Raw genomic sequence first — 177,324 nt, 5'->3', positions numbered from 1 at the left:
AACGTCGTGACGTTCCTGGTATCCAGGCACCTGCAACAAGTACATACGCGCATGCTCAATGTAATCCGGACGAGGTCCGACCAGGCTCATATCACCTTTGAAAACATTGATGATTTGTGGTAACTCATCCAGACGGCTGCGACGCAGGAACCGGCCCAGCGGCGTGATCCTGCCTTCCTCAAGCGGGCAATCCGCGCTGCGCTCGATCTTCCGAGCCGGGCGCATCGAGCGAAACTTGTACGCCGTGAAAGGTTTGCAGTTTTGGCCCATGCGCTCTTGCGCAAAAAAAAAGCGGTCCCTTGTTCCAGAACGGGTTCAATATCAACAAAAGTACACCGCATAACGACATCAAAGGTAGCAGGAAAAGCGCACTGATCAAAAGATCAAACGCCCGCTTAACAATCTGAAACACAAAACTACGAAAAGGGCTGGAAAAACGACGCTTACCAATCGAACCAGAGCTATCATCCTCAGAAAAACTAGAATCAAACATCTCTACAATAGAACCTGATCATAATCTTTTATTACACACGCAAAGAGGGATGAGTTTTCGTTAATCGCTTAGTAAGCTCTTCGTGAGGTTGTCAATAGTTGTCAATCGGATTCGGCCCATATGTCGATGCATTTCACCTGCTATGTTGCATAAAAGGGTAGGTACGAATTCCCCACCTGAACCCATCCTGATAGCTGGAAGTGGTGAGTTATTATTCCACCGCAAAACGCATGACCGTAAATTGACCGTCGTACAGCTCAGCAAAAAAGGGGAGGATCCTCGCCGATCTGTTTTGATTGGATAATGGTTTGCGTCGATCGTATCCGCATTAGGTCATCCAGCCGCGTAAGAATGCCACGCAGCTTAAGCCAACGACGGCCGGAACCGCGTCTAAATAAGATGCTCGGTGTGAGGTACATCAGTCAGAACTTCATGGCCAAGAGCTTTGACCGGTAAGCCTCGGAAATCCGGCCCAGAGGCGCTACCTTCGACAGATACCTCTCGGATAAAGCCCCCAATTTGTACAAGAAAGGTATGTGACAACATCAGTCGGCACTAAAATCTGACAAAGGCCATACCCGGAGGCTTTTTAGTATCGAAATTAGGTCCCGGGTTGTCTCGGTCAAAAGGCATCTATAAGCAGACTTCACTGTTAGTTCTTACTGTTCGAGATTGTGCGCGATGCTCATTGCTCCTGTTATCCTCTGTGGTTTTTTCGACAATCGCCCCCAAGACCCAGTCGACAAAAGATCAGCGTATTTTTACCTTCCTGTCTTCTTCGGATGAATGCCATGAAAATTGTAGTTGCTGGCCTCGGTTATGTGGGGCTGTCCAATGCGGTGCTTTTGGCGCAGCATAATGAGGTTACGGCGGTCGATATCTCTGAGGCGCGCGTGCAGATGGTAAACGACGGCCAGTGCCCGATTGTAGATCCCGACCTAGAAGAGCTTCTTGCCACCCGCGAGCTGGGCCTCAGCGCCACCACAAATGGCAGCGCAGCTTATGAAGATGCGGATTACGTTATCGTCGCGACGCCCACGAACTATGATCCGAAGACCAATTCCTTTGATACGTCCAGTGTCGAAGCCGTTGTGGCCGAAGTTCTGCAAGTGAATCTCACCGCCACGATCGTTATCAAATCCACTATTCCCGTAGGTTTTGTGCGCGACTTGCGTGCCCGAATGGAGACCGAACAGGTGATCTTTTCGCCCGAGTTCCTTCGTGAGGGGCGCGCGCTTTACGACAATCTGTACCCGTCCCGTATCATCGTTGGCGAACGTTCTGAGCGGGCGCGTGTATTTGCGGATTTGCTCCTTGAAGGGGCAAGGAAGAATGATGTCGAAATCCTGTTTACCAATCTGGATGAGGCTGAGGCGATCAAGCTTTTTGCCAATACTTACCTCGCGATGCGCGTAGCGTTCTTTAATGAACTTGATAGTTATGCAATGGCGGGTGGTATGGATACTCGTCAGATCATCCAAGGCATCAGCCTCGATCCGCGCATTGGTGCGCATTACAACAACCCTTCCTTTGGCTATGGCGGTTATTGCTTGCCCAAAGACACCAAGCAGCTGCTGGCCAACTACAACCACGTCCCGCAAAACCTGATCCGCGCCATCGTGGACGCAAACCGCACCCGCAAGGATTTCTTGTCCGACCAGATTCTGATGAAAGATCCCAAAGTGGTCGGCATCTATCGTCTTGTGATGAAGGCGGGGTCTGACAATTACCGACAGTCTTCGATCCAGGGGATCATGAAGCGGCTGAAAGCCAAGGGTATCAAGGTCATCGTCTATGAACCGGTTCTAGAGGACGATGATTTTTTCAGAAGTCCGGTAGTCTCTGACCTTGAAGCCTTTAAGGCCGAAGCGGACCTGATCGTGACCAACCGGCTGACAGATGAGATCGCAGATGTGTCTGCTAAGGTTTTCACCCGCGATCTTTTTGGGGCTGACTGAACGCCCGAGATCAAGTGTTTCACGATAGCTGACGAACAGGGCCGGCAGTATGACATCGAAAACCACCGTAATTGGTGTGAGCTTGTCATGAAAGTGCAGGATATCACTGGCTAACAGCCGATGGATCACTTGACCGTCTGCTTTGGATCTTGTGTGGCCGTTCATCGTGCCCAGATTGATGATAGATCAGATCTTCCGCTTTGGTTGGTTCCGTGATCCCCGGTTAGTTGACACTCAGAGTTGGCCGTTAGCCCGCAGGTGCACGATCACGCGGCTTGCCATATTTGCGCATCGCTTGCCTCCGAATGGAAAGATCGCTTCGAATCCACCACGAACCTGTCGTTCAAGCGCTGAGCGCAGTCGGCGACGGGCGCGGAATAGGCGCGTTTTTACCGTGATCGGATTGATCTGCAGCTCACGGGCGATGGCCATAACGCTCATATCTTCGGATTCCCGCAACAAAAACGGAAGGCGCATATCGGGTGGCAGTTCGGAAACCGCGGTTTCCAATAATCCGCGGAGTTGTGCCCGACCTATGGCGGCATCGGGAAGTTCCGAATTTTGACCGGGAAATGTCAGGACCCGAGACAGGTGGGTTTCCTCAACAGTGTCGTACTCTTCCTCTGGCCGAAAACGTCTGCGTTGCATGCGAGCGGTATTGATGACGATCCGGGTTATCCAAGTCGAAAAGCTTGCCCGTTCCTGAAAACTGTCCAGTTTGCTGAAAGCGGACATATAGGCCTCTTGCAGCGCGTCTTCGGCCTCGGCCTCTGTATCAACAATGCCTCGGGCAACGCGGAACAGACGCGGGTTCAGACGACGGACAAGTTCACGGACGGCCGTTTCGTTTCCGCTCCGGGCGCCGGCCACAAGCTCTGCTTCGGATTTAGCTGTTCCGTATCGGGCTTCCTTCGCGTGACTTGTCCCGACCGTCATGATCCGTCCTTTCGCTTGATGTTACCTTTCGCGATTATTTCCTGTGCCAATGGCAATGCCTCCAAAACCTGATCGGATACATCGCTTTGATCTTCCGAGGCTCCTTCCCAACCCGCATCGGCGGGGGTCCCCACCACAATGCGGCCGACCATCGCCGCCATTTCGTGGGGCAGGCAATAGTAATCGTACACCCCGGGAGCTGTCAGAGTGACCTCGAAAAATGCATCGGGCAGCAGAAAGTCGCTGTCCCAGGGGTCCGCCGCCGCAGGAATGCGACGCATTCGGTCATAAAACTTGGGGTGATAGGCGGTCACCGTATGGCTGTTTCCCGGGTCTCGGTTGGTGAAACGGATGGTGGAGCCCGGTGCCACTGACAGGCCCAAGGGATCAAACCAGACCCTCTCGCCACGCGCGCTGCCGCGCATTTCAACATTGATAACTGTTTGTGCACCTGATGATCGTGTGACTGCGCAGGTAGCGATCGCGCCACCTGCGAGCCACAGCGCATGGCGTCGCGTGCAGATCATTCGGCCAGCCGTTCTTTTGCCCCCTCATCATGGAACAGCACGACATGTGCGTGGGGCTTTTCCACCCCGGGGTGACCGGCGTTGAAGTAAACATCTGTCGAACTGACAGTGTGCGACCCCAGACCCAGCCCGTCGAATGAAACTCCGTTCTGCAGATCGTCAAGCGGGGTCATATAGACCGTTGCCGACAACTGCCCATCGCGATCATAAGCCAGGAACGGACCAGCGGGCAGGGTGGCCGGGTCTACAAACAGCGTGCCAAGGCCCGGGATAAATTCCGGCAAAGGAAGCACGTCGCTCACTTGCACATAAGGATCACCGGCGGGCGCATTCATAAGAGCCTTTTCGTCATGCGCAGCGGCAAGCGTTGTGGTGGCGAACAACAGTCCGATTGCAGACACAGAGATTTTAGTCATGGGCTTGTCCTTTTCATAGTTCACATCCGGTGCGTCACAATTGGCACCTGTGTTATTGGATGCGCAGCGCGCGAAAAGGTTCCCAAGTTTCTTCGATGGTTTTTGATGGCCAACCGTATTGTGGGCAGCTGCGCGGGGTTTCCGAGTGATCAGGAATGTGTTTGCGACGTTCATGCCTAGACTAGCTTTGCTAGTGGATGGCACTCCACCTTATGCCCAAATCCGACAGATGCCTTTGAACCCGTCCGGGATAGTCAGACACGATTGCGTCCACGCCCAGATCAATCATCTTGTCGATGTCTTCGTGTTCATTGACAGTCCACACTGCGACGCACAGGCCCAGCTTCTTGGCAAGAACCACGTTTTCAACAGTCACATCCGCAAAATACGGACACCAAAGAGCACCGCCCGCTTCTTTGACCAACTTTGGAATTTCATCGCGACGGCCGCGAAAGTCCGGACAAACTGCTTTTGATGAATCCTCGCCCACATCGTCCGCGTTATCGGGAAGCTGCGTCAGGTACGAAGACGGCATATCGGGGGCCTGTCGCTGACATTCTTCCAAGAGATTCCAGTCAAAGCTGTGCAGAACCGCACGCGACGACAAACCCTTGGCGCGAACGTCTTGAAGAACCCGGCCGACGAAGCTCTGTCTGTAAACCGCATCATGTGCCAAATCAGGATCTGACTTTAGTTCGAGCATCAGACAGGCATCGCGGTATTTTGGGTCATCGACCAGTTCCAGCAGGTTCATCAGCGTTGGAACACGAACACCGTCCATTTGGGCCTGGTCTGGGAAACGACGACCATAGGCCGAATGCCCATCCAACCGTCCGATGTCGAATTGCTGCATCTGTTCGACGGTCAACGAGGAAACCTTTAGTTCTTCTCCCACCAAAAATCGACCATCGGCGTCTCGAAATGTCGGTGCGTGCAGTCGGTGGTTATGGGTTATGACCGGAACGCTATCTGCGGTCAGAACGACATCAAATTCCAGGAGCGGGACGCCGATGGACAGCGAAAAGTCAAAGCCAATCATGCTGTTTTCGGGTAAAACGCCGCGTGCGCCCCGATGCCCCACAACCCGGATCAGGTTTTCACCGCCACGAAAGGCTTCAACCTGTGGAAACGTCATCAGCTTTGCAGCCTTTCACCGGTTGAATGGTCAAACAGGTGCATATTCTCTGAGGTGATCGAAAACCGCATGTTCGGATGCTGGCCTTCGATTGGGTGGACACCTGGAAGGCTTATCGTAATCGCGCTGCCAGAGCCTTTGAGCTGACCGTGCAATAGTGTGTTTGCCCCCAACGGTTCCGCAATCTGAATCGTAGCTTCCAGCGGACCGTTTTCATCCAACAACAGATGCTCTGGTCGTATCCCCAACTTTACTGCGATATCAGGCCCCTGAGATGCGCCAACCTCGATTTCTCCGATCTTGACCGTCCCGTTTTCACGGCGGGCATCAAACACGTTCATCGCAGGGCTGCCAATAAACTGCGCCGCGAACAGAGTTCTGGGTGTTTCGTAAACTTCCAGTGGCGTTCCAATCTGCTCGGCGATACCGCCATTCATCACGATCATCCTGTCCGCCATCGTCATGGCCTCGACCTGGTCGTGCGTAACGTACAGGGAGGTGACTCCAAGCTTTTCCTGGAGCTCACGGATTTCCAGGCGCATCTGAACACGCAGTTTGGCATCGAGGTTCGAGAGCGGCTCATCAAACAGGAAGACTGCTGGTTCGCGGACAATGGCACGGCCCATGGCCACCCTTTGGCGTTGACCGCCAGACAGTTGTCTGGGCTTACGATCCAGCAAAGGTTCCAACTGCAATAGCTTGGCCGCGTCTGTCACCTTTTGATCGATCTGATCTTTGGGAAGTCCGGCAATCTTCAGGCCGTAACCCATGTTCTGACGCACGGACATGTGCGGGTAGAGCGCATAGTTCTGGAACACCATCGCGATGTCCCGATCCATAGGCTCTTTGTCGTTGGCCCGTTCCTCACCTATCCGGATGTCCCCGGACGTAACCGTTTCCAGCCCCGCCACCATTCGCAGCAGCGTGGATTTACCGCAGCCCGAGGGGCCGACGATCACGATGAACTCTCCGTCTGCGATATTGACATCAATACCGTGGATCACATCCGTCGGGCCAAAACTCTTTTTGACGTTCTCTAGGGTTACTGTTGCCATTTCTTATTTCTCGCTATCGACAAGGCCGCGGACAAAGAGCTTTTGCATCGACACCACCACGATGACCGGCGGGATCATTGCCAGAATTGAGGTCGCCATGATCGTCGGCCAATGCGCAAAATCATCACCCGACGGGAACATCTGCTTGATGCCCATCACGATGGTGTTCATTTCAGGGTCTGTCGTGACCAGCAGCGGCCACAGGTATTGGTTCCAGCCGTAGATGAACAAGATCACAAACAGCGCCGCGATATTGGTCCGGCTCATGGGCACCACGATGTCGATGAAGAACCGCATCGGTCGCGCGCCATCCACGCGGGCAGCTTCGGCCAGTTCATCAGGGATCGTCAGGAAGAACTGACGGAACAGGAAGGTCGCCGTTGCCGAAGCGATCAGGGGAAAGATCAGACCGTAATAACTGTTGAGCATGCCAAACCCGGCAACTACCTCGAAGGTTGGAACAATCCGCACCTCGACCGGCAGCATCAGGGTCAGGAAGATCAGCCAGAAAAACGTCGTACGGCCTGGAAACTTGAAGTAGACAATCGCAAACGCTGACAGCAGCGAGATGATGATTTTGCCCACCGCGATGCCAATTGCCATCACCAGGCTGTTGAACAGCATCGTCGCAACGGGCACGTTTACACCCGAGAACAGCGCCGCTTTGTAGTTCACCCAGAACTGATCACCCGGCACTACGGGCATAGGTGGCGAAACGATGTCTGCCTGGGTCACGGTCGAGGCTACAAAGGCCAGCCAGATCGGGAAAAAGACGATCAAAACGCCTAGGATCATGAATGCATGGGTAAACCATATGCCTACGCCGCGTTTTTCGACCATTCCGTGTTGTTGGGCTGCCATCAGTAATGCACCCTCTTTTCCACGTATTTGAACTGAATGACGGTCAGTAGGCCGACAACAATCAGCAAGATAACAGATTGCGCCGAAGATGACCCAAGATCTTGCCCGACAAACCCATCTGAGAAGACCTTGTAGACCAGGATTGTTGTCGCCTGTTGCGGGCCGCCGCCGGTGATCGTGTGGATCACCCCGAAGGTTTCAAAGAAGGCATAAACAACGTTTACCACCAGCAGGAAGAATGCAGTCGGGGACAGCAGCGGCAGCACAATCGTGAAGAACCGGCGCCAGAAATGCGCGCCGTCAATCGCCGCCGCTTCGATGACCGAGCGGGGAACGGATTGCAGCGCTGCAAAGAAGAACAGGAAGTTATAACTGATGCGGCCCCAGGCCGAGGCGACAACAACCAACCCCATAGCTTCGGTGTCGTTCAGGACATGGTTCCAGTCATAGCCAAGCTGGCTGAGGTACCACGCCACAACGCCAACGCGTGTATTGAACATGAACAGCCACAGCACACCTGCCACGGCGGGGGCCACGGCATAAGGCCAGATCAGCAATGTGCGATAAACACCCGAACCTTTAATGAGTCTGTCCGCGATAACTGCCAGAAATAGTGCTGGTATCATTGAGCAGAGCGTCACAAGCGTCGAAAACACGGCGGTTGTGACGAAAGATGCGCGATAATACTTGTCGCTCAGAAGGAACTCAAAGTTGCCGAGCCCCACAAACTGCGACGACAGACCGAACGGGTCGGGAATGAACAGGGACTGCCAAACCGCCTGGCCGGCGGGATAAAAGAAGAAGACGGCGGAAATGATGACCTGTGGGGCGATCAGCGCCAATGGCAATAGCCAGCCGCGAAAGGTGACGCGTTTTTCCATCCTGAATTTCCACCGAAGAAAGATAATGCGGGCCCGAAAAGGGCCCGCATGAAGTTATGACTTATTGATTGGCGGATTCGAAGCGGCGCAGCAGTGCGTCACCACGTTCCTTCGCGCTATCCATCGCTTCCTGAGCAGTTTTCTCACCGGCCCAGACGGCCTCAAGCTCTTCGTCGATGATACCGCGGATCTGGTCGAATGATCCTAGACGCAGACCTTTGGAATTTGCGGTCGGTTCTTTCGCGGTCATCTGGATCACAGCGATGTCGGTGCCGGGGTTTTCGTCATAAAAACCTGCCGCACGTGTCGCATCACCCGCTTCGGCCGTGATTGGAAGGTAGCCGGTGTTCTGGTGCCAGGCCGACTGCACGTCGGACGATGACAGGAAGCTCAGGAACTCTCCGACGCCCTTGTACTCCTCAGGGTCATGACCTTCCATTACCCAAAGGGATGCGCCACCGATTATGGTGTTCTGCGGCTCACTTGTGACGGCTTCCCAGTAGGGCAGCGGACGGACGTCGAAATCGAATTCGGCCTCTGCCTTGATGCCCGCGTAACCTGCCGAACTTTCAGTGAACAATGCGCATTCACCTGACCGGAAGTTCGCGCCACCTTCGTTTCTGCGGCCGGTATAGATGAACTTGCCATCCTTGGCCCAGTCACCCATCGCGGTCAGGTGTGCCACCTGCGCCGGACCGTTCAGCATCAGCTCTGTATCCAGACCGGCAAAACCGTTATCCTGCGATGCAAACGGAACGTCGTGATAGGCCGACATGTTTTCAAGATGGATCCAGCTCTGCCATGCGGTGACCAGCGGGCAGTCTTCGCCCCCGGCCTTGAGCTGTTCAAGTACGTCTCCAACCTTTTCCCAGGTGGACAGATCCGTGTCTGGATCAACGCCGGCCGCTTCGAACGCGTCTCGGTTGACCCAAAGAACTGGCGTGGATGAGTTGAAGGGCAGCGAAAGCATGTCCCCGTCAGTGGTTGTATAGTATCCTTTGACGGCACCAATATACGCGTCGGGATCAAAAGACGCGCCACTTTCAGCCATCACTTCGTAGACCGGCCTGATCGCACCTTCGGCTGACATCATCGTTGCCGTGCCGACCTCGAATACCATCAGGATTTGCGGCTGCTCACCGGCGCGGAAGGCAGCAATGCCTGCGTTCAGGGTTTCCGAGTAGTTGCCCTTGTGGCTTTCAACCACGACATACTCGTCCTGACTGGCGTTGAATTCTTCCACTTGGGCTTTGACAAGCTCACCAAGGCGGCCGGTAAAGGCGTGCCAGAACTGAACCTCGGTTTGTGCCATTGCCGCCACTGGGGACAATGCAGTTGTTACGGCGAGAGCGCCGAGAAAATTCTTTTTCATGATTCCTCCCATGCATCAGGTTCGATGCTTCGTTGAATACCGACCGCAACGGGTAAACGGCACACATGACGATTTCACGACGTTAACGTTACAGAAATATAATTCAAGCCCAATTTACTGGATAAAAAAATAACATAGTGTTATGAGGCGAGGGCGGCAGATTGGGATCGGTAATGAGTCAAATTCTTAGGGTCCGGCAGTTAGAAGCTCTTATGGCTGTAACAACCAACGGCTCTGTCACGGCGGCAGCGACCGACCTGGGGGTGAGCCAGCCAGCCGTCAGCAGGTTGCTTTCGGATCTTGAAAAGTCACTTGGGTTTCAGCTTTTCGATCGCCGCGAAGGCCGGTTGGTACCGACGCAGGAGGTTCGGTATCTTTTGCCCAGCGTCGAGCGTGTTCTGGAACTTATGAGGCAAATCTCTGACGTCAGCCAGGACATCACACAGCGCAAAGCAGGGCACATCCGTGTTGCATGCCTGCCCGGGTTCGCCACCAGCCATTTGCCTGATGTTGTCGCCAGATTCTTGAAGGATCGACCCGGCGTCACCCTGACGATCGAACCTGACAGACCTGAGCGCATTCTTGAATGGATGATCGGCGAGCAGTATGATTTCGGGATCACCGACAGCTTTAACGGTCACCCCGCTGTCGAAAGCTGGGATATCGAGGTCCGGACGGTTTGTGTGTTCCCCACCGGAAGTGAATTGGAAAACCTCTCTGAGGTTACACCGACGGACCTTGTAAACAGCAAAATTATCCACACACGACGCGACAGCGACTTTTTCGGGCGGCTCTCAAAAGCGTTTCAAAGTGCCAATGTGGAGTTAAATTCCCATATTGAAGTCAGGCAGTTCACTGCGGCATGTGAATTGGCCGTGAAGGGCGTTGGCGTCTCCGTCGTGAGCGAACTTGACGCCGTCCAATACGCAGCGCACGGATTAAGCTATCGACCGTTCAAGCCATTCTTGCCGCATACTCTCTCGCTTGTTCGCCCGATTTTGAAACAACCTTCACTGGTGACGCTGGAATTCATCGAGCAGTTCCGAGACAGCCTAGAGCCTTTCAAAGCAGAATAGGGCCGTCGAAATTAATTCTTGCAACCGGTTGCAAAAATATTGATTGTGTCACCTGAGAATTGATTCGGGGGACCGTATGTTGAAGATCGGATTGCTGGGGGCCGGACGTATTGGTCGCGTGCATGCGGAAGCGATTTCGGCACACCCCAAAACCGAATTGACAGCTATTTCAGATGCGGTGAATGATGCCGCTGTTGGATTGGCTGCTGAGTACGGGGCCAGGGTGCAAAGCTCTGACGAGATTATCGGTGATTCTACGATTGATGCGGTTCTGATCGCAACGCCGACAGATACGCATTCCGACTTGATCGAAGCGGCAACGCAGGCCGGCAAAGCGGTCCTGTGCGAAAAACCCGTCGATCTGGACCTTGAGCGAGCAAAAATTTGTCAAAAAGCCGCGGGCGCGACTGGTCAACCGGTCATGCTTGGCTTCAACCGTCGCTTCGACCCAAATTTCCAGGCGCTCAAAGCCGCCTATGATGCGGGCGAGGTCGGTAAAGCTGAACTCTTGTCCATTACGTCGTTTGATCCGGCGCCGCCTCCGGTAAGTTATGTCAAGGTATCGGGCGGGTTGTTCCGGGACATGATGATTCATGATTTTGATATGGCCAACTACCTGACGGGGCAAATTCCTGTCACCATTTCAGCCGTGGGAACCTCGGTCGTCGATCCGGAAATAGGGCAGGCCGGTGACGTGGATACGGCTGTGGTAACAATGGCTTACGCGGATGGTAGCCTCGCTGTTATCAAGAACTCGCGGCGGGCAGCATACGGATATGATCAACGGGTCGAACTGCTAGGCTCAAGAGGCCTTTTGCAGGCGCATAATGTCCTTGAGAATTCAATTGTTAAATCAACGGCCGACGGTGTGACCGGAGCGAAGCCAACATACTTCTTTCTTGAGCGCTACATGGCCGCTTACCGCGCCGAATGGGATGCGTTTACGCGTGCCATTCAGTCCGGCTCGGACGTGCCGGTAACACTTGAGGATGGTGTCGCGGCGTTGGCAATGGCCGAAGCCGCAACGCGCTCGGCGAAGTCCGGAAGGCCCGTGGCGATGGAGGAAGTTTTTTGAAACCGGTTGCAAAATGATCGGATTTCCGGAAACTGAAGGAAGCCCGGTCACCGATCGGAGCAGACGAGATTCGGTTTAGCCGAATGGCCGGGCAGACCCGGCACCAAGATTGAATTTTCTATTGGGAGGAATGGAAATGAAAAAAATCGTTAAAGGTGTGCTGATGGCCAGCGCAGTCGCATTTGCCGGCGCCACAGGCGTTGCGGCAGAAGGCGAGAAGTATATTCTGGTCAGCCATGCTCCGGACAGTGACAGCTGGTGGAACACCATCAAAAACGGTATTGCCCTGGCGGGCGATCAGATGGGTGTTGAGGTCGAATATCGCAACCCGCCTACCGGTGACCTTGCCGACATGGCGCGGATCATCGATCAAGCCGCAGCTTCGGGACCCAATGGTATCATCACTACGCTGGCCGACCCGGACATTTTGGAAGGTCCGATCAAAGCCGCCGTGGATTCCGGTATCGACGTCATCATCATGAACACTGGCACGCCGGAAAAGGCGCGCGAAGTTGGTGCGCTGATGTATGTCGGCCAGCCGGAATATGACGCTGGATTGGCCGCTGGCCAGCGCGCCAAAGACGATGGCATCGGCTCGTTCCTGTGCGTGAACCACTATATCGTGCAGCCATCCAGCCAAGAACGCTGCCAGGGCTTTGCAGACGGTCTGGGCATTGAACTGGGTGAGCAGATGATCGACGCGGGTCAAGACCCGGCCGAGATCAAGAACCGAGTTCTGGCCTACTTGTCGGCAAACCCCGAAACGGAAGCCGTTTTGACACTTGGCCCGACATCGGCTGACCCAACCATTCTGGCGCTGGAAGAAAATGGCATGGCCGGTGACATTTACTTCGGCACCTTCGATCTGGGTGGTGAAATCGTCAAAGGCATCAAAAGTGGTGTGATCCAGTGGGGCATCGACCAGCAGCCCTTCCTGCAGGCCTACCTGCCAGTCGTCGTGATGACGAACTACCACCGCTACGGCGTTCTGCCGGGCAACAACATCAACTCAGGCCCCGGTTTCGTGACCGCTGACGGGTTGGAAAAGATCGAAGAGTTCGCGGGCGAATACCGCTGATCTTCAAGACGGTGCGGACGCATGACGTGTGTCCGCACCACCTGATGCAAGCATTCAGACGAACGCGCCAAGGAGGCAACAATGGCTGAGTCAGCGCAATCCGCAGTCGGTGGTGACGAGCGGGTAAAAGAGATATCACCTCTACGCCAGGCCCTGATACGCCCCGAATTGGGCGGAATGGTTGGCACAGTCGCGGTATTCACGTTTTTCCTGCTGTTCGCTTTTGACAGCGGCATGTTCACCAGCCAGGGCGTGATGAACTGGTCCGTGGTTTCCGCGCAGTTCATGATTATCGCAGTTGGTGCCTGTTTGCTTATGATCGCGGGGGAGTTTGACCTTTCCGTCGGCTCCATGATCGGGTTCGCAGGCATGATGATCGCGATTTTCTCGGTTACTCTTAGCTGGCCGGTCTGGATTGCCATCATGGTGACCTTTGTACTTTGCGTCTCAATTGGGGCGCTGAACGGCTTTATCGTCGTGCGCACCGGATTGCCCAGCTTTATCGTGACACTGGCCTTCCTGTTTATTCTGCGTGGTTTTACCATTTTTCTGCCGCAAACAATCGAGCGGAAAACAATCATTGGCGGCATTCGGGATGTAGCCGAGGGCGATTGGCTGGCATCGGTGTTTGGCGGCAAGATAGGGCAGGGCTTTTTCGTCTGGTTGGGTGATAATGACCTAATCGGAACTTTTGAACGCGGCACGCGCGAGGGTCAGCCGGTGGTTGACGGTATCCCCATGCTGATTATTTGGGCCATCGCGCTTATCATCTTCGGCCATGTGCTTCTGACCAAAACAAAGTTTGGCAACTGGATCTTCGCCTCGGGGGGTGACGCTGAGGCTGCGCGAAACTCGGGTGTTCCGGTGAACAGAGTCAAAGTTCTGATGTTCATGTTCACCGCCTTCTGCGCGACGGTTTTTGCGACCTGTCAGGTTATGGAATTCGGTTCCGCCGGTGCAGATCGCGGGTTGCTGAAGGAATTCGAGGCAATCATCGCCGTGGTGATCGGCGGTGCGCTGCTGACCGGCGGTTATGGCTCGGTCCTTGGGGCGGCGCTTGGGGCATTGATCTTTGGCGTGGTGCAGCAGGGGCTGTTTTTTGCCGGGGTCGAAAGCTCTTTGTTCCGGGTGTTCCTGGGCGTGATCCTTTTGGGTGCCGTGATCCTGAACACTTACATCCGTCGCATCATCACAGGAGAACGCTGAGATGACCGAAGATACCAATTTCCATCACGGTGATGTGCAGGGTCAGGATCCGATTATCCGGATGATCGACATTGAAAAGCACTTTGGCTCTGTGATTGCTCTAGCCGGGGTCAGCTTTGATCTGAAGCCGGGTGAGTGTCACTGCCTTCTGGGTGACAATGGTGCAGGTAAATCGACCTTCATCAAGACGATGTCCGGGGTCCATAAGCCGACAGCTGGCGAGATCATCTTTGAAGACAAACCCATGCATTTTGAGGACCCGCGTGATGCCATCGAAGCCGGGATCGCAACAGTACACCAGCATCTGGCTATGATCCCGCTGATGAGCGTCAGCCGCAACTTCTTCATGGGCAATGAACCCACGCGCAAAGTCGCCGGGATCAGCTTTTTCGACAAGAAGTTGGCCGACGAAATCACCATGGAAGAAATGCGCAAAATGGGTATCAACTTGCGTGGTCCCGATCAGGCTGTGGGTACGTTGTCAGGTGGTGAGCGTCAGACGGTTGCGATTGCACGGGCCGTGCATTTTGGCGCTAAAATCTTGATTTTGGACGAACCGACATCGGCTCTTGGCGTGCGCCAGACTTCGAACGTTTTGGCGACCATCGACAAAGTGCGCAGTCAGGGTGTGGGTGTGGTGTTTATCAGCCACAATGTTCGGCACGCGCTGGCGGTCGGCGATCGGTTTACAGTGTTGAACCGGGGTAAAACTCTGGGCACTGCCAAACGGGGTGAGATTTCGCCCGAAGAACTACAGGACCTGATGGCAGGTGGGCAGGAACTGGCCCAGCTGGAAGGGTCTTTGGGCGGAACGGTCTGACGCGGTCCCGCGCAGACCCAGCTTTCGAAAAACTGGTATTCAACGGACTGGCCGGGTGGCCTTGAGTTGAAAGGGATCAATATGGGCAAAACTATCAGACTGACCGCAGCGCAAGCTCTGGTCCGCTACTTGGGCGCGCAGATGAACGAGGCCGGAGAGCCGTTTATCGCAGGTGTCTGGGCTATTTTCGGCCACGGCAACGTGGCTGGCCTGGGTGAGGCGCTGCATGCTGTAAAAGACAGCCTGCCGACCTATCGCGGCCACAACGAACAGACGATGGCGCATTGTGCTATCGCGTATGCGAAGCAGATGCGGCGCACGCGCGCGATGGCGGTGACGTCGTCCATCGGACCGGGCGCGACCAACATGGTGACAGCCGCCGCCTTGGCACATGTGAACCGGTTGCCGGTTCTGATCATCCCCGGGGACATCTTCGCAACGCGTGGTCCCGACCCTGTATTGCAGCAGATCGAGAGCTTTGGGGACGGAACGGTCAGCGCGAACGACTGTTTCAAACCTGTCAGCCGTTACTTCGACCGCATCTCAAGGCCGGAGCATCTGCTAACCGCACTGCCAAGGGCTTTCCGCACGATGACGGACCCGGCCGACTGCGGACCGGCAACACTGGCCTTCTGTCAGGATGTTCAGGCCGAGGCCTACGACTATCCTGCAAGCTTCTTTGAGCCCCGCGTCTGGTATCAGCGTCGCATTCGCCCCGACGAAGGCGAACTGGCCCGCGCCGTCGCTGCCATCAAAGCGGCAAAGCGCCCGGTCATCGTGGCCGGGGGCGGAGTTCACTATTCGGGCGCGACGGACGCGTTGCAGAGTTTCGTGGAAACGCACAATATCCCGATCACCGAGACACAGGCAGGCAAATCCGCCCTGGCATGGGATCATCCACTGAACCTTGGACCCGTGGGCGTGACCGGTGGCGAACCGGCAAACTCGGTCTGCGCTGAGGCTGATCTGGTATTGGCAGTTGGCTCTCGCCTGCAGGATTTCACGACCGGCTCATGGGGTTTGTTTTCGAACCCACAGCGCGAAATGATTTGCCTGAATACCGCTGCCTATGATGCTGAAAAGCACGGCGCGATGCCCCTGCAGTCAGATGCGCGCGTTGGGCTTGAGGAGCTGGGTTCGGCTTTGCAAGGATACCGTGCCGATCCTGTGGCAGATACGCTTAAGGCGGATTGGTACGGCAAGGTCGACAAACTGACCGATGCCCCTGGCGACGGCAATGCGCTGCCGACCGATATGCAGGTGGTTGGTGCGGTTCAGCGAGCCTCGAACAACGATACTGTCGTCATGTGCGCGGCGGGCACCATGCCCGGAGAACTGCACAAGCTGTGGAAGGCCCCGCGTCCGGGTGCCTATCACATGGAATATGGCTTCAGTTGCATGGGGTATGAGATTGCTGGTGCGATGGGCATCAAGATGGCGCAACCGGATCGCGATGTGATCTGCTTTACCGGCGATGGCACCTATATGATGGCGAACTCGGAAATGGCTTCGGCTGCGATGATGGGCATCTCGTTCACCGTGGTCATTACCGATAATCGCGGCTTTGGCTGTATCAACCGTCTGCAGATGGGCACAGGTGGAGCCGAGTTTAACAATCTGCTGGATCATGCTGTGCACGAGAACCCCTCGGCCATCGATTTCGCGGCCCACGCCGCGGCAATGGGCGCGACCTCGGTCAAGGTCAGCTCGATTGCGGAACTGGAAAACGCGCTTGCCAAGCGTGGCGATATCAAAGGTCCTTATGTGGTGGTCATCGACACCGATCCGTACCCCTCGACCGAATACGGCGGGACGTGGTGGGAAGTGGCGGTTCCGGAAGTCAGCATCCGCCCCGAAGTGAACGAAAAACGCGCGGCCTATGAGCTGGCGATCAAGGAAAGAAACACGAAATGAGCGTGAAAATCGGGATTTCTCCGATCGCCTGGCAGAATGATGACCTGCCGGACCTGACCGCGGCGTATACGATGGAACAGGCGCTGAAAGAGGCGCGTGAAATCGGATACACCGGTGCGGAGCGTGGTCAGCGGATGCCCAGCGATACCGAAGGGTTGCGTGCTTATCTGGAAGGCAATGATATCGCGCTCTGCGGCGGGTGGTGCTCGGGTGCCTCGCTGGTCAATGATTTCGCTGCAGAACGTGAGGCTGTGCGGGAACAGGTTGAGCAGTTTGTCGCCCTGAACAGCCCGTGCATCGTCTATGCCGAATGCTCAAACACCGTTCAGGGCCAAGCGGGTACGCCGGTGAACAACCGGCCCAGGCTGACCAAAGACGAAGTATTGGCCTATGCAGCCAAGATCACCGAGCTGGCCAAATGGATGGCCGATCAGGGGATGCCGATGGCCTATCACCATCACATGGGTACCGTCATCGAGACCGAAGATGACGTGAACTGGTTGATGGAAGGTTCGGGCCAGGAGGTGAACCTGTGCTTTGACACTGGACACTTGTTGTTTGGCGGCGGCGATGTGATGGCGACCCTCAAACGCTGGGGCGATCGTGTGCATCACATGCATTTCAAAGATATCCGCCCGGCTGTGGTGCAGGACGTAAAGGAGAATGATCGCAGCTTTCTCGATGCGGTCGTCGCCGGAGCATTCACCGTACCAGGTGACGGGTGTATCGACTTTCAGGCCGTGGCGAATGCGCTCAAATCCTTGGATTACAACGGATGGATCGTTGTGGAGGCCGAACAGGACCCGGCCAAGGCTCCGCCATACGAATATTCCAAGAAAGGCTACGAGCACATTCTCGACGTCTGTGGACAGGCAGGATTGGAGGTCCAGTCGTAACAAATCTCCCTACGGGGTTAACACCGAAGCCATGAAAAGGAGAAGATCATGGTAAATCAGCAGCTAGGTTTTGTCGGCTATTTCGACCGGGAATCCTGTGATCTGGATGAATTCAAGGTGTTGACCTCGCAGAACCTTACAGCCGATGTCGTCCCGAACGCCGCCACGATCGAAAAGAACGTTCCAGTCTATGACATGGACGAGCTGCGCCCTGCGCTGGAAAACGTAGGTAAGCGCAAGGCTCTGCTGGCCGAGTGGGGACATGTTTTGGACAAATCGTCGGGCGTGATCGTTCTGAAACGTGCGTTCGCCGATACGTCCGTAATTGACCGCGCAACCGATGTCTTTCGCCAGATCATAGTTGACGAAAGACAAAGCGGCGCGGGAGAGGGTGACCACTTTGCGGCGTCCGGGGCCAATGATCGGATCTGGAACGCCCTGCAAAAGCAATGTCTGCGCGACCCCGAGGGTTTTGCCCTCTATTTCGGGAACACGGCTGTTGCTGCAGCCTGCGAGGCGTGGTTGGGGCCAAACTATCAGGTCACGTCACAGATCAATCAAGTGCGTCCAGGCGGTAAAGCGCAGCAGGCTCACAGGGATTACCACCTTGGATTTCAGAGCGCAGAAAGTGCTGCGCGCTATCCAGTGCACGCACATCTTGTTACGGCATCACTGACATTGCAGGGGGCGATTGCCCATTGCGACATGCCAGTCGAAAGCGGGCCAACCAAGCTGCTGCCGTTCTCGCAGATTTATCCGCCGGGTTACCTGGCGTTTCATGACGAGGGCCACCGCGCGCATTTCGAAGACTGCTATATCCAGCTGGCGCTGGACAAGGGGGATGCTGTGTTCTTCAACCCGGCACTGTTCCATGCGGCTGGTGAAAATCGCAGTGCGGATATCGACCGAATGGCGAACCTGTTGCAAATCTCATCCGCATTTGGTCGCGCGATGGAAACTGTTGACCGGCGGTCCATGTCTGAGACGGTGTTTCCTTCGCTTATTGCGTTGAAACAACGTGGTGAGCTGTTCGGGGCCGAACTGGATGCAGTCATCGCCGCCACGGCAGAGGGATATCCGTTCCCTACCAATCTGGATACGGACCCTCCGGTCGGTGGCAACGCCCCGGAAAGTCAGGCCGACATTTTGCGTCGTGCTGTGTCTGAAGGATGGACCGAACAACAATTGGCCGAGACATTCTCGGCGCTGCAAACAAGGCAAGCTGCCTGAAGGAATACGGGCGGGCATTCCAAGCCCGCCCCACACGGAGAAAAACACATGGCCGACCTGCTCAAAAAGCCCTTTGGGACCAGAGGTAAAGTGCATGACATCACTCCGGCCAGTGCCGGGTGGCGCTATGTGGGGTTTGGGCTTTACCACCTTCGGGCAGGCGATACAGTGGCCGAGGCAACGGGTGATCGCGAGGTCATTCTGGTCATGGTCGAGGGCAAGGCCCGCATCGCCGGAGCTGAGCGGGACTGGGGTGTTCTGGGCGATCGGATGAACGTTTTTGAGAAGACGCCGCCGCACTGTCTTTATCTGCCGAACGGCACAGAATGGGCGGCCACAGCCGAAACGGATTGCGTGATTGCGGTGTGTACAGCCCCGGGCAAGAGTGGCCACTCTGCGCGACGCATCGGCCCCGAAGGCATTACTTTGACCGAGCGAGGCAAGGGCGTAAATACGCGCTATATCAACAACATCGCGATGGAGAATGAGGACTATGCTGATAGCTTGCTGGTGACCGAAGTGTTTACGCCAAACGGGCATTGGTCATCGTATCCCAGCCATCGACACGATGAAGATGATTTTCCGCGGATCACCTATCTGGAAGAGACCTACTACCACCGTCTGAACCCGGCGAATGGGTTCGGGATTCAGCGTGTCTATACCGATGATGGGCAGTTGAATGAGACTATGGCTGTATCCGATGGCGATGTTGTTTGCGTGCCCCGCGGTCATCACCCATGCGGCGCACCTTATGGGTTCGAGATGTATTATCTGAACGTTATGGCCGGACCGCTGCGCAAATGGCGCTTTGTTCCGGCCCCCGAAGTTGAATGGATCATGGAGCGCGACGCGTAACGCCCACGCCTAACTTTGCGCGGGCGCACCAAAGGCCCGAATGACCATGCGGGCTGCCGCCTCAACCGGGTCGTGGGTCTCTTTCAGGATTGTCACGCGGTCAAATCTGTCAGGGTCTCGGTTGACTGCCTCGCGCAGCGCGTTACCAAATGCCATGCGCAGTTCGGTACCGATATTGAACTTGCAGATCGACGTTTCCCGCGCCAACCGGCTGCGTTGTTCCACAGGCACGCCAGAGCCGCCATGAATGACCAACGGAACACTTGTCGCAGCGTCGATTCCGGCGATGCGAGCCTCGTCCAATCCGCCTTCTTTGTTTTGTTGCAGATGAACGTTTCCGACTGAGATGGCCATTGCGTCCACGCCGCTTTCACGAGCGAACTGCGCGGCCTCGTTTGGGTCTGTCCCGTTCGATCCTTCGCCGCCGGAATAGCCGACAAAGCCGATCTCACCTTCGCAGGAAATACCGGCCGCATGCGCCATTTCGGCAATGGCAGCAGTTTCGTCGATGTTTTGCTGCAGCGGCTTGCGTGACCCGTCAAACATGAGCGATGTGAACCCGCTGTCCAATGCGATCTTGCAGTCTTCGAATGTATAACCGTGATCCAGATGGGCCACGACCGGAACCGAGGCATTCTCGGCCAGGAAGCGAAACATCTTGCCCAGAACAGGCAGGGGCGTGTGTTCGCGGCAGCTTGGACCAGCCTGAAGGATCACCGGCGCATTTTCCGCCTCGGCTGCGGCTACATAGGCGCGCATATCCTCCCATCCCAGTGTAACAAGCCCGCCAACAGCGTAGCCGTTTTCGTATGCAGGGGTGAGGACGTCTTTGAGTGTGGCGAGTGTCATTTGAATTTGGCAATCATGTCTTTGATGCCCGGAATGGTCTCGACCTGATAGGCATGGGTTGGTTGGAAGTACTGGACCAGCGAACGCTGAGTCAGACCGCCAAGGATGGTGAAATAGTACATCTCGTATCCCGGCAGAACACAGCAGGGGTGATAGCCCTTGTCGATGCAGATCGTTGAGCCGTCGACGATGTGATAGGCGTCGCCCGGTTCGTTATCCTCACGCTGCAACATCTGAAGGCCCGACCCCCAGTTGGGTTTGAAACGGAAATTGTAGGTCTCGTCGTGCCGCGTCTCGTCGGGCAGACGGTTCGTGTCATGCTTGTGGCTAGGGAAGCCGGACCAGCCGCCCTGACCCACGGTGAACAGCTCACTGATCAGCAGACGACCCACTTTGTCGTGCTGTTTCTGGCCGAGGATGTGTTTGATTTTGCGATGCGTTTTAGTGTCGTCGCTGCCGTATTGCACAAGGTCGTGTTCACGCACATCGAACGGATCCAGTACCTTGTCGTACTTGGCGCCCGCTATGAAGATTTCGGTTTCATCCGACACGCAGACCAGTTGGACCTTAGCGCCGACCGGAACATAAACGCCTTCCGGATCCCCATCCCAGACGTCTTCGCCCCGCTTGCCCAGCTTGGCGAACTGCTCGCCTTCTACGTCGACATCGACACTGCCCGTGGCGGGCACGATACACGTCTCATAACCGGGCACCTGATATTCAAACGCTTCGCCCTTTTTCAGTTTGACGATGTTGAAGTAGTTCAGCGGAACCGTTGGATCATCGGCGTCGACGATCGGTTTGTTCTGATTGTCATAGGGAGCGATGTGCATGAGGGGTTCCTATGTCGTTGGGCCGGGATTGGCCGCAAGAAATGCGTCCAGTTCCGGAGTTGTTGGCATGGCCGGAGCGCAGCCGGGCTTGGACACGACGATCGAGGCACAGGCCGAGCCGCGCATAACCGCTTCTTTAGGCTCGCTTCCAGCGGCGATCGAGGCCAGCAGGCCGGCCATGAAACTGTCGCCAGCACCGTTGGGTTTGACTGCGGTGACGGGATAGATGCCGGTTTCGATTTCCTGCCCATCCACCAGAGTTACCGCGCCTTTTTCGCCCATCTTGTAGATCACGATCCGGCCCGGTTTCGCCGCCAACTCCTTGGCTTTGGCGAAGCCTTTGTCGATGCCGCCTGCCATGAAACCAAATTCTTCGTCATTGCCGACGATTAGATCGCTTGCTTCGCCCGCGCGCGACAGGACTTCGGCAGCAACCTCAGGTGATGGCCAACTGTACGGGCGGTAGTCTATGTCAAATATTACCGGCAAACCCGCCTTTCGGGCGTTTTCGAACGCGCGAAACGTGGCGCTGCGCGAGGGTTCAGCGGCAAACACCGTTCCGGCAGATATCACGGCTGAAAATTTGCCGTAGTCGACCTTGTTCATGTCGTCCTCGGTCACCTGAAAGTCGACTGCGCCGTTGCGGTAGATGACATTCTGAAATTCTTCGATCCGGCTTTCGTAAACGGCCAGAGACATGCGGTATTCACCACCGACGACGCGGATATAGGATGTGTCTACACCGTAGTGAGCAAGTTTATTCAGGCAGAAGCGGCCAACCGCATCATCTGAGACCGAAGTGATCAAGGATGCCTGGCTGCCCAGTTTGACCAGCCCCGCGCAGATATTTGCCGATGAACCACCCAGATCGGCGTGAAACGTGTCGGCGTCTTCGCTTTTAACACCAACGGGATCGGCATACAGGTCCATGCCCGCGCGTCCAAAGACCGCGAACCGGTTTCCTTTGATACCGTCTATCAAAGCGCTCACGTCATGTCCTCCGGCAAAAATGGGCTGGCGAGGATCGTTGGTCCTTGCGTTGAATCGATTCACACGATACTGATTTTGCAACCGGTTGCAAATACATTGTTCGGAGCCGTTGCAGATGCCTGAAATCGGAATTGGAATTATTGGCGGCGGCTATATGGGCAAAGCTCATTCAGTCGCGATGTCAGCCGTAGGCGCAGTGTTCAACACAGCCTTGCGGCCACGACTTGAGATGATTTGCGCGTCCACGCCCGAAAGCGCCGAGCGATACCGTGCGGCTTACGGCTTTCGTCGCGCGACCTCGGATTGGTCAGTGCTGGTCAATGACCCGGCAGTGGATGCTGTCGTGATTGCCTCGCCTCAAACAACGCACAGACAGATTGCAGAGGCCGCGTTAGCCTTGGGCAAGCCTGTGTTTTGCGAAAAACCCCTCGGATCTTCTTTGGATGATGGGCGCGCAATGGTTGCCGCGGCCGAGGCCACGGGCGTCACCAATATGGTCGGGTTCAACTACGTCAGAACGCCCGCAACACAGTTTGCCCGTCAGTTGATAGCCAACGGTGAATTGGGGGACATAACCTGGTTTCGCGGCGAGCATACTGAGGACTTCTATGCCGACCCTGACGCCCCGGCCACATGGCGGACGTCCGGAATGGCCAACGGAACGATCGGAGATCTTGCCCCACATATGGTCAACGGTGCTTTGGCCCTGATCGGTCCGATTGTCGAGGTTATGGCCGAAGTCGAAACGGTTCATACTGAGCGCCCAGGCGGCACCGTCACCAATGATGACCACGCGCAAATCATGTGCCGGTTTGCCAGTGGCGCGATGGGCAATATCTATGTCAGCCGCATCGCGACAGGTCGAAAGATGGGCTATGCCTATGAAATTACAGGCACCAAAGGCGCAATCCGGTTTGATCAGGAAGATCAGAACGCCCTGTGGCTCTATCGGCGCGAAGGACCAGAGGAAGAAAGGGGCTTCACTAAGATCCTGACGGGTCCGGCGCACCCCGACTACGAGCCTTTCTGTCAGGGCCCCGGTCATGGAACAGGTTATCAGGACCAGATCATCATCGAGGCCAAAGATTTTCTTGAGGCCATTCACACGGGCAAAACGATTTGGCCCACATTCCGTGATGGGCATGAGGTCAACTGCGTCCTTGCCGCCGCGCTGAAATCGTCAGAGCAACGGCAGTGGCAGGATGTCAGCACTGTCTGAACACAAAAACTAAGAGATCATCTAAGAGAGACGAGAACCATGGCAAAGCTGAAATGGGGCATGATTGGTGGTGGTGAAGGCAGTCAGATCGGACCCGCACACCGGTTAGGAGCGTTGGCGGATGGGATGTTTGAATTCGCTGCGGGTGCTTTGGATCACCGACCCGATGTTGGGCGAGAATATGCGCAACGACTTGGAGTGGCGTCGGATCGCGCCTATGGCGACTGGCAGGAAATGCTGGCCGGGGAAAAGGACCGCCCCGACCGGGTTGATCTGGTGACCATCGCCACTCCGAACTCCACCCATTTTGAGATTGCCAAAACGTTCCTTGAAGCCGGGTTCAATGTGCTTTGCGAAAAGCCAATGACAATGACCGTGGAAGAGGGCGAAGAGATCGTTCGCGTTGCAGAGGCCTCGGACAAGATTTGTGCGGTGAATTATTGCTACTCTGCTTATCCGATGGTGCGCCAGGCGCGTGCGATGGTTCGCGCCGGGGATATTGGCAAGGTTCGCCTGGTTGTGACGAATTTCAGCCATGGCCACCATGGTGACGCGACTGACGCCGATAACCCGCGGGTGCGGTGGCGCTATGATCCGGCGATGGCGGGTGTGTCTGGCCAGTTCGCAGATTGCGGTATCCATGCGCTTCACATGGCCAGCTTCATCAGTGACGATGAAGTTAAGTCCCTGTCTGCCGATATGGCGTCTACGATTTCAAGCCGCGAACTTGAGGACGACGCCATGGTCAACTTCCGGACCGAAGGCGGTGCTGTCGGGCGGTTGTGGACCTCTTCGGTGGCAATTGGGCGTCAGCACGGGTTTGATATTCAGGTGTTTGGCGAAACCGGAGGTCTTCGCTGGACGTCCGAGCAACCCAACCAATTGATCTATACGCCTGTCGGTGGCCGTACACAGATCATCGAAAAAGGCGAGGGCGGTCTTCACGACGATGCGCAACGATTGTCCCGTGTGGCGATTGCCCATCCCGAAGGGTTCCCGCTGGCCGTGGCCAACATCTATTGCGATCTTGCCGACGCTATTCGCGGAGAGGCGCGTGATGGTCTGCCTACACCTGCCGACGGAGTGCGGTCGATCGCAGCCGTGCATGCCGCAGTGGCGTCTGCGAAAAATGACGGGGCATGGACGGACGCGCGCCCACCGATGTTTCGCTGATCAGGGTCGGGGCCGCAATGTGCCCCGCTCGATCACACGGCAGGGGAAAATACGGGCCTCGGGGTAACGCTCGGGGTCTTTCAGCATCTCTTCGACCAGATCGACGGATGCGGTAATGATTTGTTTGATCGGCTGATGAATCGTCGTCAGGTCCACGCTTTCCCAGCGCGACATTTCCATGTCGTTCAGGCCGATGATGCCGATGTCTTTGCCCGGTTTCAGCCCGTGATCGGACAATGCGGACAGGGCACCTATGGACAGAATATCGTCGCCGCAAAAGTACCCTTCTGCAGGGCCTTCCGCCAGTTGCTGAAGCATTTCTTCTCGCCCGGCTTCAAATGAATAGGCGCCTGCGAAGCAATGCGTCACTTCGAGTTTCGGGTGCTTTTCAACTTCTTCCATGAAGCCGCGATACCGATCCATCGCCGATGTCGCATCTTTTGGGCCGCCCAGATAGCCGATACGGCGATACCCCCGCGACGACAGCTCGCGCGCGGCCATGCGTCCGCATTCAACGTTGTCTATGCCTACAACATGCACCTCAGGTGACGTCGCAGATCGACCGAAAGTGTGCACTACCGGAACACCTGCATCGTGGAACGCCTTGGCAAAGCTGGGGGGCAAGGTAGATGAGGCGACGATGGCAGCATCCACAGAATACTGCCGCAGCATTCGGACCGAATTTGTCGGCTCGGTTTCGTCGGTCAGGTTCACGATCAGCGGACGCAGGCCGCGTTCCTGCAAAGCGCGGGTGAACTGGTCAAAGACCTCAAGAAAAATGGGGTTGTGGAAGTTGTTAGAAATCAAACCGATCAACTTGGTGCGTCCGGTTGTCAGCGAAGAAGCCAACGCGTTTGGGCTGTACCCCAGTTCGGCTGCAGCCTTCTCCACCTTACTACGTGTCTTTGGTGATACGGACGCGCCTTCGGTAAAAGTCCGCGATACGGCAGAGCGAGATACACCGGCCAGTGCGGCCACTTCTTTGAGGGTCACACTCATGGCTGGCACCGATGGGTTCGGGGGTGGCTTTCAGTCAAATTCATGGGAAAATACTACGCCTTATTGCGTCGGGTTTGCAATCGGTTGCAACGCTGTACTGAAAAGACGTTGGTTTCCTTGCAAAGGGGCATGTCAAGGCTTTGGCACTCCGACTTGGTTGCAATCTGTGGGTCCAGGCGTTGTGTCGAAGGTGGTATCAGCAGGCGCACCTTACTTAACAACACTGACATTACGTGGCCAGCAACTTGAGAATACCCCTTTTCCGACCTCATTGAAGCAATGACCATTCAAGACGGTTATCTCCGCACACTTCAGCCCGAGCGCGCATTGCCCCGCCTTTGGTGGGCATAGTGACGATTGTGCCTTCTTTGACGGGCGACAAGGGTGTTGTCGTCCATTGCAGTCTTTGTTCCGGGGTAACATGCTTAAGAGGGCGCTGCAGGCTGGGTTCTTCGTAAAAAACGGGGCGATGAGGTGCATAAACGTTCAGGGAAGTCATCTTGTAGGCGGTGAACACATCAAACGGCTTACTCTGATTTATGGCCGCCCGCATGGAATACCGCCACGCATCCAAACCTGCTGGTGACACATAGAGAATAGCTACTGCGCCGGCCATAGAATGCAGCCTCAGCCAATTACTGTTCTCAGTCGAAGCGAGTGCAAGGTTGTAATACGCGCGGTGGCTGAAACGTTGAACATAGCGACGTGTCCAGGGAAAGCAGCCGAAGGGCGAAACCCCCAAATAAACAACGTCCGCATCTTTTGGAATTTCAGGAATGGTCAGGTCTTCGGTCGACGCGGAGACATCATCCTCCAGAACCAATGCCGGGAGCGTTTTGATTGTCTCAAGCGCTGCAAGGTGGGCGCGGGCGCAGTTTAAGGCATGGCTTTGTCCGGCGCTGCCTTCTGAAAATGAAAAACTGATGTCGTGCCTGTTCATCAAGTTGGTCATATGAAGCCGTCTGCTATTGTTATCGGGTAAATTGATGACCCGGCAGTCTGCGACGATTGCGCTCAACTTTTTCATTTTGGTGTCCGTCAGCTGCGCCACGCAATTCGCGCAGCCCATGAATGATCGTGGATCGGGGGTTTCAAGATGCTTGAGCATCGGCTCTGTTGCAATCGTTGCTTTGGCCTATGCATGGCATGGAACATGGGCCTGAATCTGCCTGACAACGACTGTCAGGCAAGAGACAAAGTTGGGCTGTTCTTGCATAGCACGGACGCCTGCCAAAACAGGACGTCCTCAAAATCCTGAAGCGCCTGAGATTTCTCCTGCGTTGCGGGGTACAACAAACCAAAGGTCATCCAGCGCTCTGGTGCGATTGGAACCAGGGCCAGACGTTCTTTTGTTTCCTGTGCTGCGACCAACTCGTCAGCAATGGTTATACCGGCGCCTTCCGCGACAAGCGAACAGGCAAGCTGGGACGCCGCGACTTCGCAGGTATGTCTGGGATTGACGCCCGCAGACCGGAAGATGTCATCAAGCTGTTCGCGTAATAGAAGCCCGTTCATCAGTCGAATGACCGGCTCGCGGGCGAGATCAGTGGCGGTTACCGACTTGCGATCAGACAATGCATGCGCAACAGGCAAAACAGCCTGCGCCCGGACCCGCAGCAGGGGTTTTGTCCTGACGCCCGGATGCTCGACCGGCAATGCCCCGATGCCGATGTCATATTCACGTCCGGCAAGCCATTTGCTGGCTTCGCGCCGCGCCCGGATATCCAAGGTTACGTTTGTATCAGGGTGGGCTTGCAAAAACATCGCAAGTGCGGGGGCCGAAATTGCCCGGGCGATACGCGGCATCGTGACCACGCGCAGTGTTTCTGTACGTCCGGCTTTGATCTCTGCAGCGATGCGGGGCACTTCATCAAGGTTGTCCAAGATACGCCCCGCTTCACGGTAGAACGCCAAACCTTCACGTGTCGGCGTCAAGTTGCGGCCACTGCGGTCAAACAGGGTCAGGCCCAATTCTGCCTCAAGCCCGGAAATCAGTCGGCTGATTGCAGGCTGACTCAGGTGCAGGATTTCGGATGCGGCCACGAGCGTTCCTTCGGAAAGGGTTGCACGAAAGGCGCGAAGGGCTTTGATATTCATTAGGCGGACTCTTTACGATTTTGCAAGATAAGATAACATCTTTGCATTTTTATTAACACTGAATTTAAGCTAATTTTGATCGCATCTTAGGGAGGATGCTATGAAGCGTAGAACAATTATCACTGCTGTTCTGGCGGCAGTAACCGTGACTGCAACAGCAACAGCAAGTTTCGCAGCCGACTGGCCGAAACGTCCGATCAACCTGGTTGTTCCTTACAAAGCCGGCGGCGGTACTGACGCTTATGCCCGCGCTATTTCGGCAGCAGCCGAAGGCATTCTGGACGTTCCAGTTGTCGTCGTGAACAAACCCGGCTCGGGCGGTCTGAATGGTGCGAACTCGGTCGTGGGTGCACGCCCTGACGGCTATACATTGATGATGACTTCGGGCGGTTCGTTCCTGTTGTCGACCATGACACGTGACACCGATATCGATGCGCTGGACAGCTTTGAGTTTGTTGCTCAGGTCGGTCAGCTGCAAACGTCGCTGATGGTGCCGCTGAACAGCCCGTTCGAGTCCGTTCAGGACGTGATCGACGCGGCCAAAGCCAACCCCGGTCAATTGCGTTGGGCCCATTCGGGTCGCGGAGGCTTCCACCACGTTGGCGGCATGGGCTTCCTGGCCAGCAATGACATCGAAGCTCAGGATGTACCGTTCAAAGGTGGCGGTCCGACCCGCGCGGCACTGATCGGTGAACAGGCTGACTTTGGTTTCCTGGGTGTTCAGCAGCTGGCAGGGTTTGAAGAGCAGCTTCGCGCCCTAGCGGTCAACAGCCAGGAACGTGATGGCATCATGAAAGACGTGCCTGCGTTTGGCGAGTTGGGCATTCCGTTTGCCGCTGTATCTTCGCCAGTGATCGTGTTCGCCCCGAAGGGCACACCGGCCGAGGTCGTTGCCGCGATGGAAACTGCGCTGGAGCAAATCGCTGCGAAACCTGAATTTGCCGAACTGCTGGCCTCGCGCGGAACAGGCCCGGTCTATCAGAATGGTACGGACGCTAAAGCAACGCTGTCCGCCATGAAAGAGGACGCCGCTCCCCTGGTCGAAAGTCTGACCAACTAAAGTCCTCGGGGCCGGGTGGATATTCTTCCCCCGGCCTTTTTGTACCTAACGCAATCAGGGAGGAACGATATGCGCGCCTATGCAGAAGGCCTTGTGCTTGCCCTTATTTCCATCGTTGCCATTTGGGGCGCCTGGCAAGTGCCAGCAGCTTCACCGGGGGATACCTGGGCTGGCATCGTACCATTCTCAGCATCCATCGGACTGCTGTTTCTTTCCGGCCTGTTACTGTTAGGTGCGGTCCGTCAACCGGCTGGCGATACCGGTCAGGAACAGGATGACGGCGCAACCCTGCAGATCATCGGTCTGTTCATCATCGCCCTGATCTATCAGCAGTCATTCCGCTGGTTTGGCTATCTTTTGCCAACAGCGATTTCTGCGCCGGTCGTTTTGTACTTTTTCGGAGTTCGCAGCTGGATCGGTCTGGCGGTTTCCGTCGTTCTGTGCCCGTTGATCTTCCACCTCATCTTTTTTGTGCTGCTTGGTGTGTACCCGCCTTATGGCGAGGTCTTTGACCTGCTCAGCTGGATGCAGGGGTAAATCGTTATGGAAATTTTTCCCGCACTTCTTTCGGTCATAACCGACCCCAGTTTGCTGTTTGCCATCGTGCTGGCCGCAGCTGTGGGCATGGTCGTTGGGGCCACGCCCGGTCTGACCGCATCGGCAGCGATTGCCATGCTGCTGCCCATCACCTTTTACATGTCGCCACTATTCGCGCTCGCCTTCCTGTATGTGATCGGTAAGTCCGGTCGCTATGGCGGATCGATCGCGGCAATTCTGTTCAACACGCCGGGCACTGCAGCCAGTGCCGCGACACAGATTGACGGTTATCCCCTTGCACGCGCCGGGCAGGCCGGAAAGGCCATGAAGGTCGCGACCATATCATCAGTCATCGGTGACCTCATGGGGGATATTCTGCTGGTCGTCGGCGTTGGTTTCATTGCGGCTATTGCCCTAAAGCTTGGCCCGCCAGAAACCTTTGCGATCTATTTCGCGGCCTTCGTGGTCATCGGCTCGGTCATCGGCAACTCAATCGTCAAAGGGTTAGCCTCGGCGTTGATGGGCATTTTAATCGCTATGGTCGGATTGGACCCTATCTCAAGCGAAGAACGCTATACCTTTGGCTCGTTTGACTTGTCCAACGGGATTGGTCTTGTGCCCCTGATGATCGGTGTATTCGTTTTGGGCGAGGTCTTTGCCCAGTTGGAAACGCGCCGCAAGGCAACCGGTGAAACCAAAGAAAATGAAAGCACGGAAGACGGCAACAGCCTGACATGGGAAGAGTATAAACCTTGCTTGCCTCATGCGTTCCGTGGAGGCTTCATCGGTGCAGGTATCGGTGTGCTCCCAGGTTTGGGTTCGGCTATTGCGGCCTTCATTTCGTACGGTGAAGGCAAACGCCGCGCCAAAAACCCCGAGAAGTGGGGCAAGGGCGCGCTGGAAGGTGTCGCAGCACCCGAAGCCGCAAACAACGCGGTGTCGGGTCCGTCGATGGCCCCGCTGCTGACGCTGGGCATTCCGGGTTCGACGATTGGTGCAATCCTTTTGGGTGTTTTCCTGATCCACGGCATCCAGGTAGGACCAACCCTGTTCCTGACTGACAAAGAGCTGGTCTACAAACTGTTCGCCTGCGGGATGCTGGGTATCGTGGCCTATGGTCTGATCGGTTACTTCGGTGCCACTCAGGTTGCACGAATTATCCTGAAGATCCCGACCAATGTCCTGTACCCGCTGATCTTCCTGACCGCGTTTGTAGCAGCTTATTCTGCACGTGGATCAATGTTTGACGTCACGGTCATGACCTGTGCGGGCTTTGCTGGCTGGCTGATGCGGAAATACGACTTCAACGTAGCGGCATTTGTCATTTCGTTCGTGCTGGCCAAAGGTGCTGAAGAGACATTCCGTCAGTCGTTGCTGATGTCGGATGGTGGCGCCCTGATCTTCGTTGAACGCCCGATCGCTCTGGCCTTCCTGGTCATCGGCGCAGGGGCAATTGCCTTCCGCGTCCGTGGGATCATGAAAGAGCGCAAGATCGCGAAGGGAGCGTTGGAAGATGCTTGAGCACTCCCTCTATCGCGACTGCTTTTCCAGCGCCGATATGCGGTCCGTCTGGTCGGAACACGCCACGATCTCGGCCTGGTTGAAGGTTGAACAGACGCTGGCCCGTCACCAGGCGCTGGAAAACCTGATCCCGCAAGAGGCTGCAGATGCGTTGGATGCGGTGTCGGTCTGCAATCTGGATACCGAGCGGTTGCACGAAGACATGATGCTTGTCGGGCGCCCGATCGTTGGTCTGGTCGAACAATTGCGAAGGCAGGTCGGTGAGCACGCGACAAAAGTCCACTACAGGGCGACAACGCAGGACATTATGGACACTGCACTGGCCCTGCAAATGAAGATCGGTCTGGAGCACATCCAGACCGGACTGCAAAGACTGACCACCGCTATTGAGCAACATATCGATCAGCTTGGTGATACTGTCATGATCGGTCGCACGAATGGCCAGCATGCCTTGCCCATTCGGGCCGAAACTAAACTGACCGTCTGGAAAGTTGAACTACAGCGGCGGGCACAAGCGTTGGAAGAAGCAGGCGTTCGCGGCCTGAATGTCCAGATTGGTGGCCCCGTTGGCGATCTGCGCGGTTACGAAAACGGGACCGGACATCGCATCAAGGAAGGCGTTGCGGCCACTTTGGGTCTGAATGTAGTTGAACCCCATTGGCAAAACGCCCGTGACGGGCTTGCCGATGTTGTAACTGCGCTGGGAGGGCTGTGTGCGACGCTGTGCAAGATCTCGCATAACGTCAATCTGTTGTCTTCATCGGATATTTCCGAATGTTCCGAGGTGCATGAAGCCGGTAAAGGCGCGTCTTCGGCTATGGCGCACAAACAGAACCAGCGCGCGTCAGAATTCGGAGAGGCCGTCGCCCGGCTTGGACGACAGCGGGCTGAACAGATCGGCGAATTCACCACCCACCAACACGAACGTTCGGGTGGTATGTGGATTGGCGAATGGATCGTTATTCCCGAGACGTTCTTGCTGACTTCGGGCGCATTGTCATGGGTCGAAACGATCTTTGCGAACTTGGTTGTGGATTCTGAATCCATGGCCCGCAAGGTTAACGACTTTGAGTATAGCACGGCTGGGAAAACGCACTGAAGCGAAAAGACTGGTCATATCACCGCTCATTTCTCGAGCGGTGATTGACGATGCGGGATGTGATCACTGGGTCCTGCGCCTGAATTGGGGCTTTCGCTTTTCCAGAAAGGCATTCATGCCTTCTTGTTGGGCCGGCAATCCATAAAGCGCGTGATACATCTGCCGCTCGAACCGCACACCCGATTCAAGTGTGCTCTGGTCGGCCATGTTTACGCAAGTACGCGCCATACTGACGATATCATCAGCGTAATCTGCAATGGTTTCGGCCACCTCTTGCGCGGTGTCCAAAAGAGTGTCCTGCGGGACAACCCGACTGACCAAGCCCATCTGCAGGGCCTCTTACGCGTCGATCATGCGCCCGGTCAGGATCATGTCCATAGCTCTGGCACGGCCGATCAGCCGCGTAAGTCGCTGCGTGCCGCCAATGCCGGGAATGCAGCCGATTTTGATTTCGGGCTGACCGAATTTCGCAGTGTCCGAGGCCAGAATGACGTCACACATCAGCGCAACTTCACACCCGCCACCCAGGGCATAGCCACTGACCGCTGCCACCTTGGGCAGGCGAAGCGCCGCAAACCTGTCCCATTCGGCAAAGTAGTCACTTGCCTGCATGGTCGCGTAGGTTTGCACCGCAAGCTCGCCGATATCTGCCCCGGCGGCAAAAGCACGATCATTGCCCATAAGGATCAAGCAGCCGATGCCGGAGTATTTATCGAATTCGGTGGCGGCGGTCAGCACTTCGTGCATGAGTTGTGTGTTCAATGCGTTCAGATGATCGGGCCGATTGAGGCGGATCGTCGCGACCCGCCCCTGTGTATGGGTTTCGATTGTCTCAAACATGATCAGCTATCCCAAATTGCGCCATAGGCGGGAATGCCAAGGCTTTCCAAGTCATGCACAACCTTGCGGGTCAGCTTTTGGTTTGAGATCACGATAACTGCTTCGGCCCCGCTGTCGCGAACGGCTTGCAATGCCAAGGCCGAAAGGTTCGGTTTGCCGTCTTCGTCGGTGTCCCAGATCAAAGGCTGCTCGGTATTTGCTTCGATCTCGTCAACCAGCGCGTCACCATAGGTTTTGCGCGGGCTTCGGGTGGACCAGATCAGGCGGTTCGGCACTTCTTTGGCCAGCAGATGTGGCAGGATCGGCCCAATGCCCGAACCGGTGCCCACATACACCACCTTTTTGAACAGCACTTCGATCCGCGCGACACCGGATGTGGTGATGCCCTTGACCCAAACCTTCTTGGGCGGATTGTCGATAAAACGCCCGGTCCAGTCGCCCGCACGGCTGATGGCCAATCGGTAACCCGGCTGGTCCGGGGATGGGATATTGGCGAATGAGTGATACTCGCCAAACGGGGTGTGGCTGATCGCGTTCGAACTGCCGGGGAACGGAGTATCTCCATAGTCAAACTGCGCAATCACCGCATGGTTTGACGGCTTTTCGATCCGGACATTCACGCGTTTCAGGGTCAGCCACGGCGACAGGATCGACAAGGTGATCAGGCAGAGCATCCAGAAGGCCGGGCTGTGCAACAACATGCCCCCCAGGTCATTTGTGATCGAGATCGTCTGCGCCCAAAACAATCCTAAAACCGTCCAGCCGACAAAGCGGTGCGTTTTCTCGAACGCATTGTGAAACCGCGCGCGGACCGGGCCGAGGGCCGATATCACCATCAATGTCATCAAGACGACCATTGTCGCGCTTAGGCCCAGTGTCAGGTCTGAGGGCAAGGCGGCTCCGTTGGCGCGGTTCCAAATTATCGCAAAAAAAAGAAAGCCGAACCAGATGGTTCCAGTGACGGCGCCGCCGGAATGCAACCCGCCAAAGTGGAACACCTTGCCAGCCCCCCAACGGATCCATAGTGGCCATGATGTGGGAATGCGTGTGGCCAGCCAGAACAGGGCGTTGACCACCCGCTGTTGCCGGATCAGGATGCCGAGGCTGAGGTTGATCAGCGCCATATCCGCAATCGGGCCGAGCGTGAATGCATTCTCAGCGAACCAAGTCCCATCGCGCAATCCAACCACAAAGACGGCCAGATTCACCAATGCAACCAGCATCACCAGGCGGCGGTATTCCATCAGGGCCGGGTGGCGGGTCACCCGTCGCCAATTCAGGCCGCCTGTGTCTAGATTTGTCGTCTGCGTCGTCATCAGTTCAACTCCGCACCAGTTTTCGCGATATGGTTGCGCGCCAAATCCAGCAAAAGACGCTTGTCCAACTTGCCGCGCGGAGTGCGGGGCAGCGCGTCCATCGGGACCACAACGGCGGGGCTGCAGTAGTATGGCAGGCGATCCGAGACGGATTGCGCCGCCTGCTTGGGGCAGGCCGACGACGGTGAGATGAAGCTGACCAGATTGCGGCTGTCATATTGCAAGGTCACCGCCTGCTGACAGCAGGGCGAGGCCTCAAGCGCAGATGTAACGCCGTCCAGCTCAACCCAAAAGCCCCGTACTTTGACTAGGTCGTCAATGCGCCCGAAATGTTCTAACTCACCGGTCTTCGTCCAGCGTCCCAGATCACGGGTGCGGAACATCATATTTCCCGGTCGAAATGGGTCGGGTCGGTAACGCTCGGCCGTCAGTTTGGGGTTGACGAGGTAACCGGCTGTGACGCAATCGCCGCCGGCCCACATCTCGCCCTTTTCGCCGATGGGCAAAGGGCGCAGGTTGTCGTCCAGAACATAGACCGTGTTGTTCGGTGTCGGGCGCCCGATCGACAGAACCGGTTTGTCGGGGTGATGCGGTTCCGCTGTATTGATGATGGTGGTCTCGGTCGGACCACAGGAATTGTAGAAGGTGCAAAAGGAAGACCAGCGATCGGCCAGCGGGCGCGGACAGGGCTCACCTGCCACGGCAGCTGTTTTGACCTGCGCGCAACGGGTGTCGTCCAGTGCGTTCAGGATCGACGGCGTGGCGATCAGAACATCCACCTTCTCGGCCGTTTCCTGAATCGATTTGCCACGGATCACCAAAGTTGCGCCATTGGACAAAGCGCCAAGGATCTCCCACGCTGCCATGTCGAATGAGATCGACAGGATCTGTCCGACCCGCAAGCCCGGTCGCATCCCCAGATCCCCGGGGGCGGTCAGCAAGATATTGGCCAGGTTCCGATGGCTAACTTGTACGCCGTTTGGAACGCCGGTTGTGCCGGACGTGAACAATATCATCGCCAAATCGTCGGGGCTGGCCCGATAGGCAGGGCCAGGGGCCGGTGCGTCCAGCATCGGGTCAAACATCGTCGTATCAATGGTGATCAGGGTCTGATCCAATCCAACGGGGATTTGGTCTGCCAGTTCGCTCAGGCCGAGTATGATTTTTGCACCAGTTACATTCGCAACGTGGCGTAAGGTTTCCGTTGGCGCGACACCAACATGCTGCGGAATATAGGCGGCCCCAAGCTTTATGGCGGCGACGATACCTACGACCATCTCGACCGAACGATGAAGGAACAGGCACACCGCGTCGCCGCGTTTCACGCCATGGGCGCGCATGACATTTGCCAATCGGTTCGAGGCTACGTCCAGCGCCCGGTAGCTAAGGCTATGGTCCGCGCATTCCACCGCGTTGGCATCGGGTTGGTCTCGCAACGACTGGCGCAGCGCGTCGGCGATAGTGGCATGGCGTGGCGGAACCTGCGGCCCCCAGCCAAAGGATAGAAACAGTTCTTGATCTTCGGGGCTGAGCGCGTCCAGCGCACCTGGTTTTTTTGTGCGAGTTAGATCTGTCTGAGATAGGGGGGGGTAGTTTGTCTGGGGATCGGTTGCGATAAGGTGCATGGCATTCTCCAGTTCAAGAAGGGGTCACACCTTAGTGATAATGGAAAAAATTCCCATTAAAGGTCACATTCGATCACATTTTGAACACGAAAGCGTTGAATTCGTTAATTCTAGGAAAATGTTATCAACTACCAATCCGTGACGAGTTCCCAAATGTCGAATGATCCCAAACCTCCTCTTGAAACCGCCCTGTCTGCGTTGCTGGTCCCACTGGCGCAGGCAATGGTTGCGCATGGGGTCACGCTTGGCACCGCGACCGAAGCGCTCAAACAAGCCCTGCTGACGGCAGCTGAACAAAGCACGGACGGAAAGCTAAGCGACAGTCGCGCCAGTCTGTTGACGGGTCTGCATCGCAAGGATGTCAAAAGGCTACGCCACATCGACGATGATGCCCCGTTGAAGCGCAGTTGTAATGCGGCGGCATTGGTCATCAGCTATTGGTCGACGACGCCCGAATTTCTGGACGACTTGGGCGCGCCTCGGATTCTGAACCGAAAAGGCGACGAAACTGGGCCGGGATTTGATGATCTGGTGCGGCGCGCGCGTGTGGACATGGCCCCAGGTACCGTTCTGGAAACCTTGGTCGTTCAAAAGAATGTGGAACAGGTTGGAAGAGGCGAGCTTCGCCTGTTGTCCCAAGCCTTTCTTCCTTCTGCTGGTAGCGCTGAACAAGTGGCGGCCTACGAGGCGACGCTGTCTGCGCATTTGGCAGTGGCAACACAGAACCTGCTGGCAGAACCGGATGCTCCACGCAATTTTGACCGCGCGGTGCGGTATTCTCATCTGTCGTCAGAATCGATTGAAGAGTTGCGGCAATTCTCGTCAGACCGGGCGCAAACGCTGCTGCAAGAGATCAATTCCCTGGCCCGCGAACTGCAGGATAAAGACAGTAATGGCGATCACAGTGGTCGATTTGCAGCGGGCGCTTTTGTCCTGCCCTCGCCGCAAAATGCGCAAAGTAAAAACCCGAAAGAGGATGAGTAAGTATGGGTGTGTTTCTTCGTGTGCTCGCGGCGTTTTTCATGGTGTCTTGGCTGCCTGCTCCGATTCAGGCCGAAGACAAAGGTGAAACTGATCGTGAAGGTGGCATTATCGGCACCGGTATCGTGGGCACAATCACCCATCTGGGCAGCATCCATGTAAATGGGCAGCATATTCTGTTCGATGACCAGATGCCGGTGGCCGACTCGGTTCCTCTCATCTCTGCGGGCGATTTGAAGCCGGGTCATACTGTTGCGGTTATTGTAGCGCAGGAAAATGGCGGGTGGCACGCAAAACATATCCGTCAGGTCCTGCCTCTGGTCGGACCAGTGTCCAGCGTGCAGGACGGCCAGATATCGGTTCTTGGAACCGAAGTTGCGTTTGAACGGCAGGCAGACATTCAAGTCGGCGATTGGGTCGCTATAAGCGGATTGTGGCAAGGTCAGTCAGTGCGCGCTTCACACATCGAAAAACTGACAAGCGTTGGGCATCGGGCGCGGTTGTCCGGCACATATCTTGGGTCTGACCCTCAGGCCCAAACAGTGATCGGGGCAAGCGTCGTCAGTGGGCTTGAGCCGCAACATCTGTCGCCGGGTGATCTTGTTCGAGTTGTCGGGCAGCCAACACGCGACGGGATTATGGCCGAGCGTCTAGAAGCCGGGCTGTTCGCCGGTGCGGTCGGCGTTGTTCAGGTTCAGGGCTATTACTCGGAACCCCAGCCCAGTGGGTTGTATACGGTGCTGGGAAGTGGCTTGATCGCCTATAGCGATCAGCCCGAGATGATAGACCCGAACACCCTTGTTATCCGCTGCGGCGACGGCAGCGGGTTGGTGAATGCAGGCAGCATAGGTGCTTTCGCTCAGCTGGGATGCTGAAACGTGAACTCTGGTTTTGGCTTTCCGGCGACACGTTTGATCCGGGAGGGTTTAGTCGTGCCCTAAATCTAATCATAAGGTCTGATCCGTGTGGATCCGGCCGGAGTTTTGAAAGCACGAAAGCGTTTCAGAAATGAAACGCGAGGTGACTTGCCCCAAAGGCAAAGCTGAACTTATCGTCGCAGGTAGGATAAGCGCCCTGCGGGCAGCGCAGGGTAAAATTCTGGGAAAGCAAGTTTTCGAGAAGGTATGCCAGATGTCTGAAAGCACCCCAACGCGTGATGTCGTACTTAGCCAGGCGCAATCCGACAAATATTGGGAGGATGGGTTTCTTTTTCCGCTGACCATCTTTTCCGAAAAGGAGGCTGCCGAAACCCGCGCTGAGCTTGAGCGGATTGAGCGGGAGTGGCTTGACGCGGATCTGCCGTTGCCGTTGAACACCTATAAACGGGTCAACGCACATCTGGTGATGCCGCTTGCGGCGCGTGTCGCGACGGATCCCCGCGTATTGGATGTGGTTGAGGGTGTATTGGGGCCGGATATCATGGTCTGGTCAGCTGAATTCTTCATTAAAGAGCCGCACACAGCCCATACCGTCGGGATGCACCAGGATTTGACCTACTGGGGTATGGGTGAAACCCCGGATCAGGTCACCGCCTGGATTGCGCTGTCGCCTGCAACGGTTGAAAGTGGGTGTATGGATTTTGTGCGCGCCAGCCACAAGAACCCGATCCTTCCCCATAAGGACACGTATTCAGACACCAATCTTCTGTCGCGCGGACAAGAGGTTGCTGTGGATGTCGCCGAGAAAGACAAGACCCACATCGAATTGGCACCAGGGCAGATGTCTCTGCATCATGGGCTGACAATCCACGGTTCGGGGCCCAATCAATCGGGTGACCGGCGTATTGGTCTTGCGATCCGCTATCTTAACCCGAATGCCAAGCAACTGGTTGCCGAGCGAGACTATGCCATGCTGGCGCGCGGTCAGGACGGCCAAAGCAATTTTGTTCATGTCGAGCCACCAACCGAGTTGTTTTCTGCTGATGCGCTTGCGCTGTACGACAGGGTTCGCAGCGATCAAAGCGCAGCGCTGGCAGAAGGTGCAAAAGGCTCAGTACCGTTATATGCGTCTTTCTGAAGCGCTTGCGCAAACGATGGTCAACTGCAGTTGATTCAAAGCCCGATCGTGGCGCAGGGTTGCATTCAGGGGTATATTGCTGTTTCTGAGGCGGCGAAAAGCAAATCAGATATTCTCGGATCGCGGCTATGACAAAAACAGCATTGGTGACTGGTATTACAGGGCAGGACGGATCTTATCTTGCTGAGCTATTGCTGGAAAAAGGGTATGAAGTCCATGGGATCAAGCGCCGTGCATCTTCGTTCAACACACAGCGCATTGACCACATTTATCAGGACCCGCATGTGCCCAATCCGCGCCTGCACCTGCATTACGGTGACCTAAGCGATACATCGAACCTGACGCGCATCATTCAAGAGGTTCAGCCGGACGAGGTGTATAACCTTGGCGCTCAGTCCCACGTGGCGGTCAGTTTTGAATCGCCGGAGTATACCGCTGATGTCGACGCGATCGGTACGTTGCGCCTTCTCGAGGCGATCCGCTTTCTGGGTCTTGAGAAAAAGACACGCTTTTATCAGGCGTCCACGTCCGAACTGTACGGATTGGTCCAAGAAACACCGCAACGCGAAACAACGCCGTTTTATCCGCGTTCCCCTTATGCGGTGGCCAAGCTGTATTCCTATTGGATTACAGTGAACTACCGCGAAGCGTATGGCATGTATGCCTGCAACGGCATCCTGTTCAATCATGAAAGCCCACGCCGGGGCGAAACCTTTGTGACGCGCAAGATCACCCGTGGTCTCTCCAACATTGCACAAGGTCTGGAAAGCTGCCTTTACATGGGCAATATCGACAGCCTGCGCGACTGGGGGCACGCCAAGGATTACGTCCGGATGCAATGGTTGATGCTGCAACAGGACGCCCCCGAGGATTTTGTTATCGCAACGGGTGTGCAGTATTCAGTGCGGCAATTCATCGAATGGTCTGCCGCTGAACTGGGCGTGACGCTTGAATTCTCAGGTACAGGCGTCGATGAAATCGCTACGGTCAAATCCGTCGAGGGCGATAGTGCACCTGCGTTGAAGCCCGGCGATGTCATCATGCGCATCGATCCGCAATATTTCCGACCGGCCGAAGTGGAAACATTGCTTGGGGATCCTTCGAACGCCAAAAACAAACTGGGATGGGAGCCGGAACTGACCGTTCAGCAAATGTGCGTTGAAATGATCACCGAGGACCTGAAGACAGCCAAACGGCATGCCTTGCTAAAACAGCATGGTTACGAATTACCGGTCACGCTTGAAAATGGCTGACGCAGGGGGCATGCGCAAGATCTACGTCGCCGGGCATCGCGGCATGGTCGGCGGTGCAATCCTGCGTCGCTTGCAAGACCGTCAGGCATCAGGTGAGGCGCTGGAACTTGTGACACGGACCCATGCGGAACTTGATCTGACCAATCAAGCCGCTGTCGCTGATTTCATGCAGGCCGAGCGCCCAGACGTTGTCATTCTGGCGGCGGCTAAAGTCGGCGGTATCCATGCCAACAACACCTACCCGGCTGATTTCATTTACAAAAACCTGATGATCGAATGCAACGTGATCCATCAGGCGTTTGCCGCGGGGGTCAAAAACCTGCTGCAGTTGGGCAGTTCCTGCATCTATCCGCGCGCTGTGCCGCAGCCAATGCGCGAAGAGGCCCTGCTGACAGGTGTGCTAGAGCCGACAAACGAACCCTATGCCGTGGCAAAGATTGCCGGAATCAAGCTGTGTGAAAGCTACAATCGGCAGCACGGCGTGGACTATCGTTCCGTGATGCCGACAAACCTGTACGGACCTGGCGATAATTTTCACCCTGAAAACAGTCACGTCCTGCCCGCCCTGATCCGCCGATTTCACGAGGCACGCCGGGATGATCTGGAAGAAGTTGTCATCTGGGGCACAGGTAAGCCCCGGCGCGAGTTTCTGCATGTTGACGACATGGCTGAGGCGTCTTTGTTCGTAATGGACCTGTGCCGTGCTGCATATGAGGCAAATACCCAACCCATGCTGAGCCATATCAACGTGGGATGTGGTGAAGATATCTCAATCGCGGAACTGGCAGCGACGATTGCAAAGATCACCGGGTTCACCGGGCGGATTACGCAAGACGTCAGCAAGCCGGACGGTACCATGCGAAAGCTGATGGACGTTTCCCGGCTGGCCGACATGGGATGGCGCGCGACTATCAGGATCGAAGACGGTATTCGCGAAACCTATGCCTGGTTTCTAGAGCAACCCGAGGCAGAACTTCGCGCGAAGTGACCGCCCGGACACAGATCCGGGCAGTCTGGCGGATCAGAACCAGCGGCCAATTGCTATGGCCGTTGGAGGTAAAGCCGTCGCGTCAGAAACAGACGAAAGAACTTTGTACACGACCTGAGTTTCGGACGGTTCATCAAAGCCCATGAACCTGTTGATCGCGCCCCCACTGCCGCTGATTGCCGTGTTGGTGCCAGTAGCAAAGGCAGCCGGGAAAACCCATGTTGCAGACGAGCTCGCATACAGTGCACCTTCGGTGTTTGTGCAGGTCGTTGCATCCAGTGAAGCGGTGCAAATCTGGGTACCATCAGCAAACCGGACGAAATCACCACTCGGTGTGGCTCCTCGTTCAATCACAGCGCCGGTTGGGGTTCCGCCGCTTTGCGTGACCGCCCCCAAAAGATTTCCGGGCCCATAGCCATAGTCAGCCCGCATCAAGCGGCCCGCAGTTGTGTCTTCCGCGCTGTTTTGCACGGCCGTGCCAGAGGCCACCCCGGACGTTGGATCAAAGCTCAACGCTTCGGACCAATTGTTCCCATCCGGCGAGACCTTGATGGAAAAGCCTGTGCTACCGGACAGACCCATTTCCGCATGTCCGGTCCAGTTGGATTGAAACAAAAGGGATGCGGTTTCACCCGCATTTGCCTTGTTAATCTTCAGTTGATGCCCGGCACCCTCGTGGCTTAGCAAGGTTGCCGGCGCGCGCACTGACAGACGATTGGTCGTGTCGTGCCCGGTGGCAATTCCGACGCCTGGCAGGTTCTGCGTCGTGGTCGGGGGTTCGACCCATGCCGACCCGTCCCAAATTGTCAGACGGTTATTCTCCTGGTCCCACGCGCGCCAGCCCGATTTGGGCGTTATGAAATGCCAGCCATTGTCTAACCAAGCTGCAAGTTCTCCCGCATGATCCGACCAATCGCCGGAGGGCGTCGACCCAAGGGCATAAAGCTCACCCTGCGCCGGAACTGTGGGCGGCGTCGAGGCATTAGTAGACTCAATGCAAAGCTGGACGACCAGATCAAGGCGTCTCAGGGCTTCATTATGTGTGACGTGCTTTTGCGCTTGCGACGGTTGCAGCAATGGCAGGTTCAATCTGGGCGAATTTTGGGACAAAGGGCATTCTCCGTTGGTTGTCGGATCGACAATTGCGTTGCGCGCCAGACTGCCGCGCCTCACATGAATCCCGCCTGACCGATACGAACGCTCGGTTAATGCCGTGCCAATATTTTGCCTGAGCGATGGGCTGTCCAATCACCCCAGGGCTTTTGAACTACACCGAAAGAAAAAGGCAAACTGCAATGCTTGCAGTTTGCCCTTAATTCGATACCGTTTACCTCGTTTTCGAGGCCACAATCCCTGGTTACTGGGCTGCCTGACCCGTGGCGACAACGTCGTGCAGGTATTTTTGCAAATCCTCTCGAAGGTCATCGCGCGCCAGCGCAAACGCGACTGTTGCCTGCAGGAAACCCGCTTTGGACCCGCAGTCAAACCGCTGGCCGTCGAATTTGTATCCGAAAACCGGGACACCGTTTCTGATGTCTTCGGCGATTGCGTCCGTCAGTTGAATCTCGCCGCCACTGCCCAGCTTGTTCTGATTAAGGTTGTACAGAACCGATGGGCGCAGAATGTAACGACCGATTACTGCCAGATTGGACGGTGCTTCCTCGGGTTTCGGTTTCTCGACCATGCCGCGCGCGCGCACCGCTGTTCCGATGTTATCGCCCACATCCAAAACGCCGTAAGAGCTTGTCTTTTCCGGGGGAACTTCCATGGTGGCAACCATATTGCCGCCAGTTTCCTCATAGGCTTCTATCATCTGCTGCAAGCAGGGCTTTTCCCCTGCGATGACGTCGTCGGGCAGCATGACCGCAAATGGTTCGTCTCCAATCAGGCGGCGTGCGCACCACACGGCGTGACCCAAACCCAAAGCTTTGTGTTGCCGGATATAGGCGATAGCCCCGCTTTCCATGTTGGTCGCATTTAGCGTTTCCAACAGGTCGTCTTTGCCTTTTTCCTTAAGCGTTTGTTCAAGGATTTGGTTGTGGTCAAAATAGTCCTCAAGCGCTGACTTTCCGCGGGACGTTACAAAAATGAATTCGGTAATCCCGGCCGCCCGAGCTTCGTCGATTGCGTATTGAACCAGCGGGCGATCGACCAGGGTCATAATTTCCTTAGGTACCGATTTTGTCGCGGGCAGAAAGCGAGTACCAAGACCCGCAACCGGAAAAACCGCCTTTGTGACCTTACGTGCCATGCTACCTCTCAGCAAAAAGTCTTGTCCGTATGAAAGTGTTTTGTCGACGCCACCTCATATTGCGCGCGATTAGAACAATCAACGCAATTAGGCAAAGTCGGTCAACTTGGAGAGATCGTGCCACCGTTGAAATCGGAAGTCAAAATGCTCTGCACATGCTGGCTATGACATAGCCTTAGAGGTTGCCAGTTTAGGGTTAAAATGGATGAAAATGTGCATATTGGATGCAATGTGGAGACAAACTGAGTCGCTGAAACACCCAAAAAACGAACCTGCCCCGAAGGCTGTGAATTGCTTCGGAGCAGGCGGGTTTATGCCTTTGCCATGATCGCCTCGAGCGGGTCGTGCTCGGCCACAAAATGATTAGGCTTCACTTCACTCAACAGAGGAACATAGTCATTCTCACCGGCCGCCAAACGACTTGGGAGGAAACGCAACGCGGCTTTCGGATCCATCGGTGAGGGCAGTTCGCCCGGCAGTTTCAGGCGCGTGCGGCTGCGCTCCACGTCCGGGTCCGGAATTGGCACGGCCGAGATCAGCGATTTGGTGTAGGGGTGGATCGGATCAGAACAGATCACTTCTCCGTCGCCCAGTTCCACGATCCGGCCCAGATACAGCACCATGATCCGGTTAGATACCGCTCGTACAACCGACAGGTCGTGACTGATGAAGATCATCGACAGACCGAACTCCTGCTGCAACTCGCGCAGCAATTCCACGATCTGCGCCTGAATTGACACGTCCAGCGCGGACACTGCTTCGTCGCAGATGATCAGCTTGGGTTTGTTGATCATCGCCCGTGCAATGCCGACGCGCTGGTTCTGACCGCCCGAAAGCTCGTGCGGATAGCGGTTGATCATGTTGGCCTTCAGGCCGACCCGTTCCATCATTTCGGCGACCAGCTTCTTGCGCTCCCGCTCAGTCAGGTCAGGGCGATAGGTCTTCAGCGGTTCCGCAATTGAGGCCGAGATGGTCATCCGCGGATCGAGGCTGGCCAGCGGGTCCTGGAACACGATTTGCAAGTCCTTGCGGTACTTGTTCAACTCGGACCTCCTAAGTCCAACAATGGGATGACCCAGCCAACTGACATTTCCCGCACTGGGTTCGATCAACTGCAGGACGGCCCGTGCCAAAGTGGACTTTCCGCAACCAGACTCGCCCACGACTCCCAATGTTTCGCCCTTGCGGATGTCAAAACTGACACCATCGACGGCTTTCAAAGGTACTTTGTGCCCGAACAAACCGCCCGAGACGTGGATTGGGAAGTGCACTTTGACGTCGTCGACTTTCAGCAGCGGCTCATCGACTTTTTCCAGCGCCTTGGGTGCGTCACCGGCGTCGATGCGGGGCATCGCGGCCAGCAAAGTCTTGGTGTAGTCGTGTTTGGGCGCCCGGAAGATTTCACGCGTCTCGCCGGCCTCAACGAATTGACCCAGCCGCATGACCTGAACGCGATCGCACATTCGGGCCACGACACCCATGTCATGGGTAATCAGCGCAATCGCGGTGCCTTCGTCCTTTTGCAGGCGTACCATCAGGTCCAGAATGTCTGCCTGAACGGTCACATCCAGCGCCGTTGTCGGTTCATCCGCGATCAACAGCTTTGGATTACACAACATGGACATTGCAATCATGACCCGCTGGCGCATGCCGCCCGACAGCTCATGTGGATACTGATCCAGACGCCGTTTAGCCTCAGGGATGCGCACACGTTCGAGCCATTCAAGACAGCGCGCCCGAGCAGCCGATCCTTGCAGCCCCTCGTGAACCTGCAGAACTTCGCGCATCTGCTGACCAATCCGCAGGTGCGGGGTCAGGGCGGTCAGGGGATCCTGAAAGATCATGCCGACATCGTCGCCACGGATCTGGTTCAGCTTGTTGACCGGCAGGTTCAGAATTTCCTGACCGTTCAGCATGGCGGAACCGGTTGCCTGCCCGGCAGGTGGCAGCAGGCCCATCGCGGCCATGAATGTCTGGCTTTTGCCGGACCCACTTTCGCCCACGATGCCCAGGCATTCGCCTGGATTGATGTCAAAACTGATGCCTTTGACGGCCTCTACAACGCCGTCGGCGGTGTTGAACTGGACGCTCAGGTCTTTTACGGAAAACAGGCTCATATCAGCGATCCTTCGGATCCAGAGCGTCGCGCAAGCCATCACCTATGAAGAACATGGTGATGATGATTGCGACGTAGAATGTCAGTGGGAACAACAACTGCCACAGCGTGCCATAGCCCATCGTCCCGGCCCCTTCGGCGATCAATCGACCCAGAGAGGTATAGGGTTCGGAAATCCCAAGGCCGAGGAACGAGATGAAACTTTCGGTCAGGATCATTTCTGGCACCAGAAGCGAAGCATACACAATCACCACGCCAAGAAGGTTGGGCAGGATATGGCGATACATGATGGTGAATTCGCTGACCCCAGCCGCACGTGCGGCCTCGATAAACTCTCGGTTCTTCAGGGTCAGGGTTTGCCCCCGGACAATTCGTGCCATCGTCAGCCAACCAACCGCACCAAGTGCGATGAACAGCATAACGAACGACCGACCCGCGACAACCAGCAATAGGATGATGACCAGCGTCGCCGGAATGGCCAGCAAGATATCGACGAAGCGCATCATCACGCCATCAGTGCGGCCTCCGATATAGCCCGCGGCAATACCGTAGCAGGTCCCAACGATCAGGGCCGTCGCGGCACCGATCAGACCCACAAGCAATGACGTTGTCGTCGCCTGAATGACACGGCTGTACAGATCACGACCCAGATCGTCGACACCGAAGAAATGTCCGGTCTCTGCGGACGGCATTCCCATGCCGCGAACATCGCCCATGACATTCCAGTCGATTTCCTCGTTGCTCCATACGGCAAAGTAAGGACCAATGATTGTGAACAACACGATCATTACCAGAATGAACAGGCTTGCCATGGCCGCCTTGTTGCGAACAAAACGCATCCGTGCGTCCTGCCAAAGTGATCGCCCCTGAATGACCGTGTAATCTGTGATGTCTTCGGCCAAGTGGGCGGCTTTTTGTGATTTACCAAGCATTGCCAGCCCCTCAGTAACGGATTTTCGGATCGAACCAGGCATAGGCCAGGTCGGTCAGCAGGTTCACCAGAACGGTCAGGACGCCATAAAGGATCGTGACCCCCAACAGCACCGCGTAGTCACGCGACAGCGCGGACCCCACATAGGCTTGCCCCAATCCGCCGGTAGAGAAATAGATGTCTACAAAGACAGAACCGGTCAGTACGTAGACGAAAACCGGGCCCAGATAGGACACCACTGGCAGCAATGTTGGTTTCAGCGCATGGCGCCAGATCACGGTTCTGGTTGGCAAACCCTTGGCGCGGGCCGTGCGGATGAAGTTCGAGTTCAGAACTTCCAGCATCGATGATCGCGTGATCCGCGCAATGGATCCCATATACGAGGTGGCAAGCGCGATAACCGGCATGATCAGATACGGCCACTGGCCGCCATTCCAGCCGCCGCCCGGCAGCCATCCGAGCCACAGAGTGAAGGTCAGGATCAGGATCGGGCCCATGATGAAGTTCGGCAGCGCCTGTGCCGCGATGCCCAGACCAACAGCGAAGTAGTCGATCCAGCTGTTGTGCTTGATCGCAGCGGCAATCCCAAGCGCGACTCCGACGGTTGTTGCCACCAGGAAGGACAGCGAACCGTAGGTCAGCGAGATCGGGAAACCCTGCGCGATGATGTCGTTCACGTCCCTGTCCTTGAATTTGAAGGACGGGCCGAAATCAAAATGCACGACGATGTTGTACAGATAATCCCAAAGCTGTTTCCACAGCGGCTGGTCCAATCCGTACCGCGCCTCGATATTGGCCAGCACAGCGGGCGGCAGTGGCCGTTCCGAGGTGAAGGGCCCACCTGGCGCGAAGTGCATCAGAAAGAAACTTGCAACGATCAGCAAAAGGATCGTTGGGACGGCGATCAGCAATCGCCGGACGATATAGGCAAGCATTTCATGCCCCCATTATTGGCTTTGCCCCGGAAAGAACTCCGGGGCAAAGCTTGGTCTAAGGAAGATTATTCGGCGGTTTTGTAGAGGTTCTTGGAATACCAGTTCTGCTCTACGTTTTTGACCGGCCAGTTACCGACATCGCTGTCCATCATGTAGACGCCAGCATAGTGATAGATCGGGATAACGGGCGTCTCTTGCGCGATGATACGCTCGACCTCGGTGTACAGAGGTGCGGCATCGTCAGAGGTTTTGGCTTCGGACAGCAGTTCATCAACGCGGGCGTTGTTGTACTTGCCGTCGTTATAGCCGGAATCCGACTGTAGCAGATCGAGGAAGGTCGAGGCTTCGTTATAGTCGCCACACCATGCTCCGCGTGCCATATCGAAGTTCTGGTTGCCACGCTCTTCCAGGAAGATCTTCCATTCCATGTTGGCCAGCTCGGCATTGACGCCCAGCTTTTGCTTCCACATCTGGCTCAGGGCCACGGCAACTTTTTTGTGCGCTTCCGAGGTGTTGTAAACCATCTCAAAGCTCAGTGGGTTGTCGGGACCATAACCAGCTGCGGCTAGCAGTTCCTTGGCCAGTTCGTCGCGCTCGGCCTGCGACATGGACGCCATTTCTACGTCTGGAACGTCAAAGCCAGCGGTTGCTGCCGGGGCAAAGGTATAAGCCTGCGGCTGCCCACCTGCCATTATGTTCTCAGTGATGATCTTACGATCAACTGCCAGGGACAGCGCCTGACGGACGTTCGGGTCCTTGAAGGCTTCGGGGCCACCATCGGACAGGTTGAACGTGTAATAATAGTTACACAGGCGCGGGAAGCTGATTGCTTCTTCCGGGTGCTCTTTTTGCAAGCGTGGGAACTGACCTGCGGGAACTTCTGTGCGGTCCAGCTCACCTGCCAGGTAACGGGTCAGCGCGACGTTTTCGTCGTTGATGACCAGTGCCACGACTTTTTCGATGATCGTGTTGTCGTTATCCCAGTAGTTTTCGTTCCGCTCACGAACCGAACGTTCCTGCGGCAGATGCTCGGTCAGGACGTATGCACCGTTCGATACGATGTTTTCAGGCTTGGTCCAGGCGTCGCCAAACTCTTCGATAACTTTCTGCGGGGCAGGGAAAGTGGTCGAATGCGTGGTCATTTGCGGGAAGTACGGCAGCGGTGCGCTGAGCGTCACTTCAAGCGTGTGGTCGTCGATGGCTTTAACGCCCAAGTCGTCAACCGACTTGTCACCTGCGATGATTTCAGATGCGTTCTCGATCGACATCAGTTCCATGAACCATGCATAGGGCGAGGACAGGGCGGGATCGACGGCACGTTTCCAGGCGAAAACAAAATCGCTGGCGGTTACCGGATCACCATTCGACCACTTCGCATCGTCGCGCAGGGAAAAGGTGTAAACGTCTTTGGAGTCGTTGGTGGTGTAACCGGTGGCAACACCGGGGACCAGATTGCCGTCTTCGTCCTGGTTCATCAGGCCTTCGAACAGGTCACGCACGATCTCGGCGCCGGAAACATCCTCAACAACTTGAGGATCGACCGAGCTGTGTTCGTCCAGAATACGGTAGGTAAAGGTCTGGTCATCCGCCAACGCTTCGCCGGTAGTCGGATGGGTTCCGGCGGCAAAAGCAGCCCCGGTGATCATGGTCGAGGTCAACAGCCCCGCAAGAGATGTACGAATATACTTGTTCATGTGTTTCAACTCCCGTTTTTTTTTCGGCGACCCACGCGCATCCTTTCAGGATGGCTAAGGGCCACCATGTTTGTCCGACCCAGAAAGAGACCGGGACTGGTTCGAATTTTGCTTTTTCAGATCGCAATGAACACCGCGTCGCAGTCTTTCGGTTTGCAGTCGGGAACGTGTTTGCAAAAGTCGCCTTTCACTGATGTCGAACGTGGCATTATTTCAAAAAAGGTTAAAGCCTTTGCCTTAAAATTGGGCAACCAGAGGTGGAATGTGAATGGAAACGGGGGTGCAGTGGAAATTTTATGTTGAAACTCGGAGGCTTCGTGACATTTTCGTGAAGGGTGCCGATTTTCGTTTGGTTGTTTCCGTCGGGTCAAACAGCTGAGGGGTATCTGGATCAGGGCGAATCGCTACTGTTTCAGGCTGGCCTTCATTCCCGCATCAGGAAAGCAGGTAGGAGCTTGGCCGATCGATTCTTGCCAGCGTCCGATCGAACGACGGGTTTTGAACCCGGGTAGGCCATCCGCCCCTCCGACGTCGTGCCCTTGTTGTTCCAGTGTGCGCTGCATGGCAGCGATATCGGATCGGTACATGGCGTCGATCTTGCCCCAGCGACCAGAAAAATTGCCAACGCCATATTGAATGCGGTCTCCGACGTGTCCAACGAACAAGGCATACAGATCGCTTTTGTTGTATTCCTTGAGGACATAGAAGTTCGGCGTGACGACAAAGGCAGGGCCGTTCCGCCCGGCGGGCATCATCAAATACCCATCTCCGGCCAGTTCATGTTTTGGAAACGGCTTGCCTGACACGCGCGCAATTCCCATTGCGGCCCAGTCCCGAATGGGTCTGCCTTGGTCAGGACCTTCCAGCGCGCAGGATATGGTGTCAGGAACAACGACTTCGAACCCCCAATCGCGCCCGGCCCTCCAGCTATGCTGCGCCAGATAGTTCCCGATAGAGGCAATTGTATCTTCGGCTGAGGTCCAAATGTCAGCTTTCCCGTCCGCGTTCCCGTCGGCCGCATAGGTCAGGAAATTGGAGGGCATGAATTGCGGTTGGCCCAAAGCGCCCGCCCAGCTGCTTTTCATTGTGCCCGGCGGTGCATCGCCCGCTTCGGCGATTTGCAGCGCCGCGATCAGCTCTTTGGTAAAATAGTCAGCGCGGGTACTCATGAACCCTTTGGTGCCCAGCACCTGGAAGGTGTCGTGTCGAATGGGAACTTGCCCATAGCCGCTCTCACGACCCCAGATGGCCAGAATGATGCGGGCGGGCACGCCTGTTTCGGCCTCGACGCGCGCCAAGGTTGCGGCGTGTCGCCGGGCCATCTGCCGCCCGACGGATGTCGCGCCCTGAACGGAGCCCGCGTTGAAGTATCGACCCGGGGAGCCAAATTCAGCCTGTTTTTGCCATTTCGGGGTTTTGATCGGTTGCCCCGGAGGCACCAGATCCGGCAATTTCCAGTTCAGCGTCACACCGTCAAAGGCCTGTTGCATCGTGCGCCTGGAAACACCCTTGGCTCTGGCCTTTGGCCAGATGGTGTCTTGCAGCCAAGACTGGAATTGTCTTTCAACCGCAGCACGATCTTGCGCGGTTGCACTTGTGGACAGGCACCAAAGACCCAGGACGAACATGATCCATCGCATCGCTTAAGGTCTGGCTTGGTCAAAGCCGCAAGTCAACAGCGGTTTTCCCGTGGTTTTGTCTGCGCCTATTTCCACCGTTGATCAGGGTCGGCGGCCGAGCACCGACCTATTTGGGAAAAAGCCTTGAGAAATTTCATTTGTCTGCCGATAGTTGGCGCGAGAGATTGCTTTAGGAGGACAATCAGGCGTGGCCCTATTCCGAATGTCACCAAAGGCGATGCAGGTTGTGATTGTCGCTGCGGCTCTCTCTGCTACGGCGCAAGCTGCCGGTGCAAGTGACAGTTTCATGGACCCACAAGGTCCGATTGCCGCTGTCCAAAAAGTGCATCTTTTCCGCGCAACTGTCCTGATCCTGTTGGCGGTTGTTCCGGTTCTTGTTCTGGTGCCGCTGATTGCCTTTCGGTATCGGCGGCGCAAAGAAGGCGGAGCCATGTACCGGCCCAAGTGGGATTTCTCCGGTCCGTTGGAGTTCGTTATGTGGGGCGTGCCGGTTCTGATTGTCGTGCTGCTATCTTTCTATCTGTGGAAGGCGACCCACCGATTGGACCCATATTCGGATCGCTTTGGCGAAATGCCCGCGCTGAACGTTCAGGTCGTCGGATTGGATTGGAAATGGTTGTTCATCTACCCCGATCTTGGCATCGCCAGCGTCGGAGAGCTTGGCATCCCCGTCAAACAGCAGGTCGCAATGACACTGACGACCGATACTGTGATGCAGTCCTTCATGATCCCTGCTTTGGCAGGCCAGATTTATGCAATGCCCGGTATGACTACGGAATTGCATGTTGTGTCGGATGTGGCTGCAACAATGCAGGGCGAAAACACCCAGTATAACGGGCGCGGGTTCACCAAACAGAAGTTCCAAACCGTTGCCATGTCCGTCGAGGAATTCAACGAATGGGTCGACAAGGTGCGCAGTAACGGCATTGCGCTGAATGACGAGACCTATCGCATTTTGGCCATGCGGACGGACCGGGACGAGGTGCAAGCCGCGTTGGGAACCGCGCAAATGCCAGATAACGCGTTGTATTTCACGCTGGAGGACAGCAACCTGTTTCATTCAATTGTGCATCGGTATCACGGCAACAATGCTCTGACCGCCGACCAGCAGCCAGGGACGGTAGAATTCGGGCAGGAGGCGCAGCAATGACCACCAATGGTTCTGGCTTCTTCGGCCGCCTGAATTGGGACGCGTTTCCGATTACAGGGCTTATTCAGAATCCCAACACGAACGAGATTGTCGCCAACACTGCCGCTGCGATAGTGATCGTCGGTGTCATCGTCGTCGTTGGATCATTAACGTGGTTTCGCCTTTGGGGACTATTGTGGCGCGATTGGTTAACCAGTGCGGATCACAAGAAGATCGGCATCATGTACATCGTCTTTGCAATCGTCATGCTTGCGCGCGGCGTTTTGGAAGGCGTGGTAATGCGGGCGCAGCAGGCGGCCGGTCCGGGCGATGGATTTCTTGAGGCCGAGCATTTCGCCGAGCTTTTTAGTACCCATGGCACGATCATGATCTTCTTTGTCGCCGTTCCGTTTGTGTTTGGTCTGGCGAATTTCCTGATCCCGCTGATGATCGGTGCGCGCGATGTGGCCTTTCCCGTGATGAATCAGATCAGCCTTGGTCTGACCGTCTCAGCCGGAATGATGCTGATGGTATCGTTGGTGGTGGGCGAGTTTTCGACCGGCGGCTGGACGGCATATCCGCCATATACCGGTGCGGCGTTCAACCCCGGTGTCGGTCCGGACTACTGGATCTGGGCGATCGTCGTCTCTGGTGTCGGAACAACACTGACGGGCATCAATTTTGCTGTCACGATCTATAAGTTGCGCGCACCTGGCATGAAATTCATGCGGCTACCGATGTATTGCTGGACAATTATCTGTAGCTCGATCCTGATTGTCTTTGCCATGCCGCCTCTGGGCGTTGCCGCCCTGATGCTGGCAGCGGACCGGTATCTGGACTTTCATTTTTTCACCAACGACCTTGGCGGCAACATGATGAACTATGCCAATATGTTCTGGCTGTTTGGTCATCCCGAAGTCTATTTGCTGGTTCTGCCGGCCTACGGTATCTACTCTGAGGTCTTCGCAACATTCTCGGCCAAGCGCCTGTATGGCTACAACTCGCTGGTTATCGCCACCATGTCGATTGCGGTGTTGTCATTCACTGTCTGGCTGCACCACTTCTTCACCATGGGTCAAAGCGCGCTGATCAATGCCGTGTTTGGCATCGCGACAATGCTGATCGCTATCCCGACCGGCGTGAAGGTCTATGACTGGATGGCTACCCTGTTCCGCGGGCGCATCCGGTTTTCGGTGCCGATGCTCTACGGGTTATCTTTCTTGATGCTATTTGTCATCGGCGGGCTTTCCGGTGTGATCCTTGCCAACCCAACAGTGGACTATCAGGTCCACAACACGCTATTTCTTGTCGCCCACTTCCACAATGTCCTGTTGCCGGGTGTGCTGTTCGGATTGCTTGCCGGATACAACTATTGGTTCCCCAAAGCTTTCGGGTTCCGCCTGAACGAATTCTGGGGCCGCGTCTCGGTTGCGTTGTGGACCGTCGGGTTCATGCTGACATTCCTGCCGCTGTATTTCGTCGGTCTGATGGGAATGCCACGCAGGTCATTCAGTTGGCAGGACCCGAGCTTCCACCCGTACATGATCGTCGCCGTCGTCGGCGCGCTGATCATATTGGCGGCTTTGCTGTCGGTGATCGTACAACTGTGGGTTAGTATCCGTGATCGGGAAAAGGCACGCGTTCCGGTCGGTGATCCGTGGGATGCGCATACGTTGGAATGGTCGATCCCGGCCCCGCCGCCTTCCTACAATTTTGCCATCATCCCCCACGTGACCGATCGTGACGATTTTGCTGCCGCGAAAGAGCGTGGAAACGCGTATCCGTCGCCTGATGCCTATGAGGATATCTCGGTTCCGCTGAACACTGGAATTGGGTTCAGTCTCTGCGTACTCAGCGGGGTTTGGATGTTTGCGCTGGTCTGGTGGATCTGGTGGCTGGCGGCGCTGATGACAATCTTTATGCTCGCGACCTTTATCGCATGGACGTTCAAGGCCGAAACAGAGCGGGTCATTCCGGCAGACGACGTGCGTAAGCAGCACGAAGCCTGGTTGGATCTGGTTCACAATTCTACGCCCGTTGACCGTGATCACGAAACTGCCCCGGAAAATCGCGGATTGGCCCGCCCTGATCTGGAGGCCGTGACATGAAACGCGCGCCCACCCACAGCTATCCCGGCCTGAACCTTGGACGGCGGCACGCAAGTGCCGACAAGGCAAGCGAAGTCGTTACCTTCGGGTTCTGGGTCTTTTTGATGAGCGACCTAGTCTATTTCGGGCTGATGTTCGCGATCTACATCACAATGATCGACGCACAGGCAGGCGGACCCGGGCCGCACGAATTGTTCGACCTGAAAAGCATCTTTGCCCAGACGCTGATCCTTTTGACCAGCAGTCTTACAGTGGGTCTGGCGATGCTTGCGCTCAAATACAACCTTCCGCGGTGGCGGATCGTATTCTGGTTCTTCGTGACACTGGTTCTTGGTCTCAGTTTCTTGGTTCTGGAAATGCGCGACTTCATGTCGATGGCCGAAAAGGGGGGTATCCCACAGCGCAGTGGGTTTTTGTCAGCATACTATGGGTTGGTGCCTTTGCACGGTCTGCACGTCACGGCCGGGTGCATTTGGTTGATCGTGCTGGGTATTCAGCTACGAATTTTTGGCCTTACCGATTTGCTGATGTCTCGCGTGGTACGGCTGGCGCTGTTCTGGCACTTTCTGGACCTGATCTGGATTGGCATCATCACTATCGTTTATTTCGGAGGGCTGACCTATGGATAAGCGCAGCGAAATGCATCGCCGCGAGCGTCGTCGCTATGTAATCGGTTATGGTGGGTCGTTATTGTTGACCTTTGCAGTATTTGGAATCGCTTACCGTTTCGGCATTGAGACAAAGGGCGTTTACCTTGCAATCAGCCTGCTCGGATTGGCTCAGCTGATCGTACAGCTGGTTTATTTCCTGCACATCGATCGACGTCGCAGCAGCCGCGAAGATCTGGACCTTATCCTGTTTTCCACGATGGTGCTGCTGATCATCATTCTTGGAACTGTTTGGATCATGGGTAATCTGGCGGTTCGGATGCACACGTTTCCAATGTGACGTTCGGCCAAGCCAAATGAAGGGGGCTGGTTCATGAAATCTGTTAAGGTCGTTGGCGCGGTGGTCATCTTGGGCGCAATTGCCATCGGGCTGCTGTTGTACTGGCGCCATCAGGAACGATACCCTTCGACCGATGACGCCTATGTGGGGGCGAACATCATCTACGTGGCGCCACAGGTCACCGGTCAGGTTGCCGAAGTGCTTGTGATTGAGAACCAGCCGGTCAAAACCGGGGACTTGCTGTTCACGATCGACGATACGCAATTCAAAGCTTCGGTTGATCAAGCCAAGGCCAACCTCGACAGCGCGGTGCAGCAGGCGCAGTCTTACAGTACACAAATCGCGGCCGCACAAGCGGTGGTCGACAGCACGCAGTCGGCCTACAATACGGCTCAGAGTAATCTGGAACGTGCTAAGGCGCTGTTTTCAGACGGTGATCTGGCGCAGGCGTCCCTGGATCAGACCAGTTCGGAATTTGCGCGCGCCGCGGCGCAGCTTACCACAAGCCAATCCGCCCTTTTGGCCTTGCAAAGCGGTCTGGCGGCCAAACAGGATGATATTCTGTCATCGCAAGCTCAATTGGAAATTGCGCAGGCCAATCAGAATTGGACCAAGATTTTCGCATCGGCAGATGGGTGGATCGCCAACCTGACCCTAAGGCCTGGATCGTCGGTTTCAGCTAACGCGCCGCAGTTTTCCATCGTCGAGTCGTCTGATTGGTGGGTAGACGCCAATTTCAAAGAGACTTCTCTGCCACGAATTCGTCCGGGTCAGCAGGTCACGGTTAAGATCGACATGATGCCGGGCGTCACCCTGACGGGCAAAGTTGCGTCAATCGGACGGGGGTCGGGGGATACGTTCTCGCTTCTGCCGTCCGAAAATGCCAGCGGCAATTGGGTCAAGGTCACGCGGCGCTTTCCGGTGCGGGTTGAACTTGATCCTACGGATGCCCCATTGCGCGTGGGTGGCAGTAGCAAGGTGACCGTGGATACCACACTGCAGGCCCAAAAATGACATCCCCGGCAGCAGGCCACATCAATCCGGTGATTGTGGTTGCTGTTGTCCTCAGCGCTGTTCTTGAGGTGCTCGACAGTACAATCGTCAATGTCGCGCTGCCCCATATTCAGGCGGCGTTCGGCGCAACAACCGATCAGGCCACGTGGATACTGACCAGTTATATTGTGTCGGCCGTTGTGGTCATGCCACTGACGGGCTTTGTAGCCCGCCGTGTCGGCCGTCGACGTCTGATCCTGACCGCTGTGACCGGGTTCGCGACGATGTCGGTCATGTGTGGCCTGTCCTGGAGCCTTGAAACCATTGTAGCCTTTCGCCTGGCCCAAGGCATGTTCGGGGCGTTTCTGATCCCGTTGTCCCAATCCATTCTCTTCGACGCCTATCCCCGTGAAAAACGTGGGCAGGCGATGGCGGTCTTCGGTTTGGGAGTCGTCGTAGCACCGGTGTTGGGGCCCACAGTTGGGGCGATCCTGACCGAGTATTTCTCTTGGCGAATGGTGTTTTTCGTGAACCTGCCGGTAGCCGCGATGGCGTTGCTTTTGTTGGCCGGAGAGTTGCCGGATGACGAAACCGAAGAGGTTCGCATCGATTGGAAAGGCCTTGCTCTTCTGGCCATTGGCATAGGCTGCCTGCAATTTGTTCTGGATCAGGGAGAGACCAAGGACTGGTTGTCATCACGGGTCATTCAGGTTGCCCTCATCGCTTCGGTTTTGGGCGCGGTTGGGTTTATCATCCATGTGCTGACCACGGAAAAGCCGGTTGTCGATTTGCGGTTTTTCGCGGATCGCAATTTCGCGCTGTGCAATCTGGTTATCGCCGGATTTGCCATTTCCCTGTTCGGAGGTATCGCGATCCTGCCGACTTTCGTTCAGAACTTGCTGGACTATCCAGTCATCACATCGGGCCATCTTTTTATCCCGCGAGGGGTCGCCGCCGGGCTGTCGATGGTCCTGACCGGCGCTGTTCTGGTTACGCGTTTCGATCCGCGTGTTCTGGCCGGGCTGGGTATGCTTTTGACGGCTGTCAGCAATTTCATGATGGGGGCGCTCAACATGGATGCTGGATTTTGGGAGCTTGCCTGGCCAGGGGCGGTAAGCGGTCTGGGGATGGGCCTCGTGTTTGTACCAATGTCGATATTGGCGTTTGAAAGCATCTCCAAGTCGCGGCAGGACGAGGCATCCGGCCTGTTCAATGTGACCCGTCAGCTTGGATCATCAGTCGGAATTTCCTTGGTCGGAACTTGGGTTGTTCGGGGTCTTCAAACAAACACGGCAGTTCTCAGCCAAAACGTGACGCCCTATAACCCCGCCGCCCAAGCCTATCTTGCGCCACTGAACCTGACGCCAGACAGTGCGCAGGGGGCAGCTATTCTGGGACAGGAAATTGCTCAGCAGGCTGAACTGATTTCATATCTGACCGTCTTCAACAATCTAGGGCTTTTGGCCTTGGCGACCATTCCGCTGCTGTTCTTTTGCAAAGCACCTAAACCTGGAACGCAGGCGTCAGTGCCTGCACATTAACGCATCAGGAAAAAGCCAAATGCCAGCGCCGCCCAGCAAAGACCCAGGCTGAGCAATATATTGCCCGCCGACAGCGCCACGGTCCGTTCGCGTCTAAGTTCCAGCGACTGATAGGCAAAGCTGGAAAACGTCGTGAAGCCGCCGCAAAAACCAAAGACCAGGCGTTTTTGTTCTTCGCCCATCTCTATTGATCCGCCAAGATAGCCGATCCACAACCCCAGCAGCAGACTACCCAGAACGTTTACAATCAGGGTCGAAAACGGCAGGTCATGAACAATTCGCAGAGCGATCCAGTGGCGCAAAACAGCCCCTAAACCACCGCCTAACCCGAACATCGCGTGCAGGAACAATTCGCTCATTCAGTCGCCCTCGGCGGATGAAAGCGCCTTCCGATAGCCTCACCCAGAATGGCGGCTGCCAGTCCCGCCGCGATTTCCAACGCGGCGGCCGAAGCCGCAACCCAGATGTTAGACAATGCCAACCGCTCCAATTCGGAAACAAAAGAGGAAAAGGTCGACAGGCCACCACAAAAGCCGACAGCGCCAAGATGCAGCACATGGGCATGGACGCGGTTTCGCACCGAATACAGCCATCCCAGTATGAAGCAGGCCACAATATTGATGCCAAAGGTCTGCGTCAGAAATCCGGCATGCGGTATGCTCACCGAGAACAACTCGCGCAGCAGCGACCCAACTGCGCCACCAATGAACACGGCTCCGAACATCAATGCCGTGGTCCGAACATGCGTTCGTTTTTGTGTCACAGCCTGCCGTCCTGCCCCTATCCCGTTTCCTCGGGCATAATAGCTGGCGTTGCCCGGATCAACCGTGACCAATGTCCGGACTACATTTCACATCTTCGCCCGTTTGCGTGAAGGCGGGCACAATCGCTTGCAATCTAACAGCGATTTGCCCCACGTTTGGCGAACACCTCGCCTGCTGCAGCAGGCTGGCAAGCACGCGACCCTGGGAGAGCACGAATGATTGTACGCAGACTCTATTACTTCATTGCATATGTGTGTCTGCCGCTGACCCTGTTGTGGGGTTTTTTTTGGCCGCCCGCCCATTGGTTGCTGGTGGTGCTCATTCCATATGCCGTGATCGGCCTTTACGACATGCTGACGACCAAACACAACGTGCTGAACAACTATCCGGTCCTGGGGCATTTCCGGTATATGCTGGAGTTCGTCAGCCCGGAAATCCGGCAGTATTTTGTGGAAACCAACGAAAGCGGCCGCCCTTTCAATAGGATCGTACGATCACTTGTCTACTCGCGGGCCAAAGGACAGGTGGATACGCAGGCGTTTGGTACGCAATACGACGTCCTGTCAGTCGGATATCATCGTGCTAACCACTCGCTTGCGCCCAAGCATGTGGATGAAAGCGAAGAACGGATCATGCTGGGTGGCCCGCAATGCACGCAGCCATACAGTGCGTCGCGGCTGAACGTCTCCGCCATGAGCTTTGGGGCGCTCAGCGCCAATGCGATCCGGGCACTGAACGGCGGCGCCAAGGACGGCGGATTTGCGCATAACACGGGTGAGGGCGGCCTGTCCCCGCACCATCTGGCCGAGGGTGGCGACATCATTTGGCAGATCGGAACAGGCTATTTCGGCTGCCGCACGCCCGAGGGTGGTTTTGACAAGGACCTGTTTGCCGAAAAGGCAAAAAAGGACGTTGTCAAAGCGATTGAAATCAAGCTGTCGCAGGGGGCCAAACCTTCGCATGGCGGGGTGCTGCCTGCCGCAAAAGTGGATCAGGAAATTGCCGAAATTCGCGGCGTGCCGGAACATCAGGACGTGATATCTCCGCCCACTCACTCTGCTTTTGAAGGTCCAACCGGTCTGATGCATTTTGTGCAGCATCTGCGGGAAATGTCTGGCGGCAAACCAATCGGGTTCAAGCTGTGTATTGGTAGACCGTCCGAGTTTATGGCGATTTGCAAGGCGATGCTGGAAACAGGAATCCTGCCGGATTTCATCACCATTGACGGTGCCGAAGGCGGTACCGGTGCTGCCCCGGTCGAATTCACCAACCGGTTGGGCATGCCGCTGAACGAGGCGCTGATTTTCGTAAACAACTGCCTACGTGGCGTCGGTTTGCGCGACAAAATCCGGATCATCTGTTCGGGTAAGGTAGCCACCGGCTACGATATGGTCGAAAAATTCGCGCTGGGGGCAGATATGTGCAACGCGGCGCGCGCGATGATGTTTGCCGTAGGATGCATTCAGGCGCTGCATTGCAATACGAACCGCTGCCCGTCCGGCGTTGCCACTCAGGACCCGATACGGGGCAGGGCGGTCAATGTTCCACAAAAACGCCAGCGCGTGCACCGCTTTCACGATGCGACATTGGAAAGCTTCCGCGAACTTTTGGGCGCTATGGGCAAAGACAAAGTGTCAGACCTTCACCCGATAGATATCCGCCGCCGCACGGCAGACGAGCGGGAACGGTCTTATGCCGAACTCTATACCCTTATCGACGAAGGCGTTTTGTTGACAGACGCAATACCGTCCGACTACGCGGCCAATTGGAAACTCGCGTCGGCGGACCGCTTTTAATTTTTTTTGGCTATTTCGCCAAGGATTGACGATTTTGATCCGTCATACTCAGTGTGATGCGTATGAAAACATCGGATGAAGACTTGGCCAGGGCCGCTGCGGACGGGGACGTTGACGCGTTTGCGACCCTGTTGCAGCGCCATTACGACCGGGTCTTTCGTCTGGCTTTTCGTCTGACCGGACGGGCTGATCAGGCTGAGGATCTCACACAGGATATCTGTGCGGCGCTGCCCACCAAAATTGCGGGCTTTCGGGCGCAGGCCAAGTTCACGACCTGGCTTTATCGCGTTGTCGTCAACGCGGCCGAGGACGCCCGGCGTCGCCAGGCAAGTCACAGTCGCGCTGCCGCAGGGTGGGGTGATGTGGAGCAATTGCGACGGGCAGAAGCGACCGAGACGGCCCAAGCATTGGATTGGTTGCAGCGCGCCATGCGGTCTCTGCCACCCGAATTGCAAGATACTCTGGCCCTGACATTAGAGGATGAAATGACACACGCCGAAGCTGCTGCAGTTCTGGGCGTGTCCGAAGGCACCGTGTCCTGGCGCATGTCCGACATTCGCAAACGTCTGCGCGCCCTGCGACAAGAGGAATTGGCACAATGACCGATGATCTTGATGATTTCAAAGCCTTGATGGATGTCGCGACGCCGGCACCAGATGCCGAACGGCGGGCGAAAAACTTGAAATTGGCTCAGAAAAAATTTGCACACAACCAAGGATCGCATGCTGCTGTGCGTCCGACTGTTAAGCGAGGCCCAATGGCCCGCATGACAGAAGGAGCGAAATCCATGTTGAATGCCTTGTCCCATCGCGGCGCCCTGACCGCCACAACCGCAATTGCCGCTGTTGCGCTGATCATGTTCGTGCCGCAGTCCCGCGACATCGTTGTGCAGCCCCTATCGCGCAGTGAAAGCCCTGCGCCCGCACCCGAAGCAGATTCTGCCGCATTGGAAGATCTCGTCGTTGAGGCCCCGGTCGTAGTTGAAGAGTATGCCGCGCCCGTGCGATCCAAAGCGGCCGCCCGTCAGCAAGGCGTTTCGGGCTTGGTTGCTGAAAACACTGCGCGACTTGGCATCACTTCGGGCGATGCCACTCATATGATGGTTGAACCAGAGGTGGGAATTCTGCCCTTCCCGGATACCGAGGCGTTTTCAAACGCTGAAGCCAATCCTCTGAAAGTCACCAGTGAAGAGCCTGTTTCCACCTTTTCAATTGACGTTGATACGGCCTCATATTCGATCGTCCGGTCCTCTCTTATGCGCGGTCAGCTTCCACCCAAGGATGCCGTCCGTGTCGAAGAGATGGTAAATTATTTTCCTTACTCGTATCCCGCACCAGAAGGGGACGCGCCGTTCCGGCCGACGATCACAGTAACACCGACGCCTTGGAATGAGGGTACTCAGCTTGTGCATGTCGGTATCCAAGGGGCATTGCCGCAGATTGAGGACCGACCGCCGCTTAATCTGGTCTTTCTGATCGATACGTCGGGATCGATGCATGATGCCAACAAACTACCTCTGTTAAAACAATCGTTCCGTTTAATGCTGTCAGAGTTGCGAGATGAGGACGAGGTCTCGATCGTGACCTATGCCGGAAGCGCGGGGCAGGTTCTGGAACCCACCGCGGCCGTGGAACGTGACAAAATCCTCGGCGCGCTCGACCAGTTGGAGGCAGGCGGTTCGACCGCAGGTCAGGCCGGGTTGCAACAGGCATATCAGGTAGCCGAAAGCATGAGCGCCGACGGTGAGGTCACGCGCGTTATCTTGGCAACGGATGGCGACTTCAATGTTGGCTTGTCTGATCCTGATGCGCTGAAAGACTTCATAGCAAATAAACGTGACAGCGGTACGTTCCTGAGTGTTTTGGGTTTTGGCCGGGGTAATTTGGACGATGCCACGATGCAGGCACTTGCCCAGAACGGAAACGGACAGGCCGCGTATATCGACACGCTGAGCGAGGCGCAAAAAGTCCTGGTCGACCAGTTGACGGGCGCATTGTTCCCAATCGCAAACGACGTCAAAATCCAGGTTGAGTTCAACCCGTCACAAATCGCCGAATATCGCCTTATCGGATACGAGACGCGCGCGTTGCGTCGGGAAGATTTCACCAATGACAAAGTGGACGCCGGCGATATCGGCGCAGGCCACTCGGTTACGGCGATTTACGAGGTCACGCCTGTTGGTTCAGACGCGATCCTGAACGATCCGTTGCGTTATAATGCCCAAGTGGTACGTGACGGTTCGGATGAGATCGGGTTTTTCAAACTGCGTTATAAAACGCCGGGGTCCGACCAGAGCCGGTTGATCGAACAGCCCATTGCGGCGACGCAGGACGAGGTTTCAGACGATGTCCGCTTTTCCTATGCCATCGCCGGGTTCGGGCAGTTATTGCGCGGTGCAGAATATCTGGGGAACTGGTCCTACGACGATGCGATCGGATTGGCAAACGCAGCCCGCGGTGAAGATCCCTTTGGGTACAGGGCCGAAGCTGCCACGCTCATGCGGCTTGCGCAAACGTTGTCACGGTAACAGCGGGCAATGGGGCGCTGCGTTGGGCAGCGCCCGTGTCCCGTCAATACGATCTTTGGTTGTTGGCCGCATGTGTGTTGATCCGGCGCACGCTCCACTCTACGGCGTCGCGCATGGTCCTGCCCAAAGCATCGTCAAAGGCTTTCACAAGGTCAGGCGTCGCATCGCTGGCAGAGGCAACAACTTCCCGAAATGAACTAGACGCGATGATCTTGTCTTCGAATTCATCAATGATCTTAATGTTCATGCGCACTTCGACGCGGATGGTTTTTGTCCCCTCAACATCGCTGACGACGAACCCCTGAAATTCGCGTAGGTCCGGAACGATGACATAATCGGCGCGCAGGCCCACGGTTGAGCGACCAACAGCGGCCACCTTGCCACTGTTTTCATAGCTTTCGACCAACAGCGCCTGTACGATAAGCGGTGCACGGTCGACCCATCTGGCGCGCGGTAGGTATTGCACCTGCAATGGGGTCGGCTGAATAGCGATCTGATCGGTATTGACCGCCGCCGTTGCTGTCGGTTCCTGTACAACGATTTGTTTTTGGACGCGCGGCAACGAAGACGAAAAGGTGCTTTTCGGCGTCAAAAGATACAGGTCGTTTGGCTTGGATGCCTGCCTCAGCGTGCCCAACCCGGTGCACGCGCCCAGCGACCCCAACGCCAGAACCAAAAGAAACAGCCTGATCATTGGCGAAACTCCGAAGCTTGGGTTCCCAGTAAGAAGCGTGCCGGGTCACGTTCGACCTTGTCCACCAGCCGATCCAGGCTGATTACCAATCGTTGCGACTCTTCTACGAAACGTGTGAATTGCGGCAGGCCGACGCGGAGGAAGTCGGACAATTGCCGTCGGTTGTCCTGAACGATGCCGTCGATGGTGCCCAGCAATTCGGACGCCGATCGCGATGCATTGAGGATATCGGCCGAAATTTCGTCCAACTTGCTTGTGACATTAGACACTGTTGAGGCGACCTGATTGGCCGCATTGCGGATATCGTCCATGACTGCGCCGACGTCTTTGTTGATGACCTCATTGGCCGAGTCAAAAGCGCGTTCCGCAGAAGCCAATGTGGTGTTTGCTGTATCCATCGCTGCCGTGATCGACCCCAGTGTTTTGTTTGCATTCACAAAGGTCTCGGTCGCGGTCGCCAAGGCAACGCTGCCTTCGTCGGACAGGCCGGTCAGGCGTTCTGCCAATGTTGAGGCCCGATCGATAAATGGTTTCACGTCGTCCTGTATTATGCGATCGGCGGTTTCGATTGTAGTCTTGGCGCTGTTCAGTGTTTCTGTCGCGGACTCGGATGCAGTTTTTACGCTTTTGAGTGTGTCTGTCCCTGTCGTCAGAGTGGTTTCGGCTGTGTCGGCCAATTTATCAAGCCGCGTTGTAAAGTTGCCCAGTTGCTTGGCTGCGCCGCCAAGGTCGGTGGACAAACTTTCGAAATCTGTCAGCGTTTTGTCCAACCGGCCGGATGCAGAAGCCAGATTGTCCAAAATTTTGCTGACGGATTGGCGGTTCTTGTCGTCAACGACCGAATTCAGACTCTCTAGCAGGGTAACCGCCTCATCCAAAACTTTCGGGGCACCTTCGAACAAGGATTGAATCGCGCTGCGCTTGCTTTTGATTACGCTGTTTTCCGGCAAGGGTTTGTCGCCGCTTTTGCCACCCGTCAGCTCAACATAACTGACGCCAGTTACGCCCAGAGATTGTAGCTGCGCGATGGTATCTTCAGTGACGGGTATGTCGGCATCTACTTCAAGCTTAACGCGCACCTTTGACGGATCGTCCTCGTCCAGGTTCAACGAAATCACCTGACCAACGGGCAAGCCGTTGAAGCTTACGCCGCCAGCGGAGGAGAGGCCCGATACGTTTTCGAACAGAACGTCGTAATATGCGTATTGGCGCGACACCTCGAATTTCGCGAGCCATAGGAAAAACCCAAAGGCACCAAGGATGCCCGCGATTGTGAACGCGCCAATCAGGATATAGTTTGCCCGGGTTTCCATAGCCTTTACCTGTCCTGCCCCTTCTCTTGCGCCGCGCGGGCCCGGGGGCCGGTGAAATACTCTTGAACCCAAGGATGGTCGACTTTGGTCATTTCTTCAATCGGACCTTCAACCAGAACCCGTTTTTCTGCGAGCACTGCGACCCTATCGCAAATGGCATAAAGACTATCGAGGTCATGTGTGACCATAAAGACGGTCAAGCCTAAAGCATGCTGCAATTCACCGATCAACTCGTCATACGCAGCCGCGCCGATTGGGTCGAGACCGGCGGTTGGCTCGTCCAGAAATACGATCTCGGGGTCCAAAGCCAAGGCACGGGCAAGGGCGGCGCGTTTGCGCATCCCACCGGACAATTCAGAGGGTAACTTGCCGCAACTTAGTTGCGGCAATCCGACAAGGCTGATCTTCAGGTTACCAAGCGCGCACATCAGGTTTTCGCTCAGCCCTGTATGTTCGCGCAGTGGGGCCATCACGTTCTGCAAGACCGTCAGCGAGGAAAACAATGCTCCATCCTGAAAGGCAACGCCCCAGCGACGCTCAATCCGGCGGCGTTCCTGTTCCGGGCCATTCAATACGTCGACACCCAGCACCTCAATGCTGCCCGCCGCGGGTCTGTTCAGGCCCACAATCGTGCGCAGCAGAACCGATTTGCCAGTTCCCGATCCGCCGACGATCCCCAGAACTTCACCACGCCACACATCCAGATTCAGGTTCTGATGTACAACTTGAGGTCCGAACTGGTTTGTAAGATTGCGAACGCGGATCACCGCTTCGCGCTGAGCGCCGGTATTAGATGTCTGTTCCAGCGTCGTGCCGTCCATCTCAGACCTCCATCACCGAAAAGAAGATCGAGAACAAAGCATCCAAAGCGATCACCAGAAAGATGGATTGCACAACCGAAGCCGTGGTTCGTTGCCCGACGGATTGGGCAGACCCCTTGACCTGCATTGCCTGCCAGCAAGCAATAACGCCGATGACCAAGGCGAAGAAGGGGGCCTTGATCATGCCGATGGCGAATTGCCAAATACCTGTGTTTTCTTTCAGGCGCGTGACGAACATGCCAGGGCTGACCCCAAGGTCGATCCAACTCATCAATCCGCCGCCGATCAGGGCGGCAAGGTCGGCGATGAAGCCAAGGATCGGCAGCATGATCAACAGGGCAACAACACGTGGGATCACCAACACCTCGATTGGGTCCAAACCCAATGTGCGCATTGCGTCGATCTCTTCCTGAACCTTCATCGAGCCAATCGAGGCGGTAAAAGCCGAGCCTGAACGCCCAGCAACGATGATCGCTGTCAGCAAAATGCCGAGCTCACGCAAAACTGAGATCGAAATCAGTTCGACCACGAAAATCTCGGCGCCGAACTGCTTTAGCTGGGTCGCGCCCTGAAAGGCCAGTACGACGCCGATCAGGAACCCCATAAGGGCAACGATCGGGATGGCCTTGAGGCCGGTCTCTTCCATTTGCGAGACCAAGGCCGCTTTGCGCAGACGGCGCGGCATTAGAATTGTACGGACAAGACGATGCAGCGTCAGACCCAGGAAGCCCAGCAGGGATAGCATGCCTTTTCCGGCCTGGGCGGTGCGTTCCCCGACACTTGCGACCCAGTCGGTAAAACTGCGCTTTTCAGTTGCCACACCGGGGTCGTCGGGAATGTTTTCCGCCACGGTTTCCAAAAGCGCGGAATGGGCGGGCTTTAACCCTTCATAATGAACGTTTGCGCCACTTGCCTTTGCGCGCCGCGCAACATCGGCAATCAGCCATGCGCCACCGGTATCCAGTGCCCCGACCTTCGAAAGATCGACAGTTAGTTCGTTACCGTCTGCTCGAAACCCTTCAAACGCCTTTTCGACCATGTCCAGGGATTGAGTCACCAGATCACCCGAAACCCGCAGGTAAACGCCGTTGGCGTCACGGTCCGACTGTATCACTGGCTGCGTCATGAGCGTATGTGATGGCAAAGGACATTGACCTGCAACGGATTTTTGCGAACTACGTTGTATTTCTTACCGCTCAATAGCGTCTAAGTGACATCTCCAGACACCAAAGTCATGGTTGTGGTTGGTTTTGCGCTCAACTGGGCCGACCGGTGCAAGATCATTTCAAATTAATCTGTTGCTTCTGTTGCAAGGGCGCGCGGGGCGAAAATCCGATGGGTTGTGACTCAGGTGTTGCGGGGTTCTGCGAACCAAGACAGAGTTCGCTCTGGCGCCACTGACGTGGAATCAGGGAGAGCGAAATGCGGCACGCTAAGAATGTTTTGTTCATCATCATAGATCAATTGCGCGCCGACTGTCTGAACGGCGCTTTAGCGGCCCATGTCGATCTGCCAAACCTGCGTGCATTCATGGACGAGGCGGTGACGTTTGACCGGCATTTTTCGGTGACCAACCCCTGTGGCCCTTCGCGTGTGTCAATCCTGACCGGGCAATATGCAATGAACCACCGGTCGGTTCGCAATGGAACCCCGTTGCGGCACGACACCCCTAACATCGCGACCGAAATGCGCAAAGCCGGCTATCTGCCCATGCTGTTTGGATACACGGATACATCCGCCGACCCTAGGGTGCATGATCACAACGATCCGATCCTGAAATCCTATGAACACCCAATGGCTGGGTTTCATGAGGTCCTCGAAATGCGGTTGGAGGAATCCTATCCTTGGCGCGGACACCTGATGCAAAAGGGCTATGCGTTCGAAGACTACTGGGACGTTCACAAGCCGGTCGCGCCGGATGGGGGTGATCCCCGATTGAATGACCCTGCGATGTATCGGGCGGAAGACAGTGATACTGCGTTCCTGACGGACGTGTTCTTGAACAGTATGGCGCCTTATGTTGGCAAAGACTGGTTTGCCCATCTGACCTATATTCGACCACACCCGCCATTGGTCGCCCCGGCACCCTACAACGATATGTATGACCCAGCGACCCTGCCTCGGCCCGAAGGGTTCTCCAATTCGTTGGATGAGCGGGCGATGCACCCGTTTATTGGCCCGACAATTGACAATACGTCTGCCGGTGATTTTGTTCTGGGCTTTGACGGGGTTGAGCCGACGCTTGAAAACACCCAATCGCTACGCGCCGTTTACTTGGGCCTTGCGACCGAGGTTGACCATCACATCGGGCGTGTCGTCCAGTTCCTGAAGGATAGCGGCCAATACGACAACACGATGGTTGTCATCACTGCGGACCACGGAGAGATGCTGGGCGACCGACACAGCTGGGGCAAGATGGCGGTCTTTGACGCCGCCTATAAAACGCCATTGATGATTAGGGACCCCAACAATCAATCGCATGCCGGGTCGGTGATCTCGGTACCGACGGAATCCATCGACATAACGCCGACGATATTGGATTGGATCGGCCAGCCGATCCCAAATTCCATGGACGGTCGATCGTTGCTGCCGCTGATGCAAGGGCAAATCCCCGAAGATTGGCGCAGCTATTCCTTCAGCGAGTTGGATTTTGCCGAACCAGAGCAACCTACGATCTGGCAGCAGGTTTTGGGGACGGGCAATAGCGATTCATGTCTGGGCATCCTGAGGGATGAGCGATTCACTCTGGTCGAATTCGCCGCAGACCTTCCGCCCATTCTGTTTGATCGGCAGGATGGTGGAGAATTGCGGAACAAAGCAAATGATCCCGAATGTATGTCGGTCTTGATGCGCCTATCCAGACAAATGTTGCGCCATCGGATGCAAAATATGGATCATACGCTGTCCCTGGATTCCATTACGGCGGATGGTCCCAAGACCAAATCCAGGTATTGAACGCAAAATATATGCGACCAGTTTTTCCAACCTGTCGCGCTGTTGCCCTCTACACCTGTAACAGATCCGGTGTTACGCATGTGTCGCGGGGAGGATGGGTTTGGAAATATCCGAGCAACAGATAAAATCTATGACGACAGCTGGTCTGAACCTGATCGGCCAGGCCCTGTCGATCTATGACAGTCAGCTTCGGCTGGTGGTCAGCAATCGACCGTTTCAGACAATGTTCGATCTGCCGGACCATCTTGTCCAGCCCGGTGCGTTGTTCAGTGATACGATCCGGCACCTCGCATCCAGTGGCGAATACGGCGATGTCGATGATGTCGAAGCGGCTGTCGATCTGCGTGTCAATCAGGCTCTGACCTTCGAATCTCACTATATTGAACGTGTTCGGGCCAATGGCCAGGTCATATCGGTCGAGGGTGCCCCACTACCCAAAGGCGGATGGGTGGCGGTCTACACAGACATAACCAATACCAAACAGGCTGAGGCCCTGTTGCGTGCCCGCTCCGAGGAGCTTTCTGGTCAGTTGCTCGACCGGGCTGAAGAACTGTCAGCAACGAACAGAAAACTGGCGGCAACAAATTCGGCGCTGGAAGAAGCCAAGCGTCAATTGACCGAGATCGAAGCGCGCACCCGTATGACGACCGAGATGATGCCGGCCCATATTGCACATCTGGATGCTGACGGCCGTTACGATTACTCCAACCGGCGGCTAAACTCGGTCATGCCAGGTCGCCCGTCCGAGATTTTGGGTATGCATATTTCTCAGGCGTTGGGATCTGCCGCTTTTACACGCGTCCAGACGCATCTAGAAAAGGCCTATGCCGGGGAAACCTCTGTTTTTGAATTTACCGAAGATCAGGATTCCAGGCGCATTCGCGTATCCTTCACACCTGATGGCGAAGGTGGTGTTTACATCATGTCCGTCGACATCACCGAGGAAACGCAGGCGCGTGTCGCGCTGCAACAAACCCGTCGCCGCGCGATGGCCGCACAGATGACAAGTGGGTTGGCACATGATTTCTCGAACCTGTTGACTATTATCCTGGGCATGCAGTCCCGATTGGAAAAGATGGATTTGCCGGAAGACGCCCGTGAGCTGATCGACGCGACCAAGCAGACAGCGCGCAGGGGCGGACAATTGCTGAACCGCATCGCCGACATGACGGGCAACCGGACACCTCAACCCAAAGCGACGGACATGCGCGGGTTGCTCGAGGATTTACGCATTCTGGCCTCTCCATCCCTGCCGCGCGGTGTTGGCCTGTCGGTGGTCAATACGTTGCCGGACAAAGCCCTTATGCTGGATCCGGGGATGGTTCAGGACGCCTTGCTGAACCTGGTTTTGAATGCGCGCGATGCTTGTGGAGAATCCGGTCAGATCACAATCAGCGCCCATACCATCGGTGAGATATGGACCGAAATCGCAGTGTCAGACACTGGCCCCGGGTTTTCGAAAGATGCGTTGGAAAAGGCGTTGAACCCGTTTTTTACAACCAAAGGCGACAAAGGGTCGGGCCTTGGTCTGCCGATGGTCTACGACACCGTCAAGCTGGCCGGGGGCGACCTGAGTCTGCGCAACACCCCGTCAGGTGCGTCGGTCATTTTGCGATTGCCTTACCGTGCGGCGCCGCCGGTACAGGAGGGGTTGGTTCTGTTGGTCGAAGACAGCAACGATCTGCGCAGTCAATTCCGCGATATGTTGGTCGACATCGGGTTTGCAGTGATTGAGGCGACGTCTTGTGACGAAGCCATCGCCCTGGCAAAAGATGTCAAAGACATTGCTTTGGTACTGTCCGATATTCGCCTTGAAGGGCAGGAGACGGGTTTGGATCTTTTGGCAAAACTGGAGCCCGCCTTGCCCCGTATCCTTATGACATCCTTGCCTTATTCCGATCCGTTGTATCGCGAGGCGCTGAAATGTGCGCCGGTGCTGCGGAAACCCTTTACCCGGGCGCAACTGTCCGCCCTGATCCGTGACGAGGCTGCCTGATGACTCAACCGCTGGTGACCATCGTCGATGATGAGCCCGAGATCCGGCGCATTCTGACCGACGCGCTTGAAGAAGCAGGCTTTCGTACCCAGAGCTTTGCGCGCGCACGGGAATTCGAAGCGTCGCTCAAACGGGTCACGCCGGACGTATGTCTGGTTGACTTGTCATTGCCGGATACGGACGGGTTGGCACTGGTGCATCGGCTGGCGCTGGAGCAGGGGGCTTCGGTCATTATCATATCCGGTCGTGCTCAGGTTCAGGATCGTGTCACCGGTTTGGAACTGGGGGCGGATGACTATATTACCAAGCCATTCGACCCTGCCGAAGTTGTGGCGCGCATTCGGGCGCGGCTGCGGTCCCCCAAGGCGCAGACCACACAGTCTGACGTGGCGCGCTTCAACGGTTGGACGGCTTATTTTGATCGCTACATCCTAGAAGACGGATCCGGCGCCGAGACCCCGTTCAGTCATGCAGAGGGAGAAGTTCTGAGGCTGTTTCTGGAAAGTCCCAAGCGATTGATCAGCCGCACTCAGATGCAAGATGCCCTGGGTGGCGCTGCCGGCGACAGTTTCGATCGTGCGATGGATGTCAGAATTTCCAGGTTGCGGACCAAACTGGGCGAAGACCCCAAAAACCCTCGCCTGATCAAAACTATCTATGGTGCCGGATATATATTTTTGGGTGATGTTGAATGGTAAGCAATGGTCTAAACGACGTCCTGCCGCGTTAATACTTGGGGCACCAGTTTGTCGTTTGACGCTGCACTTTTTTATTCGCGCAGAGCGCGATCCTTAATCTTGATTACGGGTTGCAAAAGGTAGTCCATAACTGTTTTCTTGCCTGATAAGATATCCACTTCGGCAATCATCCCAGGTATGATCTCGACGGCAACGCCGCTTGCGTCCAGAATAGCGTGACGTGTCTGGATTTCGATGACGAATACCTCTTCATCATTACGTTCCGGCCTTGTCACCGTGTTCGCGCCTATACGGGTGATCTCACCATCCAGCGCGCCGTAACTCGCAAAGTCATAGGCCGTAATTTTTACCTTAACGAGCTGGCCTGCGTGCAAAAACGCGATATTTTCTGGGCGAACATAGGCCTCGACCAGAAGCCTGTCGTCTAGTGGAACAATCTCGATCAGCTCTTCGCCGCTGCGTGCCAAACCGCCAATCGTTGTCCGGTGAATGCGATTTACGATCCCCCGCACCGGTGATCTGATCTGAGCGCGATCCGCGCGGTCTTGCAAGGCCGGCAAGGACGGCCGAAGTGCTGCGAGTTCGGCTGTTGAGACTGCAAGGTCGGTCAGAGCTGCGCTCTGGAACCTGCTATGTGCCGCTTGAATACGATCGTCGATTTCTTCCAATCCGGTTTTCAACCTTTTGGTCACTGCAACTGCACGGACCTTGCGACCCTCCCATTCGGCGGAACTGCGGCGCAGCGACAAAAGCGTTGTCGCAGGTTCCATCCGTTTTTCCACCAAGGGGGTTATGATGGCGCGTTCTTCGGCCAGAATCCCAAGCGTTTCTTCGGCTGTTACCTGGTCTACCAATCCTTCCTCATACTCGCGGTGTCGCTGCTCACGCTGCCGCTCCAGAATGGCGATTTCAGCAGCCAGTTCCGCTTGACGGCCCTGATACAAAGCAGTTTCCGATCTTACGACTTCTGGCGCACCTTCAATTAGCTCTTCTGAGAAGGTAAGCTGGGTGCCGTCAATCTCTGCCTTCAATCGTTGGGCACGAGCCATTAATCCATACGCGCGCTGTTGTTCCTGGCTCAACTGACTGTCGATTTGCGTTGTGTCGAACTCCATCAACAGTGTTCCCTTGTCGACAACCAACCCTTCCGCGACGTGCAAGGATTGCAATACTCCGGGTTCTGTTGCCTCGATTAGTTGAACGTCTGCCGACGGCACAATCCGCCCGTCCACGCGAGTCACGTCGTCCAGTTCCGTCATATAGGCCCAAAGCCCGGCGGAGACGAGACAGGCAAGGATAACAAGCAACAGGAGAGACCCCCCCAACGGAGATTTTCCCCGCATTTCTCTTGCCATCATGGCAAGGTCAGGATGCCGCGACATTCAGATGCCTCCCTGTTGAGCGCGCGCGCTGGGTCAGCATGCTTTTTGGACCGTCTGCGCCGACCCGGCCGCGTTCGATAACAATGACCCTGTCGACCAGATCAAGCAGGCTGCTCCGATGTGTGACGATAACCATTGTGGCGTCATTGGTTTCTTGCTTCAGACGCTTGATAACTTCGGCTTCGGTCTTCACGTCCATTGCACTGGTAGGTTCATCCAACAGCAACACTGGTGGGCGTCCAATCAACGCGCGGGCAAGCGCGATGGCTTGACGCTGGCCGCCCGATATTCCTTCGCCACGTTCTGCCAGTTGTTGGTCATAGCCGTTGGGGCAATGCGCGATAAAATCTTCAACCCCGGCCACCTGGCCCGCTCTGATCAAATCTTGATCCCTGGCCCGGATCGCACCGCTGGCAATGTTTTCGCGAATTGAGCCGGAAAAAAGCCAAACGTCCTGCAAAACCGAACCGACATTGCGACGTAGGTCGCCAGGGTCAATCTGACGGATATCGACCCCATCCAGCAATACCGAACCGGTTCTCGGCTCGAATAAACCGAGCATCAAACGCGCGATTGTGCTTTTCCCAGATCCGATCGCGCCCAGAATGGCAACTTTTTCACCCGGTTCTATGTCGAATGAGACACCTGAAAGGGCATCATCGGCTTGTTCGGGATAGGCAAAATGCACATCTTTGAAAGAAATGCGGCCTTTAACATGTGGTCGACTAATCCAGTTGCGCCCTTCGGGCCGCTCATTTTCCGCCTGCATCAAAGCGTTCAGATTTCGATACGCGCTGCGCGCCTGGTTCACACGTGTGAGTGTCTGGGCAAGCTGCCCCAATGGCGCCAGCGCGCGTCCAGTCAGCATTACAGACGCGATTAACGCACCCATACTTGCCTGCCCTTCAGTGATCAGGAACACGCCGAAGAAAACAATCAGGACCTGCGCCGCCTGTTGCGTGAAGCCCGTCAGATTCAATGCGAATTGGGTTACTGTCCGGCTGCGGATTCCATGCGAGGACTGCCTCTCGATAGCATCTTCCCATCGCGCCCGCATTTGTTTTGCCGCTGCGGTTGTTTTGATGGTTTCAAGACCGGAAACCGTCTCGACCAGTACGGATTGTTTTGACTGACCGTCCGCAAAGCTTTTTTCGGCCAAACGCGATAATATTGGTTGTACTACCAGGCCCGCAATCAAAACAATCGGAACGGCAAGGGCAGGTATCAGCGCCAGGGGTCCACCAACGAGGTGAATGACCAATATAAAGAGGGCGATGAAGGGCAGGTCCACGAGGGCGACCAGAGTTGCCGATGTAAAAAACTCGCGCAGAGTTTCAAATTCGCGGATTGTGCTGGCCATAGCACCGGTCGATCCGGTCCGCGATTTCATTTTGATGTTCAAAACCTGGTCAAAAACGCGCCGCCCCATAAACAAATCGGCCTTTTGCCCGGCCCGATCAATAAAGCCAGCGCGCAAGAGTTTGAGGGCGAAATCGAAAGCAAGGGCAAGACCAACCCCTGCGGTCAGTGCGATAAGGGATTCCGTCGCCTCATTCGGAAGAACCCTGTCATAGACGACCATGATGAAAACGGATGTGGAAAGGCCCAGGAAATTAGCTACCGCCGCAGCAAGCACCACTTGCGCATAAGACCAGCGGTTTGCCAACATGGCCGACCAAAACCAATGCCCGGATGCGGTCTTGTTTCGGCCCTGCGTTTCCTCGTTGTGGCTGCGCCGAAACAAAAGTGCGTACCCGGTGTAGCGATTTCCTATAACTTTCTCTTCAACCTCTCCGATGCCTTCACCCATCTCAGGGTCGAAAATCAGAAGATGGCCGCTCTTGGTACGCCCGTGAAACACAACTGCTTTTTCGTCCTCCAACAGAAAAATTGCTGGGACTAGTGAGTCATCGAAATCCACAACTCTTCGCGACCCAAACCCAGCCTGCAACCCGGCATGGCGCGCCACCGCAATCGCCTCGCGTTGGGTCAAATGGCCTGTGGTGCCGGATTGCGCTGCGTGAAGTGCCCCGACCGTAAGTGAGCGATCAAGATGCGCGGCGACGTGCAGCAGGCAGGTTTCTAACGGAGAAAGCTCTTGTTTAGGTGTTAAAGGTTTCAACGCGGCCATGAATCTACGCCTGTGTTTGCAATTGAAATACCGAGATAATCCAGGATGTCCCCTGTCAGACTGAGGGCGGCGTAGTTTGTAAGGAAGAAGCTTTGTTCCGCCAAAATCAGCCTTTGCTGCGCGTTCACATAGTCTCGCTGGGCATCCAATATCTCGATCAAGCTGCGTCGGCCGATGGTGAATTGAGCCCGCGTAGCTTCCACGCTTTCGGCGTTAGCCTGGGCAGCTAAACGAGCCGCCTGCAGGCGAACCGCTCCCGCGTCCTGATCTGACCGGATGAACTCTAACTCGCGGCGGATTTCTCGAATTAACGTCTCACGGGCGAATTCGGCCTCTTTTACCTGAGCTTGGGCTGCAGCTATGGCGGCCTTACGTTGACCGGTGCTGTCCAGTTCATAGTTAACGGACAGGTCGACACCGAAATTAGCATCATTGCTGTCATCGCGATCAGCAAAAGCCGCGATCTCTACACCTGGCTGCCGCCGCGCAATGGCTGCGGTCTGCTCGGCCTTTGCGGCGATCAAAGCGGCATTCGCACGTCGTACTTTTGGGCTGTCCAAAACGATTTTCGAATCCGTTCTGGCCAATTTGGGCGCAGCGACTGGAGCGGTAAGTGCCCCCGGTGGGCGTCCGAAGACTTCCTGGTATTGTGCCTCGGCCCTGTCTGTCCGGGCTTCTGCATCGGCAAGCTGCGTTCGCGCGTCTGCCATACGCGAGCGTGCGGTCAAAACGTCGGCATTTGAGCCCACGCCCTGCGTGCTGCGTTCCGTGATCTGGCGCACGATCTCGGCGTGCACCTCAACGTTCTGGGTTGAGATTTCCAGGATCTTGCGCCGATCAAGGACCACAACATACGCTTCGATCGCGGCGAGGGCCAACGCCGCTGCGGTTTGCAGCTGACCGCCTCGGCTTTCGAGGACGCGAGCCTGAGCCGCAGCCAGTTCGCCCGACGCAGCACCTCCGTCAAAGACGAGTTGCGAAACGCGCAGATACGGGGTGAAGTCTGCAATATCGGAATTCACACGCTGTGATCGCGCATTAATGCCCATTGATACGCGAGGAAGGAAAGCACCCTTGGCCGCATTTTCGTCAGCGTCTGCGATTTCCAGTCGTGTCGCGCTTTGCGCGAGGTTTGGGTTAGTTTCGACAGCCGCCCGCACCTTTTGACCAAATTCGCTTTGCGTCAGACGTGGAAGGGGCCGCTGCGCGCCAGCCCCAACAGAACCTGCTGACAGTGAAACCTCTACGCCCGTAAGGTCAGGCGGAGGTGCGCAAGCCGCCATTAAAGGAATACACAGACAGGCAAGATACTTTAGGCCAGAGTTGCAGCAGATCAGAGGCATATTCACACCTCACCGGTCACTAAAAGTTCGTCATTATGCGCGTGTGCCATGGCGGTAAGGAAACGCGAAATGTCTGAATTTTCGGTGTATTGCTTTTGAAGTTTTGGTTTTGCCAGCTGCTCCTGTGCCTGCGACAGCCAAGAAATGTGTGATAGTGATACTTGGTGAGCGTGCAGCAATTGAATTGCACCGACATCAAACAACGCAAGCTTCTCTGTCTGCGAAAGAGCCTTCAGGCGTCGGACATCCAGGACCAGGTACCCCGTCGGCAAGGCGACGTTTTCGTAGCTGGTCATTTTTTCAAAAAGACCCATCTCTTGAATGACTTTACACACGGACCGAATGTCCTTTGCCGAAGCCTCTCGTGCTTGGATAAACCTGAGGACGTTTAAAAGTTCAGCGGTCAACTCACCAGCGTCGGTAAAGAACGGTTCGTCCTCCGGAGTGTCAGTGACCAGGCCAGAAGATTCATCGACCTGAAGTTGTGGCTCACAATCCGTTTTACTCGGCAAACCCGCTTGAAAGGGCGGGCACCGTAACGCGGACGGAATGTAGGTGGCCAACCATCGGCCTTCGTCGGACACAAAAGGGGTTGGCGCGTCCGTGTTAAATGACAAAAGCGCTACAGGTTCAATTTCCCCCTCGGATTCGCGAAACAATACCGGGTACGTGGCCGCGACGAGCAGAATTTCTTTCTCGACAATCGAGCAAGCCTGCTGGGTTTCCGCAAAGTGGTAAGATGAAAAACGCTTCCAGTATTTGCCACTGTGCCGCTCATATGTGACTGGGAACAGGCCGTTCTCTGCCATGTTTGATCCTTTGGTGTATGGAGTGGCTGCCGGTTGAAAAGCCGGCAGTCCGTGTTTTGATCAAGCCGTTGCTCCGGTCGGGTCGGCGATCAGGATATTGTCCGCGCTCAATCCGCTAAGGTCGTCCAACCCCGAAAAATGCGCCATGGTTTCAACGGTGGCTGCAGTCGGGGATGAATAGTCGACCCTGACCAGAACGCTGTCGTCTCCATCTGTCGCGAGTACGTAGATCTCGTCACCGGCTTGAAGTCCCGTCAAACTTTCGACGGCAGTTTCAATTGTGTTGATCGACAGGTCGGCCAGAGCTGTGGTCAAGCCGATGACGCCCGTGTTGGCACCAACTGCGCTGCCTACATTTAATGTCTCAACGTCCGTGCCATCGCCACGCAAAGTAGAGTGATCGAGGCCACTGAACATCAACGCATCTGACACATCCGCTGCCGCGCCGAGTGAAAAGCCGGTGATCGTGTCCACTCCGTTAGCCGCAGGGGCGGCTTCGAACACAACGACGTCGCGACCCGCGTCCGAGACATTGATGGCGTCGTCACCGCCCTGACCACGAACAAAGCTGTCCACATCGCTGGCGACCAAAGTGTCATTTCCATCAGTGCCGACTATGACGGTCGTCGGACCCCCATCCGGGGTGGTAAGCGACAGTTCAACCGGTTTGCTGGGGTCCTGAACGGTCATGGTGAACGTTACCAGAGGTTGGTTCAGATCCGTAAAGCTGGTCGCAACACCTGCAAAGTTGACCACGGAGCCCCCAACTGGGTTGGACAGATACAGACCGAAAGCCCCGTTCCCAATATCGGATCCTGCGTCGAAGGTCACAACTGAAGGATCAAATCCCAACTCGATCGTCATAGCTAGCCCGCTGGAAACGTCGCGGTCAGCGTCTGCGAAGATTTGGTACGTGATAGTTGAACCGCTCCGACCCGCTTCTGCAATGACATATGCGCCCGGTACATGCGCCGTCGTCTCACCGGTTGCCGGTAAAGGATCAGGGCCGCCGGAAACCGTGGCCTGCGCCTGAAAGTTCAGGTCATCACCTGCTGAAATACCTGTGAAATCCGACGCCGGAACTGCAAGCGACCAGGTTCCATCAGCTGCGACAGTAGCGGTGCCGACAGAGTTACTATTGAGTGTTACATTCACCGCTTGGCCAGCGGCGAGGCCAACGGATGTTCCAGATACAACAACGCCAGAACTCTGCGCGTCGCCGAGTGAAATTGAGTTGTTCGCCCCTATAGAATTCAGGTCTAACAGCGGCCGGAAATCCGTAGCGAGTGTTGTGGTCGCCGGACTGGCGCTATTGCCGGCCTGATCACTGACCGTTGCAGAAATGGGGAAATTTGTACTGTCCGCCAATCCGGAAAGATCCGCCGCAGGGACAGTGACCGACCAAGTGCCACCAGTGGCGACACCGGTATATGATTGGCCATCCAGCATGACGGTGACTATTTGCCCTTCTTCCGCCGATGTCGCCCCGGAAATGGACAGATCGTTGCCCTTTTCGGAGACGTCCAAAACAGATCCTACAGCCAATGGGTTGATCGTCACAGTTGGTGCTGTGAAGTCTGTTCCAAACCCATCACTCGCGCTGGCGCTGTTTCCAGCCGTGTCTGAAACCGTCGCATTCACACTGTAAATTTCGTCGTCTTGCAGGGCATTTAAGCCGGCCGCCGGCGAAACCAACGTCCAGGTGCCGCCACTGACCGTAGTGGTATTGCTCAGGTCTACAATGCCATCTGCCCTGACGATTTCCACGGTGATGGTGGTGCCGTCCGGGGCATCCGATGCACCTGAGACCGTCAGATCCGTGCCGCGTTCCGCCAAGTTCATGACCGGGCCGTCGGACAAATTGGTGATGGTGATGGAATGAGGTGAGAAATCAGTGTCAAAACTGCCGCTTGCCTGCAGCGCTGGGTTTCCGGCGGCATCTGTCACGTCTGCAGTCACCGGGATTGTTGCGCCATCGGACAATGCCGTCAAATCTGCCGCGGGTACAGTCGCGCTCCAGACGCCACCAGATACGGTGCCAGTATAATCCTGGCCGTTTAACGATACGGTTACGGTCTGTCCGTCCTCTGCATCAGTTGATCCGGTGATTGTCAGGTCCGTATCACGCTCAGCGGCATTCAGGACGGCACCATCAGAGTATCCATCGATGGTCAAGGTTGGGGCGGTGACATCCTTGGATACGGGTGCATTCGCCTGGTTGGCTGCGAGCCCGTCCGCATTGGATACATTTGCGGTGATGGTGAATGTGCCCCCGTCTGCCAATGCTCCAAGGTCGGCCGCTGGGATGGTCACCGACCAGCTGTTGCTGGACACTGCGCCGATGTAACTCTGGCCGTCCAGCACGACTGTTACTTGCTGGCCGTCTTCTACGTTCCCGGTAATTCCCGAAATTGTTAAATCCGAACCGACTTCTGCCGCGTTCACAGCGGATCCAACTGATAGCGGCGATATGGAAATTGCAGGGCCAGTCAGATCTACCGGAACGGAGGTCATTGCCGGAACCGAAGTGTTTCCTGCTTCATCGCTGACAACGACCCTTATCGACACAGGAGTACCTGAGGGCAGATTTGCGAGATCAGCGGATGGAATAGTGACGCTCCAACTACCGTCAGAGGCGGTTGTCAAATAGGTTTGCCCGCCGAATTCGACCATAACTGTCCGGCCATCAGCTGCTGTTGTCGATCCGCTCAGCTCCATATCGTTCTGAACGTCGACCAATTCGATTTTGTCGACGGGGAGAGGATCCAAGGTAACGGTCGGCGCCGTAAAGTCTGTCTCAATGCTGTCACTGATCTGTGCTGCCGGGTTCCCCGCCATATCTGAAACATCTGCGGTCAACACGATGGTTTCGCCATCCGGCAACGCGGCAAGATCGCTGGCAGGAACAGTGACGGCCCATTGACCGTCGGTCACAGTGCTAGAGTATGTTCCGCCGTTCAGAGTAACCGTCACGGTCTGACCGTTTTCCGCGTTTGTCGTCCCGGAAACGGTCAAATCCGTTGCGCTTTCCGCCGCATTTATGACCGCACCGTCCGACAATCCGGAAATTGTCAGAGTAGGGGGTACTGTATCGATGTTGTAAGATACGGTCTCTACCGAAAGTTCTCGCCCGCCGCTGTCCAAGTGAAGAACCGTGACGTTCTGAACACCTTGTGGCAGACTGGCCGCTTCGACGGCTGTCAGCGAAATGCTCCAACTTCCATCGGGATTGAGTGGCACGGACTTGACCAAAGACCCGATCGTAAGTTCCACTGTTTCGGTTCCATCCGGGACCCTGATATTCGCCTCTGTGCTGCTGAGCGCCGTGGATTGTGCTTGTGCGAGGTTCAAAACCTGAGGCGGTGCAGGCGGCGCGGGTTGAAAATCACCATCGTCTCCACCACCGCCGCCGCCGGCCCCCGCCGCGGCGGCCCCCGCCAGGCCCAATCCGCCCAATGCAGCCCCGACGCCACTGATGCCGCCGCCAGCCGCAGCGGCACCACCTGCTTCGGCAGCCAGACTAAATTGCGCAATTTCACTCACGGTATTTTCGGCGATCATGATCGCGCCACTGTCCAGAACCTGAACGTTTTCCGCAGCGACAATCATTGTACTGCCATCTATCATCTTCAGCAGAACATCCCCGTTTTTCAGGAGCTTCACTGACTGAACGCCGGGAATCGTTTCTGCAAACTGATAGGCATAAAGCTCTTCTATCGTTGCCTGCGCCAAGGCGGGTAGCGCCATGAGAGTCGAGCCAAGTCCCCCGGCGATACCGCGTCCAATCCAGCGTCGCATCTTGCCATCAATCCACCGGCGAATGTGGTCCTTGCGACCATTGTCTGATCCGGGGTCTGCAGTTTTGGCTTTGGGATCATGTTCTTTGGTCATCTTACCCTCACATGTGATGTCTGTGTCCGCCTGGATGGGCCAGGTTTTGTTCATCAGTCTTTCGCGTTTGTGACTCATGCGGTCGGACCAGGAAAAATTGTGTTAAACTCAAACCGAACTCCTCATTTTCACCACAATTCCGCTTTGGTATCGGGCCGGGCATCGGATCATCCTGCAGTCATTGCCAAGTTTGGCGTGGGGTGATGTAGTATGATGCTTCAGTTCGAAAGCGTGGTTGCAACAGGGAGCGCAGCGCTCGATTCAGGTATCCGTGATACGGCTTTAAAAACGCTTAACGGGGCCACGTATCTGTACAGTTTGACCGGCCCCGGAGGCGGTGTTGCGGTCTGGAAGCTTGTTGATGGCGCTGTGCCGCAACTGGTCGATACCGAGTATTTCAGTGGTTCGATCACGTTTCAGGTGGGCAGCATCGGAACACCGGTCTCATTTGGTGGTGGTAATCAGCTCGTTTTGGATATCGACACTGCAAATGGGCTTCTGGGATATGATTTGAACGCGGATGGGACCGTTGGATCCTTGCGGGAAACCGGGACATTGACTGGCGGCGGTGACATTTCAGCCCTGGTGAAACTGTCGACCGGGTCCGGCGATCTGCTGATGATGGCGCATGAAGATACCGGGCGGATTGTCACCTATACCGTGAACGGGGACGGCACGTTGACGTCCTCGGGCGTGATCGTGGCACGATCTGATTCGATGCAGTCATTGAGCGTTGGCGCAGACAACTTTGTTATTGCGGCCGACGGGGCCAGCAACACTGTCTCGACCTACAGGGTTGATGGGGGAACTGCAGCCATAGCAGTGGTAGACAACAGCGAGGTCCTGACGACTTTGGGAATTGCTGCGCCCACGGCGGTCGAAGTGATACAGGCATATGGCAAGTCCTGGGTGGTGGTCGCGGGGGCTGAAAGCAACTCTCTCAGTGTGATGGAATTGGCCGCCGATGGCCGTCTAATCCCAACCGATCATGTCCTGGATTCGCTGCACACACGGTTCGAGTCGGTTCAGGATCTTTCAGTGGTTGAGGTCAATGGGCATGTGTTTGTTGTCGCGGGCGGTGGCGATGATGGAATAACCTTGTTCGCCATGACGCCCGGCGGACAATTGGTGCATTTGGACAGTTTTGCCGATACGCTCCAAAGCGGTTTGCAGAATGTGGAGTCGTTCAGCGTCGCGCAGGTCGGTGATGAGTTGCAGATTCTGGTCGCGTCGCAACAGGATGCGGGGCTGACCCAACTTACGGTGGATGTCGCGGATCTGGGCGTCGTGCGTAGTGGCCTGGAAACCGTTAACGGGACCGTCGGTAACGATATACTCAGCGGCAATATCCTTCCGACGACCCTTATTGGTGGGGCCGGGGATGACATATTGATTGCGGGTTCGGCCGCGACCACAATGACGGGCGGGTCCGGTGCCGACATCTTTGTCATGCAATACGGAGCGGAAACCACCACAATCACGGACTTTCAGGCCGGTATCGACCGGTTGGACACATTCGACTATCCGCTGCTCAGAACGCCCGAACAGTTGACTTTTACCGTGACGGCACAAGGCGCTCGGATTGAATACTTCAATGAGACAATATTCGTGAACTCCGCCTCTGGTGGTCCGCTGAACAGCGCTCAGGTGTTTGGCGCGGGTTTTGGCGGCCCCAATCACATTCCCGTCGATTTCGGCGATTTCGGGGGGCTCGATCCGGGCAGTTCCGATGGGGTTTTGGGGGATGTTTCAATTAACTCAGAAACCGCCAACCCCAGCCTCAGCGACGCAGAAATCAGCTTCACCCCAAATGGCGGAGCTACAATCACTGTACGTGCAGACAGCAATGGACGGTTCGATTTGAATTTACCGTCCGGCACTTTTGAGGGCGAGTTTGACGTCATCAAGACCTATTCCACTGCGAGCAAGGACATCAACGCATTGGACGCGCTGCAGGTTTTGCGAATTTCGGTCGGACTGGACCCGACATGGGGACCGGCCTCGCCGGAGAATTTGATAGCGGCAGATTTCAACCGAGATGGTTCGGTGAATGCGCTCGATGCATTGTCGATTCTGCAAGTAGCAGTCGGACAGCCGACAGCCGTTCCCCCGGGATGGGTTTTCATCGACAGTGACGCGGACCTTTCAGGGATCACGCGCACCGATGTTTCTTATGATACCGGGGCCAATGTAGTGGCTGTGGATGGCTTGATTGCCACCGACATGACCTCGGTCCTGCTGGGCAACCTCGAAGCGCCTTAGTGCGGCCGGGCGGTCACTCTCGGAACGCCCGGTTGAAGTAATCTGCCAACGGTTTCACCAGATAGGACAGGGGCGTACGTTCATCCGTCTTGATCAATGTTTCCACTGGCATGCCGGGCAGCAATTCCTGCCCGTTCAGACGATCGACTTGCCCGTCCTGTGGTACGACCTCGGCGCGATAGAATGTCTGGCCAGTGTTTTCGTCTGTAAATGTATCTGCCGAGACATTGATCACCTGTCCGTCAATTTCAGGCGTTTCACGTTGATTGAACGCGGGAAACCGCAACAAAACCGGCTGGCCAACATGCAACTGGTCTACGTGAATTGCATCGACGCGTGCGGCCACGACCAGGGGCGTATCCTGCGGCACCAGATACATCATCGGTTCCGCAGGTTGGATCACAGACTGCAGGGCAAAAACCTGGCTGCCGTATACCGTTCCTGAAACAGGGGCGCGGATATCCAGTCGTGACAAACGAGTGTCCAGCGACAGGCGGCGCTCGGCCAGTTCTGAAATCTGGGATTGAATATCTCGCAGTGTCGAGATGGCTTCTTCTCGCCGTGTCGCCTCAAGCTCAAGGATTGCAATTTCGGTCGCAGATATCTCACCTCTCAGGCGCGCAGCGGCAGCTTCCAACCGGCCAATATCGCCGGTAAGGCTGGCTTCTTCGCGCTGAAGGGCGGAAACACGGCTTGCCTGAGTGAGGCCGCGCTGAAGCAAGCTTTGTTGATCATCCAGCTCGGCCTGAATCAATTCGACCTGACGCCGCAGTGAAACAAGCTGCGCTTCGGTACCGCCGATTTCGCTTTCGATTTGAACGGTCTGTTTGCTCAGCTGCTCTGTTTGCTGGTTCAGTGTGTTCAAGCGCGCCTCGAACAGGCGTTGCTGACCTGCGATCAGATCAGGGTCAATATTTTCCTGTTGCAGAATCTCGGCCAGCCGGGCGGCCAGAGCTTCGGCATTTGTGCCATCGCGCTCGACTTCCAAACGGGCCCGGCGGGCCAATAGTTCGAATAGCTGGGCTTCGACAATGGTTTTCTCAGACGACAGAAAAGTGTCGTCCAGTCGCAACAGCAATTCGCCACTGTCCACGGCATTGCCATCGCGCACATAGATCTCACCAACAACGCCGCCGTCGGGGTGTTCAATAACCTGACGGTTGCTTTCGACCTCGATAATGCCTTGCGAGATGATAGCCCCGGCCAATCGCGTGTTGACGGCCCAAACACCCAAGCCGCCAACAAGGATGCCAAGGGCTGCAAAACCAACCAGGGCAGGGATCGTAATGCGCCACACCGGCCGCGGGTTATTTGTTTTGTCCTGCATCAGTTGCCTGCCTTGCTGAGGTTGCGCTGGATCGATCCGGCGTTTTGTACGACTGCGCCCAGAACTTCATCCCGTGGACCAGATTTGACAACCTGTCCGCGCTCGACCACCGCAAGATCATCACATTCCGAGATCGCCTGCGGACGGTGCGTCATAATGATTGCGGACTTTCCTGCGGCCTTGAGTTCGCGAACGGCGGCGTTCAGCGCCTCGGTCCCATCGGCATCCAGCGCCGAGTTCGGTTCGTCAAGGATCAGCAACACGGGGTCTCCGTACAGCGCGCGCGACAATGCGATCCGCTGTTTTTGACCACCCGACAGCTGACTGTCATTGCCTTCCAGAATGGTGTCGTAGCCTTTTTCCAGCGTCAGAATCAGCTCATGCGCATTGGCCTTCTTGGCAGCTGCTACAACGGCTTCAGGGTTTGGGTCTTCGGACATGCGTGCGATGTTTTCGGCAACAGTTCCGTTGAACAACGTAACTTCTTGCGGAAGGTACCCGATATGCTGACCCAGATCTGTCGGGTCGTATTGATCCAGCGTTGCACCGCCCAACCGGATCTCGCCCGCGGCAGGATGCCAAATACCCAAAAGCGCCTTGGCCAAGGTGGATTTTCCGGACCCGCTTTTACCGATGACGCCAAGCGCCCGCCCGGGCTCGAGGTTCAACGACACGTTACGCAGGGTTGGCGTATCCGCGCCGGGTGGGATGACCGTCAGACCTTTGGCTGTTAGCCGCGCCTGGGGCACAGGCAGCTTGGTGCGCTGTGCTTCGGGCGGCGTGGCATCCAGAAACCGGCTCAACGAGGTCCACGCAGTTCGGGCACGTTCAACGACAGCCCATTGCCCAACGACCTGTTCAACGGGAGCCAAAGCGCGGCCCAATAGGATTGATCCCGCGATCATCGCGCCGGGGGTCAGTTCGTTACGAAGAACCAGCAATGCCCCAAGTGCCAGCATTGCAGATTGTAAAAACAGCCGCAGCGATTTGGTCACGGACGAAAAACTGCCGGTCCAGTCACTGGCAGCGATTGTCTGCTGCAGGGCGTTTGAGCGTTGTCGCTGCCATCTACGCGTGATGTCCTGTTGCATGCCTTGCGAGCGGACGACTTCGGCGGCTTGCCGGGCATGTTCCGAAAAGCTGTTGGCTTTTGCGGACGCGGATTGAGCCAGAGCAACTTTGCGACGGGTCAGTATCTGGTTCAACAACGCGATCACAACCAAAAGCGAACCGCCACCAACGGCAAGCCAGCCCAGAAGGGGATGAAATAGAAAGATCGCCGCAATGAAGATCGGCGTCCAGGGGATATCCATCACAGCCAACAGAACCGGAGAGGAACACAGGTTTTGGATGGATTCCAGATCGCGCAATGCGGTTGCTGGCGCTGCCCGGGCGCGTGGGTGCAGCGATCGGCGTAGGGTCGCGTCAAACACGCGTTCGTCCAATTGCGATTGAAAACGCGCGCCAAAACGCGCCACGATCCGACCCCGCGCAAAATCGAGCATGGCCATAAGGCCGTACAATAAAGCGACCAGCAGGAACAGTGCCGCCAAGGTCTCGACCGCTCGGGATCCAAGGACGCGGTCATAGACCTGCAACATGAACAAGGGTCCGGTCAGCATCAGCAAGTTGACAAAAATACTGAACAGAAACGCCAGCGCCAGGAATGTGATCCCCTGGTTGCGCGCTGATTGCATTTCATGTCTTGGCTGGGTGGCCCTGCGGTTCTCAATATTCACGAACGAAGCTTCTCGTTTTTGTTGCTCGGGTTTCGAATGGGCTAGCATTCGCGCGCATCCTAGACTGATGTCTCAACAGTGGAAATGCATGCCGTCGCGGATTGTCCATATGCCGCCGACCGAGTTCGTAATCGACGTATTGAATATAGCGCATTGGCATCAAACTCGCCTGTTGATTGAAACTGTATTCTCTTGATCTTCACGTAGCGCAATCGAGGCAGAGTCCACATGGCAAACATCTCAAGCCCTGCGAACCGCGCGCTTGTCATTGTCGCGTTTGATGACGTCGATGCGGCGATACCGCAATGGTTTCAACAAGCTGGACAACTGAACTGCACCTGATCGGGAAAACGGACAATGTTCTGCGTCACGGGACGCACGACGGTGCCAAATTGGGTGCGCTGAACACAGGGGTGGTACTTCGGTCGAAAATGTGGACAAGGCGATCAGGGCGGGGCGTGAAGGGGCCGAAACTATAGTGCGACATTGGGGAGGGCGGGGCTGGCGTCAGGCTATTTGCGATCCTTTGCCCAAACCTTCGACGGATCGTGGGATGACTTGGGCAAAGTTCACCTGACCGATGATGTAACCGGGCAACTGGATTACAGTTTTGAAGCCGAAGAGTGTGTTCGCCAGCCCGTCAGCGGTTTTCGCCCAATACCTTGATCGCCCCCAGAAGACGGGCGATTTCCTGCTCCGTGTTGTAGTGACAGAAGGAAATGCGAATGCAATCTGACAGGTCCAACGGCGTAAGAACGTTGCCGGAATAGTGATCGGCCTTTCGCGTATGGGTCCGAATGCCCTGTTGATTCAATACCTCGACTACGTCTTCGGATGCATACCCCTCGACCACGATTGACACCAGTCCTTCGCGTGCCGGGTTATCGGCGCCCGCCAAAATGGTCACGTGGTCCATATCACGCAGTCCTGGCAGATTGCCTGTGCCGTTGATTGCAGTATTGGTCAGGTGTGTTTCATAGGCGTGAATGGCGCGACCTGCAGCCTCGATCCGCTTGCGCGGTTCGGTCTCATCCGAGACTTCGCTACCGAGCCAGTCAAAATATGCCACTACGTCCGAAACAGTTGCGTAAGATCCCGCGTCACGGGTCCCGAACTCCCACCCGGTTGCGGGTGCGTCGATCAACATGTCATGCGGCAAAGCGCTGAGTTTGTCAGAAACCCAGGCGATGCCATATCCGTGACGCGAAAACACTTTATAGGGCGAGATCGCGTAGCCATCGACATTATAGCCATCCAGATCCAGTTGCCCGTGGGCAGCATGCTGAATGCCGTCGACGATGATCAAACAATCCGGTGCCACAAAACGGATCGCCGCGGAAATTGCAGCTACGTCCATACCCATGCCTGTCACGGGGGACGCATGCAGGATCGTTGCCACTGCGACATCTGGCGTCATCAGCGCGGTATAGTCATCGGCCGTAACCAATCCGGTGTCGTTGCCGTGGGGCACATTCACATACTCCAGCCCTGCGATTTCAGCCCAGCGGCAGGCTGCGCTTCGGGTGGCCGGGTGCTCGATGGATGACCCTATCACTTTTGACCCTTTGGGGGCGACCAGGCACGCGGTGCGGATCATGCGAAATAGCAGCTCGGTTCCGCTTTCACCTGCGAAGAACTGCCCGGAAGATGCGTTCATGAACACGGCCAGGTCGTCCTTTGCCTTGTTAATAACGCCTTGGGTTCCCTGACCTGCCGGATTTATGCGCCCGGGATTGTCTGGGATTGCTGCATAAAAAGCTGAGGTTTCAGCGACGGATTTCAATGTCAGTGCTCCGCCCGCATTCTCGAAAAAGATGCGTTCGCCCTGAAACGGGCAAGTGCCGACATGGGCGAACCGGTCGCGGATGGCGTCGATGAGGGCAGGGTTGTCTTGGATCATAGATTTGTCCTGTGCATAGTCAGAGCGCGGTTCACGATCGTGCGGCGGAGCTTGGCCACCGCGATAAGGCTTTGTTCGGAAAACCGTCGACAGAGTCATCGAAAATTCCGCGAACTGAATTGATCAGGCCGTATGCTGCCATCCTGTCAAGCGACAACGCGACATGATTGCGCTGCACCGGCGTTTTTTGTCGCTATCGAACTATTCTTTCATAAAAATATTGCGCGTATTATCGGGAGATCCAGATGAGAATGGCGCCTTCTGTTGGCTCGTGTGTGTGGTGAAGCAGGCGATATGTATCGTGAACGGTTTCATATCCTCGACAAAGGTTTTTGTCAGCTTTAGCATACTTGCCGCAGGGTGTTTTTCACGATGATCGGGCACTATCCTGCCGTTGGGTGATACGCTGGTTTTCTAAAAATATATAATATAATCAAAAAGTTGATCAGAGTTTATCTATTTACTAAAAATTTAGTTTGACAGGTGCGCAGAAAATCGCTGATGCTGTCTGCTATCCGGTTTGCGCCGGAAAACCATAACTTTTTGGGAGGAAAGAGATGCGGAGACATCTACTTTCCGCAGTGGCGGCTGTGGCCGTCATTGCGGGGCACGGTCCCGTTTGGGCCGACGAAGCCGCAGCACAACGTTGGATCGACGATGAATTCCAGCCATCGACCTTGTCGAAAGACGAACAGATGTCGGAAATGCAGTGGTTCATCGAAGCTGCACAGCCTTACTCTGGCATGGAAATCAACGTCCTGTCCGAAGGCATCCCGACACACTCTTACGAATCCGAGGTCCTGACCAAGGCGTTCGAGGAAATCACCGGCATCAAGGTCAACCACCAAATCCTTGGTGAAGGCGAAGTGGTTCAGGCGGTTCAGACCCAGTTGCAGACCGGCCGGAACCTGTATGACGGCTATGTCAACGACAGTGACCTGATCGGCACGCATTCGCGTTTGCAGCTGGCCTATCCGCTGACCGACATGATGGGTGGCGACTGGGCCGGTACGACCTCACCGACGCTGGATCTGGATGACTTCATGGGCATTCAGTTCACCACCGGTCCGGACGGCAAGCTGTATCAGCTGCCGGATCAGCAGTTCGCAAACCTCTATTGGTTCCGCAAGGATTGGTTCGATGATGAGGCCAACAAAGCCGCGTTCAAAGAGAAGTATGGCTATGACCTGGGCGTTCCGGTCAACTGGTCAGCTTACGAGGACATCGCAGATTTCTTCACCAACGACGTAAAAGAAGTCGACGGCACCACGATCTACGGTCACATGGATTACGGCAAGCGTGCGCCCGACCTGGGCTGGCGTATGACTGATGCATGGCTGTCGATGGCTGGTGCAGGTGATAAAGGCGAGCCAAACGGTATCCCCGTCGACGAATGGGGCATCCGCATGGAAGCAGGCACCTGTAACCCTGTCGGCGCTTCGGTGTCACGCGGTGGTGCTGCGAACGGTCCGGCTGCGGTCTATGCGATCCGTAAGTGGGATGAATGGCTGCGGAACTATGCACCTCCGGGTGCGGCGTCTTATGACTTCTATCAGTCGCTGCCGGCGCTCAGCCAGGGCAACGTGGCTCAGCAGATCTTCTGGTACACAGCCTTTACCGCCGACATGGTGAAGCCGAAGTCCGAAGGCAACAACACTGTAGATGACGAAGGCACGCCGCTTTGGCGGATGGCACCCAGCCCGCACGGCCCCTATTGGGAAGATGGCCAGAAGGTCGGGTATCAGGACGTGGGTTCCTGGACCTTCCTGAAGTCGACCCCTGCGGATCGTGCTCAGGCGGCTTGGCTCTATGCCCAGTTCGTGACGTCCAAGACTGTCGATGTGAAGAAGTCTCATGTGGGTCTGACCTTCATCCGCGACAGCTCGGTCAACCACGAGTCGTTCACCGAACGCGCACCCAAGCTGGGTGGTCTGGTCGAGTTCTACCGCTCGCCTGACCGTGTGGCATGGTCGCCGACCGGCATCAACGTGCCGGACTATCCGAAGCTGGCCCAGATCTGGTGGCAGCAGATCGGTGACGTGAACTCGGGTGCCTTCACCCCGCAAGAGGCGATGGACCGTCTGGCCGAAGAGATGGACATCACCATGGCCCGCATGCAGGCCGCGGATGAAAGCGCCGGTGTCTACGGTGGCTGTGGTCCCCGCTTGAACGAACCGCAGGATGCGTCGTTCTGGTTGGAAAAAGCAGGCTCGCCCAAAGCCAAGCTTGAGAACGAAAAGCCGCAGGGCCAAACCGTCAACTACGACGAACTGGTTCAACGCTGGCAGTCTCAGTAAGCCATTGAAACCCGGGGATGCCGTTTCAGGCATCCCCACCTCAAGACCAGTGCGACGCACTGAAGAACCGGAACCCACGGACATGATCGAACTACAAGATGCCACCAAACGCGTTGGCAACGTTATCCATATCAAGCCCACGACCCTGACGCTGCAAACCGGCCATTTCAATGTGCTGCTGGGCGCGACGGGATCGGGCAAAACCTCTCTGATCAAGATGATGGCCGGGCTGGACCCGATCGCCTCGGGCAAGGTGCTGATGGACGGGCAGGACGTCACAAGGCTGAACACGCAAAAGCGACAGATCAGCCTCGTGCACCAGTTCTTCGTGAACTATCCGCATATGAGTGTTTTTGACAACATCGCCTCGCCTTTGCGTGTGGCTGGAATGGCGAAATCCGAGATTGAAGGACGCGTGGAAGAGGCCGCCGACTTGCTGCAGCTGCGCCCGATGTTGCATCGCCGACCGCATGAGCTGTCAGGCGGCCAACAACAACGTACCGCGTTGGCCCGAGCCATCGCAAAAGAAAGCCGAGCCGTGTTCCTCGATGAACCGTTGGCCAACCTGGATTACAAGCTGCGCGAAGAACTGCGCGAGCAGCTACCCGACCTGTTTGCCGGTCGTGGGGCGGTGGTGGTTTACGCCACCTCGGAACCCGAAGAGGCGCTGCTTTTGGGTGGATATACCGCCCTTATGGAAGACGGTCGCGTTACGCAATTCGGCCCGACTGCTGATATCTATCGCAACCCTGAGAATATTGCCGCTGCGCGCGTGTTCTCAGACCCGCCGATCAATGTGGCCCGTGTCACCGTGTCAGCTACGCAGGCACAGCTTGCAGGCGGCGGCGGCTGGGCGGTTTCGGATTTGGCGGACGGCGAGTACATGGTTGCAGTACGACCGCACCGAGTGACTCCCACCCGCACCTCGGATGCCGATGTGGAACTGACAGGTCGTGTGATTGTCACAGAGCTATCGGGTTCCGATTCCAGCGCGCATTTCCAGCACGGGGATGATGCTTGGGTCTCTTTGGCGGCTGGCGTGCACCCTTATCGGGTGGGCGAAGATCACCGATTTTATATGAACCCGGCCCATTGCCGGTATTTCGGCCAAGACGGCAAAAGGGTGGCCTGACATGGCACAGATCAAGCTTTCAAACCTCAAACACAGCTACATGCCGACGCCGGCAGGTCCAGAAGACTATGCGCTGAAGGAAATCGACGTGACATGGCGCGATGGTGGGGCATATGCACTGCTGGGACCGTCGGGTTGCGGCAAGTCCACGTTGTTGAACATCATCTCGGGCTTGTTGATGCCGTCCGAGGGCCAGATCCTGTTCGATGATCGCGACGTGACAGCTCTGCCGCCTGACCAGCGTAATATCGCGCAAGTATTCCAGTTCCCGGTGATCTACGACACGATGACAGTAGGCGAGAACCTGGCGTTTCCGCTCAAAAACCGAGGTGTTGATACGGCGACGATCAAACGACGCGTCGATGAGATTGCCGAGATGCTGGATGTCACTGAGTTGCTCAAGACCCGAGCGTCAGGACTCAGCCCAGACAATAAGCAGAAAATTTCGATGGGCAGAGGTCTGGTCCGCGACGACGTGAATGCGGTTATGTTCGACGAGCCGCTGACTGTGATCGATCCCCACCTGAAGTGGAAGCTGCGGTCCAAGCTGAAAGAACTGCATCAGCGCGTGCGGGCCACGATGATCTACGTGACCCACGACCAGACTGAGGCGCTGACCTTTGCAGACGAGGTGGTCGTGATGCAGGAAGGCGAAGTGGTTCAGATCGGCACGCCTGTCGAGCTGTTCGAACGTCCTCAGCACACGTTTGTTGGTCACTTCATCGGCTCACCCGGCATGAACGTGCTGCCCTGTGAAGCCAGGGGCGACCGCGCCGTTTTTGAAGGCCACGAAGTGATGTTGGAAGGTCCGATCCATGGTGATGGCGGTCGAACCGATCTGGGCATCCGCCCCGAATATGTGGGGTTCGGTGACACCGGTATCCCGGCACATGTAACCAAGGTCTCGGATATTGGCCGTCACTACGTGGTCAGCGCCATGGTTGGTAATACGGCCCTGAAAGCAGTAACTGAACACAGTGTTCCGGAACCGGGATCACAAGTCTTCCTGCAATTCAAACCTGAACAATCCCGCGTCTACCGCGACGGCTGGATCGCAAGCGAGGAGCGGGCACAATGAGAACGGAAAACCAAAAGGCATGGTTCTTTGTCTTGCCGGTGCTGGCACTCGTCGCGTTCAACGCGCTGGTGCCGATGATGACGGTGGTCAACTACTCGGTGCAGGAGACCTTTGGCAACAACCAATTCTTCTGGGAAGGGCTAGGCTGGTTCGAGCAGATCCTGCGTTCCGACCGGTTTCAGGCTGCGCTTGGGCGGCAGTTTCTGTTCACTTTCCTGATCCTGCTGATTGAGGTGCCCCTGGGCATCATCGTGGCTCTGTCGATGCCGCGCAAAGGGTTCTGGGTTCCAGTTTGTCTGGTTCTCATGGCTCTGCCGATGCTGATCCCGTGGAATGTAGTCGGGTCGATGTGGAATATCTTTACCCTGCCCAAGATCGGCTTGCTGGGCTATTTCCTAAATGACGTTTTAGGCATCAACTATGACATGACCCAGCAACCGCTGTCGGCATGGATCACAGTCGTCATCATGGATGTCTGGCACTGGACTTCATTGGTCGTACTACTCTGCTATGCAGGCCTCGTATCGATCCCGGATGCCTATTACCAGGCCGCCAAAATTGACGGCGCCAGCCCGTGGTCGGTATTCCGCTATATCCAGCTGCCCAAGATGAAAACAGTCCTGACAATCGCGGTACTGCTGCGGTTCATGGACAGTTTTAACATCTATACCGAGCCCTTCGTTCTGACCGGCGGCGGCCCCGGCAATTCAACCACCTTGCTGTCGATCGACCTTGTGAAGATCGCGCTGGGACAATTTGACCTTGGCCCTGCAGCCGCGATGAGCCTGATCTACTTCGCCATCACGCTGCTGGTGTCTTGGGTTTTCTACACTCTGATGACAAAGGATGACGCGCAATGAAGAAGCGGTCCCTTATCCCGATCCTCTATATCGCGTTCCTCATGCTGCCGATCTATTGGCTGGTGGCGATGTCCTTCAAGACGACAAACGAGATCCTGTCGGGCTTTTCCCTATTCCCACAGACTTTTACACTGGAAAACTACGTCACGATCTTCACGGACCCGACGTGGTATTGGGGCTACATCAATTCGATAGCTTACGTGACGATCAACACAGTGCTGTCGGTGTGTGTTGCCTTGCCAGCCGCTTATGCGTTCTCGCGTTATCGGTTCCTTGGCGACAAGCAGTTATTCTTCTGGCTGCTGACCAACCGTATGGCGCCGGCTGCGGTGTTCGCGCTGCCCTTCTTCCAGCTATATTCGTCCATCGGTCTGTTCGACACATATCTGGCCGTGGCACTTGCCCATACACTGTTCAACGTGCCGTTGGCTGTTTGGATTCTGGAAGGTTTCATGCGCGGTATTCCCAAAGAGCTGGATGAGACCGCATATGTGGATGGCTATTCGTTTCCACGTTTCTTCGTGACGATTTTCCTGCCGAACATCAAAGCGGGTGTCGGTGTCGCGGCCTTCTTCTGTTTCATGTTTTCGTGGGTTGAGATGCTGTTGGCCAAGACCCTGACTGCGGTCGAGGCCAAGCCCATCGCGGCCGTGATGACGCGAACTGCCTCCAGCGCCGGGTACGAGTTGGGCCTGCTGGCCGCTGCCGGAACCCTGACCATCATCCCCGGAGCCATCGTTATTTGGTTTGTCCGCAACTACATCGCGCGCGGTTTCGCGATGGGTCGTGTGTGAGGTTCGATATGCGTAAACTTCTTCTCATCCTCCCCTTCCTACCCACGACGGCCTTGGCTCAGGCTCAGACCGGATGGGGCAACGTGGGCCAACAAGAGGAAAAGGGATTTTCCTGGACCGACCCTTTGTGGCCCGATTTCTGGATGGCCTGGACGCCTGCGACACTTGCAGTTTTCGTTGGGATATTCTCAGCCATCGCGCTGATTGGCGTTCTAGAAGGCTTCAAATATCGCGACGGGATTGAACGGCGCGGCGTATTGGGTCTGACCACCACGCTCGGCGATCGTCTCTTCATCACGCTTCTCGGGGCTGCCTACATCTTTCTGGCCTGGCTCGGATTGGTTGGGCAACCGGTTTGGACGCCGCTGTTTTTGTCCATCGGTTGGGGCATCTTCGTCTTCTGGAAAGTTTAGGCTTTGCGAAACAGTGAAAGGATGCTTGTCTGTCAGGCATACTAAAAAATGGCGACACCGAGACTGATGCGAAAGAAAAAAACTACAAACTTGCTGACCGAAGTGGAACTTGAGTTCATGAATGAACTCTGGGCGCTGGGTCAGGGCTCAGTCCGAGATGTTCTTGATCGTTTGGCGCCAGATCGAAATCTGGCCTACACATCCGGCGCAACAATTTTGCGCATTCTCGATGAAAAGGGATTTGTAGAAAGCGAAAAGAACGGCAAATCGTTGATTTATAGGCCACTTCTGGAAAAAGACAGGTATCAGTCGCGTTCGCTGCAAAATCTCTCCCGAACGTTATTCGACGACACCCCCGCAACTTTGGTTGCAAGGTTGGTCGACGATGCGGGGCTGACAGAAGATGATCTGGAGGAAATTCGAGCACTGGTAGAGAGGAGACTGCAAAATGACGGCGGTTAAACCGGTTCTCGACGCTTTTCTCGAGTTAAATGTTGTACTTGGATTGTCGGCACTTATCTGGCTGGCGGTGCGCGTCGTGTTCGCGCGATCGTCTATGCGATATGGGTTTGTTGCACAACTTCGATCGCTCAAAGCACTTTGTATTTGTGTTGTACTGAGCCCGGTGCTGGCAATGGGTGTCTCGGCCTTTATCGGTTTTCTGTGGCCTGGACGCGCAGTCGCACTGGGGGATCTGGCCGTGGCTGCCTACTTGCGTGGTGATATTGCCATGCCGGCTGCGCAGTTCGAAACCCTGCTGAACACGCGCGAACGTTGGCTTGATCACGTTCTTTCTGGTTCGTCTGTCCTTGTAACATGCGTTTTGATTGCATTCGCTCTGGTGTCGACTTTCTTGACAATTCGTGTGCTTCGCGATGCATGGGCAATTCGCAAAACCGTGAGATCCAGCTTTCTTTGGCGGCGGTCGTCGAAGGTAGACATTCGTTTGTCGGACCGGATAACCGTACCCTTCGCTGTGCGCGGCCTACGTCGCCGCCACGTCGTCTTACCCAGCCATTTGCTAAATACACCGCGTGAATTGCGGTTCGCTCTGGCACACGAATTTCAACACATCCGTGCCATGGATGTGGAGTGGGAGCTGGGCTTTGAGCTGATGCGCCCGCTACTGTTCTGGAACCCGGCATATCTGGTGATTAAGCACCAGTTTGACCGACTGCGCGAGTTGGCCTGTGACCAATCCGTTGTCTCGCGTAAGGGGATAGACGCCAAAGACTATACGGCCTGTTTGCTGGATTACTGTTCGCGATCTCTTACAATGAACTGCCCACGCATTCTTCATGTGGCCTTGGTGAACGGGACAAAAGCAAAGCATGTGTTGCGTTTGCGTGTGATTGCCTTGACCGAAGCGTCGACGGCAAGTCCTCCTCTGCCTGCCGTATTTCTTGGGATGACCCTAGCATTGGCAACCATTCTTGCCATCAGCTCGGCGTCAGTACGCCAAACTCAGGATTGGAGCCACGATCGCTTGATGCTGTCGACAGTTGTTAATCTGGAACGGCTTGAGGCTCGCACTCAGGGGAATTGATATGCGGTGATGCTCTTCGGCCAGGGTTGGAGAGACGGATTGCCGTTTCATGCGCACGATGTTCAGCGCCGGGAAATTTTGGCCCGAGGCTGGGGCATGTTGAGTTCCTGATTTTGCGTTAAAACGGGGCAGGGGTGCCCGTTTTAACGCAACCAGGCAGAGCTATGTCGTTTCACCAACGTACAACCGCTTGCGCAACCGGCATGGTGTTGCCTTGCGGGCCCGAACCCAGTGCGAGTTGCACGCTTCCCAAAGAATGGATCGGAAATAAAACGAGAGTCTGACGCAAATACTCAGACTCTTGATTGATCCCCTATAGGTTGTGTATTTTTTGCCACAGCGTGGCAGTCTAAAGCGGACAACCCTGCAGTCAGATTGACTGCAGAGATCAATAAAATTGAAGTAGATCAATAATTTATGGTTTGAGGCTTTGAGTTTTTTATGAGCGCTGTTTTGCCCTCTTTAGGTGTACATCTTTTAGCGGATTTCTTCGATTCAACTGCACTTTATGATCCTGCCCCAGCTGAAGAAGCTCTGACACGCGCGGCTATTGCAGCCAAAGCGCATGTCCTTGACGTCGAAACTCATGATTTCGGACAACGTGCAGGGTTTACCGGGGTGGCTTTGTTGGCTGAGTCCCATATCTCGATCCACACTTGGCCCGAGCATGGTTATGCCGCCATTGATATCTTCATGTGCGGCGACGCCGAGCCGCAGCGCAGCCTGGATGTACTGAAATCCTATTTCCGCCCGCAGCGCATTGAGGTGCAATCCATCAAACGGGGCCTGATCGGACAAAACGTGCCGCGGCTGGCTATCGCCGGCAGTTGAAGGGCGAATGAGAGAGCTGCGCAGATGCCCGGTCACGATATCTCTAATCCTGTGCGCGATTTGCGTCTACGTGCTGTTCGGTCCGGTGCGTTATTCGGGGCCTGTGCAAAGCTTGCCCGACCATCTGTTGTTCGTGATCCGGCATGGCGATCTGAGCCATCTGACACTCAACTGTGTGATGATTTTCATCGGCGGTTGTCTGACCGAACCTCGCTTGGGCAGTACCGGGACCTCAGGCCTTGTGATCCTGAGCGTCGTTGCCGGCACAGTGGCAGAGTTCGTTCTGGTCGGGCCGGGGTTCGTAGGGTTATCAAGCGTTTCCTATGCCCTTGTTGCCTTTGGTCTTGTTGCCGCGGGACCGCCAAGCCAACGTGTTTGGGCGCTTGCGCTGATATGCATTCTGCTCGTCGCCGAGTTTTTGTACCTGCGGTCTCAGATCGCGGTTTTCACCCACATTACATCCGCGTTGGTCGGGGGAGGTCTTGCCTTGTTTAATGCGTTGTTCGGCTCGAAGGGGCCGACCCTCACGCCTATGGAATGGCGACATGTATCGCCTGCCATTCAGATCATCGCCCAGACCGATGAAGATGACGCGGCCGAGGCTGAAGACAAATTTGTTAACGAGGGCACCCAAAACATGTTTGTCCTGCAAGATCGGGGCAACGTGTTGGGTTTGATCGGCTACAGTATTGACGAAGATGTACCTGATGTTGCGTGGCTGTCCTGGACCTACCTGGATCAGGCCCAAACCGGCAAAGGGTTTGGCGGGCAGATGTTGAACGACATGCTGGGTAAGCTTGCGCAGCTACAGATCCGTAAGATTTTCATCGAAACCAGTGACTACGAAGAGTTCGGCAAGAAAATCTATGCCGCCGCGCATAAGCTGTATGAAGAATTCGGGGCTGCGGTCGAGTTGACCGTTCCTGGGTATCACAGCCCGCGAGAGGCGAAAATCATCTATGGATTGGATAATCCGGATGCGCCCGAACTACCGCCCGCCCATCCTGCCTCAACCATAGGTCTGTCTGTCGTGGACCTGCAAAAGGCCGCGGAAACCGACGATGTAGCGGGACTACGCTGGAGCGAATCCGGTACCAGGTTGAGCGGCCTGGATCAGCAGCTTTCGCTGGCTCGCACGCAGAAATATCGCATGGCCGTTCTGACTATCCCCTCTGATCTGTCCGACGCACATGCAGCCGAATTACAGGGGCAGGGGATGAAGAAATGCGGCGCGCTCAAAGAGTTCTACGGCAAGGACCTGCACCAGGATTGGTGGTCCTATGACCTTGATGAAACCTGAAAACACAGTCTTAACTCGATAGGAGAAATTATGTTTGGAAATCTGAAAACAATCGTCATTTTGGGCTTCATAGGATATTCGGTGTTCCTGGCCCCGAAGTCCGAACAGACCGCCGATCTTGGGCAGGTTCTGGACCGGACCGAATTTGCGATCAACGAGTATCAGGAATATCTGACAGCTAACAGCATCGCCGAAGCCTCGGACGATCAAGTGGAAGAGTTCACGGAGTATCTCACCCAGATCATGAACTCGGAACCGCGCTTTTATGACGAGCCGCTGGGTCTTGAAATTCTATCCGACGCCAAGTTCTCGGGTTATGCAGACGCTAATGCAAACGGCGCACGAGACTCGGATGAAGGTGAGATTTTTACCATCGAGATTGACGAGGCCAACAGACGCCTGATCGCCACTGACACTACTGGTGAGTCCGCTGGCTTGCGTTTCTCGGGCGCCGGCTTCCTGGCCGGTGCGCTGATTGGCAACCTGCTCAGCCGACAGCGTTCGGCCGGTATCAGCGCCTCAAGCTTCAACAACCGGAACGTGACGCCGCGCGCCAGCTATTCAGCTCCGCGCAGCGCTCGCGCTGGTGGTCTGCGCGCCGGTAAATAAGGCACCGCGTCCGCAACATACTCCACTCAGGCCCGGCGCTAATCGCGTCGGGCTTTCCAGTTATTCGGAATTCAATATGACCGACACTCTGACACCGCGTTACACAGAGCTGCCACGCCGGCAGGCGATGGTTCTGCTTGGCGCGATCCTTGTTGTTGCCCTGTGCGGCATTGTCTACGAACTGATCATTGGAACGGTGTCCAGCTACCTGCTGGGCAACTCGGTCTATCAGTTTTCACTGACCATCGGGTTTTTCATGTTTGCTATGGGGGTCGGGTCATATGTCTCACGCTTTTTCCACGGCAACCTGATCCAAACGTTTATCTGGGTTGAACTGATTCTGGCCTTGGTCGGCGGCCTGTGCAGCGTGTCATTGTTCATGCTCTTTCCCTATGCGCCGTGGTTCTACACGGTGGGAATGTTTACCTTTATCTCGACCATCGGGTTTCTCGTCGGTTTGGAAATTCCGCTTTTGATGCGGGTCTTGTCCGAAAGCAGTACCGCGCGGGAATCCATCGCCGACGTGCTATCACTTGACTATATCGGAGCACTTTTCGGATCTGTTTTGTTTCCAATCCTGTTGCTTCCATCGCTTGGACTGATTTCATCCTCATTCGCCATTGGCCTGACCAATGCCATGGTCGCTTTGCTGAGCGTCCTTTGCCTACGCGACCAGCTGGATTCACCCAAACGGATGCTGGTCAGCGCAATCGCGACCATCGTTTTGCTGTTCGCGCTGACTTTGCTGGCCGGGCGCATCACTGCGTTTGCGCAGGACCATCTGTATTTTGACCGTATCGTCTGGCGTAAGCAGTCGCAGTATCAGTCACTGGTCGTCACCAACACCTGGCAGAAAAATGACGTGCGCCTTTACATCGACGGCCACCTGCAGTTCGCCGAAGCGGATGAGTATCGCTATCACGAGGCGCTGGTCCATCCAGTTCTGTCATGGGGGGAAAACGCCCCCAAGTCCGTATTGGTTCTGGGCGGAGGCGACGGGCTGGCCGTGCGAGAGATCCTGAAACACCCCAGCGTATCGCGCATCGACCTTGTTGATCTCGATCCGGCGATGACCGACCTGGGGCGCAATCTGGCCCCCATCGCGCGCCTGAACGAAAACAGCATGGAGGCCTCGATTCTGAACGTCTACAACACCGATGCATTCAACTATGTCAAATCCACCGACCAAACCTATGATCGGATCATTATAGATTTTCCCGACCCCCATAACGAAGCGCTGTCAAAGCTCTATTCGATCGAGTTCTATGCCATGGTGAACAGCATTTTGAGCGACGATGGTGCTTTGGTCACTCAAAGCAGCTCTCCCTTCTTTTCACCGCATACCTATTGGACGATTTCCGAGACCCTTTCCGAGATTTTCCCGCAGGTGGTGAACTATCAGGTTTCGATCCCGTCATTCGGAGTTTGGGGTTACAACCTTGTGGCCAATGATCCGACGGCGACACTGGGCGAGGTTCCAGAGAGTGCGCGCTTTCTGACATCCGGTGTCTTTGAGGCCGCCCAAGTGTTTTCCGATGACCTTCTTCCCAAGCGAGAACTGGCGATTAATCCCATCTTTGACCCAGGAATCTATCACGAATACTCGCGTGACGTTTCTGGCTATTGAGCTAGGTTTGCGACCGATCGATTTCCGTCTAGCTGTATGGTTCGCCGTGGCTGAAACAGGCGGCGAGCATGCCTGATCTATTCTGGTTGAGCGACGTACAGTTGGCACGCCTTGCGCCCTTTTTTCCAAAGCCTCATGGGAAGCCCCGTGTTGACGACAGGCATGTGTTGAGTGGTATTATTTCATTAACCGCAACGGGTTAAATTGACGAGATGCGCCCAAAGACTTTGGTCCGCGCAAGATCCTCTTTAACCGTTGGAAGCTGTGGAGCGATTAAGGCATCTTTGCCTAGATGCTGGTCGGCCCGGCAGCGAATGGCGACACGCTACGAAAGATGCCAAAAGCCTTTCTCTTCGCAATCGCTTTTGCTGCACTCGTTATTTACGGGTTAGATATCCTGAAACTAACAGTTGCGTGAGATTTCGCGTCTGGGTCTAAGAAAACTTTGCTCTCCTAGCTGTCTCAATTCAATACTGAAACACGTGGCTTTTTGGCGGAGAGTTTATTGCGATTTAGTGTAGGCATTGCTGTGTCAATTCTGGTGGCTGTGTCTATCGGAGTGTCGACGTTTATTGTTCATTCCCTGTGGTGGACAACAGCGCGCGACAATAGCCGCATGCTTGCAGCAGAAATAAACGGCCAGATCGCAAACACTGTCCGTATCGAGGTGGGCGTGACACTCAGGTCGGCCGAAGCCGCCTGGGCGGCCGTTCGTACGATCTTTGTTCAGAACGTCATCGCGACGCGACAGGCCGACAAGCGGGAGTTTGTTTTTCTGTCACAATTGCAGGCACAGCCGAATATCTCATGGATGTTCTTCGGTTGGCCTGACGGGAATTTTTTCGCGTCACATCGCCTGGGTGACGGTGGGCTTGAGATGATTGAAATCGATGAGGGAATCCGCGACCGAATGCTGCGGAAAGACCGCTACATCTTCATTCCCGGTGACATACAGTTCGAAGAGCGGACCTTTACCGAAACATCTTATGATCCGCGCGAACATGCCTGGTTTAAAAACTTCATGGGCCTCAATTCCTCTGGGTGGATCGAAGCGCGCGACCTTCCGGATAGTGACAGAACCGTTTACGCCTTTGCCGGTCCGATAGACGTCAATAGAGCGCGACAAGGCGTTCTGGCAGTTGCGATCGAAACGGATCGTTTGTCACGGTTTCTTGCCACGCTTGCGCCCGGCGAATTTGGCGCGGCGTTTATCTTGAACGCCGATGGAAAGGTTATCGCGGTCCCCGATGCCGAAGCGGATGAGGTCACTCCGGCGCGCATGGGCGAGGGCAAGCTTTATGAAGTCGCCATGATCTCGGGCGAAAGGCTGTTGGCTGACCCACAAGCAAATGCCTCTGGTACATTGACGAAACGTGTCGTCATTGACGGCGTGCCTTATGCGGTGGCGCTGACGCCCCTGGGGTTTTACGGCTGGCGCGTTGCCACAGTCATACCAGAAGCGGCCTTTCTTTCGGGCATCGACGAGACGCTGATCAATCTGATTTACGTTTTGATCATTGTGGTGGTTGTTGCAACCGGATTAGCGATCTGGCTGATCCGCAAAGTCGTGGCAAATCCGTTGGCCCGCATCGCCGAAGACCTTGGTAAGATTGAGCGCTTTGACGTCGAACAAATTGAGCGCAGACCGTCCAAACTGTCTGAGCTTGCCAATCTTTCTGCGGCCACTGCTAGCATGGCAGCAGGTTTGTCGGCATTCCGAAAATACGTACCTACGGATCTTGTGCGCATGCTGCTTGCTGAAGGTATCAAGATACAGCCAGGCGGAGAGATGAAGCAGATCTCTGTTTTGTTCTGCGATGTCACGGGCTTCACTGGGCTGTCCGAAAAACTTGGCCCCAAGATTGCCCAACTGATGGAGCCCTTCTTCAGCGCAGCCTCGACGGCTATCGCTCACAATGGTGGGACGATCGACAAATTCATGGGAGATGCTGTGATGGCGTTTTGGGGGGCGCCGCGCAAGGATGTAAACCACGCTGAAAACGCATGCCACGCAGCATTGGACCTTGTCGCTGCAGTGGAAGCGTCCGGAATTCAAGATGATGCCGGCAATCCGTTACGTGTCAGGATTGGACTGAACAGTGGCGAGGCTTTGGTCGGAAATATCGGATCAGAGCAGCGGTTGAACTACACCGCGATTGGCGATGTCGTGAACGTTGCCAGCCGGTTGGAAGGAGCCAACAAAGATTATGGCACGCTGATCCTCATTGGGCCAGAAACGAGACAAAGGGCAGCCGACACAATCGTGGTGCGCGAGCTGGACACGCTAACCGTATTTGGGCGCGTTGAAGAGCTTGTGGTCTACGAACTGATAGCGATGGCAGATGGGCGTGGCAGATCATTTGCCTGGATAGAGACTTATGAACAAGGCCTTGCGCACTACCGAGCAGGGCGGTTTGAAGAGGCTCTTGCCGCATTTGAGGTTGCAGACCAAAAACGAAATGGAGATCCCGCCTCAGTCGCAATGATGGCCCGTGCCCAAAGCCTGTTAGACAAGCCTCCACCAGAAGACTGGCGCGCAATTACCAGTACCAAAAAATAGTAGTAGCCACATCCGCCTAAATTACGTTCAGGCCCCTTTTTGATTTTCGTTTTGTGGTGTGGTTCACGGCGCGCAAATGACCGGTGAATATGTTTGATCTTTTCTGGCAGGCCGACGCCCTGATTAGCACCACCCGAGTGGTCCAGTTTGAACGTGAGTGAAGGATTGGCCTTGGGTTCCATCGGAACGATGAACTCCGCGCCGTTGTCCGACCTGATGTAGGCCGGAGTGTGGCGCAAGATGAACAGGTCCATCAATGCACCAATGACTTCTGTCGAGTTCAGCTTCCGTATCGCCAGGAACGCTTCCCCGTCATCGGTCCGATGAAGAACGAAGTCATGCGACCAGACATGATTACGATGTTCGGGTCGGAGTCGAACACACGACCCGTCCACTGTGCGGTAGGGCATTGCGAAGCAAAGTCCTGAGAAGATTCAGCCGGAGACGTCCCATCTTTGTCTCATTGGTACTTTGAGGCCCTTACGTTGCCACAGGCGCTCGGCACGCTTGTCGTTGATCTGCTAGCCCGCGTCACTCAGAAGGGCTGCGATATGGCTTTACCAGTATCGACCAGAATGGCGCATCAGCTTGATCGTGTAGGTAGCCAGCCGGTCTTCGCCGGCACGTCCAACTGGCAACCGTCTCTGCGTGGGCCGATGTTGACCCAAAACACGGCAGACCCGCCGCTCGGACACTCGCATCTTGTTACGAATGTGATCAATGCAATCCCGGTGACGTGAAGGCTCAGTAGTTTCCCTGTGCTGCTTCAGACCGGATCAGCCTGCCCAACGTGAGGTCTGACACGGTACGACGCAGCCGATCATTCTCCTGCTGAAGCCGCTTTAGCTCCTTAAGTTGGTCGGTTGCCATACCGCCATACTGCTTACACCAGCGATAGAAGGTCTGTTTGTAGTCAGCACTTATCGGATGGTGTCTACGCGCGGCATCCCTTGGCCGCAAAACGCCTCACCCTGCCATAGTTTGATGACAATCACTTCCGGTTTGTATCGTTTGACTATCAGATCTGACCCTCGGGTACCTAACTATAGGGGCGGACCAATTTAGTGGGGGAGGATCAACATCATATAATCGCATAATCAAACTTATGTTAAATTATCTTCCTTGGAGTTGTCTCCTAGTTACAGAACCGACGCCAGAAACCATCATGGTTGACCCACACGAATTCATCTACCATCCTATTTGCGTATAGCTTGTTTTATTGTGCGAACCTGCACGTTTGTTTTGGCAAGGTCGATGAAATGACCGATAGTTCACAAAAGACCTACGTGCATGACACTCATCGTCTGCGCGACCCCGCGCACACCCTGAGCATTGTGCAACCATTTCTTCGGGAAATGGGTATAACTCGGATCGCGAATCTGACCGGTCTGGATCGGATTGGTTTGCCTACCGTCATGGTTGCTCGTCCCAATTCCCGATCTGTTGCGGTGTCACTTGGTAAGGGACTGTCGTTGCAGGCAGCGCAAGCTTCAGGCGTTATGGAGGCGATCGAATCCTGGCATGCCGAACGTGTGCAACTTCCGCAACGGCTTGCCAGACTTACCGATTTGGCTGATGAAGCGACCGTAGTGGATGTGGAGCGATTGCCTAAGGTCACCGGCGCGCAATTTGATCCCAACGGCAACATGTTATGGGTCGAAGGCTGGGATTTGAAAAGCCAACACACCTGCTGGGTTCCGCTTGAGATGGTGGACACTGACTACACCACGGCTCCACTCGCTGGACAACGCGCCTTTCCCAGAACAACGAATGGTTTGGCTTCGGGCAACAATGTCGCCGAAGCGAGTTGTCATGCGATTTCCGAATTGATTGAGCGGGATGCAACGACGCTGTGGTCTCATCAAACCACGACCGTGCGTATTGATCTCGGCACTGTCGACGACCCAAGGTGTCAGGCGGCCATTGAAAAAGTCACCGGCGCAAATCTGGAGATCGGGGTGTGGAACACCACGTCGGATATCGGAATTGCCAGTTTTCGCTGCGTGATCTGTGAGGCCGGCGGGCAGCCTGGTCACATTGGCATCGGCGACGGGTGCCATCCGGATCGAGCAATCGCGTTGCTGCGCGCGGTGACTGAGGCTGCTCAGACCCGGCTGACCTATATCTCGGGCGCGCGCGATGATCTGGATCCGGAAGAATTCACTGACCAGGCGCAAACGAATCGGTGTAGATATGTGCGGGATCTGATCGATCGTGCCCCTCCGACGGAGAATTTTCAGGACTGCCCGACGCATTCAACCAAGACATTCGAGGATGACCTGGCTTTGCTGTTAATCAGGTTAGAGGCCGTCGGGGTTTCTCAGGTGGTGATCGTGGACTTGTCTCGGCCTGAATATGATCTTTCGGTTGTTCGGGCGGTCATACCGGGCTTGGAAGCGCCGCACGACGACGCGGATTACGTACCGGGCCTAAGAGCGCTGCAGATCAGGCAGGAAACCGCATGAACGTTGTCGTATTTGTGGGCCCTACCCTGCCAGCACACGAAGTCACCGCGCAGTTGAATGCTGCGATCCTGCCCCCTGTTCAGCAGGGTGATGTCTATCGCGCAGCCAAGGATCAACCGCACGCCGTTGGGATCATAGATGGGTTCTTCGAAGGTGTGCCCTCGGTCTGGCATAAGGAAATCTTGTGGGCGATGGAACAAGGGATACCGGTCTTTGGCAGCGCCAGCATGGGTGCCCTGCGTGCAGCGGAACTTGCCGATTTTGGAATGATCGGTGTTGGCGGGATCTTTGAGGACTACCTTAGCGGCGTTTTGCAGGATGACGATGAAGTCGCGGTTCTGCACAGTCCGGCAGAGCTGGGTTTTCAACCGCTTAGTACACCGATGGTATCTATCCGAGCCACAGTTAAACAGGCGAAGGCTCAGGGGATTTTACCTTCTGAAAGCGTCGCCACTATCCTAGAGCATGCGAAATCCAGACACTATAGGCACCGCATCTGGCAGGACATCGGCAAAGAGTTAAGCGATCTGCCCGGAATAGCGGCCTTTTTGGATTGGCTGCCCGACGGCCAAATTGATGCCAAAGCAGATGACGCCCGGGCGATGCTGGCCCTGATGGCGGATTGCCTGTCGCAGGGCACCCTACCCCCAAGTCCCGTAACGCGGACCGAACCAACATTGGTGTGGAAACAGTTGCGCAACCGCATCGACACCAACGAAGCAAAGAACCACGCGGTGATCGACGAGTTGAGGTTAGACTCGGAACTCTACGCAGAATTGCGCAACCGCGCAGTTCTGAGCGTGATGGCACAGGAAGAAGCCTCCGAGCAGGATCGGCAACCTGATCGTGAAGCCTTGATCCGGCAGATGACGGACCATAGGGCCAAGGCGGGATTATCTCATAAAACGCATTTGATGGAATGGCTGACCGCCAATGATCTGAACCTTGTGGAATACGAGGACATACTGGCGGATGCCGCCCGGATCGATGCGACGGTCGCCGCGCGTTTGACCCAGTTGGATGCGCCATTGCTGGCTGAACTGAAACGAACCGGAAAGTATGCCGATCTACGGGAACGGGCGGCCGCCAAGGAAAAAGCTGCGATTGTGAATGGGCACCTCTCGGGCGCAGATCGTCTGCGTATGGTCGTGTGGTATTTTGAAACGCGCCTTGACCAGGACGTGCCGGATAACCTGGACAGCTACGCGACCTCGCTTGGCCTATCCGGGCGCGAAGAACTTGGTGAGTTGATCGAAGCAGAGTTTTTGTTTTGCCACAGAAGTTCCTGTGCGGACGTCCCAAAAAACAAGGTGACTTCCGCCCGGCATGAGGGGTCGATTGATGAACACACATGAGACTGTAAGCGACGAAGAACCCGGCACACGATTCCTGCTGTATCCGCAATCACCTTTTCTGGAACCGGGCGCGCAACCGGAGCTTGTCGAAATTTCAGCTCCGCAGGGCAGCATCGGGCCGGGGCCGTCCGGTCCGCGCATGTACACCGTCAATCCTGTTGGCAAAACCACACCTTACGGTGCTATCGTTCCGGGGCCAAATGGACCGGGCATGTATCTGCCGCCATGGGATGGGTACATTCAGCCGCCCGCGATGCCAGATGAGTTTGGGAATTTCTTTCATATTGCCCCATCCGACCCCTCCTTTGAGGCGGCGCATTTGTTCGGGTCGGCCCATTTTACAATGGATGTGTGGCAAGGTTATTTTGATCGACCAATCCCGTGGCATTTCGCGCCCGATTTCGACCGGCTTGAACTGTCCCTGCTACCCAGTCTGGACAACGCACATATTGGCTGGGGGTTTCTGGAAACGGGCGGCACACACGAACATGGAGATGAGTACCGCCCATACAGCCTGAACTTTGACGTTGTCTCCCATGAAATTGGACATGCCATTATCTATAGCGTCATCGGCATGCCGTCAGACGGGGATGCGTCAGGCGAATATTATGGATTTCACGAGTCCGCTGCCGATATGGTCGCCCTTCTTGCGTCGCTGCATTTTGGTTCGGTTGTTGACGCACTGTTAAAAAACACGCGGGGCAACCTGTACACATTCAATCGTCTGAACCGGTTTGCCGAACTGGGGGAAAACGCGCAAATCCGAATTGCCGCCAACACACGATCCATGTCAGAGTTTGCGGCCGGATGGACCAGCGAACACGATCTGTCAGAACCATTGACCGGAGCGATGTTCGACATTTTCGTAGATATTTATCACGAACGCCTGCTGCTGCATGGCCTGATCTCACCTGAAGAAGAACACCTGTCCGATCAACTGGAAGATTCTCCGGATTACAGCGAGGTTATGCAGGACGTGTTCGATGCCCGTTATGCCGAAAACCCGGAAGGTTTCCGGATCGCTTTGCTTGAAGCGCGCGATTTTTTGGGAACCTATCTGGCCGACACATGGGAGCGGCTGGATGCCGATATGCTCAGCTATTTCGGTGTTGAAAAGGCCCTGCTGGCGGTCGATCAGGAAATCACTGGCGGTGCGTTTAGCAACATCATCGAAGGCAACTTCCGCATGCGTGATATTGGTCTGACATCTGCCGGTCCGCGTCTTCCCGACCCCGAGGAAGACAGCCACTCGGCCTCGGTTCGTACGCAGGTGCCAGTGTAACTTGTAAAATCCTTTATTTTTAAGCGGTTTTATGGCATGCAATCGGAAGAAGATTATTGGAACGCATTTGCTCGAATATTTTTCGAGTTTATTTTGAGGGGGAGATGAGGGTTCTGGCTTCGTCGATCCCATAATTGGGAGAGAGAGATATGCCTGAATCCTTGCTCAGTTTTTCAGAAGTGTTGATATATGGCCGTGAGCTCGAAGATTTAGAGTACAAACGCATTCCGTCCAAAGGGAAGGGCGCCAACAAGCATCTCGACGATCAATTTGGGGTGGAAAAAGGGGAGAAAGGTCCTCGGTTCGCCAAGATTTATGGCTTTGCCTTTGAGGGCACTTATTACGAAATGCCGGAGCCGGTGATCTTTCTGGTTCATGGTAAAGGTGAGCTGGTCGCTGATCCCGATAAGCCTGCAGACGACGCATCCCGAGCGCCGCAAGACCCGAGTATCGGCGGCGTCGCAGCGGCCGACTATCAGGTCGCCGATGGCATCCGCGTCTGGCGGTACGACAAATCTGACCAGACCATGCGTATGGACGTGATGACCGGCCAGTTCGAACAAGTCCTGCTGGACATCTATTTCGGCTTTGATAGCCCGGCTATCAGCGGCGCGAAAGTAAGTGGGGCCAAGGTCAGCGGTGCCAAAGTCAGTGGCGCGAAGGTGAGCGGGGCCAAAGTCAGCGGCGCAAAGGTACGCGGCGGCGACTAAATCCAGTTTTTTAAAGTAAGCTCAGGGGCACCGGAACGCGGTGCCCCTTTGCATTTTAGAACCCGGCCTTTTTCAGACCTTCCACAAAGTGCTGCGTGTCTTCCTCTAGCCGATCCGGTTGAACGGTTGTCCACCGGGCCAGCGAAAAGTTCGGATGCGCCTCGCGATGTTTTTCCCGGATCAGACGGGCCATGTCCGTTTGACCAAGCTGCGCATAGCTCGCAGCCAGCATACGCTGCCCTTCAGTCGGGTTGTTCATCTTGTTGACCGTCTCAATGACGTCCTCATACCGTCTGAGATTGTAATACGCGCCGCCCAGATGCCAAAGGTATTGATCCGGGAAATAGGGATTTAGGCGCATTGCCTGCTGAAGATGCGTTATGGCCGTCTCGTTATCGCCCGAATGGGCCAGAGCATCGGCAAAGTCAGAATGCATATCCGCGTCATTTGGGTTCAACGCCAGCGCCCTCTGATAGGATTGGATGGCTGCGTCATGCTCTTTGCGGTACAGGTGCACATATCCCAATTCGCCGAAACCACGCGCGTCGGTCGGGTCCAGCTCAATCGCGCGCTGCGCCAACATCAGCGCCTTTTCTAGCGATTGTGATGGCTCTTCGGCCCAGGAATAACGCCAGTCGATATTTAGAGTTCGCGACAGCGCTGCTGCAGCACGGGCATATCCTTCGTCCCGTTCAAGGGCTGATTGATAGAAATTCTGTGCCTTGCGGTTGTCGTTTCGGGTATATTTGAAGATGTGGTGCTGACCTTGAAGGACCGAACCATAGGCCTCAAGATCGTTTGGAATCGCCTGAATCATGCGCTGTTTTTCATGCGACTCGATCATCACCGCAGTGGCCGCCACAATGCATTCCGTGACCTCATCAAGAATGTCGAAAATATCGTCAATCTTGCGATCGAACCGTTCGCCCCAGATCGTGCGCTCGGTGTTGGCATCAATCAACTCGGCGGAAATCCTGATCCGACTGGCTGAGCGACGTACACTGCCGCGCGCGACATAACGGACATTCAGTTTTTGCGCGGCCTCTTTCGGAGGCATTGATTGTGTCCTGAAGAAAAACGACGAGTTTCGGGCAATGATAAAAAGGTTCCGGAACTTGGACAGATTCATGATGATGTCGTCCGTCAGACCTTCGGCGATCCAGCTGTCGGACTCATCGCCGCCAGAGCTACTGAAGGGCAGAACGGCCACCGACGGCGTATCCGGCCGTTCGAATATGTCCCCTTTCAAATCCGGGCGCATCGTGCCAGCCATTGTTGCGCCGGCCACTTCGCTGCGGACGCAGTAGGTCGAGACAGGATTCATGATGTTCTTGAGCTGTTTTGGCCCCAGAAACTCGTACCCATATCGCAGGCGATTGCAGACCTGATCATACACGGCAGAGCTGACATAGACCCGCTCAGGCTCGGCTATCTCTTGCAACCGGGCCGCGATATTGACGTTGTCGCCGTGAATGCCACGTTCGTCTATCAGTATCTCACCAAGGTGAATCCCGGCCCGGAACTTGATTCGCTGATCCTGCGCGCGGGTTTTGTTCTGATCGCTTGCGATTTGATGCAATTCGACCCCGAATTCTACTGCGCTGGTGGCAGTTTCGAACAGGGCCAAAATCCCGTCCCCACGTACCTCAACCACTCGGCCGTTGTACTTTGCGCACGATGCCTCAAGCAAAGAAATCAATGCTTTCAATTCATTATAGGTATCCAGCTCATTCTCGCTCATGAGCCGGGAGTATCCTACGACATCAGCGAACAATACAGCGCCAAGCCGTTGAGTAATTGGAATGTCAGAAATTGTCGTACTCACAAGTGTTACTCTTTTTTCGGATTCGTAGCGGACCCGTAACCAACATATATCAAAAAACGTTTTTGACGACCGAAGCAGTTTTGATCGGAACTGATCACACCTCTGCGATCCGAGGTGGCCATGACCAGTCGGCGCAATCATTCGGCCCCAAAGTCACGATCGTATTCGCATCCAGTTCCTGTGCCAAAACGTTTCGGCGAACCATCCACTCGGATTTCAGAATGCCCACAACAACCATATCTTGAAACTCACCTTCAGCGAACCACGCTTGACGCATTGTCCCTTCAATCTGGAATCCTATCTTCGCAACAAGATCACGGCTGTGATGATTGTCCTCACGATAATAAGACGTTATGCGGTTCAGCCCCAACTGTCGAAATGCCAGATCCAGCACCAAAGCAGATGCCCGGAGCCCGACGCCGGATCTGCGCATTGCCTTGTTGACGAAAACTGCAACCACTGCATCGCGATTGATGTTCGAGATAGACTCGAGTCCGGCCAACCCAACGGCCTCACCTGAGGAGGACTCGACGATAAACCAACATTTGCGGCTGGCATCGGAAGACGTAAATGAATCTCTCCAAAATTCTTCGGCATGCGATGTATTGAGGGGCACGCGCGTTGTACGATCGAAACGCGCAAGGTCTTCAACGTCCTGAAACCAACTCAGAACGGAATCCAGATCTGCCCTTTCCATCGGACGCAACCTGAACGTGTTTTGTGAATTGTTGCTCACGATAAATAGTACCTTTGAAAGAAATCAGTAAAATCTGCTCGGACACTAGCACAAAAAATTCAAAATTACGAAATGAGATTACAGTATCTCTGTCCTCTGTTTAATTCACCACAAGAATTGAGTTTTTGGTGCAGGGGGTCGATAAGTGTGCTGTCCGGTCAAATACAACGGAATTTCCCATCCGCACCCCTGTTGGCTAATGATGGCCGCGGACGCTCTGAGCAAAGGGAACACTATCAATGAAATTACTGCGGTTCGGTCCCAAGGGCGCGGAAAAGCCCGGTCTTCTGGATGCCAAGGGCGCAATTCGTGATTTGTCGGGTGTGATTGATGATCTCACAGGCGAGTTGCTTGGCGATGAAGCCCTGGACCGATTGCGCAGGTTGGATACCGCAAGCCTGCCTCTAGTGGATGGTCAACCGCGGATTGGCGCTTGCGTCGGTCAGGTCGGCAAGTTCGTCTGCATAGGTCTGAACTACGCCGATCATGCGGCCGAAAGTGGGATGGAGCTGCCGCAGGAACCGGTAATCTTTTTTAAGGCAACTTCGGCCATTATTGGCCCCAACGACACGGTCGAAATCCCTCGTGGCTCGGTCAAAACCGATTGGGAGGTGGAACTGGGTGTGGTGATCGGGAAAGAGGCCAAATACCTCTCGGAAGCCGAAGCCTTCAACCATGTCGCCGGTTATTGCGTCATCAACGACATATCAGAACGCGATTTCCAACCGCACCGTTCGGGCCAGTGGGTCAAAGGCAAATCCGCCGACACGTTCGGCCCTATAGGTCCATGGCTTGTGACACGGGATGAGGTGCCAGATCCGCAGGACCTGCAGATGTATCTTGAGGTGAACGGGCAACGAACTCAGGATGGCTTGACCAGAACGATGCATTTTAGTGTGGCGACAGTAACCTCTCATCTGTCGCAGTTCATGTCGCTACAGCCGGGAGATGTGATTTCGACAGGCACCCCTCCGGGTGTGGGCATGGGCCAAAATCCGCCGACCTATTTAAAACCCGGCGACAGGATGGAGTTGGGCATCAAAGGCTTGGGTGTGCAACGGCAGAACGTTGTGCATGGCTGAGCCCCCTGTTTGTGCAATTGTCACAATTTCCCGCAACAGAAAGAGGGCTAAAAAGTCACTCGGGCCAGGGCAGTGAATAAGTTTTGACGTTGGTGAAAAATTTCATCGCCTCGATCACGCCTTCCTTGACGCCGTTGCCGCTGTCCTTGATGCCGCCAAAAGGAGACATTTCGATCCGGTAGCCGGGCTGTTCCCAGATGTTGCAGGTGCCGACGTTCAAACCGTTGATGTAGGTAATCGCCCGGTTCAGATCATTTGTACAGACACCCGCCGACAAACCAAATGCGGTGCCGTTTGATATCTGCATGACTTGCGCATCATCATCTGGAACACGAACGATCGGCACGATTGGACCAAATGTCTCTTCCATCACCAACTCGCTGCCGTGGGGCACCTTGTCGACGACGATCGGCGGCAACAGTGCACCGTCGCGGCCGGGGTGATAGAGGATTTCTGCGCCCTCTTGCGCAGCCTTCAGCACGCGGTTTTCGAACAACTCGGCGGCTTGTGCGTGGATAACGCAACCCAATTGCGTTTCTGGGTCCTGAGGGTCACCAAACCGGATCGCTTTTGCCTTTTCCAGAACAAGTGGCACAAATCTATCTGCCACGCTTTCCTGAACCAGAATGCGTTTGATCGCGGTACAGCGTTGCCCCGAATTCCCTGTGGCCCCGGCCACAGCTATACTGGCCGCCTTGTCCAGATCGGCGTCATTCAGATCATTCAGCACGATCAGAGGATCGTTGCCGCCCAACTCCAGTGCCTGCCGTTTGTAACCCGCCTTGGACGCGATCAACTTGCCTACCGGCACACCGCCCGTGAAGGTGACTATGTCAATGTGTTCATTGGTGATCATCTCATCGCCGATATCTTTTGGCCAGCCAGTCACGACCTGAAACATTTCGGGCGGCAGCCCTGCCTCGTACAGTATGTCCGCCAGCGTCAGGGCCGTCAGTGGGGTCAGCTCGGTCGGTTTGCAGACCATGCTGTTATTGGTGGCAATGGACGGTGCAATCTTGTGGCTGACCATGTTCAGAGGGTGATTGAACGGTGTAATTGCGCTGATGGTTCTGACCGGCTCGCGTTTGGTGAAAATCTTGCGCGCCTTGCCGTTGTGGGTCAGATCGCACGAGAAAACCTCACCATCGTCCATCAGGGCCTCGGAGGCAGCGAACTGAAAAACGTCCTGCGCGCGCCTGGTTTCATAGATCGAGTGCTGATGGCAGATGCCAAGCTCAAGCGTCAGCCATTTTGCGAGGTTTTCGCGATTTTCACCAATCAACGCGCCGGTGCGCCGCAAAATCTCGCTGCGTTCGTAACGCGTCAATTTGGGCGTGTAATTTGCGGCGATCTCAAAAGCTTTGCGTACATGTTCAGAAGTGCCGGCAGGGACGGTACCGACAACCTCACTCGTGTAGGGGTAGTGGACCGGGATTTTAGCATCGGTAAAGACAATCTCGCCGCCAATACGCATGCCTTCGTTGCGGATACCGGATGTGTTCATGATAATGTCCATGATAAGGGGGCCAACGCTATGCTGGCAAAAAGCGGTGCTTCAAAATTGCGCAATGGCAGGCGCAGCGAAGTGTCGATCACGCAATTGAAGATGAAGGGAACGCCCCGCTCGGTCAATCCACTGTGGCAGTCCAGAGCTGGAATGCACCTCGGTATCCAAGTCTCACCAACGGTCTTAGTTGCCACTTTCGTGCGACCACGATCTGCGGAAGTTATGCGGCGAAACATTGTACCGGCCTCGGAAATGAACTGAAAGCCTGTCCGTGCTGGAAAACCCGGATGCAAAGGCAATCTCGGATACGCTGAGGTCGGTTTCATTCAAAAGGGCGAAGGCACGATCTAGCCTGAGGTTGTTGTAATACTGGCCGGGCGACATCTTTGTGTGCTGCTGGAACAGCCGTTCCATATGGCGTCTGGACAGAGACGCCTGATCCGCTACCGCCTCAAGACTGAGCGGCGATTCAATGTTGTCCCGCATTATTTGGACAGCTTCGACCAGCTTGGCGTTGCGCGTCCCCAAAAGGGCCGAGACTGGCGAAACTTGATTGCTGCCACTTTCTCCGACGCGTCGGTGCAAGCACATCTCGGACACGTTGATGGCCAGGGCGTTGCCGAACAATTCCTCGATCACTTCCAGCATCATATCGGTGCTGGCGTGCCCTCCCCCGCAAGTGCGCAGCTTGCCGTCAATCTCGTACAGACTCTGGGTTGGCGTCATTGTCGGAAAATACTCGCAAAACCCGGGGCGGTTTTCCCAATGAACGGTGAACTTCTTGTCGCCGATCAAGCCGGCCTTGGCCAAGGCAAAAGCCCCGGTGCAGATACCACCGAAATCGCATCCATGTGCCTTTTGCCGGCGAATCCAATTCAGAATCCGGGTGTCAAACGAGGCCATCGGCTCAGTGCCGGAACACACGAAGGTATAGGCCCCCTGCTCTAGATCATGCATGGGTTGGTCGGCTTGAATGCAGATTCCGTTCGAACACGTGACCGGCGCGCCATCTGCAGACAAGACGTACCATTCGAACAATTGCTTTCGGGCCAGTTGGTTTGAAATACGCAAGGGTTCAATCGCTGCGCTAAACGCCAACATTGTGGTATTAGGCAGCAACAGGAAATGAAAGGCCTTAGGCGGCCCATCATAGGGAACGTCGACGGAAATCGCCCCCTTGGGCAGGAAACGTTGGCTGTCCACTACACCCCTCCTTCGCGTTCGAATACCGCAACGTTGCTGGCCTGTTGGAACGTTCGAGCAACTTAAAGTTATCAATAGATGTAAGACCCTTGGAAATCGAACGCTCATTTTGTATTTTGGATACAACTTACACCGACCGAGACCACTCTTATGCCCAGAACCCGCGCGATCGCACGTCAAAGTCTTCCAGAAGTCATCACAAATGATCTGCGGGAACGTATACTAAGCGGAGAGATGGCCGAAGGTGAAACCATCCGTCAGGAGGCCCTTGCCGAGGACTACGATGTTTCGCGCATGCCGATCCGCGAAGCATTAAAACGGCTGGATGCCGAAGGCCTTGTGCAATTGACAAACAACCGTGGTGCATCGGTGACTTCGCATTCGCTTTCCGAAATTGGCGAGATTTTTGACCTTCGCGTTCTTTTGGAAGTTGACCTGTTTAGACGGGCCATTCCGCAGATGACGGAAGCTGATTTCGCCAGATGCGAGAAGCTGCTCGACGACATGGAAAGGTCTTACGAAGCTTACAATGTCGGGCGGTGGGGCAGCCTGAATTATGAATACCACAAAGCCCTATATGCGGCTGCTGATCGTGGGCTGACCAATGAGATTCTTCAACGGGTCAATCTGCAATCGGACCGCTATGTCCGTATGCATCTAAGCGTCATGGAACAACGCGAGCCCGCCAAGCAAGATCACCGACAGCTTTTGTCGCTGGCACGCAAACGTCAGGTTGATGCCGCAGGTGAACTGCTGACCAAGCATATTCAACGGACCAAGGATCAGTTGTTGGCGATGGTTATCAAGACACGGAAAGGTGACACCGGCTGAACGTCCGCATTCTTACCCCAGTGGATGCAGGCACGCGACTTTGTGGTCTGCCCCGCTCAGTTCTGGCGGCGCGGCGCGACATTCTTCGGTTGCAAGCCAGCACCTTTGTGCAAAGGCACAGCCTTTGGGGATGTTCATCGGGGACGGAAGCTCGCCTTCCAGTTTGATCCGATCCTTGCGCGCGTCGGGATCTGCGCGAGGTGTTGTCGACAAAAGAGCCTTGGAATAGGGATGCCTAGGGGCAGCAAACAGCTTTTCTTTCGGTGCCTTCTCAACCGCGCGGCCTAAATACATAACGATCACGTCGTCGGCAAAATGCTTCACCACCGACAAATCATGCGAAATGAACAGATAGGCAAGGTTCAGACGTTCCTGCAATTCGACCAGCAGGTTCAGAATTTGCGATTGGATCGAGACGTCCAGCGCTGAAACCGGCTCATCCAGCACCAGCACCTTGGGGTTCAGCATCAGGGCGCGGGCGATTGCTATCCGCTGCCGCTGCCCGCCCGAAAACATGTGTGGGTAGCGGTCGTAATGTTCGGGGCGCAAACCCACGAGGTCGATCATTTCACGCGCGCGCGCCTCGCGGTCGGTTGCGGACATCTCGCGGCGGTTAATTATCAATGGCTCTTGCAGGATTTGACCGATCCGTTGGCGTGGGTTGAGCGAGCCGTAAGGATCCTGAAACACAATCTGCACAGTTTCACGCATCTGGGCCCATTTCGATGGAGATATTTCAACGCCATCGATGGTCAGACTTCCCGAGGTCGGTTCTTCGATCATCGTCACCACCCTTGCGAGGGTGGACTTCCCACAACCGGACTCTCCTACGATCGCCAACGTTTTGCCCGGCCGCAGTTCGAAGTCCACTCCAGACAAGGCTTTTACCGTTGCGGCCTTCGACAATAACCCGCCTTTTACGGTGTAGAACCTGGCCAAATCACTGGCCTGAACGATGGGGGCGGTCATGCCAGCTCTCCGGTTGTTATCTTTTCAACGTAATGGCAACGCGCCTTGCCGAATTCCGCACTGTGCGGGGTTGGGGGCAACGATCGGCACAGATCATCTGCATATTGGCATCTGGGGCTGAACAGACATCCTTTTGGCCGGTCAAACTGCCCTGGAACGACGCCGGGAATAGTAGGTAGCATCTTCGACGTCGCCCGCTCCGGAAGCGCGTTAAGCAACGCAGTTGTGTAGGGGTGACGCGGGGTGCGGAACAGGTCTTTGACTGCCTGCTCCTCGACCTTTTGGCCAGCATATTGGACTTGAACCCGCTCGGCGGTCTCGGCGACAACACCCATATCATGAGTGATAAGGACCAAACCCATGCCCTGTTCGTCCCGAAGGCGAACCAACAGATCAAGGATTTGCGCCTGAATTGTCACGTCCAGCGCCGTCGTCGGCTCGTCCGCAATCAACAGCTTGGGTTTGCAGGCGATGGCCATCGCAATCATCACCCTCTGGTTCATGCCGCCGGACATCTGATGCGGAAACGTGTTCAGTCGGCTTTCGGGTGCGGGGATTCCGACCTGATCAAACAGTTCAATAGCGCGTTGGTGGCGGTCCTTTCGGTTCAGGCCCAGGTGGATGCGCAAGGCCTCCTTGATCTGGAAACCAACCGTAAAGCAAGGATTCAGCGATGACATCGGTTCCTGAAAAATCATGGCAATGTCTTTGCCGATGATCTTGCGACGGTCACGGGCCGAGATTTTGGTCAGATCAATGCCTTCAAAGCTTAGTTGGTCGGCCGTAATTGTGGCCGTCCAGGGTAGCAGACCCATCAATGCCAGCATCGACACCGATTTGCCCGAGCCACTTTCGCCGACGATGGCCATCAACTCGCCCTTGTCGACGGACAGATCAACGCCATCCACGGCGCGGAACTGACCCGAGGCGGTTGCGAATTCGACAGTGAGGTTTCGGATATCCAACAGGCTCATGTCGTCAGCTCCGCTTTAGCTTAGGGTCCAGCGCATCGCGCAGACCGTCGCCCATCAGGTTGATGGCCAGCACCGTGACCAGGATGGCCAGACCGGGGAACGTCACTACCCACCACGCGCGCAGAATAAACTCACGCGCTTCGGCCAGCATGGTGCCCCATTCTGGCGTGGGCGGCTGCGCTCCCATGCCCAGAAAGCCAAGGGCTGCGGCATCCAGAATGGCGGTCGAAAACGACAGCGCCGCCTGAACGATAATCGGAGCCAGACAATTCGGCAGCACAGTCTTGAACATCAGTCGGGCCTTGCTGGCACCGGCAACGCGAGCCGAGGTCACGTAATCCTTTTGCCGCTCTGCCAACACAGATGCCCGGGTCAAACGCACGTAATGCGGTTGAAACACAATGGCGATGGCGATCATCGCGTTGGTCAACGAGGGACCAAGGATGGCGACCAGAACCAGCGCAAGCAGTAGCGAGGGGAAGGACAGGATGATATCCATCACCCGCATGATCATCGTATCGACCCATTTGGGCGCGAAACCCGACAGCAGGCCGACAATCACTCCGCCCGTCACGGCCACACACACCACCACGATGCCGACAAAGAAGGAATAACGCGATCCCATGATCAGCCGCGAAAGCATATCCCGGCCCAGCGGATCGGTGCCCAATGGGAAGGCCCAACTGCCGCCCTCTTGCCACGCAGGAGGTTGCAGTATGTGATTGCGGAACTGTTCAGTCGGGTCGTAGGGGGCCAACAAAGGCGCAAAGGCCGCACAGAAAACAAAGGCGGCAAAGACCCAAAGGCCCATCACCGCACCGCGGTTTTCGCTGAAATAGAACCAGAACTCTCGCAGGGCGCTGGGGCGGTCTTCGGTTTTTGGTGGGGTCGCGGACAATTCAGCCATCACCGCCTCCGGATTTTTGGGTTGATGACGCCGTAAAGGACATCGACCAGCAGGTTCACCAGCATGACGATCACGGCGATCATCAGCAGGCCACCCTGCACAACCGGGTAGTCGCGGCGGAAGATGCTGTCGACCATCCACTTGCCGATACCGGGCCAGCTAAAGATTGTCTCGGTCAGGATCGCCCCGGCCAGCAATGTGCCGACTGACAGGCCGATCACTGTAATCACCGGGATCAGCGCATTGCGCAGCGCATGCAGCCCATTGATCCGTGCGGGGGTGAGCCCCTTTGCGCGGGCCGTGCGGATGTAATCCTCACCCAACACTTCCAACATGGCCGAACGGGTCTGGCGCGCAATTACGGCCAAAGGGATCGTGCCCAAAACGATGGTCGGCAGTATTAGATGGCGTACAGCCGATCCAAACGCCCCCTCCTGCCCGGACAGCAGGCTGTCGATCAACATGAAGCCTGTGACACTTGGAAAGTAGTATAGCAGGTCGATCCGGCCTGAGACAGGCGTCCAACCAAGGTTGCCGGAAAACACGATGATCAACAACAGCGCCCACCAGAAGATCGGCATGGAATACCCGATCAGCGCGGACGACATCAGCGCCCGGTCGAAGAATTTGCCCCGATTCACAGCAGCAATAACGCCCGCGGGAAGACCCAAAGCTACTGCAAAGATCATGGCGCAGATCGACAGTTCCAGCGTGGCCGGAAACAGGGCAAAGAATTCGTCCCAAACCGGCTTCTTGGTGACAAAGCTCTCGCCCAAATCACCATGCAACACGCCAACCAGATAGTCCCAGTATTGCTGCAGAACAGGTTTGTCGAAGCCCAGCTTCTCAACCATCTCCTGATAGCGTTCTTCGGACATTCCGCGTTCACCGGCCATGACGATGATCGGATCGCCTGGAAGCACCCGAATGAACATGAACGAGATCAGTGTTACGCCCAGAAATGTCGGAATGAACATGCCGAGGCGGGTAAGAAAATAGCCAAACATCAGCGGCCTATGATTGTTAGTTCTTTGGGAAAGCTGGTCAGCGACCGGCAACCGTCGTTGGTCACCAATACGTCATCTTCGATCCGAACGCCGAAATTGTCCAGATCATAGAGGCCCGGCTCGTTTGTCCAAACCATGCCCGCGCGCATGATCTGGCCGTTGCCACGCATGATGTAGGGCGCTTCGTGCACATCGCGGCCCAGCCCATGACCGGTCTTGGTGCGGATACGATCTGCATAGGGCGAGGCCTCGAGCACGCTGGACACCGCGTCGTCGATATCGTGGGCAGTGACGCCAGGCCGGCAAGCTTCGAACCCGACCAGGTTGGCCCGCAGAACGGTGTCGTAGACCGCCCTGCCCTCATCCGAGGCTTCGGCGACAAAAAAGGTGCGTGTGATGTCGGCGGCAAACCCATGTTTGCGTGCGCCGAAATCGAACAGCAGCGCGTCGCCTGCTTTGATCTGATAATCCGCGCGTGCTTTACCATGCGGTTGAGCCGAGTTTCCTCCGGCCGTCACGATGGGCGAAAATGCCAGCGACGCAGCCCCTTCTGCGAACAGCGCCTGGATCAATGCTTGTTCAACTTGTACTTCTGTTTGGCCAACGCGAACATCCGCAATGACCCGCTCCAGCGCTCGCTCCGAGATATCAATCGCCGCTTGCAGCGCTGCAATGTCATGGTCTGTCTTGATGATGCGCAGACCGGATATCTCTCGTTCCGCGTCCACGATTCGCAGCTCGGGCAATGCACGGGTAAAGGCCTTAGAGACAAAGACGCGCATCACCTGCCCCTCGACCGCGAGAGATCGCAGCGGCATATGTTTAGCCAGTGCCGCGAAGGCATCGTCATAGCCCGTCTGATCGCGCCAGTCGAAGACAGCGCCGTCAAACCCGACCAGCGCCCAAGAGCCCAGTTCTAGGTTCGGCACAATCGCTGCCGGTACGCCTTCGGCCGGGATCACGACCACAAAGGGTCGCTCGTTGCTCATGAAGGGTTTTACCAAAGCGCGGGTAAAATTCGGACCGGGCACCAGTGCCACGGCATCTACTGACATGTCCTTTGCCAGTTGTTGGTACTCGGACAAATCCGGCATTCGCGCCGACCTCCCAATAAAGAAAACCGGAGCCGCCAATTGGGCGGCTCCGGTCGTTGAGTGGTGGTTTACTCGACGCTCACACCGTAGAAGATGTGTCCGCCCAGCGGGTGCACTTTATAGCCCTGAACCTTATTGCTCATCGGCATGTAAACGACCGAGTGCGCAATGGTTGCCCACGGGGCCTGCTCTTTGAAGATGACCTGGGCATCTTCATACAGCTTGGTGCGTTCCGCCTGATCAGTAGACTGTTTGGCCTTCAGGATCAGATCTTCGAACGGCTCATGGCACCATTGTGCCCGGTTCGACGCTTCACGACCGTCACAGCCCAGCAGAACCGCCAGGAAGTTGTCTGGGTCGCCATTGTCACCGGTCCAACCCAGAAGAACGGCACCATCACGGTCCAGATCTTTCGAACGCGACAGGTACTCACCCCATTCGTAAGACACGATCTCGACGTCCACGCCAACCTTCGCGAAATCCGCCTGGATCAGTTCAGCCATACGGCGCGCATTCGGGTTGTACGGACGCTGTACCGGCATTGCCCATACCTTCATCGACAGGTCGGAAACACCTTCGGCTTCCAGCATTGCCTTGGCCGCTTCTGGATCATAGGCATCGTCGGTGATCGCGTCGTTATAGCCCCACATGGTCGGCGGGATCGGGTTCTTTGCAACCTGGCCCGAGCCCTGGAACACCACGTCGATGATCGCGTTCTTGTCGATTGCCATGTTCAACGCCTTGCGGACGTTCGGGTTGTCGAAGGGCGCCATTGTGGTGTTATAGGCCAGGTAGCCAACGTTGAGGCCTTCCTGCTCCAACATGTTGATGTCGGCATCATCCTGCATCGCCTGAATGTCCGCCGGGTTCGGATACGGCATGATGTGACATTCGCCCGCCTTCAGCTTCTGATAGCGCACGGATGCGTCCGGAGTGATCGCAAAGATCAGATTTTCAACATCCGCCGGATCCTTCCAGTAGTCGGCATTCTGGGCATAGCGGATCACGGCGTCTTTCTGATACGCTAAGAACGAGAACGGGCCGGTACCAATGGGTGCGGTGTTTAGCTTTTCAGGTGTTCCAGCTTCCATCATCGCATCTGCATATTCTGCAGACAGGATCGAAGCGAAATCCATCGCCATATTGGCAACAAACGGCGCCTCAGGCTTGGTCAGAGTAAATTTGACGGTGTAGTCGTCGACCTTTTCAATGGACTCGACCAGATCGGGCATACCCATACCCTTGAAGTATTCCCACGTACCGCCTGACACCTGATTATAGGGATGGCTGTCATCCTTTTGGCGCATGAACGAGAAAATCACGTCATCCGCGTTGAAATCGCGGGTCGGCGTGAACTCGTCATTCGAATGGAACTTCACACCCTGACGCAGCTTGAATGTGTACTCCAGGCCATCATCACTGGCTTCGACGCTTTCGGCCAGACCGGGGATAACGTTGGTTGTGCCGGTTTCGAATTCCAGCAGGCGGTTGTAGATCGGGTGCGATGAGGCATCAAATGTGGTTCCGGCTGTAAACAGTGCGGGATCGAACCCCTCGGGTGAGCCTTCTGAACAATAAACCAGCGTGTTGGCCTGCGCGGCTGCACTGGACAGGGCAATAGCCGCTGTTGCAGCCAAAAATTTGAGTTTCATGATTGTCTCCCAGAAAATTTTCAATCGGCTTTCGCGTTGCTTTTGTTGACCAAGCAATTTCTGACGACTCTCATCGCCGCGAAATCTGTGCTCAATGTATCCAAAATACAAAATCCATTGTCAACTCACTTTGAGAGTTGAAGGAATGTGTGAACCAATGCACCTCGCAAAGCCGAGAGACTACACATCTCGGATTCATTGATGATTGCAAAGATTGACGAGTGATTACGGCGTGAAGGTCGGCGCAACACCAACCGGGGGTTGATCTTGAATATATGCACCCACACGGTTCAAAACTTGAGTTCTAGGACATCCCGGGCGGGTCGCAGCACCAAGGTTACGCAGGTTTCCGGGCCCCTCAAAAGGAACAAAGCACAAGGGCCAGTTGTCTCGCTTGAATTGCTCGGCAGCCAGGGCCGACACAATTGTACAATCATCAGAATGACAAATGTGTCGGCAGATCGTTTCAAACCTCAGCGCGCTCAGATCAAACCGCTTGGCGACTCGGATCGCAGGATCAGCTTTGGGCAAACGGTCCTCAAGTTCATAGCCAAAACTGTGAGGAAGCCGGATGAAGTCATGCGGAGGCACATCCTCTGGCGCAATAGAGGGAAGCATACAAAGTGGGTGCCCTTCACGCATGGCCAGAAACAACGGCTCGGCCCAAATTGACGTGAAAGCCAGAGCGTCGCTGTTGTTGACTTTGGCCACCAGCGCCATGTCCAATTGATGATCTTCCACCATCTGCAACATGTTTTGCGGAAGGTCCTCGATCATGGTCACACGCATCCGCGGGTACAGATCGCTGAACAACCCTGAGAAGTACTGCGTCAGGTAGGGTGCAAGCGTTGGCGTCATGCCAATCCGGTACGTGACGGCCTCGGGGTCGCGGTATTGGGTGGCAGTGTCGCGGATCTGTTGTGCATCAGACAGGATGGATTCAGCTATTTTGAGGATGCTTTGACCAAATGCCGTTGGGCGCACTTCGTTATTTAGTCGTAGAAACAGTTCAACACCCAGTTCGTGTTCCAGCTTCTTGATCTGGTTCGATAGTGCAGGTTGCGAAACGTTGCACGCAACCGCCGCCTGACTGAACTTGCCATGTTTTGCAATGGCGAGCACATATTCCAAATCTCTGAAATTCATCCGCTCAATCTCTCTGCGGTCATACTAAAGCGGCTCGAAACCACCCCTTTATGTACCTTAAAGCGGGTAAAACTGCATGAAATCCCGATCAACTCCGCTGACAAAACTGTTAACCGGCGCATTCGAATAGAACATCACGCGCGGCAGGAAAATTGTAACCTGTTGATTTATTTGATGTGGCATTTCCGGATTCTCACGGAAACCGTGACTATTTGCGTTGGTTATACGGCCGATTTGCAGGATGAATTTCAGATGACCCGGGGTGCCGTCTACCCCTTTGCTACGTGGAATGCCCGACACACAGGGCGGACTGCCAAACGTAACAATTTATGACGGAGTACCCCATGCTGTCCCAACTTCTGACAAGCCTGCGCGCTCGTCTCTTGACCACGTCTACAATAGCGCAAGAGACCTCCCGCAACGGCCAAACCCTTTTCAACAACTTCTTTCAAAGCACCGTTGTAGATGACACCCCGGCTTTCGTGCTGGCAAATGACTTCTCGCGTCTGCTGAACTTTGGTGAAATCATCACCAACAACGCCGTTGCCGCCGTTCAAGCGCAGGGGCAGGATATTGATGTGTTCAACTTCCGCTCTGGGCGGATCGAGGCGAACAACGGCCCCGACGCATTGGCCACCGGCGTTCAGGTCACCGGCAGCGCACAGGTTCGCAACTTTGGTGAGATCGCGGGTGAATTTAACGGCGTTCAGTTTGCAGGTGCTCAAAGCTCGGGCGGCCTGGACAATTTCCGCGGCGGCGTGATCAGCTCTGACAGCCGCGCAGTCGACATTCAGGGCCAAGGCATTGATGTGCGCAACTTTGGTGACATCATCGGCACCGGCGATCAGCGCAATGGCACGATTTACACCAACCGCACTGCCGAAGACATCTCGATCTCGAACTTTACGGGTGGCACGATTGACGCGGGCGAAGGCAACCAGGGCGCGGGCATCTCGTTGCAGACCGGCGATGAGGTTGGCGATCGCGTGGAAACCGACATCTTCAACGGTTTTGGCGCGACAATTCAAGGCCGTGGCCAAGGGGCCGCCAATACCGGGCTGGCCGGCGACGGCATTCGCATTGACGACGGTGTCGAAGGTGCCACGTTGGAAACCGAGATCGTCAACAGCGGCCTGATCTCGACCGAAAGCAACCAAGGCACGGCCGCCGGTATCCGCATCGCGGATGGCGTAAACGCCGAAGGTGAGATCCTGAACACGTCGACCGGCGTGATAGAAGGCCCGCGCAATGGCCTTTACATCGGCAATGGTGAACATGATCTGGACGTGCTGAACTTTGGCACCATCCAATCCGGAAGCCGCGCGGTGAACATCGACGGCTCAGGTGTCAACCTGATCAATGGCGGCGACATTCTGGGAAACGACGACCAGCGTAACGGCACCGTTTATGCCGATGGCACCGCAGATGACTTCTCGGTCCGCAATCTGGCCAATGGCACAATCGACGCGGGTGAGCACAACCAGGGCTCGGGTTTCGGAGCAGAAATCGGTGGAGCCGCAGACGGTGCCAACACGTTCTCGTTGGAAAACGATGGCCTGATCCAGGGTCGGGGCAACGGCGCAGCAGGCACTGGCCTGGCCGGAGATGGTATCCGCATTGGCAACCCGGGAAATCAGGGCATCGCCGAAGGGACCATTGTCAACCGTGGCGAGGTACGTTCGGAAGGTGCCAACGGCACTGTAGCCGGTGCGCGCGTTGTGGATGGCGTGAGCTTTCAGGGCGAATTTACCAACGCCGGCACAATCTCGGGTGTCCAAAACGGCGTCTACTTTGGCAACGCGGATCATACGGGTGGTCGTTTCGTCAACGAAGCAGGAGGCGTTGTGTCCTCGGACAGCCGGGCCTTCAACATTGATGGCACGGGGCTTGAGGTCGACAACCAAGGTAACATCCTTGGCACCGGAGATCAGCGCAACGGTACGGTTTACGCTGACGGAACCGCGGATGACTTCTCGGTACAGAACTCAGGTCTGATCGACGCTGGTCACGGCAATCAGGGTTCTGGCTTTGGTGTGGAAATCGGTGGTGCAGAAGATGGTGCCAACACATTTACACTGGAAAACACGGGCGTAATCAACGGGCGCGGAAACGCGGGTGCCGCCACGCCGCTTGCTGGTGATGGCATTCGCATCGGCAACGTTGGCAACACCGGCACTACCGATGCGACGATCTCCAACTTTGGCGGGATTTTCTCTGGAGGTGCCAACGGCACGGTCGCCGGCATCCGAGTTGTCAATGGCGTGAACTTCCAGGGCACATTGTTTAACGCGGGTGCCGTCGAAGGTGTGCAAAACGGTGTCTACTTTGGCACTGGTGACCACTCGGGCGGGTCGTTTGTCAATAGCGGCACCGTTTCCTCGGACAGCCGGGCACTGAACATCGATGGTAACGGGCTTTCCGTTCAGAACCTGGGTGCCATCTTAGGTACAGGCAATCAGCGCAACGGCACAGTCTACGCTGATAGCACGGCAGACAACTACACCTTCACCAACACTGGTCTGGTGGACGCAGGCGAGGGCAATAACGGCTCGGCTGTTTCGCTGCAAACAGGTGACATTTCAGGCGATGTCGTCTCGGCGGCGATTGTAAACGAAGGTGTGTTGCAGGGCCGCGGCGATGCAACCGAGGGCAATCAGGTTGGCGATGGTCTGCGCCTGTTCACGGGTCAGGAAGACGCGTCTTTTGCCGGAGTTGTCATCAACGAAGGTCTCATTGCCGGGTCCGAACAGTCGGACGCTGCAGCCGGTATTCGTATCGATGGCGGTTTGAACCTTCTGGGTGCGATCCTGAACGAAGGCGAAATTCGAGGCACGGTCAATGCGATTGATGCATCGGATGCTGGTGACGTTACCATCGTCAACGACGACGAAGGTGTGATAAACGGCAACGTCCTGCTGGGCAACGGCAATGACATTTTTGTCGATCTGGGCACTACTAACGGCGACATCAGCGGTGGCGAAGGTGATGACGTTCTGATCGCTGGCGATGCAGACAATGTGCTGACCAGTGGTCTGGGCAATGACTTCATCGACGGAGGCGGCGGCATCGACACAGCCGATTTCTCGGATCTGGATGTTGCGGTAGAGGCCCGTCTGGACGCCAATGGCAACGGCACCACCACGCGCGATACCGGATTCAACGTCTCGATCGTGGATGCGGCTGTTGTGGCTCCGGACCAGTTTGGTGCGAATATCCCGGATGGAGGCTGGTTTGTAGAAGAGGCCGTTCTGGGCAATCTGTACTACAACATTCACACCTCCGACTTTCCTGCCGGGGAAATTCGCGGGCAATTGCTGGTCGACAGCGATGTAACCGAAAACGGCATCCGCACAGTTTCGCTGAGCGGCGGTCTGGACGCATCGCAAGAACCCGGGCCGACATCGGATAGCGAAGCCACCGGCAACGCGACTGTTGTCATCACTCAGAACCTGGCAACAGGCGAAGTCACCTACTCGAGCGAGTTGAGCGTTGTGGGCCTTAACGAGGCCGACCTGAACACGCCGATCCCCGGTGTCGTATCAGCCATCCATCTGCACAACGCACCAGCGGGCGCAAACGGCCCGGTCGTGCAGGACACGCTGGTGGACGCAGGCGCGACGCTTGATGTTGATGCAACAGGCGGCACCGGAGTTGTCGGTCTGGACGTGATCGACAATCAGATCGAAACCGACGTGCTGGTCTCGATCGAGAATGTCATCGGCTCTGACGATGGTGATGTGATTGTCGGCAGCGACCTGGAGAACGTTCTGAACGGCGCGGATGGCGATGACCTGCTGAACGGTGAGGGCGGCAATGACGTCCTGATCGGTGGCGAAGGCGCTGACACCTTCCTGTTCCAGGGCACCTTCGGTGACGACACAATCTCGGACTTTGAAACGGGCGTCGACAGAATTCAGATCGGAGATCTGGGCCCTGACTTCGACGGCGGTCCGAGTACCGTTCAGGATGGTGACGACGCCGTCATCAGCTTCGGCGACGCAGGCTCGATCCGTCTGGCCGGTGTCGACGCCGCGGACCTGACCGAGAACGACTTCATCGTTTAACCAATCAACAGCGGGGCGGCCTAGGTCGCCCCGTTTGCCAAACCGGAAAGGGTTCCCTGATGTCCCAGAAAACCAATCCCGTGAAAGCCGCCTGGGGGTCGCTGCGCAAGGGCTTTGTTGCAGTTGCCTTCTTCAGCTTGTTTCTGAACCTTCTTATGCTCGCCGGTCCGCTTTACATGTTGCAGGTCTACGACCGCGTCCTGACCAGTCAAAATGTCGACACCTTGATCGCGTTGTCAGCATTGTTGGCCGGTGTATTCGTCGTGGTCGCCTGCCTTGACCTGATGCGGATGCGCATTTTGGGACGTCTGGCCGCCCGCTTTGAGCTGAACGTTGGTGCCCCAGTTCTTGGCGCTGCGATGCGCCGCCGTGTCCATGGCGAAGCCGACGCTGGCGAAAACCTTGTCGAAGACGTGAACGGATTTCGCGAATTCATCTCGGGAACCACGCTGACCGCGTGTTTCGACGCGCCGTGGATCCCGCTCTATCTGTTGGTCCTTTATGCCCTACACCCGTATTTGGGTCTGCTTGGTTTGGCCGGGGCCGTCATGCTGACGATCATGGCTCTGATCAACAACTCGCGCGCCCGGGAACCGATGCGGTCGGCTTCGCAAGCGCGCGGTCGTTCAGATGCCTTGTTCAGCATCAGTGATAAAAACGCCGAGCTTGTTCAAGCGCTTGGCATGAAATCCGATTTGCTGCGACGCTGGACCTCGCTTCAGGCGGAAGCCCATCAGCACAAGACCCGCGCCGCTGACCGGGTTGCCAGCTTTTCTGTCGTGTCCAAGACCGTTCGGATGGGATTGCAATCGGCCATTCTGGGACTTGGTGCGGCACTGGCCATCACCGGAGAATCCACCGCTGGCGTCATGATCGCGGCAACCATCGTACTGGCCCGCGCACTGGCCCCAATTGACCAATTGATCGGTCAGTGGCGCAGCTTTCTGGCCGCGCGCGGATCTTACTCCAAGCTGACTAAACTGACCGAAGAGTTTGCCGAAGCCCCACCCAATCTGCACCTGCCGCGCGCGTTCAAATCTCTGGACGTCAAGATTGCGCAGGCAGGCCCCCCGCGCGCCGTCAACGCCTCGCTCCGCCAGATCGACTTTGGCCTTGTGCCCGGAGATGTGTTGGCAGTTATCGGGCATAGCGGTTCGGGCAAGACCACCTTGGGCAAGATGATTGCCGGTATCTGGCACCCCCAACGGGGCGAGGTTTTGCTGGATGGCAGCCCGATGTCCAAATGGAACCACGAGGATCTGGGCAAACAGATCGGTTATCTGCCACAGGATATCGAGCTGTTCGACGGCACGATCCGCGAAAACATCGGGCGCTTCTCTGTCGCCATAGACGATGCCGAAGTGCTGCGTGCCGCACGCGAAGCCGGTGTGCACGAAATGATCAGCGCCCTTCCCGATGGATATGAAACGCGCATCGGTCGGGGGTTCTTTTTGTCCGGTGGTCAACGTCAGCGGCTGGCACTAGCCCGGGCGCTTTATGGCGATCCGTTTGTGTTGATTTTGGACGAGCCGAATTCGGATCTTGATGCCGAAGGCGAACAGGCCCTGCGCGATGCGATCACGGCGGCGCAGTCCCGCGGCGCAATTGCCATCGTCATGACCCATCGTCCTGCAACGTTGCAGGCTGCCAACAAAGTAGTGGTCCTGCGAAACGGCGCCCAAACACAGTTCGGGGATAAAGAGGACGTCCTGAAGGTCAATCGCCGGAACGTTCTGGACAAACCGACCCAATCCGGGGCGCACGAACCCACTGTGCGCCCTGCCAATGCAACTCAGATCAGCGGAGCTGCCCAATGACCCAGTTGATGAAACGCCCACAATCCCCGAATGTGCTTACCGCCCACGATGTGCAAGTATTGGACATCACGACCGAAGCCTCTGGCATCAGACGCTATGTCCTGTTCGGGTTGTTTACCCTGATGGCTTTCGTCGGCGGCAGCATCTATTGGGCCTTCGCCTCGAAACTGGATGGGGCGGTGGTCGCGCCGGCCTCGTTTGTGGTGGAAGGTGACCGCAAGACGGTTGAACATCTGGATGGTGGCATCATTGACTCGATCTTGGTCACGGATGGTGAATTCGTTCAGGCAGGTCAGCCCCTCGTACGGCTTGACACCTCAGATTTCGACGTAGATCTGAGTGTTCTGGGCAGCCAATTGGGCGAGTTGTCGGTCCGGCGCGCCCGCTTGCTGGCGCAGATTAACGGCACGGACAGGTTTGACGAGCCAACCGCTTTGGCCGGGTTCAGCGATGGAATGCAGCGGCTGCATTGGTTGTCGCCTTACCTGACGCAGAAACAACTATTTGACGCCGAAGCCCGCGCCCGCCGGACCGAGGCTCAAATCAACGCGCAACGCATTCAGGGGCTGCGCAATCAGATCGCCGGCCTGAACGAACAACGCCTCTCGACCCAAAACCAGAAGGACATCACGCAGGTTGAGCTGTCCAATCTGAAATCCTTGCTGGACAAAGGGCTTGTGGCCGTCACACGGGTCAGCGCGCGCCAGATCGAAATGGAACGTCTGGGCGGTGTCGATGCGTCGTTGCGCACCCAGATCGCGCAGGCCCAGGACCAGATGCAAGAGTTGCAACTGTCCCTGCTCAGCCAACAAAAGCTGCGCGACGAGGTGATCGCCGGAGAGCTTGCGGTTGTGGATGCCCAGCTTGATCTGATCCGGTCACAATATTCAGGGGCATCGGAACGGTTGAAACGAACACAGGTCCTGGCCCCTTCCAGCGGGCGGGTCGTTAATTTGGCAGTATCTACAACCGGCGGCGTCATTCGCCCCGGAGAGGCGATCATGGATATTGTTCCCGCCAATCAAGCCCTGATCGTCGAAGCACGTATCAAGACCGCCGACATCGACAAGTTGCAGATCGGTCAGGCAACGCGCATTCGCCTGTCAGCCTTTACGCAGACCGATGTGCCTGAAGCCAGCGGCCGGATTTTTGACATCTCAGCCGACGCGCTGGAGGACGATCGCACCGGCGAGCCTTATTACAAAGCCCGGGTGAAACTGGATGCCGATCAACCCACCGAAGTCGCCGCACTGGATCTGTTGCCAGGAATGCCCGCGGATCTGTTTGTGAAAACCGGCGAGCGCGCAGTAATCAGCTACCTGTCACAACCAATCAGTGACCGGCTCGCCAAGACTTTTATCGAGTGACTTGTTTTGCCCGCATCCGGCTTGCCGGGTGCGGGTCGTTCACGTCTTTCTCGTGACTAAATGCAGCAGGTTAGACGCCGTATCGCGCCATGAACATATCAACGGCCTGCGTCGCAATTGCATCCAACTCTGCTTTGGAAAAGCTCTTTTGAACGCCAATGGCAGCGCGGGTCCAAATCCGAACCTTGCATAGTTCACTAAACTGTTCGGCTGCCAATTGCAGGTTGTCGATGGCCAACTCACCCTTGTTGACCGCCTTCTCCAGATATTCGACCATCTGGCGCTGACCGTTCTGCGGTCCGGCCTCATAAAATGTTTGGCCCAGCTCCGGGAACCGGTCCCGCTCGGCGATGCAGATGCGGAACATCTGTTGCGAGAAGTCCGAGACCAAAAAACTCGTGAGCTCTGTTGCAGCGATTGTCAGAACTTCGCGTGCCGGTTTGCAATCGTCCACCATCGCCACGACGTTTTCCGCCATCCGTCTACACTCGACCTGCGCCACCTCCATGAAAAGCAGCCGCTTGTCGGGGAAATAACTGTATAGCGTGGCCTTAGAGACCCCGGCGGCACGGGCTATATCGTCGACGCTTGCACCTTCGAAACCATCCGCCATGAAAACCTCTCGGGCTCCGCGCAGGACCTGATCAAATTTTCGGCCTGTACGCAGAATGACGGCTGCTTCGGTCATGTACTCTCCTTCGGTCGATTGGGTGACAAATGTTTAAACCGTTCAGTTCAGATACAACAAATCGCACAATTAGCAGGCATCTGGCAACACAGATGACGTTAGGTTTTCGATTGACCGGTTAAGTTAATTTACAACGCGCGTCCCCAAAACCCTTTAACTGGCCCGTCATATCTTGCAGCCTGTGTGTTACGTGCTACCACTTTGCACATGGTCGATATCTTTCTGCGCACACTGCCTTTTTTCGCAATCATCGGCCTGGGATACTGGGCCGGGCGCAGTCGATTTTTTTCCGAAGAAGCAACGGCGTACCTGACGAAATTCGTTTTCTATTTTGCGCTGTCGGCCATGCTGTTTCGCTTTGCCGCCACCCTGCCCTTTGCGGATATTTTCAATGCAAGGCTAGTCGTTGGATACTTGATCGGAACCGCCGCTGTGTACGTCTTGGCGACGGTTGTCGCATGGATACGTCGGCTTGATATCCCGACCGCAGCGGTAGAGGCACAATGCGCGGCCATCGGCAATGTCGGTTTTCTGGGCCTGCCCATGCTGGCGCTGCTTTTTACCGAAGCCGCGATTGGCCCGGTTATGCTGGTTCTGACGGTTGATCTGGTGGTGTTTTCATCCCTGATCGTCATCTTGATAAATGGCGGGCGCGACGGGCGGTTGAAACCTGCAACCTTCCGACTGATCGGGATCGGGTTGATCAAGAATCCGATGATCGTTTCGATCTCGGCGGGAATGCTCTGGTCCGCGTTGCAGATTCCTGTTCCTGTCCCATTGAACGATTTCCTGACAATTCTGGGCGGGGCAGCCACACCGGGTGCCCTGTTCGCTATCGGAGCTTCTCTGGCCAGTAAATCCGCCGAACGCGTTCACATTGCAGGCTGGTTGAGCTTTTGCAAACTTGTCGTTCACCCAGTTTGTGTCGCCGTTGTGTTGATTTGGATTTTGCCCGTGGCAGCGTTTCCTGCTTCTGTCGCCATCGCTGCCGCGGCACTGCCAGTGGCGGGTAACGTCTATATGCTCGCCGCCCATTACAGGGTGGCCCCGCACCGTGCATCAGCTGCGATACTACTGTCCACAGCGGCCAGCATTCTGACGGTGCCGTTGGTCATCGCCTGGGTCGGAACGCCCTGATCTAAGCCTTGTGAAAAATGGCACACCAAAGCCGCGCAGCCTTTACGTATCGAGCGTGTAAGGATAGCCATGTCGCAAACCCAACGTAAGGACGAAACCAAATGGAAACCCTTTCGGAAAATGCATGTTTCGGAGGCGTTCAGGGCGTCTACCGCCACGCCTCGACTGCCTGCCAATGCGACATGACCTTTGGCTTGTTCCTGCCAGCCGAGGCCAAAGACGGCCCGGTTCCGGTATTGTGGTATCTGTCAGGCCTGACCTGCACCCATGAAAACGCAATGACAAAAGCAGGCGCGCAGGCCTGGGCGGCTGAACAAGGCATCGCGGTGGTCTTCCCGGACACCTCGCCGCGCGGTGAGGGTGTTGCCGATCACGATGATTACGATCTGGGCCAGGGCGCCGGGTTCTATCTGAACGCCACGCAGCAGCCTTGGGCGCCGCATTTCAACATGTGGGATTACGTGGCCGAAGAATTGCCTGCTTTGCTGATCGAAAACTTCGCGATCGACGCGGAGCGTCAGGCCATAACCGGACATTCGATGGGTGGTCACGGGGCGCTGACGCTCGCGATGAACCTGCCGGGTCGCTTCCGGTCTGTCTCCGCCTTCGCACCTATATCGAACCCGACGGGTGCGGATTGGGGTCGCAAGCAACTAAGCGCCTACCTTGGCGACGATGAGACGGCATGGGTCAAACACGATGCCTCGGTCATGATGAAAGAAATCGGCTTTGATGGCCCTATCCTGATCGACACTGGTGCCAGTGACCAATTCATCGACTTGCTGCGCCCCGAAACTTTGGCGCAGGCGATTGCCGAACGTCGTCAGCAGGCAATCTTCCGCCTGCAACCGGGCTACGATCATTCGTACTTCTTCGTGTCGACCTTCATGGAAGACCACATCACCTTCCACGCCGAGGCACTGTACGGAGACTGAGGCATGAGCCAATACGACTATGACCTGATCATCATCGGGTCCGGCCCCTCGGGTCGTTCGGCCGCGATACAGGCGGGCAAACTGCAACGGCGTGTTCTGGTGATCGATCGCAAGGATCGGTTTGGCGGCGTGTCCGTCCACACCGGAACGATCCCGTCAAAGACCCTGCGCGAAACGGTACTGAACCTGTCCGGCTGGCGCGAGCGCAGCTTCTATGGCCGCTCGTACCGCGTCAAAGATCAGATCCGGGCCGAAGACCTCAAGGCGCGTCTGCATATGACGCTGGATCATGAAGTTGACGTGCTGGAACACCAATTCAACCGCAACCATGTGGAGACCCTGAACGGGTTGGCCAAATTCGTTGGGCCTCACGAGATTGAGGTTGCCACTGATGCCGGTGAGACCACGAGACTTACGGCGGCCAAGTTCCTGATAGCAACCGGAACAAAAACCTATCGCCCGGATTATGTGCCATTCAACGGAAAGACCGTTGTGGACGGTGACGACTTTCTTGAGATGGCAGAGATCCCGCGCTCGCTGGTCGTGATAGGTGCCGGAGTAATTGGTGTGGAATACGCCACCATGTTCTCGGCATTGGACGTTCGGGTGACGTTAATCGAACCTCGTGAAACCTTCTTAGATTTCATCGACACCCGCCTAATCCATGATTTCACCCATCAGATCCGCGAAAACGGCGTGGACCTACGTTTGGGCTCAGCCGTTCAAAAGATAGAAGACGCTGGCGGCCATGTCGAAGTCACGCTCGAGAATGGCCGCCACGTGCGTGCTGAAATGTTGTTGTTCGCCGCCGGGCGCATGGGGGCGACATCGGCATTGAACCTGCAGGCCGTTGGCTTGGAAACCGATCATCGCAACCGGATCAACGTGGATCGCAAGACGTATCAAACTGCTGTGGCGCATATCTACGCGACTGGCGATGTGATTGGGCACCCATCATTGGCCTCAACCTCGCTGCAGCAGGGCCGCGTGGCAGCCTGTCACGCGCTGGAAACCCCTACCCTGCCGGAAAGTCCGTGGTATCCTTACGGCATTTATTCAGTCCCCGAGATTTCAACTTGCGGCATGTCCGAAGAGGAACTGCAGGAACGCGGCATCCCATACGAAGTCGGCGTGGCGCGGTTCCGGGAGACTTCGCGCGGGCATATCATGGGGTTGGAACATGGCATGCTGAAGATGCTGTTTTCACTGAAAACCCGCCGGGTGCTGGGCGTGCAGATCGTGGGCGAAGGTGCGACCGAGTTGATCCATATCGCGCAGGCAGTCCTGAATCTGAAGGGCACGGTGGATTACTTCGTGCAGAATACGTTCAACTATCCAACCCTTGCCGAGGCCTATAAGATCGCTGGTTTGGATGCATTCAATCGGATGCCAATCCCGGACGAGTTCAAAGTGCGCAAGAAGCCCGCTGAAAAGGCCGAGAAGAAGGCCGGGAAAGCGTGACGACGCTCTATATCGATGGCGATGCCTGCCCCGTGAAAGCCGAGGCTGAACGGGTTGCAACCCGGCACAAAGTTCCGATGGCACTGGTGTCAAACGGTGGCTTGCGGCCGTCTGCAAACCCATTGGTGCAGGTGGTCATCGTGTCTGAGGGTGCGGATGAGGCAGACAAATGGATCGCCGAACGATGCGGCGCAGGGGACGTAGTGGTAACCTCGGATATCCCGCTGGCCGCAAAATGTGTTGAGGCCGGCGCTCGGGTCCTCCGTCCAAACGGTGAAGCCTTTACCGCGGCCAATATCGGCCAGCAACTGGCCATGCGTGATTTGATGGCCGACTTGCGCGCATCCAACCCATTGGGCGCGGGTGGCGGCGGAAAACCCTTTGGCAAAGCTGACCGATCCCGGTTTTTGGACGCCCTGGAACGTGAGTTAAGGGCTGCGCAGCGGGGCTAATCCTCCCGCTTGCCAGCGACGCATCATAGATGCGTCTTTGACAATTGGGCCGGGCAGCGCTGCGCGCTGCGGTTGTGCCTTGAACAATCCCGTCGCGCTTGGTTCAGTGGCACCAACTAAGGAACAAGAAGACAGGTACGTACATGTCGGTGAAAGCTGTTGTTTTTGACATCGGGAATGTTCTGATCGAATGGCAACCCGAACGCTATTACGACCAGGTCATCGGGGAAGAGCGCCGTCGTGCCATGTTCTCGGAAGTTGACCTGCACGGGATGAACGACCTGGTTGACCAGGGTCATCACTTCACTGACACAATCTATGATTGGGCCGAGAAATACCCGGAATGGCGGGATGAAATCCGCATGTGGCACGACAAGTGGATCGAACTTGCCGCGCCCGAGATCCCCCACTCGATCCGTCTGCAACGGGCCTTGCGGGCCAAAGGCGTGCCGGTTTTTGCATTGACCAATTTCGGGGTGCAAAATTTCGACTATGCGACGACGGTTTACCCGTTCCTCAACGAGTTCGACAAACAATACGTGTCGGGACGGATGCAGACCGTCAAACCGCATGTTCCGATCTATGAAATGGTCGAAGCGGATTGTGGACTACCGCCCGAGGCGCTTTTGTTCACCGACGACCGACTCGAAAATATCGAAACGGCGCGCGCCCGTGGATGGCAGACGCACCACTTTACCGGCCCACAGGGTTGGGCGGACCGACTGCTGCAAGAAGGTCTACTGACGGTCGAAGAGGCGCTGTAGCTCAGGCGGTGACGGGCGTTGGGCGGTTTTCGCGAATGGGAAGGTGGACGATGGCACTGAACGCCCCAATTGCGACTCCGATCCACCAGACCATGGTGTAGTCGCCGTACTGGTCATACATGCGCCCGCCCAACCAGACGCCCAGGAAACTGCCGACCTGGTGGCTGAAAAAGATGATCCCATACAGCGTTCCCATGTAGCGCAGTCCGTAGAGATGCGCGACCAACCCCGAAGTAAGCGGAACGGTGGCAAGCCAAAGCGAACCCATGACCAGCGAAAATACGATGACCGACAGGGGCGTGATAGGGAACACAATGAAGGCCGCCGCCGCAAGTGTGCGCGCCGTATAGACACCTGCCAGAAGGTATTTTTTGGGAAAGTGGTTCCCGGCCCAGCCCGCCAGCAGCGTGCCCCCTATATTGGCCAGACCAATCAATGAAATTGACACGGCCCCTAGTGCTGATGTGGTTGTGATGCCAATAGACTGCAGAACGCCACCGGGTTGTATGGGTCCGCACATCTCGGTCACGAAAGCGGGGAAATGTGCGGTGATGAAGCCAAGCTGATAACCGCAGCTGAAAAAGCCCAGAAAGATCAGCGTATAGGATGGATCGCGGAAAGCCCTGGTCAGGATCTGACTCATGCTTTCTTCGATCTCTGCTTTACTGGCAGCCTGCGGGGCGCGCATGAACGGCAGTGTCAGCACCAGTGCCAAAATCGCTGCAGCGAATACAATGAACACCTGCTGCCAGGGCATAAAGCTTAGCATCCATTCGGCTGTAGGCGCCCCCAGAAGCTGACCGAAACTGCCAGCAGCTGTGATAATCGCAAGCGACATAGAGCGGTTTTCGTCCGACGATGCCCGCGCCACCACGGCAAGCACCACGCCAAATCCTGTTCCCGCGATACCGAACCCCACAAGCCATGCGTACATTTGGTGCTCGAACGGAGTGACGGACCAGGCCGACAGAACCATACCCGCCGCGTAGGTCAGAGCCCCTAGAATAATTGCGCGCCTGTCGCCGACCTTTTCGGCGATGGCCCCGAAAACCGGCTGCCCAATGCCCCAGGCCAAATTCTGAATTGCGATTGCCATCGAGAAGTCCGAGCGCAGCCAGCCGAATTCATCTGCGATGGGGATCTGAAACACGCCAAACGATGCGCGCACGGCAAAACTGACGGTGATGATGATACATCCGACGATCAGGATGGGGTTCAGCAAGCGCGTGTGTTGGGGCATTAGGTCCTCGGGCGTTCAAGAACCAGACGTTACCGCGTTTAGGTTGTGCGTCAATTCAGGAGTTTTGCGGTCACGGATCAGCAAAATTGATGCGTCCGAGAAATGGCTGCTTTTCAACGGGCAAACCGGGCGCTATGCCTCAAAACATGACGGGTTTGATATCGCTTTATGACACGCAGGTGGCCGACGGCACCCTGTCCAGAGACGACGCTCAAGAGGCCGTTCTTCCTCATTTCGAACGTATCCGGGCGGCATTGGCCGAACCTGTGAAACGGGGGTTCTTTCGAAAAGCCCCGCCGCCGCCCAAAGGTTTATATCTGTGGGGCGGAGTCGGGCGCGGAAAATCCATGCTGATGGATATGTTCGTCGACTCTTTGGCAGACATCCCCGCCCGCCGAGTGCATTTTCACGCCTTTATGCAGGAAATCCACGCAGGCATGCACAAGGCCCGTAAGGACGGAGTTGAAGACGCGTTGGCTCCGGTGGCCGCCTCGGTGATCAAGTCCGCGCGCGTACTGGCATTTGACGAAATGCAAATCACCGATATCACGGACGCGATGATCGTTGGTCGTTTGTTTGATCTGCTGCATGAAGGTGGTACCGTGGTCGTGACGACATCGAACCGCCATCCGGATGACCTTTACAAGGACGGGCTAAACCGTCAGCTATTTTTGCCTTTCATTGCACATATCAAAGAACAGCTTGAGGTGTGGGAGCTGATCTCACCCACGGATTACCGCCAAAACCGGCTGGAAGGCGCACCTGTTTACTTTACGCCCATAGGCCCCGAAGCACGCGCGAGCATTCGCAGCGTCTGGAATGACCTGGCCGGGGGGGCGGCGGACCCGCTGATCCTGCAGGTCAACGGTCGTGCTGTAGAACTGCCAGCTTTCCGAAATGGCGTGGCGCGGGCCAGTTTCTATGACCTTTGTGGAAGGATGCTGGGCCCGGCAGATTATCTTGCCATCGCGGAAGAGGTCAAAGTTCTGGTGCTTGAGGACATCCCGCGCTTGTCGCGCAATAATTTTAACGAAGCCAAACGGTTCGTAACGTTGATCGATGCACTGTATGAGGGAAAAGTCCGCTTGATCTGTTCAGCTGCGGCAGAACCCGAGATGTTGTATGTCGAAGGTGAAGGCACATTTGAGTTTGAACGCACCGCGTCGCGCCTGCGCGAGATGCAGGATCAGGATTGGGGGCAATAGGAGCGCTGCCCCCGCCGCGCTTTGCGCGACTCCCCCGGGATATATTGGCCAGATGAAGCTGTGCGGATGCGCCTTTTTCAGCCGTTCTCGCGCAGAATATTACCGGCCAAGTATAGCGATCCACAGATCAGAACCCGCACCTGCGGGTCATCTTCAGTAATCTTTTTCAGGGCCTCGGCCACACTATTGGCAGTAGACGCTGCTAGCCCAACCCGAGCGGCAGATTTAGCAGTGTCTTCGGCGCTCAGTGTATTGACCTCACCCGGGATAGAAACTGCCGTCAGGCTTTGCGCCTGAGCGGCAAGCGGCGCCAGATACCCGGTGACGTCCTTTGTGTTCAACATCCCGCAGATCATGTGGGTTGGACGTGCAGGCAGCTTCGCCAGTAGATCGGCCAATGCCAAACCTGCGGCGGCGTTGTGACCGCCATCCAGCCAGAGTTCGGCCTCGGGGGCCTGTTCGACCAGCGGGCCGGTTTTCAATCGCTGCATGCGGGCTGGCCATTCAGCCTTGGTCACCGCAGCCTCATAGGCGTCTTCCCCAAGATCCAGATGACGCAATACCGCTAGCGCGGCGCCGGCGTTTTGATACTGATGTGCGCCCAACAGATTTGGCAGCGGTAGATCGCGCAGGCCAGTTTCGTCCTGATAGACGAGCCGCCCGTTTTCTTCGGTGACGTGCCAGTGTTGGCCATGCACCAACAAAGGTGCACCCAGACGCGCGGCAGTGTATTCAATGACCTCCAGCGCCTCATCCTGTTGCGGGCCAACGATGCAGGGAACACCGGGCTTGATGATGCCGGCCTTTTCCGCTGCGATCTTGCCCAAGGTATCGCCCAGATATTGTTCATGGTCGATTGAAACCGGCGTGATGACCGTCACCGCCGGGTCGTGAATGACATTGGTCGCATCCAACCGGCCACCCAACCCGACCTCAAGCAACGTGTAGTCCGCCTTGGACCGGGCAAAAGCCAGCAGGGCCGCGCAGGTCGTGATCTCAAAATACGTGATGTTCTCGCCACCATTGGCGGCATAACATTCGTCCAGAACCGCCGTCAGATCCGGTTCGGAAATCAGTTCACCCGCCAGACGAATACGCTCATGAAACCGGGCCAGGTGGGGTGAGGTGTAGGCATGGGCGGTCAGCCCTGTCCCTTCCAGCCCCGCTCGGATCATGGCCTGGGTCGAGCCCTTGCCGTTGGTTCCCGCGATGTGGATCACCGGCGGCAGTTTGTTTTGCGGATTGTCCAGCGCGGCCAGCAGACGCCAGACACGATCCAAGGTCAGGTCAATGATCTTGGGATGCAGCGCCATCATCCTTTCCAGGATGACGTCCGATGTCTGAGGGGTCATTTCTCTTCCGCGTCTTCAGCCGGGGCTTCTGCCACTGCATCTTCGGATTCGGGCGCTGGCAGATCACCTTTGACCGCCGGAGGCTGGTTCATCAACATCCGCGTGATGGTGATCAACTCATCGCGCATTTCGGTCCGCTTGGTCACACGGTCCAACATGCCGTGATCCAACAGGTATTCGGCACGCTGAAACCCTTCGGGCAGCTTTTCCCGGATCGTCTGTTCGATCACGCGTGGACCGGCAAAACAAATCAGCGCATTGGGCTCTGAGATATGGACATCACCCAGCATCGCGTACGAAGCCGTCACACCGCCCGTTGTTGGGTGAGTCAGCACTACGATGTAGGGCAGATTTGCCTCTTTCAGCATTTCTACTGCCACGGTTGTGCGGGGCATCTGCATCAGGCTCAGGATACCTTCCTGCATCCGTGCGCCGCCAGCGGCCGAAAACAGGATCAGCGGGCGCTTTAGCTTCACCGCCTCTTGCGCGGCCGCGATGATCGCGTTGCCGACATACATGCCCATGGATCCGCCCATGAACGAAAAGTCCTGCGCAGCTGCCACAATCGGGGTTCGGCCAATTTCACCAAGGGCGACCAGCATCGCTTCTTTCTCGCCCGTTTTCTTTTGGGCGGCTTTCATCCGGTCGGGGTACTTTTTCTGATCGCGGAATTGCAGCGGATCGTCTTTGGGCGCGGGAACCTCGACCTCGGTAAAGATCCCACCATCAAACAGATGATCGAACCGCTCGCGCGGAGTGATCGCCATGTGATGATCGCACTGGGTGCAGACATTCTGGTTTTCTGCCAACTCACGGTGAAACAGCATGGTTCCGCATTCATCGCATTTGTGCCAAAGATTCTCCGGCACTTCTCGGCGCGAGAAGATCGAGTTGATCCGTGGGCGGACGTAGTTTGTAATCCAGTTCATATCGGAACCTTGGCTTGTGCGGCTTTGACGTCAAATAAGACGCTACGGAAAGAAATGCAATCAACGCCTGAGCGCAACCCGCGCTGTTAGCCAACTGACGATCATCACAGCAAAATCCACATACAGCCATTGCCGCAGCGCCCCGGTATCCGACATGTCGTAAGGAAGCAGATACAATGCCAGACCACTTAAGCCATCGGGTAAGGAAACAAACAGCAGAGCGACCATATTGTTGAACAGGTGCAATGCGATAGCAGGCCCCAACGTCCCTGACCGTGCCGTCAGATCCGCCGCCATCAGGCCGAACATCCCGGACCACACAGCAACCAATAGCGCGTTGTCTCCGGCCGCGCCGGGGGCATAGTGACCTGCCGCGAACAAAATCGACGGTACGCCCAACCAAATAACCGGCGATCGGAATCGCGCTGCCAGACTTTGCTGAATGTATCCCCGAAAAAGCACCTCTTCAGCGCTTGTCTGAATCAGCACTGCAAAAAGCGAGAAAGGCAGAAGCAACAACCAGGTCGACAGTGCCAAATTCTGCGTCAGCGTTGCGCCCATGCCATATGGCGGCAAGATCGCCACGACGATCCCAACGATCAGCAATGCCTTAAAAACATTCCAAAATTGCCCAATGCCCTCGCGCCATGGACCACAGATTGAGCGCAGCGTTCGATGTTGTAGGCGTTTTGAAGCGATGGACACGCCCAATGTAATGAAGCCAAAGCTTGCCAGCAGCACCAAAAGTGCAACCGGGGATGCGCCGGTCAGCAAACCTTGGGCCCATTCGACGGATCCAAGACCCGCAACCAATCCAAAAAGTAGGAAGTTCAGAAGGATGCCAACCACGCCAACAATGGTCAGCCCGACAAGCAGGCGCCAAAGCTCTGGCCGTGCGCGCGAAGGTGCAACCAGTCGTTCATGCGCCATGTATCTGCCGGGGCGGGCGTCAGGCATTGTCGGCCGTGTCCCGGTTCGGCTCGTCATCATCGAAGATCAATGAGGTTGCATTGGCGGCGTTCAGCCTTTCGGAAATCGTAGTCAGATAGCCGGCAACCGTTTGCAGCAGCTGCATTGCAACACCTGCGTCACTTTCAATTACCGCGCGCAATTCCTCGGCCCCAATGCGCAGGAACGAACAATTCTTGACCGCAACCAAATCAAATTGCCGAATTTCGCCTGTGATAATCGACAAGTCTCCGATCAGACGCCCCGGCTCGATGACCGAGATCGTACGCGCGGTTCCGTTCCCTTCATTCCAGATCAGGTCGGCTTCGCCCGAAATACACAGATAAGCGGCATCTGGCGTTTGCCCTTCGGAGAAGATGATCTGCCCGGCTGCGGCATCGTACCATTGCGCCGAAAACGCCAGAAGGCGCTGGTTGCGACCGTCAATGCCGGAAAACAGCTCGGTCGACGAGATAATCTTGAGCTTACGGCTCAGGTCATCCGTTGAGCTGGCCTCTTCTTCTGGGCGGGTCCGCGAGACGCCGTCAATTCGACCATCCTTGATCTCGACGAACAGATCATAGGCTTCGGGATGGGCAAAGTAATCCTCCATGAACACCATGATGGAATCCGGCAACAATTCCCGCAGTTTCAGCCGGGTTCTCAGCCTGCTCTCGGAATCATGGCTGGCCAGAGCTTTGTCCAGGATCAACACATCAGGACGCTTGATTCCAGCGCGCGAGAATGCGGCGCGTTCCTGAAATACCGTCGGCAGATTATTCCCACCCAGACCCGAGGGCAGGTCATAGATAATGGCTGCCGCCCGGCGGCGCAGGCCAGCTTCGTTCATGGCTTCGGCGACGACATCTTCGATTTCATCCGTGTGTGCCCCTGCCATCAAAGAAACCCGCCCGAACAGGGCATTTTCCATGACAGTCATGCGTTCAATATATGCTTCCGGCGTGACCGGAACGAACATCCCATCCATCGAGGCACGCAGCTGTTCCGCTTGCCCCCTTCGGATGGCCAAGATTTTATCTTTGTACTCGTCTGGAAAATCAGGCCCGATCTGTTCCGCCGTCAGTAGGAACGGAACGGTCAGCAACAAGGCACGCTCGCCCTCGCTGATTGCTTCATCCCCTTTGGCTTTGCGCCGATCCTCGATATCAAGCAGACGGTGGAACATATCCTTGGCCATACCCAGACGAAGGAACAGCGGGTGATCTGCCCCGTCCCGCCCAAACGTCTGGTGCAGTGTCTCCAGCACCGCGCTTGCAATGCTCATCGCGTCATCATCCAGATCGTGATGGCGCAGCATCCACATGAACCGATCATCGCCCGCCAGAATATCCGGTGAGATATCACGCGACGGAGCGGCAAACAGCAGGTTGCCCCCCAGCGGTACAGCCGGGTTAAAGCGGTCCGGTTCGAACCGATAGACATACCGCGCTAGGTCTTTTTCTTCCAACCTCTGCGCGACCGTGTCGCGCAGGTTTACGATATCACGCGCAAGGGCAGAATGTTGCACTGGATCAAACTGAGTACGTAATGTCCGGCGGAACATGAACTCGTCGATGCCCATCGCCTCGACTAGCTGGAACCACCAGTTGCGGATATCCTCGATGTCTTCCAACCCTGCCAGGCCGGGATCGATCCACTCATCCGAGAGGGAATCCGGAGGGTTCCCGGCCCGCACCGCTTCGATCTGCCACCGGCTTGGGGCCTTCTTCGCGTCGGGTTCGTGTTGTGGATGGGTTCGCAACGGCATCAAAAGGTTATCGCCCAAAGTCCCGTCAAACAGATAGGGTCGCGAATAGGCATAGCCGATCCGCGCTGCAATTACCGTCTGATGGAGTTTTAGCAGATCGTGACCCGCAATTGTGACGCTGCCTTGTATCGGCAAAAGCTCTCGTGTCAGCAGTTGCGCCAACGCGCCGCGCTCGGCGGCGCTTGACGACTGAATAGCAACGCGGGCACCCTTGGGGATGGTCAGGTCGATATCTTCAAGGATGGTTTTCCCGTCATCATCGCGCACTGTTACATTGCGCAGTTCGATATCGCCGCTGAGATGCGGAATGGACTCAGGCTCACCCACAAATAGCTCTTCAGGGATCATGTTGTCTGGGGCAAAGCGTTCAATCACGATTTCCCAGCGCAACGACATATCCTGAACCTGGTTGTAATAGGTCAGCAAGTCTTTCCATGGGCCACTAAGGTCCTTGTATGCCCCAAGCGCCGCGACCAACGCGCCCACTGTCACCTCACCCGTAATCGCCAGATAGCCACCGACCGAATAGAACAGGAACGGCGTCATCTGAGTGATCAGATTGTTGAGGAACTTCATAAAGAACTTCTTGTTGTAGATCTTGAACCGGATCTCGAACAAGGTTCCCAACCGGTGGCTGAATTGTGCCAACCGATAGCGCCAGCCGCCATTGGCCCGCAAATCGCTGATGCCCGCCGCGCTTTCGCCAATTTCCGAGCTGAGGTGGCGGACCTGCTGAATACGTTCCTTGTTCAGCAGGTTGATCTGGCGCTGCAGTTTTGGGATCAGCCATGCCTGCAACGGAATCAACGCGATGCTGGCCAGACCGAACCAAACGCTTTGCATGAACAGAAAAGTGACAATGGTCATCATCTGACCAAACTGGAACACCGGCTGGGCAATCGCATCACCCATCAGACCGCCCATCGGTTCGGCCTCGGAGGTGATCATTGAAACAAGTTCACCCTGGCTGGTGGTGGCAAAATACGATTTCGGGAATCGCATCGAGCGGTGAATCAGCGTGAACCGAAGCCGGCGCAGCATACGCTCGGCCAATATGCCCTTCATCGTGTTGATGCGCATCTTCATCAAGCCGCTGGCGATTACAGTGGCCAAAAATGCGAAACAGAGGATTAGCAGATATTGGACCTGCGTGAAGGTGAACCCAAAAAGTGTAACGCTATCGTTGGGCGCACCAATTGCGTCGTTGATGATCTGTTTTGGCAGCTCTAGCGAGGCGTAGAGAAACGGAAACGACAATACCGTCAGAAACAACAGCACAAGCTGCTGCTTTTTCGAGTGTTTCCAGATGAACGAAAATAGTGTGGGTTCCATGCCCCGGCCTTGCCTCAAAGAATTTAGTACGCGGTTTTTCGGATAATCCAAAGCAATCAGGTGCCGGACGGTACGCACAGTCCCAGGTGATTGCAAGAACGGCGATGGGGGCCTTAGCAGACACAACCAAAACCGCCCAGTCACAACCACGTTAGTGTCGGGCAGTTTTATGCGGATTTCGCCAATTCGGCCTTATCCTCGCCGTTGTCTTTGACTAAAGAAGGTCAAGTTCAGACGATGGGATCATGGGCAAACTTCTCGAACGATATCTACACCGCAAAACTATTGCGCGTTGGCAACGCGCCGTTCAAGACGCGGCCGGGGCCACGAACCCCCAATTGCGTCAACAGCGCGACGAGGCGCGCAAACTGCGTGCGCAATTGGACCGTTTGCTACGGGAAGCAAACGAAAGACTGACGCTGCCCCTGATTGGATCAAAGCAATTCCCCAAACCGCTGGGTACTGACTGGTGCTGGCGACCTGATTTGTGGCGGGGTCCCTTGCCCCGGCCCGGTCTCGCCTCAATCCCGCGTAAGGTCGAATTGGATCAGCAGGTAAAGGTATTCCATGACTGCGCTCTATCCGAGATCAGTGTGCGACAGGCACGAAACATGGACGAAAAGGACCTGGCCGCTTTTGGACTTGGCGTCGAAGTGTTTGGCTTTGCGGGGTCATTCCTGTCCGTGTCGCTGGATTTGCCGCCCGAGGCTGTGCAAGGTCTGACGCGGCAGCACCTGATGCGGGTCGATGCCCAGATTGAAACAGAACGTCCGCTGGACGTGACCGCGCGATTGAATATTCGGCACGGCCCAAACACTGATTCCGTTCCACGGTCTCTTGATTTGTCGACAAGTTCGAATGTTCTGGATTTCGATCTTGCCAATTTGCCGCTGAACGAACGGCGTATAGACAAGATCTGGCTGGATCTGGTTCTGACCAATCCGGCTATGAACCGCATAGTTCTGCGGGACCTGACCCTTTGTCGCCACCACCGCGCCGACATGTGAGAGCATTGGCAATGACACAACCAACCTTGACCCCAACCCTGTTCGAAAACGGCATCTGGCGCGGGTACCTACAGGCCGACACTGAACTGCATGTCGAAGTCCGTTACATGGGCCAGGCGCTGGAGGGTGTATTCATGACCGCCACCGATGGTGGTTGGGAGCTGAGTGTGCCAGTGCCATCAACCGCGATTGCCGACGGTGTTCATTGCTTTGTAATAGCCGATGCAAACACATCACAGAAGATCGGTGAATTCACAATCATTGCGGGTGCATCAGCCGCGGATGATTTGCGGACCGAAATCGCTTTGTTGCGGGCGGAGCTGGACTTGTTGAAACGGGCATTTAGACGGTCTCAGGCACCTTCGGACTGATCCGGGTTTTCTTCGTTTCCAAGGCTTTGTCTATCTTTCAGGCGAAATCCGTGCATCATAAATGTCATCCGAAGCAACCCGGGTGCGAAAATGGACCGCAGCAGTATCGTCAAGGTCATCGCTCTGATGGTGACAGGGTTCGGGATCGGTATCGACTTTACCGGCGCTCTTATTCTTGTCCCAGCCATCGAAAATAGCTTTGACGCTGATATTACCAGCACCCAGTGGGTTCTGAACATCTACGCCTTGTTTTTTGCCATGACCATGGTCGCTGGGGGGCGCATGGGGGACATGTTCGGGCATCGCAAGATGATGATCATCGGGCTGGCAATCTTTCTATTTGCGTCCGTCATGTGCTTTGTCTCTCCCAGTCTCGACTTCCTGATCGCCGCGCGTGCTTTGCAAGGGATTGGTTCGGGTTGCGTCTGGCCTTGCACGCTTGCTTTTGGCGCCACCAAAGTCTCGCGCCCCGAACACCGCGCCATGATCATGGGTATGATCCTCGCCGGTGTGACCAGCGGCAATGTCTTTGGTCCTCTCATCAGCGGCGCCGCAGTCAGCTTTGGCGACTGGCGCTTGTTCTTTCTTGCAAACGTGTTGTTTTCGACCATTTCGATGGTTACGGCCCTGATCCTTATGGAGCGTGAAACTCAACACAAACAGGGCCAACATATCGATTTCGCCGGAATAGGTATTCTTTCGTTTGCCGTTCTTTTGCTGCTTTACGGGCTGGACATCGGTGCGGACTGGGGCTGGACGTCTGTCCCGCTGCTGATGTTGTTCTTCGTCAGCGCCGCGCTGTTCTTCTTTTTCCCGCAAGTCGAGAAGCGCGTGAAAGAACCTCTTTTATTGCCTCAAATGATGCAAAACCGCGAGTTTCGGATCACGCTGGGACTGAACATGTTCAACGTGTCGGCGGCATTTGTAGGGCTGCTATACTTCCCTCAATACATGCAAAAGGTCCTTGGTTGGTCCGTGTTTGAATCCGCGATTGGGCTTGCCCCACTGACACTCCTGCTGGCCGTCGGCTCAATTGTTTCGGGCACGCTTTATAATGATTTCGGGCCAAAGCGCCTGCTGTTCTGGGGGTATTTGATCGCAACGACCGGCGCTCTCAGTATTATTATCTTGCCGGCGGGGCTGGGATATTTTCAGATTTTGCCCGGCATGGCGATGATCGGGCTGGGCGCAACGTTGACGGTTGGGCCATCAGGCACTGCAGCCGTTTGCGCCGTCAAACCTGAACGCGCCGGACTTGTCGGCGGGCTGAGCTTTATGACCCATCTGGTATACGGCGCTATATCCGTCGCCTTCGCGACCGCAATAATGTATGTCGTCAGCCTGTCCAGCCTCAGTAAACAGCTGGTTGCGGATGGGATCAACATGTCTGCAACCGATCAAAAGGCGATCAACGGTGGAACGCTTACGACCGGTACGGCCCGCGCTATCATGGAAAAGCTAAGCTCGGAAGAGGCCGATAAGGTCAAATCCGCCGTCGCTGCCGCATTCGATGCAGGTATGAACATGGCCTTTGTTTTTGCGGCCATCTCGGTCTCGATAGGCATTGTTCTGGCGATGATGCTTGACGAAGAAAAACTGCACAAGGTTGAGGGCTGATCCCGGCCTTTGCAGACAGGGCCGCCTGTATCGGCGGCCCTGTTTTTCTTATTGAGACGGTCCGTTGGGATTGAACGCCGACAAACCTTTGAGGATGTCGATGGCGTAAGCCAGCTGATAATCCTCTTCCCGCAATTCAGCCGTGGCTTCGGCTTTGGCGCGGTCTTCTTCGATCTGACGAATTTCATCTTCGCTGAGGCTGTCATTGTTTAGGCTGCCGCGCAGGTCAGCTTCGGACCGCGTGCGGGCGTTGGCTTCCTCTTCCTCGGCATCCGGCGCAGGGCGCGGTTGTTCAACGATGATGTCGGGGCTGACGCCAAGTGCCTGAATTGACCGGCCCGAGGGCGTGTAATAGCGCGAGGTCGTCAGACGCATTGCACCATCGCCACGCAGCGGCATGACCGTTTGCACCGATCCTTTGCCAAAGCTCTTGGTGCCGACAACGATCGCGCGACGGTGGTCTTGCAGCGCGCCGGCCACGATTTCCGATGCAGAGGCGGACCCGCCATTAATCAGGACAACGATTGGTTTACCTTCGGCCAGATCACCCGCTGTTGCATTGAAACGCTCACCGTCGCTTGGGTCACGACCACGGGTGGACACGATCTCGCCTTCGTTCAGGAACGCGTCCGAAACTTTGATTGCCTGGGTCAGCAGCCCGCCAGGATTGTTCCGCAGGTCAAGGACAAAGCCATTGACCTTGTCCAGACCACCAGCTTCTTCGATCTGTTCATTCAGGCCTTCCTGTAGGTTCGGGAAAGTCTGGTCGTTGAATGTGGTGACACGCAGAACAACGCTGGTGCCTTCGGTTCGGGCACGCACGGCTGTTAGCTTGATGGTGTCCCGGATGATGGTGATATCAAACGGCTCTTGCTCGCCCTCACGGACGACCGTGATCACGATTTCCGACCCAACCGGGCCACGCATCAGATCCACGGCCTTGTCCAATGTCAGGCCAAGGATGCTTTCCCCATCGACATGAGTGATGAAATCACCCGCTTCGATCCCCGCCTCATCTGCCGGGGTATCGTCGATCGGCGAGACAACTTTGACATAGCCTTCTTCCTGCGTGACCTCGATGCCTAATCCTCCGAATTCGCCACGTGTCTGCACACGCATCTGCTCAGCATCATCTGGCGAAAGGTAGCTGGAATGCGGATCAAGCGACGTAAGCATACCGTCGATGGCCGCTTCGATCAGCTCTTCCGGCTCCACGTCTTCGACATACTGGGCGCGGATACGTTCAAAAATATCCCCGAACAGATCCAGTTGCTCGTACACGCTGGCCTTCCGGTCAGCCTCTTGCGCCAGCAAAGGACCAGCAATTTGTGTAGTTGCGATTACACCTGCCACGGTTCCGGCCAGACCGGCCATCAGAAATTTCTTCATACTCGTTTATCCATCCTTGTCGGTCCGAAACCATGATTCCGGGTCCACGGGGCTATTATTCTGTCTTACCTCTATATAGAGCGTTTCTGACCGGCCAGTTCCAGTGCCATCACTGCTTGTTGACAAAATTGCGCCGATTTCGGGCGATTCACCCGGCATTAAACCCACCGGAGTGCCTTCGGGGATCACCTCGCCCATGTCTCCGTAAACGTCTTGCAACCCGGCGAACACGAACAACAAGCCCGGTTGCGGCTCGAGGATCATGACGTTCCCGAGCTCCAGCAATGGTCCACGATACCGGATCGTTGCCGCAGTCGGCGCTGTAACAATTGCCCGAGGACGGGTGGCCAGAACCACACCGGGGCGCGTCACACCAGCCGCGTCAGTCTCATCCGCGCGGTGCAAAACTACGCCTTGGGTCGGCAATTCAATCCGCCCCTTGCGGTCAGAGACATCCGCATCTGTTTCGGCAATTTCGCCTTCCGAGATTTCGGACAATCCACTGGCAAAGCCGTCCAACGTCTCGGTTGATGAAATCAGGATGGCCGTGCGAACCGGATCTTCGACAAAGCGACGGGGCAAATCCGTGCGGTCAGCGATGGCTTCACTGAGGCTGGTGCGCGCGTTTTGCACACCGGTTAACCCTTCGACCAGAGTGTCTGCAGCACTTTGCTGAAGCTTCCGAAGGGTCTGGACCTCTTGCAGATCATGGGCCAGTGCCTGCGCGCGCGCGTTCAGTCCGGGAGTAACTTCGGACAGCATCATGCCTGCCCGTGCGGAACCTAGGGGCCCGGACGGGTGCAGCATCAGAACGGGTGGTGCCGTGGTCTCAATGGTCTGCAATACACCCAGAAGCTGCGCGACCTCCTGTTCCCGCGACCGCAATTCTGCTGTCAGCTGTGCCTCGCGGGTCGCTGCCATGCGCAACCCGTCCCGCATCGCTGAAAGCCCGGCCTCATAAGCCTGGATAGTTTCGGTCAGGGCACGCACGCGGTCGCGGGCACCGTCGGCTTCGGTCAAGTTGATCGAGGCCTGTTCTAGCATGCGCGCCGCATTCAAGGCCGCCGTGGACGGATCATTCTGCGCGCTGGCAGGCGACGCGAAACACATCGCAAAGATAAGCGCGCGCATCCTCATGACAGCAGGCTCTTCCCCGTCATCTCGGGTGGTTGCTCAAGACCCATCAGTTCTAGCAGCGTCGGGGCCAGATCGGAAAGGCGGCCGCTTCGCAGCGAGACACCTTTTGGCCCACCGACCAGCGCCACGGGAACCGGGTTCAGAGTATGCGCGGTGTGCGGCCCGCCGGTTTCGGGGTCAACCATGACCTCGCAATTGCCGTGATCCGCAGTGACGATCATCGCGCCACCGACCTTGTTCAGCGCCGCTACAACCTGCGACAAGCCCTGATCGACGGCCTCACATGCCTTGATTGCGGCTTGCAGATCGCCCGTGTGACCAACCATGTCGGGGTTGGCATAATTGGTGATGATCAGGTCATAGCCTGCCTCGATCGCCTCGACAAACTTCGCCGTCACTTCGGCCGAAGACATCTCGGGCTGCAGGTCGTAGGTGGCCACTTTGGGCGATTTCGGCATAAACCGGTCTTCGCCTTCCTCGGGCGTTTCCTTGCCGCCATTGAGGAAGAATGTGACATGGGGGTATTTTTCGGTCTCGGCCAGACGGAACTGGCGCAACCCCTTCTTGGCAACCCACTCACCCAGAGTGTTCACGATTTTCCGCTTGGGGAACACGGTTGTCATATAGGCATTGTGACCGTCGGAATATTCGACCATTCCCAACAGGGCGGAAAGCTGCGGGCGCGGGCCGGTATCGAAGTCCGAAAAGCCCGGTTCGCCAATCGCGCGCAAGATTTCACGGGCGCGGTCCGCTCGGAAATTCAGACAGAAAACCCCGTCACCATCCTGAATGCCGTCGTAACCTTCCAGAACAGTGGGAGCGATGAACTCATCGGTTTCAGACTGGTTATATGCGTGATCCACAGCGCCATGCGCGGTTGTGGCAGCCCGACCCTGGCCTTTGACCATCGCATCATAAGCCTCGCTGACGCGTTCCCAGCGATTGTCCCGATCCATTGCAAAATACCGACCACAGACCGTGACGATGCGCGCCCCGTCGGGCAAACGACCTTCAAGCTCAGACAGGTAAGTAAATGCCGATTTCGGAGCGACGTCGCGCCCGTCCGTCATGGCGTGCAGCGCCACCGGAACGCCTGCATCAGTAATAGCCTTGGCAGCAGCGACGATGTGATTCAAATGGCCATGGACGCCACCGTCCGAGACCAAACCCATCAGGTGCGCCGTTCCACCTGCTGCCTTCACCTTTGCTATGAAGGTCTGCAATGCGGCATTGTCGAAAAAGCTGCCATCTTCAATTGCCAGGTCGATCTGCCCCAGATCCATCGCAACAACGCGGCCCGCCCCGATATTGGTGTGACCCACCTCGGAATTGCCCATCTGGCCGCTGGGCAAGCCAGCATCCGGGCCATGTGTAATAATGGTCGCGTGCGGCCCATTGGTCATGATCGCATCAAAGGTCGGAGTATTTGCAAGGTACGGCGCGTTAGACCGTGTGTCTTCGGACAGGCCCCAACCATCAAGAATGCACAGGACGACGGGTTTGGGGGCGGTCATTGCGGCTCTCCGGATTTCTGCTCTGGTCGGTCTTGTATCGCCTGCCCTCGGGCAATTGAACCTTATTTTGTGCGCGGATGTGCAGATTTAATACTCAGTCCGCTCAATCCTTGTTTATCAAATCCGTATACGGACGCGTCGTGCGACCACGATACTTGACGGTCAGGTCCAGCGGCGCATCGTTTTCATCATAGACCCCGACCACGATCCCCCTGCCCCGGCTTTTGCTCCGCATCTCAATCAACTGCTGTTCCGACCGTGTCGTGCGCTGCGACTGGCGGCGTGTCCAAACGAACAGGTGGTCGTACATTGTGGCAACAATATCGGCGTGATCGGCACTGTTCCCCAGATCAAACAGGATAGACCGATGACCGCCTTCGCAGTGGATCAGCTTCCACTTTTTGTTGGCTGCCATGAACATGACTGCGTCCCGGACAGAGGCATTTAACATGTCTGCAATTGGTGATGCCGAGTAATCGTACTCACAAATCACCGCGTGGCGGGGTGTTTCGTTCAGCTGCCCATGCAGGATCGGAAGCAAGGAGTGCCCCTCAAGAATATGCCCTGCGATCTCACCGCCCGCCACATCCACAAATGTCGGAGCAAGGTCGATGGATTCAACCAGTGCATCGCTTACAGTGCCACGCGTTCCGTCTGCTTCGGGTGACGGGTCATAGATAATCAGTGGCACCTTGGTTGATGCGTCCTGAAAGAACGTTTTCTCGCCCATCCAGTGATCGCCCAGAAAATCGCCGTGATCGGAGGTCAGCACGATCATCGTGTCCTCCATCCGGCCAGTTTTCTCCATCCAGTCAAACAGTCGCCCCATCTGGTCATCGGCCTGTTTGATCAGCCCCATATAGGCCGGGATCACCGCATCACGTACATCCTGCCGCGAGAATGTCTGCCCGACTTTAGTATCCATGAATGCCTTGAGCACCGGATGCGCATTCTGACGTTCCGTGTCGGAGCGCACGACCGGCAGAACATGTTCCGGCCCGTATATCGAGGCATAAGGTTCCGGCACGATGTATGGCCAATGCGGCTTGATAAAGCTCAGATGACAGCACCACGGGCCATCATGGGTGTCCATGAATTCGATGCCACGTCCGGTCAGATAAGGGGTTTCGCTGTCCTTTTCCGCTATGTTGGCCGCCTCGGTTGAGTTCTTTAAAAACCAGCCGAACAGGACATTGCCGTCCTCATCCAGCCCCGAATTGGCAAAGTCGTGCCAGGGGTTGTCACTCTCATACCCTTTAGCAGCCAGATGCTTATTGTATTCCTGTGCGCCATCCGGATCATAAAATCCGTCAGGTCCTTCAGGCAGCATACCGTCATCGCGTTCATATACATCAAACCCGCATTCCGCGACACGCGCGCCGATCAGACTGTCAGACTCCAACCCCAGCCGCTCCATTCCTTCCGCATCTGCGCGCATATGGGTCTTGCCGACCAACCAGCAGTCCATGCTTGCGTTGCGCAGGTGATCCCCCATCGTGATTTCACCAACTTTCAGCGGAATGCCATTCCATGAGGCGCCGTGTGAATGCACGTAGCGGCCGGTATAAGTCGACATGCGCGAACTGCCGCAAATCGGGGACTGGATGTAGGCCCGATCAAAGCGGACTCCGTCAGCAGCCAGTCGGTCAATGTTTGGGGCGTGCAAATGCGGATGCCCGTAACAGCTAAGATAATCCCAGCGCAGCTGATCGAACATGATAAACAGGATGTTTTTGCCTTTGGCCAAACCCGCGCTCTCCCGCAAGATGCCTCAGGGGTCTATTTAGCCATTACCATCACTATAGCGAAGCGCAATCTGCGTTCAGGCCTGACGCTCCATCTGCTCAAGCATCTTTTTGGCACGTTTGCATTGCAACTGATCACGCAAGGGCGAATTGGGATCGACATCCTTTTTGCAGACCACACATTTGTCCGCGCCCGAGATTGCGTTCAGACCACCACAGCTGCCTTTGATCGTCTTGCCCATCAGCATGACGCCCAGCGACATGCCAACCACGATGATCAAAAGCAGAAAAAACGCTATGAAAAAGGTGCTCATCCCGGTTCCTACCTGTCAGTTGGTGCCCAGTGCGTCTTTGAACGCAGTGCTGTGAACCGTAATATAGGCATCGTCGCCGCCTGTCACATCCCGCGAGATAAAATACACGGCAAGTTTATGTTCTTCTGCCAGCTCCAGGCCCTTATCCTGACCCAGCGCTAACATCGCTGTCGCCCAGGCATCAGCCATCATCGCATTTTCGGCCAGAACCGTGACCGAGGTCGTGCGATGCGTGATCGGACGACCTGTTGTTGGATCGATGATATGCGAATACCGCACGCCGTCCTGTTCAAAGAAATTCTTGTAGTCGCCAGAGGTCGCCATACCGAGGTTGTCCAGCTCAACTACCAACTGCAGGTTTTGGGCCCCTGCTTCGGGCTTTTCGATCCCGATCCGCCAAGCCTCACCCTTGTCGTTCTGGCCCATGGTGACCAAATCACCGCCGATCTCGACCATATAGTTTTCGATCCCAGCGTCGCGCAGAGTCGCAGCCACCGCGTCGATGCCATATCCTTTGGCGATTGCTGACAGGTTGATGCCCACACCAGCATCTGATTTGGCCAAAGTTCCGTTGTCGCTGTCCAACATCAGCAAGCGTTCCTGACCAACGCTTTCCAACGCCGTCTGTATCTCGGCATCTGATGGCACCGGATCTTCTGGCTTGCGCGGACCAAAGCCCCACAGTTCGATCAGCGGGCCAAGCGTTACGTCGAACGTGCCGCCCGATTTTTCGTGCACGTCATTTGCTGCACCTAAAACCAGCGCAAATTCTTCGGAAACCTCAGTGGGTTCAGTGCTGGGCGACGCCGAAAATGTCGAAACCTCTGAGTTGGGGTCCCAGTTGGACATCTTGGCGTTCACGTCTGCCAGTGTCTCTTCCACGGCAGAGCCCAATGCAGTCTCATCCACATCCGTGCCGATAGCGGTGATGTTGAATGTGGTACCCATGGTCTCACCGGACAGGCGCACAACCTCGGGTTCTTTGTCAAAGAGACATCCGGAAACAAGTGTTGCAACAGCCAGAACAGGCAAAAGGCGCATCGAGAGACCTCCAGAGGAAAACCGTGCCCGGCATATGCCAGCGGCCCCATGCAGAGTCAAACCGACTTCACAGCTTTAGCGGCAGGAAGCCTAACATAAGTAGCCCAATGCCGGCCGGCACACCGAACAACCAGGCTTTCTTTTGCCAGCCAACCGGCTGCTGTTTCCAGGCCATTCTAAAGTTATGCCCGCATACGACAACGGCAAAGAAAATCAGCACTGCGACGGGCGGGGTAAGGTACAAGTCAGACAACAGGCCGGATATCCTTGTTTAGCGGCAGTTTTCCCCGGTTTGGGCATTTGCACCCTATACAGATCGCATTGCTGCGGTAAGGTGTAAGGGAAGCCATCTCAAAAATAAGAGGAGATTGCCAATGGCCCCAACCTCATATCAGCCCCCAACCCGCGGCGACAAGACCGATACAAGCACGCATAGCCAATCGGTTGAATCCAATCTGTCGCATTCGCAGACGACGGTGGCAAAATTGCTTGCGGGTAAAGGGGATGCTGTATTTGCGGTGCGCCCAAACGACACAATCCATTCGGTCGTGAATACCCTCAGTGAAAAGCGGATTGGTGCCGTGGTCGTGACCGACCAGAACGGTACCCTTCAGGGTATTCTGTCCGAACGCGACATCGTCCGGCGCATGGCTGACACGCCCGGCCAGACCTTGCCACAATCAGTCGAGGATCTGATGACGCGCGAGGTCAAGACATGTTCACCAGACGATTTGTTGAATGATGTCCTGAAAACCATGACCGAAGGACGTTTTCGCCACATGCCCGTTGTTGGCGACGGCAAACTGCGCGGCGTCGTCACAATCGGTGACGTTGTTCATTTCCGGCTGAAAGAGCTCGAGTATGAAGCGTTACGCATGAAACAAATGATCGTAGGCTGATCCTTCCGGCAGAAATCCCTTGACCTTGGCTGACTGACAGTATCCTTGATGCCAAAATTTGTTCGGTTATAGGTCGAGGGTAAATGAAGCACGTTCTGGTAACGGGTACAGCGGGATTCATTGGGTTCCATCTTGCAAAACTGTTGCTTTCGGAAGGATTCCGGGTGCACGGCTATGACGGGATGACCGATTACTACGATGTCGCGTTGAAAAACCGCCGGCATCAGATGCTGTTGCAAAACCCTGGGTTTTCCGTCACCGAGGACTTGCTGGAAAATCACGAAAAACTCAAACAGGTTGGAGATGACTTTAAGCCTGACGTGATTGTGCACCTGGCTGGTCAGGCAGGCGTGCGTTACAGCCTGGAGGATCCGCGCAGCTATATCGACTCGAATATTGTGGGCACATTCAACGTGATGGAGGTTGCCCGCGAACATAAGGTTGAACACCTGTTGATGGCGTCCACCTCGTCGGTCTATGGCGCGAATGAGTTGATGCCCTTCACCGAGGTCGAAAAGGCCGACACGCCTCTGACCATCTATTCAGCTACCAAAAAGGCCAACGAGGCCATGGGCCATTCCTACGCGCATCTTTGGAACCTGCCCACAACTATGTTTCGGTTTTTTACCGTTTATGGCACTTGGGGGCGGCCGGACCTGGCGCTTTACAAGTTTGTGGATGCAATTCTGGATGACCGTCCGATCGATATCTACAATCATGGCGACATGTATCGCGATTTTACCAATGTGGATGATCTTGTCCGCGGAATCCGGCTGTTGATTGACAGCCCGCCCGTGCGCCCCGACAGCGCAGATGACATCGAAGAAGGCGACAGCCTTTCGCCCGTAGCGCCCTGGCGCGTGGTCAATATCGGAAATGGCGACAAAGTGCGCCTGTTGGATTTCGTCGAGGCGATCGAAGAAGCTGTCGGCAAGAAAGCAATCAGAAACTATATGCCCATACAGATGGGCGATGTCCCGGCCACTTGGGCCGATACCGATCTGTTGCAGCGATTAACCGGGTATCGCCCACAGACCGATTTCAAGGTCGGGATTGCCCAGTTCGTGGAATGGTTCCGCGAATATCACGAAAAATGAACTGAGTGCCGCATGCTCGAAACAGACCCCAATTCCCGCAAAATTGCCGTCATTGGCCTGGGTTATGTCGGCCTGCCACTGGCAGTGGCGTTTGCCGGGGTGGGCCCGGTCATTGGGTTTGATATCAATGCCAAACGCATTGACGCGTTGCGCGCGGGGCAGGATAGCACTCAGGAAGTTGCCCCCAATGATCTGGGCGCTGCGACAGGTTTGACCTTTACTTCGGGACCTTCCGATCTGGCGGGATGTGATACCTTTATCGTTACGGTTCCAACGCCAATCACGGCGGGCAAACAACCGGATTTGTCGCCCTTGCTGAGTGCGTCCGAGACGGTCGGGCACATTCTGAAAAAAGGTGACCTGGTGATCTACGAGTCCACGGTCTATCCCGGCGCGACCGAGGAAGACTGTGTGCCAGTGCTCGAACGGGTCTCCGGTCTTAAATTCAACAGGGATTTCTTTGTCGGATACAGCCCGGAACGGATCAATCCCGGTGATAAGGCCCATCGCATCTCGGACATTTGCAAGGTCACCTCGGGCTCGACACCCGAAGTTGCCGATTTGGTAGATGCGCTTTATGGCCGGATTATCGCGGCAGGTACACACAAAGCGGAAAGCATCCGCGTAGCCGAAGCCGCGAAAGTTATCGAAAATACTCAACGCGACCTGAACATCGCGCTGGTCAATGAATTGGCGATGATTTTTGGACGCCTGGGCATTGATACCGATGCCGTTTTGCGCGCAGCTGGAACCAAGTGGAATTTTTTGCCCTTCCGTCCTGGCCTGGTCGGCGGACACTGCATCGGCGTCGACCCTTATTACCTGACACATAAGGCAGAGGCGGTCGGCCATCATCCACAGATCATTCTGGCCGGGCGACGCCTGAACGACAGCATGGGCAGCTATGTGGTGTCGCAACTGGTGAAGCGGATGACTCGCGTCGGGATTGACGTCGGATCGGCGCGCGTGCTGGTAATGGGGCTGACATTCAAGGAAAACTGCCCGGATCTGCGCAACACCAAGGTCGTCGACATCATAGACGAACTGAAGGATTACGGTATTGAGGTAGATGTGCATGACCCGCACGCCGATGCCTCCGAAGCACAGGTCGAGTATGGCATTTCCCTGGTCGACACCCCTAAGGAACACGCCTATGACGGCGTCGTTTTGGCCGTCGCACATCGAGAGTTTTTGGATGTAGAGCCCGCGCAAATCAGAGCGTTCGGAAAAGACACAAGCGTGGTCTTCGACGTCAAGTCGGTCCTGCCGATAGAGGCCAGCGACCTTCGCCTTTGAGCACAAAAGAAAACCGGCGCGTATGAGCGCCGGTTCTTTATTTCTTACCCGCCGAAATCGTCAAGCATGATGTCTTCGCGGTCCACGCCCAAATCCAGCAGCATGTTGATGACCGACTGATTCATGATTGGTGGGCCACACATGTAGAACTCACAGTCCTCAGGTGCGGGGTGGTTCTTGAGATACTCTTCGAAAAGAACGTTGTGGATGAAGCCGGTGTAGCCTTTCCAATCGTCCTCTGGCTGCGCATCCGACAGGGCAACATGCCATTCGAAATTGTCGAATTCCTCGGCCAGAGTGTCGAAATCCTCGACAAAGAACATCTCTTTCTTAGACCGTGCGCCGTACCAGAAGCTGATTTTGCGGTCGCGATTTTCCAGACGCTTGAGCTGGTCGAAGATGTGGCTGCGCATGGGCGCCATACCGGCGCCACCGCCGATAAAGACCATCTCTTTCTGGGTGTCGCGGGCAAAGAATTCGCCAAACGGGCCCGAGATGGTGACCTTGTCACCCGGTTTCAGGTTGAAGATGTAAGACGACATCTGACCGGCTGGTATACCTTCGGAACCGGGAGGTGGCGAGGCAACGCGGACGTTCAGCATGATCATGCCTTTTTCGTCCGGGTAGTTGGCCATTGAATACGCGCGCTCGATCGGTTCGTTCACAACCGATTCATACTGCCACAGATTGAAGCGGTCCCAATCTTCGCGGTATTCCTCTTCCACGTCGAAATCAGTGTATTTCAACGCATGCGCAGGGGCTTCGATCTGGATGTATCCGCCAGCGCGGAAATTCACGTCCTCGCCCTCGGGCAAATCCAGGGTCAGCGCCTTGATGAAGGTCGCCACGTTTTCGTTCGAGCGAACCGTGCATTCCCATTTCTTAACGCCAAAGACCTCTTCGGGAACTTCGATGTTCATGTCCTGCTTGACCGCAACCTGACAGGACAGGCGGTCGCCGCAAGACGCTTCGCGCTTGGTGATATGGCTTTCTTCAGTCGGCAGGATCGAACCGCCACCTGAATGAACACGCACGCGGCACTGCGCACAGGTGCCACCACCGCCGCAGGCAGAAGGCACAAACAGCTTTTCGGCCGCCAGTGTCTGCAGCAATTTGCCACCTGCGGGAACGGAAATGGTTTTTTCGCCGTTGATTGTGATGTTCACATCGCCAGTCGATACCAGTTTCGAACGGGCGGCCATGATGAGGGCCACCAAAGCGACAACGATCAGGGTGAAAAGGACGACGCCTAGGCTAAAAGTTTCCATTCGTCCCTCCTTACAGCTTCACGCCCGAGAAAGACATGAAGGCCATCGCCATCAGTCCCGCGGTGATGAAAGTGATGCCAAGGCCCTGCAAGCCATCCGGAATATCCGAGTACTTCAGCTTTTCACGAACGCCCGCCATAGCGGTGATCGCCAGTGCCCAGCCAAAGCCCGAAGACACACCATAAGTGGCTGCTTCGGCAAAGTTATAGTCACGCTCGACCATAAACAGCGATCCCCCCAGAATGGCGCAGTTCACTGTGATAAGCGGCAGGAAGATCCCCAGCGCGTTGTAGAGCGGCGGGAAGTACTTATCCAGAACCATCTCAAGGATCTGCACCATCGCCGCGATCACGCCAATGTAGGAGATCAGACCAAGGAAGGTCAGGTCCACATCAGGGAAACCCGCCCAAGCCAACGCACCGGGCTTCAGCAGATAACTGAGCAGCAGGTTGTTCGTGGGAACGGTGATCGCCTGAACGACCATGACCGAGATGCCCAGACCCAGCGCGGTCGAGATCTTCTTGGATACGGCGATGAATGTACACATCCCGAGGAAGAAGCTGAGCGCGAGGTTTTCAACAAAGATGGCCTTCACGGCCAGTGAAATCAGACCTTCCATCAGTGGGCCTCTACCTGCTGAATTTTGTATTCACGCTCTTCGACCTGGTTCGGCTTCCATGTGCGGAAGGCCCAGATGATCAAGCCGATGATAAAGAACGCGGACGGCGGCAGCAGCAGCATGCCGTTGGGCACGTACCAGCCACCATTGTTCACGGTTTCCAGAATGGTAACGCCAAACAGCGATCCGTTGCCGAACAGTTCGCGAATGAAGCCAACAAGCAGCAGGATCAGACCGTAGCCCATTCCGTTGCCCAAGCCGTCAATGAAGGACGCGACGGGCGGGTTCTTCATCGCAAATGCTTCGGCGCGGCCCATCACGATACAGTTGGTGATGATCAGGCCGACAAAAACCGACAAGGTTTTGGAAATCTCAAAGGCGTAAGCCTTGAGAACCTGATCCACCAGGATCACCAGCGAGGCGATGATCACCATCTGTACGATGATCCGGATCGAACCCGGGATCTGGTTGCGCAGGCATGAGATGAAGAAGGACGAGAACGAGGTCACGAAGGTAACCGCCAGCGCCATCACGAAGGACACCTGCAGCGAAGAGGTCACCGCCAGCGCCGAACAGATACCCAGCACCTGCAGTGTGATCGGGTTGTTGTCGACAAGCGGGTCGACCAGCATCTCTCTCTTGGTCTGGGACATCAGAACTCTCCTGCTTGCAGTTTGGCCAGGAACGGAGCGAAGCCCGCATCACCCATCCAGAATTTCACCAGGTTATCAACACCAACCGAGGTCAGCGTGGCACCGGCCAGCGCATCTACATAAAAGTCGGGGCCAGCGGCAGGTTGCGACTTGGATACTGTGATCTGCAGATCACCTGCATCGTCCCGCAGCTTCTTGCCGTTCCACAACGCTTTCCAACGCGGATTGTCCACCTCGGCGCCAAGACCGGGGGTTTCGCCGTGCTGATAGAATTGAAGGCCGTAGATATCGTTGCCGTTGTTTTCCAGCGCGATAAAGCCATAGAGCGTCGACCACAGACCATAGCCGTGCAGCGGCAGGATCACCTTGTCCAACTCGCCGGATTCGTCGCGCAGCAGGTAGACAACACGGTACAACGCCTTGCGACCAATACCAGCCGGGTCATCGTCCAGCGCGACGCTCAGCTCTGGATCGCTTGCGGCGGCCAGATCGTCGAATGTTGCGGGATCGAACTGGTCGTCGACGAACTCACCCGTCGAAAGCTCAACAACGTGCGGCTCGAATGCGGCGAATGCCTCGGACACGTCGGTGCCGGGTTCGTAAACACCAGCTACCTGCAGAACGTTGATCTGCTTGTCCTTCAGCGCGTTGGCTTCCTGGACCGGGCGCAGGCTTACGGCTGCGGCTGACACAACCATCGAGGCCACCAGACAAACGGCGACGGCGATAAAGATCGTTTTACCGACCGAGTCCGGCGAGGCCGCCAGAAACTTGGCAATCGCGCCCTTGGGTTCTGGGGATTGCGTATCAGACATGGCGACGCGCCCTCCGTTTGATGTTTGCCTGAACGACGAAGTAGTCGATCAGCGGTGCAAAGACGTTACCGAACAGGATTGCCAGCATCATGCCTTCGGGGAAAGCGGGGTTCACCACACGGATCAACACAACCATGATACCGATCAGAGCACCGTAGATATACCGGCCCATGTTGGTATGGCTGGCTGAAACGGGCTCAGTCACCATGAAAGCCAGACCGAAAGCGTAACCGCCGACGACGACGTGCCAGTACCATGGCATCGCGAACATCGGGTTGGTATTCGACCCAATGAGGTTAAACAGCAGCGTCAGACCTATGGTCCCAGCCAGACAGCCGACAATCAGTCGGAAATTGGCGATGCGGGTCGTTAGCAGGAATGCCAGACCGATCATACAAGCCAGCGTTGATGTTTCACCAAAGCTGCCCTGCATCTGACCAAGAAACGCATTCCACCATGTCAGCCCCTCGGTGGCCAACGCCTGATATCCTTCTGAGGCGGATACCGACAGAGCTGTCGCGCCTGAAAAGCCATCAACCGGGGTCCAAACCGTGTCACCTGACATGTTCGCCGGATAGGCAAAGTACAGGAACGCACGACCGACGAGTGCTGGGTTCAGGAAGTTCTTGCCAGTGCCACCAAAAACTTCTTTACCAATCACCACCCCGAAGATGATGCCCAACGCAACCTGCCAAAGTGGCGTAGATGCGGGCAAGATTAGCGTGTAAAGCATGGAAGTTACAAGGAAACCCTCGTTCACTTCATGGCCGCGAACAGTCGCAAAGATGACCTCGAAGATACCGCCTGCAACCAGAGTGACGATGTAAATCGGCAGGAAATACATCATCCCGTGCATCACATTGGCAAAGATGCTGGCGGGGTTCAGCGAGATACCGAACATCTGCAGGATGGCGATCCGCCAGCCAGTGGCTGAATCGGGTCCAAGCGCGGCAATGGCCGAGTTTGCCTGAAAGCCGGTATTGTACATTCCCCACAGGATACAGGGGATCGTGGCGATCACGACATATGTCATGATCCGCTTCATATCCACGTAGGACCGCGCATGGGGTGCAACGGAGGTTACGGTTTTCGGAGTGTAGACGAAGCTTTCGACCATCTCGTAGATGGGGAAATACTTCTCGTACTTGCCGCCCTTAGTAAAGTTCGGCTCGATCCGGTCAAAGAAGTTGCGCAAACCCATTCGGATCAGCCCTCCTTTTCAATCTTTGTCAGGCAGTCGCGCAGCGCCAGCCCATATTCATATTTCGCCGGACAGGCAAAGCCGATAAGGCCAAGGTCCTCTTCGTCCAGCTCCAGCGCACCTAGCGCCTGTGCAGTATCGGTATCCATTACCAGCAAAGCGCGTAGCAATTGCGTCGGCAAATAGTCCTGCGGCATCAACTGTTCGAATGTACCGGTCGGAACCATCGCACGGCGTCCACCATTCAGATTGGACGTGAATGCAAACAGCTTCTTGGCAAAGGCCGAGCCAAGAACCGGCTGAACCGCGTATTTCGACGGCATCGGAAGAATCCAGCCCAACGTATGCTGATCATGGTCTTCGCGGATGATGCTGATCTGACGCGCGAAACGGCCCAGGTAAGCTTGTGGCCCCTCTGCATGACGGCCCGACAGGATCGAGCCCGAGATTACACGGGCCGTGCCGTCCACATTGATTTCGTCACGGGTAAGATCATCGGTCGAGGCCCCCATGACGGTGCGGATCAGGCGGGGTTGACGCGCGCCGGGGCCTGAAAGGGCAACCACGATGTTCGGATCCAGATGGCCGGTTTGCATCAGACGGCCAATCGCGATGACATCCTGATAGCCGATTGTCCAAACCTGCTTTTCACCGGCCAGCGGCTCAAGGAAGTGGATGTGGGTTCCAGCCAGGCCTGCGGGGTGCGGCCCGGAAAATGCTGCGGTTTCAACACCCGGAACGTCGGCGCCCGGCAGGGCTGCGCCCTCATTTTGGCACAGATACGTCTTGCCCTCGGTCAGCTTGGCAACTGCGCTCAGGCCGACAGCAAAGGCGTCACCTGCATCCTGGATAATGATCTCGGCATCAGCGGCCAGAGGCTCACTATCCATCGCGGTCACAAAAATTGCTGTAGGCTTGGTACCCGGTGCGGGCATCTTGGAATAGGGCCGCGTGCGGAAAGCAGTCCACAGGCCAGCCGCACATAGACGTTCGGTCACGCCCTCGGCGGTATCGGTGTTGCCCACAGCCGAGAAATCCAGACCTGTGTCGTTGACGTCCGAGACTTCGATTACGACGCTCTGCAACACCCGACGCGCACCACGGTTGATGGCCACGATCTTGCCGCTGAGCGGAGCGACCATCATCGCCTCGGGCACGTCCTTGTGGCAAAACAACGGTGTGCCCCGCTGAACCTCTTCACCCTCTTGAACCAGCATGCGCGGTTTCAGGCCCAGATAATCAGCCCCCAAAACCCCGACAGACCTGAATTCAGGACCCGGTTGGATCGTCTGCTCTGGCGCGCCTTGCACCGGCAGCTCCAACCCTTTTTTCAGTTTGAAAGTTTGCATGTCGCTACTGTCTTCCAAGCCTCTTTCCTGCAACACATCGTTCCCACCACTGCATAGTGGCACAAAACGATCTGTATGTGGGAGCCTGAGAGCAAAAAAGGCGCATAGCACCTGTTTTCATTCCAAGCTTCGTTTTGATCACGGTCCCTTTACGCGGGGATGTTGCCAAACGCAAACCCGTTGCTGCCTAAATTGCCGATATTTTGTCAAATTAACTTGAAGGGCTGCCTTTTGAACCTGTTGAAATTGCATATCGCACCCGCAACACTTCCGGTGTAAGCACCCGGGATGGAACCAAACAACGATTTTGAGATTTTTCTGGTGGCAACGCCCGGCCTTGAAGCCCCGCTGCATGCCGAAGCGGTCGAGCAGGGATTCGCAGATACAAAGCCGGTACCCGGCGGCGTCACCTGTAGCGGAAGCTGGCCTGAGGTCTGGCGCGCGAACCTGTGTCTGCGCGGTGCGAACAAGGTTCTGGTGCGATTGGGCGGATTTCCCGCAGTTCATTTGGCACAACTGGATAAACGGGCCCGAAAATTTCCCTGGTCCGATTTTTTGCGCCCCGATGTGCCCGTCAAAGTCGAAGCGACAAGTCGAAAATCCCGAATCTACCATGCAGGGGCCGCCCGGCAACGTATCGAAGTGGCAATTACGGAAACTCTGGGCGCACCGGTTTCGCCCAATGCGGTCGTGCGCGTCCTGCTGCGCATCGAAAAGGACCTGTGCACATTTTCGATCGACAGTTCCGGCGAGCCTTTGCACAAACGCGGCCACAAACCGGCTGTCGCCAAAGCCCCGATGCGCGAAACGATGGCGGCAATGTTCCTCCGAGAGTGCGGATTTGATGGGTCCGAGCCAGTTTTGGATCCGATGTGCGGCTCTGGCACCTTTGTTATTGAAGCCGCCGAAATCGCGCTGGGGCTGCGCCCCGGCCGTTCTCGCAGCTTTGCCTTTGAAAATCTGCCAAGTTTTGACCCCAACGCCTGGTCCTCGATGCGCCAGCAACAACCTTTGGCCAAACCGGACGTCGTTTTTCATGGCTCAGACCGCAATAGCGGAGCGATTGAGGCCTCGACCAAAAACGCTGACCGGGCCGGGGTTGCCGATTTCACCATTTTTCAGGCGCGCTCGGTCAGCGACATAAAACCCCCGTCGGATGCCGCAGGTCTTGTTATTGTCAACCCACCCTATGGTGCCCGGATCGGGGATGAAAAACGCCTGCGATCCGTTTACGGCAGCTTGGGCAAGGTACTGCAAACCAAGTTCAAGGGCTGGCGTATCGGTATCGTGACCAGCAACGCAAGCCTGGCCCGATCCACCCGCCTGCCGCTGTTGCCCCCCGGGCCAATTGTGGACCACGGTGGCACCAAAATCCGACTGTATCAAACTGGTGTTTTAACCTGATCCGATGCCCGGGAACGACGAAGGCAATTCGCACAAACGACACGGAAACCCCCTTGCACATCCAAAAATGCAAGTATAGATCACGCGCCACGGTCGGAGTGTAGCTCAGCCTGGTAGAGCACTGTCTTCGGGAGGCAGGGGTCGGAGGTTCGAATCCTCTCACTCCGACCAATATTTCAAGGGCATTCAGCCATTTCAGCTTAGTGCAAAATTGCTGGATTCTGTGAGCCCTCACACTTTCAGCAATAAAGTCGTATGTATCCACTGCCAGTTTGGTGACTGGGTGTATCCGCGTCGTAAGATGCTGAGCAGCAAATCGAAGTGTAAGAAACCCGCCAGAAAATTACCGGTTTCGGCGACTGAAATTCCCGAAATCACCGATTTACGGACGCGGTGTATATATATAGCACCCGCGATTCATTCTACGTACCCGGTCCAAAAGGCTTTACCGTCAAAACTACCTAACACATCACCTGTTGAAGTATCCAAAAACAGTATCTGTGCTGTAGCCAAATACTCCGATGGTCTCGATATCGGGACCCAACAACTTATGCTGGAAGCAGCACGCCTATCGAACAAAAATAGGCAACCGCTCAACACGCTGCTAACTGTCAGATGGCATTCTCTGAGAGCATACAATGACACGAATCCTCTATTCCAACTGGGTATTCCAGAAAGAATACAGAACATCGTGGAGCGTATCCGAACTTGGCTGACACGGCCCGATAGACTGATTGGCGCATCGTACATATGGGTGCGTGAGTCTTCACGTTCGGAAGACGAGCATTGGCATCTAGCCCTACATTTACCAGAAAACCGCCGATCAGAATTCGCAGAATACTTAGCTAGCTTACTCGGAGAACCTTTGCTCCCTCGGTCGCGACCTGCCAGCCGAAAAACGCGTGGAGAGTTCGCGTGTAGCGAATGGACGAGTTGGCACCTTGCAGCCGAAGTACCAATTAGTAACCGATACTTCAAAGGTCGTTGCCTCGCTAGTTATCTAGGAAAAGGAGAACCCTCCCAAAGGCTATTTAGGGGCAAGCCGGTGCCAAACGTACAAAAACCTGTAAGAGGATGTAGGTTTGGAGGCGACGTTGCTCATGACCGTTTTGACACTCCACAAGGTCGAATCGTAGGCACGGCGACCCGCGTTTTTAGATTTGATATCTCTAGGAACCTCAAACAATGACAACTTTGCTGAAGTCAGTAACTAACTTTTGCGCGATGATGGCAGCCAAAATCGAAGGATTTTACAAGGTTCGGCTATGGGCGGCATCACCCTTGTGGACGTCAGTACCATGGTCCATTCGCGGCCCAACAGAATTTAAAGTTCCTTGCATGTCCACGTACATTTTCTGGGTGGGTAAAAAAGGAGATATGCTAAATGACCCATCAAAAATCGCTCGCTGAAATCGAAGAGTCCATTGCTCATCTAGGCCGTTGCTCTGGTCGCTGGTGGAAGGCAGCGATGGCGATCACAGGCAAGAAAATGACTGAATTGCTAGACGAAATGGGCGACCGCTGGAACCCAGAAGATGAGGACTCCGGTGGCAGCGATGGTATTGACGTTGACAAGATCATTCAGGACGCAATGAAGCCCTGAATCACATTCCCAGCCGGGAATAATATGAAACGTCCTTCTTAGCTTGGGCGAGCATCGCCCAAGCTTTCAACATCCCGAGAGCAACCGCGCGGTTTGCGATGTTGTTAACCGGCAGTTTCCGGTCAGCCGACGCCCAGACAGCTTCTTTCAGATGACGGTTTATGTGGCTTGTCAGCACAAACCCCATTCCGAAACTCCCCCTGAACAACCCGGTCATTTCTTGCGGCCAAGATGTTCAGCAGAATGAGCAAATATTGAGAGTAAAGCGGCTTGCTGGCGAACGATTTTTGTCAGCTCAGCAGCGATCAATTCTTGCTGCGAATGTTGTTCACGAAAGTAGGTCTCAAACGACCTTTTGATTTCAAAGTAATCTTCACTTCCCATTGTCATAGTTGATCTCCTTTGCCTGCATTGCAAATGCGTAGAAACTGGCACAACGCAAGCCGCCGTTAACCATTCAGAAACCCGGAATTTCAGACACAGCAAGAATGATTGGATTTTTCGGGCTAATGATTTTTTGTTGTTTTGACACCAACCAAATGTAGCAACGGCAGCGGGTCCTGAACTAGCTTTCAGCTGTTCGACGCGACTGCTAAAAGTTCAATTCACAAAGCCGATAAAGCACCTGTTACGGTGTCAATTTCGATCCACCTTTCGGGGTTTCTAATTCCTCCCTCTTGCGTTCTTTGGCTCCAAATACTGGCATCGCAACAATCTGTTTCAAAGCTGCTTTCGCAGACTCAGAGAGCCTGTGTTGATCCTTCTGGAATACTTTCCCGATGATCCGCATTTTGTTTATAGCAGAATTCATGCGCTCGTTTATTTTGGTCTCCTTCTGATCAAGTTCGGCCTCGCGCTTTTTCAGAAGCACCCACCAATCCTTTAGCTTCTGATAGATTGCCCCATCTGGCCTGAAATTCTTCGCTCTGGTCACATCCACTGGCAAGCCGCGCTCGACACCAAAGCCCCTCTCTTTCAGTCCATCGGCCAACCAATCTTGCAGCATTGAAAGCTGCTCTGGACCTCCAAAAACCTTGTTATGCGATACTGTTCTGCGAGGCTTTCTCTTGCTCTGGCGCTTCTCGCCGCCATAGGTCTTTTCATAAACCGGCATAATAAAAACTGACATATGCGGGGTCGTTTCATCGAGATCGAGGCGAGCGGCCACACACATATTGGGATACCTTGCCTCAGCCAGATCAAGGCAAGCACGCGCCCAATCTCGTGCTCGACCTAAATCAACATCGCCGCTTGACCCCCTGAAAAGCGCCGGAGAGGCCGTAAACAAAACCTCAGTGCCGAAAGTCCCATTCTTTGGCCGCTTCGCCCCTAGCTGTTCTCTGCGTGTCTCCAGCGCCTCTCGATAGTCCGGGCATTCATCAACCAGCTGTAGCTCCTGAAGATCAGGATCAAATCGCCAGTGTTGATTCAGCTTCGTCCGGTCGAGGTCCACTCTTGACCGGCCAAATGCCTTACGATCTCTGCGGCCATGACGCGTTGCATTCCTCGCATCGACTGCCGTGCGAATCTTCTGAATTCTGATGCATGAAAATGTTGTGTCACCCATCCTAAGTAGATTGCAGCGGAGCGAAGATTTGCAAGCCCCGGCAGAGGGTTCCGGTCAAAGCCCGTAACCTACTATGGAAATTCATATCCTCCCACTGCGTGGGCCCCTCCGAATTTCCCGTTACGGCCATACGCTTCACTCTGGACTAGAGCCTGCCGACAGCTGCTTTCGGCAAGACCATTCCATGGAGGACTAATATAAGCGACTCGAAGTCCACTGAACTGTTGACTCACTTCATTCTTCTTGGTCCATCACAAGTTTATCTGCTTTCGTCCGAATGTCCTTTAGCATTGGACCCTTAAGCAACTTTTTCTTATTGCCTACGATGCCACCCAGAGTTTGCTCCAATTCTAGAGCTGTGTTTTCAACCTTCCTTCTTTCTTCTGGGTTCAAAGCTTTGGTGTGTATGTGATGCCAAAGCTTATCTACCAAAAACTCTGTAGTTATTCGCCGATCACGTCTCTCGGTAGCCAAAGCTATCCAATGTTTGTCCCAAGACTGCGAGTTGCATCTCAACTGAAGGCCAGTCAAAAAAGTTTTCTCTGCCAACGATATATCTTTGTCGGACAAAACCTCTTCGAAAATGCCAATCAACTTAACGGCTGCAAGTTCCTCATCCATGACGCCGCTTACGAAAAACATTAGACGCTTGGTCAAAAAGTATCGAAGGGCGCGAGCGGCTTCTTCATCGAGCTCTTCACCGTCTTTGTTCAGTTCTTCAACTAAGTGAGCAAGGACTTCTGACACTAGCTCGTTCAATCTGACATAGAACTTGCAGTGCGACTGAAGGTACAGCCGAGTGGCGTCCACCTTCTTTTTCTTGTCAGCAAATTCGGAACTTCGCAAAACCCTGCCTAATAACCCGATGGTTTCCATGTACTCAAACGAACTCATGCTCGGAAGGGTTTTAGCCTTTTCTAAGTCAGTAGAGCGCTGACCAGTCTCGACTTCTGTTGTTGTTGAGGAGTTGTTGCCTTCAAGTTCAGACGAGTCACGCCTTTCTGGTTCAGGTTTTTCAATTCTCCTTGGACCTCTACTGAGTTCTGCCTCAGCTGCGTCCATCAGGTCGTCGACTTGCTCTGAAGTGAGTTTTTTCTCGCGTATTTTTTGGAGTTTTTTTCTGCTAATACCGAGCGACGACTCTTCTTCTACAATTTCATCAAATTTTTCAATATTCACCCCGACCAACACGTCTGGAACGCCGGATCTTATTTGAAAAACAAGTTCGTCAATCAAGATATCATTTTCCCGGTTCAATCCAGAATGCAACTCAAGTTCACGTCGATAATTCAAAAAACTCCTATCAAAAACGGCCTCTTTCAAACGAGATTCAGAACTACCAATATACTTAGCCAAAAAGTACTCTTGAAGGCACCTATACTTGAACTTGATGTTCTCTCCTGCCTTCACAAGAATCCCGCATTTACAAAGAGCAGAAAGAACCTGTGTTGCATCGTACTTTAGTCCTTTTGAGTCGAAGAAATCTATTAAGAATATAGTAGCCTCATTTGAGGAAGAAATTCCCCCTTTCGCATTTAAAAAGTTGGCGAATGCCTGTAGCGTTATTTCCTTTGATGTTGCATCAAATTCTCGCTCCAAGGATTGGCGAAAATCAGCTTTCCCAAGAAGGTGATCCGCCATATTCATAATTAGCACCGCTTCATTAATGCGCTCCATTTCCTTTGTTTGTTGGAGAGCCCAAAGCAAAAGAGTGACGATGTATCCGGTTCGTGGCAGATCGTTGTTAGTAATTTGTGTCATTACGGTGGTAAACGCGTGCTCTTGATCAACACCCGTGCGCTCGCACCACCGCCTTGTCATTGTGCGAATAGACTTTCTGGGAAGCGTTTTAATATGCGCGGTAGTGAATCCTTCAATACAATCATTACCCGATATCTCCTTGTTGTCTGCCCCGTTTCTGGAGTCAGATAACAAAATCCACCGGCATTTCGGATACTTTGTTATCATTTCTTGCAGTGCGGATTTCTTATCACGCAAGAGACCTGAGAAATTATCAACGATGAAAAATAGATCACCATTCTCTAAGCCTTGATTAAAGTTATACCCGGATTTCGGAATTCCTAAGTACGTAGATGCCGAAGATTTTAGAGATTTCTTCCCTCCGCGAAATTCACGGAAATCAAAGATTACTGGCAATCGAACTTTATCACATCCACCTTCGGCTATCAAAGTCGCCACATAGTGGGCAAGGCTAGATTTGCCCGCCTCTCGACCTCCTGAAATCAGAAAACTCTCTTCGGATGACAGCATTTCTGAGAGATCAAGAGTCTCTTCCATCAATTCGTCAGTATCTTGCGGTTCATCGGTGCTTTCGGAACCACTTTCCAATTTTTCGTCGTTGTCAGGGTTCTTTTTGTATATTGGCGGGCAAATAAATGCCGTATGCGGATCGATACAAAGCTCTGACCCTATGTCAGCGATATTGAATTGCTCAAAAGCAGAGTCTCTAATTACAGGACGCGCTTCTCTCAGAAATAATTCCAACTCGGGGTTCTGCCCTCGCCGATTAGGTTGATACGACGCTTCATATTCTCCATTTTTGAGAATGTTTTCGGCTGGTGCAAAGTGCCTTGAAGGGCTATCAAAATAGGTTCTTAGACTAACTTTGGCCCGACAAACATCGGTATCAAATTCCAGAACCTGATACCCGTTGAAGTAGCTCCGCTTTGCGTAAAATGATCCGCTTTGGCTCAGAACGGAACTGCCGGTGATTGTTGTTCTAAGCTCAGGCTCTGGAGTGTGAACATGACCGAAAGCCAACAGATCAAAACCTCGATAAAGTCTTGGAGACACCGCAGCATGGTCAAAGTCGGTTAGCCAACCGAGCGGATGATGGTATAGAGCGATTGCAAAGTCGGTATCGTCAGTTTCGGATATCGCAAAATCAACATTTCGCTCGCCTAAGATTAGTTTGTGCCTGTCGACTCCTCCGCTTTCTCCCGTCGACCGCCAAGAGTTATCGAACGCTGCCAGACCAATTTTCACCCCCTTGGTTTCCAGCTTGTATACAGATACCATTCCAGAACGGCTTGTTGGCTGCCGTGCCAGACTTGATGCATAGGTTTCATAGTTGGACATTCGGCCTATCGCATCTAGGCTTTCTTTGTCCTTACCATCCACACCTGCGATTAGTTTATTTGTAGCTTCAACCGTCGAGAGGCTCTGGCTCAACCCAGCTTCTAAGTACCTTGCGCTCCTTACAGTCTGGCGTTCTATGTCGTGATTGCCTGGGCAAATAAAGAACATCTCTTCTGGAACACCAGCAGCGTCCAATATCGGTTTGATTATGGCTTCGTGGGCCATTCTGAAATGTTCTTGATTCTCTCCTGCCAACACGAGGTCGCCGGTAAAGAGAACCAAATCGATGTCGTTGTTAGTCGATGCGCGAAGACCCAAAAGGTCTTCCACCATAGCGTCTCTAACTATTTTGTTGTCTTCAGCGTTGTTGGGGTGCCAATGAATATCTGAAAAGTGAAGGATCTTAATCTTAGACAATGTATTGTTCCTATTGACTGCTTTGCGCAGGAGACAACGTCGGAACAAATTCTTCAAGCAGGATTTATGATCATTCTTCTGAGAGATTATGTATAATTATTACAATGCTTTACGCTGATCTCAAGAACTGTATGACGCGGCAAATGGGCACGCTAAGGCATGAGATCGCCAAGCCAACTAAGATTCAACTTAGGGTACTTCGACTAAAACCTCGTTCATGTTAGGCATGAAACCTCGCCGCAGAAGAATCGCTGTCAATCTAGAAGCATCCCATCCACGGTCGATGACAAGAAGCTGATACCGGAGTGTGTTAGTACGATGTGCCGCGTTCTGGCATCCTCTCCCGGAATTTTTTCTACCCACCCCAACCCGCTTCTCCCAATCGGTCCCGAGCCTAGCACCTCACAAAACCTTGTTGCAGTAGCGTGACTAACTCCTAGCTCTTCGGCCAACTCTTTGATCGTGGGTCCAGATGGCTTTGAGCGCATTGTTTGCCGCGCGATAAAAACGAATGCAGCCAATGTTCCAACGGTGATATCCGACCGGGCCGCCCTGCAAAAAGATAGAAAGAATTCTATATTTTTTAGAGTAAACTGGTCAGCTTCGAAGAATTCTCTCTTTTTCTCCGGAAGCTGATCCAGCCACCCAGTTTGACCAAAAAAGAACATATTGATGCCTCCAATTCGCGGTTGACTATCATGCACACGTATTATATTAAGTTGGAAAGTCAACAAAAAACGTCTGCACCTTGCAATGAATAAATTCTCGCTAACCGCAAAGATATCTTGAAGCACGCAATCGCAGCACGTCGGTGCTGAACTGAAATACGCGCTCCAATTTGCTAGTGAGAACACACCCACAATGAATAAATCCTCTGACATCAATCAGTTGACAGTAACAGTTGCCGAAGCAGCAAATCGGCTCGGCGCGCCGAAGTCTGTAGTCGAGAGAGTGGCAATGGAAAGTGGACTGGTAGTTCAATTTGGCAACCGACGCAAAATTGCCGTCGAAGATATTCCGGAGATTTTAAGACTATGCCGCGCACAGCCAAAGGTCCGTACCTCTATCAAAGACCAGACACAAAAATCTACATCATCCGCGGAACCGGTCGTGGAGAGTATTCGACGAGCACAAGAGATCATGACGAAGCTCAAGCAATCCTGAATGCGTACGTAGCAAGGCTGAATCAACCCAGTAAAACAAGCAACGCGGACGAGTTGTTAGTTGCAGATATTCTTTCATTTTATGGGGAACGAAAAGCTCCAAAGGCCAAAGATAAAGAAAGAATTTACTATGCTATGAAGGCGCTATTGCCATACTGGGGTGCGCGCTATGTTTCAGAAATCAATGAGAAAACCTGCGAAGAATACGCTGACAGCCGAATTCGGGTTACCAAAGTTGATCCTATCACTAAAACGCCCATTGCCTCAGAGCCAATCTCTGACGGTACAATCATCAAAGAGCTAGGCACCTTACGTGCCGCATTGAAATTCTGCGCTATTCAAAAGTACCTAGCAGAAGCCCCCATCGTTTATACTCCGCCAAAACCGGAACCAAATGACAAATGGTTAACGCGACAAGAGGCAGCGCGGCTCCTTTGGGAGGCACGAAAAAGCAATAGAACACGCCACCTCATGAAGTTCATTCTAATTGGGCTGTATACTGGCACACGAAAGACCGCGATCCTTCGGTTACGCTATGAACGTAGTGACAACTGCGGTTGGTTCGATCTAGAAAACTCGATGCTATATCGCCGGGGAGCCAAGCAGGCTGAAACCAAGAAAAGGCAACCTCCCGTTCCTCTTCCGCCCAAGTTAGTAGCTCACTTAAAGCGATGGCGAAAACCCGAGTCCACATGGGTTGTGGACTATCAAGGAAATGGAGTCGCTTCCATTAAAACCGCTTGGCATTCGGTAGTTGAGGCCGCCGGTTTAGCGCAATCTGGAATCACGCCCCATACATTGAGGCACACAGCCATCACGTGGGCCATGCAAACTGGCTACTCAAATTCTTGGGAACTCGGAGGATACTTCGGCGTCAGCGAAGATACTATGGTGCGCGTTTATGCCCACCACCACCCAAGCTATCAACAAAATGCAATTAGAGCGGTATCTGCGGGCGGGAGGAAACTGTGAGGTCGCACACTTTTAGCTTCAAAAGGAAGAAACTTGTGAGAACAAAACAGAATAAAATAAGGAACAATATGAGAAAAATGTTCCTAGAAATGTCTTCGGGAGGCAGGGGTCGGAGGTTCGAATCCTCTCACTCCGACCAATAAAACAAGGCGCCCAAGGGCGCCTTTGTTGTTTCTAAGACAGTGATCCGAGGTTCGTTGAACTTGAGCGTTAGTCGAACTCCAACGCACTGGCAGCCTTTCGTAGATGCTCCGGGCTGTAGCGCGCGTAGACGGATGCGGTAATCTGAGAGTCTGAATGACCGAGAAACTGAGCAACCTCATCCATCGAGATACCTGACTCAGCCATATGAACAGCCGCCGTGTGCCGCAAGACGTGCGGTGACACGTCAGGCAGGCCCGCCGCGACTGCGGCCGCCTTGAAGCCTTTTTTGATCGACTTTACCGATCCGCCGGCCCACTCCACGACATAGTCAGATAATGCGGCTTTTCGTGCGTTCAAAAGCGCAGCATACAGACTCTCGGTCATGGGGACGATGGCCCTGCCCTTCCTCTGCCCGTCTCCAATGCGGAGATTGATTTGGCGGCGTTCAAAGTCGACCCGATCCCATGTGAGTTCTAACACAGCCGTTACCCTGGCAGCCGTCGACAGCATCAGCCATATAGCCAGCTTGATGTGCGGTGCGCAGTCTACCGCCAGGAGCTGTGAAATCTCCTGGCGCGTCAGATACCTCTCCTTGGGAGCCGGTTTACTGGGGCGCTCGATGTAGGGTGCCCTATCAATCAGCCCGGTCTTCTCAGCCCAATTCAAACAGGTCCTTAGCTTGCCAAGCTGTGTCCAGATTGTGCCGTCTTGAATACCTGCCTGCCGCCGATCGGCGATGTAGGCTTTACAGTCCCGCACGCTTATCTGTTCCGGACGAAATGCGCCAAACCAAGGCAGCACAGAACGGCCAGTGTATTGCATGCTTTCATGCACCGGCCGACCCTCGACTGTCACGCTGTAAGCATTCCAAATCGCTGCAACGGTCAGTTCATCCTTTCCGGCTGTCTGGGCGAGGAGGACATCACGGGCTTCTGCCTCCGCGCTTTCGAGGGTGTCCGCGTCAAGACGATACCTGCGTCTGCGTCCATCTTCCTCATACCAGACGACGACGAAGCGGTTGTTGAGTCGACCGATGCTGTATTCCTGCACAGCTCATATTCCTCTACTTTGTGTGCTGGGATGCGAAACTGACGGCGAACTCTGAAGTATTCGAGCTGGCCTGATTTGCAGAGCTGACGCACAGTCTCGGAACTGCAGCTCCAGCGCTCTGCGAGAGACTTGGGTGTGTAAGGCGGTGACAAAGTGCGCTCCTCTATTTTGGCAAAATCATTTACTCTATAGCGGTCTAGACATCGGATGCGCTTGGGATTTTCGAAAAACTTTTAACTTGCTGAAAGTAAACGAAAGAAAGCTTGGCTCTGTGCTCCAAATCTCCAACTTCAGCATAGGCGTGACCAATTCGCTGAATGATCAATCTTTCTTGGTCTTGCGCCATTTTCTTGTGACTTTCTGCCAATGACAGGCGACCCACTTGTATCCTTTTCTACTTCGTCAATATTGAAGTTCAGGACCCGGTCGAAGCAGCAACTCTCATTTCGACCTACCATTCATTTTTGATCTCGCTATCCTGCGCCCAACTGACAACAAAAAGACGATTTCAACATGCTCACAGGCCCCATCCGTTCCCAAGTCGATCAAATCTGGAATGCCTTCTGGTCGGGCGGTGTTTCCAACCCGCTCTCAGTGATCGAACAGATCACTTACCTACTTTTCATCAAGCGGCTGGACGATCTGCACACTGTTGAGGAAAGCAAGGCCGAAATGCTCGACGTCGAGATGGAGCGTCGCATCTTCCCCGCCGGAGATGATCCCAAAGGTGAGTCATACGAGAACCTCCGCTGGTCGCGCTTCAAGAACTTCGAAGCGCGGGAGATGATGCGTATCGTCGATGAGCATGTGTTCCCATTCTTGCGTGAGCTTGGCGAGGAAGGCTCATCTTACGGCACACATATGAAGGATGCCCGCCTTGGCTTCTCTAACCCGAGTTTGCTGGTTAAAGTGGTTCAGCAGCTCGATGACATCCCGATGGACGACCGAGACACCAAAGGCGATGTCTATGAATACATGCTCGGCAAGATCGCCAGCGCCGGACAGAATGGCCAATTCCGCACGCCCCGCCACATAATTCAGCTCATGGTAAACCTGATGGCTCCCACACCCAAGGACGTCATCTGCGATCCGGCTGCAGGCACATGCGGTTTCCTTGTGGAGGCCGGAGAGTATTTGCGCAGCAACCACCCCAAGATGCTGATGGACAAAGACAGCCGCCAGCATTTCCATTCCGGTATGTTCCACGGCTTCGATTTCGACAGCACGATGTTGCGGATCGGCGCAATGAATATGACTCTCCATGGAATCGAAAACCCAGATGTCTCCTATCGCGACAGCCTGGCCGAGGAGCACGGCGAGGATGAAGGCCGCTATTCCCTGATCCTAGCCAACCCGCCCTTTGCCGGCTCTCTCGACTACGACACCACGGCCAAGGATCTCCTGAAGGTTGTAAAGACAAAGAAGACCGAGTGTCCGCCATCAGCACCCATGGAACAGACTAGGTTGATTGCGTAGCGGAGGATTTCAGGCTCATCGTAACCATCAGA

143 protein-coding genes, 1 tRNA gene and 5 pseudogenes are annotated in these 177,324 nt (G+C 55.5%); 74 read left to right on the top strand and 75 right to left on the bottom strand.

Going from position 1 to position 177,324, the window contains the following annotated elements; genetic code table 11:
* Window positions 1–282 (bottom strand): annotated as a pseudogene (locus AC2FLJ_RS15580) (sugar transferase); the annotation flags it as partial.
* Window positions 283–1,284: 1,002 nt separating this feature from the next.
* Between AC2FLJ_RS15580 and AC2FLJ_RS15575 the strand changes: the two are divergent.
* Window positions 1,285–2,451, top strand: a complete 1,167-nt coding sequence (locus tag AC2FLJ_RS15575; protein ID WP_496706635.1) for a nucleotide sugar dehydrogenase — start codon at window positions 1,285–1,287, stop codon at window positions 2,449–2,451.
* A 234-nt stretch (window positions 2,452–2,685) separates the two neighbouring features.
* On the opposite strand, the gene AC2FLJ_RS15570 is transcribed toward AC2FLJ_RS15575, so the two are convergent.
* The 8 genes from AC2FLJ_RS15570 to ugpB form a co-directional block, all read right to left on the bottom strand.
* Complete coding sequence (locus tag AC2FLJ_RS15570) at window positions 2,686–3,387, bottom strand: RNA polymerase sigma factor (RefSeq protein ID WP_496706633.1); 702 nt, start codon at window positions 3,385–3,387, stop codon at window positions 2,686–2,688.
* Window positions 3,384–3,914 (bottom strand): cupredoxin domain-containing protein, encoded by a 531-nt coding sequence (locus AC2FLJ_RS15565; RefSeq protein ID WP_496706632.1) that lies wholly within the window; start codon window positions 3,912–3,914, stop codon window positions 3,384–3,386. The genes AC2FLJ_RS15570 and AC2FLJ_RS15565 overlap by 4 nt, the downstream gene beginning before the upstream one ends.
* Entirely contained in the window at window positions 3,911–4,330 is a 420-nt protein-coding gene (locus tag AC2FLJ_RS15560) for a hypothetical protein (protein WP_496706630.1), read from the bottom strand. The genes AC2FLJ_RS15565 and AC2FLJ_RS15560 overlap by 4 nt, the downstream gene beginning before the upstream one ends.
* Window positions 4,331–4,520: 190 nt before the next feature.
* On the bottom strand, window positions 4,521–5,465 hold the full coding sequence (locus tag AC2FLJ_RS15555) for a glycerophosphodiester phosphodiesterase family protein (RefSeq protein WP_496697667.1): 945 nt from the start codon (window positions 5,463–5,465) through the stop codon (window positions 4,521–4,523).
* The gene (gene ugpC / locus AC2FLJ_RS15550; RefSeq protein WP_496697669.1) at window positions 5,465–6,520 is read right to left on the bottom strand and encodes a sn-glycerol-3-phosphate ABC transporter ATP-binding protein UgpC; all 1,056 of its coding nucleotides are present in this window, start codon (window positions 6,518–6,520) and stop codon (window positions 5,465–5,467) included. The genes AC2FLJ_RS15555 and ugpC overlap by 1 nt, the downstream gene beginning before the upstream one ends.
* A 3-nt stretch (window positions 6,521–6,523) precedes the next feature.
* Window positions 6,524–7,360 (bottom strand): sn-glycerol-3-phosphate ABC transporter permease UgpE, encoded by an 837-nt coding sequence (ugpE, locus tag AC2FLJ_RS15545; protein WP_496706639.1) that lies wholly within the window; start codon window positions 7,358–7,360, stop codon window positions 6,524–6,526.
* Window positions 7,361–7,380: 20 nt separating this feature from the next.
* Entirely contained in the window at window positions 7,381–8,262 is an 882-nt protein-coding gene (ugpA, locus tag AC2FLJ_RS15540) for a sn-glycerol-3-phosphate ABC transporter permease UgpA (RefSeq protein ID WP_058274560.1), read from the bottom strand.
* Window positions 8,263–8,323: 61 nt separating this feature from the next.
* Window positions 8,324–9,634: a sn-glycerol-3-phosphate ABC transporter substrate-binding protein UgpB gene (gene ugpB / locus AC2FLJ_RS15535; protein WP_058277255.1), complete on the bottom strand. Its 1,311-nt coding sequence runs from the start codon at window positions 9,632–9,634 to the stop codon at window positions 8,324–8,326.
* Between the two features lie 173 nt (window positions 9,635–9,807).
* Between ugpB and AC2FLJ_RS15530 the strand changes: the two genes are divergently transcribed.
* From AC2FLJ_RS15530 to iolB, 9 genes are all read left to right on the top strand, one after another.
* Window positions 9,808–10,710, top strand: coding sequence for a LysR substrate-binding domain-containing protein (locus AC2FLJ_RS15530; RefSeq protein ID WP_472725097.1), 903 nt, complete (start codon window positions 9,808–9,810; stop codon window positions 10,708–10,710).
* Between the two features lie 76 nt (window positions 10,711–10,786).
* Complete coding sequence (gene iolG, locus AC2FLJ_RS15525; RefSeq protein ID WP_496697672.1) at window positions 10,787–11,785, top strand: inositol 2-dehydrogenase; 999 nt, start codon at window positions 10,787–10,789, stop codon at window positions 11,783–11,785.
* A gap of 136 nt (window positions 11,786–11,921) precedes the next feature.
* Window positions 11,922–12,863 carry a sugar ABC transporter substrate-binding protein gene (locus tag AC2FLJ_RS15520; RefSeq protein ID WP_058274571.1) on the top strand — a complete coding sequence of 314 codons (942 nt, stop codon included), beginning with the start codon at window positions 11,922–11,924 and terminating at the stop codon, window positions 12,861–12,863.
* Between the two features lie 81 nt (window positions 12,864–12,944).
* A complete protein-coding gene (locus AC2FLJ_RS15515; protein WP_058274556.1) occupies window positions 12,945–14,069 on the top strand; it encodes an ABC transporter permease in 1,125 nt (374 codons plus the stop codon).
* Between the two features lies 1 nt (window position 14,070).
* Window positions 14,071–14,889: an ATP-binding cassette domain-containing protein gene (locus AC2FLJ_RS15510; RefSeq protein WP_058274555.1), complete on the top strand. Its 819-nt coding sequence runs from the start codon at window positions 14,071–14,073 to the stop codon at window positions 14,887–14,889.
* A gap of 81 nt (window positions 14,890–14,970) precedes the next feature.
* A complete protein-coding gene (iolD, locus tag AC2FLJ_RS15505) occupies window positions 14,971–16,803 on the top strand; it encodes a 3D-(3,5/4)-trihydroxycyclohexane-1,2-dione acylhydrolase (decyclizing) (protein WP_496706627.1) in 1,833 nt (610 codons plus the stop codon).
* Entirely contained in the window at window positions 16,800–17,699 is a 900-nt protein-coding gene (iolE, locus tag AC2FLJ_RS15500) for a myo-inosose-2 dehydratase (protein WP_496706625.1), read from the top strand. Before iolD ends, iolE begins: the two co-directional genes overlap by 4 nt.
* A gap of 48 nt (window positions 17,700–17,747) precedes the next feature.
* A complete protein-coding gene (locus AC2FLJ_RS15495) occupies window positions 17,748–18,929 on the top strand; it encodes a phytanoyl-CoA dioxygenase family protein (RefSeq protein WP_496706623.1) in 1,182 nt (393 codons plus the stop codon).
* Window positions 18,930–18,977: 48 nt separating this feature from the next.
* Complete coding sequence (gene iolB, locus AC2FLJ_RS15490; RefSeq protein ID WP_496706622.1) at window positions 18,978–19,784, top strand: 5-deoxy-glucuronate isomerase; 807 nt, start codon at window positions 18,978–18,980, stop codon at window positions 19,782–19,784.
* Window positions 19,785–19,793: 9 nt separating this feature from the next.
* On the opposite strand, the gene AC2FLJ_RS15485 is transcribed toward iolB, so the two are convergent.
* Genes AC2FLJ_RS15485 through iolC form a run of 3 tightly spaced genes read right to left on the bottom strand, consistent with a single transcriptional unit; the run spans window position 19,794 to window position 22,456 of the window.
* On the bottom strand, window positions 19,794–20,633 hold the full coding sequence (locus AC2FLJ_RS15485; RefSeq protein WP_282169432.1) for a class II fructose-bisphosphate aldolase: 840 nt from the start codon (window positions 20,631–20,633) through the stop codon (window positions 19,794–19,796).
* Window positions 20,630–21,466: a 5-deoxy-glucuronate isomerase gene (locus AC2FLJ_RS15480; protein WP_282119501.1), complete on the bottom strand. Its 837-nt coding sequence runs from the start codon at window positions 21,464–21,466 to the stop codon at window positions 20,630–20,632. Before AC2FLJ_RS15480 ends, AC2FLJ_RS15485 begins: the two co-directional genes overlap by 4 nt.
* A 9-nt stretch (window positions 21,467–21,475) precedes the next feature.
* Window positions 21,476–22,456 carry a 5-dehydro-2-deoxygluconokinase gene (iolC, locus tag AC2FLJ_RS15475; protein ID WP_496706620.1) on the bottom strand — a complete coding sequence of 327 codons (981 nt, stop codon included), beginning with the start codon at window positions 22,454–22,456 and terminating at the stop codon, window positions 21,476–21,478.
* A gap of 115 nt (window positions 22,457–22,571) precedes the next feature.
* Here iolC and AC2FLJ_RS15470 point away from each other — a divergent pair, with 115 nt between their 5' ends.
* A complete protein-coding gene (locus tag AC2FLJ_RS15470; RefSeq protein WP_496706619.1) occupies window positions 22,572–23,675 on the top strand; it encodes a Gfo/Idh/MocA family protein in 1,104 nt (367 codons plus the stop codon).
* A gap of 39 nt (window positions 23,676–23,714) precedes the next feature.
* On the top strand, window positions 23,715–24,848 hold the full coding sequence (locus AC2FLJ_RS15465) for a Gfo/Idh/MocA family protein (protein WP_496706618.1): 1,134 nt from the start codon (window positions 23,715–23,717) through the stop codon (window positions 24,846–24,848).
* On the opposite strand, the gene AC2FLJ_RS15460 is transcribed toward AC2FLJ_RS15465, so the two are convergent.
* From AC2FLJ_RS15460 to AC2FLJ_RS15450, 3 genes are all read right to left on the bottom strand, one after another.
* Window positions 24,849–25,847 carry a LacI family DNA-binding transcriptional regulator gene (locus AC2FLJ_RS15460; RefSeq protein WP_496706616.1) on the bottom strand — a complete coding sequence of 333 codons (999 nt, stop codon included), beginning with the start codon at window positions 25,845–25,847 and terminating at the stop codon, window positions 24,849–24,851. It lies immediately after the preceding gene.
* 268 nt (window positions 25,848–26,115) lie between these two features.
* Window positions 26,116–26,955, bottom strand: a complete 840-nt coding sequence (locus AC2FLJ_RS15455; RefSeq protein ID WP_496706615.1) for a hypothetical protein — start codon at window positions 26,953–26,955, stop codon at window positions 26,116–26,118.
* Between the two features lie 74 nt (window positions 26,956–27,029).
* Entirely contained in the window at window positions 27,030–27,944 is a 915-nt protein-coding gene (locus AC2FLJ_RS15450) for a LysR family transcriptional regulator (protein ID WP_496706613.1), read from the bottom strand.
* Between the two features lie 100 nt (window positions 27,945–28,044).
* Here AC2FLJ_RS15450 and AC2FLJ_RS15445 point away from each other — a divergent pair, with 100 nt between their 5' ends.
* The 4 genes from AC2FLJ_RS15445 (at window position 28,045) to AC2FLJ_RS15430 (ending at window position 32,161) form a co-directional block, all read left to right on the top strand.
* A complete protein-coding gene (locus tag AC2FLJ_RS15445; RefSeq protein WP_496706611.1) occupies window positions 28,045–29,004 on the top strand; it encodes a tripartite tricarboxylate transporter substrate binding protein in 960 nt (319 codons plus the stop codon).
* Window positions 29,005–29,073: 69 nt separating this feature from the next.
* Entirely contained in the window at window positions 29,074–29,541 is a 468-nt protein-coding gene (locus AC2FLJ_RS15440; RefSeq protein WP_496706609.1) for a tripartite tricarboxylate transporter TctB family protein, read from the top strand.
* 6 nt (window positions 29,542–29,547) lie between these two features.
* On the top strand, window positions 29,548–31,062 hold the full coding sequence (locus AC2FLJ_RS15435; RefSeq protein ID WP_282119493.1) for a tripartite tricarboxylate transporter permease: 1,515 nt from the start codon (window positions 29,548–29,550) through the stop codon (window positions 31,060–31,062).
* Window positions 31,055–32,161, top strand: a complete 1,107-nt coding sequence (locus AC2FLJ_RS15430) for a lyase family protein (RefSeq protein WP_282169441.1) — start codon at window positions 31,055–31,057, stop codon at window positions 32,159–32,161. The genes AC2FLJ_RS15435 and AC2FLJ_RS15430 overlap by 8 nt, the downstream gene beginning before the upstream one ends.
* A 63-nt stretch (window positions 32,162–32,224) precedes the next feature.
* Here the strand turns inward: AC2FLJ_RS15430 and AC2FLJ_RS15425 are convergent.
* The 3 genes and pseudogenes from AC2FLJ_RS15425 to AC2FLJ_RS15415 form a co-directional block, all read right to left on the bottom strand.
* Window positions 32,225–33,001: pseudogene (locus AC2FLJ_RS15425) on the bottom strand (enoyl-CoA hydratase-related protein).
* A gap of 2 nt (window positions 33,002–33,003) precedes the next feature.
* Window positions 33,004–34,317 (bottom strand): ferric reductase-like transmembrane domain-containing protein, encoded by a 1,314-nt coding sequence (locus AC2FLJ_RS15420; RefSeq protein WP_496697694.1) that lies wholly within the window; start codon window positions 34,315–34,317, stop codon window positions 33,004–33,006.
* A complete protein-coding gene (locus AC2FLJ_RS15415; protein WP_496706606.1) occupies window positions 34,317–35,942 on the bottom strand; it encodes an AMP-binding protein in 1,626 nt (541 codons plus the stop codon). Before AC2FLJ_RS15415 ends, AC2FLJ_RS15420 begins: the two co-directional genes overlap by 1 nt.
* A gap of 153 nt (window positions 35,943–36,095) precedes the next feature.
* Between AC2FLJ_RS15415 and AC2FLJ_RS15410 the strand changes: the two genes are divergently transcribed.
* From AC2FLJ_RS15410 to fcl, 5 genes are all read left to right on the top strand, one after another.
* Complete coding sequence (locus AC2FLJ_RS15410; protein ID WP_496706604.1) at window positions 36,096–36,926, top strand: DUF6502 family protein; 831 nt, start codon at window positions 36,096–36,098, stop codon at window positions 36,924–36,926.
* A gap of 2 nt (window positions 36,927–36,928) precedes the next feature.
* A complete protein-coding gene (locus AC2FLJ_RS15405; RefSeq protein WP_496706602.1) occupies window positions 36,929–37,798 on the top strand; it encodes a DUF5666 domain-containing protein in 870 nt (289 codons plus the stop codon).
* A 256-nt stretch (window positions 37,799–38,054) separates the two neighbouring features.
* Entirely contained in the window at window positions 38,055–38,939 is an 885-nt protein-coding gene (locus tag AC2FLJ_RS15400; protein ID WP_496697701.1) for a phytanoyl-CoA dioxygenase family protein, read from the top strand.
* A 128-nt stretch (window positions 38,940–39,067) separates the two neighbouring features.
* A complete protein-coding gene (gmd, locus tag AC2FLJ_RS15395) occupies window positions 39,068–40,192 on the top strand; it encodes a GDP-mannose 4,6-dehydratase (protein WP_113790783.1) in 1,125 nt (374 codons plus the stop codon).
* A gap of 10 nt (window positions 40,193–40,202) precedes the next feature.
* Window positions 40,203–41,180 (top strand): GDP-L-fucose synthase, encoded by a 978-nt coding sequence (fcl, locus tag AC2FLJ_RS15390; RefSeq protein WP_496706637.1) that lies wholly within the window; start codon window positions 40,203–40,205, stop codon window positions 41,178–41,180.
* 33 nt (window positions 41,181–41,213) lie between these two features.
* Here fcl and AC2FLJ_RS15385 read toward each other — a convergent pair whose 3' ends face one another.
* From AC2FLJ_RS15385 to AC2FLJ_RS15355, 7 genes are all read right to left on the bottom strand, one after another.
* Entirely contained in the window at window positions 41,214–42,290 is a 1,077-nt protein-coding gene (locus AC2FLJ_RS15385; RefSeq protein WP_496706600.1) for a DUF2793 domain-containing protein, read from the bottom strand.
* A gap of 247 nt (window positions 42,291–42,537) precedes the next feature.
* Window positions 42,538–43,431 (bottom strand): UTP--glucose-1-phosphate uridylyltransferase GalU, encoded by an 894-nt coding sequence (gene galU, locus AC2FLJ_RS15380; RefSeq protein ID WP_282169450.1) that lies wholly within the window; start codon window positions 43,429–43,431, stop codon window positions 42,538–42,540.
* 311 nt (window positions 43,432–43,742) lie between these two features.
* Window positions 43,743–45,548 (bottom strand): ABC transporter ATP-binding protein, encoded by a 1,806-nt coding sequence (locus AC2FLJ_RS15375; protein ID WP_282119485.1) that lies wholly within the window; start codon window positions 45,546–45,548, stop codon window positions 43,743–43,745.
* 1 nt (window position 45,549) lies between these two features.
* Window positions 45,550–46,479 (bottom strand): ABC transporter permease subunit, encoded by a 930-nt coding sequence (locus AC2FLJ_RS15370; protein ID WP_496706597.1) that lies wholly within the window; start codon window positions 46,477–46,479, stop codon window positions 45,550–45,552.
* Window positions 46,480–46,489: 10 nt separating this feature from the next.
* A complete protein-coding gene (oppB, locus tag AC2FLJ_RS15365; protein WP_058277210.1) occupies window positions 46,490–47,413 on the bottom strand; it encodes an oligopeptide ABC transporter permease OppB in 924 nt (307 codons plus the stop codon).
* Window positions 47,414–47,478: 65 nt separating this feature from the next.
* A complete protein-coding gene (locus tag AC2FLJ_RS15360) occupies window positions 47,479–49,107 on the bottom strand; it encodes a peptide ABC transporter substrate-binding protein (RefSeq protein ID WP_496706595.1) in 1,629 nt (542 codons plus the stop codon).
* Between the two features lie 404 nt (window positions 49,108–49,511).
* Complete coding sequence (locus AC2FLJ_RS15355; protein WP_496706593.1) at window positions 49,512–50,735, bottom strand: lytic murein transglycosylase; 1,224 nt, start codon at window positions 50,733–50,735, stop codon at window positions 49,512–49,514.
* A gap of 199 nt (window positions 50,736–50,934) precedes the next feature.
* Here AC2FLJ_RS15355 and AC2FLJ_RS15350 point away from each other — a divergent pair, with 199 nt between their 5' ends.
* From AC2FLJ_RS15350 to AC2FLJ_RS15325, 6 genes are read left to right on the top strand one after another with little or no spacing between them, the layout of a single operon-like run.
* On the top strand, window positions 50,935–51,897 hold the full coding sequence (locus AC2FLJ_RS15350) for a cytochrome ubiquinol oxidase subunit II (protein WP_496697711.1): 963 nt from the start codon (window positions 50,935–50,937) through the stop codon (window positions 51,895–51,897).
* Window positions 51,894–53,984 (top strand): cbb3-type cytochrome c oxidase subunit I, encoded by a 2,091-nt coding sequence (locus AC2FLJ_RS15345; RefSeq protein WP_496697713.1) that lies wholly within the window; start codon window positions 51,894–51,896, stop codon window positions 53,982–53,984. Before AC2FLJ_RS15350 ends, AC2FLJ_RS15345 begins: the two co-directional genes overlap by 4 nt.
* Complete coding sequence (locus tag AC2FLJ_RS15340) at window positions 53,981–54,613, top strand: cytochrome c oxidase subunit 3 (protein WP_282119480.1); 633 nt, start codon at window positions 53,981–53,983, stop codon at window positions 54,611–54,613. The genes AC2FLJ_RS15345 and AC2FLJ_RS15340 overlap by 4 nt, the downstream gene beginning before the upstream one ends.
* Window positions 54,606–54,932 carry a cytochrome o ubiquinol oxidase subunit IV gene (locus AC2FLJ_RS15335; RefSeq protein WP_058277205.1) on the top strand — a complete coding sequence of 109 codons (327 nt, stop codon included), beginning with the start codon at window positions 54,606–54,608 and terminating at the stop codon, window positions 54,930–54,932. Before AC2FLJ_RS15340 ends, AC2FLJ_RS15335 begins: the two co-directional genes overlap by 8 nt.
* Window positions 54,933–54,965: 33 nt before the next feature.
* A complete protein-coding gene (locus tag AC2FLJ_RS15330; RefSeq protein WP_496706590.1) occupies window positions 54,966–55,946 on the top strand; it encodes an HlyD family secretion protein in 981 nt (326 codons plus the stop codon).
* Window positions 55,943–57,466, top strand: a complete 1,524-nt coding sequence (locus tag AC2FLJ_RS15325; protein ID WP_496706588.1) for a DHA2 family efflux MFS transporter permease subunit — start codon at window positions 55,943–55,945, stop codon at window positions 57,464–57,466. The genes AC2FLJ_RS15330 and AC2FLJ_RS15325 overlap by 4 nt, the downstream gene beginning before the upstream one ends.
* On the opposite strand, the gene AC2FLJ_RS15320 is transcribed toward AC2FLJ_RS15325, so the two are convergent.
* Window positions 57,463–57,825, bottom strand: a complete 363-nt coding sequence (locus AC2FLJ_RS15320; protein ID WP_496706586.1) for a fluoride efflux transporter FluC — start codon at window positions 57,823–57,825, stop codon at window positions 57,463–57,465. The two genes, AC2FLJ_RS15325 and AC2FLJ_RS15320, sit on opposite strands and share 4 nt — an antisense overlap.
* Complete coding sequence (locus AC2FLJ_RS15315; protein ID WP_261307899.1) at window positions 57,822–58,229, bottom strand: fluoride efflux transporter FluC; 408 nt, start codon at window positions 58,227–58,229, stop codon at window positions 57,822–57,824. The genes AC2FLJ_RS15320 and AC2FLJ_RS15315 overlap by 4 nt, the downstream gene beginning before the upstream one ends.
* A gap of 216 nt (window positions 58,230–58,445) precedes the next feature.
* On the opposite strand from AC2FLJ_RS15315, the gene AC2FLJ_RS15310 reads away from it, so the two are divergent.
* From AC2FLJ_RS15310 to AC2FLJ_RS15300, 3 genes are all read left to right on the top strand, one after another.
* Window positions 58,446–60,026: an FMN-binding glutamate synthase family protein gene (locus AC2FLJ_RS15310; RefSeq protein ID WP_496706584.1), complete on the top strand. Its 1,581-nt coding sequence runs from the start codon at window positions 58,446–58,448 to the stop codon at window positions 60,024–60,026.
* 62 nt (window positions 60,027–60,088) lie between these two features.
* Window positions 60,089–60,628 (top strand): RNA polymerase sigma factor, encoded by a 540-nt coding sequence (locus AC2FLJ_RS15305; protein WP_496706582.1) that lies wholly within the window; start codon window positions 60,089–60,091, stop codon window positions 60,626–60,628.
* On the top strand, window positions 60,625–62,553 hold the full coding sequence (locus tag AC2FLJ_RS15300) for a vWA domain-containing protein (RefSeq protein WP_496706580.1): 1,929 nt from the start codon (window positions 60,625–60,627) through the stop codon (window positions 62,551–62,553). The genes AC2FLJ_RS15305 and AC2FLJ_RS15300 overlap by 4 nt, the downstream gene beginning before the upstream one ends.
* A 43-nt stretch (window positions 62,554–62,596) precedes the next feature.
* Here AC2FLJ_RS15300 and AC2FLJ_RS15295 read toward each other — a convergent pair whose 3' ends face one another.
* The 4 genes from AC2FLJ_RS15295 to AC2FLJ_RS15280 are packed head-to-tail and all read right to left on the bottom strand — an operon-like array spanning window position 62,597 to window position 66,507.
* Window positions 62,597–63,247 carry an ABC-type transport auxiliary lipoprotein family protein gene (locus tag AC2FLJ_RS15295; protein ID WP_109310978.1) on the bottom strand — a complete coding sequence of 217 codons (651 nt, stop codon included), beginning with the start codon at window positions 63,245–63,247 and terminating at the stop codon, window positions 62,597–62,599.
* A complete protein-coding gene (locus AC2FLJ_RS15290) occupies window positions 63,244–64,560 on the bottom strand; it encodes an MlaD family protein (RefSeq protein ID WP_058277197.1) in 1,317 nt (438 codons plus the stop codon). The genes AC2FLJ_RS15295 and AC2FLJ_RS15290 overlap by 4 nt, the downstream gene beginning before the upstream one ends.
* A gap of 5 nt (window positions 64,561–64,565) precedes the next feature.
* The gene (locus AC2FLJ_RS15285; protein WP_282119471.1) at window positions 64,566–65,381 is read right to left on the bottom strand and encodes an ABC transporter ATP-binding protein; all 816 of its coding nucleotides are present in this window, start codon (window positions 65,379–65,381) and stop codon (window positions 64,566–64,568) included.
* Window position 65,382: 1 nt separating this feature from the next.
* A complete protein-coding gene (locus AC2FLJ_RS15280) occupies window positions 65,383–66,507 on the bottom strand; it encodes an MlaE family lipid ABC transporter permease subunit (protein ID WP_496697728.1) in 1,125 nt (374 codons plus the stop codon).
* Window positions 66,508–66,803: 296 nt separating this feature from the next.
* On the opposite strand from AC2FLJ_RS15280, the gene AC2FLJ_RS15275 reads away from it, so the two are divergent.
* The 3 genes from AC2FLJ_RS15275 (at window position 66,804) to AC2FLJ_RS15265 (ending at window position 71,030) form a co-directional block, all read left to right on the top strand.
* Window positions 66,804–68,336 carry a sulfatase-like hydrolase/transferase gene (locus AC2FLJ_RS15275; RefSeq protein ID WP_496697730.1) on the top strand — a complete coding sequence of 511 codons (1,533 nt, stop codon included), beginning with the start codon at window positions 66,804–66,806 and terminating at the stop codon, window positions 68,334–68,336.
* Between the two features lie 130 nt (window positions 68,337–68,466).
* Window positions 68,467–70,332, top strand: coding sequence for a PAS-domain containing protein (locus AC2FLJ_RS15270; RefSeq protein WP_496706577.1), 1,866 nt, complete (start codon window positions 68,467–68,469; stop codon window positions 70,330–70,332).
* Entirely contained in the window at window positions 70,332–71,030 is a 699-nt protein-coding gene (locus AC2FLJ_RS15265) for a response regulator transcription factor (protein WP_058274613.1), read from the top strand. The genes AC2FLJ_RS15270 and AC2FLJ_RS15265 overlap by 1 nt, the downstream gene beginning before the upstream one ends.
* Before the next feature lie 71 nt (window positions 71,031–71,101).
* Here AC2FLJ_RS15265 and AC2FLJ_RS15260 read toward each other — a convergent pair whose 3' ends face one another.
* From AC2FLJ_RS15260 to AC2FLJ_RS15240, 5 genes are read right to left on the bottom strand one after another with little or no spacing between them, the layout of a single operon-like run.
* Entirely contained in the window at window positions 71,102–72,412 is a 1,311-nt protein-coding gene (locus AC2FLJ_RS15260; RefSeq protein WP_496706575.1) for an HlyD family type I secretion periplasmic adaptor subunit, read from the bottom strand.
* Window positions 72,396–74,543 carry a type I secretion system permease/ATPase gene (locus tag AC2FLJ_RS15255; protein ID WP_496697736.1) on the bottom strand — a complete coding sequence of 716 codons (2,148 nt, stop codon included), beginning with the start codon at window positions 74,541–74,543 and terminating at the stop codon, window positions 72,396–72,398. The genes AC2FLJ_RS15260 and AC2FLJ_RS15255 overlap by 17 nt, the downstream gene beginning before the upstream one ends.
* A complete protein-coding gene (locus AC2FLJ_RS15250; protein ID WP_496697738.1) occupies window positions 74,531–75,886 on the bottom strand; it encodes a TolC family protein in 1,356 nt (451 codons plus the stop codon). The genes AC2FLJ_RS15255 and AC2FLJ_RS15250 overlap by 13 nt, the downstream gene beginning before the upstream one ends.
* A 2-nt stretch (window positions 75,887–75,888) precedes the next feature.
* Window positions 75,889–76,695 (bottom strand): SapC family protein, encoded by an 807-nt coding sequence (locus tag AC2FLJ_RS15245; RefSeq protein WP_496697740.1) that lies wholly within the window; start codon window positions 76,693–76,695, stop codon window positions 75,889–75,891.
* Between the two features lie 60 nt (window positions 76,696–76,755).
* Entirely contained in the window at window positions 76,756–80,586 is a 3,831-nt protein-coding gene (locus AC2FLJ_RS15240; RefSeq protein ID WP_496706573.1) for an Ig-like domain-containing protein, read from the bottom strand.
* A 210-nt stretch (window positions 80,587–80,796) separates the two neighbouring features.
* On the opposite strand from AC2FLJ_RS15240, the gene AC2FLJ_RS15235 reads away from it, so the two are divergent.
* A complete protein-coding gene (locus tag AC2FLJ_RS15235; RefSeq protein ID WP_496706572.1) occupies window positions 80,797–82,848 on the top strand; it encodes a dockerin type I domain-containing protein in 2,052 nt (683 codons plus the stop codon).
* Window positions 82,849–82,861: 13 nt separating this feature from the next.
* On the opposite strand, the gene AC2FLJ_RS15230 is transcribed toward AC2FLJ_RS15235, so the two are convergent.
* The 3 genes from AC2FLJ_RS15230 to AC2FLJ_RS15220 all read right to left on the bottom strand — a co-directional run bounded on the left by AC2FLJ_RS15230 (window position 82,862) and on the right by AC2FLJ_RS15220 (window position 87,814).
* Complete coding sequence (locus AC2FLJ_RS15230) at window positions 82,862–84,175, bottom strand: HlyD family type I secretion periplasmic adaptor subunit (protein WP_282169471.1); 1,314 nt, start codon at window positions 84,173–84,175, stop codon at window positions 82,862–82,864.
* Window positions 84,175–85,872: a type I secretion system permease/ATPase gene (locus AC2FLJ_RS15225; protein WP_282169472.1), complete on the bottom strand. Its 1,698-nt coding sequence runs from the start codon at window positions 85,870–85,872 to the stop codon at window positions 84,175–84,177. The genes AC2FLJ_RS15230 and AC2FLJ_RS15225 overlap by 1 nt, the downstream gene beginning before the upstream one ends.
* Before the next feature lie 682 nt (window positions 85,873–86,554).
* A complete protein-coding gene (locus AC2FLJ_RS15220; RefSeq protein ID WP_496697745.1) occupies window positions 86,555–87,814 on the bottom strand; it encodes an aminotransferase class V-fold PLP-dependent enzyme in 1,260 nt (419 codons plus the stop codon).
* Between the two features lie 557 nt (window positions 87,815–88,371).
* Here AC2FLJ_RS15220 and AC2FLJ_RS15215 point away from each other — a divergent pair.
* The 14 genes and pseudogenes from AC2FLJ_RS15215 (at window position 88,372) to AC2FLJ_RS15150 (ending at window position 102,861) form a co-directional block, all read left to right on the top strand.
* Window positions 88,372–90,111 carry an ABC transporter substrate-binding protein gene (locus AC2FLJ_RS15215; RefSeq protein ID WP_496697747.1) on the top strand — a complete coding sequence of 580 codons (1,740 nt, stop codon included), beginning with the start codon at window positions 88,372–88,374 and terminating at the stop codon, window positions 90,109–90,111.
* An 82-nt stretch (window positions 90,112–90,193) separates the two neighbouring features.
* Window positions 90,194–91,243, top strand: a complete 1,050-nt coding sequence (locus AC2FLJ_RS15210) for an ABC transporter ATP-binding protein (RefSeq protein WP_496697749.1) — start codon at window positions 90,194–90,196, stop codon at window positions 91,241–91,243.
* Window position 91,244: 1 nt separating this feature from the next.
* Complete coding sequence (locus AC2FLJ_RS15205) at window positions 91,245–92,321, top strand: ABC transporter ATP-binding protein (protein WP_496706571.1); 1,077 nt, start codon at window positions 91,245–91,247, stop codon at window positions 92,319–92,321.
* Complete coding sequence (locus AC2FLJ_RS15200) at window positions 92,318–93,181, top strand: carbohydrate ABC transporter permease (protein ID WP_058274620.1); 864 nt, start codon at window positions 92,318–92,320, stop codon at window positions 93,179–93,181. Before AC2FLJ_RS15205 ends, AC2FLJ_RS15200 begins: the two co-directional genes overlap by 4 nt.
* Window positions 93,178–93,975, top strand: coding sequence for a carbohydrate ABC transporter permease (locus AC2FLJ_RS15195; protein ID WP_170415418.1), 798 nt, complete (start codon window positions 93,178–93,180; stop codon window positions 93,973–93,975). The genes AC2FLJ_RS15200 and AC2FLJ_RS15195 overlap by 4 nt, the downstream gene beginning before the upstream one ends.
* An 8-nt stretch (window positions 93,976–93,983) precedes the next feature.
* A complete protein-coding gene (locus AC2FLJ_RS15190; protein WP_058274638.1) occupies window positions 93,984–94,388 on the top strand; it encodes a DUF2160 domain-containing protein in 405 nt (134 codons plus the stop codon).
* Between the two features lie 66 nt (window positions 94,389–94,454).
* Window positions 94,455–94,850, top strand: coding sequence for a BlaI/MecI/CopY family transcriptional regulator (locus AC2FLJ_RS15185; RefSeq protein ID WP_113790821.1), 396 nt, complete (start codon window positions 94,455–94,457; stop codon window positions 94,848–94,850).
* Window positions 94,837–95,934 (top strand): M56 family metallopeptidase, encoded by a 1,098-nt coding sequence (locus AC2FLJ_RS15180; RefSeq protein ID WP_282169476.1) that lies wholly within the window; start codon window positions 94,837–94,839, stop codon window positions 95,932–95,934. The genes AC2FLJ_RS15185 and AC2FLJ_RS15180 overlap by 14 nt, the downstream gene beginning before the upstream one ends.
* Before the next feature lie 441 nt (window positions 95,935–96,375).
* On the top strand, window positions 96,376–96,765 hold the full coding sequence (speD, locus tag AC2FLJ_RS15175) for an adenosylmethionine decarboxylase (protein WP_496697756.1): 390 nt from the start codon (window positions 96,376–96,378) through the stop codon (window positions 96,763–96,765).
* Between the two features lie 7 nt (window positions 96,766–96,772).
* Window positions 96,773–98,065 carry a GNAT family N-acetyltransferase gene (locus AC2FLJ_RS15170; protein WP_496697758.1) on the top strand — a complete coding sequence of 431 codons (1,293 nt, stop codon included), beginning with the start codon at window positions 96,773–96,775 and terminating at the stop codon, window positions 98,063–98,065.
* A 30-nt stretch (window positions 98,066–98,095) separates the two neighbouring features.
* Complete coding sequence (locus AC2FLJ_RS15165; protein ID WP_496706569.1) at window positions 98,096–98,674, top strand: hypothetical protein; 579 nt, start codon at window positions 98,096–98,098, stop codon at window positions 98,672–98,674.
* A 76-nt stretch (window positions 98,675–98,750) separates the two neighbouring features.
* The gene (locus tag AC2FLJ_RS15160; RefSeq protein WP_496706568.1) at window positions 98,751–100,301 is read left to right on the top strand and encodes a polyamine aminopropyltransferase; all 1,551 of its coding nucleotides are present in this window, start codon (window positions 98,751–98,753) and stop codon (window positions 100,299–100,301) included.
* Between the two features lie 68 nt (window positions 100,302–100,369).
* Window positions 100,370–100,575, top strand: a pseudogene (locus tag AC2FLJ_RS15155) (transposase); the annotation flags it as partial.
* A gap of 231 nt (window positions 100,576–100,806) precedes the next feature.
* Window positions 100,807–102,861: an adenylate/guanylate cyclase domain-containing protein gene (locus tag AC2FLJ_RS15150; protein ID WP_496706567.1), complete on the top strand. Its 2,055-nt coding sequence runs from the start codon at window positions 100,807–100,809 to the stop codon at window positions 102,859–102,861.
* A 188-nt stretch (window positions 102,862–103,049) separates the two neighbouring features.
* Here AC2FLJ_RS15150 and AC2FLJ_RS15145 read toward each other — a convergent pair.
* Window positions 103,050–103,883 (bottom strand): annotated as a pseudogene (locus tag AC2FLJ_RS15145) (transposase); the annotation flags it as partial.
* Between the two features lie 237 nt (window positions 103,884–104,120).
* Between AC2FLJ_RS15145 and AC2FLJ_RS15140 the strand changes: the two are divergent.
* The 4 genes from AC2FLJ_RS15140 (at window position 104,121) to AC2FLJ_RS15125 (ending at window position 108,673) form a co-directional block, all read left to right on the top strand.
* Window positions 104,121–105,326, top strand: coding sequence for a YcaO-like family protein (locus tag AC2FLJ_RS15140; protein ID WP_496706566.1), 1,206 nt, complete (start codon window positions 104,121–104,123; stop codon window positions 105,324–105,326).
* A complete protein-coding gene (locus AC2FLJ_RS15135) occupies window positions 105,323–106,681 on the top strand; it encodes a TfuA-like protein (RefSeq protein ID WP_496706565.1) in 1,359 nt (452 codons plus the stop codon). Before AC2FLJ_RS15140 ends, AC2FLJ_RS15135 begins: the two co-directional genes overlap by 4 nt.
* Window positions 106,668–107,963: a gluzincin family metallopeptidase gene (locus AC2FLJ_RS15130; protein WP_496706564.1), complete on the top strand. Its 1,296-nt coding sequence runs from the start codon at window positions 106,668–106,670 to the stop codon at window positions 107,961–107,963. The genes AC2FLJ_RS15135 and AC2FLJ_RS15130 overlap by 14 nt, the downstream gene beginning before the upstream one ends.
* A gap of 149 nt (window positions 107,964–108,112) precedes the next feature.
* The gene (locus AC2FLJ_RS15125) at window positions 108,113–108,673 is read left to right on the top strand and encodes a hypothetical protein (protein WP_496706562.1); all 561 of its coding nucleotides are present in this window, start codon (window positions 108,113–108,115) and stop codon (window positions 108,671–108,673) included.
* A 55-nt stretch (window positions 108,674–108,728) separates the two neighbouring features.
* Here the strand turns inward: AC2FLJ_RS15125 and AC2FLJ_RS15120 are convergent, their stop codons facing one another.
* Window positions 108,729–110,498 (bottom strand): tetratricopeptide repeat protein, encoded by a 1,770-nt coding sequence (locus AC2FLJ_RS15120; RefSeq protein WP_282119444.1) that lies wholly within the window; start codon window positions 110,496–110,498, stop codon window positions 108,729–108,731.
* 94 nt (window positions 110,499–110,592) lie between these two features.
* Window positions 110,593–111,195, bottom strand: a complete 603-nt coding sequence (locus AC2FLJ_RS15115; RefSeq protein WP_496706560.1) for a GNAT family N-acetyltransferase — start codon at window positions 111,193–111,195, stop codon at window positions 110,593–110,595.
* A gap of 278 nt (window positions 111,196–111,473) precedes the next feature.
* Between AC2FLJ_RS15115 and AC2FLJ_RS15110 the strand changes: the two genes are divergently transcribed.
* On the top strand, window positions 111,474–112,316 hold the full coding sequence (locus AC2FLJ_RS15110; protein WP_496706558.1) for a fumarylacetoacetate hydrolase family protein: 843 nt from the start codon (window positions 111,474–111,476) through the stop codon (window positions 112,314–112,316).
* 55 nt (window positions 112,317–112,371) lie between these two features.
* Here AC2FLJ_RS15110 and phnY read toward each other — a convergent pair whose 3' ends face one another.
* Together phnY and AC2FLJ_RS15100 are read right to left on the bottom strand one after the other, a co-directional pair.
* Window positions 112,372–113,820, bottom strand: a complete 1,449-nt coding sequence (gene phnY, locus AC2FLJ_RS15105; RefSeq protein ID WP_496706556.1) for a phosphonoacetaldehyde dehydrogenase — start codon at window positions 113,818–113,820, stop codon at window positions 112,372–112,374.
* Window positions 113,821–114,006: 186 nt separating this feature from the next.
* A complete protein-coding gene (locus AC2FLJ_RS15100) occupies window positions 114,007–115,026 on the bottom strand; it encodes a GlxA family transcriptional regulator (RefSeq protein WP_058274895.1) in 1,020 nt (339 codons plus the stop codon).
* 150 nt (window positions 115,027–115,176) lie between these two features.
* Between AC2FLJ_RS15100 and AC2FLJ_RS15095 the strand changes: the two genes are divergently transcribed.
* On the top strand, window positions 115,177–115,857 hold the full coding sequence (locus tag AC2FLJ_RS15095; RefSeq protein WP_058274894.1) for a GntR family transcriptional regulator: 681 nt from the start codon (window positions 115,177–115,179) through the stop codon (window positions 115,855–115,857).
* Between the two features lie 12 nt (window positions 115,858–115,869).
* Here the strand turns inward: AC2FLJ_RS15095 and AC2FLJ_RS15090 are convergent, their stop codons facing one another.
* From AC2FLJ_RS15090 to AC2FLJ_RS15060, 7 genes are all read right to left on the bottom strand, one after another.
* On the bottom strand, window positions 115,870–116,826 hold the full coding sequence (locus AC2FLJ_RS15090) for an ABC transporter ATP-binding protein (RefSeq protein ID WP_496697778.1): 957 nt from the start codon (window positions 116,824–116,826) through the stop codon (window positions 115,870–115,872).
* On the bottom strand, window positions 116,823–117,800 hold the full coding sequence (locus AC2FLJ_RS15085) for an ABC transporter ATP-binding protein (protein ID WP_058277169.1): 978 nt from the start codon (window positions 117,798–117,800) through the stop codon (window positions 116,823–116,825). Before AC2FLJ_RS15085 ends, AC2FLJ_RS15090 begins: the two co-directional genes overlap by 4 nt.
* Before the next feature lie 4 nt (window positions 117,801–117,804).
* A complete protein-coding gene (locus tag AC2FLJ_RS15080; protein WP_058272293.1) occupies window positions 117,805–118,707 on the bottom strand; it encodes an ABC transporter permease subunit in 903 nt (300 codons plus the stop codon).
* Window positions 118,707–119,714 (bottom strand): ABC transporter permease subunit, encoded by a 1,008-nt coding sequence (locus tag AC2FLJ_RS15075; RefSeq protein ID WP_496697781.1) that lies wholly within the window; start codon window positions 119,712–119,714, stop codon window positions 118,707–118,709. The genes AC2FLJ_RS15080 and AC2FLJ_RS15075 overlap by 1 nt, the downstream gene beginning before the upstream one ends.
* Window positions 119,714–120,808, bottom strand: a complete 1,095-nt coding sequence (locus AC2FLJ_RS15070; RefSeq protein ID WP_496706552.1) for a M24 family metallopeptidase — start codon at window positions 120,806–120,808, stop codon at window positions 119,714–119,716. The genes AC2FLJ_RS15075 and AC2FLJ_RS15070 overlap by 1 nt, the downstream gene beginning before the upstream one ends.
* Before the next feature lie 68 nt (window positions 120,809–120,876).
* On the bottom strand, window positions 120,877–122,460 hold the full coding sequence (locus AC2FLJ_RS15065) for an ABC transporter substrate-binding protein (RefSeq protein WP_282152074.1): 1,584 nt from the start codon (window positions 122,458–122,460) through the stop codon (window positions 120,877–120,879).
* A 225-nt stretch (window positions 122,461–122,685) separates the two neighbouring features.
* Window positions 122,686–123,606, bottom strand: coding sequence for a LysR family transcriptional regulator (locus AC2FLJ_RS15060; protein WP_496706550.1), 921 nt, complete (start codon window positions 123,604–123,606; stop codon window positions 122,686–122,688).
* A gap of 344 nt (window positions 123,607–123,950) precedes the next feature.
* Here AC2FLJ_RS15060 and AC2FLJ_RS15055 point away from each other — a divergent pair, with 344 nt between their 5' ends.
* The 3 genes from AC2FLJ_RS15055 to AC2FLJ_RS15045 are packed head-to-tail and all read left to right on the top strand — an operon-like array spanning window position 123,951 to window position 130,854.
* Complete coding sequence (locus tag AC2FLJ_RS15055; protein WP_496706548.1) at window positions 123,951–127,670, top strand: beta strand repeat-containing protein; 3,720 nt, start codon at window positions 123,951–123,953, stop codon at window positions 127,668–127,670.
* A gap of 59 nt (window positions 127,671–127,729) precedes the next feature.
* A complete protein-coding gene (locus tag AC2FLJ_RS15050; RefSeq protein WP_496706546.1) occupies window positions 127,730–129,487 on the top strand; it encodes a type I secretion system permease/ATPase in 1,758 nt (585 codons plus the stop codon).
* Window positions 129,484–130,854 carry an HlyD family type I secretion periplasmic adaptor subunit gene (locus tag AC2FLJ_RS15045; protein WP_496697793.1) on the top strand — a complete coding sequence of 457 codons (1,371 nt, stop codon included), beginning with the start codon at window positions 129,484–129,486 and terminating at the stop codon, window positions 130,852–130,854. The genes AC2FLJ_RS15050 and AC2FLJ_RS15045 overlap by 4 nt, the downstream gene beginning before the upstream one ends.
* Before the next feature lie 70 nt (window positions 130,855–130,924).
* On the opposite strand, the gene AC2FLJ_RS15040 is transcribed toward AC2FLJ_RS15045, so the two are convergent.
* Window positions 130,925–131,542 (bottom strand): TetR/AcrR family transcriptional regulator, encoded by a 618-nt coding sequence (locus AC2FLJ_RS15040; protein ID WP_282169497.1) that lies wholly within the window; start codon window positions 131,540–131,542, stop codon window positions 130,925–130,927.
* A gap of 207 nt (window positions 131,543–131,749) precedes the next feature.
* Here AC2FLJ_RS15040 and AC2FLJ_RS15035 point away from each other — a divergent pair, with 207 nt between their 5' ends.
* The 5 genes from AC2FLJ_RS15035 to AC2FLJ_RS15015 all read left to right on the top strand — a co-directional run bounded on the left by AC2FLJ_RS15035 (window position 131,750) and on the right by AC2FLJ_RS15015 (window position 136,291).
* Window positions 131,750–132,679, top strand: coding sequence for an AEC family transporter (locus AC2FLJ_RS15035; protein ID WP_282169498.1), 930 nt, complete (start codon window positions 131,750–131,752; stop codon window positions 132,677–132,679).
* Between the two features lie 101 nt (window positions 132,680–132,780).
* The gene (gene fghA / locus AC2FLJ_RS15030; RefSeq protein ID WP_496706543.1) at window positions 132,781–133,614 is read left to right on the top strand and encodes an S-formylglutathione hydrolase; all 834 of its coding nucleotides are present in this window, start codon (window positions 132,781–132,783) and stop codon (window positions 133,612–133,614) included.
* A gap of 3 nt (window positions 133,615–133,617) precedes the next feature.
* A complete protein-coding gene (gene sthA / locus AC2FLJ_RS15025) occupies window positions 133,618–135,075 on the top strand; it encodes a Si-specific NAD(P)(+) transhydrogenase (protein ID WP_496706541.1) in 1,458 nt (485 codons plus the stop codon).
* Window positions 135,072–135,527, top strand: coding sequence for a YaiI/YqxD family protein (locus AC2FLJ_RS15020; protein WP_058272080.1), 456 nt, complete (start codon window positions 135,072–135,074; stop codon window positions 135,525–135,527). The genes sthA and AC2FLJ_RS15020 overlap by 4 nt, the downstream gene beginning before the upstream one ends.
* A gap of 143 nt (window positions 135,528–135,670) precedes the next feature.
* Window positions 135,671–136,291 (top strand): HAD family hydrolase, encoded by a 621-nt coding sequence (locus AC2FLJ_RS15015; protein ID WP_108859718.1) that lies wholly within the window; start codon window positions 135,671–135,673, stop codon window positions 136,289–136,291.
* A 1-nt stretch (window position 136,292) separates the two neighbouring features.
* Here AC2FLJ_RS15015 and AC2FLJ_RS15010 read toward each other — a convergent pair whose 3' ends face one another.
* Window positions 136,293–137,531, bottom strand: coding sequence for an MFS transporter (locus tag AC2FLJ_RS15010; RefSeq protein ID WP_496706538.1), 1,239 nt, complete (start codon window positions 137,529–137,531; stop codon window positions 136,293–136,295).
* Window positions 137,532–137,677: 146 nt separating this feature from the next.
* Here AC2FLJ_RS15010 and zapE point away from each other — a divergent pair, with 146 nt between their 5' ends.
* A complete protein-coding gene (gene zapE, locus AC2FLJ_RS15005) occupies window positions 137,678–138,736 on the top strand; it encodes a cell division protein ZapE (protein WP_496706536.1) in 1,059 nt (352 codons plus the stop codon).
* A gap of 77 nt (window positions 138,737–138,813) precedes the next feature.
* On the opposite strand, the gene AC2FLJ_RS15000 is transcribed toward zapE, so the two are convergent.
* From AC2FLJ_RS15000 to AC2FLJ_RS14985, 4 genes are read right to left on the bottom strand one after another with little or no spacing between them, the layout of a single operon-like run.
* Window positions 138,814–140,088, bottom strand: a complete 1,275-nt coding sequence (locus tag AC2FLJ_RS15000) for a bifunctional folylpolyglutamate synthase/dihydrofolate synthase (RefSeq protein WP_496706534.1) — start codon at window positions 140,086–140,088, stop codon at window positions 138,814–138,816.
* A complete protein-coding gene (gene accD / locus AC2FLJ_RS14995; protein WP_058272084.1) occupies window positions 140,085–141,017 on the bottom strand; it encodes an acetyl-CoA carboxylase, carboxyltransferase subunit beta in 933 nt (310 codons plus the stop codon). The genes AC2FLJ_RS15000 and accD overlap by 4 nt, the downstream gene beginning before the upstream one ends.
* A gap of 60 nt (window positions 141,018–141,077) precedes the next feature.
* On the bottom strand, window positions 141,078–141,974 hold the full coding sequence (locus AC2FLJ_RS14990; protein ID WP_496706532.1) for a CPBP family intramembrane glutamic endopeptidase: 897 nt from the start codon (window positions 141,972–141,974) through the stop codon (window positions 141,078–141,080).
* Window positions 141,967–145,065, bottom strand: coding sequence for an ABC transporter transmembrane domain-containing protein (locus tag AC2FLJ_RS14985; RefSeq protein ID WP_496706530.1), 3,099 nt, complete (start codon window positions 145,063–145,065; stop codon window positions 141,967–141,969). Before AC2FLJ_RS14985 ends, AC2FLJ_RS14990 begins: the two co-directional genes overlap by 8 nt.
* A 245-nt stretch (window positions 145,066–145,310) precedes the next feature.
* On the opposite strand from AC2FLJ_RS14985, the gene AC2FLJ_RS14980 reads away from it, so the two are divergent.
* From AC2FLJ_RS14980 to AC2FLJ_RS14970, 3 genes are all read left to right on the top strand, one after another.
* Window positions 145,311–146,072, top strand: a complete 762-nt coding sequence (locus AC2FLJ_RS14980) for a DUF6478 family protein (protein ID WP_496706528.1) — start codon at window positions 145,311–145,313, stop codon at window positions 146,070–146,072.
* An 11-nt stretch (window positions 146,073–146,083) separates the two neighbouring features.
* Complete coding sequence (locus tag AC2FLJ_RS14975; RefSeq protein ID WP_496697816.1) at window positions 146,084–146,443, top strand: hypothetical protein; 360 nt, start codon at window positions 146,084–146,086, stop codon at window positions 146,441–146,443.
* Window positions 146,444–146,533: 90 nt separating this feature from the next.
* Window positions 146,534–148,060 carry an MFS transporter gene (locus tag AC2FLJ_RS14970; protein WP_496706526.1) on the top strand — a complete coding sequence of 509 codons (1,527 nt, stop codon included), beginning with the start codon at window positions 146,534–146,536 and terminating at the stop codon, window positions 148,058–148,060.
* A gap of 48 nt (window positions 148,061–148,108) precedes the next feature.
* Here the strand turns inward: AC2FLJ_RS14970 and AC2FLJ_RS14965 are convergent, their stop codons facing one another.
* From AC2FLJ_RS14965 to AC2FLJ_RS14940, 6 genes are all read right to left on the bottom strand, one after another.
* Window positions 148,109–149,449: a S41 family peptidase gene (locus tag AC2FLJ_RS14965; protein ID WP_058277149.1), complete on the bottom strand. Its 1,341-nt coding sequence runs from the start codon at window positions 149,447–149,449 to the stop codon at window positions 148,109–148,111.
* Between the two features lie 6 nt (window positions 149,450–149,455).
* The gene (locus AC2FLJ_RS14960) at window positions 149,456–150,586 is read right to left on the bottom strand and encodes a murein hydrolase activator EnvC family protein (protein ID WP_282119417.1); all 1,131 of its coding nucleotides are present in this window, start codon (window positions 150,584–150,586) and stop codon (window positions 149,456–149,458) included.
* Entirely contained in the window at window positions 150,583–152,100 is a 1,518-nt protein-coding gene (gene gpmI, locus AC2FLJ_RS14955; protein WP_496706524.1) for a 2,3-bisphosphoglycerate-independent phosphoglycerate mutase, read from the bottom strand. The genes AC2FLJ_RS14960 and gpmI overlap by 4 nt, the downstream gene beginning before the upstream one ends.
* Window positions 152,101–152,203: 103 nt before the next feature.
* A complete protein-coding gene (locus AC2FLJ_RS14950; RefSeq protein WP_496706522.1) occupies window positions 152,204–153,847 on the bottom strand; it encodes a sulfatase-like hydrolase/transferase in 1,644 nt (547 codons plus the stop codon).
* A gap of 75 nt (window positions 153,848–153,922) precedes the next feature.
* Window positions 153,923–154,159 carry a (Na+)-NQR maturation NqrM gene (gene nqrM / locus AC2FLJ_RS14945; protein ID WP_496697825.1) on the bottom strand — a complete coding sequence of 79 codons (237 nt, stop codon included), beginning with the start codon at window positions 154,157–154,159 and terminating at the stop codon, window positions 153,923–153,925.
* Between the two features lie 15 nt (window positions 154,160–154,174).
* Entirely contained in the window at window positions 154,175–155,200 is a 1,026-nt protein-coding gene (locus AC2FLJ_RS14940) for an FAD:protein FMN transferase (protein WP_496706520.1), read from the bottom strand.
* A gap of 374 nt (window positions 155,201–155,574) precedes the next feature.
* Between AC2FLJ_RS14940 and AC2FLJ_RS14935 the strand changes: the two genes are divergently transcribed.
* From AC2FLJ_RS14935 to tviB, 3 genes are all read left to right on the top strand, one after another.
* Entirely contained in the window at window positions 155,575–156,099 is a 525-nt protein-coding gene (locus tag AC2FLJ_RS14935; RefSeq protein ID WP_058277144.1) for a CBS domain-containing protein, read from the top strand.
* An 83-nt stretch (window positions 156,100–156,182) separates the two neighbouring features.
* On the top strand, window positions 156,183–157,196 hold the full coding sequence (locus AC2FLJ_RS14930) for an NAD-dependent epimerase/dehydratase family protein (RefSeq protein ID WP_496706518.1): 1,014 nt from the start codon (window positions 156,183–156,185) through the stop codon (window positions 157,194–157,196).
* A gap of 12 nt (window positions 157,197–157,208) precedes the next feature.
* Window positions 157,209–158,492, top strand: a complete 1,284-nt coding sequence (gene tviB, locus AC2FLJ_RS14925; protein ID WP_496706516.1) for a Vi polysaccharide biosynthesis UDP-N-acetylglucosamine C-6 dehydrogenase TviB — start codon at window positions 157,209–157,211, stop codon at window positions 158,490–158,492.
* A 44-nt stretch (window positions 158,493–158,536) separates the two neighbouring features.
* On the opposite strand, the gene nqrF is transcribed toward tviB, so the two are convergent.
* The 6 genes from nqrF to AC2FLJ_RS14895 are packed head-to-tail and all read right to left on the bottom strand — an operon-like array spanning window position 158,537 to window position 164,397.
* Window positions 158,537–159,760 (bottom strand): NADH:ubiquinone reductase (Na(+)-transporting) subunit F, encoded by a 1,224-nt coding sequence (nqrF, locus tag AC2FLJ_RS14920; protein ID WP_058277141.1) that lies wholly within the window; start codon window positions 159,758–159,760, stop codon window positions 158,537–158,539.
* Window positions 159,761–159,770: 10 nt separating this feature from the next.
* The gene (gene nqrE / locus AC2FLJ_RS14915; protein WP_058272100.1) at window positions 159,771–160,379 is read right to left on the bottom strand and encodes an NADH:ubiquinone reductase (Na(+)-transporting) subunit E; all 609 of its coding nucleotides are present in this window, start codon (window positions 160,377–160,379) and stop codon (window positions 159,771–159,773) included.
* Window positions 160,379–161,032, bottom strand: a complete 654-nt coding sequence (locus tag AC2FLJ_RS14910; protein ID WP_058272101.1) for an NADH:ubiquinone reductase (Na(+)-transporting) subunit D — start codon at window positions 161,030–161,032, stop codon at window positions 160,379–160,381. Before AC2FLJ_RS14910 ends, nqrE begins: the two co-directional genes overlap by 1 nt.
* Window positions 161,032–161,847, bottom strand: a complete 816-nt coding sequence (locus AC2FLJ_RS14905) for a Na(+)-translocating NADH-quinone reductase subunit C (RefSeq protein WP_058272102.1) — start codon at window positions 161,845–161,847, stop codon at window positions 161,032–161,034. The genes AC2FLJ_RS14910 and AC2FLJ_RS14905 overlap by 1 nt, the downstream gene beginning before the upstream one ends.
* Window positions 161,840–163,048: an NADH:ubiquinone reductase (Na(+)-transporting) subunit B gene (locus AC2FLJ_RS14900; protein ID WP_496706513.1), complete on the bottom strand. Its 1,209-nt coding sequence runs from the start codon at window positions 163,046–163,048 to the stop codon at window positions 161,840–161,842. Before AC2FLJ_RS14900 ends, AC2FLJ_RS14905 begins: the two co-directional genes overlap by 8 nt.
* Window positions 163,049–163,053: 5 nt before the next feature.
* Entirely contained in the window at window positions 163,054–164,397 is a 1,344-nt protein-coding gene (locus AC2FLJ_RS14895) for a Na(+)-translocating NADH-quinone reductase subunit A (protein ID WP_496697835.1), read from the bottom strand.
* A gap of 288 nt (window positions 164,398–164,685) precedes the next feature.
* Here AC2FLJ_RS14895 and AC2FLJ_RS14890 point away from each other — a divergent pair, with 288 nt between their 5' ends.
* From AC2FLJ_RS14890 to AC2FLJ_RS14880, 3 genes are all read left to right on the top strand, one after another.
* Window positions 164,686–165,801 (top strand): THUMP domain-containing class I SAM-dependent RNA methyltransferase, encoded by a 1,116-nt coding sequence (locus AC2FLJ_RS14890; RefSeq protein ID WP_496706512.1) that lies wholly within the window; start codon window positions 164,686–164,688, stop codon window positions 165,799–165,801.
* 94 nt (window positions 165,802–165,895) lie between these two features.
* Window positions 165,896–165,972 (top strand) — tRNA-Pro (locus tag AC2FLJ_RS14885).
* 1,213 nt (window positions 165,973–167,185) lie between these two features.
* Window positions 167,186–167,404 carry a hypothetical protein gene (locus AC2FLJ_RS14880; RefSeq protein WP_496706510.1) on the top strand — a complete coding sequence of 73 codons (219 nt, stop codon included), beginning with the start codon at window positions 167,186–167,188 and terminating at the stop codon, window positions 167,402–167,404.
* Between the two features lies 1 nt (window position 167,405).
* On the opposite strand, the gene AC2FLJ_RS14875 is transcribed toward AC2FLJ_RS14880, so the two are convergent.
* From AC2FLJ_RS14875 to AC2FLJ_RS14860, 4 genes are all read right to left on the bottom strand, one after another.
* Complete coding sequence (locus tag AC2FLJ_RS14875) at window positions 167,406–167,591, bottom strand: hypothetical protein (RefSeq protein WP_496706508.1); 186 nt, start codon at window positions 167,589–167,591, stop codon at window positions 167,406–167,408.
* A gap of 26 nt (window positions 167,592–167,617) precedes the next feature.
* Complete coding sequence (locus AC2FLJ_RS14870) at window positions 167,618–167,794, bottom strand: hypothetical protein (protein WP_496706506.1); 177 nt, start codon at window positions 167,792–167,794, stop codon at window positions 167,618–167,620.
* 238 nt (window positions 167,795–168,032) lie between these two features.
* Window positions 168,033–168,971 carry a plasmid recombination protein gene (locus AC2FLJ_RS14865; protein ID WP_496706504.1) on the bottom strand — a complete coding sequence of 313 codons (939 nt, stop codon included), beginning with the start codon at window positions 168,969–168,971 and terminating at the stop codon, window positions 168,033–168,035.
* A 234-nt stretch (window positions 168,972–169,205) separates the two neighbouring features.
* The gene (locus AC2FLJ_RS14860) at window positions 169,206–172,487 is read right to left on the bottom strand and encodes an STAND family AAA ATPase (protein WP_496706502.1); all 3,282 of its coding nucleotides are present in this window, start codon (window positions 172,485–172,487) and stop codon (window positions 169,206–169,208) included.
* A 1,034-nt stretch (window positions 172,488–173,521) separates the two neighbouring features.
* Here AC2FLJ_RS14860 and AC2FLJ_RS14855 point away from each other — a divergent pair.
* Complete coding sequence (locus tag AC2FLJ_RS14855; RefSeq protein WP_496706500.1) at window positions 173,522–174,622, top strand: tyrosine-type recombinase/integrase; 1,101 nt, start codon at window positions 173,522–173,524, stop codon at window positions 174,620–174,622.
* Between the two features lie 210 nt (window positions 174,623–174,832).
* On the opposite strand, the gene AC2FLJ_RS14850 is transcribed toward AC2FLJ_RS14855, so the two are convergent.
* Together AC2FLJ_RS14850 and AC2FLJ_RS14845 are read right to left on the bottom strand one after the other, a co-directional pair.
* Window positions 174,833–175,816, bottom strand: a complete 984-nt coding sequence (locus tag AC2FLJ_RS14850) for a tyrosine-type recombinase/integrase (protein WP_496706498.1) — start codon at window positions 175,814–175,816, stop codon at window positions 174,833–174,835.
* Between the two features lie 17 nt (window positions 175,817–175,833).
* Window positions 175,834–175,968, bottom strand: a pseudogene (locus AC2FLJ_RS14845) (excisionase family DNA-binding protein); the annotation flags it as partial.
* A 361-nt stretch (window positions 175,969–176,329) separates the two neighbouring features.
* On the opposite strand from AC2FLJ_RS14845, the gene AC2FLJ_RS14840 reads away from it, so the two are divergent.
* Window positions 176,330–177,292: a type I restriction-modification system subunit M gene (locus AC2FLJ_RS14840; RefSeq protein ID WP_496706496.1), complete on the top strand. Its 963-nt coding sequence runs from the start codon at window positions 176,330–176,332 to the stop codon at window positions 177,290–177,292.
* Window positions 177,293–177,324 lie beyond the last annotated feature (32 nt).

The organism is Ruegeria sp. CDSA034, assembly GCF_059612275.1.
The sequence above is the reverse complement of the archived record's forward strand: the minus strand, read 5'-3'. Positions and strand labels throughout refer to the sequence as shown.

What these genes read in the sequence shown, in the direction of transcription:
- AC2FLJ_RS15375 (WP_282119485.1), bottom strand. Translation starts at nt 45,548, where the DNA reads ATGAGCCTGTTTTCCGTAAAAGACCTGAGCGTCCAGTTCAACACCGCC.
- AC2FLJ_RS15170 (WP_496697758.1), top strand. Translation starts at nt 96,773, where the DNA reads ATGAGAGAGCTGCGCAGATGCCCGGTCACGATATCTCTAATCCTGTGC.
- AC2FLJ_RS15220 (WP_496697745.1), bottom strand. Translation starts at nt 87,814, where the DNA reads ATGATCCAAGACAACCCTGCCCTCATCGACGCCATCCGCGACCGGTTC.
- ugpE (WP_496706639.1), bottom strand. Translation starts at nt 7,360, where the DNA reads ATGGTCGAAAAACGCGGCGTAGGCATATGGTTTACCCATGCATTCATG.
- AC2FLJ_RS14905 (WP_058272102.1), bottom strand. Translation starts at nt 161,847, where the DNA reads ATGTCTGATACGCAATCCCCAGAACCCAAGGGCGCGATTGCCAAGTTT.
- nqrM (WP_496697825.1), bottom strand. Translation starts at nt 154,159, where the DNA reads ATGAGCACCTTTTTCATAGCGTTTTTTCTGCTTTTGATCATCGTGGTT.
- AC2FLJ_RS15275 (WP_496697730.1), top strand. Translation starts at nt 66,804, where the DNA reads ATGCGGCACGCTAAGAATGTTTTGTTCATCATCATAGATCAATTGCGC.
- ugpB (WP_058277255.1), bottom strand. Translation starts at nt 9,634, where the DNA reads ATGAAAAAGAATTTTCTCGGCGCTCTCGCCGTAACAACTGCATTGTCC.
- AC2FLJ_RS15280 (WP_496697728.1), bottom strand. Translation starts at nt 66,507, where the DNA reads ATGACGCAGCCAGTGATACAGTCGGACCGTGACGCCAACGGCGTTTAC.
- AC2FLJ_RS15140 (WP_496706566.1), top strand. Translation starts at nt 104,121, where the DNA reads ATGACCGATAGTTCACAAAAGACCTACGTGCATGACACTCATCGTCTG.
- AC2FLJ_RS14935 (WP_058277144.1), top strand. Translation starts at nt 155,575, where the DNA reads ATGGCCCCAACCTCATATCAGCCCCCAACCCGCGGCGACAAGACCGAT.
- AC2FLJ_RS15240 (WP_496706573.1), bottom strand. Translation starts at nt 80,586, where the DNA reads ATGACCAAAGAACATGATCCCAAAGCCAAAACTGCAGACCCCGGATCA.
- AC2FLJ_RS15165 (WP_496706569.1), top strand. Translation starts at nt 98,096, where the DNA reads ATGTTTGGAAATCTGAAAACAATCGTCATTTTGGGCTTCATAGGATAT.
- AC2FLJ_RS15265 (WP_058274613.1), top strand. Translation starts at nt 70,332, where the DNA reads ATGACTCAACCGCTGGTGACCATCGTCGATGATGAGCCCGAGATCCGG.
- AC2FLJ_RS15465 (WP_496706618.1), top strand. Translation starts at nt 23,715, where the DNA reads ATGGCAAAGCTGAAATGGGGCATGATTGGTGGTGGTGAAGGCAGTCAG.
- AC2FLJ_RS15235 (WP_496706572.1), top strand. Translation starts at nt 80,797, where the DNA reads ATGATGCTTCAGTTCGAAAGCGTGGTTGCAACAGGGAGCGCAGCGCTC.
- speD (WP_496697756.1), top strand. Translation starts at nt 96,376, where the DNA reads ATGAGCGCTGTTTTGCCCTCTTTAGGTGTACATCTTTTAGCGGATTTC.
- AC2FLJ_RS14965 (WP_058277149.1), bottom strand. Translation starts at nt 149,449, where the DNA reads ATGAAGAAATTTCTGATGGCCGGTCTGGCCGGAACCGTGGCAGGTGTA.
- fcl (WP_496706637.1), top strand. Translation starts at nt 40,203, where the DNA reads ATGCGCAAGATCTACGTCGCCGGGCATCGCGGCATGGTCGGCGGTGCA.
- AC2FLJ_RS15015 (WP_108859718.1), top strand. Translation starts at nt 135,671, where the DNA reads ATGTCGGTGAAAGCTGTTGTTTTTGACATCGGGAATGTTCTGATCGAA.
- AC2FLJ_RS15335 (WP_058277205.1), top strand. Translation starts at nt 54,606, where the DNA reads ATGGATAAGCGCAGCGAAATGCATCGCCGCGAGCGTCGTCGCTATGTA.
- AC2FLJ_RS14910 (WP_058272101.1), bottom strand. Translation starts at nt 161,032, where the DNA reads ATGTCCCAGACCAAGAGAGAGATGCTGGTCGACCCGCTTGTCGACAAC.
- AC2FLJ_RS14895 (WP_496697835.1), bottom strand. Translation starts at nt 164,397, where the DNA reads ATGCAAACTTTCAAACTGAAAAAAGGGTTGGAGCTGCCGGTGCAAGGC.
- AC2FLJ_RS15520 (WP_058274571.1), top strand. Translation starts at nt 11,922, where the DNA reads ATGAAAAAAATCGTTAAAGGTGTGCTGATGGCCAGCGCAGTCGCATTT.
- AC2FLJ_RS15435 (WP_282119493.1), top strand. Translation starts at nt 29,548, where the DNA reads ATGGAAATTTTTCCCGCACTTCTTTCGGTCATAACCGACCCCAGTTTG.
- AC2FLJ_RS15560 (WP_496706630.1), bottom strand. Translation starts at nt 4,330, where the DNA reads ATGACTAAAATCTCTGTGTCTGCAATCGGACTGTTGTTCGCCACCACA.
- AC2FLJ_RS15485 (WP_282169432.1), bottom strand. Translation starts at nt 20,633, where the DNA reads ATGACACTCGCCACACTCAAAGACGTCCTCACCCCTGCATACGAAAAC.
- AC2FLJ_RS15050 (WP_496706546.1), top strand. Translation starts at nt 127,730, where the DNA reads ATGTCCCAGAAAACCAATCCCGTGAAAGCCGCCTGGGGGTCGCTGCGC.
- AC2FLJ_RS14855 (WP_496706500.1), top strand. Translation starts at nt 173,522, where the DNA reads ATGCCGCGCACAGCCAAAGGTCCGTACCTCTATCAAAGACCAGACACA.
- AC2FLJ_RS15115 (WP_496706560.1), bottom strand. Translation starts at nt 111,195, where the DNA reads ATGGAAAGGGCAGATCTGGATTCCGTTCTGAGTTGGTTTCAGGACGTT.
- AC2FLJ_RS15045 (WP_496697793.1), top strand. Translation starts at nt 129,484, where the DNA reads ATGACCCAGTTGATGAAACGCCCACAATCCCCGAATGTGCTTACCGCC.
- AC2FLJ_RS14940 (WP_496706520.1), bottom strand. Translation starts at nt 155,200, where the DNA reads ATGCGCCTTTTGCCTGTTCTGGCTGTTGCAACACTTGTTTCCGGATGT.
- gpmI (WP_496706524.1), bottom strand. Translation starts at nt 152,100, where the DNA reads ATGACCGCCCCCAAACCCGTCGTCCTGTGCATTCTTGATGGTTGGGGC.
- AC2FLJ_RS15410 (WP_496706604.1), top strand. Translation starts at nt 36,096, where the DNA reads ATGTCGAATGATCCCAAACCTCCTCTTGAAACCGCCCTGTCTGCGTTG.
- AC2FLJ_RS15400 (WP_496697701.1), top strand. Translation starts at nt 38,055, where the DNA reads ATGTCTGAAAGCACCCCAACGCGTGATGTCGTACTTAGCCAGGCGCAA.
- AC2FLJ_RS15065 (WP_282152074.1), bottom strand. Translation starts at nt 122,460, where the DNA reads ATGAAACTCAAATTTTTGGCTGCAACAGCGGCTATTGCCCTGTCCAGT.
- AC2FLJ_RS15080 (WP_058272293.1), bottom strand. Translation starts at nt 118,707, where the DNA reads ATGGCTGAATTGTCCGCGACCCCACCAAAAACCGAAGACCGCCCCAGC.
- AC2FLJ_RS15185 (WP_113790821.1), top strand. Translation starts at nt 94,455, where the DNA reads ATGCGAAAGAAAAAAACTACAAACTTGCTGACCGAAGTGGAACTTGAG.
- iolE (WP_496706625.1), top strand. Translation starts at nt 16,800, where the DNA reads ATGAGCGTGAAAATCGGGATTTCTCCGATCGCCTGGCAGAATGATGAC.
- AC2FLJ_RS15205 (WP_496706571.1), top strand. Translation starts at nt 91,245, where the DNA reads ATGGCACAGATCAAGCTTTCAAACCTCAAACACAGCTACATGCCGACG.
- AC2FLJ_RS15515 (WP_058274556.1), top strand. Translation starts at nt 12,945, where the DNA reads ATGGCTGAGTCAGCGCAATCCGCAGTCGGTGGTGACGAGCGGGTAAAA.
- fghA (WP_496706543.1), top strand. Translation starts at nt 132,781, where the DNA reads ATGGAAACCCTTTCGGAAAATGCATGTTTCGGAGGCGTTCAGGGCGTC.
- AC2FLJ_RS15470 (WP_496706619.1), top strand. Translation starts at nt 22,572, where the DNA reads ATGCCTGAAATCGGAATTGGAATTATTGGCGGCGGCTATATGGGCAAA.
- AC2FLJ_RS15255 (WP_496697736.1), bottom strand. Translation starts at nt 74,543, where the DNA reads ATGGCCGCGTTGAAACCTTTAACACCTAAACAAGAGCTTTCTCCGTTA.
- AC2FLJ_RS15445 (WP_496706611.1), top strand. Translation starts at nt 28,045, where the DNA reads ATGAAGCGTAGAACAATTATCACTGCTGTTCTGGCGGCAGTAACCGTG.
- AC2FLJ_RS15570 (WP_496706633.1), bottom strand. Translation starts at nt 3,387, where the DNA reads ATGACGGTCGGGACAAGTCACGCGAAGGAAGCCCGATACGGAACAGCT.
- AC2FLJ_RS15530 (WP_472725097.1), top strand. Translation starts at nt 9,808, where the DNA reads ATGAGTCAAATTCTTAGGGTCCGGCAGTTAGAAGCTCTTATGGCTGTA.
- gmd (WP_113790783.1), top strand. Translation starts at nt 39,068, where the DNA reads ATGACAAAAACAGCATTGGTGACTGGTATTACAGGGCAGGACGGATCT.
- AC2FLJ_RS15010 (WP_496706538.1), bottom strand. Translation starts at nt 137,531, where the DNA reads ATGCCCCAACACACGCGCTTGCTGAACCCCATCCTGATCGTCGGATGT.
- ugpA (WP_058274560.1), bottom strand. Translation starts at nt 8,262, where the DNA reads ATGGAAAAACGCGTCACCTTTCGCGGCTGGCTATTGCCATTGGCGCTG.
- AC2FLJ_RS14880 (WP_496706510.1), top strand. Translation starts at nt 167,186, where the DNA reads ATGACCCATCAAAAATCGCTCGCTGAAATCGAAGAGTCCATTGCTCAT.
- AC2FLJ_RS15290 (WP_058277197.1), bottom strand. Translation starts at nt 64,560, where the DNA reads ATGGAAACCCGGGCAAACTATATCCTGATTGGCGCGTTCACAATCGCG.
- AC2FLJ_RS15565 (WP_496706632.1), bottom strand. Translation starts at nt 3,914, where the DNA reads ATGATCTGCACGCGACGCCATGCGCTGTGGCTCGCAGGTGGCGCGATC.
- ugpC (WP_496697669.1), bottom strand. Translation starts at nt 6,520, where the DNA reads ATGGCAACAGTAACCCTAGAGAACGTCAAAAAGAGTTTTGGCCCGACG.
- AC2FLJ_RS15370 (WP_496706597.1), bottom strand. Translation starts at nt 46,479, where the DNA reads ATGCTTGGTAAATCACAAAAAGCCGCCCACTTGGCCGAAGACATCACA.
- nqrE (WP_058272100.1), bottom strand. Translation starts at nt 160,379, where the DNA reads ATGGAAGGTCTGATTTCACTGGCCGTGAAGGCCATCTTTGTTGAAAAC.
- AC2FLJ_RS15320 (WP_496706586.1), bottom strand. Translation starts at nt 57,825, where the DNA reads ATGAGCGAATTGTTCCTGCACGCGATGTTCGGGTTAGGCGGTGGTTTA.
- AC2FLJ_RS14975 (WP_496697816.1), top strand. Translation starts at nt 146,084, where the DNA reads ATGACACAACCAACCTTGACCCCAACCCTGTTCGAAAACGGCATCTGG.
- AC2FLJ_RS14970 (WP_496706526.1), top strand. Translation starts at nt 146,534, where the DNA reads ATGGACCGCAGCAGTATCGTCAAGGTCATCGCTCTGATGGTGACAGGG.
- AC2FLJ_RS14865 (WP_496706504.1), bottom strand. Translation starts at nt 168,971, where the DNA reads ATGGGTGACACAACATTTTCATGCATCAGAATTCAGAAGATTCGCACG.
- AC2FLJ_RS15460 (WP_496706616.1), bottom strand. Translation starts at nt 25,847, where the DNA reads ATGAGTGTGACCCTCAAAGAAGTGGCCGCACTGGCCGGTGTATCTCGC.
- AC2FLJ_RS14890 (WP_496706512.1), top strand. Translation starts at nt 164,686, where the DNA reads ATGGAACCAAACAACGATTTTGAGATTTTTCTGGTGGCAACGCCCGGC.
- AC2FLJ_RS15430 (WP_282169441.1), top strand. Translation starts at nt 31,055, where the DNA reads ATGCTTGAGCACTCCCTCTATCGCGACTGCTTTTCCAGCGCCGATATG.
- AC2FLJ_RS15135 (WP_496706565.1), top strand. Translation starts at nt 105,323, where the DNA reads ATGAACGTTGTCGTATTTGTGGGCCCTACCCTGCCAGCACACGAAGTC.
- AC2FLJ_RS15325 (WP_496706588.1), top strand. Translation starts at nt 55,943, where the DNA reads ATGACATCCCCGGCAGCAGGCCACATCAATCCGGTGATTGTGGTTGCT.
- AC2FLJ_RS15085 (WP_058277169.1), bottom strand. Translation starts at nt 117,800, where the DNA reads ATGAGCCTGTTGGATATCCGAAACCTCACTGTCGAATTCGCAACCGCC.
- AC2FLJ_RS14985 (WP_496706530.1), bottom strand. Translation starts at nt 145,065, where the DNA reads ATGGAACCCACACTATTTTCGTTCATCTGGAAACACTCGAAAAAGCAG.
- AC2FLJ_RS14900 (WP_496706513.1), bottom strand. Translation starts at nt 163,048, where the DNA reads ATGGGTTTGCGCAACTTCTTTGACCGGATCGAGCCGAACTTTACTAAG.
- AC2FLJ_RS15095 (WP_058274894.1), top strand. Translation starts at nt 115,177, where the DNA reads ATGCCCAGAACCCGCGCGATCGCACGTCAAAGTCTTCCAGAAGTCATC.
- AC2FLJ_RS15195 (WP_170415418.1), top strand. Translation starts at nt 93,178, where the DNA reads ATGAAGAAGCGGTCCCTTATCCCGATCCTCTATATCGCGTTCCTCATG.
- AC2FLJ_RS15270 (WP_496706577.1), top strand. Translation starts at nt 68,467, where the DNA reads ATGACGACAGCTGGTCTGAACCTGATCGGCCAGGCCCTGTCGATCTAT.
- AC2FLJ_RS14875 (WP_496706508.1), bottom strand. Translation starts at nt 167,591, where the DNA reads ATGGGGTTTGTGCTGACAAGCCACATAAACCGTCATCTGAAAGAAGCT.
- AC2FLJ_RS15130 (WP_496706564.1), top strand. Translation starts at nt 106,668, where the DNA reads ATGAACACACATGAGACTGTAAGCGACGAAGAACCCGGCACACGATTC.
- AC2FLJ_RS15035 (WP_282169498.1), top strand. Translation starts at nt 131,750, where the DNA reads ATGGTCGATATCTTTCTGCGCACACTGCCTTTTTTCGCAATCATCGGC.
- AC2FLJ_RS15070 (WP_496706552.1), bottom strand. Translation starts at nt 120,808, where the DNA reads ATGCCGGATTTGTCCGAGTACCAACAACTGGCAAAGGACATGTCAGTA.
- AC2FLJ_RS15215 (WP_496697747.1), top strand. Translation starts at nt 88,372, where the DNA reads ATGCGGAGACATCTACTTTCCGCAGTGGCGGCTGTGGCCGTCATTGCG.
- AC2FLJ_RS15405 (WP_496706602.1), top strand. Translation starts at nt 36,929, where the DNA reads ATGGGTGTGTTTCTTCGTGTGCTCGCGGCGTTTTTCATGGTGTCTTGG.
- AC2FLJ_RS15260 (WP_496706575.1), bottom strand. Translation starts at nt 72,412, where the DNA reads ATGTCGCGGCATCCTGACCTTGCCATGATGGCAAGAGAAATGCGGGGA.
- AC2FLJ_RS15355 (WP_496706593.1), bottom strand. Translation starts at nt 50,735, where the DNA reads ATGTTCGTCCTGGGTCTTTGGTGCCTGTCCACAAGTGCAACCGCGCAA.
- AC2FLJ_RS14870 (WP_496706506.1), bottom strand. Translation starts at nt 167,794, where the DNA reads ATGACAATGGGAAGTGAAGATTACTTTGAAATCAAAAGGTCGTTTGAG.
- nqrF (WP_058277141.1), bottom strand. Translation starts at nt 159,760, where the DNA reads ATGGAAACTTTTAGCCTAGGCGTCGTCCTTTTCACCCTGATCGTTGTC.
- AC2FLJ_RS15250 (WP_496697738.1), bottom strand. Translation starts at nt 75,886, where the DNA reads ATGCCTCTGATCTGCTGCAACTCTGGCCTAAAGTATCTTGCCTGTCTG.
- AC2FLJ_RS15415 (WP_496706606.1), bottom strand. Translation starts at nt 35,942, where the DNA reads ATGCACCTTATCGCAACCGATCCCCAGACAAACTACCCCCCCCTATCT.
- AC2FLJ_RS15090 (WP_496697778.1), bottom strand. Translation starts at nt 116,826, where the DNA reads ATGACCGCCCCCATCGTTCAGGCCAGTGATTTGGCCAGGTTCTACACC.
- phnY (WP_496706556.1), bottom strand. Translation starts at nt 113,820, where the DNA reads ATGAACACATCCGGTATCCGCAACGAAGGCATGCGTATTGGCGGCGAG.
- AC2FLJ_RS15060 (WP_496706550.1), bottom strand. Translation starts at nt 123,606, where the DNA reads ATGAATTTCAGAGATTTGGAATATGTGCTCGCCATTGCAAAACATGGC.
- AC2FLJ_RS15040 (WP_282169497.1), bottom strand. Translation starts at nt 131,542, where the DNA reads ATGACCGAAGCAGCCGTCATTCTGCGTACAGGCCGAAAATTTGATCAG.
- AC2FLJ_RS15055 (WP_496706548.1), top strand. Translation starts at nt 123,951, where the DNA reads ATGCTGTCCCAACTTCTGACAAGCCTGCGCGCTCGTCTCTTGACCACG.
- AC2FLJ_RS15160 (WP_496706568.1), top strand. Translation starts at nt 98,751, where the DNA reads ATGACCGACACTCTGACACCGCGTTACACAGAGCTGCCACGCCGGCAG.
- AC2FLJ_RS15110 (WP_496706558.1), top strand. Translation starts at nt 111,474, where the DNA reads ATGAAATTACTGCGGTTCGGTCCCAAGGGCGCGGAAAAGCCCGGTCTT.
- AC2FLJ_RS15455 (WP_496706615.1), bottom strand. Translation starts at nt 26,955, where the DNA reads ATGCTCAAGCATCTTGAAACCCCCGATCCACGATCATTCATGGGCTGC.
- AC2FLJ_RS15200 (WP_058274620.1), top strand. Translation starts at nt 92,318, where the DNA reads ATGAGAACGGAAAACCAAAAGGCATGGTTCTTTGTCTTGCCGGTGCTG.
- AC2FLJ_RS15225 (WP_282169472.1), bottom strand. Translation starts at nt 85,872, where the DNA reads ATGCAATCAGCGCGCAACCAGGGGATCACATTCCTGGCGCTGGCGTTT.
- sthA (WP_496706541.1), top strand. Translation starts at nt 133,618, where the DNA reads ATGAGCCAATACGACTATGACCTGATCATCATCGGGTCCGGCCCCTCG.
- AC2FLJ_RS14960 (WP_282119417.1), bottom strand. Translation starts at nt 150,586, where the DNA reads ATGAGGATGCGCGCGCTTATCTTTGCGATGTGTTTCGCGTCGCCTGCC.
- AC2FLJ_RS15310 (WP_496706584.1), top strand. Translation starts at nt 58,446, where the DNA reads ATGATTGTACGCAGACTCTATTACTTCATTGCATATGTGTGTCTGCCG.
- AC2FLJ_RS14990 (WP_496706532.1), bottom strand. Translation starts at nt 141,974, where the DNA reads ATGCCTGACGCCCGCCCCGGCAGATACATGGCGCATGAACGACTGGTT.
- zapE (WP_496706536.1), top strand. Translation starts at nt 137,678, where the DNA reads ATGACGGGTTTGATATCGCTTTATGACACGCAGGTGGCCGACGGCACC.
- AC2FLJ_RS15305 (WP_496706582.1), top strand. Translation starts at nt 60,089, where the DNA reads ATGAAAACATCGGATGAAGACTTGGCCAGGGCCGCTGCGGACGGGGAC.
- AC2FLJ_RS15575 (WP_496706635.1), top strand. Translation starts at nt 1,285, where the DNA reads ATGAAAATTGTAGTTGCTGGCCTCGGTTATGTGGGGCTGTCCAATGCG.
- galU (WP_282169450.1), bottom strand. Translation starts at nt 43,431, where the DNA reads ATGGCACGTAAGGTCACAAAGGCGGTTTTTCCGGTTGCGGGTCTTGGT.
- AC2FLJ_RS14840 (WP_496706496.1), top strand. Translation starts at nt 176,330, where the DNA reads ATGCTCACAGGCCCCATCCGTTCCCAAGTCGATCAAATCTGGAATGCC.
- AC2FLJ_RS15300 (WP_496706580.1), top strand. Translation starts at nt 60,625, where the DNA reads ATGACCGATGATCTTGATGATTTCAAAGCCTTGATGGATGTCGCGACG.
- iolD (WP_496706627.1), top strand. Translation starts at nt 14,971, where the DNA reads ATGGGCAAAACTATCAGACTGACCGCAGCGCAAGCTCTGGTCCGCTAC.
- AC2FLJ_RS15345 (WP_496697713.1), top strand. Translation starts at nt 51,894, where the DNA reads ATGACCACCAATGGTTCTGGCTTCTTCGGCCGCCTGAATTGGGACGCG.
- AC2FLJ_RS14980 (WP_496706528.1), top strand. Translation starts at nt 145,311, where the DNA reads ATGGGCAAACTTCTCGAACGATATCTACACCGCAAAACTATTGCGCGT.
- AC2FLJ_RS14930 (WP_496706518.1), top strand. Translation starts at nt 156,183, where the DNA reads ATGAAGCACGTTCTGGTAACGGGTACAGCGGGATTCATTGGGTTCCAT.
- oppB (WP_058277210.1), bottom strand. Translation starts at nt 47,413, where the DNA reads ATGCTTGCCTATATCGTCCGGCGATTGCTGATCGCCGTCCCAACGATC.
- AC2FLJ_RS15210 (WP_496697749.1), top strand. Translation starts at nt 90,194, where the DNA reads ATGATCGAACTACAAGATGCCACCAAACGCGTTGGCAACGTTATCCAT.
- AC2FLJ_RS15450 (WP_496706613.1), bottom strand. Translation starts at nt 27,944, where the DNA reads ATGAATATCAAAGCCCTTCGCGCCTTTCGTGCAACCCTTTCCGAAGGA.
- AC2FLJ_RS15295 (WP_109310978.1), bottom strand. Translation starts at nt 63,247, where the DNA reads ATGATCAGGCTGTTTCTTTTGGTTCTGGCGTTGGGGTCGCTGGGCGCG.
- iolG (WP_496697672.1), top strand. Translation starts at nt 10,787, where the DNA reads ATGTTGAAGATCGGATTGCTGGGGGCCGGACGTATTGGTCGCGTGCAT.
- AC2FLJ_RS15440 (WP_496706609.1), top strand. Translation starts at nt 29,074, where the DNA reads ATGCGCGCCTATGCAGAAGGCCTTGTGCTTGCCCTTATTTCCATCGTT.
- AC2FLJ_RS15125 (WP_496706562.1), top strand. Translation starts at nt 108,113, where the DNA reads ATGCCTGAATCCTTGCTCAGTTTTTCAGAAGTGTTGATATATGGCCGT.
- AC2FLJ_RS15495 (WP_496706623.1), top strand. Translation starts at nt 17,748, where the DNA reads ATGGTAAATCAGCAGCTAGGTTTTGTCGGCTATTTCGACCGGGAATCC.
- AC2FLJ_RS15245 (WP_496697740.1), bottom strand. Translation starts at nt 76,695, where the DNA reads ATGGCAGAGAACGGCCTGTTCCCAGTCACATATGAGCGGCACAGTGGC.
- AC2FLJ_RS15330 (WP_496706590.1), top strand. Translation starts at nt 54,966, where the DNA reads ATGAAATCTGTTAAGGTCGTTGGCGCGGTGGTCATCTTGGGCGCAATT.
- AC2FLJ_RS15340 (WP_282119480.1), top strand. Translation starts at nt 53,981, where the DNA reads ATGAAACGCGCGCCCACCCACAGCTATCCCGGCCTGAACCTTGGACGG.
- AC2FLJ_RS15420 (WP_496697694.1), bottom strand. Translation starts at nt 34,317, where the DNA reads ATGACGACGCAGACGACAAATCTAGACACAGGCGGCCTGAATTGGCGA.
- AC2FLJ_RS15075 (WP_496697781.1), bottom strand. Translation starts at nt 119,714, where the DNA reads ATGTTTGGCTATTTTCTTACCCGCCTCGGCATGTTCATTCCGACATTT.
- AC2FLJ_RS15480 (WP_282119501.1), bottom strand. Translation starts at nt 21,466, where the DNA reads ATGCACATCGCTCCCTATGACAATCAGAACAAACCGATCGTCGACGCC.
- AC2FLJ_RS15285 (WP_282119471.1), bottom strand. Translation starts at nt 65,381, where the DNA reads ATGGACGGCACGACGCTGGAACAGACATCTAATACCGGCGCTCAGCGC.
- AC2FLJ_RS15510 (WP_058274555.1), top strand. Translation starts at nt 14,071, where the DNA reads ATGACCGAAGATACCAATTTCCATCACGGTGATGTGCAGGGTCAGGAT.
- AC2FLJ_RS15360 (WP_496706595.1), bottom strand. Translation starts at nt 49,107, where the DNA reads ATGAACAAGTATATTCGTACATCTCTTGCGGGGCTGTTGACCTCGACC.
- AC2FLJ_RS15230 (WP_282169471.1), bottom strand. Translation starts at nt 84,175, where the DNA reads ATGCAGGACAAAACAAATAACCCGCGGCCGGTGTGGCGCATTACGATC.
- AC2FLJ_RS15555 (WP_496697667.1), bottom strand. Translation starts at nt 5,465, where the DNA reads ATGACGTTTCCACAGGTTGAAGCCTTTCGTGGCGGTGAAAACCTGATC.
- accD (WP_058272084.1), bottom strand. Translation starts at nt 141,017, where the DNA reads ATGAACTGGATTACAAACTACGTCCGCCCACGGATCAACTCGATCTTC.
- AC2FLJ_RS15190 (WP_058274638.1), top strand. Translation starts at nt 93,984, where the DNA reads ATGCGTAAACTTCTTCTCATCCTCCCCTTCCTACCCACGACGGCCTTG.
- AC2FLJ_RS15180 (WP_282169476.1), top strand. Translation starts at nt 94,837, where the DNA reads ATGACGGCGGTTAAACCGGTTCTCGACGCTTTTCTCGAGTTAAATGTT.
- AC2FLJ_RS15000 (WP_496706534.1), bottom strand. Translation starts at nt 140,088, where the DNA reads ATGACCCCTCAGACATCGGACGTCATCCTGGAAAGGATGATGGCGCTG.
- iolB (WP_496706622.1), top strand. Translation starts at nt 18,978, where the DNA reads ATGGCCGACCTGCTCAAAAAGCCCTTTGGGACCAGAGGTAAAGTGCAT.
- tviB (WP_496706516.1), top strand. Translation starts at nt 157,209, where the DNA reads ATGCTCGAAACAGACCCCAATTCCCGCAAAATTGCCGTCATTGGCCTG.